Origin of the sequence: Rhodococcus sp. BL-253-APC-6A1W (assembly GCF_012843405.1) — a bacterium.
In the GTDB taxonomy this organism is placed as follows: Bacteria; Actinomycetota; Actinomycetes; order Mycobacteriales; family Mycobacteriaceae; genus Rhodococcus.
In genome coordinates this window covers 1-226,795 of the sequence record NZ_JABAFB010000006.1, presented here as the reverse complement: position 1 = coordinate 226,795, position 226,795 = coordinate 1, and the positions used below count along the sequence as shown (strand labels likewise).

The 226,795-nt window shown below is 67.5% G+C and carries 222 protein-coding genes, 6 tRNA genes, 3 pseudogenes and 1 riboswitch (1 of these 232 cut by a window edge); of the genes and pseudogenes, 119 read left to right on the top strand and 112 right to left on the bottom strand.

The window, feature by feature from the left end; genetic code table 11:
* Nucleotides 1-99 carry the beginning of a folate-binding protein YgfZ gene (locus tag HF877_RS11435; RefSeq protein WP_169621284.1) on the bottom strand. It extends 1,032 nt beyond the left edge of the window, so only the first 99 of its 1,131 coding nucleotides appear in the window; it begins with the start codon at nucleotides 97-99; the stop codon falls past the left edge of the window.
* 54 nt (nucleotides 100-153) lie between these two features.
* Here HF877_RS11435 and HF877_RS11430 point away from each other — a divergent pair, with 54 nt between their 5' ends.
* The 6 genes from HF877_RS11430 to HF877_RS11405 all read left to right on the top strand — a co-directional run bounded on the left by HF877_RS11430 (nucleotide 154) and on the right by HF877_RS11405 (nucleotide 9,360).
* On the top strand, nucleotides 154-1,008 hold the full coding sequence (locus HF877_RS11430) for an aminodeoxychorismate lyase (RefSeq protein ID WP_169621283.1): 855 nt from the start codon (nucleotides 154-156) through the stop codon (nucleotides 1,006-1,008).
* A gap of 264 nt (nucleotides 1,009-1,272) precedes the next feature.
* Nucleotides 1,273-2,775: a cytochrome ubiquinol oxidase subunit I gene (locus HF877_RS11425; protein WP_169621282.1), complete on the top strand. Its 1,503-nt coding sequence runs from the start codon at nucleotides 1,273-1,275 to the stop codon at nucleotides 2,773-2,775.
* 12 nt (nucleotides 2,776-2,787) lie between these two features.
* Entirely contained in the window at nucleotides 2,788-3,825 is a 1,038-nt protein-coding gene (gene cydB, locus HF877_RS11420) for a cytochrome d ubiquinol oxidase subunit II (RefSeq protein WP_169621281.1), read from the top strand.
* A complete protein-coding gene (gene cydD / locus HF877_RS11415) occupies nucleotides 3,822-5,567 on the top strand; it encodes a thiol reductant ABC exporter subunit CydD (RefSeq protein WP_169621280.1) in 1,746 nt (581 codons plus the stop codon). The genes cydB and cydD overlap by 4 nt, the downstream gene beginning before the upstream one ends.
* A gap of 26 nt (nucleotides 5,568-5,593) precedes the next feature.
* Entirely contained in the window at nucleotides 5,594-7,240 is a 1,647-nt protein-coding gene (cydC, locus tag HF877_RS11410) for a thiol reductant ABC exporter subunit CydC (RefSeq protein WP_169621417.1), read from the top strand.
* 359 nt (nucleotides 7,241-7,599) lie between these two features.
* Nucleotides 7,600-9,360, top strand: a complete 1,761-nt coding sequence (locus HF877_RS11405; protein WP_169621416.1) for a BCCT family transporter — start codon at nucleotides 7,600-7,602, stop codon at nucleotides 9,358-9,360.
* Here the strand turns inward: HF877_RS11405 and HF877_RS11400 are convergent.
* The 6 genes from HF877_RS11400 to HF877_RS11375 form a co-directional block, all read right to left on the bottom strand.
* Nucleotides 9,357-10,022 carry an FABP family protein gene (locus HF877_RS11400; protein ID WP_169621279.1) on the bottom strand — a complete coding sequence of 222 codons (666 nt, stop codon included), beginning with the start codon at nucleotides 10,020-10,022 and terminating at the stop codon, nucleotides 9,357-9,359. The genes HF877_RS11405 and HF877_RS11400 overlap by 4 nt on opposite strands.
* Before the next feature lie 205 nt (nucleotides 10,023-10,227).
* The gene (locus HF877_RS11395) at nucleotides 10,228-10,533 is read right to left on the bottom strand and encodes a DUF1416 domain-containing protein (RefSeq protein ID WP_169621278.1); all 306 of its coding nucleotides are present in this window, start codon (nucleotides 10,531-10,533) and stop codon (nucleotides 10,228-10,230) included.
* 2 nt (nucleotides 10,534-10,535) lie between these two features.
* Nucleotides 10,536-11,369, bottom strand: coding sequence for a sulfurtransferase (locus HF877_RS11390; RefSeq protein ID WP_169621277.1), 834 nt, complete (start codon nucleotides 11,367-11,369; stop codon nucleotides 10,536-10,538).
* Nucleotides 11,370-11,419: 50 nt separating this feature from the next.
* Entirely contained in the window at nucleotides 11,420-11,884 is a 465-nt protein-coding gene (locus HF877_RS11385; protein ID WP_169621276.1) for a DUF4395 domain-containing protein, read from the bottom strand.
* A gap of 276 nt (nucleotides 11,885-12,160) precedes the next feature.
* Entirely contained in the window at nucleotides 12,161-12,583 is a 423-nt protein-coding gene (locus HF877_RS11380; RefSeq protein WP_169621275.1) for a thioredoxin family protein, read from the bottom strand.
* Complete coding sequence (locus HF877_RS11375) at nucleotides 12,580-13,362, bottom strand: LmeA family phospholipid-binding protein (RefSeq protein ID WP_169621274.1); 783 nt, start codon at nucleotides 13,360-13,362, stop codon at nucleotides 12,580-12,582. Before HF877_RS11375 ends, HF877_RS11380 begins: the two co-directional genes overlap by 4 nt.
* Before the next feature lie 183 nt (nucleotides 13,363-13,545).
* Between HF877_RS11375 and HF877_RS11370 the strand changes: the two genes are divergently transcribed.
* From HF877_RS11370 to pstB, 6 genes are all read left to right on the top strand, one after another.
* Nucleotides 13,546-14,277, top strand: coding sequence for a response regulator transcription factor (locus HF877_RS11370; protein ID WP_169621273.1), 732 nt, complete (start codon nucleotides 13,546-13,548; stop codon nucleotides 14,275-14,277).
* Nucleotides 14,274-15,182 (top strand): mycothiol synthase, encoded by a 909-nt coding sequence (mshD, locus tag HF877_RS11365; RefSeq protein WP_169621272.1) that lies wholly within the window; start codon nucleotides 14,274-14,276, stop codon nucleotides 15,180-15,182. The genes HF877_RS11370 and mshD overlap by 4 nt, the downstream gene beginning before the upstream one ends.
* Before the next feature lie 209 nt (nucleotides 15,183-15,391).
* On the top strand, nucleotides 15,392-16,516 hold the full coding sequence (pstS, locus tag HF877_RS11360; protein ID WP_169621271.1) for a phosphate ABC transporter substrate-binding protein PstS: 1,125 nt from the start codon (nucleotides 15,392-15,394) through the stop codon (nucleotides 16,514-16,516).
* Between the two features lie 53 nt (nucleotides 16,517-16,569).
* Nucleotides 16,570-17,622 (top strand): phosphate ABC transporter permease subunit PstC, encoded by a 1,053-nt coding sequence (gene pstC, locus HF877_RS11355; RefSeq protein WP_169621270.1) that lies wholly within the window; start codon nucleotides 16,570-16,572, stop codon nucleotides 17,620-17,622.
* A gap of 3 nt (nucleotides 17,623-17,625) precedes the next feature.
* The gene (pstA, locus tag HF877_RS11350; RefSeq protein WP_169621269.1) at nucleotides 17,626-18,537 is read left to right on the top strand and encodes a phosphate ABC transporter permease PstA; all 912 of its coding nucleotides are present in this window, start codon (nucleotides 17,626-17,628) and stop codon (nucleotides 18,535-18,537) included.
* 51 nt (nucleotides 18,538-18,588) lie between these two features.
* Nucleotides 18,589-19,365: a phosphate ABC transporter ATP-binding protein PstB gene (gene pstB / locus HF877_RS11345; protein WP_169621268.1), complete on the top strand. Its 777-nt coding sequence runs from the start codon at nucleotides 18,589-18,591 to the stop codon at nucleotides 19,363-19,365.
* Nucleotides 19,366-19,440: 75 nt separating this feature from the next.
* Here pstB and phoU read toward each other — a convergent pair whose 3' ends face one another.
* The 6 genes from phoU to HF877_RS11315 all read right to left on the bottom strand — a co-directional run bounded on the left by phoU (nucleotide 19,441) and on the right by HF877_RS11315 (nucleotide 26,506).
* Nucleotides 19,441-20,148: a phosphate signaling complex protein PhoU gene (gene phoU / locus HF877_RS11340; protein WP_169621267.1), complete on the bottom strand. Its 708-nt coding sequence runs from the start codon at nucleotides 20,146-20,148 to the stop codon at nucleotides 19,441-19,443.
* A gap of 81 nt (nucleotides 20,149-20,229) precedes the next feature.
* Nucleotides 20,230-21,990, bottom strand: coding sequence for an LCP family protein (locus HF877_RS11335; RefSeq protein ID WP_346765119.1), 1,761 nt, complete (start codon nucleotides 21,988-21,990; stop codon nucleotides 20,230-20,232).
* Nucleotides 21,991-22,797: 807 nt separating this feature from the next.
* Nucleotides 22,798-23,940 (bottom strand): tRNA dihydrouridine synthase DusB, encoded by a 1,143-nt coding sequence (dusB, locus tag HF877_RS11330; RefSeq protein ID WP_169621265.1) that lies wholly within the window; start codon nucleotides 23,938-23,940, stop codon nucleotides 22,798-22,800.
* Between the two features lie 159 nt (nucleotides 23,941-24,099).
* Nucleotides 24,100-25,053, bottom strand: a complete 954-nt coding sequence (locus HF877_RS11325; RefSeq protein WP_169621264.1) for an acyl-ACP desaturase — start codon at nucleotides 25,051-25,053, stop codon at nucleotides 24,100-24,102.
* A gap of 258 nt (nucleotides 25,054-25,311) precedes the next feature.
* Complete coding sequence (locus HF877_RS11320) at nucleotides 25,312-25,914, bottom strand: DUF937 domain-containing protein (protein ID WP_169621415.1); 603 nt, start codon at nucleotides 25,912-25,914, stop codon at nucleotides 25,312-25,314.
* Nucleotides 25,915-26,044: 130 nt separating this feature from the next.
* On the bottom strand, nucleotides 26,045-26,506 hold the full coding sequence (locus HF877_RS11315; RefSeq protein WP_169621263.1) for a hypothetical protein: 462 nt from the start codon (nucleotides 26,504-26,506) through the stop codon (nucleotides 26,045-26,047).
* A 171-nt stretch (nucleotides 26,507-26,677) separates the two neighbouring features.
* Between HF877_RS11315 and HF877_RS11310 the strand changes: the two genes are divergently transcribed.
* Nucleotides 26,678-27,322, top strand: coding sequence for a hypothetical protein (locus tag HF877_RS11310; RefSeq protein ID WP_169621262.1), 645 nt, complete (start codon nucleotides 26,678-26,680; stop codon nucleotides 27,320-27,322).
* A 15-nt stretch (nucleotides 27,323-27,337) separates the two neighbouring features.
* On the opposite strand, the gene HF877_RS11305 is transcribed toward HF877_RS11310, so the two are convergent.
* Together HF877_RS11305 and HF877_RS11300 are read right to left on the bottom strand one after the other, a co-directional pair.
* Nucleotides 27,338-27,778: a hypothetical protein gene (locus tag HF877_RS11305; protein WP_169621091.1), complete on the bottom strand. Its 441-nt coding sequence runs from the start codon at nucleotides 27,776-27,778 to the stop codon at nucleotides 27,338-27,340.
* A 111-nt stretch (nucleotides 27,779-27,889) separates the two neighbouring features.
* Nucleotides 27,890-27,965, bottom strand: a tRNA-Lys gene (locus HF877_RS11300).
* Between the two features lie 310 nt (nucleotides 27,966-28,275).
* On the opposite strand from HF877_RS11300, the gene HF877_RS11295 reads away from it, so the two are divergent.
* The 8 genes from HF877_RS11295 (at nucleotide 28,276) to HF877_RS11260 (ending at nucleotide 32,756) form a co-directional block, all read left to right on the top strand.
* Nucleotides 28,276-28,926 (top strand): TetR/AcrR family transcriptional regulator, encoded by a 651-nt coding sequence (locus HF877_RS11295; protein WP_169621261.1) that lies wholly within the window; start codon nucleotides 28,276-28,278, stop codon nucleotides 28,924-28,926.
* A gap of 109 nt (nucleotides 28,927-29,035) precedes the next feature.
* Nucleotides 29,036-29,108 (top strand) — tRNA-Glu (locus HF877_RS11290).
* Nucleotides 29,109-29,162: 54 nt separating this feature from the next.
* A tRNA-Asp gene (locus HF877_RS11285) sits at nucleotides 29,163-29,236 on the top strand.
* A gap of 39 nt (nucleotides 29,237-29,275) precedes the next feature.
* Nucleotides 29,276-29,349 (top strand) — tRNA-Phe (locus HF877_RS11280).
* 95 nt (nucleotides 29,350-29,444) lie between these two features.
* Nucleotides 29,445-29,518: transfer RNA gene (locus tag HF877_RS11275), tRNA-Asp, on the top strand.
* 154 nt (nucleotides 29,519-29,672) lie between these two features.
* Entirely contained in the window at nucleotides 29,673-30,950 is a 1,278-nt protein-coding gene (locus HF877_RS11270) for a glycosyltransferase family 4 protein (RefSeq protein WP_346765118.1), read from the top strand.
* On the top strand, nucleotides 30,950-31,681 hold the full coding sequence (locus HF877_RS11265) for a class I SAM-dependent methyltransferase (protein ID WP_169621259.1): 732 nt from the start codon (nucleotides 30,950-30,952) through the stop codon (nucleotides 31,679-31,681). Before HF877_RS11270 ends, HF877_RS11265 begins: the two co-directional genes overlap by 1 nt.
* Before the next feature lie 13 nt (nucleotides 31,682-31,694).
* Nucleotides 31,695-32,756, top strand: coding sequence for a prenyltransferase (locus tag HF877_RS11260; RefSeq protein WP_169621258.1), 1,062 nt, complete (start codon nucleotides 31,695-31,697; stop codon nucleotides 32,754-32,756).
* A gap of 16 nt (nucleotides 32,757-32,772) precedes the next feature.
* Here the strand turns inward: HF877_RS11260 and HF877_RS11255 are convergent, their stop codons facing one another.
* From HF877_RS11255 to HF877_RS11225, 7 genes are all read right to left on the bottom strand, one after another.
* A complete protein-coding gene (locus HF877_RS11255; protein WP_169621257.1) occupies nucleotides 32,773-33,435 on the bottom strand; it encodes a class I SAM-dependent methyltransferase in 663 nt (220 codons plus the stop codon).
* Between the two features lie 61 nt (nucleotides 33,436-33,496).
* Nucleotides 33,497-34,561 carry a phosphotransferase gene (locus HF877_RS11250; protein WP_169621256.1) on the bottom strand — a complete coding sequence of 355 codons (1,065 nt, stop codon included), beginning with the start codon at nucleotides 34,559-34,561 and terminating at the stop codon, nucleotides 33,497-33,499.
* Nucleotides 34,558-35,670, bottom strand: a complete 1,113-nt coding sequence (locus HF877_RS11245; protein ID WP_169621255.1) for a TIGR03857 family LLM class F420-dependent oxidoreductase — start codon at nucleotides 35,668-35,670, stop codon at nucleotides 34,558-34,560. The genes HF877_RS11250 and HF877_RS11245 overlap by 4 nt, the downstream gene beginning before the upstream one ends.
* A complete protein-coding gene (locus HF877_RS11240) occupies nucleotides 35,667-36,035 on the bottom strand; it encodes a carboxymuconolactone decarboxylase family protein (RefSeq protein WP_169621254.1) in 369 nt (122 codons plus the stop codon). Before HF877_RS11240 ends, HF877_RS11245 begins: the two co-directional genes overlap by 4 nt.
* Nucleotides 36,032-36,931: an NAD(P)-dependent oxidoreductase gene (locus HF877_RS11235; RefSeq protein ID WP_169621253.1), complete on the bottom strand. Its 900-nt coding sequence runs from the start codon at nucleotides 36,929-36,931 to the stop codon at nucleotides 36,032-36,034. Before HF877_RS11235 ends, HF877_RS11240 begins: the two co-directional genes overlap by 4 nt.
* Nucleotides 36,928-37,677 (bottom strand): SDR family oxidoreductase, encoded by a 750-nt coding sequence (locus tag HF877_RS11230; protein ID WP_169621252.1) that lies wholly within the window; start codon nucleotides 37,675-37,677, stop codon nucleotides 36,928-36,930. Before HF877_RS11230 ends, HF877_RS11235 begins: the two co-directional genes overlap by 4 nt.
* 36 nt (nucleotides 37,678-37,713) lie before the next feature.
* Nucleotides 37,714-39,183 (bottom strand): aldehyde dehydrogenase, encoded by a 1,470-nt coding sequence (locus tag HF877_RS11225; RefSeq protein ID WP_169621251.1) that lies wholly within the window; start codon nucleotides 39,181-39,183, stop codon nucleotides 37,714-37,716.
* Between the two features lie 82 nt (nucleotides 39,184-39,265).
* On the opposite strand from HF877_RS11225, the gene HF877_RS11220 reads away from it, so the two are divergent.
* A complete protein-coding gene (locus HF877_RS11220; protein WP_169621250.1) occupies nucleotides 39,266-40,138 on the top strand; it encodes an SDR family NAD(P)-dependent oxidoreductase in 873 nt (290 codons plus the stop codon).
* Nucleotides 40,139-40,178: 40 nt separating this feature from the next.
* Here HF877_RS11220 and HF877_RS11215 read toward each other — a convergent pair whose 3' ends face one another.
* Together HF877_RS11215 and HF877_RS11210 are read right to left on the bottom strand one after the other, a co-directional pair.
* The gene (locus HF877_RS11215; protein ID WP_169621249.1) at nucleotides 40,179-41,009 is read right to left on the bottom strand and encodes an oxygenase MpaB family protein; all 831 of its coding nucleotides are present in this window, start codon (nucleotides 41,007-41,009) and stop codon (nucleotides 40,179-40,181) included.
* 44 nt (nucleotides 41,010-41,053) lie between these two features.
* Nucleotides 41,054-41,650: a TetR-like C-terminal domain-containing protein gene (locus HF877_RS11210; RefSeq protein WP_169621248.1), complete on the bottom strand. Its 597-nt coding sequence runs from the start codon at nucleotides 41,648-41,650 to the stop codon at nucleotides 41,054-41,056.
* An 86-nt stretch (nucleotides 41,651-41,736) separates the two neighbouring features.
* Here HF877_RS11210 and HF877_RS11205 point away from each other — a divergent pair, with 86 nt between their 5' ends.
* The 9 genes from HF877_RS11205 (at nucleotide 41,737) to HF877_RS11165 (ending at nucleotide 50,635) form a co-directional block, all read left to right on the top strand.
* Entirely contained in the window at nucleotides 41,737-42,960 is a 1,224-nt protein-coding gene (locus tag HF877_RS11205; RefSeq protein ID WP_169621247.1) for a cytochrome P450, read from the top strand.
* 80 nt (nucleotides 42,961-43,040) lie between these two features.
* Nucleotides 43,041-43,613, top strand: coding sequence for a TetR/AcrR family transcriptional regulator (locus HF877_RS11200; RefSeq protein WP_169621414.1), 573 nt, complete (start codon nucleotides 43,041-43,043; stop codon nucleotides 43,611-43,613).
* Between the two features lie 3 nt (nucleotides 43,614-43,616).
* Nucleotides 43,617-44,843, top strand: a complete 1,227-nt coding sequence (locus HF877_RS11195) for a cytochrome P450 (RefSeq protein WP_206036964.1) — start codon at nucleotides 43,617-43,619, stop codon at nucleotides 44,841-44,843.
* Nucleotides 44,836-45,618, top strand: coding sequence for an SDR family oxidoreductase (locus HF877_RS11190; RefSeq protein WP_169621246.1), 783 nt, complete (start codon nucleotides 44,836-44,838; stop codon nucleotides 45,616-45,618). Before HF877_RS11195 ends, HF877_RS11190 begins: the two co-directional genes overlap by 8 nt.
* A complete protein-coding gene (locus HF877_RS11185) occupies nucleotides 45,618-46,976 on the top strand; it encodes a cytochrome P450 (protein ID WP_169621245.1) in 1,359 nt (452 codons plus the stop codon). Before HF877_RS11190 ends, HF877_RS11185 begins: the two co-directional genes overlap by 1 nt.
* Nucleotides 46,977-46,986: 10 nt before the next feature.
* Nucleotides 46,987-47,181, top strand: coding sequence for a ferredoxin (locus tag HF877_RS11180; protein WP_169621244.1), 195 nt, complete (start codon nucleotides 46,987-46,989; stop codon nucleotides 47,179-47,181).
* Nucleotides 47,182-47,199: 18 nt separating this feature from the next.
* The gene (locus HF877_RS11175) at nucleotides 47,200-47,751 is read left to right on the top strand and encodes a nuclear transport factor 2 family protein (RefSeq protein ID WP_169621243.1); all 552 of its coding nucleotides are present in this window, start codon (nucleotides 47,200-47,202) and stop codon (nucleotides 47,749-47,751) included.
* A complete protein-coding gene (locus tag HF877_RS11170; protein ID WP_169621242.1) occupies nucleotides 47,745-49,004 on the top strand; it encodes a hypothetical protein in 1,260 nt (419 codons plus the stop codon). The genes HF877_RS11175 and HF877_RS11170 overlap by 7 nt, the downstream gene beginning before the upstream one ends.
* A gap of 62 nt (nucleotides 49,005-49,066) precedes the next feature.
* Entirely contained in the window at nucleotides 49,067-50,635 is a 1,569-nt protein-coding gene (locus tag HF877_RS11165; protein WP_346765117.1) for a GMC oxidoreductase, read from the top strand.
* A 24-nt stretch (nucleotides 50,636-50,659) separates the two neighbouring features.
* Here the strand turns inward: HF877_RS11165 and HF877_RS11160 are convergent, their stop codons facing one another.
* Nucleotides 50,660-52,123, bottom strand: a complete 1,464-nt coding sequence (locus HF877_RS11160; protein WP_169621240.1) for an FAD-dependent oxidoreductase — start codon at nucleotides 52,121-52,123, stop codon at nucleotides 50,660-50,662.
* Between the two features lie 26 nt (nucleotides 52,124-52,149).
* Nucleotides 52,150-52,995 (bottom strand): LLM class F420-dependent oxidoreductase, encoded by an 846-nt coding sequence (locus HF877_RS11155; RefSeq protein ID WP_169621239.1) that lies wholly within the window; start codon nucleotides 52,993-52,995, stop codon nucleotides 52,150-52,152.
* Between the two features lie 162 nt (nucleotides 52,996-53,157).
* Between HF877_RS11155 and HF877_RS11150 the strand changes: the two genes are divergently transcribed.
* Complete coding sequence (locus tag HF877_RS11150) at nucleotides 53,158-53,811, top strand: TetR family transcriptional regulator (RefSeq protein WP_169621238.1); 654 nt, start codon at nucleotides 53,158-53,160, stop codon at nucleotides 53,809-53,811.
* 138 nt (nucleotides 53,812-53,949) lie between these two features.
* Here HF877_RS11150 and HF877_RS11145 read toward each other — a convergent pair whose 3' ends face one another.
* The 5 genes from HF877_RS11145 to HF877_RS11125 all read right to left on the bottom strand — a co-directional run bounded on the left by HF877_RS11145 (nucleotide 53,950) and on the right by HF877_RS11125 (nucleotide 60,735).
* The gene (locus HF877_RS11145; protein ID WP_169621237.1) at nucleotides 53,950-54,057 is read right to left on the bottom strand and encodes a methionine/alanine import family NSS transporter small subunit; all 108 of its coding nucleotides are present in this window, start codon (nucleotides 54,055-54,057) and stop codon (nucleotides 53,950-53,952) included.
* Nucleotides 54,054-55,649, bottom strand: a complete 1,596-nt coding sequence (locus HF877_RS11140; protein WP_169621236.1) for a sodium-dependent transporter — start codon at nucleotides 55,647-55,649, stop codon at nucleotides 54,054-54,056. The genes HF877_RS11145 and HF877_RS11140 overlap by 4 nt, the downstream gene beginning before the upstream one ends.
* Nucleotides 55,650-55,790: 141 nt before the next feature.
* Nucleotides 55,791-56,948 (bottom strand): YbhN family protein, encoded by a 1,158-nt coding sequence (locus tag HF877_RS11135; RefSeq protein WP_169621235.1) that lies wholly within the window; start codon nucleotides 56,946-56,948, stop codon nucleotides 55,791-55,793.
* On the bottom strand, nucleotides 56,945-58,378 hold the full coding sequence (locus tag HF877_RS21620; RefSeq protein ID WP_169621234.1) for an HAD-IB family hydrolase: 1,434 nt from the start codon (nucleotides 58,376-58,378) through the stop codon (nucleotides 56,945-56,947). The genes HF877_RS11135 and HF877_RS21620 overlap by 4 nt, the downstream gene beginning before the upstream one ends.
* Nucleotides 58,375-60,735 (bottom strand): glycerol-3-phosphate 1-O-acyltransferase, encoded by a 2,361-nt coding sequence (locus HF877_RS11125; protein ID WP_169621233.1) that lies wholly within the window; start codon nucleotides 60,733-60,735, stop codon nucleotides 58,375-58,377. Before HF877_RS11125 ends, HF877_RS21620 begins: the two co-directional genes overlap by 4 nt.
* Nucleotides 60,736-60,944: 209 nt before the next feature.
* Here HF877_RS11125 and HF877_RS11120 point away from each other — a divergent pair, with 209 nt between their 5' ends.
* Nucleotides 60,945-62,387 carry an AAA family ATPase gene (locus tag HF877_RS11120; RefSeq protein ID WP_240952290.1) on the top strand — a complete coding sequence of 481 codons (1,443 nt, stop codon included), beginning with the start codon at nucleotides 60,945-60,947 and terminating at the stop codon, nucleotides 62,385-62,387.
* Nucleotides 62,388-62,481: 94 nt separating this feature from the next.
* On the opposite strand, the gene HF877_RS11115 is transcribed toward HF877_RS11120, so the two are convergent.
* The 3 genes from HF877_RS11115 to HF877_RS11105 form a co-directional block, all read right to left on the bottom strand.
* Nucleotides 62,482-63,375, bottom strand: coding sequence for a universal stress protein (locus HF877_RS11115; protein WP_169621231.1), 894 nt, complete (start codon nucleotides 63,373-63,375; stop codon nucleotides 62,482-62,484).
* An 84-nt stretch (nucleotides 63,376-63,459) separates the two neighbouring features.
* Nucleotides 63,460-64,452 carry a zinc-binding alcohol dehydrogenase family protein gene (locus HF877_RS11110; RefSeq protein ID WP_169621412.1) on the bottom strand — a complete coding sequence of 331 codons (993 nt, stop codon included), beginning with the start codon at nucleotides 64,450-64,452 and terminating at the stop codon, nucleotides 63,460-63,462.
* Between the two features lie 92 nt (nucleotides 64,453-64,544).
* On the bottom strand, nucleotides 64,545-66,086 hold the full coding sequence (locus tag HF877_RS11105) for a CYTH and CHAD domain-containing protein (protein ID WP_169621230.1): 1,542 nt from the start codon (nucleotides 66,084-66,086) through the stop codon (nucleotides 64,545-64,547).
* A 183-nt stretch (nucleotides 66,087-66,269) separates the two neighbouring features.
* Between HF877_RS11105 and HF877_RS11100 the strand changes: the two genes are divergently transcribed.
* Entirely contained in the window at nucleotides 66,270-66,815 is a 546-nt protein-coding gene (locus HF877_RS11100; protein ID WP_169621229.1) for a flavodoxin domain-containing protein, read from the top strand.
* Here the strand turns inward: HF877_RS11100 and HF877_RS11095 are convergent.
* Entirely contained in the window at nucleotides 66,794-67,300 is a 507-nt protein-coding gene (locus HF877_RS11095) for an SRPBCC family protein (protein ID WP_169621228.1), read from the bottom strand. The genes HF877_RS11100 and HF877_RS11095 overlap by 22 nt on opposite strands.
* Before the next feature lie 29 nt (nucleotides 67,301-67,329).
* A complete protein-coding gene (locus tag HF877_RS11090) occupies nucleotides 67,330-68,250 on the bottom strand; it encodes a pseudouridine synthase (protein ID WP_169621227.1) in 921 nt (306 codons plus the stop codon).
* A gap of 187 nt (nucleotides 68,251-68,437) precedes the next feature.
* Here HF877_RS11090 and HF877_RS11085 point away from each other — a divergent pair, with 187 nt between their 5' ends.
* Together HF877_RS11085 and HF877_RS11080 are read left to right on the top strand one after the other, a co-directional pair.
* Nucleotides 68,438-69,409 carry an alpha/beta hydrolase family protein gene (locus HF877_RS11085; RefSeq protein WP_169621226.1) on the top strand — a complete coding sequence of 324 codons (972 nt, stop codon included), beginning with the start codon at nucleotides 68,438-68,440 and terminating at the stop codon, nucleotides 69,407-69,409.
* Nucleotides 69,399-70,274: an oxidoreductase gene (locus HF877_RS11080; RefSeq protein ID WP_169621225.1), complete on the top strand. Its 876-nt coding sequence runs from the start codon at nucleotides 69,399-69,401 to the stop codon at nucleotides 70,272-70,274. The genes HF877_RS11085 and HF877_RS11080 overlap by 11 nt, the downstream gene beginning before the upstream one ends.
* Before the next feature lie 66 nt (nucleotides 70,275-70,340).
* On the opposite strand, the gene HF877_RS11075 is transcribed toward HF877_RS11080, so the two are convergent.
* Genes HF877_RS11075 through HF877_RS11040 form a run of 8 tightly spaced genes read right to left on the bottom strand, consistent with a single transcriptional unit; the run spans nucleotide 70,341 to nucleotide 76,749 of the window.
* Entirely contained in the window at nucleotides 70,341-71,177 is an 837-nt protein-coding gene (locus HF877_RS11075) for a methylamine utilization protein (protein ID WP_169621224.1), read from the bottom strand.
* Nucleotides 71,174-71,572: a plastocyanin/azurin family copper-binding protein gene (locus HF877_RS11070; protein ID WP_346765114.1), complete on the bottom strand. Its 399-nt coding sequence runs from the start codon at nucleotides 71,570-71,572 to the stop codon at nucleotides 71,174-71,176. Before HF877_RS11070 ends, HF877_RS11075 begins: the two co-directional genes overlap by 4 nt.
* Nucleotides 71,572-71,913 (bottom strand): plastocyanin/azurin family copper-binding protein, encoded by a 342-nt coding sequence (locus HF877_RS11065; protein ID WP_169621223.1) that lies wholly within the window; start codon nucleotides 71,911-71,913, stop codon nucleotides 71,572-71,574. Before HF877_RS11065 ends, HF877_RS11070 begins: the two co-directional genes overlap by 1 nt.
* Nucleotides 71,914-71,923: 10 nt before the next feature.
* Nucleotides 71,924-73,507 carry a multicopper oxidase family protein gene (locus tag HF877_RS11060; RefSeq protein ID WP_169621222.1) on the bottom strand — a complete coding sequence of 528 codons (1,584 nt, stop codon included), beginning with the start codon at nucleotides 73,505-73,507 and terminating at the stop codon, nucleotides 71,924-71,926.
* The gene (locus tag HF877_RS11055; protein ID WP_169621221.1) at nucleotides 73,504-74,817 is read right to left on the bottom strand and encodes a hypothetical protein; all 1,314 of its coding nucleotides are present in this window, start codon (nucleotides 74,815-74,817) and stop codon (nucleotides 73,504-73,506) included. Before HF877_RS11055 ends, HF877_RS11060 begins: the two co-directional genes overlap by 4 nt.
* The gene (locus HF877_RS11050; RefSeq protein WP_206036962.1) at nucleotides 74,814-75,503 is read right to left on the bottom strand and encodes a methylamine dehydrogenase light chain; all 690 of its coding nucleotides are present in this window, start codon (nucleotides 75,501-75,503) and stop codon (nucleotides 74,814-74,816) included. The genes HF877_RS11055 and HF877_RS11050 overlap by 4 nt, the downstream gene beginning before the upstream one ends.
* 29 nt (nucleotides 75,504-75,532) lie before the next feature.
* Nucleotides 75,533-76,132, bottom strand: coding sequence for a redoxin domain-containing protein (locus HF877_RS11045; protein WP_169621220.1), 600 nt, complete (start codon nucleotides 76,130-76,132; stop codon nucleotides 75,533-75,535).
* A 41-nt stretch (nucleotides 76,133-76,173) separates the two neighbouring features.
* Nucleotides 76,174-76,749: a MauE/DoxX family redox-associated membrane protein gene (locus tag HF877_RS11040; RefSeq protein WP_240952270.1), complete on the bottom strand. Its 576-nt coding sequence runs from the start codon at nucleotides 76,747-76,749 to the stop codon at nucleotides 76,174-76,176.
* A 374-nt stretch (nucleotides 76,750-77,123) separates the two neighbouring features.
* Between HF877_RS11040 and HF877_RS11035 the strand changes: the two genes are divergently transcribed.
* Together HF877_RS11035 and HF877_RS11030 are read left to right on the top strand one after the other, a co-directional pair.
* The gene (locus HF877_RS11035) at nucleotides 77,124-78,671 is read left to right on the top strand and encodes an APC family permease (RefSeq protein ID WP_346765113.1); all 1,548 of its coding nucleotides are present in this window, start codon (nucleotides 77,124-77,126) and stop codon (nucleotides 78,669-78,671) included.
* Entirely contained in the window at nucleotides 78,668-79,420 is a 753-nt protein-coding gene (locus HF877_RS11030; protein WP_169621218.1) for an IclR family transcriptional regulator C-terminal domain-containing protein, read from the top strand. The genes HF877_RS11035 and HF877_RS11030 overlap by 4 nt, the downstream gene beginning before the upstream one ends.
* On the opposite strand, the gene HF877_RS11025 is transcribed toward HF877_RS11030, so the two are convergent.
* The 4 genes from HF877_RS11025 to HF877_RS11010 all read right to left on the bottom strand — a co-directional run bounded on the left by HF877_RS11025 (nucleotide 79,404) and on the right by HF877_RS11010 (nucleotide 83,771).
* The gene (locus HF877_RS11025) at nucleotides 79,404-80,141 is read right to left on the bottom strand and encodes an aspartate/glutamate racemase family protein (RefSeq protein WP_169621217.1); all 738 of its coding nucleotides are present in this window, start codon (nucleotides 80,139-80,141) and stop codon (nucleotides 79,404-79,406) included. The genes HF877_RS11030 and HF877_RS11025 overlap by 17 nt on opposite strands.
* A 4-nt stretch (nucleotides 80,142-80,145) precedes the next feature.
* Nucleotides 80,146-81,660, bottom strand: a complete 1,515-nt coding sequence (locus HF877_RS11020; protein WP_169621216.1) for an NCS1 family nucleobase:cation symporter-1 — start codon at nucleotides 81,658-81,660, stop codon at nucleotides 80,146-80,148.
* A 65-nt stretch (nucleotides 81,661-81,725) separates the two neighbouring features.
* Nucleotides 81,726-82,448, bottom strand: coding sequence for a GntR family transcriptional regulator (locus HF877_RS11015; RefSeq protein WP_169621215.1), 723 nt, complete (start codon nucleotides 82,446-82,448; stop codon nucleotides 81,726-81,728).
* A gap of 150 nt (nucleotides 82,449-82,598) precedes the next feature.
* Nucleotides 82,599-83,771, bottom strand: a complete 1,173-nt coding sequence (locus HF877_RS11010) for a sigma-70 family RNA polymerase sigma factor (protein ID WP_169621214.1) — start codon at nucleotides 83,769-83,771, stop codon at nucleotides 82,599-82,601.
* A 159-nt stretch (nucleotides 83,772-83,930) separates the two neighbouring features.
* On the opposite strand from HF877_RS11010, the gene HF877_RS11005 reads away from it, so the two are divergent.
* Nucleotides 83,931-84,827: an oxidoreductase gene (locus HF877_RS11005; protein WP_169621213.1), complete on the top strand. Its 897-nt coding sequence runs from the start codon at nucleotides 83,931-83,933 to the stop codon at nucleotides 84,825-84,827.
* Here the strand turns inward: HF877_RS11005 and HF877_RS11000 are convergent.
* From HF877_RS11000 to HF877_RS10990, 3 genes are all read right to left on the bottom strand, one after another.
* Nucleotides 84,814-87,141, bottom strand: coding sequence for a DEAD/DEAH box helicase (locus HF877_RS11000; protein WP_206037002.1), 2,328 nt, complete (start codon nucleotides 87,139-87,141; stop codon nucleotides 84,814-84,816). The two genes, HF877_RS11005 and HF877_RS11000, sit on opposite strands and share 14 nt — an antisense overlap.
* Nucleotides 87,142-87,209: 68 nt before the next feature.
* Nucleotides 87,210-87,632 (bottom strand): organic hydroperoxide resistance protein, encoded by a 423-nt coding sequence (locus HF877_RS10995; protein WP_169621211.1) that lies wholly within the window; start codon nucleotides 87,630-87,632, stop codon nucleotides 87,210-87,212.
* 7 nt (nucleotides 87,633-87,639) lie between these two features.
* A complete protein-coding gene (locus tag HF877_RS10990) occupies nucleotides 87,640-88,095 on the bottom strand; it encodes a MarR family transcriptional regulator (protein ID WP_169621210.1) in 456 nt (151 codons plus the stop codon).
* A gap of 159 nt (nucleotides 88,096-88,254) precedes the next feature.
* Here HF877_RS10990 and HF877_RS10985 point away from each other — a divergent pair, with 159 nt between their 5' ends.
* Nucleotides 88,255-90,678: an ATP-dependent Clp protease ATP-binding subunit gene (locus HF877_RS10985; RefSeq protein WP_169621209.1), complete on the top strand. Its 2,424-nt coding sequence runs from the start codon at nucleotides 88,255-88,257 to the stop codon at nucleotides 90,676-90,678.
* Nucleotides 90,679-90,737: 59 nt separating this feature from the next.
* On the opposite strand, the gene HF877_RS10980 is transcribed toward HF877_RS10985, so the two are convergent.
* Together HF877_RS10980 and treS are read right to left on the bottom strand one after the other, a co-directional pair.
* A complete protein-coding gene (locus HF877_RS10980; protein ID WP_169621208.1) occupies nucleotides 90,738-92,129 on the bottom strand; it encodes a phosphotransferase in 1,392 nt (463 codons plus the stop codon).
* Nucleotides 92,126-93,964, bottom strand: coding sequence for a maltose alpha-D-glucosyltransferase (gene treS / locus HF877_RS10975; protein ID WP_169621207.1), 1,839 nt, complete (start codon nucleotides 93,962-93,964; stop codon nucleotides 92,126-92,128). Before treS ends, HF877_RS10980 begins: the two co-directional genes overlap by 4 nt.
* A 121-nt stretch (nucleotides 93,965-94,085) precedes the next feature.
* Between treS and HF877_RS10970 the strand changes: the two genes are divergently transcribed.
* The 3 genes from HF877_RS10970 to HF877_RS10955 all read left to right on the top strand — a co-directional run bounded on the left by HF877_RS10970 (nucleotide 94,086) and on the right by HF877_RS10955 (nucleotide 98,858).
* Entirely contained in the window at nucleotides 94,086-95,270 is a 1,185-nt protein-coding gene (locus HF877_RS10970; protein ID WP_206036959.1) for an acyl-CoA dehydrogenase family protein, read from the top strand.
* Between the two features lie 380 nt (nucleotides 95,271-95,650).
* Nucleotides 95,651-96,733 (top strand): 3-deoxy-7-phosphoheptulonate synthase, encoded by a 1,083-nt coding sequence (locus HF877_RS10965; RefSeq protein ID WP_169621206.1) that lies wholly within the window; start codon nucleotides 95,651-95,653, stop codon nucleotides 96,731-96,733.
* Between the two features lie 1,153 nt (nucleotides 96,734-97,886).
* Nucleotides 97,887-98,858 (top strand): glycosyltransferase family 2 protein, encoded by a 972-nt coding sequence (locus tag HF877_RS10955; protein ID WP_346765112.1) that lies wholly within the window; start codon nucleotides 97,887-97,889, stop codon nucleotides 98,856-98,858.
* Here HF877_RS10955 and thpD read toward each other — a convergent pair.
* The 3 genes from thpD to HF877_RS10940 all read right to left on the bottom strand — a co-directional run bounded on the left by thpD (nucleotide 98,822) and on the right by HF877_RS10940 (nucleotide 102,077).
* Complete coding sequence (gene thpD, locus HF877_RS10950) at nucleotides 98,822-99,712, bottom strand: ectoine hydroxylase (protein ID WP_169621204.1); 891 nt, start codon at nucleotides 99,710-99,712, stop codon at nucleotides 98,822-98,824. The two genes, HF877_RS10955 and thpD, sit on opposite strands and share 37 nt — an antisense overlap.
* 160 nt (nucleotides 99,713-99,872) lie before the next feature.
* Entirely contained in the window at nucleotides 99,873-100,877 is a 1,005-nt protein-coding gene (locus HF877_RS10945) for an AraC family transcriptional regulator (RefSeq protein ID WP_169621203.1), read from the bottom strand.
* A 3-nt stretch (nucleotides 100,878-100,880) separates the two neighbouring features.
* A complete protein-coding gene (locus HF877_RS10940; RefSeq protein ID WP_169621202.1) occupies nucleotides 100,881-102,077 on the bottom strand; it encodes a pyridoxal phosphate-dependent aminotransferase in 1,197 nt (398 codons plus the stop codon).
* A 116-nt stretch (nucleotides 102,078-102,193) separates the two neighbouring features.
* Between HF877_RS10940 and HF877_RS10935 the strand changes: the two genes are divergently transcribed.
* Entirely contained in the window at nucleotides 102,194-102,784 is a 591-nt protein-coding gene (locus tag HF877_RS10935) for a carboxymuconolactone decarboxylase family protein (RefSeq protein WP_169621201.1), read from the top strand.
* Between the two features lies 1 nt (nucleotide 102,785).
* On the opposite strand, the gene HF877_RS10930 is transcribed toward HF877_RS10935, so the two are convergent.
* On the bottom strand, nucleotides 102,786-103,202 hold the full coding sequence (locus HF877_RS10930) for a VOC family protein (RefSeq protein ID WP_169621200.1): 417 nt from the start codon (nucleotides 103,200-103,202) through the stop codon (nucleotides 102,786-102,788).
* A 41-nt stretch (nucleotides 103,203-103,243) separates the two neighbouring features.
* Nucleotides 103,244-104,164 carry an RNA polymerase sigma factor SigJ gene (gene sigJ, locus HF877_RS10925; RefSeq protein WP_169621199.1) on the bottom strand — a complete coding sequence of 307 codons (921 nt, stop codon included), beginning with the start codon at nucleotides 104,162-104,164 and terminating at the stop codon, nucleotides 103,244-103,246.
* Between the two features lie 77 nt (nucleotides 104,165-104,241).
* Between sigJ and HF877_RS10920 the strand changes: the two genes are divergently transcribed.
* On the top strand, nucleotides 104,242-104,733 hold the full coding sequence (locus HF877_RS10920; protein ID WP_169621198.1) for an NUDIX domain-containing protein: 492 nt from the start codon (nucleotides 104,242-104,244) through the stop codon (nucleotides 104,731-104,733).
* A gap of 134 nt (nucleotides 104,734-104,867) precedes the next feature.
* The gene (locus HF877_RS10915; RefSeq protein WP_169621197.1) at nucleotides 104,868-105,854 is read left to right on the top strand and encodes an LLM class F420-dependent oxidoreductase; all 987 of its coding nucleotides are present in this window, start codon (nucleotides 104,868-104,870) and stop codon (nucleotides 105,852-105,854) included.
* A gap of 6 nt (nucleotides 105,855-105,860) precedes the next feature.
* Here the strand turns inward: HF877_RS10915 and HF877_RS10910 are convergent, their stop codons facing one another.
* The 4 genes from HF877_RS10910 to HF877_RS10895 form a co-directional block, all read right to left on the bottom strand.
* Nucleotides 105,861-106,424, bottom strand: a complete 564-nt coding sequence (locus HF877_RS10910; RefSeq protein WP_169621196.1) for a GNAT family N-acetyltransferase — start codon at nucleotides 106,422-106,424, stop codon at nucleotides 105,861-105,863.
* Nucleotide 106,425: 1 nt separating this feature from the next.
* Entirely contained in the window at nucleotides 106,426-107,112 is a 687-nt protein-coding gene (locus HF877_RS10905; RefSeq protein WP_169621195.1) for a DUF3239 domain-containing protein, read from the bottom strand.
* Nucleotides 107,113-107,198: 86 nt separating this feature from the next.
* Nucleotides 107,199-108,857 (bottom strand): DNA repair helicase XPB, encoded by a 1,659-nt coding sequence (locus tag HF877_RS10900; RefSeq protein WP_169621194.1) that lies wholly within the window; start codon nucleotides 108,855-108,857, stop codon nucleotides 107,199-107,201.
* Between the two features lie 304 nt (nucleotides 108,858-109,161).
* Nucleotides 109,162-109,341, bottom strand: coding sequence for a hypothetical protein (locus tag HF877_RS10895; protein ID WP_169621090.1), 180 nt, complete (start codon nucleotides 109,339-109,341; stop codon nucleotides 109,162-109,164).
* Nucleotides 109,342-109,628: 287 nt separating this feature from the next.
* Here HF877_RS10895 and HF877_RS10890 point away from each other — a divergent pair, with 287 nt between their 5' ends.
* Entirely contained in the window at nucleotides 109,629-110,168 is a 540-nt protein-coding gene (locus HF877_RS10890) for a hypothetical protein (RefSeq protein WP_346765111.1), read from the top strand.
* Nucleotides 110,169-110,196: 28 nt separating this feature from the next.
* On the opposite strand, the gene HF877_RS10885 is transcribed toward HF877_RS10890, so the two are convergent.
* On the bottom strand, nucleotides 110,197-110,613 hold the full coding sequence (locus tag HF877_RS10885) for a WYL domain-containing protein (RefSeq protein ID WP_206036958.1): 417 nt from the start codon (nucleotides 110,611-110,613) through the stop codon (nucleotides 110,197-110,199).
* Nucleotides 110,614-110,635: 22 nt separating this feature from the next.
* Between HF877_RS10885 and HF877_RS10880 the strand changes: the two genes are divergently transcribed.
* Entirely contained in the window at nucleotides 110,636-110,773 is a 138-nt protein-coding gene (locus HF877_RS10880) for a VOC family protein (RefSeq protein WP_346765110.1), read from the top strand.
* Nucleotides 110,774-110,815: 42 nt separating this feature from the next.
* On the opposite strand, the gene HF877_RS10875 is transcribed toward HF877_RS10880, so the two are convergent.
* A complete protein-coding gene (locus tag HF877_RS10875; protein WP_169621192.1) occupies nucleotides 110,816-113,098 on the bottom strand; it encodes a helicase-associated domain-containing protein in 2,283 nt (760 codons plus the stop codon).
* Between the two features lie 60 nt (nucleotides 113,099-113,158).
* Here HF877_RS10875 and HF877_RS10870 point away from each other — a divergent pair, with 60 nt between their 5' ends.
* Nucleotides 113,159-113,347: a hypothetical protein gene (locus HF877_RS10870; protein ID WP_169621191.1), complete on the top strand. Its 189-nt coding sequence runs from the start codon at nucleotides 113,159-113,161 to the stop codon at nucleotides 113,345-113,347.
* A gap of 127 nt (nucleotides 113,348-113,474) precedes the next feature.
* On the opposite strand, the gene HF877_RS10865 is transcribed toward HF877_RS10870, so the two are convergent.
* The 3 genes from HF877_RS10865 to HF877_RS10855 all read right to left on the bottom strand — a co-directional run bounded on the left by HF877_RS10865 (nucleotide 113,475) and on the right by HF877_RS10855 (nucleotide 115,175).
* The gene (locus HF877_RS10865; protein ID WP_169621190.1) at nucleotides 113,475-114,056 is read right to left on the bottom strand and encodes a transglycosylase family protein; all 582 of its coding nucleotides are present in this window, start codon (nucleotides 114,054-114,056) and stop codon (nucleotides 113,475-113,477) included.
* 7 nt (nucleotides 114,057-114,063) lie between these two features.
* A riboswitch (cyclic di-AMP (ydaO/yuaA leader) is annotated at nucleotides 114,064-114,308 on the bottom strand.
* Between the two features lie 235 nt (nucleotides 114,309-114,543).
* A complete protein-coding gene (locus HF877_RS10860; protein ID WP_169621189.1) occupies nucleotides 114,544-114,936 on the bottom strand; it encodes a YccF domain-containing protein in 393 nt (130 codons plus the stop codon).
* The gene (locus HF877_RS10855; RefSeq protein WP_169621188.1) at nucleotides 114,933-115,175 is read right to left on the bottom strand and encodes a hypothetical protein; all 243 of its coding nucleotides are present in this window, start codon (nucleotides 115,173-115,175) and stop codon (nucleotides 114,933-114,935) included. Before HF877_RS10855 ends, HF877_RS10860 begins: the two co-directional genes overlap by 4 nt.
* A gap of 168 nt (nucleotides 115,176-115,343) precedes the next feature.
* Between HF877_RS10855 and HF877_RS10850 the strand changes: the two genes are divergently transcribed.
* On the top strand, nucleotides 115,344-115,757 hold the full coding sequence (locus tag HF877_RS10850; protein WP_296551088.1) for a cold-shock protein: 414 nt from the start codon (nucleotides 115,344-115,346) through the stop codon (nucleotides 115,755-115,757).
* A 119-nt stretch (nucleotides 115,758-115,876) separates the two neighbouring features.
* On the opposite strand, the gene HF877_RS10845 is transcribed toward HF877_RS10850, so the two are convergent.
* The 3 genes from HF877_RS10845 to HF877_RS10835 all read right to left on the bottom strand — a co-directional run bounded on the left by HF877_RS10845 (nucleotide 115,877) and on the right by HF877_RS10835 (nucleotide 118,933).
* Nucleotides 115,877-116,371 (bottom strand): DUF2771 domain-containing protein, encoded by a 495-nt coding sequence (locus HF877_RS10845; RefSeq protein ID WP_240952269.1) that lies wholly within the window; start codon nucleotides 116,369-116,371, stop codon nucleotides 115,877-115,879.
* Entirely contained in the window at nucleotides 116,368-118,047 is a 1,680-nt protein-coding gene (locus HF877_RS10840) for an MFS transporter (protein ID WP_296551072.1), read from the bottom strand. Before HF877_RS10840 ends, HF877_RS10845 begins: the two co-directional genes overlap by 4 nt.
* A 97-nt stretch (nucleotides 118,048-118,144) precedes the next feature.
* The gene (locus tag HF877_RS10835; RefSeq protein ID WP_206036995.1) at nucleotides 118,145-118,933 is read right to left on the bottom strand and encodes a glutaminyl-peptide cyclotransferase; all 789 of its coding nucleotides are present in this window, start codon (nucleotides 118,931-118,933) and stop codon (nucleotides 118,145-118,147) included.
* Nucleotides 118,934-119,028: 95 nt separating this feature from the next.
* Between HF877_RS10835 and HF877_RS10830 the strand changes: the two genes are divergently transcribed.
* The 3 genes from HF877_RS10830 to HF877_RS10820 are packed head-to-tail and all read left to right on the top strand — an operon-like array spanning nucleotide 119,029 to nucleotide 123,306.
* Complete coding sequence (locus HF877_RS10830) at nucleotides 119,029-119,961, top strand: DUF3027 domain-containing protein (protein ID WP_169621184.1); 933 nt, start codon at nucleotides 119,029-119,031, stop codon at nucleotides 119,959-119,961.
* Between the two features lies 1 nt (nucleotide 119,962).
* Nucleotides 119,963-122,770 (top strand): sensor histidine kinase, encoded by a 2,808-nt coding sequence (locus tag HF877_RS10825; protein ID WP_169621183.1) that lies wholly within the window; start codon nucleotides 119,963-119,965, stop codon nucleotides 122,768-122,770.
* A complete protein-coding gene (locus HF877_RS10820; RefSeq protein ID WP_169621182.1) occupies nucleotides 122,767-123,306 on the top strand; it encodes a phosphatase PAP2 family protein in 540 nt (179 codons plus the stop codon). The genes HF877_RS10825 and HF877_RS10820 overlap by 4 nt, the downstream gene beginning before the upstream one ends.
* A 45-nt stretch (nucleotides 123,307-123,351) precedes the next feature.
* Here HF877_RS10820 and HF877_RS10815 read toward each other — a convergent pair whose 3' ends face one another.
* On the bottom strand, nucleotides 123,352-123,600 hold the full coding sequence (locus HF877_RS10815; protein WP_169621181.1) for a DUF2530 domain-containing protein: 249 nt from the start codon (nucleotides 123,598-123,600) through the stop codon (nucleotides 123,352-123,354).
* Between the two features lie 81 nt (nucleotides 123,601-123,681).
* Between HF877_RS10815 and HF877_RS10810 the strand changes: the two genes are divergently transcribed.
* From HF877_RS10810 to HF877_RS10795, 4 genes are all read left to right on the top strand, one after another.
* Nucleotides 123,682-125,151, top strand: coding sequence for an NCS2 family permease (locus tag HF877_RS10810; protein WP_169621405.1), 1,470 nt, complete (start codon nucleotides 123,682-123,684; stop codon nucleotides 125,149-125,151).
* Nucleotides 125,152-125,196: 45 nt separating this feature from the next.
* Nucleotides 125,197-125,628 carry a MarR family transcriptional regulator gene (locus tag HF877_RS10805; protein ID WP_169621180.1) on the top strand — a complete coding sequence of 144 codons (432 nt, stop codon included), beginning with the start codon at nucleotides 125,197-125,199 and terminating at the stop codon, nucleotides 125,626-125,628.
* Nucleotides 125,629-125,650: 22 nt separating this feature from the next.
* The gene (locus tag HF877_RS10800; protein WP_206036957.1) at nucleotides 125,651-126,118 is read left to right on the top strand and encodes a MarR family winged helix-turn-helix transcriptional regulator; all 468 of its coding nucleotides are present in this window, start codon (nucleotides 125,651-125,653) and stop codon (nucleotides 126,116-126,118) included.
* Between the two features lie 339 nt (nucleotides 126,119-126,457).
* Nucleotides 126,458-127,264, top strand: a complete 807-nt coding sequence (locus tag HF877_RS10795; RefSeq protein WP_169621179.1) for an RNA methyltransferase — start codon at nucleotides 126,458-126,460, stop codon at nucleotides 127,262-127,264.
* Between the two features lie 41 nt (nucleotides 127,265-127,305).
* On the opposite strand, the gene HF877_RS10790 is transcribed toward HF877_RS10795, so the two are convergent.
* The 4 genes from HF877_RS10790 to HF877_RS10775 form a co-directional block, all read right to left on the bottom strand.
* Nucleotides 127,306-128,007: a hypothetical protein gene (locus HF877_RS10790; protein ID WP_169621178.1), complete on the bottom strand. Its 702-nt coding sequence runs from the start codon at nucleotides 128,005-128,007 to the stop codon at nucleotides 127,306-127,308.
* A gap of 10 nt (nucleotides 128,008-128,017) precedes the next feature.
* Complete coding sequence (gene sepH / locus HF877_RS10785; RefSeq protein WP_296551075.1) at nucleotides 128,018-128,917, bottom strand: septation protein SepH; 900 nt, start codon at nucleotides 128,915-128,917, stop codon at nucleotides 128,018-128,020.
* Between the two features lie 238 nt (nucleotides 128,918-129,155).
* Entirely contained in the window at nucleotides 129,156-130,277 is a 1,122-nt protein-coding gene (serC, locus tag HF877_RS10780; protein WP_169621177.1) for a phosphoserine transaminase, read from the bottom strand.
* Between the two features lie 79 nt (nucleotides 130,278-130,356).
* Nucleotides 130,357-131,484 carry a citrate synthase 2 gene (locus HF877_RS10775; RefSeq protein ID WP_169621176.1) on the bottom strand — a complete coding sequence of 376 codons (1,128 nt, stop codon included), beginning with the start codon at nucleotides 131,482-131,484 and terminating at the stop codon, nucleotides 130,357-130,359.
* A 217-nt stretch (nucleotides 131,485-131,701) separates the two neighbouring features.
* Between HF877_RS10775 and pdxH the strand changes: the two genes are divergently transcribed.
* From pdxH to HF877_RS10760, 3 genes are all read left to right on the top strand, one after another.
* Entirely contained in the window at nucleotides 131,702-132,355 is a 654-nt protein-coding gene (gene pdxH, locus HF877_RS10770) for a pyridoxamine 5'-phosphate oxidase (RefSeq protein WP_169621402.1), read from the top strand.
* Nucleotides 132,352-133,620 carry an MFS transporter gene (locus HF877_RS10765; RefSeq protein WP_169621175.1) on the top strand — a complete coding sequence of 423 codons (1,269 nt, stop codon included), beginning with the start codon at nucleotides 132,352-132,354 and terminating at the stop codon, nucleotides 133,618-133,620. The genes pdxH and HF877_RS10765 overlap by 4 nt, the downstream gene beginning before the upstream one ends.
* A 216-nt stretch (nucleotides 133,621-133,836) precedes the next feature.
* Nucleotides 133,837-135,006 carry an MFS transporter gene (locus HF877_RS10760; RefSeq protein WP_169621401.1) on the top strand — a complete coding sequence of 390 codons (1,170 nt, stop codon included), beginning with the start codon at nucleotides 133,837-133,839 and terminating at the stop codon, nucleotides 135,004-135,006.
* Between the two features lie 29 nt (nucleotides 135,007-135,035).
* Here HF877_RS10760 and HF877_RS10755 read toward each other — a convergent pair whose 3' ends face one another.
* Nucleotides 135,036-135,911 (bottom strand): LysR family transcriptional regulator, encoded by an 876-nt coding sequence (locus HF877_RS10755; protein ID WP_169621400.1) that lies wholly within the window; start codon nucleotides 135,909-135,911, stop codon nucleotides 135,036-135,038.
* Between the two features lie 165 nt (nucleotides 135,912-136,076).
* Here HF877_RS10755 and bla point away from each other — a divergent pair, with 165 nt between their 5' ends.
* From bla to HF877_RS10725, 7 genes and pseudogenes are all read left to right on the top strand, one after another.
* Nucleotides 136,077-137,054, top strand: a complete 978-nt coding sequence (bla, locus tag HF877_RS10750) for a class A beta-lactamase (RefSeq protein WP_240952268.1) — start codon at nucleotides 136,077-136,079, stop codon at nucleotides 137,052-137,054.
* Between the two features lie 88 nt (nucleotides 137,055-137,142).
* The gene (locus HF877_RS10745; protein WP_169621174.1) at nucleotides 137,143-138,126 is read left to right on the top strand and encodes an aldose 1-epimerase family protein; all 984 of its coding nucleotides are present in this window, start codon (nucleotides 137,143-137,145) and stop codon (nucleotides 138,124-138,126) included.
* 263 nt (nucleotides 138,127-138,389) lie between these two features.
* Nucleotides 138,390-139,688: a citrate synthase gene (locus tag HF877_RS10740; RefSeq protein WP_169621173.1), complete on the top strand. Its 1,299-nt coding sequence runs from the start codon at nucleotides 138,390-138,392 to the stop codon at nucleotides 139,686-139,688.
* A 53-nt stretch (nucleotides 139,689-139,741) separates the two neighbouring features.
* Nucleotides 139,742-140,089, top strand: a pseudogene (locus tag HF877_RS21325) (FKBP-type peptidyl-prolyl cis-trans isomerase); the annotation flags it as partial.
* Nucleotides 140,090-140,092: 3 nt separating this feature from the next.
* Nucleotides 140,093-140,464 carry an FKBP-type peptidyl-prolyl cis-trans isomerase gene (locus HF877_RS21320; protein ID WP_346765128.1) on the top strand — a complete coding sequence of 124 codons (372 nt, stop codon included), beginning with the start codon at nucleotides 140,093-140,095 and terminating at the stop codon, nucleotides 140,462-140,464.
* A gap of 106 nt (nucleotides 140,465-140,570) precedes the next feature.
* Nucleotides 140,571-140,984 carry an AraC family transcriptional regulator gene (locus tag HF877_RS10730; protein ID WP_169621171.1) on the top strand — a complete coding sequence of 138 codons (414 nt, stop codon included), beginning with the start codon at nucleotides 140,571-140,573 and terminating at the stop codon, nucleotides 140,982-140,984.
* 54 nt (nucleotides 140,985-141,038) lie between these two features.
* Nucleotides 141,039-141,470, top strand: a complete 432-nt coding sequence (locus HF877_RS10725; RefSeq protein ID WP_169621170.1) for a VOC family protein — start codon at nucleotides 141,039-141,041, stop codon at nucleotides 141,468-141,470.
* Between the two features lie 61 nt (nucleotides 141,471-141,531).
* Here HF877_RS10725 and HF877_RS10720 read toward each other — a convergent pair whose 3' ends face one another.
* Both HF877_RS10720 and HF877_RS10715 read right to left on the bottom strand, forming a co-directional pair.
* Entirely contained in the window at nucleotides 141,532-142,857 is a 1,326-nt protein-coding gene (locus tag HF877_RS10720; RefSeq protein WP_169621169.1) for a HAMP domain-containing sensor histidine kinase, read from the bottom strand.
* A gap of 1 nt (nucleotide 142,858) precedes the next feature.
* Entirely contained in the window at nucleotides 142,859-143,542 is a 684-nt protein-coding gene (locus tag HF877_RS10715; protein WP_169621168.1) for a response regulator transcription factor, read from the bottom strand.
* Nucleotides 143,543-143,691: 149 nt separating this feature from the next.
* Here HF877_RS10715 and HF877_RS10710 point away from each other — a divergent pair, with 149 nt between their 5' ends.
* Nucleotides 143,692-145,491 (top strand): acyl-CoA dehydrogenase, encoded by a 1,800-nt coding sequence (locus tag HF877_RS10710; protein ID WP_169621167.1) that lies wholly within the window; start codon nucleotides 143,692-143,694, stop codon nucleotides 145,489-145,491.
* A gap of 45 nt (nucleotides 145,492-145,536) precedes the next feature.
* Here the strand turns inward: HF877_RS10710 and HF877_RS10705 are convergent, their stop codons facing one another.
* Genes HF877_RS10705 through HF877_RS10690 form a run of 4 tightly spaced genes read right to left on the bottom strand, consistent with a single transcriptional unit; the run spans nucleotide 145,537 to nucleotide 147,935 of the window.
* Nucleotides 145,537-146,109 (bottom strand): dihydrofolate reductase family protein, encoded by a 573-nt coding sequence (locus HF877_RS10705; RefSeq protein WP_169621166.1) that lies wholly within the window; start codon nucleotides 146,107-146,109, stop codon nucleotides 145,537-145,539.
* Between the two features lie 20 nt (nucleotides 146,110-146,129).
* Entirely contained in the window at nucleotides 146,130-146,621 is a 492-nt protein-coding gene (locus HF877_RS10700; protein WP_169621165.1) for a CinA family protein, read from the bottom strand.
* Entirely contained in the window at nucleotides 146,611-147,384 is a 774-nt protein-coding gene (locus tag HF877_RS10695) for a pyrimidine reductase family protein (RefSeq protein ID WP_169621164.1), read from the bottom strand. The genes HF877_RS10700 and HF877_RS10695 overlap by 11 nt, the downstream gene beginning before the upstream one ends.
* An 8-nt stretch (nucleotides 147,385-147,392) precedes the next feature.
* Complete coding sequence (locus tag HF877_RS10690) at nucleotides 147,393-147,935, bottom strand: flavin reductase family protein (RefSeq protein WP_169621163.1); 543 nt, start codon at nucleotides 147,933-147,935, stop codon at nucleotides 147,393-147,395.
* A 69-nt stretch (nucleotides 147,936-148,004) separates the two neighbouring features.
* Between HF877_RS10690 and HF877_RS10685 the strand changes: the two genes are divergently transcribed.
* The 3 genes from HF877_RS10685 to HF877_RS10675 are packed head-to-tail and all read left to right on the top strand — an operon-like array spanning nucleotide 148,005 to nucleotide 149,766.
* Complete coding sequence (locus HF877_RS10685) at nucleotides 148,005-149,078, top strand: YihY/virulence factor BrkB family protein (RefSeq protein WP_169621162.1); 1,074 nt, start codon at nucleotides 148,005-148,007, stop codon at nucleotides 149,076-149,078.
* Nucleotides 149,075-149,503, top strand: a complete 429-nt coding sequence (locus tag HF877_RS10680) for a phage holin family protein (protein ID WP_169621161.1) — start codon at nucleotides 149,075-149,077, stop codon at nucleotides 149,501-149,503. The genes HF877_RS10685 and HF877_RS10680 overlap by 4 nt, the downstream gene beginning before the upstream one ends.
* Nucleotides 149,500-149,766 carry a DUF3618 domain-containing protein gene (locus HF877_RS10675; RefSeq protein ID WP_169621160.1) on the top strand — a complete coding sequence of 89 codons (267 nt, stop codon included), beginning with the start codon at nucleotides 149,500-149,502 and terminating at the stop codon, nucleotides 149,764-149,766. Before HF877_RS10680 ends, HF877_RS10675 begins: the two co-directional genes overlap by 4 nt.
* Before the next feature lie 12 nt (nucleotides 149,767-149,778).
* Here the strand turns inward: HF877_RS10675 and HF877_RS10670 are convergent, their stop codons facing one another.
* On the bottom strand, nucleotides 149,779-151,671 hold the full coding sequence (locus HF877_RS10670) for a propionyl-CoA synthetase (RefSeq protein WP_169621159.1): 1,893 nt from the start codon (nucleotides 151,669-151,671) through the stop codon (nucleotides 149,779-149,781).
* A gap of 190 nt (nucleotides 151,672-151,861) precedes the next feature.
* On the opposite strand from HF877_RS10670, the gene HF877_RS10665 reads away from it, so the two are divergent.
* Both HF877_RS10665 and HF877_RS21315 read left to right on the top strand, forming a co-directional pair.
* Nucleotides 151,862-152,149, top strand: coding sequence for a hypothetical protein (locus HF877_RS10665; RefSeq protein WP_169621158.1), 288 nt, complete (start codon nucleotides 151,862-151,864; stop codon nucleotides 152,147-152,149).
* Between the two features lie 81 nt (nucleotides 152,150-152,230).
* Nucleotides 152,231-152,665 (top strand): hypothetical protein, encoded by a 435-nt coding sequence (locus tag HF877_RS21315; protein WP_240952267.1) that lies wholly within the window; start codon nucleotides 152,231-152,233, stop codon nucleotides 152,663-152,665.
* Here the strand turns inward: HF877_RS21315 and HF877_RS21310 are convergent.
* On the bottom strand, nucleotides 152,644-152,952 hold the full coding sequence (locus HF877_RS21310; protein ID WP_240952265.1) for a hypothetical protein: 309 nt from the start codon (nucleotides 152,950-152,952) through the stop codon (nucleotides 152,644-152,646). The genes HF877_RS21315 and HF877_RS21310 overlap by 22 nt on opposite strands.
* A gap of 32 nt (nucleotides 152,953-152,984) precedes the next feature.
* Here HF877_RS21310 and HF877_RS10655 point away from each other — a divergent pair, with 32 nt between their 5' ends.
* The 4 genes from HF877_RS10655 (at nucleotide 152,985) to HF877_RS10645 (ending at nucleotide 155,392) form a co-directional block, all read left to right on the top strand.
* The gene (locus tag HF877_RS10655) at nucleotides 152,985-153,377 is read left to right on the top strand and encodes a hypothetical protein (RefSeq protein WP_169621156.1); all 393 of its coding nucleotides are present in this window, start codon (nucleotides 152,985-152,987) and stop codon (nucleotides 153,375-153,377) included.
* Entirely contained in the window at nucleotides 153,374-153,931 is a 558-nt protein-coding gene (locus HF877_RS10650; protein WP_240952263.1) for an RES domain-containing protein, read from the top strand. Before HF877_RS10655 ends, HF877_RS10650 begins: the two co-directional genes overlap by 4 nt.
* Nucleotides 153,932-153,935: 4 nt before the next feature.
* A complete protein-coding gene (locus tag HF877_RS21305; RefSeq protein WP_240952262.1) occupies nucleotides 153,936-154,121 on the top strand; it encodes a hypothetical protein in 186 nt (61 codons plus the stop codon).
* A gap of 179 nt (nucleotides 154,122-154,300) precedes the next feature.
* On the top strand, nucleotides 154,301-155,392 hold the full coding sequence (locus HF877_RS10645; protein WP_169621155.1) for an NAD-dependent epimerase/dehydratase family protein: 1,092 nt from the start codon (nucleotides 154,301-154,303) through the stop codon (nucleotides 155,390-155,392).
* A gap of 16 nt (nucleotides 155,393-155,408) precedes the next feature.
* Here the strand turns inward: HF877_RS10645 and HF877_RS10640 are convergent, their stop codons facing one another.
* The 11 genes from HF877_RS10640 to HF877_RS10590 all read right to left on the bottom strand — a co-directional run bounded on the left by HF877_RS10640 (nucleotide 155,409) and on the right by HF877_RS10590 (nucleotide 165,732).
* A complete protein-coding gene (locus tag HF877_RS10640; RefSeq protein WP_169621154.1) occupies nucleotides 155,409-156,917 on the bottom strand; it encodes a carboxyl transferase domain-containing protein in 1,509 nt (502 codons plus the stop codon).
* Nucleotides 156,918-156,999: 82 nt separating this feature from the next.
* Nucleotides 157,000-158,193: an ABC transporter permease gene (locus HF877_RS10635; RefSeq protein WP_169621153.1), complete on the bottom strand. Its 1,194-nt coding sequence runs from the start codon at nucleotides 158,191-158,193 to the stop codon at nucleotides 157,000-157,002.
* A complete protein-coding gene (locus tag HF877_RS10630; protein WP_169621152.1) occupies nucleotides 158,190-159,080 on the bottom strand; it encodes an ATP-binding cassette domain-containing protein in 891 nt (296 codons plus the stop codon). The genes HF877_RS10635 and HF877_RS10630 overlap by 4 nt, the downstream gene beginning before the upstream one ends.
* Nucleotides 159,077-159,613 carry a hypothetical protein gene (locus HF877_RS10625; protein WP_169621151.1) on the bottom strand — a complete coding sequence of 179 codons (537 nt, stop codon included), beginning with the start codon at nucleotides 159,611-159,613 and terminating at the stop codon, nucleotides 159,077-159,079. Before HF877_RS10625 ends, HF877_RS10630 begins: the two co-directional genes overlap by 4 nt.
* A gap of 1 nt (nucleotide 159,614) precedes the next feature.
* On the bottom strand, nucleotides 159,615-159,890 hold the full coding sequence (locus HF877_RS10620) for a helix-turn-helix transcriptional regulator (RefSeq protein ID WP_169621150.1): 276 nt from the start codon (nucleotides 159,888-159,890) through the stop codon (nucleotides 159,615-159,617).
* Between the two features lie 92 nt (nucleotides 159,891-159,982).
* Nucleotides 159,983-160,363: a VOC family protein gene (locus HF877_RS10615; RefSeq protein WP_169621149.1), complete on the bottom strand. Its 381-nt coding sequence runs from the start codon at nucleotides 160,361-160,363 to the stop codon at nucleotides 159,983-159,985.
* 183 nt (nucleotides 160,364-160,546) lie between these two features.
* On the bottom strand, nucleotides 160,547-160,921 hold the full coding sequence (locus HF877_RS10610) for a S4 domain-containing protein (protein WP_169621148.1): 375 nt from the start codon (nucleotides 160,919-160,921) through the stop codon (nucleotides 160,547-160,549).
* Nucleotides 160,922-162,559, bottom strand: a complete 1,638-nt coding sequence (locus HF877_RS10605) for an ABC-F family ATP-binding cassette domain-containing protein (protein ID WP_169621147.1) — start codon at nucleotides 162,557-162,559, stop codon at nucleotides 160,922-160,924.
* 296 nt (nucleotides 162,560-162,855) lie between these two features.
* Nucleotides 162,856-163,500, bottom strand: coding sequence for an NAD(P)H-dependent oxidoreductase (locus HF877_RS10600; RefSeq protein ID WP_169621146.1), 645 nt, complete (start codon nucleotides 163,498-163,500; stop codon nucleotides 162,856-162,858).
* A 52-nt stretch (nucleotides 163,501-163,552) separates the two neighbouring features.
* Nucleotides 163,553-164,626 carry a S1C family serine protease gene (locus HF877_RS10595; protein WP_169621145.1) on the bottom strand — a complete coding sequence of 358 codons (1,074 nt, stop codon included), beginning with the start codon at nucleotides 164,624-164,626 and terminating at the stop codon, nucleotides 163,553-163,555.
* Nucleotides 164,623-165,732: an NAD(P)-binding domain-containing protein gene (locus HF877_RS10590; protein WP_169621398.1), complete on the bottom strand. Its 1,110-nt coding sequence runs from the start codon at nucleotides 165,730-165,732 to the stop codon at nucleotides 164,623-164,625. The genes HF877_RS10595 and HF877_RS10590 overlap by 4 nt, the downstream gene beginning before the upstream one ends.
* Nucleotides 165,733-165,866: 134 nt before the next feature.
* On the opposite strand from HF877_RS10590, the gene HF877_RS10585 reads away from it, so the two are divergent.
* The 15 genes from HF877_RS10585 (at nucleotide 165,867) to HF877_RS10515 (ending at nucleotide 180,709) form a co-directional block, all read left to right on the top strand.
* Nucleotides 165,867-166,757, top strand: coding sequence for an SPFH domain-containing protein (locus tag HF877_RS10585; protein WP_169621144.1), 891 nt, complete (start codon nucleotides 165,867-165,869; stop codon nucleotides 166,755-166,757).
* Between the two features lie 10 nt (nucleotides 166,758-166,767).
* A complete protein-coding gene (locus HF877_RS10580) occupies nucleotides 166,768-166,992 on the top strand; it encodes a hypothetical protein (RefSeq protein WP_169621143.1) in 225 nt (74 codons plus the stop codon).
* Between the two features lie 32 nt (nucleotides 166,993-167,024).
* Nucleotides 167,025-167,756, top strand: coding sequence for an enoyl-CoA hydratase (locus HF877_RS10575; RefSeq protein WP_169621142.1), 732 nt, complete (start codon nucleotides 167,025-167,027; stop codon nucleotides 167,754-167,756).
* Nucleotides 167,753-168,871: an MBL fold metallo-hydrolase gene (locus HF877_RS10570; RefSeq protein ID WP_169621141.1), complete on the top strand. Its 1,119-nt coding sequence runs from the start codon at nucleotides 167,753-167,755 to the stop codon at nucleotides 168,869-168,871. The genes HF877_RS10575 and HF877_RS10570 overlap by 4 nt, the downstream gene beginning before the upstream one ends.
* Nucleotides 168,872-168,923: 52 nt before the next feature.
* The gene (locus HF877_RS10565) at nucleotides 168,924-171,407 is read left to right on the top strand and encodes an HAD-IC family P-type ATPase (protein ID WP_169621140.1); all 2,484 of its coding nucleotides are present in this window, start codon (nucleotides 168,924-168,926) and stop codon (nucleotides 171,405-171,407) included.
* A gap of 41 nt (nucleotides 171,408-171,448) precedes the next feature.
* A complete protein-coding gene (locus HF877_RS10560; protein ID WP_169621139.1) occupies nucleotides 171,449-171,787 on the top strand; it encodes an antitoxin in 339 nt (112 codons plus the stop codon).
* A gap of 87 nt (nucleotides 171,788-171,874) precedes the next feature.
* The gene (locus HF877_RS10555) at nucleotides 171,875-172,063 is read left to right on the top strand and encodes an antitoxin (RefSeq protein WP_169621138.1); all 189 of its coding nucleotides are present in this window, start codon (nucleotides 171,875-171,877) and stop codon (nucleotides 172,061-172,063) included.
* A gap of 53 nt (nucleotides 172,064-172,116) precedes the next feature.
* Complete coding sequence (locus HF877_RS10550) at nucleotides 172,117-173,772, top strand: Na+/H+ antiporter (RefSeq protein ID WP_169621137.1); 1,656 nt, start codon at nucleotides 172,117-172,119, stop codon at nucleotides 173,770-173,772.
* Nucleotides 173,773-173,862: 90 nt separating this feature from the next.
* Nucleotides 173,863-175,086 (top strand): histidine kinase, encoded by a 1,224-nt coding sequence (locus HF877_RS10545; protein WP_169621136.1) that lies wholly within the window; start codon nucleotides 173,863-173,865, stop codon nucleotides 175,084-175,086.
* 31 nt (nucleotides 175,087-175,117) lie between these two features.
* Entirely contained in the window at nucleotides 175,118-175,903 is a 786-nt protein-coding gene (locus HF877_RS10540) for a LytTR family DNA-binding domain-containing protein (protein WP_169621135.1), read from the top strand.
* Nucleotides 175,888-176,277, top strand: coding sequence for a hypothetical protein (locus HF877_RS10535; RefSeq protein ID WP_169621134.1), 390 nt, complete (start codon nucleotides 175,888-175,890; stop codon nucleotides 176,275-176,277). The genes HF877_RS10540 and HF877_RS10535 overlap by 16 nt, the downstream gene beginning before the upstream one ends.
* Nucleotides 176,278-176,283: 6 nt before the next feature.
* Nucleotides 176,284-178,056 (top strand): cation acetate symporter, encoded by a 1,773-nt coding sequence (locus tag HF877_RS10530; RefSeq protein WP_169621133.1) that lies wholly within the window; start codon nucleotides 176,284-176,286, stop codon nucleotides 178,054-178,056.
* 125 nt (nucleotides 178,057-178,181) lie between these two features.
* Nucleotides 178,182-178,544, top strand: a complete 363-nt coding sequence (locus HF877_RS10525; RefSeq protein WP_169621132.1) for a DUF485 domain-containing protein — start codon at nucleotides 178,182-178,184, stop codon at nucleotides 178,542-178,544.
* Nucleotides 178,541-180,175, top strand: a complete 1,635-nt coding sequence (locus HF877_RS10520) for a cation acetate symporter (protein WP_169621131.1) — start codon at nucleotides 178,541-178,543, stop codon at nucleotides 180,173-180,175. Before HF877_RS10525 ends, HF877_RS10520 begins: the two co-directional genes overlap by 4 nt.
* Nucleotides 180,176-180,277: 102 nt before the next feature.
* A complete protein-coding gene (locus HF877_RS10515; RefSeq protein WP_169621130.1) occupies nucleotides 180,278-180,709 on the top strand; it encodes an SRPBCC family protein in 432 nt (143 codons plus the stop codon).
* 109 nt (nucleotides 180,710-180,818) lie between these two features.
* Here the strand turns inward: HF877_RS10515 and HF877_RS10510 are convergent.
* A pseudogene (locus HF877_RS10510) lies at nucleotides 180,819-182,982 on the bottom strand (molybdopterin-dependent oxidoreductase).
* Nucleotides 182,983-183,081: 99 nt separating this feature from the next.
* A complete protein-coding gene (locus tag HF877_RS10505) occupies nucleotides 183,082-183,702 on the bottom strand; it encodes a TetR family transcriptional regulator (protein WP_169621129.1) in 621 nt (206 codons plus the stop codon).
* A gap of 91 nt (nucleotides 183,703-183,793) precedes the next feature.
* Between HF877_RS10505 and HF877_RS10500 the strand changes: the two genes are divergently transcribed.
* From HF877_RS10500 to HF877_RS10460, 9 genes are all read left to right on the top strand, one after another.
* Nucleotides 183,794-185,149, top strand: coding sequence for a cytochrome P450 (locus tag HF877_RS10500; RefSeq protein ID WP_169621128.1), 1,356 nt, complete (start codon nucleotides 183,794-183,796; stop codon nucleotides 185,147-185,149).
* 50 nt (nucleotides 185,150-185,199) lie between these two features.
* The gene (locus HF877_RS10495; RefSeq protein ID WP_169621127.1) at nucleotides 185,200-187,479 is read left to right on the top strand and encodes an ATP-dependent DNA ligase; all 2,280 of its coding nucleotides are present in this window, start codon (nucleotides 185,200-185,202) and stop codon (nucleotides 187,477-187,479) included.
* A gap of 45 nt (nucleotides 187,480-187,524) precedes the next feature.
* The gene (locus HF877_RS10490; RefSeq protein ID WP_169621126.1) at nucleotides 187,525-188,202 is read left to right on the top strand and encodes a LuxR C-terminal-related transcriptional regulator; all 678 of its coding nucleotides are present in this window, start codon (nucleotides 187,525-187,527) and stop codon (nucleotides 188,200-188,202) included.
* Complete coding sequence (locus HF877_RS10485; RefSeq protein WP_169621125.1) at nucleotides 188,183-189,388, top strand: ATP-binding protein; 1,206 nt, start codon at nucleotides 188,183-188,185, stop codon at nucleotides 189,386-189,388. Before HF877_RS10490 ends, HF877_RS10485 begins: the two co-directional genes overlap by 20 nt.
* Nucleotides 189,385-190,452, top strand: coding sequence for a hypothetical protein (locus HF877_RS10480; RefSeq protein WP_169621124.1), 1,068 nt, complete (start codon nucleotides 189,385-189,387; stop codon nucleotides 190,450-190,452). The genes HF877_RS10485 and HF877_RS10480 overlap by 4 nt, the downstream gene beginning before the upstream one ends.
* Nucleotides 190,453-190,586: 134 nt before the next feature.
* Nucleotides 190,587-190,847: a LuxR C-terminal-related transcriptional regulator gene (locus tag HF877_RS10475; RefSeq protein WP_169621123.1), complete on the top strand. Its 261-nt coding sequence runs from the start codon at nucleotides 190,587-190,589 to the stop codon at nucleotides 190,845-190,847.
* A gap of 66 nt (nucleotides 190,848-190,913) precedes the next feature.
* The gene (locus HF877_RS10470) at nucleotides 190,914-191,243 is read left to right on the top strand and encodes a YnfA family protein (protein ID WP_169621122.1); all 330 of its coding nucleotides are present in this window, start codon (nucleotides 190,914-190,916) and stop codon (nucleotides 191,241-191,243) included.
* Between the two features lie 118 nt (nucleotides 191,244-191,361).
* Nucleotides 191,362-193,131: a thiamine pyrophosphate-requiring protein gene (locus tag HF877_RS10465; protein ID WP_169621121.1), complete on the top strand. Its 1,770-nt coding sequence runs from the start codon at nucleotides 191,362-191,364 to the stop codon at nucleotides 193,129-193,131.
* 41 nt (nucleotides 193,132-193,172) lie between these two features.
* Entirely contained in the window at nucleotides 193,173-193,916 is a 744-nt protein-coding gene (locus HF877_RS10460; protein ID WP_169621120.1) for an MBL fold metallo-hydrolase, read from the top strand.
* Nucleotides 193,917-193,938: 22 nt separating this feature from the next.
* Here the strand turns inward: HF877_RS10460 and HF877_RS10455 are convergent, their stop codons facing one another.
* A complete protein-coding gene (locus tag HF877_RS10455) occupies nucleotides 193,939-194,526 on the bottom strand; it encodes a TetR family transcriptional regulator (protein ID WP_169621119.1) in 588 nt (195 codons plus the stop codon).
* Nucleotides 194,527-194,667: 141 nt separating this feature from the next.
* Between HF877_RS10455 and HF877_RS10450 the strand changes: the two genes are divergently transcribed.
* The 3 genes from HF877_RS10450 (at nucleotide 194,668) to HF877_RS10440 (ending at nucleotide 197,116) form a co-directional block, all read left to right on the top strand.
* Nucleotides 194,668-194,910, top strand: a complete 243-nt coding sequence (locus tag HF877_RS10450) for a ferredoxin (RefSeq protein ID WP_169621118.1) — start codon at nucleotides 194,668-194,670, stop codon at nucleotides 194,908-194,910.
* A gap of 4 nt (nucleotides 194,911-194,914) precedes the next feature.
* Nucleotides 194,915-196,195, top strand: a complete 1,281-nt coding sequence (locus tag HF877_RS10445) for a cytochrome P450 (protein ID WP_169621117.1) — start codon at nucleotides 194,915-194,917, stop codon at nucleotides 196,193-196,195.
* A gap of 81 nt (nucleotides 196,196-196,276) precedes the next feature.
* Entirely contained in the window at nucleotides 196,277-197,116 is an 840-nt protein-coding gene (locus HF877_RS10440) for a mycofactocin-coupled SDR family oxidoreductase (RefSeq protein WP_169621116.1), read from the top strand.
* Between the two features lie 76 nt (nucleotides 197,117-197,192).
* Here the strand turns inward: HF877_RS10440 and HF877_RS10435 are convergent.
* Nucleotides 197,193-197,265: transfer RNA gene (locus HF877_RS10435), tRNA-Arg, on the bottom strand.
* Between the two features lie 247 nt (nucleotides 197,266-197,512).
* Between HF877_RS10435 and HF877_RS10430 the strand changes: the two genes are divergently transcribed.
* Both HF877_RS10430 and HF877_RS10425 read left to right on the top strand, forming a co-directional pair.
* On the top strand, nucleotides 197,513-198,340 hold the full coding sequence (locus tag HF877_RS10430) for a M23 family metallopeptidase (protein ID WP_169621397.1): 828 nt from the start codon (nucleotides 197,513-197,515) through the stop codon (nucleotides 198,338-198,340).
* Nucleotides 198,341-198,415: 75 nt separating this feature from the next.
* Entirely contained in the window at nucleotides 198,416-199,924 is a 1,509-nt protein-coding gene (locus HF877_RS10425; protein WP_169621115.1) for a glutamate-cysteine ligase family protein, read from the top strand.
* A 41-nt stretch (nucleotides 199,925-199,965) separates the two neighbouring features.
* On the opposite strand, the gene HF877_RS10420 is transcribed toward HF877_RS10425, so the two are convergent.
* The gene (locus HF877_RS10420) at nucleotides 199,966-202,251 is read right to left on the bottom strand and encodes a M28 family peptidase (protein ID WP_169621114.1); all 2,286 of its coding nucleotides are present in this window, start codon (nucleotides 202,249-202,251) and stop codon (nucleotides 199,966-199,968) included.
* A 142-nt stretch (nucleotides 202,252-202,393) separates the two neighbouring features.
* Entirely contained in the window at nucleotides 202,394-202,972 is a 579-nt protein-coding gene (locus tag HF877_RS10415) for an SLC13 family permease (RefSeq protein WP_346765108.1), read from the bottom strand.
* A 275-nt stretch (nucleotides 202,973-203,247) separates the two neighbouring features.
* On the opposite strand from HF877_RS10415, the gene mgtA reads away from it, so the two are divergent.
* On the top strand, nucleotides 203,248-205,956 hold the full coding sequence (gene mgtA / locus HF877_RS10410; protein WP_206036955.1) for a magnesium-translocating P-type ATPase: 2,709 nt from the start codon (nucleotides 203,248-203,250) through the stop codon (nucleotides 205,954-205,956).
* 19 nt (nucleotides 205,957-205,975) lie between these two features.
* Here mgtA and HF877_RS10405 read toward each other — a convergent pair whose 3' ends face one another.
* Both HF877_RS10405 and HF877_RS10400 read right to left on the bottom strand, forming a co-directional pair.
* Nucleotides 205,976-207,199, bottom strand: a complete 1,224-nt coding sequence (locus HF877_RS10405) for a globin domain-containing protein (RefSeq protein ID WP_169621112.1) — start codon at nucleotides 207,197-207,199, stop codon at nucleotides 205,976-205,978.
* A gap of 11 nt (nucleotides 207,200-207,210) precedes the next feature.
* Nucleotides 207,211-207,669, bottom strand: a complete 459-nt coding sequence (locus HF877_RS10400; RefSeq protein WP_169621111.1) for an Rrf2 family transcriptional regulator — start codon at nucleotides 207,667-207,669, stop codon at nucleotides 207,211-207,213.
* 145 nt (nucleotides 207,670-207,814) lie between these two features.
* On the opposite strand from HF877_RS10400, the gene HF877_RS21520 reads away from it, so the two are divergent.
* The 3 genes from HF877_RS21520 (at nucleotide 207,815) to HF877_RS10385 (ending at nucleotide 210,784) form a co-directional block, all read left to right on the top strand.
* The gene (locus tag HF877_RS21520; protein ID WP_169621110.1) at nucleotides 207,815-208,741 is read left to right on the top strand and encodes a universal stress protein; all 927 of its coding nucleotides are present in this window, start codon (nucleotides 207,815-207,817) and stop codon (nucleotides 208,739-208,741) included.
* Nucleotides 208,742-208,811: 70 nt separating this feature from the next.
* Nucleotides 208,812-209,852, top strand: a complete 1,041-nt coding sequence (locus tag HF877_RS10390; RefSeq protein ID WP_169621109.1) for an LLM class F420-dependent oxidoreductase — start codon at nucleotides 208,812-208,814, stop codon at nucleotides 209,850-209,852.
* Nucleotides 209,853-209,881: 29 nt separating this feature from the next.
* Nucleotides 209,882-210,784 (top strand): universal stress protein, encoded by a 903-nt coding sequence (locus HF877_RS10385; RefSeq protein ID WP_169621108.1) that lies wholly within the window; start codon nucleotides 209,882-209,884, stop codon nucleotides 210,782-210,784.
* Nucleotides 210,785-210,821: 37 nt separating this feature from the next.
* Here the strand turns inward: HF877_RS10385 and HF877_RS10380 are convergent, their stop codons facing one another.
* Entirely contained in the window at nucleotides 210,822-211,085 is a 264-nt protein-coding gene (locus tag HF877_RS10380) for a hypothetical protein (protein WP_169621107.1), read from the bottom strand.
* A 78-nt stretch (nucleotides 211,086-211,163) separates the two neighbouring features.
* Complete coding sequence (locus HF877_RS10375; RefSeq protein WP_346765106.1) at nucleotides 211,164-212,087, bottom strand: nitroreductase family protein; 924 nt, start codon at nucleotides 212,085-212,087, stop codon at nucleotides 211,164-211,166.
* 194 nt (nucleotides 212,088-212,281) lie between these two features.
* Here HF877_RS10375 and HF877_RS10370 point away from each other — a divergent pair, with 194 nt between their 5' ends.
* Nucleotides 212,282-212,929, top strand: coding sequence for a response regulator transcription factor (locus tag HF877_RS10370; RefSeq protein ID WP_169621105.1), 648 nt, complete (start codon nucleotides 212,282-212,284; stop codon nucleotides 212,927-212,929).
* A 13-nt stretch (nucleotides 212,930-212,942) separates the two neighbouring features.
* Here HF877_RS10370 and HF877_RS10365 read toward each other — a convergent pair whose 3' ends face one another.
* Genes HF877_RS10365 through HF877_RS10355 form a run of 3 tightly spaced genes read right to left on the bottom strand, consistent with a single transcriptional unit; the run spans nucleotide 212,943 to nucleotide 215,723 of the window.
* A complete protein-coding gene (locus tag HF877_RS10365; protein ID WP_169621104.1) occupies nucleotides 212,943-214,598 on the bottom strand; it encodes a GAF domain-containing protein in 1,656 nt (551 codons plus the stop codon).
* Nucleotides 214,595-215,257, bottom strand: a complete 663-nt coding sequence (locus HF877_RS10360) for an alpha/beta family hydrolase (RefSeq protein WP_296550580.1) — start codon at nucleotides 215,255-215,257, stop codon at nucleotides 214,595-214,597. The genes HF877_RS10365 and HF877_RS10360 overlap by 4 nt, the downstream gene beginning before the upstream one ends.
* A 55-nt stretch (nucleotides 215,258-215,312) precedes the next feature.
* Entirely contained in the window at nucleotides 215,313-215,723 is a 411-nt protein-coding gene (locus HF877_RS10355) for a RidA family protein (RefSeq protein ID WP_169621103.1), read from the bottom strand.
* Between the two features lie 71 nt (nucleotides 215,724-215,794).
* On the opposite strand from HF877_RS10355, the gene HF877_RS10350 reads away from it, so the two are divergent.
* A complete protein-coding gene (locus HF877_RS10350; protein ID WP_169621102.1) occupies nucleotides 215,795-216,409 on the top strand; it encodes a TetR/AcrR family transcriptional regulator in 615 nt (204 codons plus the stop codon).
* Here HF877_RS10350 and HF877_RS10345 read toward each other — a convergent pair.
* The gene (locus HF877_RS10345) at nucleotides 216,402-217,268 is read right to left on the bottom strand and encodes an Fpg/Nei family DNA glycosylase (protein ID WP_169621101.1); all 867 of its coding nucleotides are present in this window, start codon (nucleotides 217,266-217,268) and stop codon (nucleotides 216,402-216,404) included. The genes HF877_RS10350 and HF877_RS10345 overlap by 8 nt on opposite strands.
* Nucleotides 217,269-217,349: 81 nt before the next feature.
* Between HF877_RS10345 and HF877_RS10340 the strand changes: the two genes are divergently transcribed.
* The 3 genes from HF877_RS10340 to HF877_RS10330 are packed head-to-tail and all read left to right on the top strand — an operon-like array spanning nucleotide 217,350 to nucleotide 218,999.
* Nucleotides 217,350-218,150, top strand: coding sequence for a thymidylate synthase (locus HF877_RS10340; RefSeq protein WP_169621100.1), 801 nt, complete (start codon nucleotides 217,350-217,352; stop codon nucleotides 218,148-218,150).
* Nucleotides 218,150-218,638, top strand: coding sequence for a dihydrofolate reductase (locus HF877_RS10335; protein ID WP_169621099.1), 489 nt, complete (start codon nucleotides 218,150-218,152; stop codon nucleotides 218,636-218,638). The genes HF877_RS10340 and HF877_RS10335 overlap by 1 nt, the downstream gene beginning before the upstream one ends.
* A 34-nt stretch (nucleotides 218,639-218,672) precedes the next feature.
* Entirely contained in the window at nucleotides 218,673-218,999 is a 327-nt protein-coding gene (locus HF877_RS10330; protein WP_169621098.1) for a cupin domain-containing protein, read from the top strand.
* On the opposite strand, the pseudogene HF877_RS10325 reads toward HF877_RS10330, so the two are convergent.
* A pseudogene (locus tag HF877_RS10325) lies at nucleotides 218,983-220,517 on the bottom strand (carboxylesterase/lipase family protein). The gene HF877_RS10330 and the pseudogene HF877_RS10325 sit on opposite strands and share 17 nt — an antisense overlap.
* 54 nt (nucleotides 220,518-220,571) lie before the next feature.
* Entirely contained in the window at nucleotides 220,572-221,441 is an 870-nt protein-coding gene (locus HF877_RS10320; protein WP_169621097.1) for an NAD(P)H-binding protein, read from the bottom strand.
* Nucleotides 221,442-221,531: 90 nt separating this feature from the next.
* Here HF877_RS10320 and HF877_RS10315 point away from each other — a divergent pair, with 90 nt between their 5' ends.
* Complete coding sequence (locus HF877_RS10315) at nucleotides 221,532-222,305, top strand: WYL domain-containing protein (RefSeq protein ID WP_169621096.1); 774 nt, start codon at nucleotides 221,532-221,534, stop codon at nucleotides 222,303-222,305.
* On the opposite strand, the gene HF877_RS10310 is transcribed toward HF877_RS10315, so the two are convergent.
* On the bottom strand, nucleotides 222,296-223,519 hold the full coding sequence (locus tag HF877_RS10310) for a hypothetical protein (RefSeq protein WP_169621095.1): 1,224 nt from the start codon (nucleotides 223,517-223,519) through the stop codon (nucleotides 222,296-222,298). The genes HF877_RS10315 and HF877_RS10310 overlap by 10 nt on opposite strands.
* Nucleotides 223,520-223,593: 74 nt before the next feature.
* On the opposite strand from HF877_RS10310, the gene HF877_RS10305 reads away from it, so the two are divergent.
* The 3 genes from HF877_RS10305 (at nucleotide 223,594) to HF877_RS10295 (ending at nucleotide 226,664) form a co-directional block, all read left to right on the top strand.
* Nucleotides 223,594-224,190, top strand: a complete 597-nt coding sequence (locus HF877_RS10305; RefSeq protein WP_169621094.1) for a TetR/AcrR family transcriptional regulator — start codon at nucleotides 223,594-223,596, stop codon at nucleotides 224,188-224,190.
* Nucleotides 224,187-225,809 carry an acyl-CoA dehydrogenase family protein gene (locus HF877_RS10300; protein WP_169621093.1) on the top strand — a complete coding sequence of 541 codons (1,623 nt, stop codon included), beginning with the start codon at nucleotides 224,187-224,189 and terminating at the stop codon, nucleotides 225,807-225,809. The genes HF877_RS10305 and HF877_RS10300 overlap by 4 nt, the downstream gene beginning before the upstream one ends.
* 72 nt (nucleotides 225,810-225,881) lie before the next feature.
* Nucleotides 225,882-226,664, top strand: coding sequence for an FAD:protein FMN transferase (locus HF877_RS10295; RefSeq protein ID WP_169621092.1), 783 nt, complete (start codon nucleotides 225,882-225,884; stop codon nucleotides 226,662-226,664).
* Nucleotides 226,665-226,795 lie beyond the last annotated feature (131 nt).

Below are 226,795 nucleotides of genomic sequence, written 5' to 3'. Positions count from 1 at the left end.
ATGCCAGGCCAAGCCCTCGTCGGGGGTGCCAGGGGGTGACGCGACTGCGTCGGGAACGGTGAGGAGACGGCTCTCGGACACGATCGGAATCTCGGTCACGACAACAGTCTATGGGGAAGTGGCCGCGTGTTCGCCACTCGCTAGGCTGGAAGCATGGCTGATCGGGTGCTGATGACGCTGGACGGCGAGGTGCGGGACCTCGACGCTCCTCTGGTGCACGCCGATGACATCGGAGTGCTGCGCGGCGACGGGGTGTTCGAGACGCTGCTCGTCCGTGGTGGGCGGGCCTGCGCGGTGGAACTGCACCTTGCCCGGCTCGCGTCGTCCGCGGAGGCACTCGCTCTCCCCGAACCGGATCGGGCCGAGTGGCGTGCAGCCATCGACCTCGCGGTGGAGGAGTGGGGCGGGGACCGGGAGGGGGTCCTCCGGCTCGTCTACACCCGCGGTCGCGAAGATGCCGGCTCTCCGACGGCTTTCCTGCTGGTGACTCCCGTTCCGGAACGGGTGCTGCGGACGCGGCGCGAGGGTGTGTCGGTGGTGACTCTCGAGCGCGGGTACTCCGTCGACGTCGCGCGGACCGCTCCGTGGCAGCTCATCGGGGCCAAGACCTTGTCGTATGCGACGAACATGGCGGCTTTGCGTCACGCGGAGTCGCTGGGCGTCGACGACGTGATCTACACGAGCAGCGAGGGGTACGTGCTCGAAGGCCCGCGGTCCACGGTCGTGATCGCACGGGGGCACACCCTGCTCACGCCGCCCCCCGAGCTGGGCATCCTGCCGGGCACCACGCAGCAGGCGCTGTTCGACGTTGCGGGAGACCACGACTTCGCCGTGCGCTACGAGCCGTTGCGTCCCGCCGACCTGATCGTGGCGGACGGAGTGTGGCTCGTGTCGAGTGTGTCGCGCGCCGCCCGGGTGCACATGCTCGACGGGCACCCGCTGTCGGTGAGGTCACTCGCCGGCACGGTCGAGGAACTGGTCGACAAGGCTGTGGACGCTGCATCCTGAGTGAGGGCCGAAAGGCCCTTCCACCAGCGACGAAAGACCCATTTGTGCGGGTTTTCGGTGGAGAAAACCACCTTCTGCGCGAGGTGTGAGGTGTATCCCGTGTGGTCAACGACACGGCTGGTACCGAGGGCCCGAAACTTCTACTACATTTTGTAGTAACAAGGCCGAATTGTGCTTTCGCGCGGCCAAGTGTCCGAAATCGGAGCGTCGGCCCGCGCCCTGGATTCGGACTTCCTCGTATTCGGGCCTCACCTCGGAGTGGCAATGGACGTCTTGGATCTGTCCCGGTGGCAGTTCGGGATCACGACGGTGTATCACTTCATCCTCGTCCCGCTCACCATCGGTCTCGCGCCGCTGGTCGCGATCATGCAGACGATGTGGGTGGTCACCAAGAAGGATCACTGGTATCGGCTGACGAAGTTCTTCGGGAAGATGTTCCTGATCAACTTCGCGCTCGGCGTCGCCACCGGCATCGTGCAGGAGTTCCAGTTCGGCATGAACTGGAGCGAATACTCCCGCTTCGTCGGTGACGTCTTCGGAGCGCCACTCGCCCTCGAAGGGCTGGTCGCCTTCTTCCTCGAATCCACCTTCCTCGGATTGTGGATCTTCGGCTGGTCGCGCCTGCCCAAACTCGTCCACCTGGCGACCATCTGGCTCGTCGCCATCGGCGTCAACGCGTCCGCGTACTTCATCATCGTGGCCAACTCGTTCATGCAGCATCCGGTCGGTGCCACCTACAACCCCGAGACCGGTCGCGCCGAACTGACGAGTATCTGGGAACTGCTCACCAACAACACCGCGCTGGCGGCATATCCGCACGCCGTGGCCGGTGGGTTCCTCACTGCCGCCACGTTCATCGCCGGCATCGGCGGTTGGTGGATGGTACGGAACATGCGACGCGCCAAGGAGATCCGGCCGTCCGCGCCGGAGGAAGCCCAGCAACTCGAGAACGACGCGCGGGGACTGTTCCGCCCGGTGACGCGTCTCGGCCTGGTGGTGATGCTCATCGCGGGTGTCGCCCTGTTCGTCACCGGCGACGTCCAGGCAAAGCTGATGTTCGAGCAGCAGCCGATGAAGATGGCCTCGGCAGAGTCGTTGTGCACCACCGAAACGGACCCGAACTTCTCGATTCTCACGCTCGGCACCCACAACAACTGTGACGGCGTCGTCCACGTGCTCGACATGCCCTACGTGCTGCCGTACCTCGCCCAGGGCGAATTCTCGGGCGTGACGCTGCAAGGTGTCGAAGACCTCCAGGCGCAGTACGAGGAGCAGTTCGGCCCGGGCAACTACACCCCCAACCTGTTCGTCACCTACTGGTCCTTCCGCGCGATGATCGGCCTCGCCGCCGGCTCCGCAGCACTCGCACTCGCGGGATTGTGGGTCACGCGGCGTGGACGCGTACCCGACCAGAAGTGGTTCGCGAAACTCTCGCTCATCGCGATTCCCACACCGTTCCTGGCGAACAGCGCGGGCTGGATCTTCACCGAGATGGGGCGTCAACCTTGGGTCGTGCACCCGAACCCCACGGGAGTGGACATGATCCGGCTCACCGTCGAACAGGGTGTCTCCGACCATGCCCCCGCGACCGTCCTGACATCGCTGATCGCGTTCACCGTCGTCTACGCGGCCTTGGGTGTGGTCTGGTTCTGGCTGATCCGTAAGTACGCGAAGCAAGGCCCGCAGCCGCACGACGCGCAGCCACCCGGCACCGATGACGACACCGACGACGACACAAAGCCGAAGCAATTGTCCTTCGCGTACTAGGAGAGATCTCTGATGGGACTCCAAGAAGTCTGGTTCATCCTGATCGCGGTTCTGTTCACGGGATACTTCATCCTCGAAGGCTTCGACTTCGGTGTCGGTATGCATTTCCCCGTGCTCGGCCGCGGCAAGACCGAGAGTGCCGACACCCGTCGCCGGGTCCTGCTCAACACCATCGGCCCGGTGTGGGACGGCAACGAAGTGTGGCTGATCACCGCCGGCGGCGCATTGTTCGCCGCGTTCCCGGAGTGGTACGCAACCCTGTTCTCCGGGTTCTACCTTCCATTGCTGCTGATCCTCCTCGCCCTGATCGTCCGGGTGTGCGCGATCGAGTGGCGCGGCAAGATCGACGATCCGGTGTGGCGGCGACGCTGCGACTGGGGCATCATCTTCGGCTCCTGGGTTCCGGCCGTGCTATGGGGCGTCGCGTTCGCGAACATCGTGCGCGGCGTGGCGATCGACGCCGACAAGCAGTACGTGGGTGGATTCTTCGCCCTGCTCAACCCGTACGCACTGCTGGGTGGCGTCACCACAGCTCTGGTCTTCGCGTTGCACGGCGCGGTGTTCATCGCGCTGAAGACCTCCGGTGACATCCGCACCGACGCGGTGAAGCTGTCGCGCCGGCTGTCCGTCCCGACCGTTCTGGTCGCGGGGGCGTTCGTGGTGTGGACCCAGCTCGCCTACGGCAAGACCTGGACGCTGATCCTCGTCGCCGTCGCTGCGGCCGCACTGCTCGCCGTTGTCGCGCTGGTCGCCGCCGAACGCGAGGGCTGGGCTTTCGTGTTCACCACCGTGGCCATCGCGGCGACGATCGTGCTGCTGTTCGCGGCACTGTTCCCGAACGTCATGCCGTCCACCCTCGATCCGGCGTGGTCGCTGACCATCGAGAACGCGTCGTCGAGCGCCTACACACTGAAGATCATGACGTGGGCCGCCGTCGCCGTCACGCCCGTGGTCCTGCTCTACCAGGGGTGGACCTACTGGGTGTTCCGCCAGCGGATCTCGACCTCGCACATCCCGCCGTCCATCGGTCTGAAGATCGGCACCAAATGACGGTTGCCGCTGCCACCGTTCCCGCCGGCGCCGAGAAGCGCCGGCGGGGACCGATCGACCCACGGCTGTGGCGATACTCGGCATCGGCACGGGGGTACCTCGCCCTCACCGTTCTGACGTCGCTGGTCGATGTCGTGATGGTGGTGGTGAGCGCCCTGATGATCGGCACGGTGCTGGCGGGGGTCATCACCACCGATGCCCGCACCCTCGGTGACTGGCGCACCGAATTGCTCGTCCTCGCGGGGGCAGTCGCCGTGCGTGTGGTCGCCACCTGGCTGCACTCCCGATACGCGCATCGTTCGGCGAGCCGCGTCATCGCCGAACTCGAGAGCGAGGTCCTCGACGCGGCCGCGACCCTGCCGCCCCGAGAACTGGATCCGCGTCGCGACGAGATCGCCACCGTGCTGACCCGAGGGCTCGACGGCCTGCGCGACTACCTCACCGGCTACCTGCCGGCTCTGATCCTGGCGGTCACGCTGACGCCTGTCACGATCGTCGTCATCGCCCTGCACGACCTCACGTCGGCGATCATCATCATCGTCACGCTGCCGCTGATCCCGATCTTCATGATCCTCATCGGACTGCTCACCAAGGGCAAAGCGGACCGCACGCTCGACGCGATGACCACCCTCTCGTCCCAGTTGCTCGACTTGCTCGCAGGTCTGCCCACCCTCCGCGCGCTCGGCCGCGAGCAGGGCCCTGCCGCGCGGGTGCGCGAACTCGGCGAGGACCACCGGCGCACCACGATGTCGGCGCTGCGCGTGGCGTTCCTGTCCGGCACCGTTCTGGAATTCCTCGCCACACTCTCGGTTGCGCTCGTCGCCGTGACCATCGGCATGAGATTGGTCTACGGCGGGATGCCGCTCGAAGCCGGCATCATCGCGTTGATCCTCGCGCCGGAGGCGTACTTCCCGCTCCGCACCGTCGGAGCGAAGTTCCACGCCGCGGAGAACGGCACGGCCGCGGCGGATCGAGCATTTGCGATTCTGGCTGTCGCTCCCGAACGGACCGCCCCCGAACACACCGCGCACGAACCGGCGCCGGCGGGCACGGAGCACCGCGCCACGGTGGCGGGTGAACCTGTCTCCGCCGCTGGGCGCGAGATCGTCTTCCGGAACGTCAGCGTTGCGGGCCGGGACGGGTTCGCTCCCTACCGGCTCGATGCGGAGTGCCGGCCCGGTGAGGTCACCGTACTGACCGGAGAGAACGGCTCCGGGAAGTCGACCGCGCTGCTCGCCCTCCTCGGACTCACCGAGGTGGCGGAGGGAGACATCACCGTCGACGGGCGGCCCGTAGCCGGCGACGAGGCATGGTGGAACGAGGTGGCATGGCTCCCGCAGCACCCCGTGCTGCTGCCGGGAACGCTCGCCGACAACCTCCGGCTCACCGGCGTCGACCCTGCCGATCCGAACCTCGGTACAGTCTGCGCGACAACAGGTTTCGACTCGGTACTCGCGGAGCTTCCCCAGGGATGGGAGACGGTCGTCGGGTCCGGAGGCAGCGGACTGTCCCTGGGACAGCGCCAGCGGCTTGCTCTCACGCGCACGCTCGCGTCGTCGCGACCCGTGTTGTTGCTCGACGAACCCACCGCGCACCTCGACCCCGACACCGAGACAACCGTGCTCGACGCCCTGACCGCACTCGCCCGCGACGGCCGCACCGTCGTGATCGTGGCACACCGCCCGAGTCTGCTGGCCATCGCCGACCGCATCGTCGAGGTCCGCCCGGGAGGTGCGTCGTGACCGCATCGTCGGATCTGCGCCGTGCGATGGCGCTGCTCGAACTCGAACCACGGCGGGTCGCGCTCGCGATTCTTGCGGGCGTGGCGACCCTGGGTAGTGCGCTCATGTTGTCGGGGCTGTCGGCCTGGCTGATCATCAGAGCCTGGGAGATGCCGCCGGTACTGGACCTCACGGTCGCCGTCGTCGCGGTGCGCGCACTCGGCGTCGCGCGCGGTCTGTTCCGCTATCTCGAACGACTCGCCACGCACGAGACCGCGTTGCGCGGCATGACGTCGGCCCGGTCCCGTCTCTATCAGCGGCTCGCCGACGGTGACCCCGCGGCGTCGGCGGGCCTGCGGCGCGGCGATCTCCTCGCACGCACCGGCGCCGACGTCGATGCGCTCGGAGACGTCGTCGTCCGGGCTCTCGTTCCCATCGCCGTATCTGCCGTGCTCTCGTCCGCCGCCGTCATCGTTCTCGCGGTGATCTCTCCGGCCGCCGGAGCCGTGCTCGCCGTCGCGCTGCTCGTCGCGGGCGTGCTGGCCCCGTGGCTGTCGGCACGGGCCGCAACGCAGGCGGAGACCGACGGCGACGACGCTCGTAACCGGTTCGCCCACGACGCCGTGACCGTGCTCGATCACGCGGCGGAACTGCGGGTCTCGGGCCAGCTCGACCGCGCGTCCCGACGCGCTCGGGCGTCGGGCGTCGAGGCCGTGCGTGCCACCGACAGGTCCGCCGTCCCGTCCGCGTTCGCCGACGCGGCCGCACCCCTCGCGGTGGGAGCGAGCGTCCTCGGAGCCTTGCTGATCGGTATCACGGTGTTCGGGTCCGGTCCCGCCGCGATGAGCCCCACGACGCTGGGCGTCCTCGTCCTGCTGCCCCTCGCCGCGTTCGAATCGACCTCGGTGCTGCCCGCGGCGGCGCAGACCCTCGTCCGGGCGCGGATCGCGTCCCGGCGGATCAACGACCTGCTCGATCGCGCCGACCGGTCGGTCCCGCACGGCGACCGCCCTGTCGACGGACCGGGACGGCTTCGCGCCGACAACCTGCGGAGCGGGTGGCCCGGCGGTTCCGCGACGAACCCTGTGACCCTCGACCTGGCTCCCGGTGCCCGCGTCGCGCTGGTGGGAACGAGCGGCAGCGGCAAGACCACGACGTTGATGACCCTGGCCGGGTTGCTGAGCCCGGTCTCGGGCAGCGTGACGCTCGACGGTGTGCCACTGGAGGAACTCGAGCCCGCGGCGCTGCGCCACCGTGTCGGATTCTTCGCCGAGGACGCGCACGTCTTCGGCACGTCGGTCCTCGAAAATCTGCGCGTCGCGCGCGGTGACGTCGACGAGACCGAGGCGTACTCCGTGCTCGAAGCGGTGGGGCTCGGACCGTGGCTGGCAGGGCTACCGGAGGGCGTGCACACCGTGCTCGAATCCGGCGCGAGGGCGCTCTCCGGGGGCCAGCGCAGGCGACTGCTGCTGGCCAGGGCACTGCTGTCGCCCGCGCGGATCCTGCTGCTCGACGAACCGGGGGAACACCTCGACGCCGACGATGCGGCACGTCTGCAACGCCGCCTGCTCGACCGGGACGCGGGTCTCGTCGACCCCGAACGCACCGTGGTGGTGGTGACACACCAGCTGCCGTCCGATACCGCCGCCGACGTCGTGATGCACGTCGAGAAAAATACGTTGCCGACTGCGTGAGCCGGGCGTACCTTCGCTGGTACACGAGGAAGGAGGTGGTCTGAAAGTGAGTTTTCTTCGGACATGTGAGGTGGCTGCCCGCTAGCCGCTCGTCGACGACAGCGTTCTCCGACCGCGAGCGGCCGGCGAATACCAGGTAGTCACCCGACCCCCGAGTCCCCGGATCGTCCCACCGGGCTCGTCGAGTCCCGGATCTCCTCCGGCTCGCCGAGACGACTCGGGGGTCGTTCGTGTCTCGGGGCCGCTGGGTGGGAAGGCACGAGATCCCCGTGGACACGACCCCGCGGGTAACGAGATCCCGTATGTGACGAGACCCATGTGTAGTGAGAGCTACGAACGGGGTAGACCGTGACGTGCCGATCCTGACAAAAGCCCACGACGCCCTCCGTTTACGCACGTCACCAGGCGTCTTCTTCACCTCCGCGCTGATATCGCTGGTGTTCGTCGTCCTCACGGTTGCCTTCACGACCACGGTCGACAACGTGTTCAGCACGGCGTCGGGCTGGATCATGACCAACCTCGGATGGTTCTACATCCTGGGCGTCACGACGTTCCTGATCTTCCTGGTGATCATTGCGCTGACGCACTACGGACGCGTCCGGCTCGGCGGCGACGACGAGCGTCCCGAGCACTCCACCCTCGCGTGGTTCTCGATGCTCTTCGCGGCGGGAATCGGCACGATCCTGATGTTCTGGAGCGTTGCGGAACCGATCTCCCATTTCGCGAATCCTCCACAGCAGGACGTGGCGCCGGAATCCGAGGCGGCCGCGCGTGAAGCAATGGGCTTCACGCTCTACCACTTCGGATTCCACACGTGGGCGATCTTCGCACTGCCGGGTCTGTGCTTCGGTTACTTCATCTACAAGCGCAAGCTCCCGCCCCGTGTCAGCTCGATCTTCGCGCCCCTGCTCGGCGGGCGGATCTACGGTCCGATCGGCAAGACGATCGACGTGGTTGCGATCATCGGCACGATCTTCGGGGTCGCGACGTCCGTCGGCCTCGGTACGCTCCAGATCAACGCCGGCCTCGCCCAGCTCTTCGGACTCGAGGAGTCCGGCATCATCCAGATTGCGCTCATCGCCCTCGTCACTGTCATGGCGGGCATCTCGGTGGCTCTCGGTCTCGACAAGGGCATCAAGCGGTTGTCGAACTTCAACATCGGCCTCGCGGTGATGCTTCTGATCTTCGTCCTGGTCACCGGCCCCAGCCTGTTCCTGCTCAAGGGGATGATCGAGTCGGTCGGCATCTACGCCGACACCCTGCCGAACCTCGCGTTCTGGAACGACACGTTCGTCGACTCCGGCTGGCAGAACACCTGGACGGTGTTCTACTGGGCCTGGACCATCACCTGGTCGCCGTTCGTCGGCATCTTCATCGCGCGCATTTCGCGCGGCCGGACAATCCGCGAATTCGTCGCCGGGGTGCTGGCTCTGCCGGTGCTCTTCTCGATCATCTGGTTCAGCATCTTCGGGATGGGTTCCTTCCACATCGAGCTCGAGGGTGACGGGGGTCTTGTCGAACGTGTCGTCGATGCGGGCGACATCCCCGGTGCGCTGTTCGAATTCCTCGGCAACTTCCCGCTTACAGGGCTGGTGTCGGGCATTGCGATCCTGCTGGTGGTGATCTTCTTCGTCACTTCGGTGGACTCGACTGCCATGGTCCTGGACATGATGTCCGGCGGCACCGAAGGGAAGGCACCCATGCATCAGCGGCTGTTCTGGGCCGTGATCATGGGCCTGGTCGCTGCCACCATGCTCGTCGCGACCGGTAAGGACGGTCTGGACGCGCTACAGCAGGTGATCACCGTGGTCGGTCTGCCCTTCTTCGTGATGGGCTTCGTCATGATGTACAGCCTGGTGCGCGGAATCCGTGAGGATCTCGGTGAACTCCCCGAACCGGTCACCCGGCAGTGGACCGAAGTCAAGACCGCCGAGGACCTCGAGGCTGCGGCAAGCCGTCCGGCGCCGGAGGTCGTGGTCGTGACCCGCGCCATCCCGGACGAGATCGACGGAGACGACGGCGGACGAGACGAGCGGGAAGGCTCCTCGGCCCACGCGGGCAACGGATCGGCGCCCGGGGCGGAAAGCCACGCGGGCGCGGAAGCGGAGTGGGCTCGTTAGCCGACGTGGCGTGCGAGCCGCGCAGACATGCGCGGCCGCATGTCGCCGTCGGGGGTGACACGTTCCTCGACGTAGGCGAGGTCGCCGCCCTCGACGATGCCGTACAGGCGCTTGGCGCCGCCCACGACTTCGCCGGACCGGGTCCGGATCACCACGTCGGTGGCGAGCTCCCAGGACGACTGGGTCAGCGCCGTGCCGTAGTACAACTCGACGACACCGGAACTGTGGGTGAGCAGCAGTTCGAGGGTTTCGGGGTCGTCGCTGTCGGGGCCGCCTGTACCAGCGACGCGCCAGAATCCGCTTTCGCGACGGTCCTCGGCGACGTAGTCGCCGTTCTCGTCGAGACGCCACGAGCGGGCTTCCCATACGAGATAGTCACCGCCGTTGTGCGCGACGACGATCTGCTGACCGAACGGGTAGTCGGTGGCGGTTTCGGGGTCGTGTGCCTCACCCTCGCCGCGCCACACGCCCACCAGTGGAAGGAGCGCGAGCAGGGCAGGGTTCAGATCGGCGCCGCGCCGCAGGTTCGCGGTGTCGTCGACGCCGGGCAGACCGGACAGGACGGGGATGTTCAGCTCGGCGGTGACCCGCGCACGCTCTGCGGCCTGCGCTATGGCCTCGTCGCCGCTACGCCGAGTACCGCCGTCCGACTGGTCCGTCATGACCCGTCGGAGACCAGACGGTAGATGGTGTACAGCGCGAACCAGGTGATGAGCACCGCTGCAAGGACCAGCAAGAGTTCGAAGAAGATGACCACGGGGTCATTCTAGACTGCACCGGCTTCGCTTCACGACAAAGGGCCTCGCTCCCGGTGATCGGGGGTGAGGCCCTGTGTTCCGGAGCCGTGGCTCCAGTCTTTGCCGTGTGCTACTTCGCGACCGTCACGTCGACGTTGTGGACGCCCGGAGCGCTGGGGTTCACCGTCGAGGTGCCGTTTCCGGCACTCGACAGTGCGCGCACCGTCCATTCACCGGGCGCGGCGAAGAACCGGAAGTCGCCGGTGGCGGAGGCGACGACCTCGGCGGTGAACTCGCCGGTGCCGTCGAGCAGACGCACGAATGCGCCACCGACCGGCTCACCGGCGGCGTTGAGGACGCGGCCGGTGATGACCGTTTCCTTCTCGACATCCACGCCCGCGGGCAGGTTCTGGCTCTGAACAGGTGCTCCGCACATATTTATGCTCCCAACTCGATCGGTGCGCCGACGAGCGAGCCGTACTCGACCCAGCTGCCGTCGTAGTTCTTGACGTTCTTCTTGCCGAGGATCTCCTGCAACACGAACCAGGTGTGGCTCGAGCGCTCGCCGATACGGCAGTAGGCGATGGTTTCCTTGCTGTCGTCGAAGCCCTTCGCCGCGTACAGCGCGGTGAGTTCGTCGTCGGACTTGAAGGTGCCGTCCTCGTTGGCGGTGGTGCTCCAGGGGATGTTGACGGCGCCGGGGACGTGGCCACGCTGCTGTGCCTGTTCCTGCGGCAGGTGGGCCGGGGCGAGAATCTTGCCGGCGAACTCGTCGGGGGAACGCACGTCGACGAGATTCTTGGAACCGATCGCGTCGATCACCTCGTCGCGGAAGGCACGGATCGACGTGTCCGGTGCCTGTGCCTTGTATTCGGTTGCGGGCCGGGTGACTTCGTCCTTCGACAGCGGGCGGCCGTCGAGTTCCCACTTCTTGCGACCGCCGTCGATGAGCTTGATGTCCTGGTGGCCGTACAGCTTGAAGTACCAGTAGGCATACGCGGCGAACCAGTTGTTGTTGCCGCCGTACAGCACGACGGTGTCGTCGTTGGCGACGCCCTTGGCGGACAGCAACGCCGAGAACTGTTCCTGATTCAGGAAGTCGCGGCGGACGCCGTCCTGCAGGTCCTTGCGCCAGTCCAGCCGGATGGCGCCTTCGATATGGCCGCCGTCGTAGGCGCTGGTGTCCTCGTCGACCTCGATGAACACGGTCTTGGGTGCATCGAGATTCTGCTCTGCCCAATCGGCGGAGACCAGGACGTCGGAGCGAGCCATGGATATTCCTTTCGGTGATGGTGCGTGTGGTTGTTGAAGCCGGGTGGTGATCAGGCCGCGACGGAACGCAACCGAGCGATCAGTGGGTAGATCTGGCAGCCGAGGCAGAAGCCGAAGGCGGCATTCAGGAGAGCGGCGAACAGCGCGAAGCCGGTGGCCACGATTCCGACGGTTCCGGCGCCGAGCGCGAACGCGACGGTGCCGACAGCCGCGAATGCGAAGCCGACGAACTGTGCAAAGCGCAGTGGCGCAACAGGTTCGGTCTCGGAAGGTGCGCCCAATCGTGGTGCGACCAGGCCTGCGAACAGCGCGCCGTACGGGCTGCGCCGCGGACCGAACGCTGCGCCGATCGCGAAGACGAGGGCCTGCACCCCGAGCACAACGCCCGCAACGGTGTTCGAGACCGTCGAGACGAGCAGTACGACGACCAAGACGGCGGTGGTGATCCACGCTGCGAAACGCGGTCCGCGGACGTCGACCTGCGAACCGGTACGGGTGGGACCGGGAACGGACATGAGAGTGCTCCTGCTGGGATCCGGGATAGCTGAGCGGGATTCGGTCGCCGAACGGCGACCGACCGCGGGGAAACGCATCGGGGGAGACGTCAGCAACTGCGGAGCGGGGACAGGAGCCCGCGGTGACTACTCAGCAGCCGTGCGTCAGGAGCAGGTACAACAACACGCGCCGAGGCGGCACAGGTCGACTGCGCGGCGTCGGGTGAGCATCAGCTCCTGGCGTGTGTGCACGCGAGGAGTTTAACCGAAGATCGGGGGAAATAGGACCACTGCGTATTACAGAGATGCGAGGGCCGCGCGGAGGTCGGCGGCCTCCGGTACACCGGACACCCGGTAGCGCTCGCGTCCGGCGGCGTCGAACACGAAGGTCGTCGGTAGCGACATCACCCCGAGCTGCCTGGCGGGAAGCGGGTTTTCGTCGAGGTCGAGTTCCACGTCGAGTGCTTCTCCGGACGTGTCGCCGAGGACACGGGCGATCACGCGCCGGACGGATGCGCACGGTCCGCACCACGGCGCGGAGAAGTGCAGGATCACGGGCACGCCGCCGCCCACCCCCACCGCCGCGAGCGCAGGGTCGACGTAGTCAGATCCGGCGCCTTCCGGGCTGCTCGCGCGGATCTTGCCTTCGCGTGTGCGCAACATCACTCCGACGCCGAGCGTGGCGACGATCACGATCGCGAGAACAACGAGTGCGATCACGGGGCTGCCTGCACCTCGGTGAGATCGATCGTGGTGTTGTGCGCCTCGCCCTCGATGACGATGCGCGATCCTCGTGCCTCCACGAACGTCGGCTTCACGCCGAAGGGCAGATCCTGAGGCTCGATCGTCGTGGTGAACAACCCGAGCACGACCGGCTTCAGCGCGTCGGGCACCGCGAAGTCCGCGCGCCCCTCCCGGCCGAAGTACAGGTCGGACGCCACGATGTGCACGCGGTCCCCGTCGAGCACGAGGTCGGCCTGCACGCTCACCGTCGCGGGCTCCGGCCCGACCGGCACGGTACCGGTGAGCACGACGCCGCCGGCAGTGGTCGGACCGGATCCTCCCGACCCGCCGGTCCCGTCGGACTTGCTCTCCGGAGGGGCGGAAATCTGCAGGTCAGGGATGTTGTAGAGCTGCCCGAGTTCGGTGGCGTCGATCATGACGCGGCCGAACAGGAGGTCCACCGGCACGGTACGGATCGACCCGTCGAGCAGTTCGCCCGCGGCGGCATGGGCGCCGATGAGGTTCGCTTCGACGGTGATGTCCCCGAGCATCTCGGTGTGCACTCCGTCGGCCACGATTTCCACGTTCTCGTAATGCCCGTTGCGGGCCTGGAGAAGGAACGGGAAGCCGTGAATGGTGACGGCGGGATCGGCCTGGAGTACGCCACCCTCGCGCAGTGCACGAGACACGCGGTACTCGGACCACGCCGCCGCGCCGAAGTCGGTGAGAACGGCGACTCCGAGCAGGACCACGAGACCGAAGATCAGTTTGCGCACGCCTCCCATTGTGGCCGACGCGGCCGCGGGCACCGTGCCGCGGATGCGAGCAGCGTGTCCGAAATGTGGGAATCGATCTTCTGCGACGTCGTGCTTACATGCCGGTAACAAACAGAGCGCTAATCTGTAGCACGTCGTTTACGCACCCGATCCGCGCTGGTAGCGCGAGGAACTGGAGGCCCAGTGGAGCTTCTCCTTCTGACCTCCGACCCGAACCCGGACGCGGTCCTGCCGTCGCTGGCGCTGCTGGCGCACTCGGTCCGACCGGCTCCGACGGAAGTATCGTCGCTGCTCGAGGCCAGTTCTGCCGACATAGCGATCGTCGATGCGCGCAGCGATCTCGCGGCAGCACGAGGACTGTGTCGTCTGCTCGGCAGTACAGGGTCGGCTATCCCGGTTATCGCGGTGCTCACCGAAGGCGGCCTGGTTGCCGTGAATCCCGAGTGGGGCCTCGACGACATCCTGCTCACGACCACCGGCCCGGCCGAACTGGATGCGCGGTTGCGCCTTCTCGTCGGACGTGCAGGCGGCCTCGTCAGCGCGGAGAGTTCGGGCAAGATCACCCTCGGTGAACTGTCGATCGACGAAGGCACCTACACCGCCCGGTTGCGTGGTCGTCCCCTCGACCTGACGTACAAGGAGTTCGAACTCCTCAAGTACCTCGCCCAGCACGCCGGCCGGGTGTTCACCCGTGCACAGCTTCTGCAGGAGGTGTGGGGTTACGACTTCTTCGGTGGCACCCGCACTGTCGACGTGCACGTCCGGCGCCTGCGAGCGAAGCTCGGCCCCGAATACGAATCCCTGATCGGGACCGTCCGCAACGTCGGCTACAAGGCTGTCCGGCCGTCCTCCCGGAACAAAGCAGGGGGTATCGCCCCGGAACTCGAGGAGTCCGAGGCAGAATTCGCCGAATGAGCATTGCGTCCGAGTTCACCGGTCTTCCGTCGTCCGAACAGGCGCAGGGGGTGCGCGACGTCATCGCCCGAGCGGGCGCTGCCGACGGCACCGCGCCGGTCTCGGAGCAGGTGATCCACTCCCTCACCCGCGACAGCGACGCCAGACACCTGATCAGGACGGTCGACGACACCGTCGTCGGCTACGCGAACCTCGTACCCGCGCACGAGAACCATCCCGCCATGGCCGAAGTGGTCGTCGACCCCGCCCATCGGGGGCAGGGACTCGGCGGTGAACTGGTCGACGCCGCGCTGACGGCCGGCGGCGACGGGGCCCGGGTCTGGGCACACGGTGACCTTCCGGCAGCGCGCGCTGTGGCACACCGGCTGGGATTGACCGGCGTTCGTGAACTGCTCCAGCTCCGCCGCCCCCTCGACGTCCCCGAACTACCCGCCGTCGCGGTACCGGACTCGATCGTGCTGCGCACCTACCAGGGGCCGAACGACGACTCCGAACTGCTCCGGGTCAACGCGGCGGCTTTCGAGTGGCATCCCGAGCAAGGACGCTGGACGGACGTCGACGTCGCGGAGCGCCGCGCGGAGTCGTGGTTCGACCCCGAAGGGTTGTTCCTCGCGTTCGACGCCGCCGATCCCGATGTCCTGCTGGGGTTCCATTGGACGAAGGTGCATCCGGCCACGGACGGGGAGGAAGCCCTCGGAGAGGTGTACGTCGTCGGCATCGACCCGTCCGCGCAGGGTCGCGGCCTGGGACGGCTGCTCACACTCGCGGGGTTGCATCACCTCCGCGACCGTGGGCTCCACACCGTGTTGCTCTACGTCGAAGGTGACAACACCGCGGCGCTCAACACCTACGGCAAGCTGGGATTCGAGCGTTTCCACGTGGACGTCGCCTACGCCCGATCGTGACCGCGGCAACAGTGCCGGCGTGACCGCGGCAACAGTGCTGCCAGGTGTATCCGGTCTGTTCATCCCCCGTTCACCCGGGGTCGTCCGTCAGTCAACCGTGAGCACCTAGTTTTTTCATACGGGTCCGTTGTGGCGGCCCGGCGCAGGGATCACCCGCGCCTCGATTCCGCTGCCTTCGGTCAGCGGTCGTGAACTCCGGAGGAGTACAGGTGAACCTCAAGCGCAATGGTGCCCTGCTGGGCGCATTGGCGGTCGGTGCTCTCACGCTCACCGCGTGCGGTACCGACGACAACTCGGGTTCGATAGATGTGGATGCGTCCGCGTCCAGTGCCACCTGTGAGGGAAAACCCAACCTGTCCGCTGCCGGCTCATCCGCACAGAAGAATGCGATGGACCAGTTCGTGGCCACCTACATCGCCGTGTGCTCGCAGAAGGGCACAACGGTCAACGTCGCATACAACCCGACGGGCTCGGGTGACGGTCGCACACAGTTCACCGCCAGGCAGATCGACTTCGCCGGGTCCGATTCCGCGATCAAGGGTGAGCAGGCCGAGCAGGCTCTCGAGCGCTGCGCCGGCAACCCCGCCTGGAACCTTCCGCTGGTGTTCGGCCCGGTCGCGCTGGCATACAACCTCGACGGAGTCGACGGCCTCGTGCTCGACGCCGCGACCACCGCCAAGATCTTCAACGGCTCGATCACCACGTGGAACGATCCGGCCATCGCCGCACTCAACGAGGGTGTGGACCTGCCCGACAGCGCGATCACGCCGATCGTGCGCTCCGACTCGTCGGGCACCACGGACAACTTCCAGCAGTACCTCGAGGTCGCGTCCGACGGTGCATGGACCACCGGCGCGGGATCCGACTTCACCGGTGGCACCGGTGAAGGCGCGAAGGGCTCAGCGGGCGTCGCGCAGGCAGTGAGCGGCTCCCCCGGCTCGATCACCTACGTGGAGAAGTCGTTCGCGGATCAGAACGGGCTGAGCATGGCGCGGATCGACAACGGCTCGGGCCCGGTCGAACTCACCGAGGAGTCCGCCGCCAAGGCAATCGAGGGCGCCGAGTTCGCGCCCGCGGTCGAAGGTGATCTCACGCTGGACCTGTCCTCGATCTTCGGGAGCACCGAGCCGGGCACCTACCCGCTCGTTCTCGCCACGTACGAGATCGTCTGCTCCGCCGGATACGACGCCGACACCGCTTCCGCTGTGAAGTCGTTCCTTCTCTCGGCGGCCAACGAGGGTCAGGACGGCCTCGGGGAACAGGGTTACGTGCCGCTGCCGAGCTCCTTCCAGGAGCGTCTGACCCAGTCGATCGACGCCATCGCGTCCGAATAGATCGGTGGACCGCCCGTTCCTGACGAACACGCCCAGAGAGAATATGAGCGCACATGACTGACGCGCCCACGAAAACGGCTCGTACGGAGTCGGACGACCCGGCCCGGTCAGGAACGGGCGGTCACCCTGGTACTACGGAGGCAACGATCAGCACCACACCACCCTCGGAGCGCACGCACAAGACTGTCGTGCGACCGGGCGACCGCATCTTCGGCTCGCTGGCCACCGGCTCCGCGATCCTGATCTCGGTGATCATCGGCGCGATCGCGGTGTTCCTGGTGTGGCGTGCCGTGCCCGCTCTGCAGCGCAACACCGTCAACTTCCTCACGAGCGACCAGTGGATCACGCAGGACATCGAGGACATGGCCTTCGGCGTCCTCGACCTGTTCCAGGTCACGGTGCTGGTCTCGCTCTTCGCGCTCGCCCTCGCGATGCCCGTCGCGCTCGGTATCGCGATCTTCCTGACCACCTACTGCCCGGGGCGCCTCAAGAAGCCGCTCGCCTACGTGATCGATCTGCTCGCCGCGGTTCCGTCGATCGTCTACGGCTTGTGGGGCGTGCTCGTGCTCGCGCCGTTCCTGCGCCCGGTCGCCTCGTGGCTCAACACCACGTTCGGCTGGTTCCCGTTGTTCGCCACGGGCAGCGGTTCGATCGTGGGCGGTGGCACGATCTTCACCGCGGGGATCGTCCTGGCGGTGATGATCCTGCCGACGATCGCAGCGGTGAGCCGCGAGGTGTTCGTGCAGACGCCGGTCGCGCACATCGAGGCCGCGCTCGCGCTCGGAGCCACCCGCTGGGAGGTCGTCCGGACGACGATCATCCCGTTCGGCAAGTCCGGCTACGTCAGCGGATCGATGCTCGGTCTCGGTCGCGCACTCGGCGAGACGATGGCGCTCTACCTGATCCTGCGCACGACGTCGGCTGGGTTCTCGTGGTCCCTGTTCGACGGTGGCGCCACGATCGCGTCCAAGATCGCTCTCGGCTACGCCGAGTTCAACAACGACATCCAGGCAGGTGCCTACATCGCTGCCGGCCTGGTGCTCTTCGTGCTGACCTTCCTGGTCAACGCCGCGGCCCGCATGGTGGTCGCAGGAAAGAGGGACTGACCGATGTCGACGACAACCCTCGACTCGCCCGTCAAGGCGCCCACCTTCCAGAAGGTGAGCACCCGCCGGCGCATCACCGACGTCGGCGCCACCGTGCTGGTGACCCTGTCGGTACTCGTCGCGCTGGTGCCGCTCGTCTGGGTGCTGGCCACGGTCGTCGCCAAGGGCCTTCCGGCCCTGATGTCGGCCACGTGGTTCACCCACTCGTTGAGCGGCCTGACCGCCTCCTCGACAGGGGGCGGCATCTACCACGCGCTGGTGGGCACCCTGCTGCAGGGACTCGTCTGCGCGATCATCTCGATACCGCTCGGCGTGTTCGTCGCGATCTACCTCGTGGAGTACGCCGGCCGGTCCAAGCTCGGGAAGATCACGACCTTCATGGTCGACATCCTCAGCGGTGTGCCGTCGATCGTCGCGGCGCTGTTCATCTACGCCCTGTGGGTGTCCACGTTCGGAATGCCCAAGTCGGGCTTCGCGGTATCCCTCGCGCTCGTGCTGCTGATGGTGCCGGTGGTGGTGCGCAGCACCGAGGAGATGTTGCGGATCGTGCCGCAGGACCTCCGCGAAGCCTCCTACGCGCTGGGTGTGCCCAAGTGGAAGACGATCGTCAGGATCGTTCTTCCCACGTCGATGGCCGGAATCATCACGGGCATCATGCTCGCTCTCGCCCGGGTCATGGGCGAAACCGCGCCGCTGCTGATCCTGGTCGGGTACGCGCCGTTCATCAATTTCGACCTGTTCGGCGGTGAGCAGGGTTCGCTCCCCGGCGTCATGGTCGCCGAAATGAACAACCCGACTGCCGCCGGTTCGCAGCGCATCTGGGGCGCCGCCCTCACACTGATTCTTGTGATCGCGGTGCTGAACGTCGCGGCCAAGGTGATCAGCCATTACTCGCAGGTCGGCTCGAGGAAGTAGCCGCCGCATGACCTTCTCTCACGACATCGATACACCAGTAGGGAGCCTGTAATGGCCAAGCGTCTGGATCTCAAGGACGTCAACATCTTCTACGGAAAGTTCCACGCCGTTGCCGACGTGACCCTTTCCGTGCCGCCGCGGAGCGTCACCGCGTTCATCGGGCCGTCGGGCTGTGGCAAGTCCACCGTTCTGCGCTCGCTCAACCGGATGCACGAGGTCACCCCCGGCGCCCGCGTCGAGGGATCCGTGCTGCTCGACGGTGAAGACATCTACGGCGCCGATGTAGATCCGGTGGGCGTGCGTAAGACCATCGGCATGGTGTTCCAGCGCCCGAACCCGTTTCCCACCATGTCCATCCGGGACAACGTGGTCGCCGGCCTGAAGTTGCAGGGCGCACGCGACAAGAAGACGCTCGACGAGGTTGCCGAGAAGTCGCTGCGCGGCGCGAACCTGTGGAACGAGGTCAAGGACCGCCTCGACAAGCCCGGCGGCGGTCTCTCCGGTGGCCAGCAGCAGCGACTGTGCATCGCGCGCGCGATCGCGGTCCAGCCCGACGTGCTGCTCATGGACGAGCCCTGCTCCGCGCTCGACCCGATCTCGACCCTCGCCATCGAGGATCTGATCGCCGAACTCAAGCAGGACTTCACGATCGTCATCGTCACCCACAATATGCAGCAGGCTGCGCGCGTGAGCGATCAGACCGCATTCTTCAACCTGGAGGCGACCGGTCGTCCGGGTCGGCTCGTCGAGATCGACGACACCGAGAAGATCTTCTCCAACCCGACCCAGAAGGCCACCGAGGACTACATCTCGGGTCGTTTCGGCTGACCCGAGACCTGGTGCGTCACACGCGAAGGCCCCGGCGGGAACATCCCGCCGGGGCCTTCACGTGTCTCGGACGAATCAGGATTCGGTGGGGTACACCGTCAGTTTGTCGACTTTGTTACCCAGTTCGCGGATGTCTTCTTCCGTGGGGAGCTTGCCGGTGACCAGGAAGATCACGCGCCGGCCGACCTCCACCGCGTGGTCCGCGAAGCGCTCGTAGAAGCGACCGAGCAGGGTGACGTCGACGGCCGCGGCGACGCCGTGCTTCCACTCCGGGTCCATGAGGACCTTGAAGAGATGGCGGTGCAGATCGTCCATCGCTTCGTCTTCGTGATGGAGACGCAACGCGCGCTCCGGGTCGCGGGTTTCGAGGATTTCGCGGGTGGCCCCGCCGAGGGCTACCGCGATGCGGCCCATCTCGGCGAAGTATCCCTTGACCTCGTCGGGAAGCACGTGGTTCGGATGACGCCGGCGGGTCGCCTTCGCGATGTGCAGGGCGAGTGCGCCCATGCGATCGATGTCGGCGACGATCTGGATACCGCTGACCACCGCTCGGAGATCGCCCGCGACCGGCCCCTGGAGGGCGAGGAGCTGGAACGCCTTCTCCTCACACACCACGGCGAGGTCGGTGATCTTGTCGTGCTCCTCGATCACCTGCTCGGCGAGGCCGAGATCGGCGGTGAGTAGGGCTTCGGTGGACCGCTCCATTGCAAGTCCGGCGAGTCCGGCCATCTCTCCGAGGAGGTCACCGAGTTCGCTCATTTGTACGTTGTAGACGACGCGCATAATGGCACACCCTACGGTGCGGAAAAGTACAGGTCACGAGCATCGGGTGAACCCCGGGTGAACGAGTGGGCAGGAGCGGCGTCACCCGCAGAGATCGTCCCCTGCGTTGGTGATCGACAGATCGGGCGGGAGTTCGATCGAATCCTTGCTGGAGGGCGCTTCGATCTTCACCGGCTCGAGCCGGCTTCCCGCAGGAGTGGGGGCGACGACCGTGCCGTCGAACCCGGTGCCGAGCACGATCTCGACGATCGAACCGAGCTGGGCGGATGCGGGTGCCTCCTGCAGCACAGCGCCCGGGAACGCCGTGGCGACGGTCATCGCCTCGGCCTCCTGGCCCGCCGCGAAGCGGATCACCGTCTTGGCGCTCGTGCCCGAGTAGTTGCCGACCTCGTAGACGGGGAAGCCGTACGCCCCGACGGTTTCGGCGATCCGGGCTGCCAGGCCGGACTCACCGGACGCGTTGGAGACCTGCACGCTCACCGCGCCCGGGTCGACCGCGATCTGAGCGGGAGCAGTCGGAGCCGGCTCCGGTGGTGGGGCACCGGCGTCGTCCTGAGGTTCCTCGCGCCGTTCACCGGGGAGCGGGAGATCGTCGATGATCGCGGTGAAGATCGACTCGATGTCGTCGAGCCGGGGGATTTCGTTTCCCCAGTCGTTCGTTCCCGCGGTGGGCACGGTCAGGAAGGTGACGGCTCCGGCGTCGACGTTCTGCAGCGAGCGGCCCAGCTTGACCAGGGATTCGGTGTTGACGTTCTCCACGAACGTCGCGCTGGTGAACGCGCTGATGAATCCGTTGAGCTTGCCCGGATCGAGGAGGACCTTGTTCGACAGCGCCGAGCGCAGCAGCGACGACAGGAATTTCTGCTGCCGGGTGATCCGGCCGTAGTCGCCGTTGCCTTCGGTGAAGACGTAGCGCGCCCGGACATAATCGAGTGCTTTGTGGCCGCTCAGCGTGTGCGTGCCGGGCGAGTCCAGAATGGTGCCGAGTTCCCCGTCCTCGAGTGGCGTGGTGGTACATACCTCGACCCCGCCGACCTTGTCGACCATGGCTTCGAACCCGGCGAAGTCGATGCCGACGAAGTGGCCGATCTTCAACCCGGACATCTTCTGGATGACCTTGACCAGGCATTTCGGCCCACCGAGGGCATACGTGGCGTTGAGCTTGTCGCCGTCCGCCGCAGGGAAGGTATCCGAGCTGTAGTCGCCGGTCGCGCTGTCCCAGCCGCGGCACACCGGACGTTCCACATCGAGATCGCGCGGGAACGACACCGCGACGACACGACTGCGGTCCGCCGGGATGTTGACGAGGATCACGGTGTCGGCGCGGGCTCCCTCCGCGTCCTCGGTGGTGCCGGCTCCGACCGCACCGCTGGCTCCGGCACGGGTGTCGGTACCGACGATGAGATAGGTCTCGTCGCCGGTCTGCCCGGCCGCGTCGACGATGTCGGCGGACTCCGTGTCGAGCGCCGCGATCTGCGAGAAACCCGCTTCCGTCGACTTCACGTATGCCCACACCGATCCGGTGCCGAGGAGTGCGAGGACCGAGAAGAACGCGACCGCGGACCGGGCCGCGACGCGCAGCCTGCGATCCTTCCGTCGCTTGCTCGACTCGAGGCGGGTCAGTCCGTCTGTTCCGACCTCTTTCGGTGCCGCGTGCGCCCGGACCGTCCGGGTGTGGACGGGCTCGTCGTGCAGGTCGTCGTCGACAGGGGGCTCGGCCTCGAAGTCGTCGTCGACCGGCGCGATCAACTCGGTCGGACTGTCCTCGACGGGAGGCCGGGGTGCGCGCCGGGGCGGAGGGGGGCCGGGCGGGGGAACGGCCGCACGGGGTGGCGGCACCACGGGCGGCCGCGGTGGGGCGACAGGCGGTGGCGGGGCGACGGGCGGTGGCGACGCGACCGGTGGCCGTGGGGGGCCGGGCTGCGGTGTTCGCACCGGTGGAGGCGGTGGTGCGGCAGGAGGTGCTGCGGTGGGTGGTACGGGGGGAGGCGATGCCGGAAGGGGCCGGCCCGTGGGCGGCGGAGGAACCGGCCGGCCGGGCGGACTCGCGGGAAGACCGTTGCGCGGATGTGCGGGAGGCAGTGAGGACGACGCCGTGACCGGGGGCGTGGGCGGGGGCGTGGGCGTCGGCGTCGGCGTCGGGGGAGGTGACCCGTCTCGGCGCGACACCTTGTCGACGAGGTCCGCGACGGTGAGCCGCTCGGGGTCGCCGGCGTCCGCGGCGCGGCGGTTCCGGCCGGAATCACGGCGGCTTGCCGCGTGGTCACCCTCGGACTGCGCCTCCGCGGAATGCGCACCTCTGGAACGGGCATCCTCCGAATGAGCGCCACCGGCACGCGCACCGTCGGCCGGGATGTCGGCGCGGCGGGCACGACTGCGGCGGCGATGCCCGGACGGAGCCTCACGGAAGGTGGGGTCGGCTATCGGACGTTCCCAAGGAGCGCGATTGTCGGGCAGGCCCGAGTCGTGCCCTTCGTCCACCGGTGCCTTGCCTCTCCGCGGGTCGACCGCATTCGCGCGCACCGCCCGCATAGGGGGCGGTGCGCAATGATCCCGTCATGATACTGACCGTCTGTTACCGAAGCGGTACACGCGGCCGGTGACGGACCCCTCATGTGGACGCGCACACGACGGGAAGGGTAAGGACTCCTACCCGCCCGAGTGCATGATGTCGGCACCTACCGGGACGCAGGTGTCCTCCGGATCGTCGAGCCAGCCCTCGGGCAGTGCGACGCTGCTCGGTGAACCCTGACGCCCACGGGGGCCCTCCGCATCCGCGGGAAACGGCACGTCGGCGTCGAGTTTTCCGAGCAGATCATCGAGTTCGGCGAGCGAAGACACCCGCGCGAGACCGCTGCGGACTTCGGACCCGGCGGGGAAGCCGCGCAGGTACCACGCGATGTGCTTGCGGAGTTCGCGAGTGCCGCGGTCTTCGCCGTGATGGTCGGCGAGCAGCTCGGCGTGGCGCCGCATGATCTGCGTCACTTCTCCCAGGGACGGAGGAGTGGGGATCTCCTGGCCGTTGAGCGCGGCGCTGAGTTCTGCGAAGAGCCACGGGCGGCCCAGGCAGCCGCGACCGACGACCACGCCGTCGCACCCGGTCTGGGTCATCATCTTCTCCGCATCCCCCGCGTCGAAGATGTCGCCGTTGCCGAGAACCGGGACGGTGGTGACGTGCTCTTTGAGCCGGGCGATCTCGTTCCAGTCCGCAGCGCCCGAGTACCGCTGCGCGGCGGTCCGGGCGTGAAGTGCCACAGCGGCCGCGCCCTCGTCGGCGGCGATGCGCCCGGCGTCGAGGTGGGTGTGGTGCTCGTCGTCGATGCCGACCCGGAACTTCACCGTCACCGGGATATCGGTGCCCTCGGTGGCCCGCACCGCAGCGGCCACGATCTGCCCGAACAGTCGGCGCTTGTACGGAAGGGCAGACCCGCCGCCCTTCCGGGTGACCTTGGGCACCGGGCAGCCGAAGTTCATGTCGATGTGATCGGCCATGTTCTCGTCGACGATCATCTTCGCCGCCGCGTACGTGGTGTCGGGATCGACGGTGTACAGCTGGAGTGAACGCGGGGTTTCGGTGGGGCCGAACGTCGTCATGTGCATGGTGACGGGATGTCGCTCGACCAGAGCGCGGGCGGTGACCATCTCGCACACGTAGAGCCCGGAGGTGCTTCCGGCTCGTTCGAGTTCGAGTTCGCGGCACAGAGTGCGAAATGCGACGTTCGTCACTCCCGCCATCGGCGCCAGCACGACCGGGCTGTTCAGTTCGAGCGAGCCGATGCGAAGGGGTGACATAAAGAACCTCTGAAAGCGTTGTGTTTCAACAAGACTGCGAACTCCCGCGGTACCTCGCCGGGGAGACGACTGTGCCCGGTACCGAGAGCGGTACCGGGCACAGGATAACCGTTTACCGACGTAGGCCCCGAATCTGCCGGGACGAACCTCGGTCCGGGGTCAGGACAGGGCGCCCGCGCGTTCCAGTTTGGCTGCTTCGCGTGCGAGCGACCGGTCGCGCATGTCCTCGAACTTCACGGCCTGGCGCTCGAGTTCTTCGAGGTAGGTCCCCAGTTCGTCGATGAGCTGGGCGCCACCGGCTCCGAAATCGCGTTCGAAGATCCGCCACTTGCGCAGCACCGGCATCACCACGTCGTCGAGGTGCTGACGCAGGTCGTAGATGCCGTGCTTCGCCATGAGCACTCCGTTGCGGCGGAAATTGGGCATCCCCGCTCCGGGCATCTCGAAGGTGCGGAGAACGTGAACGATCGCCTCCAGTGCCTGCACGGGCGCGACGTCGAGCGCGGCGTCGCAGATGTTGCGGTAGAAGATCATGTGCAGGTTCTCGTCGGCGGCGATCCGCTGCAGCATCTTGTCGGCCACGGAGTCGTTGCAGGCCAGACCTGTGTTGCGGTGCGACACGCGCGTCGCGAGTTCCTGGAACGTCACGTACGCGACCGAATGGAGCATTCCCGTCTCGTTCGGGGAACCGAAGCCGTTGGTCATGTGCTCCATGCGCGCATTCTCGAGTGCCACCGGGTCGACACCGCGGGTGACGACGAGGTAGTCGCGCATCACGATGCCGTGGCGGTTCTCCTCGGCGGTCCAGCGGCCCACCCAGGTACCCCACGCGCCGTCCCGGGAGAACGCCTCGGCGATCTCGCGGTGGTACGAGGGCAGGTTGTCCTCGGTGAGGAGATTGGTGATCATCGCCGCCTTGGCGACCTCGCCGAGCTGTGACTGCTCGGGCTCCCAGTCGACTCCGCCCATCGCAGCGAAGTTGCGTCCTTCGTCCCACGGGACGTAGTCGTGAGGATGCCAGTCCTTCGCCATCGACAGGTGACGGTCGACGTTCGCTTCGGCAACGGGCTCCAGCTCGCGCAGCAACTCCAACTGTGTCAGGACTCGCGTCATACCTTCGTACCCTCCGTGTGGTGTCGCATGAACTCTGTCAGCCTACGGAACCGTAGGTAAATGTCGTACTGCGCTGTCACGCGGTACAACATGCTGCCGTGATCAGGTCTTATCCGTGTCCCCGATCACAATTGTTCGCCGGTCACCGTACAGGCCGGATCCGGTCTACGGCCGGAGGCCGCCCCCGACACGGCGGGGCAGCGGTCGAAACGGGCGACGACGCCGACAGGGCGCCGGCGTCGTCGTCGGTGTCCCGGCTCAGCGCTTGCCGCCGCCGAGAAGACCACCGAGAATCCCGCCGAGACCGCCGCCGGAGTTGCCCCCGAGCACGCTGCCGAGAACGTCCCCGATGCCGCCGCCACCCGCACCGGAACGACCGGCCGCGCCTTCGAGCAGACCTCCGAGGATGTCGCCGATCCCACCGCTCGGCCGAGCGTCGCCGGCCGTGGTGGCGCCGTTGCCGGTGATCTGCTTTGCGAGGTAGGAGAGCACGATGGGCGCGAGGATCGGGAGAAGCTTGGCAATCAGGTCGTTCCCGCCGGATCCGTTGACCGCACCCAGGGTGCTGATCACCTGTTCCTTCTTCTCCCCGAACACGTTGGAGACGATCTTGCTGCCGTCTGCGGCGTCGACCTCGTCCACGTTCACCCCGCCGTCGAGAACACCCGAACCGGAGTGTTCGTCGAGTGCCGACATCAGCGAGGCCGCTCCCTCCGGATCGCGTGCATTGGCACCGAGTCCACCGACGAGCGTGGGCAGCGCCGCACGCACCGCGGTCTCCGCGGTCTGCCGGTCGACGCCGAGGCGCTCGGCCACACGGTCGAGGGGGATCTGGGAGAGGAGTTCGTCGAGACTTGCCATGAGCACCTGCCTGGTCATGGGCGTCCCGTCGCGGCCGCCCGTGCGGCCGAGATTAGCGACTGCCGCCGTTACGAACCGCACCGCAGGGAGAGCCCGGCCGCCGGGTGGTGCCGATCCGGCAGGCAACCTGTCAATCGAACGAGTCGGCGCCACCGGGGGGTCGACGAAGCGCGACCAGGCAGCACAGCAACGCCACGAGGATGCCGCTCAGCAACAACACCGTGCCGTTCTGGTTGGTGAGCGCGGTCCGGCGGTTCTCCTGCACGTAGTCACCGTGCGCGGAGAAGATCTGCGCCCAGAACGCGACTGCCGTGACGATCCCCAGAAGCGTTCCGACCCATCCGGTGATCACGGAGTCGAACAAGGCCGCGAGGAGGAGCAGGACGGCCGCGACAGCCAGTGGCACCGCGAGAGATTCGTGGAGGGGCAAGCCGGGCGAAGCGATGCCGGCGAGATCCGCGCTCGCGAACCCGTCACGCAATCCCGACAACGGGATCTGGGTGGGGCGTACACCTCCGACGACGGGCAGCACCGCCCCGATACCCAGTGCGACTGCGGCCAGAAACAGGCCCAGGTCCACGAAACTGCGCATGTTCCCCCCTGAAACGAAAACGAACCGAGACAATTCGTTTTGCGGACTCACCGTATCCAAAGAAGCGTTCGGTCACCGGATAGAAACGCAGGCGGACCGATTCACGTTCGACGACTCGGACCGGTCCGTAGGCTGAGGCGCGTCTACCGAGGACCCAGGGAGGGCCGCACGATGTCGGACGCAAGTATTCGGTCGGAGGAGACACGGCAGGGTTTGCCTCCGTGGGCGAAGAAGACGCTCGTCGTCGTCGTCACGCTGGCCGTGCTCGTCATTGCGTATTTCGTGCTCGCCGCATTCGTCCCGAGATGGTGGGCGCAACGGATCGCCGGCCTCGCGGAGGGTGGATTCGCCCGCGGCATTCTGTGGGGGCTGTCTTTCGGTCTTCTCTGTACCGCGATCCCGCTCATCCTGTTCGCCTGCATCTGGCAGGTCCGACGATGGAAGCACCACCGGGTCCTACAGATCCTGCTCGCCGTGGCGGCGCTGGTCATCGCGCTCCCCAACCTCATGACCCTGAGCATCGTGCTCGGTGGCAGCAACGCCGCACACGCCGGTGAGCGGATCCTCGATGTCGATGCGCCGGGGTTCCGGGGCGCGTCACTGGTGGGCGCGATCGTCGGGGCCCTGGCGTGCGTGATCTTTTTCGTCGCCGTCAACCGCTACCGCAAGCGGGGGCGCGACCTCAACCGCGTGCGCGAGAATCTCGAGCGGCAGCGGCTCGAGGAAAAGCGTGAAGAAGAGCGGCGCCGGGCTGCCCAGGAACTGGGGACCGGCCCGGACGACGTGCCCCCGGGCGCTCACCGATCCGGGAGTTGATCGCCCCGTATCCGATCAGCCTGCCGAGTTCTTCGCGGCGGACGCGATGCTCAGCATGTTCACGTTGAGAAGGCTCTCGTCGAGCGCACACGGGAGCAGGGTCGTGTCGACGGTGCCGACGCATTCCTTGGCGGTGTACTCGCCGTACTTCTCGTCCCAGTGGTCGATGCTGCCGAGCATGTCGTTCTTCGACGCACCGTCGGGGAGTCGTTCGACGTCCGCGCGTAGCGAGGCGAGGCTCTCGGAGCGCTCCCGGTTGCAGTCCACAGCGGACGACGTCGCATCGCTGAGGCACGAGATGTTCGCCAGCGTGTCGCTGTGCTGTGCGCGGATGTAGTTCCAGTCGACCTCGGACCCGGCACCGGCGGGGGACCCGGACTCTGCTGTGTTGCCCCCTCCTCCGCATGCGGCAAGGAGTACCAGAGCAGGTGCGAGCGCGAGAGCGCGAATTCTCATGTCTCGTTGATCCGTTTCGTCGTGATTTTTGTTACGGGCACGCTGTTCCGGCTCCGGGCGCCACGAAAAACGAAACGACCCGGCGTTCGGAAACGAACGCCGGGTCGCGCGTGGTGCCCCCAGTAGGGCTCGAACCTACGACCTGCGGATTAAAAGTCCGTAGCTCTACCAACTGAGCTATAGGGGCGTGGGCGCACAATGTAACCACATCGAGCGTCTCGATGGTATCGGACGCTCGGCTCCGGTTTCGACACCCTCCCGTGGTGCGCGGGACCCGGTGAAAGCAGAACGGCTCGGGTGCTCACCCCCTGCTTCGCACCCGAGCCGGAAAAAGAATACCACCCGGTGTGTTCTCGGGCGCAGTGCCGGAAAGCCGTCCCGGGCCGTCCCGCGAGAACGGGTGCTCCCGCTCCGGCTACCTGCCCCCTGACGTGCCGGAGCAGTCTAAAGTTGACTGAAGGGGGGAATTGACCGGTACTCGGAAGGCTGTATTCCCCATGCCACTTCAGCAGGAGCGTGCCCGGCGTACTCGGGCCGCGATCGTCGAATCGGCGGCCGCCGAATTCGCCAAGAGGGGATTTGCCGCGGCGTCGATCAATCTGATCCTCGAGCACTCGGGCGCCACCAAGGGCGCGATGTACTTCCACTTCAAGTCGAAGGAAGACCTTGCGCGCGCGGTACTCGAGGAGGGGCTCGACCGTTACCGCGCCATCGTCGACAGGTGGGTCGGCTTTTCCGAGCTCGATCCCTTCGAGCGGCTCCACGGGATGATCTGCGATTTGGGAGAGGCGCTCCACAACGATGTCATCATCGCGGCTGAGTTCCGTCTCGTCATCGACCCGGAGTTCGCCGACGAGGCGGAGTTGCGCGGAACCTCCGTGTGGGGGCATGCCGGCTACCGGCTGGCGGAGGAGGCCGAGAAACTCGGGCTGTTCCGGCCGGGCGTGGATCTGCGGCGGTTCGTCGGCGCCGTCGGTTCGTCGCTCGCCGGCCAGCGCTATCTCGCCGACCTCACCGCGCCGGGTGTGGATGTGCGCTCACGGTTCGAGAGCTGCCTCGAGATTCCCCTGGAAGCGACAGCGTCCGAGGACTGGCTCGCGCGGTGGCGCGAGCGTGGCTGGCCGAGTGCCCGTCCGAACACCGAATAGTGGCGTGACCTGGCGATTTGTGATTCTCGAATGCCGTGGCATAAGCTGTCCAAGCTCCCAACGGAAACGCCAAACCCGTTGAGGGTGCGGTTCGGAGAGATCCGATCGGGCCCCCTTCGTCTAGCGGCCTAGGACGCCGCCCTTTCAAGGCGGTAGCGCGGGTTCGAATCCCGTAGGGGGTACGCTTCGATTCTGTCGAAGTGTGCAGTACTTTGGTGAAAGAACTGAATATGTATGGCCCTGTGGCGCAGTTGGTTAGCGCGCCGCCCTGTCACGGCGGAGGTCGCGGGTTCGAGTCCCGTCAGGGTCGCTCAACGCAAGCGATTGGCATTCGGTTCGGGTGCCGTCCGGCCAGGTAGCTCAGTTGGTACGAGCGTCCGCCTGAAAAGCGGAAGGTCGCCGGTTCGATCCCGGCCCTGGCCACAGAGGTTGTCCGGCAGACAACCGCTCAATTACATATCGAGGACCCACCGCGTGCGGTGGGTCCTGCTATGGGAACCCCGTTGGGGTTCTTTCATGGCCCTGTAGCGCAGTTGGTTAGCGCGCCGCCCTGTCACGGCGGAGGTCGCGGGTTCGAGTCCCGTCAGGGTCGCATCAGGCGAAGGCCCGGTATCTACGGATACCGGGCCTTCGCCTTGTCGTCGTCCGTCCCACTCGCATACCGCCGGACGGTCCGATCCGGTTCGTGCCGCTATCGTGACACGACGGAACTTGTTCTAGGGTGCTCTACGCGGCCCGACGGCCAGGTGTCCGTCCGGTCCACGTCCGTTCGAACCAACCCGAGGTGGAATGTGCGCATAGCTCTGTTGTCGTACCGGAGCAAGCCGCACTGTGGGGGCCAAGGGGTCTACGTGCGGCATCTCAGCCGCGAACTCGTCGCGCAGGGTCACACGGTGGAGGTGTTTTCCGGTCAGCCCTATCCGGAACTCGATCCGGGGGTGACTCTCACCAAGGTCCCCAGTCTCGACCTCTATCGCGACGACGATCCGTTCCGTACGCCCCGTCCCGGTGAGTACCGCGATCTCATCGATGTCCTCGAGGTCGCGACGATGTGGACGGCGGGCTTCCCGGAACCCCGGACGTTCGGCCTGCGTGCTGCCCGGCTTCTGCGCACCCGGCTCGGCGACTTCGACGTCGTACACGACAACCAGTCGCTCGGATCGGGGCTGTTGAAGATCGCCGAGCACTTCCCGCTCGTCGCGACGATCCACCATCCGATCACCCGCGATCGCGAACTCGATCTTGCGTCGGCGAGCAGTTGGCGCCGGAAGCTCACCTTGCGCCGCTGGTACGGCTTTCTCCGCATGCAGGAGCGGGTGGCCCGGAAGATCGGCTCCCTGCTGACGGTGTCGGCGAACTCGGCCGACGACATCCGTGCGGCGTTCGGGATCGAGGCGGATCGGATCCACACGATCCCGCTCGGCGTGAACACGGAACTGTTCGCACCGCCGTCGACGCCCCGGGTCGCGGGCAGGATCGTGTGTGTCGCGAGCGCCGACGCTCCGCTCAAGGGAGTGCCGACGCTGCTCGAGGCCGTCGCGAAACTGCGAACCGAGCGCGAGGTCGAACTCGTCCTCGTCTCGAAACTGGCCCCGGGAGGGGCCACCGAGCGGCTCATCGACGCCCTTGCCATCGGTGACGTGGTGCGCACGGTCTCGGGAATCGAGGACACCGAGCTGGCGGCACTGCTGGCATCTGCGGAAGTCGCGGCGGTTCCCTCGCTCTACGAGGGCTTTTCGCTGCCGGCAGTGGAAGCGATGTCGTGTGGCACACCGCTGGTGGCGAGTCGCGCCGGAGCGATCCCCGAGGTGGTGGGTGACGCGGGCGTCCTCGTGGAGCCCGGAGACGCAGCACAACTGGCGGGAGCGCTGGCCGGACTGTTCGACGATCCCGGCGCACGGGAGCAGCTCGGAGCGAAGGCCCGCGCGAGAGTGCTCGACCGGTACAGCTGGGCCGCGGTGGCTGCACAGACCGCGAGCGTGTACGAGCAGGCGATCGCCGCACGTGAAGGAAGGACCAACTGATGTTGACCGTCGACTTCGACCGGCTGGGGATCGAGCCCGGGCAACGCGCCATCGATATCGGAGCAGGCGCCGGCCGGCACTCCTTCGAGTTGTATCGACGCGGCGTGGATGTGGTGGCGTTCGATCGCAGTGCCGACGACATGAAGGCGGTTGCCGACATGTTCGTCGCCATGGAACTCGAGGGCCAGGTCCCCGAGGGAACTCTCGCCCGCGCCGAGGTCGGTGACGCGCTCGCACTGCCGTACGAGGACGCGTCGTTCGACATCGTTCTGATCTCGGAGGTCCTCGAGCACGTGCCCGAGGACGAACGCGCCATCGCCGAGCTCGTGCGGGTGCTCAAGCCGGGCGGCGTCGCCGCGGTGACGGTGCCGCGCTGGTTCCCCGAGAAGGTGTGCTGGGCGCTGTCCGACGCGTACCACGAAGTCGAGGGCGGACACGTGCGCATCTACAAGGCAGACGAACTCGCGGCGAAGCTCACTGCCGCCGGTCTGAAGGTGTCGGGAACCGGGCACGCTCATGCCCTGCACGCTCCGTACTGGTGGCTCAAATGCGCTGTGGGCGTCGACAACAACGACAACCCGCTGACGAAGGCGTACCACCGGATGCTGGTGTGGGACCTGATGAAAGGTCCGTGGATCACGAGGACCGCCGAGAAGTTGCTCGATCCGGTCATCGGCAAGAGCGTGGTGTTCTACCTCCGCAAACCGGGTGCTTCCGGTGCCGCCCAGTGATACCAGCCTGCCGATGATTCCCTCCGTGCCGGGGGTGCTGTCCCAGGAACAGTGCCTCGCGACCGGGCGGGCCATCGCCCGGATGCAGGAGTCTTCCGGCGCGATTCCTTGGTTTCCGGGCGGCCACACCGATCCGTGGGATCACGTCGAGTCGGCGATGGCGCTGACCGTGACGGGCTTGCGCGACGAAGCGGATGCCGCTTTCCACTGGCTCCGGGACACGCAGCGGCCCGACGGGTCGTTGCCTGTCCGGTTCGATCGGGGAGTGGCCGACGGCGAGGACGTCGACAGCAACTTCACCGCCTACATCGCGGTGGGAGTGTGGCACCACCATCTGGTCACCGGCGACCGCAACTTCGTCGAACACATGTGGCCGACCGTCCGGCGAGCACTCGATCTCGTCGTCGACATGCAACTTCCGGACGGTTCGATCTCCTGGGCCCGCGGTGCGGGGGGCATGTTCGACGAAGCGCTGCTGACCGGGTGTTCGAGTATCCACCAGAGCCTGCAATGCGGAATGCGTCTCGCCGACTTCGTCGGCGACCCGCAGCCGGAATGGGAAGTGGCGTCGTTCCGGCTGGGACACACCGTGCGACGGCATCCCGAGGTGTTCACTCCCAAGCCGGAGTTCTCGATGGATTGGTACTACCCGATCCTCGGCGGTGCCGTCCGCGGACCCGACGCACACGAACGGATCCGGGAACGCTGGTCGGACTTCGTCGTCGACGGACTGGGAATTCGCTGCGTCGACCACCGTCCGTGGGTGACAGGCGCCGAGACCTGCGAACTGGTCCTCGCGCTGGACTGCCTGGGCGACAGCGCGCGTGCGCACGAATTGTTCGCTGCCATGCAGCATCTCCGTGATCCCGACGGCTCGTATTGGACCGGCCTCGTCTACAGCGACGGTAAACGCTGGCCGGTCGAGGTCAGTTCGTGGACCAGTGCGGCGGTGATCCTGGCTGCCGACGCACTGTCGCGGACGACACGGGGAAACGGGGTCTTCCGGGACGCGGCGGCACCCACGCACGTCGCGGGTGCCGACCGCTGCACGGAGAACTGCCCGGTCCTGGTCTGACAGCCGCCCCGCTGCTCTAGCGACCGGGCAGGACTCCGACGGTCCCTCCGGTGCGTTCGAGCACGCGCAGCGTTCCCGTCGCGGGCATCTCGGTGAATTCCCCGCTCTCCAAAGCGCGACAGTAGATTTCGTACGGCGGCCTGCCGCCGTCCTTCGGGTCGGGGAAGACGTCGTGGATGATCAATGCTCCACCGACCTCCACCCACGGTGACCATCCCTCGTAGTCGGCCTGGGCGGCGGCGCTGCTGTGTCCACCGTCGATGAAGACGAAGCGTGCGGGCGTGCGCCAGAATGCCGCCACCCGAGGCGAAGTGCCGATCACGGCCACGACGTGTGATTCGAGGTCCGCGTCGGCGAGTGTGTGCCGCAATCGTCCGGCAGTATCGATGCGGCCGGTATGGTCGTCGACCAGCGCGGGATCGTGGTACTCCCATCCGGGCTGGTGTTCCTCGGAACCACGATGGTGATCGATCGTGACGATCGTGCCCCCGGTCGATCGCGCCGCCGCGCCCAGGTAGACCGTCGACCGGCCACAATAGGTGCCGATCTCGACGCCGACCCCGTCGCCGAGGTAACGCAGAGCCACGTCGTGCAGCGCAGTTCCTTCGTCCTCCGGCATGAAACCCGGAGTGGCTTCGGCAAGTTCGACTACCTCACGGGGCAAGCTGGTGCGGGTCATCGGGGTCTCCGTCCGTTCGCGAACTGCGGTGTCCGGTGGGCAACCTTACCGAGACGCTGCCTCAGCCGGAGGTGTGGGCCGCCAGGGTGAGACTGTCGAGGTCGCGGATCGCGGTGCACGCCCGGGCGACCATCGTTGCGAACATCCGATCACCACGGTCGGTGCGAGTGCCGTACGCGCAGCCGAAGACAGCAACCAGAGGGCCTTGGAGCATCGCGAAACGGTAGTCGTCCCAGCAGTCCGTCAGGCTGTATTTCTCGACTCCGTGACCGAGCAGTGCCCGGTGGTAGGTCGCCACGAGGTCGCACTCGTGCTCCCGTCGCAATTCGGGGGTCAGGGAGGTGCTCACGAAATAGGCGAGGTCGCGGGCGGGAAGCCCGATTGTGAGTGTCTGCCAATCCACTGCGGTCACGCCCGTGTCCGGGACCGGGGGGAACAGGAGGTTGTCGAGCCTGTAATCGCCGTGCACGAGTGCGAACCGTTCCGGTCGTGCGCAGATCCACCGCTCCGTGACCTCGACGCAGTCGCGCAGTGTGGCGCGATCTCGACTCGAGACGTGTTCACCCAGATCGTGCGCGAACGTCTCCAGTGCCGGGCCGTAGAGTTCGGCGAGCACCTGCGCTTCGTCCTGGCCGGTCCGGCCGACCCACGACAGTTCCAGGAGGGTCGGGTCGCACCAGCGGGGCCCGTGCAGACCTGCGAGGTTGCGCACCGCGTCGTGCGCTTGTGCCGGGGTGCAGCCGGCGACCTGGTCGCCCTGCTGTGCGGGCGCGAGATCTTCGAGCAGCAGCGTGAAATCGCCGCCGTCGCCGAGTGCGGCGTAATAGCAGACCGGCACGCAGACCGACACCGAGTCTGCGATGTCCGTGTAGAACCGGACTTCGCCACGGTAGGCGCCGGCCAGCATGGCTCGTGTTCCAGGATCGGCCGCGGGAAGTTTTGCCACGATCGAGGCCGGTATCTCGTCGCCGGTGAGCGTGAGCCGCAGGCACCGGCCGATCTGGCCGGTACCGATCGGCTCGGACCGTACCGAGTGCACCGCGCTTCCGAGGGCAGCCCCCAATCGCTCCGGGGTCAGCTCGTCGACGTCGAGCATCAGGGCCGGGTCGGGCGGAGGCGAGATCATCGGGCGTTCCATCCGGGATTGGCGGGCAGCCGCGAGTGGTTCTCCGGCGTGCGTACTGTGCTCCATGCTGCCACCACGGGTGCGAGTTCCGCCGGGGTTGCGCCGTGCAGGATCACGCTGTCGGCGCCCGCATCGAACTGGTCCGCGATGCGCGCGGCGCAGTGTCCGGCGGTTCCGGTGGCGGAGGCAGCGATCCACTCCTCCGGCAGGAGGGCGCGGACGTGCCGCAGAACCGCGGGGCTGCCGGCCGCATCGAACGGTCCACGGTGATCGCGCACGACGGGATCGTCGCGGAACCGCCGGAGCACGCCGGGATCCCATCCGTTGGCTCGCACCAGGACGTCGCCGTATCCCTGCAGGTAGGTGGCGAGACGGCCGACCAGCATCCGCTGTTGCCGGTCTCCGGAGATCGAGTCCTCGACCGTTGCGAGAACCGACCAGACCCGCACTGCGGCGGGGTCTCGCCCGGCCGCCGCAGCCGCGTCGCGGATGATCTTCACGGCACGGGCGACGGCGGCGTCGGTGAAGAAGGTGTGCAGGACGACGCCGTCGGCGATTCGTCCGGCGAGGTCGAGGGTCCTGTCGCCGAGCGCGACCATGAGGATCGGAATACGGTCGGACCCTTCGGAGATCCGGCGTAGATACGGAAACGCTCCGGCGGGTCCGTCGTGCCCCGCGACCGCCTCGCCGTTCCAGAGCGCGCGCAGGATTTCGGTTGCATCTTCCAGCCCGGCGGACGTGACGCGCGGCAGGCCCATGAGGTCGAAGAGTGCATCGAATCCGCGTCCCAGGCCGAAGGCGTACCGGCCCCCGCTCAATCGGTGCAGGGTCGTCGCCATCGTCGCCGTGACGAGGGGATGCCGGGTGTGAGGATTCGTTGCGGCGGTGCCGATTCCGATCGTCTCGCTCACCGCCGCGGCCGCACCGGCGAGCGCCGCGGCGTCCTTGGTGTCGAATCGCTCGGACAGGAACACCGACCCGAGGCCGAGTTGTTCACCGTGACGAACCTCGTCGAGCAGGTCGCGAGGTTCGGGGGAGTGCCCGGCGAGGCCGTAGAACCCGAGCTCCGGGAACTCGGGGGTCGCAGCGGCCCGGCCGGTGGCGCTCACGACCGGTTCGATGCGCGCCGCTTGTGCAGCACGCTCCCGATCGTCGAATCCAGTTTGGTGCCCAGCGGCCACCCCACGTAATGGCAGAGGAACAGCGCGATTTCCTTGAGTTGCTCCTCGTCCAGTTCTTCGTTGTGCAGAGCCGCACCGATCTGGATCTCGGCGACATCGGTGAGTCCTTGCGCGGTGAGGGCGCCCAGGAGCAGCAGTCTGCGATCCCGGATGCTCAGTCCGGGCCGGGACCAGATGTCGGCGAAGAGGTGGTCTGCTGTCACCGCGAAGTGGTCTCCCGGACCGTCCTGCATCTCCCAGCCGTAGACCTTGGTCATCATCTCGAGTCCGCGGCGGCGGGTGTCGTCGGTCATGCGTGCTCCTCGCTGGCGTAGGAATGGGCGGCGCTGCCGGTACCGACACCGAGTCCGGGCCCGAGCCCGGTCAATGCTCTTGTGGCGAGTGGCAATTCGACCCCGAGGCGCTCGCCGAGTTCGAGAGCGAGCGACAGGTCTTTTTCGCCGAGGTCGCGGACGTGCGAGAAGATCGGGTACCACGAATCACCCGTGTCGAGCTGGGAGGTGCTGTCGCGCCACATGATGGCTCCGGCGCCGCCGGTGATGGCATCCGTGTGGCGGACGACCTTGCCGAGCTCCGCGATATCGATCCCGGCTGCCTCCGCGAGCCGCGCAGCCTCGGTCGCGGCGGTGAAGGAGATGAAGTGCAGAAGATTGCGCGCCAGTTTCATGCGGGTGCCCGCTCCCACCGGACCGGCGTGGATCACGACCTCGGCGAAGTGCCCGAACGGTTCGGCAACCGTGGCGAACGCCTCGTCCGTCGCGCCGACCATCACGGCGAGCGTGCCGTTGCGGGCCCCGGGTGCACCACCGCTGACCGGCGCGTCGACGAGATCCACCCCGCGCTCGGCACATTCGGCGGCGAGTTCGGTGGCGGTGGTGTCGGAGATCGTCGAGTGCACCGCGATCACGGTTCCCGGTCGCGCGGTAGACAGGAGCCCGTTCCCGCCCGCGACGACCTCGCGTACCTGCGCGTCGTCGAGCACGGTCACCGAGATCAGATCACACGACGCACCGAGTTCTGCCGGGTCCGCCGCGGCGGTGGCCCCCGCGTCGACGAACGGTGCGACTGCCTCGGCGCGGGTGTCGAGGACGGTGAGCCCGCCGGGACGGACGAGGAGACGCTGGGCCATCGGTGCGCCCATGTTGCCGAGGCCGACGTACCCGATCCTCACGTTTTCGGGAGGGTTCACGAGCGGATCACCTGTCCGCCGTCCACGTTGAAGATCTGGCCGGTCACCCAACTCGCCTCGTCGGAGAGCAGGAACAGGCACATGCCGACGAGGTCGTCGGGGGTGCCCATTCGCTTGAGCGGCAGATGCTTGATCATGTCCGCGACCATCTTCGCCGGGGTGGTGCTGCGGGTCGCCTCGGTGTCGATCGGGCCCGGCGCGATCGCGTTGATACGGATGTTCGACCCGCCCAGTTCCACCGCGAGTTGCTGGGTCAGTCCGTTGATTCCGACTTTGGCGAGTCCGTAGAAGCCGGAGTACAACCATGCGGCGGTGGACGATTGGTTGACGATCGACCCGCCGTGGGCCGACATGTGCGGCCATACAGCGCGGGTGACGTTGAGGGCACCGTCGAGGTTCACGCTCATGAACTTCTTGTAGTAGTCCCAGGGCACGGTGAGCAGCAGGTCGAGTTTCATGCCGCCGTAGATGGCGGCGTTGTTGACCACATGGTCGATGCGGCCGTACTTCTCGACGGTCGAGGCCGCGAGTGCCTCGGTGGATACCGGGTCGGATACGTCGACCGGCACGAACGTCGCGTTGCCGCCGTCGGTGATGATCTGTTTGGCGACTTGCTCACCGAGTTCGGCTTCGAGATCGGCAACCACGACGTTCGCGCCTTCGGCCGCGAGCGCGCGGGCGTATGCCTCGCCGATGCCCTGTGCTGCACCGGTGACGATCGCCGTGCGGTCCGTGAATCTGGCCATGCTGTCGGTCCTTTCGATTCTGTGAGGGTGCGGCGATCAGCTCGCGGGCTCCGCGACCAACTTGGTTTCCAGGTATTCCTCGAAGCCGGCGACGCCCATCTCCCGGCCGATTCCGGAGTGCTTGTAGCCGCCGAACGGGGCATCGGCCGCGTACCAGATGCCGCCGTTGACGCCGAGGGTTCCGGTGCGCACCCCGGCGACGACACGGGCGATGCGCGCGGGATCCGTGCCGTATACCGCGCCCGACAGGCCGTAGGGGGAGTCGTTGGCGATGCGCACCGCGTCGTCGTCCCCGTCGTGGGGAATCACGACGAGCACGGGACCGAAGATCTCTTCCTGCGCCGTCCGGGATCGGTTGTCGAGACCGGAGATCAGAGTGGGTTCGACGAAGAACCCGCGCGCGTGTTCGGCCGGCCGGCCGCCCCCGACCACGATCGTGCCGCCTTCTTCGACAGCGAGCCGGAGATAGCTTTCGACGCGGGCACGCTGGCGCTCGGAGATCAACGGTCCGCAGACGGTGCCGGGGTCGCGAGGGTCGCCCGGACGCAGGGTGCGCATCGTTTTCGCCGTGGCGGCCACGGCCTCGTCGTACTTGTCGCGGGGGACGACGAGGCGGGTGGTGATGGCGCACCCCTGACCCGCGTGCGTGGACACGGTGAACGCGGCCATCGAGCAGGCGCTGCGCAGGTCTGCGTCGTCGAGCACGAGGAACGCCGATTTGCCGCCGAGTTCGAGGAACACCTTTTTGAGGGTGTCGGCGGCGGACCGCATCACGGATCGGCCGGTCGCGGTGGAACCTGTGAACGAGATCAGGTCGACGCGCGGGTCCTCGGTCAGTTGTGCGCCCAGGAGATGATCGCTCGAGGTCACGATGTTGAGCGTCCCGGGCGGAAAATCGGTTTCCTCGGCGAGGATCTTTCCGACCAGGGCTGCGCACCACGGCGTGTCGGGGGCGGGTTTGAGAACGACGGTGTTTCCCGCGGCGAGCGCGGGCCCGATCTTGGCGAAGTTGATCTGGTGCGGGAAGTTCCACGGTGTGATCGCACCGACCACGCCGGTGGCTTCTTTGAGCAGGTAGCGATGCGTGGGGATGCCCATGGGCGCGGCGTTGCCGAGATCCTGTTTCCAGGAATAGTTCTCGGCGAGATCCGCGAAAAAGAGCAGGTCGTCGACGGGACCTTCGAGATGGGCGGCCGAGGTGAGGAAGCGGGGAGCCCCGACCTCGGCGATGGTGATCTCGCGCAGTTCCTCGATGTGTCCGCGCAGTGCGTCGCGCAACTGCCGCAGGCACCGGGCACGGAACGCGTGGTCGCGCGACCAGTCGGTGTCGTCGAACGCGCGTCGTGCGGCCTCGATCGCGGCGTCCATGTCGGCGGCGGTGGCGTCGGCGGCCTTTCCGAGCAGTTCTTCGGTGCTCGGGTCGAACACCTCGAAGGTGCCGCCGCTGCCGGGTACGAGCTTTCCGTCGATCAGGAGTGTGGAGCTGTCGGTGGGGCGAAGTGTCATCAGACGTTCCCTCGGTTCTGGACAGGTGTCTGGACTATAGTTCGGGCAGTTGTACGACGCAATGGCCGAAACGGGAGAACTTATGGGAGAGCCGAATTCGACCGGCCTGGCCGGCAAGGCTGTGATCGTGACCGGGTCGAGCCGGGGGATCGGCCGTGCCGTCGCCCAGCGGTTCGCGACGGAAGGGGCCGGGGTCGTGGTCAACGGCCGGGACCCCGGTGCGGTGGAGACGACCGTGGACGAGATGGTGGCAGCCGGGGCGCGGGCGGTCGGCGTGGCGGGATCTGCCGCCGAACCGGGGGTCGCGGAACGACTGCTCGACACCGCACTGGCCGAATTCGGGTCGGTGGCCGCGCTCGTCAACTGCGCCGGTACCGCGGAACCGGCCGGCTCGTCCATCCTCGGCATCGACGACCGTCAGTGGCACGACTTGATCGACGCACATCTCACGGGCACCTTCCGGACGTGCCGGGTCCTCGCTCCGTACTTCGTCGAACAAGGCGGCGGTGCGATCGTCAACACGGGGTCGTTCGCATTTCTGGGCGACTACGGCGGAACGGGATACCCCGCGGGAAAAGGCGCGGTGAACAGCTTGACCCTGGCGATCGCGGCCGAACTGCGCGAGTACGGCGTGCGCGCCAACGTCGTGTGCCCGGGAGCACGCACACGGTTGTCCACGGGAGACGACTACGCGCGGCACCTCACGCGGCTGCACGAGCGGGGCCTGCTCGACGACGTGGCGTACGAGGCGTCCCGCAATCCGGCTCCGCCCGAGTACGTGGCACCCCTCTACGTGTTTCTCGCGAGTGCGCTGTCCTCGTCGACGGGCGGGATCTTCGCCGGGTCCGGGTGTTTCGTCGGGCGGTTCGGCAAGCAGGCGCCGGACCTGCTCGCCTGGCGCGACCACGAGACGTCTCCGCCGTGGACACCGGCGGAGATCGCCGGGTTCGTCTGATCCGGGGTTCGTCCGTACTGCCGGCGCCGCGGCGCGCGGATCAGAACACGGGGATGCCGAGGCGGCGCCGCAGTCGCATGTCCAGCAGGTAGGCCTGCCACGGCAGTCGCCACACCCACGGTGTCCACCGATGCATCGTGCGGAGGTTCGACAGATAGCGATCGAACCTGCGCTGGTCCGCAAGGGTCCACTCGTAGTGCATGACGTCCCGGAACTCCGGTGGGAGTGCTCCGCGGGTGACGAACTCGAAGGAACGACCGAACACGCGGTGGATGACCCGGCCGAGGCGTCCCAGCCGTACTTCGAGGAAACTGAGTTCCGCCAGGTGGGTGAGGTAGGTGCGGACGTCGTCGTTCATCGAGATGCTGTCCACGCCTGCGCGCCAGAGTTCGTCGTACTCCTCCCGCGTGGTGGGCCAGGACTCCGGGCGAACGTTGAGGGTGGTGCCGAGACTCGCGCCGTCGCGCAGTACACGCCGGAATTCGTCCTCGCTCAGCGGCCCGTGCAGCAATTCGTATTGGTCCACGAAGTACGTGAGCAGGCACACCGCGACCCACAACTGCAGCACGGGAGAGTTGGCGCTGTACGCAACGGGGGCTCCCGGAGCGGACGTGACCTGGGAGTGGATGCGGCGCACGGCTTCCCGGACATACGCACGATCGTCGTCGTTGCCGAAGGCCGCGACCGCCAGATAGGCGCCGGTGGTCCGGGCGCGTTTCACCGGATGCAGGTCGGCTCGACCGGAGTCCACCGTACTGTCGACGACACCTTGCCCCACCCCCGGCAGGGCCAACTGCATGATCACGTTCGCCACGTTGATCGTGCCGCCGAGCGGTGACACCAGATCTCCGAGGGAGCGGATGGTTGCCATGGGACCCTCCCTCCGACAACGGCCGTATTCAGCCTACGGTTCGCTCAGCCCGTGTGCGTGCCCGTGGCGGGAACTGCTGCCAGTACGCCCCGCACCACGGTGTCGTAGATCTGGTCGAGGTCCAGTTCGTCACCGAGGAATCCGCTCCCCTCGAGGGTGGCGAAGCCGTGCAGCGCTGCGAACATGCTGATGGCGACCTCGAGCGACTCGGTCGCTGGGACTCCGCACGAGGACAGCATGGTCCGCAGCGCGACATTCGCGTCGAGTGCTGCGCCGACGAGCGCGTCGCGGTCGACCGGTGCGGCGGTCAGGGCGCCGTACAGGCGGGCATGCTCGACGGCCCATGCCCGGTGGGCATCGATCAGGGCACGAAGGCCGTCGAGTCCGCTGCGGCCCATCGCCACCTCGCGCAGGTGGAGGCCCAGATCGGTCATGGCGCGGACCTGGACGGCGGACCGCACGTCGTCGAGATTGCGCACGTGGTTGTACAGCGAGGCCGCGACGATGCCGAGGCGAGCCGACAGGGTGCTCATCGTGAGTTGCTCCCAGCCCAGTTCCTCGACGATGTCGAGCGCGGTGGCGACAACTTTCTCGCGCGTGAGAGTGCGCCGCCGGACGGGCCGGGAATTGTCACGTGCCATGAACTTAGTCTAGGGGTCTTCCGCATCAAACGAAGATCTGTAGTTTAAGAGCGACACACATTCGTATATCCGACGAGGGTGAGGGCATGACCACCTCCCGCATCGATCTCAAGAACCCCGATCTCTACCTCGAGGGGATTCCCCACGCGTACTTCTCGGAACTCCGCCGCGTCTGCCCGGTGCCGCGGCAGCCGGAAGAGGGGGGTGCCGGTTTCTGGGCCGTCACCCGGCACGCCGACGTCGTCGCTGTCTCCCGAGACAGCAGCACGTTCTCGTCGGCACTGGGAACCACCCAGGTCGACGACTTCGACGAGGAAACGCGCCTCAAGCAGGCCGCGATGCTCCTCAACCTCGATCCCCCCGATCACACCCGCCTGCGGCAACTGGTCAGTCGTGGCTTCACGCCGCGGATGGTCAAGACGCTCGAGGCGCACATCCGAGAGGTGTGCGACCGGATCGTCGACGAGGTCGTCGAAGCCGGACGGGACGGTGCCGTCGTCGACTTCGTGCCGACGGTGGCGGCGCCGCTGCCGCTCGAGGTGATCGCCGAGTTGCTCGGTGCACCCACCGAGGATGTCGGCAAACTCTACGAGTGGTCGAACCGGATGATCGGCTGGGGCGACCCCGAATACGGGAGCACGCAGGAAGACGGTGAGCTCGCCGCAGCAGAGGTCTTCCTGTACGCCAACGAGATTGCCGCCCGACGGCGAGCGGAGCCACGCGACGACATCGTCTCCGCACTCGTTCGTCCCGACGAGAACGGCGACACGCTGTCCGAGGTGGAGTTCGACATGTTCTTCGTGCTCCTCGTGATCGCGGGCAACGAGACCACCCGCAACGCGATCACCGGCGGTATGCAGGCCTTCATCGACCATCCCGAGCAATGGCGCAGACTCCAGGACCGGCCCGAGTTGATCGACAGCGCGGTGGAGGAGATCCTGCGCTGGGTGACTCCCGTAGTGGCGTTCCGTCGCACCCCCACCTGTCCGGCGTCGATCGGTGGCCAGGCGGTCGAGCGCGGCGACAAGGTGGTCGTGTACTACCCCAGCGCGAACCGCGACGAGGATGTGTTCGAGAACGCGCAGGTCTTCGATATCGGCCGGGAACACAACCCGCACGTCGCCTTCGGTGGCAGCGGGGTCCATTTCTGCGTCGGCGCGCATCTCGCCCGTCTGGAACTGCGGGTGATGTTCGAGACGCTCGCGACGCGCCTCGACCGTGTCGAATCCGCAGGGCCGGTGCGACGGCTGAGGTCCAACTTCATCAACGGGGTCAAGGCGATGCCCGTGCGGATCCACCCGCGCGGGTGACGAATTCGGTGCGTACCGCCCAGTATCGGCATTGCCGGACCCGACCTGCCGTAGTAATGTCCAGACACGTGTCCAGAAATGTGAATCTCGAATCGACTCGCCGCCGTCTGACCGAGAGGCAGGCCGATACCGTGCAGCGCCTCACGCAGGCCGCGGTCGAGGTGTTGCGCGAAGAGGGATTCGCAGGACTGACGGTCCGGATGGTTGCCTCCCGTGCGGGTGTCGCACCGGCGACCGCCTACACGTACTTCTCGTCGAAAGAGCATCTCGTCGCCGAGGTGTTCTGGCGGCGGCTCGCCACGGAGGCGGCCGTCGAGCCGGCACCGGGGCAGGCCGACGGGAACCGAGCCGACCGGGTGTCGGCAGTGCTCCGGGGGATCGCGCTGCTGATGGCCGGCGAACCGGAACTGGCGGCCGCGGTGACCAGCGCGCTGCTCGGCCAGGATCCGGACGTCGAGCATCTGCGGGCACGAATCGGTCTCGAGATCCGGGAGCGGCTCTCCGCCGCGCTCGGACCCGGCGCCGACCCCGACGAACTCGAAGCACTCGAACTGCTCTACGCCGGTGCCCTCGTGCGCGCCGGTATGGGTTACGGCACGTACGAAAAGCTCGCCGACAGGTTGGAAGTCTCAGCCCGACTTTTACTGGAGTGATCCATGATTCAGGCCTCCCTGGAGTCCTCATCGCTCGACCCGCCGACCTTCAACCCGTACGACTACTCGTTCCACGAGGACCCGTACCCCACCTACCGCCGGCTGCGCGAGGAAGCGCCGCTGTACTACAACCCCGACCTGGAATTTTGGGCGTTGTCTCGCCACGCCGACGTGGTTGCGGCGTTCCGTGACGGCACCCGGCTCTCGAGTGCCAACGGCGTCTCGCTGGATCCGTCGGCGTACGGGCCCAACGCCCACAAGGTGATGTCCTTTCTCGCGATGGACGACCCGCGACACATGCGGATGCGCCAGTTGGTCTCGAAGGGCTTCACGCCGCGCCGTGTGGCGGATCTCGAAGGCCGGATACTCGAACTCACCCTCGAATACCTCGAACCCGCTTTGGGGGCAGGGGAGTTCGACTGGATCTCCGAGGTCGCCGGCAAGCTGCCGATGGACGTGATCTCCGAACTCATGGGCGTTCCCAAGTCCGATCGCGCCGAGATCCGCAGGCTCGCCGACCTCGTCGTGCACCGCGAGGAGGGCGTTCTCGACGTCCCCGTCGCCGCCATGGACGCGTCCTTGAATCTCGTCGGCTACTACGCACAGATGATCACCGAGCGCCGCGCGAAGGAAACCTCCGATCTGACCTCGGCTCTGCTCGGTGCGGAGATCGACGGCGACCGGTTGTCGGACGACGAGATCATCGGATTCATGTTCCTGATGGTGGTCGCGGGCAACGAGACCACCACGAAATTGCTCGGCAACGCCATGTTCTGGGGCGCGCACAACAAGACGGAAGTGCGACGGGTTTTGTCCGAACCCGACCGGGCTCCGGAGTGGGTCGAGGAGACTTTGCGGTACGACACGTCGAGCCAACTCGTCGCGCGCACCGCCGCAGAGGACATCGACCTGCACGGCTCCACCATCGGCGCCGGTGACAAGGTGCTCCTGCTCATCGGGTCCGCCAATCGCGACTCGGAGGTGTTCGACGATGCCGACACGTTCCGGATCGGCCGGAGCAGTTCCCAGAAGATCGCGAGTTTCGGAGGGGGCGTGCACTTCTGCCTCGGCGCGCACCTCGCCCGACTGGAGGCGAACATCGCGCTCGGGCAGTTCGCACGCCGGGTCGCCGACTACGAGGTCGACTTCGACCGCTGCGAGCGTGTGCACTCCACCAACGTCCGAGGCTTCGCCGCCCTGCCCATGAAGGTCACCGATCGACATGCCTAGATTCGAACCCCACCCCTCTCGGCGCCCGGCGATCGTCACCGGAGCGTCCTCCGGTATCGGCACCGCCACCGCGTACGCCCTCGCCGAACTCGGGCACCCTGTCGCTCTCGGTGCTAGCCGCGTCGACGAGTGCGAGGCCGTCGCGGAGAAGATCCGCGGCGAAGGAGGCGAAGCCTTCGCCCATCGGCTCGACGTGTCCTCGACCGAGTCGGTGGACGAGTTCGTCGCCGCGGCCGAGAACGCACTCGGCCCCACCGAGATCGTCGTGTCCGGTGCCGGCGACATGGATTTCTCGCTTGCCCACGAGATGGACCCCGACCGATTCGCCTTCCAGGTCAGCGTGCACCTCATGGGCACTCAGCGGCTCGCCCACCGGGTGATACCCGGCATGATCGAACGCCGGCGCGGTGATTTCGTCGTGATCGGGTCCGACTGCGCCGACGTGGCACGTCCGTGGATGGGCGCCTACGTCGCGGCCAAGACCGGTCTCGAAGCGCTCGCGCGGGAGATGCGCATGGAACTCGAGGGCACCGGAGTGCGCGCGTCGGTGGTGCGTCCCGGACCCACGCAGACCGCGGCCGGAATGACGGCACCCGCGGAAATCCTCGAACCGCTGCTGAACGACTGGACCAAATGGGGGCTCGCCCGGCACCCGTACTTCCTCCGGGCGTCGGACATCGCGGACGCGGCCGTGGCGGTCGTCTCGGCACCGCGTGGTGCCCACATCGTGCTCATCGAAGTTCAGCCCGAGGCCCCACTGAAGAAGGATTCCTGATGACCACGATCGTCGAACCCACACGGGTGTCCGGTGGCGAGCACGAGCACGGCCACCTCGAAGAATTGCGGACCGACCCGATCGCCCTCATGCGGCGCGTTCGTGACGAGTGCGGAAACGTGGGCGTCTTCCAGCTCGCCGACAAGAAAGTCGTGCTGCTCTCCGGAGCCGAAGCGAACGAGTTCTTCTTCCGTGCCGCGGACGAGGAACTCGACCAGCAGGCCGCCTATCCGTTCATGAAGCCGGTCTTCGGTGAGGGCGTCGTGTTCGATGCCAGTCCCGAGCGGCGCAAGGAGATGCTGCACAACTCGGCGCTGCGCGGTGAACAGATGAAGGGCCACGCGGCGACCATCGACCGAGAAGTACAGGACATGATCGCCGGCTGGGGCGACGAAGGCGAGATCGACCTGCTCGAGTTCTTCGCCGAGCTGACGATCTACACCTCGTCCGCGTGCCTGATCGGCAAGAAGTTCCGCGACCAGCTCGACGACCGCTTCGCCCACCTCTATCACGACCTCGAAAAGGGAACCGACGCTCTCGCTTTCGTCGACCCGTATGCACCCATCGAGAGTTTCCGGCGGCGTGACGAAGCACGACGTGGCCTCGTCGCCCTCGTGCAGGACATCATGACCGGCCGTATCGCGAACCCGCCGAAGGGGAAAGAGGATCGCGACATGCTCGATGTCCTCGTCTCGATCAAGGACGACGAAGGGCACGAGCGGTTCAGCGCCGACGAGATCACCGGCATCTTCATCTCGATGATGTTCGCCGGACACCACACCACGTCGGGCACGGCCGCGTGGGCGCTGATCGAACTGCTGCGGCATCCCGAGTACCTCGAGCAGGTGACCGACGAACTGGACACGCTCTACGCCGACGGTGCCGATGTGAGTTTCCACGCGCTCCGCCAGATCCCGGTGCTCGAAGCGGTCCTCAAGGAGACCCTGCGGTTGCATCCGCCCCTGATTCTGCTGCTCCGCGTGGCATGTGACGACTTCGAAGTGGCCGGATACAAGATCCGGGAGGGAGATCTCGTGGGTGCGACGCCCGCGGTGTCGAACCGCATCGCCGAGGACTTTCCCGATCCGGATGCGTTCGATCCCGGCCGGTACATCGATCCCAACCAGGAAGACATCGTCAACAGGTGGACGTGGATTCCGTTCGGTGCCGGCCGGCACCGTTGCGTCGGCGCGGCTTTCGCGCTCATGCAGCTCAAGGCGATCTTCTCGGTTCTGCTGCGTGACTTCGAATTCGAGCTCGCCCAGCCGTCCGACACCTACCGCAACGACCACTCCAAGATGGTGGTGCAGCTCGCGCAACCGTGCGCGGTCCGGTACCGCCGCCGTGACCGGGACTGAGGTGTCCGCCGTGAGAGTCGAAGCAGATCTCGATCTCTGCCAGGGACATGCCATGTGCGCGATGGAGGCGCCCGACGTGTTCGCCGTCGCAAAACACGGCGAGGTGGAGATACTCCGAAACCCTGTGCCCGAGGAGTTGCGCAGCGACACCGAGGCCGCCGTGAAGTACTGCCCGACCCAAGCACTTCGCATCGTCGAAGACTGAGACCCAGGAGACCGACCCATGGCTACGTTCGATCGTGCCGAGCTCGACGAGATGATCGCCCGCTGGACCGACGCCAACAAGCGCGCCGAGGCCGAGGGCGACTGGAAGCCGTTGGCGGACATGTATACCGAGGACGCGACCTACGGCTGGAATTACGGACCGAAGCAGGAGTTCATGGCGGTCGGCCGCGACGAGATCCGCGACATCGCGCTCGGACAGGAGATGGAGGGACTCGAAGGGTGGCAGTACCCCTATCAGCAGTTCGTCGTCGACGAGCGGTCCGGGGACGTCATCGGTTTCTGGAAGCAGACCGCGGACGAGACCCGCGACAACGGTGAGCCCTACACGGTGCAGGGCATCGGGGGCAGCTGGTTCCGTTACGGCGGAAACTTCCAGTGGTCCTGGCAGCGCGACTTCTTCGACTTCGGCAACGTCTCCCATCTGTTCCTCGAGATGATCACCGACAACAAACTGTCGGACGGGATGAGCAAGCGGATCGAACGGTCCACCTCGAAGACTCCGCTGCCCGGCTGGTACCGCGTCGGACAGTCTCCGGTTCCGCTGTGGTGAGCCCGGCGCGCACGGGGGGATCGTTTGCGGCGCTCTCGCGCGCCGACCTGGCCGTGCTGGTGCCCGAACTGCTGCTGTGCGGACAACTCATCGACCGCTCGGGCATGGCGCACCTCATCTCGGCCTTCGGGCGTGAGGGAATGGCGGAAGTCGCGATCGAGGAATGGCAGGCGGCGTCGCCCTGGTACACCCGGCGGATGCAGCGGGCCCTGAACTACGAGGGTGACGACGTCGTCACCATCTTCAAGGGTCTGCAACTCGACATCGGTGCACCGCCGCAGTTCATGGACTTCCGGTACCGCGTCGACGACCGCAACCACGGCGAGTTCCAGCTCGATCACTGTGGCGCACTCATGGACGTCGAACCGCTCGGCGACGCGTACGTCACGGCCATGTGCCACGACATCGAGGACCCGACGTTCGACGCGACCGCGCTCGCCACCAATCCGTACGCGCAGGTGCGGCCAATCCACCGGCCGCCGCGGGTTCCCGAGGACCGGCACCCGCACTGCGCGTGGACGGTCACCATCGATCCGTCGCACGTGCCGCCGAAGATGGAACCGCACACCGAAGCACTCGGGCGCACCGCGGCCGTGGCCGCCGAGCTGAGTCCGATCGACGGCGACGGCGAAGGGAACCACGACTATTCGGGTCCGCTCCTGTCGGACCTGCGGTTCGCGGACTTCTCGAAATCTGCGCTGGTGCGGATCGCCGAAGAGGTATGCCTGCAACAGCACATGCTCACGCTGGGATTTCTCATGGGCGTGCGCAAGCGCACCGACGAAGCGTCCGCGCTCGATCTCGCCCGCAAACAGCTCACCGGGATTGCGGGCATCGCGTCGGAGCGGATCCATCGGGCGCTGGGAACGCCGCAGTCGTTCGCAGGACTCGCGGCCGTCCTCGACGTTCATCCCGTGTTGTCGCCCTACCACTATGTCGAACGCACCGTCGAGCACGACTCGCACGGTCTGACCTTGCACATCCACCGGCGGGGTGGGGCGCACGTGGACGGGGCGTGGCCGACACTGGTCGACTCCGATCACCTGGGTGCTCTCGATGCGCTCGTGCGGGGCGTGGACGCACACTTTTCCGTCCGGGTGGAGTCGGAAACCGAGGACTTCCTCGTCGTCGGTGTCGTGCGTGAGGACACGCCCGCGAAGGAATGCGGCGAGGTGGCGATCACCCGCTTCAGTTCCGGCACCGATTTCGTGTTCGCCGACCGCGGGATTCCGCTACCGCTCACCGTTCTCTGACGTTCCGGCTCTGCCAGGCTTTCCGCTCTTCACGATCGAACCCCATTCGTTCAGGAGATCATGTGGACACCGCTCTGTCGCGTCGTACTTTTCTGGGGACCGCTGCTGCCGCGGCAGTGGCCTTGACGGTGGTGGCGGTTCCCCGCGCCCGGGCGGAGGTCACCGAGGAACGCCATCGCGCGGTGGTGATCGGAAGCGGTTTCGGCGGCGCGATCACCGCGATGCACCTCGGGCGTGCGGGGGTGGAGACGGTTGTGCTCGAGCGTGGGATCCGTTGGCCCACAGGCCCGAATGCGGAAACGTTCCCCCGCATGTTCGCGCCCGACCGGCGTGCGTCGTGGCTGTCACCGATGCCGGTGATGACCGGTGCGCCGCCGATTCCGTCGGAGCCGTACACGGGCCTGATGGAACGGGTGCGCGGCAACGGAATCGATATCCTGTGCGGCGCGGGCGTCGGCGGCAGTTCGCTCGCGTACCACGGGATGACGCTGCAGCCGGACGGTGCGCGGTTCGCGGCGTCCGTGTCGCCGAGCCTCGACTACGACCTCCTCGACCGGGAGTATTACCCGCGGGTCGCGCGGATGCTGCGCGTCGCGGAGATCCCCGACGACCTGCTCGCGCACCCTCGCTACCGGTCGTCGCGGGAATTCCTCGACCGGGCCGCGCGCGAGGGATTCGACACGTTCCGGGTGCCGATGTCCATCGACTGGGATTTCGCGCGTCGCGAGCTCACGGGCGAACTGAAACCGTCCTACACGACCGGCGACGTCATCTACGGCGTGAACAACGGTGGGAAGTTCTCGGTGGACGTGACCTATCTGGCCGCGGCCGAGAACACCGGCAACGTGTCTGTAGCGCCGCTGCATCGCGTCACCGATGTCGAGCGGGCACCGAACGGAACGTGGATCACGCATGTCGACCGGATCCACACCGACGGAACGATTCTCGAACGCAAAAGGCTCCTGTCGGAGGCGGTATTCCTCGGTGCGGGATCGGCCGGCACGACCCGGTTGCTGATGAAGGCCCACGCGAAGAACCTCGTCCCGGACCTGCCGGACGAGGTGGGAACGGGGTGGGGCAACAACGGCGACCGCGTGTTCTCGGTGACCACACCGCTGTCGAGTCCGGGGGAGTTCCAGGGTGGGCCGGCGTGCGTCGGGATGAAGGACTATTCCGATCCCGCCGGCGCGCTGATGATCGTGACCGGACCGGTGCCGTGGCCGGCCGACATCGGCACCACATCGGTCATCGGGCTGGGGGTCGTGCGCGGGCTCGGGCGATGGCAGTACGACGCCGCCACCGACGACGCTGTGCTGCACTGGGATCAGAAATTCGACCGTGAGCTGACCCGGGCCATCGAAACGCGTATCCGGCGTATCGCCGGTCCTGCCGCACTCGTGGTCGACATCAATGCGGTGGACGTCAACACGTTCCATCCGCTCGGGGGAGCGCCGATGGGTCCGGTGTGCGACGAGGTAGGTCGCGTGCTCGGGCAGCGCGGGTTGTACGTGGTGGACGGGGCGAAGATCCCGGGCTCGACCGGTGCGTGCAATCCGTCCATGACGATCGCCGCGCTCGCGGAGTACGGTGCGGACGAGATCGTCCGCCGCGATGCCGGTGTGGTGTTCTGAGCCCGGGACCGGGCGGGATCCGGTTCAGCCCTTGGCCGCGGAGATGCCCGCCCGTCGACCGAAGAAACTGCCGTCGCCGAGCGACGTTCCGCTCGCATATCCCCAGGCGCAGACCCCGGATGTGCAACGGCCCGCCGCGAACAGGCCGGGGATCGGTTCGCCGGAGACGTGGAGAACCTCGGAGTCGACGGTCGTGCGCAGGCCACCCAGAGTGAATCCGGCGGTGCAGTTGCGCAGGTCGATCGCGGCGATCGGCGAACCGATCGGAACACACCATTCGCTCTTCTTGCCGAGGACGGGATCGGTCCCGGTCTCCGCGTGCCGGTTGTAGACCTCGACGGTTGCCTGCAGTGTTCCCGCCGGCAATCCCATATCGGATTCGAGTTCTTCGACCGTCTCGGCGACCCATTTCGGCCGGAAACGGAAGAAGGGCGTGGAACTGGTTGCGGCACATCCCTCTTCGTATGCAGCCTCGTCGATGACGAGGAACGCCTGATTGTCGTTCTTGAGCAGGGTCAACTGTCCGATGCGGCCGGGGTAGGTGTCCTCGGGCACGTACCGGTTCCCGCGGCCGTTGACGAGAATGCCGCGCGCCATCAACTGGGGATCCCCGAAGAATGCGACCTCGGTGGCATCCATGTGGGCGAGGTCGGCACCGAGCGCCTGGGCCATCCGGATCGCACGACCGTCGTGTTCCTCGATCGCCGCACCCGGACGCCCCTCCAGTTGGGGCGCATATGCCGAGATCATCTCTTTGTTGTAGGCGAAACTCCCGGTTGCGAGGACGACGCCGCGACGTGCCCGGACATAGACCTCGTTGCCGTACTGCTTGGCGGCGATGCCGACGACCCGGCCGTCCTCGTCGACGATCAGACGCTGCACCCGGACGTCGTATTCGGCTCGGACCCCGAGGCTCTCGGCGACCTGCGACAGCGGTTGCATGAGCATGAATCCGCCGCCCTTCTCGCCGGTGCGCTTGTCCGCCATCTGGGGGACGTGGCCGCGGGGAGCGGGAGTCGCGATGTCGTTGAAGGGCGCGGCGTTCTCGCCGCCGGAGTACATCAGGCCGTCGTCGCCCGGGATCTCCCAGCCGGGCTCACCCCAGAAGCTCTCTTTGAACACCACGCCGTTGTCGACGAGCCAGTCGTAGTGCTCGACGCTGCCCTCGCAGTATTCGGAGATCTTCGCTTCGTCTGCTCCCGGTCCGAGCGCTGCGAGCATGAAGGTCTTCATGTTCTCGGGGGTGTCCTCGAACCCGAGCGCTTTCTGGAGACCCGTCCCACCGCCCAGGTAGATGATGCCCCCGGACAACGATGCGGCCCCGCCCCAGCCGCCGGTGCGTTCGAGAACCAGTACCTCGGCGCCGGTGCGCGCGGCCTCGACGGCCGCGGACACTCCGGCGATGCCGTATCCGGCGATCACCACGTCGGCCTCGTGGTGCCAGGTGGTGATCCGGTCGGCGTGGAGGGGATGCAAGTCGGTGCTCAATGTGGGTCCCGTTCTGGTGCGGTGGATCAGTGGTCGAGTTTGCCGGCGAGCCGGTCGATGTAGGCGACGACTTCGTCCTCCGTGCGATCGGGGAGTCCGAAGATGACCTCGTTCACGCCCGCGTCGCTCCACCGGCTCAGTTGCTCGGTATCGGGGCGTCCCGCGAGCGCGACGACCGTCGGAGTCCCGGTGCGACCGGCGTCGGCCCACATCTTGTGGAGCCGGTGCACGTTGTCCACGGTGTCTCGCTCGGTGGGGGTGGTGATCCAGCCGTCGGCCGAGCGCACGATCCATGCGAAGTTCCGCTCGGTCGCGCCCGCGCCGATGAGCACGGGGGGCCGGGGCTGCTGTACCGGCTTGGGCCACGCCCAGCTCGGGCCGAAGGAGACGAAGGTGCCGTCGTAGGACGCTTCCTCCTGGGTCCACAGTGCCTGCATCGCCTCGAGGTACTCCCGCAGGGCGGTGCGACGCTTACCGGGGGGAACCCCGTGGTCTGCGAGTTCTTCGGCGTTCCAGCCGAAGCCGGCCCCCAGGATCACTCTCCCGCCGGAGAGGTGATCGAGCGTGGCGATCGTCTTCGCAAGGGTTATCGGGTCGTGTTCGAGCGGTAAGGCGACGGACGTACCCAAGCTGATCGTGGAGGTCACGGCGGCTGCGAGACCGAGCGAGACCCACGGGTCGAGGGTGCGCATGTACCGGTCGTCGGGCAGCGTCTCGTCGCCGGTCCCCGGGTGCGCGGATTCGCGCCGCACCGGGATGTGGGTGTGTTCGGGAACGTAGAAGCTGTCGAACCCGCGACTCTCCGCGGCTGTCGCGGCGACATCGGGTCGGATTCCCCGGTCGCTGGTGAACAGGGTGATTCCGTGGCGCACTGCGGCCCCTCTCGTCGGATGACGAAGAAAATGTAACGCGTTCTACCTCTGGAGGGAAGGGGTTTCCGGACACCTGTCTAGATGAGTCGCCGGAAGGCTGGTCGTGAAGGCCGCGTCGGTGCCTGAACTATCCTCGAACAGGGATGAACGGAAGGTGACGTGATGGCGGACGACCCGACTACGGAGGTTGCGCACACGAGACAGCGGGCTTTTTCGACACCGGGCGCAGATCTGAGGCCCGCTCAGCGTGCCCGCTACATGCGCATCATCGGGTCGGCGAAGGAGCTTGCGTCCGAGGGCGGGTACGAGGCCGTGCAGATGCGTTCGGTAGCCGACCGCTCCGGCGTGGCTCTCGGCACGGTGTATCGCTACTTCCCGTCGAAGAACCATCTGCTGGTGGTTGCGCTGGTACTCGAGTTCGAAGGGGCTGCCCGGCGCTTTGCCGAGGCGGAGCTTCCCGGCGACACCCCGCACGACCGGATCATGGTGGTGTTCCGGGCATCGGTCGCGCAACTCGAGGAGAATCCGCGCCTGTACGACGCTCTGGTGCGAGCCACCATGTTCGCCGATGCGTCGTCGGCCCCCGAACTCGACCACCTCGGATATGTCCTCACCGATCTGTTCGCCCGCGCTGCCGGAATCGACGCCGTCACCGAAGAGGTTCTCAACGCGGTGCACATCATCGCCGACGTGTGGATGTCCACCCTCGTGAGCTGGGCTGCCGGGCGGCAGAGCACGCGCGAGGTGCTCGCGCACACCGATACCGCGGTGACATTGGTGTTCGACCGCCTCGAGCGGTTGCAGCGCGCCGGCTGACCTGCCGGCCGGCGCGACGCGCACTCCGCCGCGAACGAGACGGCGCTCATGACCTCATGGGTACGCAGCGGGGGCGGCGCTCCTGTTCGAAGCGCCGCCCCCGCTGCCGGCCGACTGTATCCCTTTATCTGCCGGGAATCACTCGGGTTCGTCGGGATGGTTGTGCAGGTGCACGATGCTGAGGATGAGACCGCCCCAGAGCGTGACCAGGGCGAAGATCATGAGGGCGATGGCGGATGTGCTCACTTCGTACCTCCGGTGGTGGTGCTGTCGGGATCCATGGTGCCGGCCGAGACGGTCACGTCGGAGGTGGGAATCTCGCCACCGGCGTCGTATCCGAGGTCGATGCTCTTGCGCCACGGGACGAACGAGAGTGCGACGGCGGCCACGATCACCACTGCCTGGACGCCCCACCCGAACACCAGGACGAGGTCGTCGGGCAGTCCGCCGTAGCCCTCGCTCAGCCGATCACGGATCTCGCTGAACAGCATGTATCCCAGCACTACGGGTGTGACGCCGCCGGTGAACACCAGCCAGCCCCGGCCGACCTTGAACGACGACACCGAATTGAGATGGTCTCGCAGGTCGGGCAGGCGCCGCAGAATCCACGCGATCACGATGAGCGCCACGAAGGCGACACCCACGATGCCGAACTGGTTGGCGAAGCGGTCGACGACGTCGAGCGTGTTGAGTCCCGTGGTGGTCGGGAACAGCAGCAGCGAGACGATTGCCGACACGCCACCGATCGTGAGGACGGCGGGAACGCGTCCGAGGCCGGTCTTGTCCTCGAACGCCGAGACGGCGACCTGGATGATGCTGATCAGGGAGGTGAAACCGGCGAACACGAGGGATCCGAAGAAGAGAACGCCGAAGATCGGGCCGCCCGGCATCTCGGAGACGATGGTCGGGAACGCGATGAACGCCAGTCCGATACCTCCGGCGACGACCTCGTCGACTCCCACCCCCTGTGCCTGGGCCATGAAGCCCAGCGCGGAGAACACGCCGATACCGGCCAGGACCTCGAAACTCGAGTTCGAGAAGCCGACGACCAGGCCCGAACCGGTCAGGTTGGTCTTGCGCTTCAGGTACGACGAGTAGGTGATCATGATGCCGAACGCGACGGAGAGCGAGAAGAAGATCTGCGCGTACGCCGCGATCCAGACGCTCGTATCGGTCAGCGCGGACCAGTTCGGCGTGAAGAAGGCGTCGAGGCCGATGGTGGCGCCCTCGAGGGTGAGCGACCGCACGACGAGCGCACCGAACAGGAGCACCAGCAACGGGACGAAGAACCGGTTGGCGTTGCCGATACCGCGCTGCACGCCGAGCGCGAGAACACCGAGCGTGAGGATCCAGACGGCCAGCAGAGGCCACGCGACACCCGGGACGAAGCTCATCCCGAACGAGGAATCACCGTCGACCTGCAGGAACGTTTCGAGGAAGAACCCTTCCGCGTCATCGCCCCACGCTTCGCTGAGCGAGAAGAACGTGTAACGCGCCGCCCAGGCGATGATGACGGCGTAGTACACACCGATCACGAAGCACACCAGCACCTGCCACCAGCCGAGGAACTCGGCGCCGCGGCTGAGCCTGCGGAAGGCCAGCGGCGGCGATCCCCGGAACTTGTGCCCGATCGCGTAGTCGACGAACAGGAGCGGAAGGCCCGCGGTGAGGAGAGCGACCAGATACGGGATCAGGAACGCGCCGCCACCGTTCTCGTACGCGATGTACGGGAAACGCCAGATGTTGCCCAGACCGACGGCGGAACCGATCGCGGCCATGATGAACACTGAGCGCCCGGACCAGACCTCCCGTTTCTTGGCGACCTGTTGCTGTGCCACGAACGACGTCCCTCCACTCGACGGAATGGGGTCACACTGGTGCGTGGCCCGGGAGCAGCGTACTTCCCCGGGTGCTGTGTGTTTCGCGTAACCGTCACCCCGGCCGTGCCGAAAGCGCGCGGGGACCGCAGTGCGCCGTCGTCAGTCGTCGCGCCAGAGTTGCAGGTCGGGTGGTGGTTCGGCGTCGTCTTCCGGTGTGCCGCGATAGCGGAGCGCGAACACGATCCATCCCACCGCTGCGACGAGCACGAAGCTGATCAATCGGTAGACGACCACTGCGGAGAGCGCCTCGGCACCACTCATCCCGCTGGCGGTCAGGGCAGGAACGAGCACCGCATCCATCACGCCCAGTCCGGCGGGCAACAGCGGAATCGCACGACTCGCAGCGGTGCCCGCCGCGTACGCCACCGCAATTCCGGCGATGCTGGGGTGTCCTCCGACCGCGTATGCGGCGAACATCAGGCACGCGCCGTCGCACACCCAGTTGAACAGCGACCATCCGAAGGCCCGCGCGGCGTGGGGCCGATCGAGTTGTACGGCACCGATCTGGTCGACGATCTTCCCCCACGCGCGGGTCCCGGACTGCTCCGGCTTCTTGCGTATCCGGTTGATTCCCCGTAGCGCGATCAGGCCGATGGATTCGAGCGAGCCGGGGTTGCTGGCCGCGTACTGGATCAGCACGATCATCAGGAGAAGCGCGCCGGTGGAGAAGATCAGGGAGAACGGGTTGCTGGTCGCCCCGACCAGCAGGGCTCCGACAAGTCCCAGCAGCCCGAGACCCGTTGCCTGCAATACCCCGGCCATGACGAGCTGCCACGTCGCGACGACAGGCTGGGCTCCCCACGCGCGCATCCGGCGGTAGGTGAACGTGGTCCCGAGTACCGGCCCGCCGGGGAGCGTCACGCTCATCGAGTTCGCCGCGAGAGCCACCGACAACGATTGCCGCTGCGTCACCTTCACCCCGGCAGCGGACAACAGCGCCCGTTGCACCCGCGCGAAACTCGACATCTCGGCCATGGACGCGACGACAGCGGCCGCGACCCACAGCCATTTCAGATCACCCAGATCCCGGACGCTGCTCGACAACTCCGGCCAGATCAAGATCACCTCGACGGTGAGAACCACGACCAGGAGTCCGCCGACGATCCACTTGAGCTTCTTGCGCCGGTTCGGGGTCAGTGCCCCGGTATGGCCGGCACCGGCCTCGTCGTTCTCGTTCTCCGCCTTCTCGTTCCCTGCCTCGTCCCCGTTCCCCGACTCGTCGGGGGAGTGGTCCTCGCGGTTCTCGTCGTCCGTCATCGGGCGACCGGCCAGCGGCCGAGGGTGTTCCGGTAGAGATCTTCGACCTCTGCGATGCGGTCACCCAGTTCGTCCGGGGACCAGTCGCCGACGTCGATCGGGTCGAGCACCGCGACGTCGACGGTGCCCGACCTCAGCAGCGTCGAGTGCTTCCACAGCATCTCTCCCGAGTTGCGGATCACGATCGGAACCACCGGAACGCCCGCCGCCATCGCGATGCGGAAGGCACCCTTTTTGAACGTGCCGATCGCCGGCGTCAACGAGCGGGTGCCCTCGGGCGCGATGACCAACGACGTTCCGTTGCGGAGAGTCTCCACCACCGGGCCGAGCGCGGCGAGGGCTCGCTCCGTGTTGTTTCGGTCGACGAACGTGACGCCGCCGAATCGCAGCAGCGGCCCGAAGAGCGGGTCGCGCGCCATTTCCTGTTTCGCGACTCCGGTGAAGTCGTGGCGCAGCACTTTCGCGAGCACCAGCGGGTCGAGCTGACTCTGGTGATTGAAGAGGAACACCGCCGGCCGTGCGGACCACGCGTTGGCCTGCCCGACGACGCGGACATCGATACCGGCGAGTGCCAGCGACACCTCCGAGCCGAGGTTGAGGATGGAGTCGAGTGCGATCTTCCTGCTTCCGTTGAGCAGCCCGAGGCCGAGCCCGGCCCAGACCGAACCGAACAATCCTCCGTACGCCGCGGCGGTTCGTACGAATTCCTTCGCCCCCGGAGTGCCTCGCGGGCGGAAACGCAACACCGGCCAGCCACGTTCGAGCGCGATGCGATGTAGTGTGCGGTCGGGGTTCGTCGCGGTGGGATGTGCTGTCGCAGCAAGGAAATCCGCGTCTTCACCTCCGTTGGAGTAGGAGTAGCTCGTCTCGCTGTCGATACCGTGGGCGTCCATGAAGGCGCGCGCTGCCTGGGCCTTCCCGCTGCGCCACAGCGACCTGCCGTCGACGCGGCCGGTGAGAACGCCGTCCCGAACCTCGAGCGGGGTGTACAGGACGTGCTCGATTCCGAGCGCGTCGCTGCATGCCTGGATCTGGTAGCGGGACGCGGAGGACGCGATCACGACGGTGTGGCCGGCGTTCTGATGCGCTCCGACAAGCTGCCACGCCTCCGGGTAGAGGTGCCCGGCGATGGTGGACATGAACAGACGCTGCCCGAGGTCGTACAGCTCGTCCTCGGTGTGGCCGCGCCAGGCCTTGAAGACGGTTCCGGCGAACCGCTCGAAATCGTCTTCGGTTTCCGTTCCGCGCAGGCCGTTGAGCATGGTCGCGGCGAGTTCGGTCGCGCCGACGTTGCCGGACAGCAGACGATCCCGGAAGAAGTGGAGACCGGAGAACCCGTGCACGATGGTGCCGTCGAAGTCGAAGAACGCCGCAGTTTCCGGGCCCCGAGGTCCCGTACGCACCCGTTCGAGCGCCGTCTCGATGTTCACCGGTTCGCCTTCCTGTTCGACACGTCGAGTGACTCGGCGAGCGCGATTCGTTCACCCACCGCGAGCAGCTGGGCCGCGAATGTGCGCCTTTTCTCTGCCACGGAGTCGTCCCGCTCGAGCAGCCCTCGATTGCGGGCCAGGTCCAGTGCCGTGGCGAACAACTCCGACGAGACCGATTCGGAACCGTGCAAGCGGCCCTGCAACAGCATCTGCCGTCCTACCGCCGCGCACTCGTCGAGGAACGACTCCTGCACGATGTCCACGGACGGATCTCGTTTCGCGAGTCGCTCGGCGACGACGAGTTGGGCGTCGAAGAACGAGCGCAACGTGCGATGGGACATGAAGAACCCGGTTTCGACGAGTCCGGTGAGCGCCTTTTCCTTGGTGGGCAGGGCGTCTCCCCATTCCGGTACGAGAAGCTCGAGTTCCTCGCGCATCTGCGCTTCGAAGGTGTCCCGGTCGGGAAAGAAGAATTCGAATTTCAGAAGATCGCGGAGACGCTTGGCTTCCTCCCACGCGACGCGTACGGGATCACCTTCACCGGGACTGTCGTGCGCGTAGAGAACGGCGAGTTCCAGGATCGACCGGTTGACGAACCAGTGCACGCCGCTGTTGCGATAGAACGCCGCGACGAGGTGCTGGTCGCGGTGGATCGAATACACGGGTTCGTCACCGCCGGCGTAGGTGGTCACCACACCGCCGTCGGTCAACGCCGCGAGCACCGTGGCGAGTCCTCCCTCCATGTCGAGCATCCGGAGTTCACCGTGAGGGATGCGTCGGCGGTCGAGGTAGTCCCGCACGGGCGCGATCACCGCGCGTACCTCGTCGAGGGTGAGCGATCGATCGCGCACGCCGAGCAGGGCGAGCGTCACGAGCGAGTTCACGGTCACCGGGGTGGTGCAGTTGATCCCGACCGCTACCTCGAACGCCACTTTCTGCAGCGCCCTCCGGCGGCGGTCCGAGCGTTCGGTCTCGTCGGCGGGGAGGTCACCGGCCACGTCGGGGTCACCGCCGGCGGCGAGACGCGACCGCATCGAGATCGGCTCGCCGAATCGCACATAGACATGGCCGGCGCTGCGCTGCTGGCTGCGCATGTACCGGAACAGCCACGTCAGCCCCTCGGGCTTCTTCGCGCTTCCGGTCTGCTCCGCCGCGACCCCCGCGACCTCCGCCAGCGCTTCGTAGGTGATGGAGACCGGTACCAGCATCGCGTCGTCGACCCGGTCCGCGCGCACCGCGTTGGCTACATAGTTGAGCAGTCCGTACCGAGGTGGCCGAAGCTTGCCGGTACGCGTGCGCCCGCCTTCGAAGTACCACTCGAGGTTGAATCGTTTGGCGAGCAAGAACGCGAAGTACTCTTCGAGCGCCGCTTTGTAGACCGCGTCGTCACCGAAACTGCGCCGGATGAATACAGTTCCCGTCCGGCGCGCCATCGGGCCGATGGGCCAGAACGTCAGATTCGCGCCACCCATCAGGTGGTTGCGGGGGAACTCGTTCGCGGCCAGGATGTCGCCGAGCACTAATGCGTCCGCATACGACCGGTGCGACGGCAGGAACACCAGTGGGCGCGTCCGGTTGAGTCCGCGAAGCGAGCGCAAACCGGATTCGTCCGCGTGCACCGTCCATGCCGACGTGTGCAGCGGCCGCATCGCCTGGGTGAACAGGTCGGTGACGAGGCGTGACTGCACGGCCACGAGTTCACGGAGAGCACTGCGTGCCCGCGCGTCCACATCGCTGCGAGACACGCGCAACTCGGCCGCGAGGGCGTCGAGCCGCTGCCGGAACGCCGACGAATCCATGATCTGTTCGGCGACGAGTCGCGGCACCTTGTACCGGTCACCGATCACGGCGCGCTCGGCTCGTTCGAGGGCCACCACCGCCCGGCGCATGATGTACCGGGCGAGATTGCCTGCTTCGACCGCGTCGGAGCCGTACTCGGCCGCAAAGTCGCCGCGGAGTTCGCTCAGGGGCGCCGGTTGTGCCACCACGATCCGGTAGCGGTCGGCTCCCTTCCCCACGAGCCATTTCTGGATCAGCCGGTTCGGGTTGCGGGGGTTGGTGAGTGCGAGGACATCGGAGAACCGCGCCCGGCGTGCGCCGTCGCGCTCGGCGGGAAGCCAGACCACCCGCACCGGCAGCACGAGTGGATCGTCGGTGCGGCTGAGCAGTTCGGTCGTGAAGATCTGGGAATCGAGGTCGAGCGCCTCGGGGCGTGCTGCCGTGCGGTGTTCGGCAGGCACTCGATCGGAGTGGAGCCACTCCGTGATGAGCCTTCGTTCGATCGGGGTGGTCGCAGCCGCAACCACCACGGTCGGACGTGTCGGTGTGTGCGAGCCACGCTGCTCGTCGTCCCTCATGTCGCCCCGTTCGTTCGATTCCCCAATGTGAAAACTACCCCGACGAGGCGGGTTCACTCGGCGCATCTGCGTGAGAAAAGCCGGTACGAACCGGTGTACGGTTCGGCGGTCGGGACGAGAATGTGGAGGGCGCGCAGGGCGCGGTACCCATGGACGGGAGATCGGCTTTGGCAGGATTCACCGAAACAGGCGGTGCCGGATATGCGGCGATGCGGGAGACGCACACGTCGGTGCTCTTCCTCGTCGGTGATCGTGTGCACAAGATGAAGAAGCCACTGGATCTGGGCTTTCTCGACAACCGGACCCGGGCAGCGCGCGAGCGTGCCTGCCACCGCGAGGTTGATCTCAACCGGCGGATGGCACCGGACGTCTATCTGGGTGTTGCCGATGTCCACGGACCCGACGGGCAGGTGTGCGAACACCTCGTCGAGATGGTCCGGTTGCCCGACGACCGGCGGTTGGCCATGCTGGTCCGGCGCGGTGAGGACGTCGAGCAGGTCATCGAGTCGGTCGCGCGGCAGGTGGCGGACCTGCATGCCGCGTCGCCCCGGGACCCGGCAATCGACCGGTGCGCGTCGGTCGAGTTCCTTCGCGAACTCTGGACGCTGAGCCTGGACCATCTCGAACGGTTGAAGGTGGGCGGTACGGCCGCGGCGACGGTCGCGCGCATCCGGTCCGCCGCGACCCGTTACCTCGACGGCAGGGCGCCGCTGTTCACCGAGCGGATCGCCTCGGGGCGTGCGGTCGACGGTCACGGTGATCTTTTGGCGGACGACATCTTCTGTCTCGACGACGGACCGCGGATCATCGACTGCCTCGAATTCGACGACGAACTGCGCTACGGTGACGGTCTTCTCGACATCGCCTTTCTTGCAATGGATCTCGAGAGATCCGGTGCCGTCGACTCCGCTCGGAACCTGCTCCGCTGTTACGCGGCGGCCTCCGGCGACGCACCGTCGCGCTCGCTGGTGCACCATTACGTCGCCTATCGCGCGCTGGTGCGCGCCAAGGTGACCGCACTTCGGCACGAACAGGGCGACGAGGCGTCCGGCGCGGTCGCGCTGAACTTCGTCGAGCAGGTCGAACGCAACCTCGAGCGCGCGCGTGTGAGGCTCGTGCTGGTCGGCGGTGTGACGGGCACGGGGAAGTCCACACTCTCCCGGACGATCGGTGAGTATCTGGACGCATCCGTGTTGCGCAGCGATGTCATCCGCAAAGAACTCGCCGGGATCGACCCGACGGACCGCACCGGCGACGGCGTCGACAGTGGGCTCTACTCGTCCGGGCATACGCGCGCGACGTACGGGGAAATGCTGGCGAGGGCCGCGTCCGAACTTGCTCACGGACGGTCGGCGGTCCTGGATGCGACGTGGCTGTCGGAGCCGCAGCGGGTCCGCGCCCGCGAGGTTGCAGCGGCGGCGTCCGCCGATGTCGTGGAGATCGAATGCCGTGCCGACCCGGCGGTACTGGAGCAACGCATCCGTGCCCGCGCGGAACGGAACGACGATCCGTCCGACGCCACACCAGCAGTGCTTGCCGTGCAACTGCGACGCCGGGACGAGTGGCCCGCCGCGCTCGTGGTGGACACGACCGACAGCAGCGCGGTCGACAAGGCATGGCTCGAGAGGGAACTCGGACTCGCTCCCTGGTGAGAGCTCGACCGGGAGCGCCCTGCCGGCGCGACGCGGAGCCGCCCGTGAACGGGAACCGGCTCCGCGTCGCTGAGCGGATCAGTCGCTGAGCGGATCAGATCTTGCGTGCGACGAGCACGGGGCACGGTGCCTTGTGCAGCAGATTCTGGCTGGTGGAGCCGAGCAGTGCGGCACGGAACTGACCGCGGCCGTGGCTGCCGACGACGGCGAGCTGGGCGTCGCCCAGGTGCCGCAGCAGCACTCGTGCCGCGGGGCCGCGGTCGAGGACGCGCTGGACCTCGACGTCGGGGTACTCCTCCTGCAAGCCTGCCAGTGCCTCGGCGAGCACGGCCGATTCGGATTCGGCGACAGCATCCCAGTCGACGAGCGCGGCGGTGGCGCCCACCCCGAGGGCGGAGTCTCCGATCCAGGAGTGCACGGCCGTGAGCGGTGCGCCGAGGAAGGAAGCAACCTGGAACGCGTAACGGACTGCGGCAGCCGACAGTTCGCTTCCGTCGACTCCGACCACGATGGGTCGGGCATCGGGCAGCGGGTTGGCGGTGTCGCCACGCCACACCACGACCGGGCACGGCGCGTTGTTCGCGACGCGCAGCACGGTCGAGCCGAGCAGGAAGTTCTCGACGGCACCGGCGCCGGTGGCGCCGAGCACCACGATCCGTGCGTCGTCGGCGGCTTCGAGCAGCGACGTGGCGGCGGGTCCGGGGCCGATGAAGCTCTTGATCTCGAGATCCGGCTGGTCGGCGTGAACCTTCGCGGTGATGTCCCGGAGGAGCGCCTCACCGTCCGCCTTGAGCTGTTCGACCATCTGTGACTGGATCAGGACGGCCGCTTCGCTGTAGAAGATGCCCTCGCTGGGCAGCGAGTGCACCAGGTGCAGCGGTGCCTCGAGACGTGCGGCAAGAGCGCCGGCCCACCGGGCGGCCGCTGCCGCGGTATCGGAACCGTCGACGCCTGCGACGACAGCGTTTCGGTTGCTCGGTGTGCTCATCGATGTCTCCTTGTTCGTTTTCATTGTGTGACGATCGGCGCTGCCGTGTCCGGCCGCACGCCGTGATCGACTACGGGGATTACGCTACGCCACGATGACCGCAGCTCCGGCGAATCGGCCGGCCGCGAGATCGGCCAAGGCGCGGTCGGCGTGCTCGAGCGGGTAAGGCGTCGTGGTCACGTGCATTCTGTGCTCGCCCGCGAACTCGAGAAAAGCCCGCGCATCCGATCTGGTGTTGGCGGTGACACTTCGAATCTGCCTCTCCCTGAACAGATGCCGCTGATAGTTCAGCATCGGGATATCGCTCAGGTGGATCCCTGCGATAGCGAGTGTTCCGCCGGAATCCAACGCGGACAGGGCAAGCGGTACCAGATCTCCCACCGGGGCGAACAGGATCGCCGAATCCAGGGGCTCGGGTGGAGGGTCGTAGGCGCCCTGCGCGGAGGACGCGCCGAGTTCGAGCGCCAGCGATGCGGCATCTGCGCCACGTGTCATCACGTGTACTCGCGCACCGCGTGCGATCGCGACCTGGGAGGCGAGATGGGCGCTGCCGCCGAAGCCGTAGACACCGAGCACACCGCCTTCCGGAAGGGACGCACGCAGCAGGGCCCGGTACCCGATGATCCCCGCGCACAGCAGCGGCGCGAGTTCTGCGTCGGTGTATCCCCCGGGCAGTGCGAGAGCGTAGTCGCGCGGAACCGTGGCGTATTCGGCGTAACCACCGTCTGCATCCCATCCGGTGTATGTGGAACGAGGGCAGAGGTTCTCGTCTCCGCGGCGGCAATACCGGCACCGTCCGCACGTGCTCCGCAACCACGGAATCCCCACCCGGTCACCGAGGCGATGGGCTCCCAGGTCGCCGCCGACGATCTCCCCGACGATCTCGTGGCCCGGCACGACGCCCGGGCGGTGGACCGGGAGGTCTCCTTCGGCGACGTGCAGGTCGGTTCGGCACACCCCGCACGAGAGGACACGTACGAGCAATTCGTCGGGTCCCGGCCTGGGGACCGGAACGCGCACGGACTTCAGGGGTCGAGCCTCGATCGGAGCCGGGGACTCGACGCGCCATGCCCGCATCGTGTCGGGGACGCCCATGTGGCTACCTCCTCAGTCGCCTGTTCTCCATCATGTCGGTTCGGTGAGCACCGTGCCAGAGTCGGAGGACCTGCTCATTCCCAGAGCTTCCCGGCCGATCCGAGGGCACTTTTCCACGCGGGTTCCAGTTGGGCTGCCTGGCGCCGGCCCACCTCGGTCTCGAGCTGATACAGGATTCCCAGGCCGAAGCTGGACTCGGCGGTGTGACCTTGATCGGAGACGATGTCCAACAGGTGTTCTCGGGAAACGACGGAGTCCTGGAACTCTCCGAGCATGTCCTGGAATTCGTCGAATCGGTCGAGGATCCGGGCGGTGCGCTTCGGATGCAGAGGAGCGATCACCTCGATCGCGTAGCGCATCCGCTTGGCGCCCTTGCGTGCCCGGTGCATCAGTTCGTCACGTTCGTGCGGATCGTGTGCTTTCCGAACGCGGGCAACACGTTTGTCGACCTTCTTCGCCACCGTAGCGACGCTGCGCGTCAGTTTCTCCGGGTCCAGCGCGGACTTACGGGATCGCGCCGGAGGGGTGCTCCCCAACCCGCCGACGAGGTCGTCGAGGGAACGCAGCATCACGAGATACCGCTCCGAATCGAGGGTCGCGAGTGCAGCGGTGCGCGCCGCGCCCGTCTTGGCCGAAAAGTACTCGTCGATACGTGATTTCGTTGCTTCGCGGTGGCGGTCGCCCGGAATCTCGTCGACCTGGCCTGCCAGGCGTTTCCACTGCACTTCCAGATCGCGCGACGGGCTGAGCCGGCGGCCGAACCACCGGAGTTCGTCGACGAGGGCGTCGCCGAGAGCGAAATCGTCGGCGTAGGTGTGCAGGGCGCTCCGGATACGACGAGAGGCCTTGCGCATGCTGTGGATCGCGTCGGGCTCGTCGCGGCGTACCGCGATGTCGGACAGTTCCAGCGCGTGGAGTTCGCGCGCGAGATAGTCGCGCAGGAAGCGGGCGGCCTCGCCGAGTTCGGGTGCCGCAGGGAGGAGGTCGCCCAGAACGCGGTGCACCTTGGACGGGCTGGGCGAGCGGACGATCCCGGCGGCGGTGAGACGTTCCTCGATGGCGTCGAGCAGTGTGGACCGGTCGCCGCGGCCCAGCGAAGAGCCCGCTTCGACCTCGATCTCCTGCCAGTGCATTTCTTCGTCGTCGCCGCCGCGCACCGCTACGACATCGTCCTCGACGACTTCTGCGAGCAGCGTCTCGTCCTTCCCGCGAATCCGGTGGCGATGCCGGGTCGTCGTGAGAAGTGCCGCGAGGGAGACCGGCAGTCCGCGCCGCACTCCGACGAGAAGATTCATCAATTCGGCAGGGGGCTCGTCCGCGGACTTCCCGTCCGCGTCGGCCAGGGGAAAGTGAAGTTCGGTCCGGGTGTCCGCCCCGTTGGGGAGCTTGACGTGCCAGCCGGCGTCGTCTCCGCCCTCACGTCGTCGCAGGGTGATTGCCGACTGCAGGAGCCGTAGGTCGGCGGTGTCGTAATACTGCGCGGACAACTCCACCGTATCCACCTCGACGACGGACACGCGCGGAAGTCCGGTCAGGTCGGGCAGTGACGCCGAGCCTCCGGCCGTGTATTTCCGTTCCGTTTCGGTGGCCGACGACACGGTGGGGCGCTGAGGCATCTATGAACTCCTGTTCGGGTCTGTGGTGGGTACCCGAATCCCACACTGCCATCCCGTGTCCGGAATGTCCCGAATCGTCGGCGTATGTGACGCGAAACGGGCGGGCGAAGGGTCCTTCGACCCTGGCCGAACAGAATGTGGCACGTGATCATGGTGCGTACTCGCGAGTAGCGGAGGATGGGCATGAGGATTTTGGTGGCTGCGGCGAGCAAGCACGGCTCCACGGCGGAGATCGCCACGGCGCTGGCCGCGGCGATGCGGCACCGCGGTGCGCAGGTCGACGTGGTGCCCCCCGAGCAGGTCGGCAGCCTCGACGGGTACAACGCCGTCGTGCTCGGAAGCCCGGTGTACCGGTTCCGATGGCTCCGGGCGGCTCGGGCGTTCGTGCGTGCGCACGAGGACGCGTTGCGTCATCGAGACGTCTTCCTCTTCTCATCCGTTCCCGTGACCAAGGGCCTTCGCGCTGCGAACAGCTCGTACGGGGTGTCGTCCGTCGAGAATCGGACGGGTGCGCGCGGGCACCGGATGCTGACGGGCAAGCTCGACCCGTCGACTCTCGGTGCGGGCGAGCGTGCGATTGCGCGGATGTGGGGCGTCAAGGCCGGTGACTTCCGCGACTGGGACGCGATCGGATCGTGGGCCACGGAAATTGTCGACAGGGTGTCGGAACGCGACGCGCCGGAGGAGAACCACATCGTCACGGCGGGTCAGGCCGACGGCCGGCGGTAGTGCTCGGCCAGCTCGGCCGCCCGTTCCCGGGGTGACCAGTCGATGGGCCGGCCCTCGAGCTGAGCTTCTATCACCTCGAACCCGGCATGCCAGCCCGCGCCGTGCGCGAGCGCGTCGTCCTCGTCCTCGGCTGTGTGGGTGAGGGTGAGCCAGCACCCGCCGGAGCCGTCCGGGGCGATCTCCCAATGCACCACGTCCGAATCCCAGAGGTACTCGAGGACGTGGCCCGGCCGCACCACCAGGATGCTGCCGTCGCTGGTGTGCCCCGAAAGCGGTCCCGAACCACCGGCGCGCTCGTCGGCGCGGTGGAACTCGACGGGTATGCCGGGCGCGAGTTCGAATTCGACGGCCGCGGGAAACCAGCACCGAAGGCATTCGGGGTCGGTGAGCACCCTCCACACCCGATCCGGCGAATAGGGGAAGGCCCGTTGGAAACGCAGGGCGACGCGGCCGTCGTAGGTACGCGAAACGGAGCCGATCTCCATGAGAACCTCCAAGACGTGAACCCGTGCCGTCAACGGGGTCCTGGTGTGTGGTGCCTCCATGCTGACAGGTTTCTGCGGCTTGCGAAGCGGGTCCGGCGACCCGTCACGGGGTCGTCGAACTCGACGGCAGCGGCGAGCAACTGCAGGGGGTTCGAATAGTCCCGGGGGGCAACGTCGTACACATCCGGATACAGATTGTCGCCGAGAATCGGGATGCCCGACGAACTCATGTGGACCCGAAGCTGATGCGTCTTTCCGGTCCGGGGACGCAGGCGGTACCGGGCGATGTCACCGTCCGTGTCGAGAAGGTCGATCCGCGTCACCGCGTTGACCGGCCCCGGCACCTCCCGTGCCTGCAGCGAGCCCCTCTCCTTGACGATGCGGCTGCTCACCTCGCGGGGAAAGACGAGGTCGTCGGCGCGGGGTGCGATCGCCTCGTATTCCTTCTCGACGAGGCGTTGTTCGAACATCATCTGGTAGGCGCGACGAGCCTCGCGACGGACGGTGAAGACGAGGACACCGGCGGTCAGCCGGTCGAGCCGGTGGACCGGCGAGAGTTCCGGCAGATCGAGTTCCCGGCGCAGTCGCACCAGAGCGGTTTCGGCCACCCAGGATCCGCGGGGTGTCGTCGCCAGGAAGTGGGGCTTGTCGACGACGAGGAGAGTGTCGTCGCGATACAGGATGTCGATGTCGAAGGGCACGCGTGATTCCACCGGAGGATCACGGTAGAGATACACGAACGAACGCTCGCGGTAGGGCGTGCCGAAGGTAATCACGGTTCCGTCTCCACCGACGACTTCGCCGTCTCGGATTTTCTCCCGGATTCGACGGGCGTCATCCGGGAAGCGCTCGAGGAGATACTCGGCTACCGTGCCCCACCTGCTGTTTTCCGGTAGACGGAGTCGTGACGGGTTCAGACCGTCGCGGATGGGGAGCGGAGCGTCGGGCACGACTCCCACGGTAGCGGGGCGTGTTTCCGCGCCTTCTGGGGCTCCGCGGGATAACGGTTGGGCTTTGCAGGATAACGATTGTGTGTAAGCCTTCAACGGGTATCCGCACCCACATAGCCTGGGTCGGAAGTGACGAATGTTACACATGTGCAAGGGGGATCTTGGTGTGAAGAACTCGTCCGGAACTATGAGCCGGCGACCGAGTCGGCGCGCTCTCGTCCGCCTGCTCGTGGCCGTGGTTCTTCCGCTGACGCTCGTGTTCACGGGGGTGACTGCGGGCACCGCATCCGCCGACCCGTATTCGCGATTCCACGAGGACTGGGTCGCAGCGCCCGGTGGCGTCGGCCAGATCAAGGTTCGCATCTGGCGCGCGAACAACGGCAGCAACAAGGCGGTCTACCTACTCGACGGGTTGCGTGCGACCGACAACGTCAGCGGGTGGGAACACGAGACCAACGCCGCGTGGCTCTCGGACCACGGCGTCAACGTGATCATGCCGGTCGGTGGTCAGTCGAGTTTCTACGCGGACTGGTACGCCCCGAGCAACTTCAACGCGCAGCCCTACACGTACAAGTGGGAATCGTTCCTGACCCGGAATCTTCCCGACCATCTCGCCGCCGTCTACGGGATCAGTCGCGGCAGCAACGCCGTGGTCGGGTTGTCGATGGGCGGCAACGCGGCACTGATCCTCGCGGCTCATCACCGCGACCAGTTCACGTTCGCCGGGTCGATGTCCGGATACCTCAACCTGTCGGCACCCGGCATGCGGGAAGCCATCCGGTTGGCGATGCTCGACGCCGGCGGCTACAACTCCGACGCGATGTGGGGCCCGCCGTGGGATCCGGCGTGGCTCCGGCACGATCCCTTCGTCGCCGCTCCCATGCTGCGGGGACTGCCGATGTGGATCTCCGCGTCGACCGGTCTTCCCGGACAGCACGACCGCCCCGACTCGGCGATCGGTGTGTTCAACACGGCGAATGCGATGGGTCTCGAGTCCATTGCCCGTGTCCAGAACCGCGCATTCCAGATACGGCTCGCCACGCTCGGAATCGACACCGCCCACTTCTCGTTCCCGATCGCCGGCACCCACTCGTGGGGCTACTGGCAGGACGAACTGTGGGCGATGCTTCCGATGATGAAGAACTCGATTGGCGCCTGACGCGTCCACGTCGCAGGTGGGCCGGACCTTCGTGGTGACCGGTCCGACCGGCGGCGTGGGGGAGGCGACGGCCATAGCGCTCGGTGCTGCCGGCGCCAACGTCGTCCTGGCGTGCCGCAACGTGGACAAAGGTGCGCGCGTCGCCGAGACGATAGGCCCGAGGGCGTCGGTGCACCGATTGGACCTGTCCGAACTGGCCTCGGTGCGCAAGTTCGCGTGCGGCTTGCGGGACACCCACGAGACGATCGACGTGCTCATCAACAACGCCGGTGTGATGGCCGTACCGCTGCAGCGGACCGCCGACGGATTCGAGATGCAGATGGGCACCAACTACTTCGGGCACTTCGCGTTGACGGGACTGTTGCTGGACATGGTCACGGATCGGGTGGTGACCGTCTCCAGCGCCGCGCATCGCCTCGGGCGCGTCGATCTGGACGATCCGAACTGGGAGCAGCGGCGGTACCACCGCGCTGCCGCGTACGCCCAGTCGAAGCTCGCGAACCTGATGTTCAGTTTCGAACTGGCTCGGCGACTCGACGCGAGCGGATCAACGGTCAGGTCACTCGCCGCACATCCGGGATATGCGGCCACCGAGGTCGGAAGCCACACCGGCACCTGGTTCGACCGGCTCTTCGGGTTCGGCAAGAAGATTCTGCAGCGCACCCCGGAGCAGGGCGCCGAATCCGTGCTCTACGCCGCCACCGAGCCGGGACTGCGAGGCGGCTACATCGGTCCCGACGGCTTTCTCGAACTCTACGGGTCGCCGCACACCGCGGGCTGCTCCGCGCGGGCTCGCGATCCCGAAGCAGCACGCCGGCTGTGGGAGTTGTCCGAGCGCGTGACGGGCGTGCGGTTCGGTCTCTGAGAACAGGTTCGACGCAGGTGCCCCGGATCCGTGAAGATCCGGGGCACCTGCGTCGGTATGCCCGTGTCAGATCAGCGAGATCGCGGCGAACGCGGCGAGGCCGACCAGAGCGGCACCGGTCACGGCCTGCACGCGGCGGTCGACGACACACATCACCGACAGGAAGCCCGGCATCGAGCCACCGCGACGGGTGTGCGCGATCGCTGCGACACTCGGCATGCACCGGCCGAGGGACACGACGGTGAACATCGCGGCGCCGAGGGCGGGCGACCCGACGGCGAGCACACCGAGCACGAGCAGGTAGTACGCGCTGGACCGGATGAAGATCAGGAATCCGGGGCCGATGATCGCGCCGAACAGCAGCGACACCTTCCACGGAGACATGGTCCGCCGCAGGTGCCGGGGCAACTGCTGCCGTCGCATCGGAGCAGGCATCGACACGACGCCGATCTCGTGCAAGCCGTAGGCCAGCGCGAACACGGCCCATCCGAACAGCAACCACAACGGGGACAGGTTCGCCGCCGTGACCGAACCGAGTGCACCGAGGACGGCGCCGGTGACGGCACCGGTGCTTACCGATCCGAGCGCGTGCCAGCCCAGTCGTCGGAGCGGGGTCGATGCTCCTTTGCGGCCGGGCTGTTTCGGGGCCGCGACGACACCGGCCACGGACATTCCGCAGGTTGACCAGTTCGCCGCGAGCGAGGTGACGAGCCCGGCGCCGACGACTGCGGCGGTCAGAGCCGTCGCCGCCGTCGGTGCCGCGAGCGTCGCGGCACCGGCGCCGGCCACTGCGGCACCGGCGGCCAGGCCGAGCCGCGCAGTGGTGGATACGGCGCCCGCGAGCGTCGGGCGGATATCGGGGAGATCGGTGGAGATCGGTTCGTGGGTGAGGACGGTGGTCATCGGAAACCTCCAGAGTCGTTGCTGTGTACGAAAGTCCCGCTCGTTTCTCGGCGGACGGTGACCGTTCCGGTCATGTACGGGTGGATCGAGCAGGTATAGGTGTAGGTGCCGGGACGGTCGAACGTGTACGAATAGGTGCCGTCGCCGGTGATCCCGCTGTCGAACTCGCCGGGCGACTCCACGTGGTGGAGGAGGCCGCCGTCGTCGAACCGCCATTCGACGGTGTCGCCGACTCCGACCGTGGCGTCCATCGGACTGAACTGCACATTGCTGATCTCGATCACCGCGTCGGGAGTGTCTGCGACGGCGCATCCTGTCAGGGGCACTGCGGCGATCCCGGCGGTGATCGCCCAGTGTCCGATTCGGTTGTGGTGCAGCATTACCGGCTGCCGCACTACTGGACGATGACGGTGCCGACCATCGACTTGTGCGGCGTGCAGTGGTACGTGTAGGTGCCCGGATCGTCGAAGGTGTACTCGTACGTGCCCTCGGTGAGCAGTTCGCTCTGCAGAATGCCTTCGAGCGGACCGTCACCCGCGACGTCGTGGGGCAGGCCGTTGTCGTCGAAGCGCCACTGCACGGTCTGTCCGGCCTCGATCGTGACCGAGGCGGGCGAATAGGCCATGTTCGCCACGTCGATGACCACGGCAGGTTCGTCCGAGGTGTCGGACGAACCGCACGCGGTCAGTACGGCGGAGGCGGCGAGCGCCACGGCAAACGGAATCAGTTTCTTCACAGCTGTCCTCTCATCGGATGTACCGCAGGTTCGCGGTCATCCCTGCCTCGAAGTGATAGGCATTGTGGCAGTGGAACATCCACTCGCCAGGGTTGTCGGCATCGAACTCGATCGCGAGTTCGGTGCCGGGGAGCACGTTGACGGTGTCGCGCCGGAGTCCTCCGTACTCCGGCACCGCGAAGGTGTGTCCGTGCGTGTGCATCGGGTGCCACATCGTGCTGTTGTTCGCCATCGTGATGCGGATCCGTTCGCCTTCGCGCATCACCAGTTTTCCGGCGTCCGGCCCGGCCATACCCCATACGTAGCGGTCCCCGGCCTGGATCAGCTCCACCCGGTAATCCCTGTCGGGCGAACGAGATTCCAGGCGGACCGAATCGGCCGGCCGCAGTGCGCTCTCGGGAAGCAGACGTCCGCCGAGTTCTGCGATCGAACCCCCGACGTCGGGGTTCGGCAGCGGCGCGGCGTCGTTCGAACGCAGTACCGACGACGCATACCCGTCCCGGCCCTCGACTTTCGCGACGATCGGCCACGAACCAGACTTCAGCGTGACGAGCACGTCGTACCGCTGCGCCATCCCGATGATGAGGGTGTCGGTGGTGGTGGGCGTGACGTCGAAGCCGTCGGCGGCGATCACGGTCAGTTCGTGGCCCGCCACCGCGAACCGGTACGGCGTCTCGGCGGCGGCATTGACGATCCGCAACCGCACGCGGCTGCCGGGTGCAGCCGTGACGACCTCGGGGTCGTTCGGCGGCCGTCCGTTGATCAGGTGCAGCGGGTATCCGATGTGCTGGGTCATGCCGCCCAACGGATCGGATGAACCGTGGCCCCCGGAGACCAGTGCCAGTGCGGCAGAACTCTCGTCGGCGGTGTGTTCCACCGCAGCGCCACCCCCGTGGCCCCCGTGACCGCCGTGACCGCCGGAGATCGCGGGATTGAGCGCGGACAGGACGGCCTCGGGAGTGGTGCCGAGTCCGTCGACCCAGTCGTCGAGAACGAGTACCGCGTCGACATCGGCGCCGGACGTGTCGTCCGGATCCTCGATCACCAGCGCACCGAACAGGCCACGATCTGCTTGCAGGCCGCTGTGCGAGTGGTACCAGTGGGTGCCCGGGTCCGGGACGACGAAGTCGTACAGGAAGTCGCCCCCGGTCCCGATCGGGTCCTGGGTAACCGGAGCGGCACCGTCCATGTCGTTGCGAATACGGATGCCGTGCCAATGCAGAGTCGTGTCCGTGGGCAGGTCGTTGCGCACCGACACGAGCATCTTGTCTCGCACGCTCGCCCGCAGTTCGGGTGCCGCCGCGCGACCGCCGTACGACCACGTGTCGACGAGACGCCCACCGAGGTCCACGGTGGCCACCGCCGCCGTCAGTGCGACAGGGACCTCGCGCCCGTTCCATCCTCGAGCTGCTTCCGCCGCCGCGATCTCGGGGTCGGTGGGAGCGATGTAGTCGAGGGCTGCTGCCGGCTCCGCCTGCTCCGAGCTACACGAGGCGGCACCGAGGCCGAGCACCCCGAGGCCCACCGCACCGGCTCCGAAGGAGCCGATGCGGAGGAAACCCCGCCGATCGAGGATGGGTCCTGACCGGGTCATTCGAGCACCTGAGGTGTCAGGAGTGTCCCGACGTCTTCGACGGTTCCCGTGACCTCCACCGAACTGACCTGTTCGCCGGTCTCGGCGGCGATCCCCACGATCGTCTGCGCGGATTCACCGTCCACCTCCGGGCCGGATCCCACCACGTACAGCGTCTTGCCGTCGACCGAGAAGGCCATGCTCGAGATGCCGGTGAGCCCGAGCGTCGCCAGATCGAGGGTCTTCACGGGCGCGAACGTGGCTGCGTCGTAGAGGTCGATCTTCACGACGTCACCGCCGCGAGCGGAGTGGGGGTGGACCACCGAGTCGGTGTACTCGATTGCGATCCGGGTTCCGGTGTTGTTGATGGCATTGCCCGCGAACCGCCCGGAGTCCTGCCCCGCGTTGCCGATCGGCGTTACGGGGTCCGACGGGAGACCGTTCGAGAAATCGAGGACGAACACGTCGCCGTTCGCCCCCACCAGCAGTGCCGAGTCGGCGTCGTCGGCCCAGGTGACCGTGCGGTTGCTGACGAAATCGTCGGGCAGGACCTTGGCCCGCGCGGTCTCGGTGGGAACACCCGCGTCGTCGATCGAGATCTGGATCAGCTCGCGCGTGTCTTCGCAGACGCTGTAGAGCTCGTGCCCGACCATCCAGGTGAACGGGCCGCAGCCGATGATCTGGAGTGCCCCGCTCTCCTTCTTCGCCTCGAGGTCGACGACCCGCACGCCGTACAAGCCGTCGTCCCAGGTCACGAAGTACTTTCCGTCGGAGGTCACCGCATTCGAGCCCGGCCGCGAGTGGACGCGCGCGTAGTCGGGGAGGAGGACCTCCGACGGCTCGAGCAGGTTGCCCGAGTACGTGCTGACGGTGAAGTCCGCGGCACCGCGCGACCCGCGGGGGCGCCACACCTCGGCCGCGAGAACGGCGGGGTCATCGGGCGTATTACCGACGAATCCGTGGATCACCGGATCCCAGATGCCCGGGCCCACGACGAAACGGCTTCCCGCGACGCCGGTCACGGGATCGAGCGCATTGAGGCCGATCTCGAGACCGTAACCGTCACCGACGGCAAGCAACTCGGTCGACTTGATCGGCTCGATCTCGGAAACGTGCACCGGTTCGGGGAAGGTGGAGCCGATCTCCTGGTCCTCGCTACCGAGACCGATGCCCTCACCGGGTGTCGTGAAAGGCACGGTCGGATAGGTGACCTCGCCGGCGGCGGGACTTTCGTCGTCGCCCGAACTGCATCCGGTGAGAACGATCGCGGCGGCGAGCGGAACGGCGATCGCGGCGGTACGGGGAATGCGCTTGCTGGATCGAGATGTCATGCTCCGGCACCGACCTTCGGACGAGCTGCGGGGCGGGTCTGGCAGTCCTCGCCGATGATGGGCGCCATCGTGCAGGTGTACGCCTGGGACTCGTCCGAGACGCACCAGATGATCTCCTGGTCGTAGCTGCCGGAGACGGGGTTGTACATGATGGCCTGCATGTCGGGTTCGCCGCAGAAGGCGTTGGAGCACGACGGTGCGCCACAGCAGTCGTAATAGGCGATCAGGTAGGTCTTTCCGGTGTCCGGGTTGGTGCAGCAGCCCACCCAGAACTCGGCGCCCGGGCGGCTGCCGGGAGCGCAGGTGGTCACACCGCCGCCGTTGCACGCCGCGCACGAGGTGCCGTCCATGTTGCACCAGCGCCAGTACTCGCACTCCGCCGGATCTTTGCCGTCGAACGTGATGAACTGCGGATCCGGGACCTCGGGGGGCGCGGGCTCCGGCGGCAGTTCCTGTGCCATCGCGCTACGGGTGACCGGCAGCGAGCTGATCAGCGCGACACCCGAGACACCCATTGTCCAGCGGCCGATCTTGCTGAGCATCGAACGGCGCGAGGTGCTTTCGGACAGCTTGCGTCCTGTGCGGCTGACGAAGGATCCACCTTTGCCCGCCATCCAGTCCGCTTGTTCGCGGACGGTGTCCTCATCGACCGGATATCGGTTCTCGGTCATGTTGTGTTCTTCCATGGCATAGGCTCCTTCTCTCTCGGGACGGGTCAGGCAGACTTCGCCTGCGCATGCAGGTGCTGGAGGGACGGAGTGCCGGACTCGAGAGCGTTGAGCAGACTCTCGACCTGGGCCATGTGGTTGCACAGGCCTTTACCGCGGATCTTGCCGTGCTCGTCGAGGATCACCCCGTACGGTGTGGTGCCCACCTGGTAGGCGATGCCCACGTCGCGGGCGTCGATGTAGCTCAGTTCGTCGCCGATATTGCTGCCGGCCAAGAACTCCCGGTGTTCCTCGGGCGTGCCGTCCGAGACGATGACGACGTCGAGATCGGTTTCGGCGCGGGCCATCGCACGCAGGCCGGGCAGCAGACTCTTGCAGGTGCTGCAACTCGGCGCGGTGAACATCAGCAACTGCGCCTTGTCGCGGTGCCCGCCCACCCGCACGGAGCGGCCGACGTGATCGACGAGCCCGGCGAACGACGGGCCGGCCTGCTCGACCTTCGGGCCGGTATCCATCATCCGCGCTCCGAGGGGACCGAGCCGGACCTGGACGCGGCCGATCTCCCGTGCGAGCGCGAGGGTCATGAGGAACAGCAGTGCGACCGCGACGGTCAGCACCACGACGGCCACCAGCAGAAATGTTGTCATCGAAGTAGTCCTATCTGTGCAAGGTGGGGCTGAAGAGAGGGTTAGGAGCCGTACCGCGACTCGGCGCTCACAGCGCGGAGTTTGATCGACGCGGAGGTCAGGTAGTCGTCGACCGGACGCCAGCCGACGTGCACGACGGCTTTGATCTGCACGACCGCGACCACAGCCAGTACGACCAGCAGGCCGCTCGCCGCTCCGATGAGTCGCTCGAGCGGAGCGATCTCCGCGGAACCGGTCGCCGCGAGGACGAGTGCGGCGACGGCGAACGATGCCGCGCGGACCGCGTGGAACCACCCGATCCTCGGCACTTCGTGGGCAGAGAACGCGAAGCAACCGCAGTCGAGATCACGCCGCCCCCGCGCCAGGTTCGCTGTCAGCCCGAACGCGAAGGCGGCGAACAGCAGTGCGGCGCCCGACGCCGCCCACACACCGGCGATCCCGAGGATCAATGCGGTTCCCACCAGAACCTCGACGAGCGGCAGCGAACCCGCCACCACACGTTCCATTCGGTGCGGCAGCAGCCGGTACCCCTTCACCACGGTCAGAAGCCCGTCCCGGTCGCGGAGCTTCGGAATGCCCGCGAGCAGGAGCGTCCCCCCGAGTATCGATGCGACCATCGCCCACAACATGGATCACGCCCTCTCTGTCGTCGGGCCAATCCTGATGAGCAGATGCGGCACTTTTGCGTCGCGCAGGAAAACACTGTGCGGTCGCCGAGTGGAAAAGTGTCCTGCAACGTTCCGGACCTGTTTGTGCTGGTCACCCGGGGCGGGGTGTGACGCGGATCGCGGCGGAGGGCAGGAAGGCGGCGTTGTGGCAGGTGGCGGGGGCTTCCCGATTTCCACTTGGATTCACACGACCGTCACGTGCGCCACACTTCTGAAAAGAATGAGACAAATGAGGCGAAGAAACCAAGTGGAAACACGGGAGTTCTACTGTTTCCGCTGGTGGCCCGGGTCCGAAGACGGGCCGACGGACGATCGGAGTGCCCGTGGCGAGCGGCAGGCGTGGCGGTGGTGGGTCACGGATCGGTGGTGCGCTGGGAGCGGCGATCGCGCGATCCCGGAATACGGCACCGGCCGTCACACCGGTGTTTTCTCCCCTGCGGGCGCTGAACCGACGTCAACTCTCGCAGATCGACCTGATCGGTCAGTCCCTGTCGACGGTGGCCCCCGCGACGGGAATGATCTTCATCGCCTCGTGGATCATTTCCGCCGATCCTGGAGTCGCAGGGCTGGCGGCGATCCTCGGCACCACCGCGGTGGTCGTCGCGGTCGCGTTCTGCATCTCCCAGTTCACCCGCCGGCTCGCTGCCGCGGGGTCGTTGTACAGCTTTGCGTTCCAGGGACTTCCCCGGCGTGCCACCCTCACCATGGGCGCGGCCCTGCTGCTCGGTTATCTCGGCATCGCGATTTCGGTTCTGGCCAACTCCGCGGTGAGCCTGCTGGGAATCGCCACCGCTCTCGGTAGTGCCGTGTCCGGGACTGTACCGCTGCTGGTGTGCGCGGGGCTCGTCGCAGGTGTCGTCGCGACCATTGCGGTACGCGGTGTCCGTCTCGCGACGCGGGCGATCCTCGTCGTGGAACTGTGTTCACTGGTGGTCATCTGCGCACTGATGGTCACCGACCCCGGGACTCCGACCTCCTCGGTCGCACCCGGCACCGCCGCAACGTTGCCGTTCCTGGCGCTGATGGTGGTGTTCGGGATGGCGGGATTCGAGAGCGCGGCGTTCTTCGGGGCCGAGGCCAGGCGACCCCTGATCACAGTGACCCGGGCAGTGCTGGTCACCCCGATCCTGTGCGGAACGGTGTTCGTCTTCGCCGGATGGGCCGCACTGACCGGGCACGCGGACGTGGTCGTGGCCGCGTATTTCGAGGGCACTGCCTCGGGAGCGAGCACCGCGATGGTGGTGGCGGTCAAGGTCGGAGTGACTTTCTCCTGGTTCGCATCCGCCCTGGGATGTGCGCAGGCGGGTTCGCGGCTGTTGCTGGCGATGGGCATCGAGGGCACCGTTCCTCGACGCCTGTCCCGTGTCCATCGACGGTTCCGCACACCGTATGTCGCAGTGATCGTGTTCACCGCCGCGGTGGTGATCGGCGCGTGGATGTACCTGGTGATCTTCCTCGGCGACTCGATCGTGTTCGACGGTTTCGTCGAGGTCGCCGTGGTCGGTGCCTACACGTTGCTCGCCGTCTCGTGTCTGAGGTTCCTGCGACGTATCGGCGAGGATGCCCGCACGACCACCGTGGTCGCAGTGGGTATCGCCTGCGTGGGCGCCGGACTGCTCGGATATCTCACGCTCTCCGGGATCAGCGACGGGCAGTGGGGGATACCGACCGCCGTGCTCGTCGTCGGACTGGCCGGCGTGGTGTGGGCGGCCGTGCTGAAGCGGCTCCGGCCGGAGTCGCTGGCGACGATGGGCGCCTTCGACAGCCCGGAAACCACCGACCTGCTGCCCGGCGCAGGCGAATTGGTACTCGACGACGACGGACGACCGCAACTCGTTTCGGCTCATTCGCTGCCGGGAGACCGGCGATGACCACCCAGTCCGACGCCGCAGTGGGGTTCGGTGGGCAGCAGCCCAAGGCTGTACAGAAAGCACTGGGAATGCTCGAGGCCGTGGCGCATCTCGGACCGGGTGCCACAGCGAAGGAAATCGCCCACTTTGCCGATGTTGCCCCCACGACCGCCTACCGGATGCTCAATCTGCTTGTTGCCGAAGGTTTCCTGGTGCGCGTACCCGACCTGTCGGGCTTCGCTCTCGGGCGGCGCACCGCCGAACTGTCCCGTGCCGCGGTGGAGACGGACACCTCACCCACACTGCACGAGACGGTCGAGGAGTTGCGCTCGCACACCCGTTTCGGGTTGCACGTGGCCTCGTTCGCCGGTGGCAGGCTGCGGTTCGTCGATCAGGACCCCGACCACGAGATCGTCGGTATCGCGCTGCTGGCCAAGAACCTTCACTCGAACGCGCTCGGAAAGGTGATGCTCGCCCACAATCCCGGGATGAGCGTGGGTCTCGAACTCCGCAAACTGACCGAGTACACCGTCTGCGACCCGGACGTTCTCGAATCGGAGCTGTCCAGGACCCGGCTCGTCGGTCACGCGTTCGAGAATCAGGAATGCCGCGTGGGACGATCGGCGCTGGCCGTGCCGATCCGCAACCACGATGCCGAGGTGGTCGGGGGGCTCTGCTTGCAGGGGTCACCGCTGCGCGTGTCCCCGGCGGAGTACGACCAGCTGACATTCCTTCACGACGGGTCGCGGTGCCTCACCGGAATGTTGTGAAGCTCTGCAGCATTCCGGAATAACGTTTCGGAGGCGGAGGCGCGAACTCGCCGCGCTTCCCTCCGGTGACGAGTCCCATGGTGACCAGCGACTGCACCGTCAGCGTTGCCGCGGTGACACCGTCGACGACGGGGACGCCGAGGTCGGCAGAGATTTGGGCGCACAGGTCGGCCATCCCCGCGCAGCCGAGTACCACGACGTCGGATCCGTCTGCGCACAACGCGTCGAGACAGGCTTCCGTGACGATCTTGCGAGCGTCCGGGTCGGTGTCGAGCGCCAGCACGGGGACTTCACACGCGTGTACACCCCGGCACGAGTCGCGCATCCCGTACCGGTCGGCGAGGTCCCGGGCCCGCCCGGTCGTGCGGCCCAGTGTCGTGACGACCGAGAAGCTCCGGCCCAGAAGGGTCGCGGTGTGCATGGCGGCCTCGGCGATCCCCACGACCGGTCCGGCCGCGATCTCCCGCGCCGCATCGAGACCGGGGTCGCCGAAGCAGGCGATCACGTAACCGTCGACACCGTCGCGCTCTCCCTTCTCGATCTCCGCCAGCAGACCAGGGACGGCTAGTGCTTCGTCGTAGTGGCTTTCGATCGACGGCGGTCCCATCTCCGGGCTGACCGCCTCGAGGCGTGTGCCCGGGCCTGCGACGGCCCGGGCACACGCCTCGATCTTGGCGGTCATCGCCCACGTGGTGTTCGGGTTGACGACCTTGAGGAACATGCGATCAGACGGCTTCCTGCGCGGGGGCGGTCTCGGGGATGCGGACTGCCCACCGGGTGCGGGTCGCGAGCAGGTGGTAGACGACGAAGCCGAGCCCGCACCCGATGAACCAGCTGTACTGCGCAGCGGCGCTCATGCCGGGGGCGTTGTTGAACAGCACCGGGGTCATCGCGACAGCCGCACCGACGACGGTGGCAACGACTGCAGCGGGGTTGTAGCCCTTGCTGTACCAGTAGGCCCCCTTCTCGGACATCGTGAACAGATCGTCGACGATCACCTTCTGCTTGCGGACCAGGTAGTAGTCGGCGATGAGAATGCCGAACAACGGGCCGATGAACGCACCGAGGGTTTCCAGGGTGTAGTGGATGACCTCCGGGTTGTTGTACAGATTCCACGGGGTGATGAGGATCGAACCGACCGCGGCGATCATGCCGCCCGCCCGCCAGCTGATCTTCTGCGGGCTGACATTCGAGAAGTCGAACGCCGGCGAGATGAAGTTCGCGACGATGTTGATGCCGATCGTGGCGATCGCGAAGGTGAGTGCTCCGAGGACGATAGCGAAGGTGGAGTCGATACGGGCGACGGTTTCGACCGGGTCGGTGATCAGTTCGCCGTAGACCGGGAGCGTCAGCGACGCGGTGATCACCACGAGCAGCGAGAAGACCAGGAAGTTGAGGGGGAGGCCGAGGAAGTTGCCCTTCTTGACGGCGCCGAACGACTTGCCGTACCGGGAGAAGTCTCCGAAGTTCAGCATGGGGCCGGAGAAGTACGAGACCACCAGGGCGATTGCGCCGAGCATGACCGGCACCGACGACCAGCCGGTGTGCGTGACATCGCCCAGCGTCAGGTCGATCGCACTCCAGCCGGCCTTCGAGATCAGGTATCCGCACAGCAGGAACATCACGACGTACACGGCGGGCCCGCAGAAGTCGATGAAACGCCGGATGGACTCCATGCCGCGCCAGAACACGCATGCCTGCAGCACCCACAGGGTGAGGAAGCTGACCCAGCCGAGAGCGGACAGCCCGGCGAACCCGTAGTCGGCGACCACGGCGTACGGGGCGAGCGAGGGAAAGAGTTTGATGAGCACCACGTCGAGTGCGGCCGAGGCGAGAAAAGTCTGAATCCCGTACCACGCCACCGCGATCAGTCCGCGGATGATGGCGGGGATGTTCGCACCCAGCACGCCGAAGACACTGCGGCAGATCACCGGATAGGGAACACCGGTGGCCTGGCTCGGTTTGGCCACGAGGTTGCAGAAGAAGTAGACGATGGTGATGCCCGCCAGGAGGGCGACGAGGACCTGCCAGCTCGCCAGGCCCAATGCGAACAAGCTCCCGGCCGTGACGTAGCCGCCGACGCTGTGTACGTCGGACATCCAGAACGCGAAGATGTTGTACGAGCCCCAGCGCTGGTTCTTCAGCGGTGCCAGGTCGTCGTTGGTGAGCCGCGGATCGTAATCGGCGGCGGGCGGACCCGGAACGGGGGCGTCGTCGCGTGGTATCAGCACTTCGGTCATGGGTGCTCCTGGGCGGTGGGGAAACTCGATGCGCCGAACGCTAATTGCGCGAGGTTGCCGCAGGATTACCCGAACTGTATATCTTCCGCGGGCAGCAGCCCGGCACCTGCCGCAAGCGTCGCGATGGCTGCGTCGAGGCGCCGGTTGTGATGCTCGTAGGCCGCGAGCAGTTGCTCGGTGTCACGCGCGAGGAACGCGTCGAGCATGGCCTGGTGTTCGTGGTGCAGGTCGGCACGTTCCGCGTCGCTCACGTGCACCATCGGCTGGACCGGTTCGGTGATGTTCCAGGCATATTCGAGCATGTGCAGAAGCCGGTGCATCCGGGACGGGCGAGCGAGCGTCATGTGGAACACGCGGCTCTCGCGGTGATAGGTGTGCGAGTCGTGCTCGTGCACTGAGCGTTCGAGTATTTTGTGTGATTGCTCGGCGAGCCGGTAGTCCTCCGGGGTGGCGTTGTGCACAGCCGCCGCGAGCGAGGCCGATTCGAGTGTTTCCCGGACGAGATACAACTCGCGCAGTTCCTCCGCCGTCAACTGGGCGACGGTGTACCCGTGATTCTGGCGATGGGTGACGAGTCCCTCACCGATGAGGGTCTTGAGTGCCTCGCGGACGGGGATGCGGCTGACTCCGAACATCTCCGCGACCTCACCCACCGGTATAGGTGTGCCCGGTGGTGCTGCGCCCGAGAGAAACACGCGCCGCAACTCCTCGAGGATCGCGTCCTGGGGCCGTCCGGGTACGTCCACTCGGAGCCGGTCGACAAGCACCGATCTGCGACGTGGCGCCACGGCGGTGGCTCCTTCCTGTCCGGCGAACACGGGCGACGACGACGCGACGGTAAGCCCCTGATGTGTCCGCTGCGTCTCGCTCGTGTGACAGCGACGAGTCGCCGGGCCCTCGGTCGACGCCGAGAACACCAACCGGCATCGGCGGGTGCGCTAGGGGGCCGCTGCCCGCGTGGTCGTCGGGAGCGTGGCGCGCGTCGTGGGCTGGGGCGTGGTCGCGGGGCGCTCGTCCCGCTCCTTGTCCTCCGAGCGACTGTCGTCCTGGGGCTTCGTCCGCCGCGGGTACCGAGTGATGTCGCGGGTTGTGGACGTGACCGACGCCTGCTGCGAGGTGGGTGCGGAGGTGCGGGCAGAGGTGGTGACCACGTTTTCCTCGACCGGAATCACCGTGCCGGCACCGGGGTAGACGGTGGTCTCGACGATGGGTTCGGCTGTGGTGCTAGAGATCGGGGGTTCCGTCGTCGGCGTCTCGGATCTGCTTACGGGAGAGGCCGTGACGACGGGTGTCTGGGACGGGGGAAGATCCACCGAACGGGACGTCGGAGAGGGTGGTGCCGACAATTCCTCGGGTTCCGAACCTGGCAGGACGACCACGGCGACTACGGCGAGGACCAGCACCGCTGCCACCGCGGCGATCGCTGCCGTTTTCCGGCGCCCACGGCGGGCGACGGGGAATCCGTTCCGGTTCAACGGTTCGATACGGCGTCCCATGTCGGCGAGTTCCGTGTCGAGGGGCGTCGCCGTGAGCACACGGTCGCGCAGGCGGCGGGGGAGCGGAACGGGCGGCACGGCCGCGAACAATCCGGTCGCATTCGGAACGGCCGGTACCGCCAGGTCGACCGCTTGCTGAGCGCGAGCGAACGGGCGGCCGTCTCCGGCGGCGGATCCGAGGATCGCGTCGATCTCCTGGTTGGTGAAATGATGGCGCACCGCCAGTTCGAGGACCTCGCGTTCGATCGCGCCGAGGCTGCCCACCGCGTCGCGGACCGCGTACAACTGGGGACGGAGCGGTGGCGCCGCGGGATCGGTGGCGGGAACGAAGCCGACCGTGCCGGCAGCACGCCCGGGCTGCGCACACTCGGAGCGGACGATCGCGTAGAGCCACGCCCGCAACAAGCCGGTGTCGCGGAGAGCGTCGATTCGGCGCACCGCGATCCAGATCGAGTCGTGCACGACATCGGAGGCAGTCGATGCGTCGACGAACCCGCAGGCGTACGCGAACAATCCGGGCGCGTACAAGTCGTACAGCCGTGCTGTCGCCGCGGGATCTCCCTGCCGCAGTGCCTCGCCGACCTCGCGGTCGGCAGACCCGTTCCGGTACGCCATCGATGCAACCCCTCCCCTTCGTCCGCGCCCCCGTGTGCCCCTGCGGGACTCGCGCCCGGGTGCACTCTACGAGGCGCGGGGCAGACAGGGAATGCCTCGGTCCGGCGAGAGTCCGGCGAGCCCTGTTGCCGGTTCCGATGCGTACGTAGTGTGCGGGGTATGGCGGCATGGACAGCGAACGACATTCCCGATCAGAGCAACCGCACGGTCGTGGTGACCGGTGCGAACAGCGGCCTCGGCGCCGAGACGGCGCGGGCGCTCGCGCGTGCCGGCGCCCAGGTGGTGCTGGCGTGCCGCGACGTCGCGAAGGGAGAGGAGGTGGCCGCGCACATCGGTCCGAACGCGCAGGTGCGCAAAGTGGACCTCGCCGACCTGTCGTCGGTGCGTGCGTTCGCCGCGGACCTCGCCGCGACCCACCCGACCATCGATGTGCTCGTCAACAATGCGGGCGTCATGGCGGTGCCGCAGCGGCGGACCGCCGACGGCTTCGAGATGCAGATCGGCACCAACCACCTCGGCCACTTCGCGCTCACCATGCTCCTTCTCGGGCGCATCACCGATCGCGTCGTCACCGTGAGCAGCACCATGCACCGGATCGGCAAGATCGATCTGGACGATCTGAACTGGGAGCGGCGCCGCTACGAGCGGTGGCCCGCGTACGGCCAGTCGAAGCTGGCGAATCTCCTGTTCGCCTACGAGTTGCAGCGACGGCTCACCGCGCACGGATCGCCGGTGAAATCCTTTGCGGTACACCCGGGTTACTCGTCGACGAACCTGCAGTACCGGAGCGAGTCGCGGTACGGGAAGCTCGTCGAGTGGGTGACTCCGGTCATCGGCCAGTCGGCCGCGATGGGAGCACTCCCGTCCCTCTACGCCGCGACCGCCGTGGATGCGGAACCCGGCGGTTTCTACGGGCCCGGCGGCCTGTTCGAGATGCGAGGACACCCCGGGAAGGTGCAGTCCAACGCGCGGTCGCACGACCAGGGCGTCGCCGCGAGCCTGTGGTCGCTGTCCGAGCAGTTGTGCGACGTGCGGTCGCCGCTCACGTCAACGTGAACGACACGGGAGGCAGGGCGTCGCGGCGGCACAGACCGGTCTGGTCGACGAGGTCCAGGGTGCGCAGGTAGCGACGTACGAGATCGCCCGCGGAGAGCCCCGATTCCGACGCGACGCGCAGCGCTGCGGCAAGGCCGTCGCCGCGGGCCCAGCTGTGGACGGCCCCGACGGCCACCGGGTCCGGGTCGGGGCTCACCGTCAAACCGTGGCGCTGTTCCGCTGCGGCCAGTTCGCCCCAGAGGCGCATGGTGACGCGCAGGGCCTCGTCCACCGCCGGGGTGGTCCGTCCGGACGCCGCGGCGGTGCGGTGCCGCGTCTCGCCGAGCACAGTCGAGACCACTGCCGCGAGCTCGCAGGGTTCGAGCCCGTCCCATGCTCCGGTCCGCACGCATTCGGCCACCAGAAGGTCGCTCGTGCAATAGATCCGGCCGAGCCGTCGTCCGTCGTCGGTGACGTACGCCGACTCACCGGCCGGGTCGAGGATCACGTAGCCGCGTTCCTCGAGCACGGCGAGGGTGCGATCGAACGTGGTGCGCAGACGTCCGGTGACGGCCTCGATCCGCACGCGCATTCGTTCCGTGTCGGTGACCAGGGTGCCGAGCCGGCCCGCGACGGCCAGGAGGTGCGCCCGGTCGGGCCGCCGGTGGCCCGGGTGTGAACGCACCGCGCGGGCGAGCGCGGTGACGGTGTCCGCGGATGCCGTGGTGCGCGCGAACGCGAGACGCTCGTACAGACTCCGGTATTCGGTGAAACCTGCTGCATCGGCGAGTTCGGCTTCGAGGTCGGCGATCAGCGCGGTATTCGTCCGTACCGCGTCGGACAGCGCGCGCACCGATCGCTCCGCCTGGAATTGGGCGAACGAACGGTCCAGAAGTGTGCGTGCGCCGTCGAGGCCGACGCGGTCGATCAGATTGACGCAGGTGTTGTAGCCCACGCGCAGCGAGCTGTGCAGGGGATAGGCGCGCGTCGAGGCGAGTCCGGCAACGGTGGCGGGGAGGGTGTCGGGCTGCCAGAGCACCACGGCGTGCCCCTCCTCGTCGATCCCGCGCCGACCGGCGCGGCCCGTGAGCTGGGTGTATTCCCCGGGCGTCAGGCGCACAGGTCCGGCTGCCGTCGGTTTGACGAGACGTTCGAGTACGACGGTGCGGGCCGGCATGTTGACCCCCACCGCGAGGGTTTCGGTCGCGAACACCACGCGGACGAGCCCGCGCGTGAACAGGTCCTCGACCGCGTGCCGGAATGCCGGAACGAGGCCGGCGTGGTGTGCGGCGAATCCACGCTCGAGCCCCTCGATCCAGTCGGAGTAGCCGACCGCGTCGAGGTCGGCCGGGGGCAGAGAAGCCGTGTGCCGGTCGGCTATCGCGCGGATCTGCGGGACCTCCGCGGCCTCGGTGAGACGCAGGGAAGAGTCGAGGCATTCGGTGACGGCGGCGTCGCATCCCGACCGGCTGAAGCGGAACCAGATGGCGGGCAGGAGTTGTTCGGCCTCGAGCCGCGCCACGATCTCCGGGCGATCACCGCCCGCGGGAAGGGGTGCCGAGGTCCGGCGCTTACGGCGTTTCCTCGCTCCGGGGGATGGAGCGGCGTCGGCGAGTTGCCGATGTGCGATGTAACGGTCGAGGGTGTCGTCGATGGTCCCGGTGCCGGGGGAGAAGAGGGCGAACAACCGCCCCCCGGCGAGCATGTGCTGGGTGAGCGGGACCGGGCGGACCTCGTCGACGATCACGGTGGTCTCGCCGCGCACCCGGCGGATCCATGCCCCGAATTCTTCGGCGTTGCTCACCGTGGCCGACAGGCTGGCCAGCCGCACCGAGCGGGGAAGGTAGAGGATCGTCTCTTCCCAGACCGCGCCTCGTTCCCGGTCGGCCAGATAATGCACCTCGTCCATCACGACGTGGGTGAGGCCGTCGAGGAGGGGGGAGCGGGAATGCAGCATGCTGCGCAGGACTTCCGTCGTCATGACGACGACGGGGGCGTGCGGGTGAAGGGTGATGTCCCCGGTGAGCAGGCCCACCTCGCCCTCACCGAATCGCTCGACGAGGTCGTTGTACTTCTGGTTGCTCAGCGCCTTGATGGGCGTGGTGTAGAAGCAGGTGCCGCGAGGAGTGGAGTCCCGGAACATGGGTGAGCTCTGACGAGACTCGAGCGCGAGGTAGGCCGCGAACTCACCGACCACCGTCTTCCCGGCTCCGGTCGGGGCGCAGACCAGCACGTCTCGGTTCTCTTCCAGCGCACGGCAGGCGTCGATCTGGAAGTCGTCGAGCGTGAATCCCACCTCGGCCGCGAACTTCGCGAGCCGCGACCCGTCCTGCATACCCACGTGTCCACGCTACGCGGACGCGGCATGGACACGTGGTGAGGCCGGGTGGCCCGGGTAATCGGTCAGTCTTCGGAGATCTCGAGGGTGACCTCGATGTTGCCGCGGGTCGCGTTGGAGTACGGGCACACCTGATGAGCCTTCTCGGTGAGCTCGCGGGCCTGTTCGGCGGACAGCTTCGGCAAGGTGACCTCGAGGGTGACGGCGAGGCCGAATCCGCCACCGTCGGTCGGGCCGATACCGACGCGGGCGCCCACGGCGGAGTCACTGATGTCGGCCTTCTCCTGACGGGCGATCATCTGCAGTGCCGAGTGGAAGCACGCCGCATAGCCCGCGGCGAACAGCTGTTCGGGGTTGGTGCCTTCGCCGTTGCCGCCCATCTCGGTGGGCATGGCGAGGTCGACGTCGAGCTTGCCGTCGCTGGTGCGAGCGTGGCCGTTGCGTCCGGCTCCGGTGGCGAGGGCTTCTGCGGTGTAGAGGATCTTCATGGCGGTCCTACCTTTCCTCGGGGGTGTCGCCGGCTGCGTGCTGCAGCGCGGCGGTCAGGCGGTGGAGCGTGTCGCGGAGTTCGGCGAGTTCGTCGAGTTCCAGACGGCCTGCGCGCGCCACGCAACCGGGGATGTCCGCGGCTTCTTTCCGTAGCGCGTTGCCGGCGTCGGTGAGGCGTACGACGACACGTCGCTCGTCGTCGCGTTGCCGTGTCCGTTCGACGAGCCCGGCCGACTCGAGTCGCTTCAGAAGAGGCGACAGTGTGCCGGTGTCGAGGTCGAGGGCGTCGCACAGGTCCTGCACTCCGCGCGCGTCGCGTTCCCACAGTGCGAGCAGTACCAGGTACTGCGGGTAGGTGACGCCCAGTCGGTCCAGGAGCGGCCGGTAGACCGCCGTGGTGGCGCGCGACGCGCGGTAGAGCGCGAAGCACACCTGCTGATCGAGAGCGAAAGGATCCGACACGTGAAATAAAGTAGCGCACCGTTGTGTTGTGCACAATACAAAGTCTTCTCGTTCGCCGTGACGTAGCTCACCTTCATTTGCCCTAGGGCTTCGGAATTGATGAAGTGTTCGGCACGTTAGTTGAGTGAGTAAGGCTCAAGTCAAGAGAAAGGCTTCGGAATGACGGCATTCTTCGGGCCTGGCGGACCCGGCCGAATCGACCTCTCCCGCTTCATGAGCCGCGGTACGCAGGAACTGATGGCGGTCGCGGCTCGCTTCGCCGCAGAACGCGGCGACGCCGACCTCGATGCGCTGCACCTCCTCCGCGCCATGGCGGAAACCGATCCGGCCCGCACCGTCATGGCCCGCTCCGGAGCCGATCCGGCCGCGGTCGTCGCGGCTGTCGACCAGCGGTTGCCGCAGAGCAACCCGGACTCCGGCGTGTCGGCTCCCGCACTCAGTGGGGCGGTCAAGACCGCGTTGCTGGAGGCACATCAGCTCTCGCGCGCGCTCGGCTCGACCTACATCGACCCCGAGCACGTGTTCTTCGCGCTCGCCGCGGACCAGACCCGCGCCCCGGGACGGTTGCTCGCCTCCCTCGGTGTCACCCCGCAGTCCCTGCAGACGGCGCTCCAGCCGGTGCCGCCGGCCGAAGCGGGTGGCGACTCCGCGACCCCGACGCTCGACCAATTCGGTGTCGACCTCACCGAGCGCGCTCGGAGCGGTGGCATCGACCCCGTCGTCGGCCGCGCCGACGAGATCGAGCAGACGCTCGAGATCCTGTCCCGCCGCACCAAGAACAACCCGGTTCTCCTGGGCGAGGCAGGTGTCGGCAAGACCGCGATCGTCGAAGGGCTCGCCCAGCGCATCGTGGACGGCGAGGTACCGGAAAACCTGCGCGACAAGCGAATCGTCCAACTCGACCTGACCGGCATGGTGGCGGGCACCCGCTACCGCGGCGACTTCGAGGAACGCCTCACCAAGGTGCTCGACGAGATCACCGCACAGTCGGGCGCACTGATCGTCTTCATCGACGAACTCCACACCGTCGTCGGCGCCGGTGGCGGCAACGACGGGGCGATGGACGCGGGGAACATCCTCAAGCCCAAGCTCGCCCGCGGCGAACTGCACATCGTCGGTGCCACGACACTCGACGAATACCGCAAGCACATCGAGAAGGACCCGGCGCTCGAACGGCGCTTCGGTCCGGTGATGGTCGGTGAGCCGAGCCGTGAGGACACGGTCGCCATCCTCCACGGACTGCGTGACCGGTACGCCGAATTCCACGGTGTCCGTTACACGGACGAGGCCCTCGACGCCGCGGTCGACCTGTCGGTGCGATACCTGCCCGACCGGCACCTGCCGGACAAGGCGATCGACCTCGTCGACCAGGCCGGTGCGCGGTTGCGGCTGCACACCCCGCGCGTCGACGGTGCACAGCTGCGGGACCGGCTCGTCGAACTCGAAGCCGAGAAGGACCGCGCGGTGCAGGCCGAGGACTACGAGGAAGCCTCGCGCGTCCGCGACGAGATCGTCCGGATCCAGCAGCGCATCGACTCCGGTGCGCCGGCTGACGCGGACGTCCCGGTGGTCGGCACCGAACTGATCGCCGAGGTCGTCTCGCGCGCGACGGGAATCCCCGTCACGCAGATGACCAAGGTGGAGAAGGACCGTCTCCGCACACTGGAGGACGAGCTGCACAAGCGCGTCATCGGCCAGGACGAGGCGGTGCGCGCGGTGGCACGTTCCGTCCGCCGGAGCCGCTCGGGCATGAGCGACCCGCACCGCCCGGTGGGCAGCTTCCTGTTCCTCGGCCCGACCGGCGTGGGCAAGACCGAGCTGGCGAAGGCGCTGGCCGAGGTCCTGTTCGGCGACGAGCGCAAGATGCTGCGCGTCGACATGAGCGAGTTCGGCGAACGACACACCGTGAGCCGGCTCGTCGGCGCCCCGCCCGGGTACGTCGGCTACGGCGAGGCCGGTCAGCTGACCGAGCAGGTCCGTCGCAACCCGTACTCGGTCGTGCTGCTCGACGAGATCGAGAAGGCGCACCCGGATGTGTTCAACACCCTGCTGCAGGTGCTCGACGACGGCCGTCTCACCGACGGTGAAGGCCGCACGGTGGACTTCACGAACACCGTCGTCATCATGACCAGCAACCTGGGATCGGACATCATCTCCAGCCGTGGTGGGGCCATCGGGTTCACCACCGGCGACGCGGAGGCGGAAGAGAAGCCGCTGCGCGACCGGGTGATGGGACGGCTACGCGAATCGATGCGGCCGGAGTTCCTCAACCGCATCGACGAGATCGTCGTCTTCCGCAGGCTCGACGACGCACAGTTGCACCGGATCGCCGATCTCCTGCTCGACGAGAGCCGGAAGCGGCTCCAGGCCAAGGGCATCGAGATCGACTTCAGCCCCGAGGCCGTGGAGTGGATCGCCCGTCACGGGCACCAGCCCGAGTTCGGTGCCCGCCCGTTGCGGAGGTCCATCGCACGGGTTGTCGACGACCGCATCGCGGATCTGCTGCTCGACGACACGCTGGTCGAGGGCGGACGCGTCGAAGTCGACGTCGCCGGCGACGAACTGGAGTTGCAGGTGGTCTGAGATTCCGAAAAAGGGCGGGTGTGTGCACTGCACACACCCGCCCTTTCGTACGTCGGTCGTCAGGCTTTGCACAACCTCCGGATCGCATTGAGGGGCAGACGGAGCCACGACGGGCGGTGCCGCGCTTCGTACACCACTTCGTAGACGGCCTTGTCGATTTCGTACGCACGGAGCAACGGCCCGATGTCGCGCGGATCGGATCCGGATGCTGCGGCGTACCCGTCGCAGAACGCGGCGGAGTTGCGTTCTGCCCATTCCCGCGCCCGGAACTCACGCTGCGCCGTGGCGCCGTCGGGATCACGCTCTCGCACCGAATGGTGGGCGGCGTAATCGAAGGAACGCAACATCCCCGCGACGTCGCGGAGCGGGGTGTCGGGATGCCGGCGTTCGACAAGGGACTTGGCGGGTTCACCCTCGAAGTCGATGAGCAGCCACCGTTCCGGTGTGCGCAGCACCTGCCCGAGATGGAGGTCGCCGTGGATGCGCTGCACCGTGACGGGACCGAGCGCGGCGGCTTCGTCGAACCTCGCCTGTATCGCGGGCACGAACTCCACCAGTTCCTCGACCTCGGCGGCGGCGGCCTCGAGCCTGCGGCTCATCGCGGCCGCAAGTCCGGACGCGGGACGCTGGGATTCCCCGAGCGCGGCGGCGAGATCCGAATGGACCTCGGCGACCGCCGTCCCCATCCGGTAGGACTCACCGGCGAAATCCGTACCGACCTCGTCGGCCCGGAGATCCCCTTCGATGAGGAGATCGCGGATACTTCCGAGCGCCATCGCCCACCCGTCCGCGGAATTGGCGGCGAAATCCTGGGCCATCGCGAGCGTCGTGCGGACACCTTCGACATCGGCGTCGATCCACGCACGGATCGGTGCCACGGAGCGGCAGCCCACTTCGGTCAACGCGAGGTGCAACTCCACGTCGGGGTTGATACCCAACGTGAGACGACGGAACATCTTGAGCAGGAGGCGTTCGCCGAGTACGACGGACGTGTTCGACTGCTCCGCGCCGAGCGGGCGCCCGCGCATGCCCGCCTCGAACTCCGCGCCCGGGAGGGTATGGAGATCGACGGGCCCCTTCGGGCGGCCACTGCTCAGGCTCTGCGCGTACAGGCCGATGATGTCCTGGTCGTGCAGACCGTCGTAGACGAACACACTGTGCCCCGCGTCATCCGGTGTCGCCAACGTCCACGGAGCCAGATCGTCCGGCAGGTGCGATCGGTACCCCAACGGCACCTGGTAGATCTGCTCGGCAGTGTCCTCGAAGTCGACGGCCACCAGGACGTGGTCGGCGCCGAACCCGGGTTCGTCGGCGAGTGTCTGCCGCAACACGATCCGCACGCCGGTGATGGTGTGGCCCTTCGCGGCGAACCAGCGCTGACGTGGGAGCCAGTGTGCCAGGCCCGCTTCGAGGTCGGCGTCCGGATAGCGGCTGTCGTTCTGTTCGGTCATGGCTGCACCGCCGCTTCCGCTTCGCTGCTGACGGGATGTGATCCTGCGCCTTCTGTCGTGGGATCCGGTTGCAGAGCGAACCAGAAGAACCCGTGACCGGGGAGCGTGAGCATGTAGCCCTCCTCGGTGATCGATGGGAACGGCACCGACCCGGTGAGCTCCACCGGGATCCACCCGACGAACCTCGACAGATCCAGCACCACGGCCTGCGGATAGCGGGAAAGGTTGTTCACGCACAGGATGACGTCGCTGTAGTTGCGATCCGGGGTCGTTTCCATCTCCCGGAGATACGACAGGACCGCGGGGTTGGCGCTGCCGAGTTCGGTGAACGCCGCCTTGCCGAACGCGGGGTGCTGCTTGCGGACCTGAATCATCCTGCGAGTCCAGTGCAACAGCGAGTTCGTCGAGTTCAGCTGGGACTCGACATTGATCGCGTTGTACCCGTACGTGGGATCCATGATGGTCGGAAGATGCAGCCGCGCCGGATCGGCGCGGGAGAAACCGGCATTGCGGTCGGGAGTCCACTGCATCGGGGTACGCACCGCGTCGCGGTCACCGAGCCAGATGTTGTCGCCCATGCCGATCTCGTCGCCGTAGTACAGCACCGGGGACCCGGGCAGGCTCAGCAGCAACGCCGTGAACAACTCCAACTGGTTGCGGTCGTTCTCGAGCAGAGGGGCCAGGCGCCTGCGGATCCCGATGTTCGCCCGCATCCGCGGGTCGGTGACGTACTCGGAGTACATGTAGTCACGCTCTTCGTCCGTCACCATCTCGAGCGTGAGTTCGTCGTGGTTGCGCAGGAAGATGCCCCACTGCGCGGTGCGGGGAATCGACGGGGTCTGCGCGAGGATCTCCGAGATCGGGAATCGGTTCTGGCGGCGAACCGCCATGAAGATCCGGGGCATGAGCGGGAAGTGGAACGCCATGTGGCACTCGTCGCCGATCTCCGGCTCACCGAAGTACTCGACCACGTCCGACGGCCACTGGTTCGCTTCCGCGAGCATGACCCGGCCCGGGTATTCGGCGTCCATCACCGCCCGGCACTTCTTGAGGAACGCGTGGGTCTCGGGCAGGTTTTCGCAACTGGTGCCCTCGCGCTCGAACAGGTAGGGCACCGCGTCGAGCCGGAATCCGTCGATGCCCAGGTCCAGCCAGAAGCGGAGGACGTCGAGCATGGCGTCCTGGACCTCGGGGTTGTCGTAGTTCAGATCGGGCTGATGCGAGAAGAACCGGTGCCAGTAGTACTGCTTGCGCACCGGATCCCACGTCCAGTTCGAGGTCTCCGTGTCCACAAAGATGATGCGGGCATCCTTGTAGGCCTCGTCGCTGTCGGACCACACGTAGAAATCCCCGTAGGGACCGTCGGGTTCGGCACGCGACTCCTGGAACCACGCGTGGGTATCGGAGGTGTGGTTCATGACCAGGTCCGTCACCACGCGGATACCGCGCTTGTGCGCTTCGTCGAGGAACGTCACGAAGTCGTCGACCGTCCCGAATTCCGGTAACACCGCGCGGAAATCGCGGATGTCGTAGCCGCCGTCCCGCAGCGGGGAATCGTAGAACGGGGGCAGCCAGATGCAATCGGCCCCGAGCCACGCGATGTAGTCGAGTTTTTCGGTCAGCCCCCGCAGGTCACCGGTCCCGTCGTGGTTCGAGTCGTTGAACGCGCGCACGAGAACCTCGTAGAACACCGCGGTCTTGAACCAGTCGGGATCGATCGGAAGGTTGCGTGCATGCGCGAAATCCTCGGACCGTGTCTCGACGATGTGCCCGTCGGGGGTGTGCTCGGGTTCCACAGCTCGGGCGGTCGGATCGGCTGGGCTTTCTGCTGGCATGAAACCTCCGGGCTCGTCATCGTGCAGGGCGGAACCTCAGGGTTCCCCGGCGTCGGCCGGTCCACACCCGGCCCGGCTGAAAGCGAGGTGAGGGCATGCGTGCGCGGATACATTGACGCCCATGACTGCGAATCGGCCGGAGGGCCGGGTGGCCGAACTGTGCACCCGGATGCGTTCCTTCATCGACGAGGAGGTTATCCCGCTCGAGCCGACATTGTCGCGGCAGGACGACGACGGCGCCGCGGCGCTGGACGGGCTGAAGAGCCGCGCGAAGGACCTCGGATTGTGGGCGCTCGGGCACCCGGAGGAGATCGGCGGCGGGGGAGTTCCGTTCCTGGACTTCGTCTATCTCAACGAGATCATCGGCCGGTCGGAGTTCGGTCAGCTCGCGGTGGGGTCGGTGTCGATGCAGGACGCGCTGATGCTGCATCGGCACGGCACCGAGGAGCAGCGTCGTCGCTGGGTTCCCGGTCTCGTCTCCGGCGAGATCCTGCCGTCGGTCGGCATGACAGAGCCCGACGTGGCCGGCTCCGACCCGGTGCTCGTGCAGACGACCGCCCGTCTGGACGGAGCGGAGTGGGTCGTCAACGGCCGTAAGTGGTTCACCACCGGCGCCCGGCAGGCCGGCTACTGCACGGTGTTCGCGCGCACCGAACCCGACTCGACGCCGCTTCACCGCAGTATCAGCGCTGTCATCGTTCCGACGGATACGCCGGGCTTCGAGATCGTCCGGTCGATCCCCACGATGGGGTACGACCCGAGCGACCACTACGAGGTGCGCTACACCGACGTCAGGGTTCCTGCCGACAACGTGCTCGGGGGACGCGGCAACGGTTTCCTGGTCGCCCAGGACCGCCTCGGACCCGGCCGGATCTTCCACTGCATGCGCTGGCTCGGGCAGGCGCAACGGGCATTCGAACTGATGTGTGCGCGCGCCAACGCCCGGTTCGCGCACGGGTCGCTCCTCGCCGACAAGGGCGAGATCCAGCGGTACGTCGCCGAATCGGCCGCACAGATTCAGGCGGCGCGCCTCATGACGCTCGACGCGGCCCGGGTCATGGACGCCGGTGAGGACGCCCGGGTACAGATCGGTCTCATCAAGTTCTGGGGCGCGCGGATGCTGCACGACGTCGTCGACCGGGCGATCCAGGTACACGGGGCGCTGGGCCTGACCGCGGATACGCCACTCGAGGCCATGTACCGGCGGGCACGGTATGCGCGCATCTACGACGGCCCCGACGAGGTGCATCGCATGTCGACCGCCCGCCGGATGCTGCGCGACCCGGAGCGAGTGCCGTGGCGGTAGGGACCGTCTCGTTCGCGCCGCCGAAGGGCGATCCGTTGCTCGGCACCGGGGAGCGGAACGGCGTCGCATACGGCCGCCTCGCGGAGGTGTCTGCTTGCCCGGGAACAGGTTCGGCGAAGATGCACCCGGACCCGAAGTTCCTGCCGGGGAGCGTCGGGGCGAGTCGGTGTGCCGCGGCACAGAACCGGTTCGGCGAGTTCTGGTAGAGTCCGTCGCTATGCAGCGCACCTATTTTTGGTTTAGCGGGCCGGCCCTGGGTGGGTCGGTCGGCGTGACCGCGCGCTGACTTCCTCACCCACGAGCCGGATACAGACCGGCTCGACGGGATCTCAGGGTTCTTCCGGGTCGGCTTCCTTCACCGAGAACAGGAACGCAACCCGATGAGCTCCACCACTGGAATCTCCACCACCAATCTCGACGAGCAGCGCACCGTGCGGGTGAGTCCGCTCGCCGCGCCGTCGGAGATCCGCGCCGAATACGCCCCTGACGCCGTCGTGGCGGCGACCGTGCGATCCGGCCGCGCCGACACCGTCAATATCCTGAACGGCACCGACGACCGCCTCGTCGTGGTGGTCGGCCCGTGCTCGGTCCACGACCCCGCCGCAGCCATGGATTACGCTCGCCGGCTCGCCGCGAAGGCTGACGAATTGCGCGACGACCTGCACATCGTGATGCGTGTGTACTTCGAGAAGCCGCGCACCACGCTCGGCTGGAAGGGTCTGCTCAACGACCCGCACCTCGACGGCAGCTACGACATCAACACCGGCCTGCGAATCGGCCGGAAGTTGCTGCTCGATGTGTCGAGCCTGGGCCTGCCCGTCGGCTGCGAGTTCCTCGATCCGATCCTCCCGCAGTACTACGCCGACCTGGTCACCTACGGCGCGATCGGTGCACGCACTGCCGCCAGCCAGGTGCATCGTCAGCTGTGCAGCGCCCTGTCGATGCCGGTCGGGATCAAGAACTCCACCGAAGGCGACGTGCAGGTCGCGGTCGACGGAACCCGCGCCGCAGGTGCGAGCCACGTGTTCCCCGGCACCGACCTCGACGGCCAGGCCGCGCTCATCCAGACCGTCGGCAACCCGGACTGCCACGTCATCCTCCGCGGCGGCAGCGCCGGCCCGAACTACGATGCCGCGACCGTCGCCGACACGATGGCGCGCCTGCGCAAGGGCGGGTTGCCGGAACGGGTCGTCATCGACGCGAGCCACGGCAACAGCAGCAAGAACCACGAGAAGCAGGTCGACGTCGTGACCGACATCGCCGAGCGTCTCGAAGCCGGAGAACAAGGCATTGTCGGTGTGATGCTGGAGAGCTTCATCGAAGCCGGCCGGCAGGACTTGACGCTCGGCTCGTCCGACGAGCTCGAGTACGGTAAGTCCATCACCGATGCGTGCATCGACTGGGCGACCACCGTCGTTCAGCTCGACCGCCTCGCCGAGGCTGTCCGGGCGCGTCGCGGCTGACCGCTCCTGGGGGTCGTGACCGAAGGGCGAAAGTCCTCCAGCGGATACCGCGATGTATCCGCTGGAGGATCTCGAAGGTGCCTCACCGTCTTCCATCCCGCCTGTAACAAACCGGTCGGCGTTTGCGAACTCCTGACGGAACGCACCTTCCGAACGGACCCGACGATGAATCCTCCTGCAGGCTGGCATCCAGATCCCTATGACCCGTCAATCGACCGTTTCTGGGATGGCAATCAGTGGACAGACCGAATCAGGCCGAGAGGTACTGAAACCCCTGCGCAAGGCCCCGGCCCCGCCGCTCAGGGGGGTGATCCGTCCCGAGGTGAAGGGAAGAAACACCGAAAGTGGCCGTGGATCGTTGCGGTTGTCCTCGTGGGACTCATAGCACTCGGGGCGATGTTCGGCGAGGACGAGACACGGAACCCGGACTCGGACCAAACGGGCACAACTGATTCGGTCACTCCTTCGGCGAGCGCGACCGCACCCCAAACCACCACGTCCCCTCCTGTTACGAGTACGGTTCCTGCTTCGCAAGCGCCTGGCACATCCGAACGTACGTCGGAATTCACGCCGACCCCTACCAGTGCTGCGCCCCTCGAGTTCTCTTGCAGCGACGCGGCCTGGAGGGAATCGATGGGTGCTGAGGGCGACAGATTGTGTGGAGCACCGTGGACGCCCCCGACGCGATCGCAGACCCCGGAGTACACGCCGTCGCCACCTGCCCCGGAGTACACGCCACCGCCACCTGCCCCGCCTGAGCAATCGGGATTGACCGTGCACCCCGGCTCTTTCTGCAGCACGCCGGGCGCGGTGGGGATCACCGTCAAGGGTGTCCCGATGGTGTGTGCTCCCGGATCCGACGGCAGGGACCGTTGGCAATCGGGCAACTGATCGTCCCGTCCATCGCGCGTCACTCGCAATCGCAGCGGTCAGCGGCGTCCTGAGAAGTGGTTTCTTGCACGATCGATCGGCCGGGCGTGGCCCGGTGTGCTGGGGAGCGACACACGCTATCCCGCTTTTCATTCCCAGTACCTGAGCGGATAATTCGGGCGAATAGGGAATGTCGTTCTGCGCACAAGGAGAGGTGAAACGACTTGCGGTAGCGTGCGAAGCATGGATGGGGAGACGTTGTCTATCGTCGTGCCGGCTCGAAATGAGGAGCGCTATCGGGCCGTGTCTGTCGGCCCTCCTTGCTCAGAAGGACGAGATCTTCGAAATCGTTGTGGTGGACAATAATTCCACCGACAACACGGTGCAGATCGTCGAGGCCATTGCGGCCTGTAATCCGATCGTCCGCCTCGTAACGGAGAAACGCCCCGGTGTGGCGTTCGCCCGCAACGCGGGTTTCGATGCCGCCGAGGGTTCGATCTTCGGGCGGATAGACGCGGACACGCGTGTGCGCCCGGGGTGGGCACGAACCGCACGGGAGTTCTTCGCCAGAGACGACGTGGCAGCCGTCGGCGCGGTCAGCGGTCTCAACAACTCGTACGACTCGCCCTACCGCGGGTTGAAGAAACGGTACTTCGAAAAGCAGGTCGCGAAGGGCTTGTCCGGCGGGGAACGGCGGGTCAACAACATCCACGGCGCCAACATGGTGATCAGGCGCTCCGCATGGGAGCACGTGCGAGACGCGGTCAGCATCCACTCCGGCATCCACGAGGACGTGGACCTTGCCTTGTGTCTGCGCGAGCACGACATCGAGATCGCCCAATTGACAGATCTGTTCGTCGACATCTCTCCCCGTCGGGCGCTGACCCCGCCGCGCGAGTTCGCCGAGTACAGCCGGTCCGTTGTGCGCACGTACGAGCTACACGGACGGTTGACACCGGAAGTCGTGAAAGTTGTGCGCTGGCAGTGGCTTTTCCACCTCTTCGCCTACGCCGGATATCGTCCTTACGACCCGGACCGAGGCAGGTTCACGCTCGGACGGTTGCTCTCCGCCGGTGCCGGTCGCGCCATGCCCGTGGGGGACGGAGGGGCAACGCCGGAGACGAGCCTGCCCGCCGGAAGCGACGCACCGGGAACCGACGCACGTGGAGACGGACAGGGACGCGCCGACTTCCCCGACAGTCCCGGACGGTCTGCCGATCAGGACAGCGGTGTGAAGTCCCGGCTCCCCAGATAGGGCGGGCGCGGGTTCTTCGCTGCGAACGGCTCTACCAGGGTGTTCTCCACGCTGTTGAACACCACGAAGAGATTCGAGCGCGGAAACGGGGTGATGTTCCCGTTGGAGCCGTGCATGCAGTTGGAATCGAATACCGTTGCGGAACCTGCGGATCCCGTGAAGGTGGCGATGCCGTACTCGGCGGCCATCCGGGTGAGGCTGTCTTCGTCGGGAGACCCGGTCTGCGGCGCGTGGGTGACGAGCGACTCGCGGTAGTAGTCCTCCGGAGTCTCTCCCGCACACGAGACGTAGGTGCGGTGCGAACCCGGCATGATCATCAAACCGCCGTTGTAGCCGTAGTTCTCGGTCAAGGCGAGCGAGATGCTGAGCGCCCGTGGCTTGGGCATTCCGTCCTCGGCGTGCCAGGTCTCGAAATCCGAGTGCCAGTAGAACGGCCCGCCGCGGAAGCCTGGTTTGACGTTGAGTCGCGATTGGTGGATGTACACGTCGGAGCCGAGCAATTGCCGTGCAATCCCGGCTATTTCGGGACGGCGGACAATAGAGGCCACGAGATCGCTGAGCAGATGGACGTCGAAGATGGAACGGACGTCGCCGCTACCCTGCTCGCGGATCACACGCGCGTCGTCACCCAGTTCACCGCCGAGCCGTGATGTTTCTTCCAGGAGGTTTCCCACGTCGTTCGCGGGAAGAAGCGCTTCTGCAGTATGGAATCCTCGGCGGTCGTATTCGGTGACCGCCTCGGCGGGCAACGGCCCCTCGGCCGCACTTCCCCACACGACCGGATCCGGCCTCGCGAACGATTCGCACTTCGCTCGGCTCCGGGTCGGATACTCATCCTGTACCGCAGCGCGCATAACGGTGTTTCACCCTCTCCCAGGTCGACAGAGCTTCGCCTTCCAGACTTACCCACTCACCGCCACGTTATGCAACCCGGGTGGATTCCGTGCCGGTTCCGGGCACCGGGTTCCCGGGTGCGTCGTCGTGTCCCGGTAGGAGCGGGATTGCGAACCCCGGTTACCGCGGTGAGCGGTAACTGCTCGGGGTGTTGCCCGTCCACCGCTTGAACGCGCGCCTGAAGGCACTCGGCTCGGAGAACCCGAGTCGGGCCGAGAGGTCGTCGACCGACTCGCCGCGCCGCAGCCCGGCGATGGCGAGATCGCGGAGTACTTCCTCGCGCAATTGGCCGAGTGACGTGCCCTCCTGGCGCAGTAGCCGGCGGAGGTGAGGGGTGCTCACGGTGAGCATTCCCGCAATGTCCTCGGCGGTGGCAGTGCGTCCGTTGATTCCCGACTCGAAGATGCGGCGCACCTGCGACGACACGGTCGACTCGTAATCCCGTTCCGACAGAATGAGATTCGGGGAGTCGCGGAGATACTCGTCGAGCGACTCCTCCGACTGCACGAGCGGCGACGTCAGTGCGGAATTGTGGATTTCGAGCGCTGCGCGGCCCGCTCCGAAGGTCACGGGGACACCGAACATCGAATCGTAACTACGAGCAAGAACCGGATCCGGTTCGGCGTACGGCAACATCACCGATTCCAGCCGGACTCTGCCGCCGACCAGCCAGGCCGCGAAGCGGTGCAGCAGCATGAGGAGAAAGTCGACGGTGACGCGTGTCTTCTCGTCGACCACCTCCGGCAGCGCGACATCGAGGTACGTGGTGGTGTCACCCGGGGTCAGCGACAACTGGGGGAGCGACCGGACCACCCGGTTGACCTCGACCATGCGGCTGAGCGCGCGCGCGAGATCGGGGCAGTGGATCAGCGTCAGGCACATCACCCGGAACATTCCACGGGGGACCGGACCGGGCGCCAACCCGAACAGTTCGTCGTCCGTGATCTGCCACGCCATCTGGGTGAACCGGCTCACCTGTGCCGGCGTCAGGCGCGCGTGAGGGTGCGCGAGGACCGCGCGACTGATTCTGGCCGCGTCCAGCGCCGGTTGGAGATCGACTCCGGCGTCCGCGCCGGTGCGTACCGCCCGGGATACGAAGTCGGACGGAATGGTGGGCCGCGACATGATCTAGAGGGCCTCCTGCAGCGTGCGCAACCGATCGACCGCGTCCGCGAGCACGTCGTCCCGCTTGCAGAACGCGAATCTCACCAGATGGTTCCAGGCCTGCGTGTCGTCGACGAACACGCTCACGGGGACCGCGGCCACCCCGATCCGTTCCGGCAGTTCACGGCAGAATGCGACACCGTCGCGGTAACCGAGCGGCGTGAGATCGGCGCACACGAAATATGTTCCGGCCGAGTCGAGTACGCCGAACCCGGCGCCCTTCAATGCATCGGACAGCAGAGTGCGTTTGCGTTGCAGGTCGTCGCGCATCGACCTGATCCAGTCCTGCTCGTGGGTCAGGGCGTGGGCGACTGCGGGCTGGAAGGGTGCGCCGCCCACGAAGGTCAGGAATTGCTTCGCGGCGCGCACGGCGTCGATCAGCTCGCGGGGCCCGAGCGCCCAGCCGATCTTCCATCCCGTGACGTTGAACGTTTTCGCGGCACTCGACACGGTGACCGTGCGCTCCGCCATTCCCGGCAGCGACGCGAGCGGGATATGCCGGCGGCCGTCGAACACCAGGTGTTCGTACACCTCGTCCGACAGCACCAGAAGGTCGTGTTCGCACGCCAACTCGGCCAGGGCCGTCAGGGCCGTCTCGTCGTACACGGTGCCGGTGGGGTTGTGCGGGGTGTTGACGATGAGCATGCGCGTGCGGTCGGTGATCGCGGCGCGCAGGGCGTCCACGTCCAGCACGAAGCCGGCTCCCGCCCGGGCGAGCGGGACGGTGCGGCGAGTCGCGCCGGCTAGCGCGACCGCGGCGGCGTACGAGTCGTAGTACGGCTCGGTGAGCAGCACTTCCTCGCCCGGCTCGACGAGCCCGAGGACAGCCGCGCTGATGGCTTCGGTGGCTCCGACGGTGACGAGTACTTCGCAGTCGGGATCGTGTTCGATGCCGTAGCGGTCGGCGCGGTCCGCGGCGACGGCCTGCCGGAGCGCGGGAATACCCGACCCGGGCGGGTACTGGTTGACCCCGTCGGCGATGGCCTGTCGCGCGATCTCGAGCATCTGCGGTGGACCGTCGACATCGGGGAAACCCTGGCCCAGGTTGATCGCGTCGTGCCGGATCGCCAGGTCGGTCATCTCGGCGAAGATCGTCGAGGCGAACGGTCGTAGCCGGGCGACGGTGCGCACTGCCGCTGCCGGTCTCCTCGAATCAGCCACTCGTGAAGCCTATCGTCCGCCCTGTCACATCCGGGACGGCTGCCTCGTCAACAGTACGAACGGCTCGGCCGGGACCGGCGAGGAGTCCCGGGGCCGCGAGAAAACCGGAGGACGTCATGCCGCGAATCGAACCGGTCACCCCCGAACGGGCCGGCCTGGCCACCCGCGCGACCTATGCCTTTGCTGCGCGCCGCTACGGGGTGGTTCCCGAGCCGTTCGCGGTGCTCGCGCACCACCCGGCGTTGATGCGCGCGACCGGAGTACACGAGATGCTGGTCGAGCGAGCCTCGAAGGTGCTTCCGGCCAACGTGAGTGAACTCGCGGTGTACCGCGCAGCGTGGACTCTGGGATGTTCGTGGTGCGTCGACTTCGGCACAATGCTGCAGCGCCTCGACGGACTCGACACCGAGCGCCTCGCCCAGATCGCCGACTATGCGACGTCGGACCTGTACAGCGACGACGAGAAGGCTGCGATCGCATACGCGGACGCGGTCACCGGGGATGTTGCCACCGCCGTGACAGACGAGCAGGTCGCGGATCTCGAACGGAGATTCGGGCGGGCCGGGGTGGTGGAACTGACCTATCAGATCGCTCTCGAGAACATGCGGGGCCGGATGAACTCGGCACTGGGCATCCAGGAGCAGGGCTTCAGCACCGATGCGTGTCGTGTGCCGTGGGCGGACGACGCTGCGGCGGCGGGGAAGTGAGTTACTCGGGTATCACGATCTCGGCGATCGAGCCCGGATTCCAGGCGACCTCCCAGCGAAAGCCGTCGGGGTCGGCGAAATAACCGGTGTAACCGCCCCACAGGCGGTCGGTGCCGCCCGACACCGGATCGGCGCCTGCCCGTCGGGCGGTCTCGAGCACGACGTCCACTTCGTCGCGGGTCGCGACGTTGTGGGCGAGGGTGACGGGTGGAACCCCGCTCCACGATGTCGGGCCGACCTCCGCCTCGAATTCGGTGCGGGCCCACAACGACAGGATCACGTGGGCGCCGACGCGGATCATCACCACTTCGCCGGGTTCTTCGACCACTGCGGACCAGCCCAGTCCGTCCACGTAGAACTCCCGGGCGCGGTCGACGTCCTCGACGGCGAGGGTCACGAGACTGAGACGCTGCTCCATGCGCCCGACCCTAGCGGTGGCGCCGGGGTCCGGGCGACGGATCAGCGCCGGCCCAGGGGTACGAGAACGCCGCGCCGCAATTTCTCCGGGTTGGCCAGGTCGTAGGCGGCCCAGACCCGGCCGTCGCGAACCGTGCATCCCGTCACGCGGGGCGGGTATCCGCGCCGACCGTCGCCGCCGAGCCCGTGGTTGAGCAGGCCGAGTTCGCCGTTGACGCGGACCGGTTCGAACGCCGCGAACGACTCCGGGCCGTACCGGCGTATCAGCCCTGCGAAGAACCGGGCGAACTTCTCGGCACCGAACACCACGTTGAGTGCGGTCGAGGTGGTGCCACCGGCGTCTCCGATCAGCCGCGCATCGGGGTGCAGCGCCGCGATCACGCCGTCGATGTCTCCCGCGGCGAAAGCCGCCACCAGCACGGCGACGGCGTTCTCGTGTTCGGCGGTGGGGGTCGGGGGCGGTGTGTCGGCCACGGCACGGCGAGCGCGGGAGGCGAGTTGCCGAGCCGCTGCCGATCCGATGCCGAGAACGGTCGCCACTTCGTCGAACGGCACACCGAACCCGTCGTGGAGCACGAACGCGATGCGCTGCGGCGGCGGCAGCACATCGAGGACGATCAGCGCGGCGAGCCGGCTGTCCTCGTGCTGCACCACCTGTTCGAGCGGGTCCGGCGGGCTGGTGCCGCCGAGTGGCGTGACAATCGGTTCCGGCAGCCACTGTCCCACATATTTCTCGCGCCGTACCGCGGCGGACCGGAGCTTGTCGAGGCACAGCCGGCCCACGACAGTGGTCAGCCACGCACGCAGATTGTCGATCTCGCCGGCATCGACGGTCGCGAGCCGGAGCCAGGAGTCCTGCACCGCGTCCTCGGCGTCGGCGACACTGCCCGTGAGCCGGTACGCGACCGTCAGCAGGTGGGCGCGGTGTTCCTCGAATGATTCCGCAAGCCCGGACGCGCGCATATTCTCGATGCTACGAGCAGGATCACCGTCGCGGGCAGGACTCCGGGTGCATCCGACACGGTGCACGGAGGTGAGCGATGCCGGTGACGAGCGCAGGTCTGCTGCTCTACCGCGTCGACGACACCGGGCTGCTCGAGCTGTGGCTCGTGCATCCCGGCGGCCCGTACTGGACTGGAAAGGACACCGCCGCCTGGTCGGTGCCGAAGGGAGAGTACGGACCCGAGGAGGAGCCCCGCGAAGTCGCGACCCGTGAGTTCGAGGAGGAATGCGGCTTTCCCGCGCCGGACGTGCCGTTGTCGCTGCTCGGCCGTTATCGGCAGGCGTCGGGCAAGATCGTGAGTGTCTACGCCGGCGAAACCGACGCCGACCTCCGGTTCGTCTCGAGCAACACGTGCGAGATCGAATGGCCGCCCCGGTCGGGGAAGCGGCTGACGATTCCCGAAGTCGACGATGCCCGCTGGATCACGTTCTCCGACGCGGAAACCAAGCTGGTGAAGGGCCAGCGCCCGATTCTGGTGGCGCTGCGAGCACGGCTCGACGACGTGGGCCGCCGGTACCGCACCGAATAGGGCTGGCCTGTCGAGGTTTTCGCTGATTCTGACGCGTGCGTGCGCTCCCATCGGCGGAGCACACGGCATCGTCCGTACCGAATCGGGGGATACTTGCCCAGGCAACAAGATCGTCGACTCGAGTGAGGACCCACATGCGTTTCGGACTTTTCATCCCTCAAGGTTGGAGACTGGACCTGGTCGGTATCGATCCCGCCGATCAGTGGCCCGTCATGCGCGATCTCGCGTTACGCGCCGACAAGGGCCCGTGGGAATCGATCTGGGTGTACGACCATTTCCACACCGTCCCCGAACCCACCGACGAGGCCACCCACGAGGCGTGGACTCTGGTGTCCGCATTCGGCGCCGTGACCAGCCGGGTGCGGCTCGGTCAGATGTGTACGGCCATAAGCTACCGCAACCCTGCGTATCTCGCGAAGGTGGCTGCGACCGCCGACATCATCTCGGGCGGCCGCGTGGAAATGGGTATCGGGGGCGGGTGGTACGAGCAGGAATGGCGTGCCTACGGCTACGGCTTCCCGTCCGCCGGAGAACGTTTGCGCCGCCTCGACGAAGGCGTCCAGATCTTCAGGCAGGCCTGGACCACTGGCACGGCAACGCTCGACGGCAAGCACTACCAAGTCGACCGAGCGATTGTGCGTCCGCTGCCCCTCCAGGAAGGTGGGATCCCGCTCTGGATCGCCGGCGGCGGGGAAAAGGTGACGTTGAAGATCGCGGCGAAGTACGCGCAGTACACCAACTTCGACGGAACCCCCCGGGGATTCGCGCACAAGTCGCAGGTCCTGCGAGAGCACTGCGCCGAGGTCGGCACGGATTTCGATGCCATCGTGCGGTCCGCCAACTACAACGTCGCGATCGGACGGACGGAAGCGGAGGTGCAGGACAGGCTCGAGGCGCTGCGTGCACGACTCGAACCGATCGTCGGTGCCGAGAAGGCGGACGGGGCGCTGGACGCATTCCGGGGTATGCCCGCGGTGGGAACGCCCGAGCAGATCGTCGAGAACCTCACGGCGCTGAAGAAGCAGGGACTCGAGTACGCGATCTTCTACTTCCCCGAAGCGGCCTATGACACCACGGGACTCGAATTGTTCGAGCAGGAGGTGCTTCCGCACCTCGCGTAGGGGACGTCAGACCGGCCAGCCGTCGGCCGGTTCGCGGGGGTCGCCGGGCAACAGGGCCGCCACCCACACGTCGCGCGGGACTCCCCGTTGCAGGAGGCCGTGTCGGGCGACCCCCTCGAACCGGAAACCGAGGCGGCGTGCGACGGCCGCGGACGGCACGTTGCCGACCAGCGCTCGCCACTCCACACGCCATGCCTGCAACCCGTGCCGGCCGAAAGCGAAGTCGCACACCAGACGTGCGGCGGCGGTGGCGAGTCCGCGGCCGCGGGCCTCGGGAGCCAGCCAGAAACCGATCTCGGGCGCTGCGCTGCCGTGCTGCACGAAACCGATCATTCCGAGCAGCGGGCCGTCACGACTCGTGCGGATTCCCCAGTCGGGAAAACCGTTGGCCCACTTGTGCGGAACGATGTCCTCCACGAACCTGACGGCGTCGGCACGGGTGTACGGGTGGGGGACTGTGGTCCATTTTGCGACCGCGGGATCACTACAGCCGTCGGTGATCGCGTCGATGTCCCCGCTTCCGGGGACGGACAGGACGACGGTGCCGTCGGTGAGGATCGAGGGCTGCATGTCAGCGCAGTTCCGGTGGAAGTTCCCTCAGGTCCAGTTCGACTCGTCGCTCGTCGCTGGCGTTGATCTCGTCCGCGGAAGACAGCTTGGACTTCAGCAGTTTCCATTCGGATTCGTCGATCGCCGCCGTGGCCTTCGCCAGAACCGCAGCATCACGAGTGGCCCACGCAAGAGGCATCGGGCTGACCATCTGCCACACCCCGGACTTGTTGCGTGTGGTCCGGTCGGAGAGCACGGCGACACAGGGAACCCGTTCGCCCACCTTCGCGCGGTGCCCAGGGATGGCCTGGACGTCCCGGGTGACGAGGGCGTAATGATGGCGTCCGGTGCCTTCCGACGCGCCGTCGGCGGGCTTGGCGATATCGATCAGGGCGAGCAGGGTCAGACCACGGGCCCGGGTGGTCGCGACCAGCGCCGGAACCAGTGGGCTGTCGCGGTAGAGGTCCTCGATCGTGCCGACCTTGCGGGGAGCCCACAACGCGACCCACACCGACGTCACCGCGGCCACGACGAGCACCGATCCGACGATGTACGACCAGGCGTGGGCGAGGACGAAGAGCCACACCGCACCCGCGGCGCACAACAACGCGACGATCACCGCGGATCGTCGCAGACTGCGCACCTCCGCGAGCGTCTGGTTCACGGCTTTCGCGTGGGGCAGGTCGACGGGAAACTCGAATCGGCGCACGTGATCCAGCATATCGGCCACGCGCGCGGCCACGTTCACCGGAAGCATCCGGCTGGCGGGCGCGCCCGCTCGGCGGCCGACGGGTCTCAGCCGATCTGCGGTCCGAGAAGATCGTCGGCGTCGGTGATCCGGTACGCGTACCCCTGTTCCGCGAGGAACCGCTGCCGGTGGGCGGCGTACTCGGCGTCGAGGGTGTCGCGGGCGACCACGGAGTAGAAGTGAGCCTGCCCGCCGTCGTGCTTGGGTCGCAGCAGCCGGCCCAGACGCTGGGCTTCTTCCTGCCGGGACCCGAACGTTCCGGACACCTGCACCGCGACCGACGCCTCGGGCAGGTCGATCGAGAAGTTCGCGACTTTCGAGACCACGAGCACGCCCAACTCGCCCGCCCGGAACCGGTCGAACAGCGCTTCGCGTTCCTTGTTCCGTGTCGACCCCTTGATCACCGGGGCGTCGAGAGCGGCACCCAGCTCGTCGAGCTGGTCGATATAGGCGCCGATGACGAGCGTGGGAGCACCGGCGTGTTTCGCGAGAATCGACTCCACCACCGGGATCTTGGTCCGGGCGGTCGAGCACAGCTTGTACCGCTCCTCCGGCTCGGCGACCGCGTAGGCCATCCGCTCCGCGTCGGTGAGCGTGACCCGCACCTCGACGCAGTCCGCCGGGGCGATCCACCCCTGGGCCTCGATGTCTTTCCACGGCGCGTCGTAACGCTTCGGGCCGATCAGGGAGAACACATCGCCTTCACGACCGTCCTCGCGCACGAGGGTCGCGGTCAGGCCCAGCCGGCGACGCGACTGGAGGTCGGCTGTCATCCGGAACACCGGTGCGGGAAGCAGATGCACCTCGTCGTAGATCATCAGGCCCCAGTCCCGGGAGTCGAACAGCTCGAGATTGCGGTACTCGCCCTTCGTCTTGCGGGTGATCACCTGATAGGTGGCGATCGTGACGGGCCGGATCTCTTTCCTTTCCCCGGAGTACTCGCCGATCTCCTCTTCGGTGAGGGAGGTGCGCGCGATCAGTTCGCGTTTCCACTGCCGCCCCGCGACGGTGTTGGTCACCAGGATCAGGGTCGTGGCACCGGCTTTCGCCATGGCTGCTGCGCCGACCATTGTTTTCCCGGCCCCACACGGCAACACCACGACCCCGGATCCGCCGGCCCAGAACGCATCCGCCGCCATCTCCTGGTAGTCACGCAGATGCCAGGGGTTCGATTCCATGTCGAGGGTGATCGGGTGCGCCTCACCGTCGACGTAACCGGCAAGATCCTCGGCGGGCCAGCCGATCTTGAGCAGCATCTGCTTGACGCGGCCACGCTCGCTGGGGTGCACCACGACGGTGTCGTCGTCGATGCGGGCGCCGAGCATGGGCGCGATCTTCTTGTTTCGGAGCACCTCTTCGAGAACCGCACGGTCCAGGCTCACCAGGGTGAGGCCGTGGACGGGGCTCTTCACCAGTTGCAGTCGCCCGTAGCGGCCCATGGTGTCGACGATGTCGACGAGCAAAGGTTGGGGGACCGCGAAACGCGAGTGACTGACCAGCGCATCGACGACCTGCTCTGCGTCGTGGCCCGCGGCCCGCGCATTCCACAGGGCGAGCGGTGTGACCCGATAGGTGTGGATGTGCTCCGGGGCGCGCTCGAGTTCGGCGAACGGCGCGATGGCTTGTCGGGCTTCGGCGGCACGTGGGTGGTCGACCTCGAGCAGCACGGTCTTGTCGGACTGGACGATCAAGGGTCCGTCGGCCACGAATGCCTCCTGGGATAGAGAGTAGAACTCTCCTATTCTCCTGACTGGAGACGCGATCCGCCACCCACGGGCCGCGTGTGCCGCCGACGTCACCCCGTGAGAGAGCGACGTACCTCCATCAAGCACACCAGCGCCTCGGAAATTCCGGAGCGATAGCCCGCGTCCTTTTCCGACAGTGCCGGTGAAGAATCCAATTCGTGCTCGAGGCGTTCCTGAATTCTATCCAGGGCCGACATCGTCCTTTTCACTTGTGAAATCCTGTCTTCTGATTCTTTGTTGCCGAATTGCTGAAAAAACCCGAGGGTCACACCATCCGGGAGAATTCACCGGCCTGCGCGTCGAGCACGAAAAGGCGTGCCCGCGCGAGTGCGGACCGGAAGCCGTGCGCGAAGGGCGACGGCGAACCGTCGTCCCCCGCGCGCTCCGAAATGTCTGTGAACTGCTCGTACAGGTCGTCCAGCAGGGTGGCTGAGGATGTGGTCACTCTGCGTCCCGAGGTCGTCGTGCGCCGGAAAGCCGTCAGTGCCGCTTGCGCTTCTTGATGAATTCGGTGTCGTCGGTCTGTTTCTGGCGCTTTTCCGCGCGCCGTTCCTTGAGGGACTGCGACGGTTTCTTGAGAGTTTTGCCCTTGTCGGCCATTGTCGTTCCTTTCGGGAATGGTCGAACACTCGACAAGTCCAGACCATAACCCATTTACAGAAAAAAGCCAGTCGCGCAGGAAAGGGTCGGTCCGCACCGCGATACCGCACGAAAAGGTGACGGCGGTAGGTTGTGACGGCGAACACCGTGCCGCACCCGCGCGGCCGGGCGAAGGAGGATGTCGTGCACGGTGAACAGGCACATGCGATCGACGCGCTGCCGCAGTCCCTGGGGCGGCTGCGGACGCGGTTCTCCGAGTTGCGGGCTCCCGCCCCGGCAGATGTGCAGGGGACATACCGCGCCGTCTTCGTGGGACCGGCACTCCTCCGCGCGGTCGCGCCGCGCGCCATCGCCCTCGGGGGCATGCGCGGCTGGCACGGTAAGCGTTTCGACGGTGCGGGCGGCGCCGTCAATGTGCTTCGCGACGGCGACGGCACCCTGCGCGACAGCCTGCCCGCCACGATCTCCACCGACGCGTCGTGGCTCGACGGCAGCGAAGCCTTGGTCGTCTCCTACGGAACCGGACCCCAGGGGTCCGCGCCGGTGCCCTGGCGCTGGGTGCGCGACGAGTTCCGCGCCCTCGACGACGGCACGCTGCTCGGACTGACCTTCGTGGCCGGACCGTGGTCCCGCCTCGCGGCTTCGCCGTTCGCCCTCGTCCGCGAGCGGTGACCAGGCGCCGGCCCGAGCCTGCCGGGGGTCACGTCGTGGGGGTGTGCCGCCGCACTAGATCCGATGCGAGCTCGGCTATCCGCCGCCGCGCGTCCGCAGGCGTGAGAACCTCGATGTGATCTCCGAACTGCAGAAGCTGTCGCACCGACTCGATGTCCGGGTAGACGATCCTCACGGCACACCATCCGTCCTCGGGGGGTTCGACGTCTTCGAGCCGCGAACCCAGAATGCGTCCGGCGAGGTCGAGCCGATCTTCCCGTAGCCGCGCCCGCACGGCGACCCGGCCCGGTGTCTCGGTGCGCCGCACCAGCCCGGCCCACACCGAGCGGAGGTCGTGGCCCGAGCGGAGTCTCGCCGGTTCGGAAAGGGTCTCGTAGCTGTCGAGCCGCTCCAGACTGAACAGTCGTGGTCGTTGCTCGTCGTCGGCGACGAGGTACCACCTCACCGTCCCGGGACCCGCCTCCGAGGTGGACGAGATCTTCTCGCGGTGGAGTGCCACCGGCGCCGAGGTCGTCGAGAAACCTCACGACGACGTCTTCGGCCGCACCTTCGTGATCGCGGACCCGGACGGAAACCTGATCCGGGTCGCGCCGGTGGACGGCTAGCCGGTCGAAGGGATCAATGTGCCCGCGGGGAAGCGGCGGTCGTCAGTCGACGAGCGCAACCGATGTCACGCGGTGCAGCACGAAACTGCGGACGGTCCCCGAGGCGGGATCGAAGGCTTCGAGTTGCCCACCGCCGACAGCAACGGGATCGACGATGCGGCGGGTCGCCACGCCCTGCGCGTCGACGTAGCCGAGTGTGATGCTGCGGTGTGCGTGCAACGCGAGTTGCAGCAGCGCGAGGGTCGCTGCGCCTCCCGTTCGGCTGCCGTCCCCGCGAGCGGAGGCACCCGACGACGCGGACTCCGTACGGTCTCCGGCACGCAGGGTACGGACGAGGGTCGCGAGTTGTTCCTCGTTCGGAGGCATGGGCCCCGCGTAGCGCGCGCGGGTCCGGGGCACCGTGACCCGCGCTCCGCGCGGACGCAGATCGACGACCGTGCCCGACGAGTCCTCGCCCGCGGGTGAGAAACCCGCGGCACGCAACTCGGCGAGTACCTCGGCGAGCGGCGCCTGCGAGATCGCCACGGTCGGAGCGACGGCGCGCAGGGCGAGGGTGGCCGCAACGGGCGCGGAGAGCACCTCCGCCAGCAGGGCGGGATCGTCGGCGCGGACGAACGAACTCGCCACTCCCGCGCGCAACCGTCCGTGCCGTCGGGCGACGTCGTCGATCAGGTAGGTGAGCGCCTGTGGCACCGGGGTGCGGGAGTGGGCGGCGAACAGTGCGTGCAGGTCACCCGCGCCCACCCCGGCGTCGAGCGCCCGCCGCACACTGGCATCGCTGATCCGGTACACGGTCGCGGCACCGGCCGACTCGATATCGGCGACCAGCGCGATCCGGTCGGCGAGTTCGGGCACGAGACGACCGGGAGCAACGATCGTCAGGTCGGCCTGGACGAGTACGTAGTCGACAGCCTCCGGCAAGGCCGCGGCGATCTCCGACTCGGCGTCTCCGCCGTGCAAGAGGGCCTTCCCGGCGGAGGAGAGGCTGTCGTGTGCGACGAGGGCGAGTGCGGTGGCTTCCCGGATGGTTTCGGTGACGGTGTCGAGGTCGAATCGGCCCGCCCAGCGCGGCCTGCGCCACGCCGCGATGGCGCGGATCTCTGCGACGGTGGGCGCGGAGCCGGGGACGTCGGCGAGAACTTCCAGCAGTAGCCGCCTGTCGCGGACGGCGGTCGTGGATTTCACTTCGTCGGACAGCGCCGCGATCGGCTTGTCGCTCTGGTCGCGTCGGCCCGCGAGCCACGGTCGGCGGGACATGTCCAGCCACGCGCCCGCCAGAACGGCCCAGCGGTGAGCCGGGGGAGCCGCGAGCCAGCCGTCGGCCGACGTGGTGGGGGCCCAGTAGTCGTCGATATCTCCCGGCGGAGGAGGGTCGGGAATACCGCGGGCGAGGAGACCGGCAGCAGCGAGCACCTCGACGAGCAGCGCCGCGTGCTGGTCCTCGATACCCACGGCCTTCGCAAGACGGTGGAGTTCGCGTACTCCCAGCCCTCCGGCCTTCAGAACGGGGGCGGGTTGCTCGCCGAGCGTCGACAGAAGATTCTCGCAGTGCCGGAGGAGTTCGAGCGCGGCGCCGGCAGCGGTCGCATTGACATCGGCGAGTGTGCGGACGGCTTTGGAGGCGCGGGGTGCGGTCAGCGAGCCGGGATCGAACGGCGCATCGCCGCGGATCGCCTGGCCCACCCGATGCGGCAGTTCCACGGTCTCGTCGTCGATTCGGACGAGCAATCCGGCGGCGAGAAGTCTCTGGACGGGCCGGTCCTCGGGAGTGCCCGGTGCGGCGTCGCGGGTGCGTCCCACCGGCGAGGTCCGGGCGAGGGTGTCGAGAATGCTGCGCTGCGCGGGTTCGAGCTCGGCGAGCATCTCCTCGAGTTCCTCCCGGGACGGCAGGTCGGCGTCACCGGCCCGGCCGATCCGCCACGGAACGGCGTCCACAGATGCGGCGACGAGCCGCAGCGCGTCGGCGGGACCCCACACGAGCAGCAACCCTCGGAGCTTGTCGAGTATGCGGTCGGTCGCCTTGGCGCCGAGACGACCGCCGAGCGCGTCGAGGAGCGTGCTTCGGGGCACGGCGGCGTCCACGGCACCGAGGCCCGCCAGAGTGGCAATGATCCCGAAGTCGGCGGTGGTCAGTTCGTCGGCGGCGCGAAAGACCGAAGCCCGCTGCTGCGCGCGACTCGCCAGAACAGTCATCGTCGCAGGTGGGGGCACGACCAAGTCGGGCCGCGCGTGCAGTGCAGCAGCCAGTTCGGTGTCGCGCCGACCGGACAGCCACCGGGCGAGGGAGTCCGGTGCGGTGTCGGGCGCAGGCGTGGTCGAGGTCATCCGTTTCAGATTAGAGACCTGAGGTGGCCCACCACGAACTCACCTGCCAAAATGAGCTGCATGGCTACCTCTTCGAAGAAACAGTATGTCGACCACGGATGGCCGGAGCTGGCCGACGGAGACCATGCGGTCACCGAGTTGTCCTCCACGCGTTCCGGCCCGCTTTCGCCGTACGGCGAGGACATGGTCTTTCCGCTGCCGGTCGAGGACCTGCCCTACACGCATCCCCGCACGGTCATCAACCGCTGATTCTTCGTCCGGCCCGGCCTCGCGAGAGGCCGGGCGTAGCGAGGGTGTGCCGCATGGCTCACCCTGCACGGCACGTGAAAGAGCCCCGCACCGGATCGGTGCGGGGCTCTTTCGTGTCTGTGGGGACTTACTGGGGGAGAACGGCGCGAACGGCGTCGAGGACGCTCGGATCGAGCTGGATGCCGGCGTCCTGGAGAGCCTCGACGCCCTGCTCGAAGCCGGCGATGATGTTCTGAGCCTCGGGCGGCAGTGCGGGAGCCTCGGGCAGCTGCGGCACGGGGTTGCTGACACTCGGTGCCGACGGTGCGCTCGGAGTGGCGTCGACGGCGCGTTCCGTCGGAGCGCTGGACAGGCCCAGGCTCGAGGAGCACGACGGCCATGCGCCCCATCCCTGGCCGGCGAGCACGCGCTCGGCGACAGCGATCTGCTGCTCGCGGCTGGCCTCTGCTGCGGTCGGGGCGTAGTCGCCACCGCCGTAGGCGTTCCAGGTGCTGGGGGAGAACTGCAGGCCACCGTGGTAGCCGTTACCGGTGTTGATAGCCCAGTTGCCGCCGGACTCGCACTGTGCGAGGCGATCCCAGTCGGAGTCGGGGGCTGCCGCAGCCGTGCCGCCGAAGGCGACGCCGGTGACGCCGAGAACGGCGCCGGTCAGCGCGAACTTCGCGACGGTACGACCGGTGTTGGAGGGCTTGCGATGGCGTCCGCTCATGTTCCGAATTTCCTCTCCGTACGCACCTACGAGGTCAGCTGTCGGGTTCGGGCTGAAGAGGTAGCCCGGCCGTCGCGTCCCGTCTGTGACGGTTCGCACGCTCCGTGGAGCGGTACGGCTTCACCCCTAGGGTCGTTGCTCGCGCATCGGCCCGGGCCTCCTGGAAACTGTCCGGCGAACCGGGCGATTTCCTGGGAGACCGGTTGGGTCCCCCGTTTCCTGTCCCCGTGGATCGTTCGTCGGGACCTCCGAGTCCGCGGGACAGGAATTTGGCGCGGCGGATTCGGACCGGCCGAGCCAGGCGGTTCGACCGGTCATGACCGTAACGGTTGGGCGGGGGAGTGTCACCATTTGATAACGCACGACTAGTCCGGCCGGGCCTGGGGGAGATGGGCGCACGCGTCGGAGAAGGCGCAGGTAGTCGCGGGCGTTGCGACTCAAACCTGTTTCGAGTCTCGTTTGTTACTGCACCGTGATGTGACTAAGGTCACAGGTATTGCGGGCGTGAATCCACCGAAACGATTTCCTTGCCGAGCGGCATCAGAGAGATCGGGACCATCTTGAGATTGGCGATGGCCAGGGGGATGCCGATGATCGTGATCGCCATGGCGATCGCGGTGGTGATGTGGGCGAGGGCCAGCCAGATGCCCGCGACCAGGATCCAGATGACATTTCCGATGAGCGACGCCGCGCCCGCGCCCGGCCTGTCCACGGTCGTCTTGCCGAACGGCCACAGCGCGTAGACGCCGATCCGGAACGACGCGATGCCGAACGGGATCGTGATGATGAGGATGCAGCAGATCACACCGGCGAGGAAATAGCCGAGGGCGAGCCACAGGCCGCCGAAGATCAACCAGATGATGTTCAGCAGGACCCTCATGTATTCCGTCCGTTCCGGGCGCGACGGCCCGACTGCAGGGCGAACCCGATAGCGAGAGCGAAACCGAGCGGCCACGCCAGGGTGAGGAGATAGAGCACCAGACCCGGTGTCCCATCGGTGAGCGCGGGGATCAAGAAGATGGCGACGACCGCGACGATGCCGACGGCGAAGCACGCCACCGCGGCCTTCAGGAGGCCGTTGCGGGGAGGTTTGGGGGAAGCGGAGGAAGAAGTGCCCACGCGTCCACGGTAGTCCTCTGCGGACGGAACCGGGCAAATGGCTCGGGGTACACTGGGAATCGTCTACGCGTCCCGCTCCAACCGAGTCGGGGCGCGTTGTGCATGTCCAGTTGTTGTGCAATCCACGCGTGCCCACGGGGCGCGGCTGTCGAGGAGCGGGTGAGCGCGGTGCCAACCGGCAAGGTGAAGTGGTACGACGTCGAAAAGGGATTCGGGTTCCTGTCCCAGGACGACGGTGAGGACGTCTACGTCCGCGCCTCCGCGCTGCCGGACGGCGTCGAGGCCCTCAAGCCCGGGCAGCGTGTCGAGTTCGGCATGGCAGTGGGCCGACGGGGTCCGCAGGCGCTCAAGGTCGAGTTGCTCGAGCAGCCGACGCTCCGCCAGACCGCCGGCCGGCGCGAGGCAGCACCCCAGCAGAAGCGGCGTTCGCCCGACGAATTGCACGGCATGGTCGAGGACATGATCAAGCTGCTCGAGGCGACGGTTCAACCCAACCTGCAGCGGGGACGCTACCCGGACCGCAAGGCGGGGCAGACGATCTCCGAGGTCATGCGCGCGATTGCCCGGGAACTCGATCACTGATTTCCGACGCGGCTGTTCGTCGGCCTTACGCCTGTGGCGCATCGGATCCGGAAACGGACCCGATGCGCCATTCGCTTTTTCGGACTACTGCGCGCCGGCGCCGATCCGACGGTCTGGGGTCAGAACGTCTGAATAGCCCAGACAGCGTGCGCGATCGGTTCGCCCGCCTCGTCGACGACGGCCGACGGGAGCTGGACTTCCACGCCCAGCAACTGCATCGACGGGTCGCTGGGCACGGTCACGGCCCGCTGCGCGCCGGACTCGAACATGACGCCGTCCAGGAACGTCTCGCCGGTCTCGACGTCGCCGTACACCGCGATGAGGCGCCACGGAGCGTCGGAGATCTCCGCGGGAAGCGACAGCTGGAGCGGGTAGCCCGCCGGCACGGACAGCGTCGTGATCGCGTTCTCGGTGCAGTCCTCCAGATAGAGGTTGCAGTACTGGGTGGGGTCCGCGGTCACCGCGGTACCGGCGGCGTAGGCGGTGATCTGGGGCGGCGTGGGCTCGGCGGAGTCGACGAGCTTCCACACCACCACGGTGAAAGCCGCCGCGACGACCACGAGGGCCACCACGATCACTCCGATCGTCTTCTTCGTCCGAGCTTGCAGGTTCATCGATTCCCATTTCCGGTTGCGTGTCCACCGGGGCGAACGGTCCGCCCGGTGCCTGTCTCTGTGGAGACGTGTTCTGGCCTGCGCCCGCCGAGTCCCGGCAGGAGTGTGCTCCCACGGTAGGTGAGCAGAGTCTGTGCGAAACCGAGGATCAGGATGACCGTCACCACGGAAAAGCCGAGCCACAACTCGGTGGGGAGCAGTACGCCCATCGCGCCGCCGAAGACCCAGCTCAGCTGAAGTACGGTCTCGGACCGGCCGAAACCGGACGCGATCGACTCTTCGGGAAGGTCCTGCTGGAGCGACGCGTCGAGAGACACCTTCGCCAGCGCGCTCGCGCATGCGGCGACGAGCGCGGCGAGCGCGGCGGCGAGCACATGATCGGTCGCGGCGACGATCGCGGCGACGATCACCACCGCGGCGGCGCACCGCACCACGATCACCGCGGGGCGTCCCAGCGTCAGCCGCGCACCCGTCGCGTTGCCGGCGAAGTTGCCGATCGCGGCAGCGGCGCCGACCAGGCCGAGGGTCGCGGCCTGCATGATCGGATCGTGGTCCGTCGTGGCCTTCGCGACGAACGCGATGAACAACGTCAGAAACCCGGTGAGAACGCGGATCGTGCCGTTGCCCCAGAGACCGGTGACAACCGTCCTGCCGAGAGGTTGTTTCCGTTTGCCGTTGCCCGTGTGGATGACTTCGGTTTTCGTGTCGAGCACTTCGGTCGGTGCCTCGGACCCGCGGTACGACAGCGTCGCGGGAACTTCACCTTCGGTGACCTCCACCCACGCGGGGATCCGCATGCTGAGGTAGGCGCCGAACGCCGCGATCGCGGCGCACAGCCACAGCGCACCCGACGAGCCGAACGCCCAGGCGGCGGCCGCGGCGACCGCACCGGCGCCGATCGTGCCGCCGACCAGACCGAACACGGTCAGTCGCGAGTTGACGCGCACCAGGTCTATCTCGGGTGGCAGCACTCGGGGCGTCACCGCGGATTTGAGCACGGCGAACGATTTGCTGAGCACCATCATCGCCAGCGCCGCGGGATACAGCGCCCAACTGTCGAAGTTGAACACCAGGACCACCGCCAGCACCGTCCGCAGTGCGAACGACGTCGCGAGCGCCAGACGCCGCCCGTGCTGCAGGCGGTCGAGCAGAGGCCCGATCAGGGGAGCGATGACCGCGAACGGCGCGATGGTGATGAGGAGATACAGCGCGACCTTGGTCTTGTCCTCCCCGGTCGCGGCGGAGAAGAACAGAGTGTTCGCGAGTGCCACCGCGATGGCCGCGTCGGAGGCGAAATTCGCCATCGTCGCGTAGGTCAGCGCCGTGAGTCCCGACTTGTCGGCGCCGTCCGCCGTCGCTGCTCTCCGGAAGGTCGCGATGCCTTTGTGGGTGAGTTCGCGGCTGCGCAGCGCGGCAACCCGGGTCACCGTCAGCTTGCGAGGTATCCGTGGAGCCCGCGGCGGCGCCTCGGACGACGAGCGATCGCCGTCGCGGCCGCCCGCGGCTTTCGTTCCTGGCGGTCGCGCGGTCTCGTCGAGGGGATGGAGCGGAGGCAGGGGCGTGCGGCGTCCCGACACGCGTCGAGGCGGCGGGTAGTTGCTGTAGCCCGGATGCCGCGAGCCCGGGGCACGGCCGTCCGCCCTGTCGGGGCTAGCTTGCTCGTGCGGCTCGGTCACGTGATCGATTCTTCCCCACGACGCGCCCTGCGTGCAGGCGGGCATGCCGTGGAGTCGGCCACCACGGGCGAGCACCGCCCGCGCGCTGCGAAGGCGATCACGGCACGAAACGCACTTCGAACAGGGCGGGCCAGTACTTGCCGGTCACCAGAAAGCGATCCGTGCCGGGTATCTGCGCGATTCCGTTCAGTACGTCGACAGCACCCGCGTCCTCGGCAGGCAACTCGTCGCGCAGTGCAGAAGCGTCGATCTGTGCCTCCACCCGCCCGGTGGCCGGGTCGATGCGAAGGATCTCGTCGGTCTTCCACACGTTCGCGTAGACCGTGCCGTCCTCGGCGCACTCGAGTTCGTTCAGTTGCGAGACCGCGCGACCGTCACGGTGCACGGTGACCTGCCCTCGTTCGGCGAAGGTGACCGGATCGCGGAAGGTCAGTTCCGACGATCCGTCGCTCATGACCAGGTCGTCGGATCGGGCGCACAGCCCCCAGCCCTCTCCGTCGATGTCGACACGGCGACGCTCGCCGAGGGTGTCCCGGTCGCGGGCCAGTGCCACGCCGTCCTTCCATGTCAGTTGCCAGACCGTGTCGCCCGCCACCGTGATGCCCTCGCCGAAGAGGTCGTCGTCCAGATCTACGCGGGTCCGGTCGTCCGGCGCGATCACCGCGGGCACCGTCGAGGTGTCGAGCGGACGCGCCGAGAGCCACGACCGCCCCTCGAGTCCGGTTCCCTCCAGGAGTTCGCCGCCGTCCACCTCGAGTCCCTGGGTGAACGCGCCCGGGTCGTGCGGATGGGTCGCGAGGACTTCCACCCGGAGTTGCTCGGGCGGTTCACCCGGCTCCGCGACCTGTCTGTCCGCACATCCCGCGACGGCCGCCCATGCCGTCAGGACGAGCGTGGCGGAGAGGAAAAGGCGGCGCACGCGCTCATCATGGCATCAGGTTCGCGCTACCCGGGGGCGCGCCGCCGGGGTGGTGCGGCAGAATGGGCTTCGTGAGTGTTGTGCCTTCTGCCACTGCCCCCGGTACGGATCCTGCGGTCGACCCCGCGGTGCGATCTCTGCTCGCCGGGGCCGTCGACGTCGCCCGAACCGCGCTCGTCGAGCTCGGAGAGGGCGGAATCGGTGCATATCTGGGCGTGACCTTCGAGAACGAGTACGCGGCCACGCACCGCTTCGCGGCGGAACTTCCCGGTTACCGCGGGTGGCAATGGGCCGTCGTGGTCGCGGCGGTTCCGGGTTCGGACCATGTGACGCTGAGCGAACTCGCGTTGCTGCCCGGGCCTGATTCGCTGATCGCCCCCGCGTGGGTTCCGTGGAACGAGCGGATCCGCCCCGGCGACCTCGGACCGGGTGATCTGCTCGCGCCGGTTCCCGATGATCCCCGTCTCGTGCCCGGCTATGTGCAGTCCGGCGATCCGGAGGTCGACGAGACCGCCCTCGAGATCGGGCTGGGCCGCAAGCAGGTGATGAGCCTCGAAGGACGTCTCGAGGATGCTCAGCGCTGGTACGAGGGCGACTACGGCCCGAACTCGGAAATGGCCAAGGCGGCTCCTTCCACGTGCGGGCTGTGCGGCTTCTACCTCCCGCTCGCCGGATCGCTGCGCGCCGCGTTCGGCGTGTGCGGAAACGAGTTCGCTGCCGACGGGCACGTCGTGCACGCCGAGTACGGATGTGGTGCGCACTCCGACACGACCCTTCCCACCGGCGCAGGCTCGCCGCAGTACTCCGCGTACGACGATGCGGCCGTGGAGATCGTCGAGATTCCGCGCGCCCGCACCGAGAGCGACTCGACCGAGACGAGCGACCCGGCCGAGAAGGCCACCTCGGATGCGGAAGACGCCTCGGACGGGAAAGATGTCTCCACCGAGGTGAACGACGCGACCGAGAAGAACGACGCGACCGGGCAGACCGACTGACGTGCCGGCCCCCGACTCCGCGGATCCGTTCGGTACCGCGGCGCTCCGGGACGGCATCGTCGCGGCGTGGCGGTCGTCGCCCACTCGGTTGCGTGAGGACGCCGCCACCGAAGCCGACTATGTTCGCGCGGGCTACCGCGACCGGGTTCTCACCGAACTCGCCCAGAACGCTGCCGACGCTGCCACTCGCGCCGGCATCGCCGGTGAGATGCGGGTCTGGTGCGACGGGGACGCGCTCCACGTCGCGAACGTCGGAGAACCTCTCGACGAAGCCGGATTGCAGGCACTGACGGCGCTGCGCGCGTCCAGCAAGAAGCAGGGCGTCGGGCAGTTCGGCGTGGGCTTCACAGCCGTCCTCTCGGTCGCCGGCGAGATCGAGGTGCGCTCCCGCACCGGGTCCGTTCGCTTCTCGGAATCCCGCACGCGCGACGTCCTCGCCGAACACGATCTTCCGGTGCCCACATCGGGGATCCCGGCCCTGCGACTGGCGTGGCCCACCGACACCGCACCCACTGACGGCACCGACACGGAGGTCGTGCTGCATCTCAGGCCGGACATCGACGCGCAAGGTCTGCTCGACCGCTTCCGCGACGAGGCGGCCGACGTACTGCTCGAACTGCCGGCCCTACGCACCGTGGTCGTCGACGGGCACGAACTGACACGCACGGAGGCACCGCTCCCGTCCGGGCTGCACGACGTGCGGATCGGGGAACTGCGCTGGTGGGAGTACCGCGGCTCGTCTGCGCGGTGGCTCGTGCCGGTCGTGCGCGGCCGGGTTCGGCCCGTCACCGCCGACGTGCTTCGAGCACCCACTCGCTCCGACGAGGAACTGTCCCTGCCGGCGCTGGTCGTCGCCGATGTGGCGATGCAGCCGGACCGTCGCCGGATGCTGCCGGGCGGACACCTCGAGACGGCGGGCGAGGGTTATGCGTCCTTCGTCGCGGCACTGCCGGCCGACCAGCGACTCGACCTCGTGCCCACGCCGGGCTTCGCGCGCAGCGACGCCGACCACCGACTGCGTGAAGCGGTGCTCGACGATCTTCGAAGCCGGCCGTGGTTGCCCGCCGCCGACGGCAGTGCAGACCTGTTGCCGTCGCGCGCGGTCGCATTTCCGGGTCTCACCGACGAGCTGGCAGAGGTGCTCGCCGACATCGTTCCCGGGCTGATCTCGCCCGCGCTGTGTACGCCGCGCTGCGCTCCGGCCCTTGCCGCGGTGGACGTCCAGCTCATCGGCCCCGCGCGACTCGCCGAACTGCTCTCCGGCCACCACCGAGAACCGCACTGGTGGAACTCGCTGTACGAGGCGCTGATGCCGCTCGTCGTCGACGGGGTGGTCGCGGAGGAACTCGCCTCCCTGCCGGTCCCGTTGTCGGACGGGCGCACGGTGACCGGTCCCCGCACCACGGTGCTGGCCTCCGACCTGCCCGAGGTCCGGGACCTGGCGTTGCCGTGGGTGCGGCTCGTGCATCCCGACGCGGCCCATCCGCTGCTCGTGCGGTTGGGCGCGGGCACCGTGAGCGCCGCCGATCTCCTGTCCGACCCGGCGCTCGTCGCGGCGGTCGAGGACGCCGACCTCGACGATCCCACGGACGACACTCCCGCGACGCTCGCAGATGTCGTCCTGCGACTGGTCACGCATGTGCCTGCGAGCGCCGTTCCCCGCGAACTGGGCGCCCTGCCGCTACCCGACGCGCACGGCGAACTCACCCCGGCGGACGAGTTGCTCCTGCCCGGCGCACCGCTCGCGGAGGTCCTCGTCGACGACGCGCCGTTCGGCACCGTCGCGCCGGACGTCGTCGAGAAGTACGGTGCCGATGCACTCCGCGCAGTCGGGGTCGGGTGGGGATTCACCGTCCTGCGAGCCGAGTTGCCCACCGGACCGGACCACAACCTGCCCGACGAGGACCTGTGGTGGGAGACGGTCGACACCGATCCGGACACGCTTGTGGCGGTGCGTGACCTCGACCTGGTCGACGAGGACCGCTGGGCGCAGGCACTCGCGCTGCTGGCGTCCGACCCGGCGACCGCCGCGGCACTCGCCGACCGCACCGGGTACACGGCGTGGTGGCTGCGCAACGAAGCGATCCTCGACGGGCAACGGCTGGGCCGGTACCGATGGGCCGACGACACCACCTTCGAAGGCCTGCTCGACCCGTGCACACATCCCGATGCGGACGCGTTCCGCAGCTGTCTCGCCGGTGACGGACTCGAAGACCTCGATCTCGCTCAGACTCTCCTCGACCGGCTCGCCGACGCGGCACGTCACCCCACACCTGCGGTGATCGTCGCCGCCCACACGACTCTCGCCCGCGCGTTCGCGTCCGGCACCGTCGAGGCCGACGCCGTGACACTGCCCGACGGTGTTCGGGCCGTATCCGGGGCGGTGGTCGACGCCGCCGACGCGCTGATCCCGGACCGGCCGTGGTGGGCCGGGGTGATTCCGCCCGATCGGCTCGTCACGGGTGCGGCGGGAACCGCGTCGGCACTCGCCGATCTTCTCGACCTGCCGGTCGCCTCGGCTGTGGTCACGGCCGAGCCCACCCGGCAGGGCCGAACCACGACGTGGGACCGCGAACCCGCTGCGGTCGCCGCCACGGTGATGACGGGCGCACCCCTCCCGAAGGGCCGGCTCGTCCTGCACGACCGGCTCACCGTTCGCTGCTCCGGTGCCTTGACCGGCGACCACGACGTGTCGTGGTGGGTCGACGCCTCGGGAACGACCCACAGCACCGTCGAGGGGCTGGTGCCCGCTGTCGCCGCGGTAAGCAACGCGCACGCTGTCGCGGGGCCGGGCGGCACAGGATCGTGAGCCCCGACGCCGATGTGCTCGAGTGGGCGGTCGCCGTCCGCGAGCCGTGGCTGACGTCGCTGATGACCGGCATCACGCACACCGGCGGTGTCGGCGCCACCATCGTGCTCGCCTTGATCGCTGCGGTGCTGCTCATGCGGGCCGGCAGGACGGGCGACGCAACTCTGGTCGGCGGAGCCGTGCTGACCGGGTGGCCGGTGATGTCCCTGCTGAAAAACCTGTTCGGGCGGACCCGCCCACCCGAACCGGAGCGGTTGATCGTGATCCAGACCGAATCGTTCCCGTCGGGTCACGCGATGATGACCGCCATCCTCGCGACGGTGCTCGCCGTCGTCGTGGTGCGGACCTGGCCGCGCGGGGACCGGCGGCGGATCGCCGCGTTCACCGTCCTGGCCACCTACTCCCTGGTCGTGGGGTTGTCCCGGATCTACCTCGCCGCGCACTGGACGACCGACGTGGTCGCGGGCTGGATCTGCGGGGTCGCGTGGGCATTGCTCTGGGTGTGGTTTCTCACTCGGGTGCGCCCGGCCCGATGAGCGCCGCCGGGTCCGTTCCGGCGTACCGGCGGCTCGCGACGAGGCTCAGTCCAAGCCGACCTGCGCGCCCCGATGCCCCCGTCGTGCCGCGCGCCGCTGAGCGAGAAACAGAGCAGAACCCAACAGCCCCACCAGAATTCCCGCGATACAGACCGGCAGGATGTCGCTCCAGCGGTCCCCGCCGAGCAGGACGACGACGGTCGCGACCACCCACAATGCGGTTCCGATTGCGAGGACGGGGCGCGGATCGGCGAGACGCCGGGTCCGCGCTGCGGCGGTGTGGGCTGGATTCACGATTTGCAGATTAGTTCGTTTCGGCTGCAATAATCTTCTCCCGTTGCGACGCACCGTACTCGACGAGCGGAATTCATGGACATGGCAGTGGGCACCGAACCCAAGCGATCATCCTTTCTGGATACGTATTTCAAGATCTCCGAACGCGGCTCGACGCTGTCCCGCGAGGTGCGTGGCGGCATCGTCACCTTCTTCGCGATGTCCTACATCGTTGTCCTCAACCCGCTGATTCTCGGCAGTTTCTCCGCCGACGACGCGACCGCCAAGATCGACGTTCTCGGCAACATCCTCCCGATCAATCAGGTCGCGGCGGTCACCGCACTGGTCGCGGGTCTGATGAGCATCGTCTTCGGTGTCGTCGCGAACTATCCGTTCGCGATCGCAGCCGGACTGGGCATCAACAGCCTGCTCGCCGTGAGCATCGCGCCGCAGGTGACGTGGCCCGAAGCGATGGGCCTGGTCGTCATCGACGGCATCATCATCGTGGTGCTGGCCCTCACCGGCTTCCGTACCGCCGTGTTCAACGCGATCCCGCCGGCTCTCAAGGCTGCGATCGCCGCCGGTATCGGCGCGTTCATCGCGATGATCGGCCTGGTAGACGCAGGTTTCGTCCGCCGCATCCCCGATGCCGCCGGGACGACTGTGCCGGTCGGACTGGGCATCGACGGGTCCATTGCCTCGTGGCCCACCTTCGTGTTCGTCATGGGCGTGCTGATCATGGGCGTGCTGGTGGCGAGGAAGGTCCGCGGCGGTCTGCTGATCGGCATCGTCGTCACCACGATCATCGCGATGATCGTCGAAGCGGTTGCCGACGTCGGCCCGTCGCTCGGAACGAACCCCAAGGGCTGGAACCTGAGCACGCCGGAGGCTCCCGGGTCGTTCCTGGGCATTCCGGATCTGAGCCTGGTCGGCCAGTTCGACCTGCTCGGAGCGTTCACCCGCATCGGCGTGATCGCCGCGACGCTGCTGGTGTTCACCCTGGTCCTCGCGAACTTCTTCGACGCCATGGGCACCATGACCGGTCTCGGCAAGGAAGCCGGACTCACCGACAAGGACGGCAACCTGCCCAACGTCGGGAAGGCCCTGGTCGTCGAGGGTGCCGGCGCGATCGTCGGTGGTGGCGCGTCGGCGTCGTCGAACACGGTGTTCGTCGAGTCGGCCTCGGGTATCGCCGAAGGTGCACGCACCGGTCTGGCGAACGTCGTGACCGGCGTGCTGTTCCTGCTGGCCATGTTCCTCACCCCGCTCTACGAAGTGGTTCCGATCGAGGCGGCCGCGCCCGCACTGGTCGTCGTGGGTGCGCTCATGATCGGTCAGGTCCGCGACATCGACTTCTCCGATTTCGCCGTGGCGCTGCCCGCCTTCCTGACGATCATGGTGATGCCGTTCACCTACTCGATCGCCAACGGCATCGGCGTCGGATTCATCACCTGGGTGGTCCTGCATGCGGCCGGAGGGCGGATCCGCACGATCCACCCGATTCTCTGGATCGTCGCGGCGCTCTTCGCGGTGTATTTCGCGATCGATCCGCTCACCGAAATTCTCACCTAGTCGCGTCGGGCCGCGTCCGGGCCCAGGTGACGTATTGTGCTCGCCATGATCTCGGATACACGCGCACTAGCAGGCGACCTCGCGATCGCCGTTGTGCGTCTGACGCGTCATTTACGGGGGAGACGCACAGATTCCCGGGTCACCTTGACTCAGCTGTCGGCTCTGGCGACGCTGGGTTCGGAGGGGGCAATGACACCGGGGGCGCTGGCAGCCCGTGAGCGCGTTCAGCCGCCGTCGATGACACGGGTCATCGCGTCACTGCACGACCTGGGCTTCGTCGGGCGCACGCCGCACCCGACCGACGGCCGCCAGATCATCGTGACGCTGTCCGATTCCGGGAAAGAGATGCTCGCCGACGAGGCGCAGGCCCGTGAAGCATGGCTGACGGAGCGTCTCGAGAAGCTCGATCCGGCCAGCCTTACGACGCTCCGCAGCGCCATAGATATCCTCTCGGCACTGGTGAACGACGAGAACTGATCCGCGACGGGGGGCTGAACAGGTGACACGCGAGAGCGACGAGGTCTTACCGACTCCACCCGACCTGCTCGGCATGCCGGGATACCTAGCGCGCCGGCTCTACCAGGCGTACACGGCGTACTGGGGCAAGTACGTCGATCCTGTTCTGACCGGACCGCAGTTCTCCGTGATGACCGCGGTGCGCCTGTTCCCGGGCTCCGATCAGGGAAGCATGGCCGTCGCGGTCGCCCTCGACAACTCCACGATGGCCGACCTCTCGCGCCGCCTCGAAGTGCGCGGCCTGCTCGCCCGGATCCCGGACACCTCCGACGGCCGGAGAAAGTTGCTGTACCTCTCGCCGGAGGGTGAGACGGTGCTCGACAAGGTGACGGCGCGGGTGACCGCACTGAAGGGGCCGCTGCTGTCGCCCCTGCCGGAGGACGAACAGGTGCAGTTCATCAGGACGCTCCAGCGCGTCGCAGAGCACTGGGAACGGCTCGCCGGCAGCTGAGCTCGAACCGCCGTCGCACGCGGTGACCGCCAGAATTCACCGATGGCCGGTCGGGTGCCCCGGCCCGGCCGTAGCATCGGGGTGTGGTTCTCTTCTACGAGATCTTGCTCGTGCTGGCGTCCGTGGCGATCGTCTGGTTCTCGATCTACGTGCTGTACCGCCTCGTTACCGACGGTTCCTCCGACCACCGCTGACGCCACGCGCCGTTCAGGCCCGCACCCGGAAGGGTGATCGGGCTCGCTCGTGGTCCCGGACGGGCCGAGGTACCGCCGCCCCGCGCCTGCGCGACCGGTCCGGACCCGGCGGGTTCGTGCTCCGGCCTGCTGGGACAATGAGCATGTGGTTCACGTTATCGACATCGACGACCCGGCCGACCCGAGGCTGGACGACTTCCGCGATCTCAACTCTTCGGATCGCCGGCCCGACCTTCCCGGCGGCAAAGGACTCGTGATCGCCGAGGGCGTTCTGGTGGTGCAGCGGATGCTCGATTCGCGGTTCGCGCCGACAAGCCTGCTCGGCGTCGACCGGCGCCTCGGGGAACTTGCCGACGACCTGCGCGACGTCGACGTCCCGTTCTTCCGGGCCGACGCCGACGTCATGGCCGAGGTGGTGGGGTTCCATCTCAATCGCGGTGTCCTCGCGGTTGCGAACCGTCCCGAGCCGCTCGAACTCGGCGACGTGCTCGAGAAGGCCACGACCGTCGCGGTGCTCGAAGGCGTCAACGATCACGAGAACATCGGTTCGATGTTCCGCAATGCGGCCGGGCTCGGAGTCGACGGGGTGCTGTTCGCGAAAGGCTGCGCCGACCCGCTGTACCGGCGGGCGGTGCGGGTGTCGATGGGGCACGTCCTGCGGGTGCCGTTCGCCTCTGTGGACCGGTGGCCGCACGATCTGGACATCTTGCGGAACAAGGGTTTCCAGCTGATCTCGCTCACTCCCGATCCGCACGCCGTCCCCCTTTCCGCAGCGATGACCGGCGAGAAAGTCGCGTTGCTCCTCGGCGCCGAGGGCCCCGGACTGACCGAACACGCGATGCGTGCAACCGACGTGCGCGCGCGGATCCCGATGGCCCCGGGCACCGACTCGCTCAATGTCGCCACGGCCGCCGCGATGGCGTTCTACGAACGGGTCCGGATTCCGCGCTGACCGGGCTACAGGCTGACCGGTGGCTACAGGCTGACCTGTGGCTACAGGCGGGCAGTGCGCCGCCACCACGAGGGACGGCGACGCCGGGGCGCCGGTGCGGTTTCTTCCCGGTCCCGCAATTCGAACCCGCACACCTCGATGTCGGCGGGATCGGGTTCGGCGGCGAGCCGCCCCACATACCGGAAGCCGAGCCACGCGGCGTTGGCGTGCTCGACGAGTCGGCGAGGGTGGAAAGGGAGCGAGTGCGGCGGGGGAGCGACCTCGGCCGGCCAGCGGATCGGATGCTCGCCGGCCCAGAACGGACGTTCCCACGCGAACGGGACGCCCTCGTCCTCGAAGAACTCCACGGTGCTCGCCCCGAACGCCCGTCGCAGCGTGCCGCGCTCCCATGCGGCAAAGGCGCCCCATGCCCCGGGTGCGTCGGACACGGTGAGAAACGTGTGTTCGGCCGCGAGGGTCTGCCGCCACCGCAACGGCAGTTGCGAGGGGGTGCGGAGCGACAGTTCACTACTGCAGACGACGGTGACGCCGGGGTAGCTGCCGACGAAGACCTGCTTGCCCCCGGGATCGCCGCCGTGCACCGCGAGTGAGAGCGGAACCCGGCCGATCGCAGCGGGATGCCGGTCCGGAAAGAGGCGCCCGAGCAGCGCGCGGGCCGCCTCGGGATCCGGCCGGGAGTCCCGAAGGACCGCGGCCGGATCGGGAGCGTCGACGTGCCACAGCGCCGAGACGATCGACGCCATCGGCGATCCCTCAGATGCGTCCGTTGCTGCGCACGCCGAGCAGCACGTCGTCCCAGGACGGGAGTGCGGGCTTACCGCGCTTGTCCCTGTTCGGCGAGTGCGGGGTGTGCGTCGCGGCGGGATCCTCGTGCTCGTCGGATGCGGTCACCGCGACCGTCTCGGTTCCGGGGGCTTCGAGAATGGCGGGTTCCGCACTGGGCTCGGCGACCGCGGGCTGGTCGAGCGGAATCGGGCTCGCCACGGCTGCCCGGCGCTCGGCGATCTCCGCTTCGGTCGAGTCGTCGACGTCGCGTGCGGAGTAGACCGGGGTCAGGTATCGCAGCGGACGGCCGCAATCCGGGTCCACGAGGTCTGCTGCGATGTCGTCGAGCGCGGTGATGGTGCCGCCGTGCGCATCCGGCTGGTAGCGCCAGTGCGCGGTGTTGGTGGACCGGCCCGCCTGCCACTGCAGTTCTGCGACCCAGTGCCCGTCGTCGTCGCGCCAGGCATCCCACGTGGCCTCGTCGAGGTTGTGGCCGCGGGCGCGGAACGCCTGCGTCACGATCTCGAGGAGGGTTTCGACCGTGGGTCCGTCGGGGCGGACGGGGTGACCCTTCTTCGCCATGTCGGCCGCCCGGGACCGTTCGAGCAGCACCGGGTAGGCGAAACGCTCGACCTTGGCGATCGGGATGCCGGCCTCCTGGGAGACCTGTTCGACCGACGCGCCGCCACGGATCCGCGCCTGGATCTCGCGGGGACGGAGCTGGCTCGTGGTTTCGATCTGGATCTGGCCCAGGCGGGCGAGATCGCCGCGTGATGCCGCACGCAGGGTGTCGTCCACCGGAATACGGAACTTGTCACCCGTGTTGGGATCGGCGAGCACGACATATTTTGCATCGGGCTCGAGACCGACCACTCGAAGCTCTCGCACCTTTGACCTCCTCGCGCGCCGATCGCGATTGACCCGCCCGACTGTAATCGAGTCGTCACATTTCGTGGCGCGGACACGCCGCGCCACGCCGGGCGACGTCACACGATTTCCCCCAGGACGCGTTATGGTCCTAGGTTCACCGAAATGTCTCGATCTTAGGTTGAGGGTTGGGTACGGGAGAGGGGCCGAGCCCCGCTGAGGACCCGGCCCCTCGCGACCGTCGCTGACTACCCGTTGCTCAGAGCTGCGAAACCACCCAATCCACGCATTTCGTCAACTGCGTGACGTCCTCGGGATCGATCGCCGGGAACATACCGACGCGCAACTGGTTGCGCCCCAGCTTCCGGTACGGCTCGGTGTCGACGATGCCGTTGGCGCGCAGGATCTTTGCGACCTTCGCCGCATCGACCGAGTCGGCGAAGTCGATCGTTCCGACCACCTGCGAGCGCAGCGCCGGATCGGTGACGAACGGCGTCGCGAACTCGGAAGCCTCGGCCCACTCGTACAGGCGCGACGACGAATCCTTGGTGCGGCTCACGGCCCAGTCGAGGCCACCGTTGGCGTTGAGCCACTCGATCTGGTTCGCGAAAAGCAGCAGGGTGGCGAGCGCCGGGGTGTTGTACGTCTGGTCCTTGCTGCTGTTCTCCACCGCGATCGGCAGCGACAGGAAGTCCGGGGTGTACCGGCCGGACGCCTTGATCTCGGCAACGCGCTCGAGCGCGGCCGGGCTCATCAGCGCGATCCACAACCCGCCGTCCGCCGCGAAGCACTTCTGCGGAGCGAAGTAGTACACGTCGCTGTCGGCGATGTTGACCGGCAACCCGCCGGCACCCGAGGTGGCGTCGATCGCGATGAGCGCGTTCGACGACCCGGCCGGACGCTGCACGGGCACAGCCACACCCGTCGACGTCTCGTTGTGCGCCCAGCCGATCAGGTCGGCGGACGCGTCGGCCACGATCTCGGGAGCCGATCCGGGCTCGGAGCCCATCACGATCGGATCGCCGATGAACGGATTCTTCTTGGCGACGGAGGCGAACTTCGACGAGAACTCGCCGTAGGTGAAGTGCTGCGACCGTTCGCGGATCAGGCCGAACGCGGCTGCATCCCAGAATGCCGTGGTGCCGCCGTTGCCGAGGACGACCTCGTAGCCGTCGGGCAGGGCGAACAGCTCGCGCAGGCCGGAGCGCACCCGGGCCACGACGTCCTTGACCGGCTTCTGCCGGTGGCTGGTGCCGAATACCGAAGCGCCGACGTCGACGAGCGACTGGAGCTGCTCGGGGCGAACCTTCGACGGGCCACAGCCGAAACGGCCGTCTGCGGGCTTGAGGTCGGCGGGAATGATCGGTGAAGCGTCTGCCATCGGAATGCGTGTCCTAAGCGTCGAGTGACATGGTGCAGATGTAGTCTAGACCGCTTGCGTGAGCGTCCGACCGGGTGCGTCAGCGGTGGGAGATCGACTCCCAGCCGGTGACGGCCTCGACGGACCGAGGATCCGGCCCGGTGTAGATCGCCGCGGGACGCACCAGCCTGCCGAGACGCTTCTGCTCGAGGATGTGCGCACACCAGCCCGCGGTCCGCCCGCACGTGAACATCGCCGGCATCATCGCGGCCGGAACCTCGGCGAAATCGAGGATCACGGCGGCCCAGAACTCGACGTTGGTCTCGATGGCGCGGTCGGGACGGCGTTCCCGCAGTTCGGTCAGCGCTGCCTGCTCGAGTGCCGCAGCGGCCTCGAAGCGCGGAGCGCCGAGTCGCTCGGCGGTGTCGCGCAGCACGCGGGCACGGGGATCTTCGGCGCGATACACACGGTGCCCGAAGCCCATGAGCTTCTCTTTGCGGTCCAGGATGCCCTGGACCACGGCGCGCGGATCGCCGCTGCGCTCGGTCTCCTCGATCATCGGCAGCACGCGCGCCGGGGCACCGCCGTGCAACGGACCCGACATCGCACCCACGGCGCCGGACAGTGCGGCAGGCGCATCGGCACCGGTGGACGCGATCACCCGGGCGGTGAAAGTGGAGGCGTTCATACCGTGCTCGGCAGCCGACACCCAGTAGGCGTCGATGGCCTCGACGTGCTTCGGGTCGGGCTCGCCCTTCCAGCGCACCATGAACCGTTCGGTCACGGTCTTCGCCTGGTCGACCTGCTCCTGGGGTACCGCCGGCTGGTAGATGCCGCGCGCCGACTGAGCGACGTACGACAGTGCCATCACCGCGGAGCGCGCGAGGTTGTCGCGGGCGGTCGCGTCGTCGATGTCGAGCAACGGCTGGAAGCCCCAGATGGGCGCGAGCATCGCGAGGCCCGCCTGCACATCGACGCGCACGTTGCCGGTGTGGATCGGGAGCGGGAAAGGCTCGGCGGGATGCAGACCCCGGCCGAACTCGCCGTCGACGAGAAGTGCCCACACGTCACCGAAGGTCACGCCCCGAGCGACGAGTTCTTCGATGTCGACACCGCGGTAACGCAGTGCGCCACCGTCCTTGTCGGGCTCGGCGATATCACTGGTGAAGGCGACGACGCCTTCGAGACCTGCGACGAAATCCTCGGGTACAGACGCGCGCGGTGCCATGCGAATGGGCTCTCCTCTTTCGTGTGCCGCCCGATCCGAGCCGCACTGCCGGTGGAATGAGGACACCGGTGACTGTGATCGGCACCCCACTCGAGTCGTCAGGTGAACTCTAGTCCTCGACCGCGTGTCTTCGGGCGTCGGCCGTCCCGGAGTACCGTCTTCGTCCGTGCAGCCCGAACCACCGCGCCGACACGTGCCGGCAGACGATCTCGCGTCGATGCGTGCCGACTACAACCCGTCGGACCCGGCCGAAACGCTGTCCGCCGATCTCGGACCCGCGCTCGCCTCCGACGGCTGGCTGCCGTTGTTCCGGCAATGGCTGGCCACGGCCGTCGAGGCCGCCGTGCCCGAGCCCAACGCGATGGTGCTCGCGACCGTCGACGAGAACGGCGATCCCGCGACCCGGACGGTGCTGTGCAAGGCCGTCGGACCCGAGGGCATCACCTTTTTCACGAACTACGAATCCGACAAGGGACGCCACCTGGCCGCGCACCCGTACGCGTCCGTGACCTTTCTGTGGTTGCCGCTGCACCGCCAGGTCACGGTGCGCGGCAGGGTGGATCGCGTCGCGCCCGAGGAGACCGCGGCGTACTGGCGGACCCGGCCGCGCGGGTCGCGGCTCGGTGCGTGGGCGTCGCAGCAGTCGCGGCCGGTCGCGTCTCGCACAGACCTCGAACACGCACTCGTCGAGGCGGGCAGAGAGTACGGTCTCGGATCCGACGAGGACATTCCCGTTCCGCCGTTCTGGGGCGGATTCCGGATCAGTCCGGACACCGTCGAATTCTGGCAGGGGAGACCCGACCGTCTGCACGACCGGATTCGTATGCGGCTCGTGGACGGAGCGTGGTCCGTCCGGCGTCTCCAGCCGTGAGACGCATCCTCGCCGACACCACACCGCTGCAGAACAAGGACTTCGCGCGGCTGTGGTGGGCCGGTGTCGTGACCGTGATCGGCGCCCAGATGGCGATCGTCGCGGTACCGCAGCAGATCTACGAGATCACCCGGAACTCGGCCTATGTCGGGCTCACCGGTGTGTTCGGTCTCGTGCCGCTCGTCGTGTTCGGGCTCTGGGGTGGCGCGCTCGCGGACGCCATGGACCGGCGCACCTTGCTGACCATCACCTCGGTCGGCCTCTGCGTCACCTCGCTGCTCCTGTGGGCTCAGGCCGCAGCGGGTTCGGGCAACGTGTGGGTGCTGCTCGGCGTGTTCTCGGTGCAGCAGGCGTTCTTCGCGGTGAATCAGCCCACCCGCGCGGCCGTGATCCCGCGCGTGCTTCCCACGGGCCAGATCGCTGCGGCGACCTCGCTCAACATGACCGTCGTGCAGTTCGGTGCGATCGCCGGTCCGCTGCTTGCCGGGGTGCTCATCCCGATGGTGGGGTTGTCGACGCTGTACCTGCTCGACGCGGTCTTCCTGCTCGCGACGCTCTGGGCCGTCGTCCGGCTGCCCCCGATCCCGCCGCTGGGAGAGGTGACGCGGGCGGGACTGCGTGCGGTGCTCGACGGATTCCGTTACCTGTCCGGGCAGAAGATCCTGCTGGCCTCCTTCGTGGTCGACATCGTCGCGATGGTGTTCGGAATGCCGCGCGCATTGTTTCCTCAGATCGCGCACGAAACCTTCGGGGATCCGGTGCAGGGCGGATTCGTCCTCGGCGTGCTGTTCGCGGCGATGTCGGTGGGAGCCGTTGTCGGAGGCGTGTTCTCGGGGTGGCTGCCGAGAGTGCGGCGGCAGGGGCTCGCGGTGATCGTGTGTATCGCGCTGTGGGGCGTCGCGATGGCCGGATTCGGGATCGTGGTGTGGTTCGCCGATTCGGGCGGGAGCGCGCTGCTGGTGTGGCTCGCGGTGGCGTTCCTGGCATTCGGAGGGGCGGTGGACATGGTGTCGGCGGCGTTCCGGTCGACGATGCTGCAGACCGTCGCGACCGACGAGATGCGTGGCCGGTTGCAAGGAGTCTTCATCGTCGTCGTCGCCGGCGGTCCCCGGATCGGCGACGTGCTGCACGGTGCCGCGGCCGCCGCAGCCGGGACCGCGGTTGCGGCAGCGGGTGGCGGTGTCCTGGTGATCGTCGGCGTCGCGGTGTGTGTCTTCGCGTTCCCCGCCTTCGTCCGGTACCGCGTCGAGAGAACCCTGTCGTAGCGCGCTCTCCACGCGGCGGTGGCGGAACTCACCCCTGACGAATTCGAGGTGGGCGGGCCCGAAGCGGAAGATGGAACGGGCCGGACACAGCCGTCCGGACTTCCCTTTCGCGTACCTCGTGCACTCTCCGAAGGCTCTCTCATGACCACGGCTCCCGCCTGCCCACCCGACGACGTCCGGATCGACGACGGTCCGCGGGCAGGGCGCACCCGCGCCATGTGGGCACTCGCGCTCGGCGGGTTCGGAATCGGCACCACCGAATTCATGGCGATGGGCCTGCTTCCCGACATCGCGGCCGGGCTCGGTGTCTCCGAGCCGACCGCCGGGCACGTCGTGTCCGCATATGCCGCCGGCGTCGTGGTCGGTGCACCGCTCCTCGCGACCCTGACCGCCCGGGTACCGCGCAAGACGCTGCTGATCGCCTTGATGGTCGCGTTCACGATCGGTAACGCGGCGACGGTGCTGGCACCGGGCTACGGCGCGCTCGTGGCCTCCCGGTTCGTTGCCGGCTTGCCGCACGGCGCGTACTTCGGCGTCGCCGCAATCGTCGCGGCGCATCTCGCCGGTCGGGGACAGCGGGCGCGGGCCGTCGCGCTCGTGATGATGGGACTGTCGGTGGCGAACGTGATCGGGGTGCCCGCGGCGTCGTGGCTGGGTATGGCACTGGGCTGGCGCATCGCGTTCGGCCTGGTCGCGGTGATCGGGGTGGCCACCGTCGCCGCGGTCGTCGCGTGGGTGCCGGACCTGTCCATCCGTACGACGAGCGTGCGGACCGAGCTGGGTGCTCTGCGCCGCAAGCAGGTGTGGATGACGTTGGGCGTCGCGACGATCGGCTTCGGTGGTGTGTTCGCGGTCTACACCTACATCAGCACCACCCTGACCGACGTCGCGGGCGTACCGAAATCGGTGGTCCCGGTCGCCCTGATGCTGTTCGGGCTCGGCATGGTCGTGGGCAACGCGGTGGGAGGTCGCCTCGCCGACCGCGCTCTGGTGCCGGGCATCTTCATCACCGTGGGTGCGCTCGGCGTGCTGCTCGCCGTGTTCGTCGTCGCGGTGCACAACCCGTACACGGCTCTGGTGATGGTGTTCCTGCTCGGCGGCGGATGCGCGGCGGTCGGTCCGGGGCTGCAGGTCCGGCTGATGGACGTCGCGGACGATGCCCAGACGCTCGCGGCGTCGCTCCACCACGCCGCGTTCAACCTCGCCAACGCGATCGGCGCCGCGATCGGCGGTGCGGTGATCGCCGCCGGATTCGGGTACACCGCACCGGCCGCTGCCGGAGTGATCCTCGCGGCGGCAGGTGTGCTCATCTTCGCGATCGCGGTGCGAATGAAGGACGACAGCGGCCCCGCGCGGGGGGAGGCAGCGGCCACCGAAGCGCGGTAACCGCTGTCCGAGCCGCCGGGATGTACGGCTCAGCGCACCCGTTCCCTGAAGACCACACGATCCAGCGCCGCGACATACCGGTCGATGTCGGCGCCGGTTCGCCACACGAGACGCACCTGCAGCGCGGTCGCGGCGGGAGCCAACTGCAGCCACGCGACCCCCGGCGCCGAACCGGGCCTCGTGGTCGACATCCCGAAATGGGTGCCCGCAGCCACTGCGGCGAGGACGGCCCGGTCGTCCGGCGCAGTCGTCGTCTCGACCTCGAGACCGCGTTCGCGCAGTAGATCACGCACGGCGTCGAAGGCCCCGGGGTTTCCTGTTCGTGCAGGGGCTGCGAACGCCAGATCGGAGAGCATCGGGAACCGAGGCCGTTCGGCGTGGGCGCTGCGATGGTCCTTCGGCACGACGACCCACCGCGGAATCTTGGTGACGGGCCCGGCCTCCACGCCGTCCACGAGCGTGGGAAGTTCGACGACGGCGAAATGGCATCTGCCCGACCGCACCGCCTCGATCAGGTCGACGGTGGTCCCCGATTCGGTCGTCACCGCCGCATCGGTCTCGGCGCACAAGGCCGCGACGCACGCGGTGAGCAACCGGTCCGGGAGCGCGACGCAGGCGCCCCAGCGGACCACTGCGCGGGCGCCGGCCACGCGGACCGCTTCCGTGAGAAAACGGTCGGAGTCGTCGAGGAGCGAGCGGGCGTGGGGAAGCAGGTGCGCACCGGCGGAAGTGAGAACGGCACCCTGCTGCGTGCGGTGGACGAGCGGGGTCCCGATGTACTCCTCGAGGCGCCGAAGTCCTTGGGACAGTGGAGGTTGCGTCATCTCCAGTTCGGCTGCGGCGCGCCCGAAGTGTCCTGTGTCGGCGACCGCGACGAAGAACCGGAGATGACGGATCAGATCCATGGCCGACATTCAACCAGCGTCCTCGACACCGTCCCCGCTTTTACCGGAAGTGCGGCCAGTGTCGGCCTCGTACAGGGCTGTCACCAGGGGTGATACTTTTTCCGACTTGCCCCGGCCTCCGTAAAGTATTGGCATCGGCGAGAGGCCGGATGCTGTTGTAGCTGCATGGCAACACCACCCGCAGTCGACCGAACAGCACTGTCCCGCAGAGGCTTTCTCTCCGGTGCCGTCGTCCTGTCGGCCGCTCCGATCCTGGCCGCATGCGGCGCATCGGGCAGCACGATGCCACCGGATGCGACCCCGGCCGCGAGGGGCGTACCGGAGACACGGTTGCAACTGTCCGCGCTCGACGCACGTCTCGCCCGGATCGAGAACGACCACAAGGTCCGGCTCGGGGTGTTCGCGCACTCGCCGATCGACGGTCGGAGCTGTTCATACCGCGGCGACGAGCGATTCGCGATGTGCTCGACCTTCAAGATCTACGCAGCGGCCGGAATTCTGCGTCTCGAATCCCTCGGCCGGCTCACCCTCGACGAGACCATTGCGGTCGAGCCCGCCGACATCGTCGTCAACTCGCCTGTGACGACCGAACATCAGGGCCGCGTCATGACCGTGGGTCACCTGTGCGAGGCCGCGCTGACCCGAAGCGACAACACCGCCGCGAACCTCCTGTTGCGACGCCTCGGCGGACCGGACACGGTGACAGCCCTCGCGCGGGCTGTCAACGACAAGGCGACTCGCCTCGACCGGTGGGAACCCGAACTGAACGAAGCGGGGCGCGGCGACGAGCGCGACACCACGACCGCCGCCGGGCTCGGAGCGGGGTGCCACGAACTGCTTCTCGGTGCGGGGCTGCCGCCGCAGCAACAACGCACCCTCGCGGGGTGGATGCGGGGGAGCCTCACGTCCGACAAGCGCATCCGTGCGGCACTGCCGCCGGGCTGGACCGCGGCCGACAAGACGGGAGGAGGCGACCACGGGACGGTCAACGACGCCGGGGTCGTGTGGTCGCCTCAGGGGGATCCGCTCGTGCTGGTGGTGCTCTCGGATTCCACCACCGGTGACCCCGACGTGCCGATCGACGACGTCCCGACGGTGGCCGCCACCGCGGCCGTGATCGAGGCCATGACGACCGGTATGTGATCCGGGACTGCGGGGCAGGTTGGCGGTACGGACAGGTCAGCCGCCCGAATGGGTAGTGCGATCGCCCGCCGCCCGCAAGACTGGGTACATGTCCGACTCGATCCACCACTCGCAACGCGATCACCCGACCGATTCCCGGCCGGGAGACGGTCCCGCGCATTACGTGATCCGCGGCGGCGGCTACCGGGCCGAGGTGTCCGAGGTGGGCGCGGCGGTGCGTGAACTGGTGTACGACGATCCGTCCGGCCCCTACCGGCTCGTCGAGAGCGGGCCGGCCGAGGAACCGTGGCTGTACGCGGGCGCCGTGCTGGCGCCGTGGCCGGGTGGGGTGCGCGACGGCCACTTCTTCTTCGACGGAATCGAACACCAACTGGCGGTCACCGACCCGCGCCGGAAGACCGCCGTGCACGGCTTCGCCTGGAACAAGAAGTGGGACCTCGTGTCGCACACGGCTACCCGTGTCGAGCAGGTGCTCGAGGTCGGATTGCAGAAGGGATGGCCCTACCGGCTGCTGCTCACCGCGATCCACGAACTCGGTGAGTACGGGCTCGTCGTCACCCACACCGCGACCAACATCGGCGATTTCCACGCACCGTTCGGTCTCGGCGTGCACCCGTATCTGCGGGCCGGTGAGACCCCCCTCGACGAGTGCAGCCTGCACCTGGCGGCGGGTACCCGCGTTCCGATCGACCGCGAACGTGGTCTTCCCACCGCGTACTCACAACCCGTCACCGGTACCGAGTACGACTTCACCGCACCGCGCTCCCTCGCCGGTGTACGGCTCGCGACACCGTTCAGTGCCCTCGACGAGGACGCCGACGGTGTGGTGCGTCATCGTCTCTGCGGTCCCGACGGGCGCGGTGTGGAATTGCGAACGGTGCCGGAGTTCGGGTGGCTGTATGCGACCACCGAGACGGCCGGGTCCGGGGGTGCTGCGGAGCGTTCGCTCGCTCTGATTCCCGCGACGTGCCCTCCTGATGCGTTCAATCTGGGTATCGACGAAGTGGTCCTGCAGCCGGGGCAGGGCTGGGACGCCAGCTGGGGCCTGGGTGCGGTGGGTTTCTCCGGGTGACGCACGGGCGCCGCGAACGGCAGGAGGCGGGGTGGCAATGGCGCTACCACACGGATCGCGTACGATTACCCCAGGTAAGCGGCGTGCGCCGACCTTGCGGCGGAGTTTCCGAGGGTGCGGGCCGACGTCCGACGTCGATATCAACGAAACACTGTGCGGGGACTTTCGACCGACCCTGGCTGGGCGCACGCGCTGCGCTACGGCTAGGTTCTACCTGAATGTTCGGAAGTTTCTCGTAGGTCTGAGCTTGAGAGGGATCCTTCGTGCCCGCTGAGAATGAACCCACAACCGCCCTCAGCTACCCCGGTGGCGAGCACGCGATGTCGATCGCCAAAGCAACGGAAGGCAATGACGGTATCGAGCTGGGCAAGCTCCTTGCGGAGACCGGGTACACCACCCTCGACCCCGGTTTCGTCAACACTGCCTCCACCAAGTCGGCGATCACGTACATCGACGGTGAGAAGGGCATCCTGCGTTACCGCGGGTACCCGATCGAGCAGCTTGCCGAGAAGGCCAGCTTCATCGAGGTCAGCTACCTGCTGATCTACGGCGAGCTGCCCACGTCGGACCAGCTCGAGACGTTCACCGACAAGATCCGCCGGCACACGCTGCTGCACGAGGACCTCAAGCGCTTCTTCGACGGCTTCCCGCGTAACGCGCATCCCATGCCCGTCGTGTCGAGCGCCGTCAATGCGCTCTCGGCGTACTACCCGGACTCGCTCGACCCGGACGACTCGGAGCAGGTCGAGCTGTCGACGATCCGCTTGCTCGCCAAGCTCCCGACGATCGCCGCGTACGCCTACAAGAAGTCCGTGGGCCAGCCGTTCCTCTACCCCGACAACTCGCTGTCGCTGGTCGAGAACTTCCTGCGGATGACGTTCGGTTTCCCGGCCGAGCCGTACGAGATCGACCCCGAGATCGCGCAGGCTCTCGACATGCTGCTGATCCTGCACGCCGACCACGAGCAGAACTGCTCGACGTCGACGGTGCGTCTGGTCGGTTCGTCGGACGCCAACCTGTTCACGTCCATCTCGGGCGGCATCAACGCGCTGTGGGGCCCGCTGCACGGCGGTGCGAACCAGGCTGTGCTGGAGATGCTCGAGCAGATCAAGAACTCGGGCGGCGACGTCAACGAGTTCGTGCGCAAGGTCAAGAACAAGGAAGACGGCGTGAAGCTCATGGGCTTCGGGCACCGCGTCTATCGCAACTACGACCCGCGCGCCGCGATCGTCAAGAAGACCGCCGACTCGATCCTCAAGAAGCTCGGTGCGGGCGACGAACTGCTCGAGATCGCCATGAAGCTCGAAGAGGCCGCGCTCACCGATGACTACTTCATCGAGCGCAAGCTGTACCCGAACGTCGACTTCTACACCGGTTTGATCTACCGCGCCATGGGCTTCCCGGACCGCATGTTCACCGTGCTGTTCGCGTTGGGCCGCCTGCCGGGCTGGATCGCGCACTGGCGCGAGATGCACTCCGACCCGACCCTCAAGATCGGGCGCCCGCGCCAGATCTACGTCGGCCACACCGAGCGTGACTACAAGGGGATCGATCTTCGCTGACCGATCTGTCCGAGCGTGTGCGACGACTGCCACTCGACAAGGGAGAAGGACCTGTGAGTAAACCGGAGATCGAGTTCCAGGAGGGCCCCGCGCCCACCGAACTGGTCATCAAGGACATCACGATCGGTGACGGTCCCGAAGCCACGCCGGGTGCGGTCGTCGACGTGCACTACGTCGGTGTCGAGTTCGACACGGGCGAGGAGTTCGACTCGTCGTGGAGCCGTGGCGAGTCCATCCGCTTCCCGCTCGCCGGTCTCATCGCCGGCTGGCAGGAGGGCATCCCCGGCATGCGTGTCGGTGGGCGTCGTCAGCTGACGATCCCGCCGGAACTCGCCTACGGTCCCGCCGGATCGGGCCACCAGTTGTCGGGCAAGACGCTCGTGTTCGTGATCGATCTGCTCGACGTGCAGGTCCAGCCCGAACCGCCGGTCATCGAGAAGTCGGAAGGCCCCGCGCCCACCGAACTCGTGGTCGAGGACATCACCATCGGTGAAGGTCCCGAGGCGCAGCCCGACGCGACCGTCGACGTGCACTACAAGGGCGTCGAGTACGAGACCAACGACGAGTTCGACTCGTCGTGGAGCCGCGGTCAGTCCGTCGCGTTCCCGCTCGGTCGGCTGATCCCGGGCTGGCAGCAGGGCATCCCGGGTATGCGGGTCGGTGGTCGCCGCAAGCTGACCGTGCCGCCGGAACTCGCATACGGTCCGGCCGGTTCCGGTCACCCGCTCGGCGGCAAGACGCTGGTGTTCGTGATCGACCTGGTCGACCTGCCGTAGTAATCCGTTTCATGAGGGCCCGAGTCCGGCGTATGCCGGACTCGGGCCCTCATGCATCCGGGCGCATTCACGAGCACGTGCAGGTTCTCGCTGCCAGACTGGGGTAATGGCAGTACGAGTGCGGGTGCCGACGGAACTCCTTCCGCACCTGCGCCGCGCCCGCGACGTCGCCGACCGTGACTATGCGGAGCCGCTCGACCTCGTCGGACTCGCCGCCAACGCCGGCGTATCCAAGTTTCACTTCCTCCGGTGTTTCGCCGCGGTGTACGGCAGGACACCGGGGGCCTACCTCGCCGAGCGGCGCATCGAGCGAGCCCAGGACCTGCTGCGGGCGACCAACCTGACGGTCACCGAGATATGCCACGTCGTCGGGTACACCAGCCTCGGTTCGTTCAGCGCCAAGTTCCGGCAACTGGTCGGTACGTCACCGTCGGTGTATCAGGCGAAGTTCGCCGAGTCCGGTGCGCCGCGAATCCCCGGTTGCTACGTCTTCATGCACGGCCTGAGCGACCGGTCCTGAACGCCGCAATTTCGGAGAAGCGCAGGCACCGGCGCCGGCCCTAGGTTGGAATACATGATTACCAACATTTCTCTGGTCACCCTCTGGGTCACCGACCAGGACGCAGCCAAGAAGTTCTACACCGACACGATGGGATTCGCCGAAGGCACCGACGTCACGCTGGGCGACGGGTTCCGCTGGGTATCGATCCTGCACCCCGACCATCCCGAACTGCAGGTCACGCTCGCCAAGCCCGGCCCGCCCCTCTCCGACGACACAGCAGAAGCGATCCGGCGGGCACTGGACGCCGGAACCATGGGCGGATTCGGTCTCGCCACCGACGACTGTCACGCGACGTATCGCGAGCTCGCTGCCAAGGGGGTGGAGTTCGTTCAGCAACCGGCCGAACGGCCGTACGGCATCGAAGCCGTGATGCGGGACAACTCCGGCAATTGGCTGGTGCTCGTGGAGGCGCGAGAGTTCACCGGAGAGTCTCTCCCGCACTGAGTAATTCGAACACAATGCACCCTCGCGATCGAGTCGGTGCCGGGAACGTCGCCGGTACCGATCATCGATCGCGGGGGCGCGTGCGGGGCAACCGGACGACGAGGCGTGCTCCCCCGAGCGGACTCTCGTCCAGGTGTGCGTCGCCGCCGTGCAAGGTTGCCTGCTGCGCGACCAGTGCCAGTCCGAGCCCGGACCCGGTGCGGCGGGAATTCGATCCGCGCCGGAACCGTTCGAACACTGCCGAGCGTTCGTCGGCGGGGACACCCACTCCGTCGTCGTCGACGATCAGGCTGGTGGCGGCATCGTCCCTCGAGACGGTGATCCGAACGAGCGATGCGCCGCCGTGCCGGACGGCATTGGTGATCGCGTTGTCCACCACGAGTCGCAGGCCTGCGGGCAGGCCGCGCAGCGTCCGGCCGGCATCCCCGCGGACGTCCACGGTCAGGCCCGGATATCGGCGCATCGCGTCCGCGGCAGCGGTGTCGCAGATCTCGACGGGATCGACGTCGACGAAATCGCGGTCGGTGGACAGGTCGCCTCTGGCGAGGCGTTCGAGGTCGTTGAGGGTCGCTTCCAGCCGTGCCTGAGTGCGCGCGAGGTCGGTGAGTATCTCGGACCGGTCGTCCGCCTCGAGGTCGAGGGTCGTGAGTACTTCGATGTCCGTCCGCATCGCCGTGAGGGGCGTCCGCATCTCGTGTGCCGCTGCCGCCGCGAAGTCACGCGCCGTGGCCAGCGCGGCGTCGGTGGCGGCACGCGCGCGTGCCACGTCGTCGAGCATCGCGCCCACCGCCGACGCGAGTTCGTCGGCTTCCGTGACTCCGGAGGGGCGTGGCGAGAGATCCCGGTCGCGGGCGACGATCCGGCGGGTCAGGTCGACGAGCGGACGCACCGCGCCACCGCCGAGCAGCCAGCCGAGACCGGTCGCGGCGGCCACTGCGACGGCGCCGGCGATCAATACCTGCCGGTGCTGATCCGTGGTCACATCCTGCGCCTCGGCCAGCAGGACGGCCACCGACATCAGACCGCGATTCGATTCGATGGGGGTGGTGTACGCGCGGTAGTCGATCCCGTCGAGGGTGACGGTCTGCGCGCCGGGTTCGAGGACGGGCAGTTCCGTGGGCGTGCTCGCCCGCAGTGCGCCGTCGGGTTCCGCGCGGATCGTCATGGCGAACGCACCGCCGTCGCCGAATACCGGCAGGAACAATTCGGCGGCCGCGGCGTTGGCTGCCAGCACATCGGCGGCGAGGTCGAGGCGCCGGTCGAGTTGTGCCAGATTGTTGCGCGAAATTGCCAGCGCCACAATGACACCCAGAATCCCCACGACGATGGTCGTGCCCAGCGCGGTCGCGGTGGCCACTCGTGCGCGCAACGAGAACGAGCGGGGCACCTCAGGGCTCCCGGAGAACGAAGCCGACGCCGCGCACGGTGTGGACGAGCCGGGCGCGGCCACCTGATTCGAGCTTGCGGCGGAGATAGCCGACGAACACGTCCACGACGTTGGTGTCTGAGGTGAAGTCGTAGCCCCACACGAGCGACAACAGGCGCTCGCGGGAGAGCACGATGCCCGCATTGCGGGCCAGGACCTCGAGCAGCTCGAATTCGCGTTTGGTCATGTCCACGGGATCGCCGTCGACGAACACCCGCCGGCCCGCCGGTTCTATGCGCAGGGCGCCGACCCGCACCGCCTGATCGTCGGCCGGTGCGCGGCGGCGCAGCATTGCTTTGATACGCGCGACGAGTTCGGCGAGGACGAACGGTTTGGTCAGGTAGTCGTCGGCGCCGGATTCGAGCCCGGCGATGCGGTCGTCGACGGTGTCGCGGGCACTGAGCACGCAGATCGGGATGTCGTCCCCCGCACCGCGCAGGGTGGTGATGACGGCTGTCCCGTCGAGACCGGGCATGTTCATGTCGAGCACCATCACGTCGGGCCGCTCGGCTTCTACGACTTCGAGGGCTTCGGCACCCCCGGCGGCGGTCAACACCGAGAATCCGGAGAGGCGGAGACCGCGGTGCAGGGAGGCGAGGACGTCCGCGTCGTCGTCGACGACCAGCACAGAAGGGGATCCGCTCATGAAGGGCAGTATTCCCGTATTCGTGGCGTCGGCGCCAAGCATCGCGCGGTACCGTGCACCCACGGCTGCCACCCCGCCGGTCGTCCGGCCCGCCCGGATTGCTCTACTGGGTGCGCGCTCGATCGGTACTCCGCCGAAAGGACCCCTCCATGCCTGCTCCCGTGCTGTCCCGCCGCGACCTGGACTTCTTGCTGTACGACTGGCTCGACATCGAGTCCCTGACCACCCGTTCGCGGTTCGCGGAGCATTCCCGTGAAACGTTCGACGCGGTGCTGGACCTGAGTGCGGACATCGCTACGAAGCATTTCGCGACGCACAACAAGAAGGCCGATGCCCAGGAACCCCGGATGGACGAGGACGGCCGCGTCGAGATCATCCCGGAGGTCAAGGCCGCACTCGACCTCTTCTCCAAGGCGGGGCTGATCGCCGGCGGGTTCGACGAAGCGCACGGCGGCATGCAGTTGCCCATCGCGGTTCTGCGCGCGTCGATGGCGTGGTTCCAGGCGGCGAATGCAGGCACCTCCGCGTACCCGTTCCTCACCGCGGCCAATGCGAGCCTGCTCGTCGCGCACGGCAGCGACGAGCAGATCGCCACCTTCGTGCCGCACATGCTCGAAGGCCGGTTCTTCGGCACCATGTGTCTGTCCGAGCCGCAGGCAGGCTCGTCGCTCGCCGACATCACCACCAAGGCCGTGCCAGTGGGCGACGGCACCTACCGCCTGACCGGAACGAAGATGTGGATCTCCGGCGGCGACCACGAATTGACCGAGAACATCGTGCATCTGGTGCTCGCCAAGATTCCGGGAGGCCCCGCCGGCGTCAAGGGCATCTCGCTGTTCATCGTTCCCAAGTTCCTCGTCGAGCCGGACGGCACGCTGGGCGACCGGAACGACGTCGCCCTGGTGGGCCTCAACCACAAGATGGGCAATCGCGGCACCACGAACACACTGCTGAACCTCGGCGAAGGCACGTACACACCGGGCGGAGAGGCGGGAGCGGTCGGCTATCTTCTCGGGGAGCCGAACAAGGGCCTGTCCTACATGTTCCACATGATGAACGAGGCACGGATCGGGGTCGGATTCCTCGCGACCTCGCTCGGCTACGCCGGATACCTCCAGTCGCTCGACTACGCACGCACCCGGACACAGGGCCGCCCACTCGGCGCGAAAGACCCGGCTTCCCCTCAGGTGGCCCTCGTCGAACACCCCGACGTACGCCGGATGCTGTTGGCGCAGAAGTCCTACGTGGAAGGTGCGCTGGCGCTCGGCCTGTACTGTTCCACCCTCGTCGACGAACAGCGGACCGCACCTGACGAGGCAGCCCGGTCGCGTGCGGGGCTTCTGCTGGACCTGCTCACCCCGATTGCCAAGTCGTGGCCGTCGCAGTGGTGCCTCGAAGCCAACAGTCTTGCGATCCAGGTGCTCGGCGGTTACGGGTACACCCGGGAATTCGATGTCGAACAGTATTACCGCGACAACCGGCTCAATCCGATTCACGAAGGCACCCACGGCATTCAAGGGATGGACCTCCTCGGCCGCAAGGTGATCATGCAGGGTGGCGCCGCGCTCGCGGTGCTGGGAGAGACCATCGGCGAGACCGTGACGAAGGCGCTGGACGCCGGTGGCGACGCCGCGGAGTACGCGCAGCAGTTGCAGCGTGCCGTCGTGCGGGTGGGGGAGACGACCACCGCCCTGTGGTCGACCGGCGATCCGGCTGTCGCGCTGGCGAATTCGACCGTCTACCTCGAAGCGGTCGGGCATGTGGTGGTCGCGTGGATCTGGCTCGAACAACTCCTCGCCGTGGGCGAGCGGGACGGCGCGTTCTACGACGGCAAGCGCGCGGCGGCCCGGTACTTCTTCCGATTCGAACTTCCGAAGACGGGGCCGCAGTTCGATCTGCTCGCGAGCCTCGACCGCACCACCCTGGACGTCGACCCGTCCGTCCTCTGATCCGGTGCCGCCGTGACAGCCGTCGCTGTCACGGCGGCGGCACGGTCAGCGACGGGCAGCGAGACGAGTGATCGTGACGCCCGCGACCGAGCGACTCTCGACGGGATCGAAGTGATGCGGTGCGAAGTCCGCGCGGAACAACGGTATTCCGTTGCCCGCCACGATCGGATTGACCTTGAGGACGAGTTCGTCGATCTCGGGTAACAGTGCGCCGGCGAGAGATCCGCCCCCGCACAACCAGATGCCTCCGCCGTCCTGTTGCTTCAGATCACGCACGTACGCGAGCGGATCGCTGTCGACGAGTGTGACGGTGTCGTCCGGTGCTTCGCTCATCGTGGTGGAGAAGACGTACTGATTCAGATGCTGATACGAACTCGTGACCCCGTCATCGAGGGACGGCTCCCACGTGCGTCTGCCCATGACCACCGCGTCGAAGTTCTTGTTCGGCGGGTCGATCCCGAGATGCGCACGCGCCTGGGTGGGGATGGTTTCCGGAAACTCCTCGACGAGTACCGACACCACCAGTTCGTCGGGTACCGGAAAGAAATCGAACCCGCCCGACGGGTCGGCGATGAACCCGTCGAGCGTGGTGGCCACGTAGTAGGTGAGTGTGCGCAAGAATGCTCCCGTCTCGGCAGTCAGGCCTGTGCCCGATCGACGAGCAATGTTAGGGCATGACGCACGGTCCGGGCGAGCACTTTTTGGGGGTCACCCTCGAATTGCTTTTCCTCGCACCGGGTTCCCTCCGGCCCGGTGGTGGCGAACCAGACTGTGCCCGGCGGGCGCCCGTCCTGCGAGTCGGGTCCGCCCGCTCCGCTCACGGCAACCACGATCTCCGCTTCGAGCAGGCGCGAGGTGGACTCGGCCATGGCCCGGACAGCTTGCTCGCTCACGACCGGTCCCTCGGGAACGCGGAGCAGACCGTGTTTCACCTCGCGTGAGTACGCGACGATGCCGCCGCGAAACCACTCCGAACTGCCTTTCGCGGCGCCGAGGCGCGCCGCCAGCGTTCCCGCGGTGAGGGACTCCGCGCACCCCACCGTCAGACTGCGCTCGGACGCGAGGTCGGCGAGTCGTTCGATCAAGTCGTCGGAACGATCGGTTCCTTCGACAATGTCGTCATCGGCCACGGGAAGCTCCTTCTCTGTCGTCTCGAATCCATCGGGTGAGCAGGGTGCCGTCGTCGTCGGCGACCAGGTGGGTCCGTCGCATGGGGGTGACGACGGGAGTCGGCGTCGAGGCGATGCGCCCCGCAGCGCCCGCCGCGAGGACGGGGGCGAACGTCAGGCACAGGTCGTCGACGATGTCGGCTTCGATCATGCTGCCGAACAATTGCGGACCTCCTTCGCACAGTACGCGCGTCCATCCGGCCTTCGTGACGGCGGCGAGCAGGGCTGCACCGTCGATGGTGTCGTCGGCGATCACCCGGACGTCGGCACCGGCGTCCTCCGCCCTGCGGCGGTTGGCGACAGGGGCGCTCGCACTGGTGAACACGATCGGAGGCACCGCCGTATCGGTGAACAGCCTCAGATCCGACGGGAAGTAGCAGGACGTCGTCACGACCGCGATGGGAGGCACGGCGTCGAGCCCGTCCGCTTCACGACGCGCACGAAGCGTCTCGCTGGTGCGCGCGCCTCCGTAGTTCTCGGTCCGCACGGTGCCCGCGCCGACGAGGATCACGTCCGCGAGTTCCCTGAGCAGCCCGAAGACCTTCTTGTCCGACGGGGTGCCGAGCGCCCCGGACCGGCCTTCCACCGCGACCGCACCGTCGAGGGAGGACACGAAGTTGACGCGCATCCACGGGCGCTCGAGCCCTTCCGGATACGCGTACAACTGCCGGAGCCGATCGTCGCCGACGTCGGTGGGGGAGGCGGGGTCGTCGAGTTGGTGCATGCACCCGATCAGATCACGCCGGTTCGTTCCCCGCTATGTCGCGCGCCGTGGCCGGCGTCCATGTCGCTCACGTCGCGGAAGGTCAGCAGCGTGTCCAGCTTCTCGCGGAGTTCGCCCTCCTCGGGATCGAGCAGGAACCCCATGTGGTCGCCGAGATCGAATCTGCCCAGCACGCGCCCGACGAACCAGCCGGCTGCGCCGTCGAGGATCGGCAGGCCGTGCGGACCCTCGCTCCACGCGCACTGCGAGAACTTGTCGATCTCGTCGCCTGTCTGCTCCCCGAAAAGCTCCGATATCGCGCGGTTCTCGGGGGAGAGGACATGCACGGCGAGGTACTCGGCCTCCTGGGCGACACGGAAGGTGTGGTTCTTGTTCGAGATGGCGACGAGGAAGCGTGCCGGATCGATGCCCGTCTGAGTCGTGAACCCGACGAGGCACCCGCTGCGTTCTTCTCCGCCGCGCGTCGTGACGATGTACATCGGGTAGTCGAGCTGGGACATGATGTCGGCGAACCCCTCGGAGGAGCCGCGGACTGCATCGGTGTCGGACATGCTCCGATCGTACGTTTTACGTAGTGCCGATACGGTTTGGTGCGGGCGACGGCGCGGTACCCGAGTGCCATGACGGACCAACACGGCGGGGACGGTGCGGCCGGCGCAACCGTGGCACCCGACGATGCGCGCAAGCCCGACTCTCCGACGGACATCGAGAAACCGTCGTGGAAATACGTGGTCAAGAGGACCGTGCGGGAGTTCAGCCGAGATCAGTGCACCGATCTGGCGGCGTCGCTGACCTATTACGCCATCCTGTCGCTGTTTCCTGCGTTGCTGGTCGTGGTCTCGTTGCTCGGCGTCTTCGGGCAGGGCCAGGCCACCGTGGATGCGGTGCTCCAGATGGTCGAGGAACTGGGACCCGCCTCCGCGGTCGACACCCTGCGCGGACCCATCGAACAGTTGGTGCAGGCACCCACCGCCGGCCTCGCCCTCGTCATCGGTGTTCTCGGTGCCCTCTGGTCGGCTTCCGGCTACGTGGGGGCCTTCGGCCGCGCCATGAATCGCATCTACGAGATCGAAGAGGGACGCCCGATCTGGAAGCTGCGCCCCCAGATGCTGCTGGTGACGGCGCTCGTCCTGGTCTTCGCCGGTGCAACGGGCCTGATGCTCGTGGTGAGCGGACCGATCGCCCGCACCATCGGTGACGTCGTCGGCCTGGGCGAGACAGCGGTGACGGTCTGGAACATCGCGAAGTGGCCCGTGATGCTGATACTCGTCATCGTCCTTGTGGCGGTGCTCTACTACGCCACACCCAACGTCAAGCAGCCCAAGTTCCGGTGGGTGAGCGTCGGTTCTGTGATCGCGATCGTGGTCTGGATCGTCGCGTCGGTGCTGTTCGCGGTGTACGTCAGCAATTTCGGGAGTTACAACAAGACCTACGGTTCGCTCGCCGGTGCGGTGATCTTCCTGTTGTGGTTGTGGATCACCAACCTGGCACTGCTGTTCGGGGCCGAATTCGATGCGGAACTCGAACGTGGCCGGCAGTTGCAAGGTGGAATCGAAGCGGAGAAGACCCTCCAACTGCCCCCGCGCGACACCCGTGCGAGTGAGAAGAACCAGGCGAAGCATCAAGAACTGATCGAACGCGGGCGTCGCCTGCGTGGAGAAGTCGGCGACAACCAGGAAGGGGAACGAACATGACGGAACCGACCGGAGGGGGTGCGCGTCACGTGGCGGCCCAGCCCTCCGAACTGTCCACTGTCGAACTCACCGAACGGCTGACCGCGCAGGTCTCCACCCTCGTGCGCACCGAGGTCACCCATGCCCTCGACGAAGTGAAGTCCAAGGGCACCAGGATCGGTATCGGTGCCGGAATCTCCGGGGCCGGTGCGCTTCTGCTCTACCTCGGGCTCGCCACCCTCATCGCGGCGGGTGTGCTGGGGCTCGCGACCGCCGTGGAACCCTGGCTGGCGGCACTGATCGTCGCCGTTGTGGTTCTCGTGATCGGGGGCATCCTCGCGGCCGTCGGCGCCTCGAAGGCCAAGAATGCCGCGCCGCCGATGCCGGCACACGCGGTCGACAGCGTTCGGGCCGACGTGGCCGCCGCGAAGGGAGCAATGCAATGAGCCGACCCGACTCTTCCAACACCGGGCCCACCGAGTCGACCCCCAACGGGTCGGGCGGACCCGAGCCCGATATCGAACAGCAGCGCGCCGAACTCGCTGCGACGGTAGGCGAACTGACCGACCGGCTGGACGTGCCCACCCGCGTCAAGCACGCGGCCGACGAGCGCGTCGAAGCGGTACGGAACCGCCCCGACCTGCTTGCCGCAGCCGGGGCAGTTCTCGTCGCCGTCGTGCTGGTCGTCGTCTGGCGTCGCCGCCGCTAGACCCTCGCGGGGTCAGCCACCCAGTTGCGCCCGAAGCGCCTCGAGCACTGCCGGGTCTTCGATCGTGGACGGCACGGTGTACTGCTCGTGGTCGGCGATCTGGCGCATGGTCTTTCGGAGGATCTTGCCGGATCGGGTTTTCGGCAGTGCCTGCACGACGGTCACGTCCCGGAACGTCGCCACCGCACCGATCTGGTCGCGCACCATTGCGACGAGTTCCTGTCGCAAGGTCTCGGGGTCGATTTCCACACCGGCCTTGAGGACGACGTATCCCGACGGACGCTGCCCCTTGATCTCGTCGTGGATGCCCACCACCGCGCATTCGGCGACGGCCGGATGCGACGCCACGACCGCTTCCATCGTTCCCGTCGAAAGACGATGCCCGGCAACGTTGATCACGTCGTCGGAGCGCCCGAGCACGAACACGTAGCCGTCCTCGTCCACATAACCCGAGTCGCCGGTGAGGTAGTAGCCGGGGAACGTGTCGAGATACGACCTGCGGTACCGGTCCTCGTCCTGCCACAGACCGGTCAAGGTGCCCGGCGGAAGCGGAAGCCGGACGACGATGTTGCCTTCGGTGTTCGCCTTCACGAGTTCGCCATGGGCATCGACGATTTCGACGCGGTACCCCGGCACCGGCACCGTCGGAGAACCCGCCTTGAGCGGCATCGGATCGAGACCGCGCAGATTCGCGGCGATCGCCCAGCCCGTCTCGGTCTGCCACCAGTGGTCGACGACCGGTCGCTCGAGTACGCGGGTCGCCCAGGCGTAGGTGTCGGGGTCGAGGCGTTCCCCGGCGGCGAACAGCGTTTCCAGCGAGTCGATCGAATACTTCGCGAGTTCCTCGGCGTCGGGATCCGCCTTGCGGACCGCGCGGATCGCGGTCGGTGCCGTGAACAGCGCTTTGACGTTGTTCTCCGCGATGATGCGCCAGAACGCGCCCGCGTCGGGGGTGCCTACCGGCTTGCCCTCGTACAGCACCGTGGTGGCGCCGGCGAGCAGTGGGCCGTAGACGATATACGAGTGCCCGACCACCCACCCGACGTCGGACGCGGTCCACCACACGTCGCCTGCACCGATGTCGTAGATGTTGCGCATCGACCACGTCAGCGCGACCGCGTGTCCGCCGTTGTCGCGGACGACGCCCTTGGGCTTTCCGGTGGTTCCGGAGGTGTAGAGGATGTAGAGCGGGTCGGTGGCGGCGACCGAGACAGGTTCGGCCGGCGACGAGTCGGCGACGAGTTCGTCCCAGTCGAACCACGCGGCGGACGACGTCTTGTAATCGGCAGCGGAACCGGGAATCTGTTCCCGATCCTTCACGATCACAGTGTGCGGGGGAGTCTTCGACAGCCCGAGAGCCGTCTCGACCATGGGGAGATACTCGACGGTGCGGCCGGGCTCGAGCCCACCCGACGCGGTGACGAGCACGACCGGACGGGCATCGTCGATGCGGGTCGCGAGTTCCTTCGCCGCGAACCCGCCGAAGACCACCGAGTGCACGGCACCGATGCGGGCGCACGCGAGCATCGCGATCGCGGCCTCCGGAATCATCGGCATGTAGATGATGACGCGGTCGCCGGCCACGACGCCCTGGTCGCGCAGCACTCCCGCGAATGTGGCGACCTCGTCGAGCAGTTCTGCGTACGTGTAGGTCTTCTTCGCCGGCACCATCGCCGAATCCCAGATCAGCGCGGTCCGGTCACCTGCACCTGCTGCGACATGCCGGTCGAGCGCGTTGACACTGGTGTTGAGAGTGCCGTCCGGGAACCACCGGTACGAGGGTGCGTGCGTGTCGTCCAGTGCGCGGGTGGGCGCGGTGTCCCAGTCGACGGCCTTCGCGGCCTCGAGCCAGAAGGCCTCGGGGTCCTCGACGCTCTGGTGGAACGCCTCCTCGTACGAGCTCATCGCCTGGTGTCCTTCCCTCGCACTGACAGTGGTGACCGCGTCACCCTATGCGACCGGCCTCGGCCCCGAACGCGATGTGCGACGGGCGGCAGTGGTTGGGCGCCGAGCGGGGTGCCGACGGAAGGGCAGTGGACGGAAGGGCAGTGGAGGAGGTGGGCGTGATCTCGCCCGTTCGGGGAATCCGGATCCCATGGCTCAACGAACCACACCCGCAGTCGCGGCGTCGAGTCGGTGGACCGACACCGACGGGATCAGATACCCGCGTGGCGATACGCACGCGTGGACGCCCGGCACCAACCAGACCCTGTGCGGAGTCCCGCTCTCCCGTGCCCGACTCGCCCGCTTCCCGCACGTGCCGTGGACCGACGCCCTGTACCTGGCCGAACTCGGGGAACACGGAGTCTTCCCGTGCCGTCGCTGTAGCGGGGCCACGCTCAGTGATCGGCGCCGGTGGACCCGCACCGATCCGCGGCCGTGACGGCTGGTCGCTGTGTGGGTGGTCGCCTCGATCCAACGCACCTACGAACGAGAACTACCACGCACGCTCCGGTCACACCGCATGCCGGACACCGCACGCAAAGTCGCCGCGCTCGCTGCGCCCAAGCGAAGGACCAGGTCTGCCGGCACCGAGGAAGGGGGGTCGGTGGCCCGTTGGCGGCGCCAGGGTGAGGCGGTGGGGGGAGGTGCGGGCCTTGCCGCTGCCGGGGAATCGCTGCAGGCGCGAGTCGAGGTAGGACGTGAGCGCGTCGACGAGTGCGGGCTCGGCGGTGAGGACGCGTTGCTTGTTTCCCTTGCCGTGCAGGGTAATCGACTCGAGTCGACCCGTGTCGTCGAGGTTGCGGAATTCCCCGATATTGAGGGTGACCAGTTCGGACAGGCGGCATCCGGTGAGCAGTGCGGTGAGGACGATTGCGAGGTCGCGTTCTCGCCAGGCGTGTGCGTTGTCGTCCTCGTCTGTGGTCAGCGCGGTGATCAGTTTCTGACCGCGTCCTGATCGAAGGCCTTCGGTACGGTCTTGGCGACCTTGGGGCGCAGGACCGCATCCATCGGGTCGGCAACGATCAGATCCGAGGTGAACAGGTAGCTGCCCAGGGCGTTCCAGGTCGACCAGCAGCGCAGGATCGAGGCTGGGGAGTGCGTGTCGGCGAGAGGTGCGGGAAGCCGGCATGGTTCCCCTGATCGGCCGATTTCTTCGATTCGGTCCTCTGCCGGTCCGGGGCCTGGTCGGTGCTTCGCCTGCGAGGTGGCGGCCCGGGTGGGAACATGGACGGTACTGAACATGTGATTTATCCTGTAATCAGGAGGTGGATGCCATGACAACCGCACACCCACGACCCGACCTCGCCGCCTACAACGACGCCGCCCGAATGACCCAATCGGAGCTGGTCACGGCGCTGCGTGAGCTGCTCGGCGCCAAGCTGGTCGCGTACCTGGGGAAGGTGAAAGAAACCCGCGCTGTGCGCCAGTGGGCAGAAGGCACCCGCACCATCAACAACGACACCGACGTCGAACGCCTCCGTATCGCCTACCGTGTCGCCCGGCTGATCGTCGAGCGCGATACCGCCGCCGTGGCCCAGACCTGGTTCCAGGGTCTGAACCCGATCCTGGACGACCGTCCGCCGGCGCTGCTGCTGCGCGAGGGCGATCTGTCCGATGTCGGCCCGAAGGTCCTTGCCGCTGCCCGGCAGTTCGCGGCGGTCGGATGAACGCACCGGATCGATCGTTGATCTCGACCCCGCGCGGCGATGTCCGCTGCTTCCACGTCGATGGCGTGGTCGCCTACCGCGTTGGCTACCCGCCGACCTCGTGGGAGTGGACACCGTGGGAGTTCGCCACCGACGGGCGCTTCACCGGCCGCTGGGACGATCCTGCGGGGATGTGGCGAACCCTGTACGTCGGCGCGACCCGCCTGTCGTGTTACCTCGAGGTCCTCGCCTACGCGCGCAGGAGCGAGGAGCTCAGCGCCGCGCTCGAGGAGATCGTCGACGACGAGCCAGATGAGTTCCCCACCATCGAACCGGGTCGTATCCCGCGGTCGTGGATGTCGAGCAGGGTCACCGGCAGCGGAGCGATCAGCGGATGGTTCGTCGTGCCCGGCGACACCGAGTCGGTGGCCACCCTGCGAACCCTCTTCCGGCCCCACGCGATCCGGCACGGCCTCCCTCGACCTCGACACCGCGGCGATCCGCGACGGCCGCCCGCGCGCCCTCACCCAGGCGATCTCCCAGTGGGTCAACACCCTCTCCGATCCCGACGGTGAGCCGGTGGCCGGCATCCAATTCGACTCCCGGCACGGCGACGGGCTGGTGCTCTGGGCGCTGTACGAACGTCCCGGTGACGGACCGGTCAGCAAGAACATCACGGTCCTGGACTACGGCCCCGTCGAGGAACACGACCCCGACCTGATCGAAGCGATGCGCCTGCACAACCTGATCTGGGAGGACGACTGAATCCCCGGCGGCACAGTTGCGCAGCGCAGACAACCACCCCGCGTGGGGGAATCGCAGCTCGGGCGGTGATATAAGAGTGCGTGCCTTATCGGCACTTCGGCCGGCTCGGTGTTCCGGAATCGTGACACCGGTGCGTGGTAGCCGCAGGTTTACGTCGCACCCGCCGGGTACTCGGAAGCATGACCGAACACTCGAAAGCTAGCTCTTCCGGCATGCACGTGGTGGTCACCGGCGCGACCGGCAACGTCGGCACCGCAGTGGTTCGCGCCCTCGGGGCGGAACCCGCCGTGGAATCGGTCATGGGCATTGCCCGTCGCCCGACCGACTGGACGGTCCCCAAATCGACCTTCGCGCCTGTCGATGTCGCGTCGGACGATCTCGCGGAGACGCTGCGCGGCGCCGACGCGCTCGTCCACCTCGCCTGGCTGTTCCAACCCACCCACAAACCTGAGACGACGTGGGAGAACAACGTGCTGGGCACGATCCGGACACTGACCGCCGCGGCGGAGGCGCAGGTGCCCGTGATCGTGGTGGCGTCGTCTGTCGGGGCCTATTCACCCGGCCCGACTTCGGAGCCCGGAGTCGAGGAACCGCGCGTCGACGAAACGTGGCCCACCCACGGATGGCCGGGCGCGGCGTATCCGAGGGAGAAGGCCTATCTCGAGCGGTGGTACGACGCCTTCGAACTCGAGCATCCGGAGATCCGTCTCGTCCGGATGCGGCCCGGGTTCATCTTCCAGCGACGCTCTGCCACAGCGCAGCGACGGATCTTTGCGGGGCCGTTCGTACCGGGCTCGCTGCTGCCTGCGATTCCGGTCGTTCCGGACATGCCGGGGCTGCGGATGCAGATCCTGCATTCCGACGACGCGGCGGATGCCTACGTGCGTGCCGTCCTGCGGCCCGTGCGGGGTGCGTTCAACATCGCGGCGGATCCGCCGGTCGACGCCCACTCGTTCGCGGAAGTGCTGGGCGCGCGGGTGGTGCCGGTCAAGCGCGGGATCATTCGCTCTGCCGTCGCCGCGGCCTGGCATACCCATCTCGCGCCGGCCGATCCGGGGCTTCTCGATACCGTCCTTCGGCTACCACTGATGGATTGCACGCGCGCTCGGACCGAACTCGGCTGGTCGCCGTCCGCCGAGCCGCTGGATGTGCTCGCAGAATTCGTCTCGGGACTGCGGGAGGGTGCCGGAGCGCCGACCCCGCCGCTGGTGGCCGACAGCCTGCGTGGCCGTGTCGAGGAAGTCGCGACCGGGGTGGGCGTGCGTCCCTGATCCGCCCCGGTGAAGCTCACTCCGCCGGAAGACCCAACCGGCGATACCGGTCGATGCGGCGGCTGTACCGCTGGTCGGCGGGTTCCCCGGCCAGTTCGGTGAGTTCGCGTGCGACGGCGGCACCGACTCGCTTCACGAATTCCACCGGTTCCTCGCTCGCGTCGGGTCGTTCGGGAATCACCCCGTCCACGATCCCCTCGCGCAGCAGGTCCCGCGCGCGGATTCCCTGTGCTTCTGCCATGCGCGGGGCATGGGTGGTGTCGCGGTGCACGATGGCGCTGGCTCCCTCGGGTGGCAGCGGAGCGAGCCACCCGTGTTGCGCGCACAGCACACGGTCGGCGGGCAGCAACGCGAGCGCACCCCCGCCTGTGCCCTGGCCGAGCAGCACCGACACGGTCGGCGTCGACAAGGTCACGAGATCGGATATGCAGCGGGCGATTTCGGGCGCGAGTCCGCGTTCCTCGGCCTCCTTCGACAACGACGCGCCGAGGGTGTCGATGACGAGAACGAGAGGGAGTCGGAGTTCTTCGGCGAGCCGCATTGCGCGACGTGCTTCCCGCAGCGCGCCGGGTCCCATCGTGCTCGACGCGGACTGGCCGGTGCGGTCCTGCCCGAACATCACACACGACACGCCACGAAAACGCGCCAGCGACAACAACACCGTCTTATCGGACTCGCCTTCCCCGGTACCGGACAGTCGTACCTGAGCCGACGCGGCGTGCCGGAGCAATTCACGGATCCCCGGGCGTTCGGGCCTGCGGCTGAGCATGACCGACTGCCAGGCCGGGATGCCGGGCACGTCGTCGACGGTGGTGACGGCGCGAGAAGTGCTGGTGTCGGGCCGATCCGGTTCCACGAGCACACGGAGCAGTCGGTGGACGAGTCGCCGGACTTTTTCGAGCGGGACGACTCCGTCGATCACGCCCTTGCGGTAGAGGTTCTCCGCCGTCTGCACGCCCTCCGGGAAAGGTTCGTTGTAGAGCGCCTGGTAGACGCGGGGGCCGAGAAACCCGACGAGTGCGCCGGGTTCGGCGACAGTGACGTGTCCGAGCGATCCCCACGACGCGAACACACCGCCGGTGGTCGGATTACGCAGGTACACGAGGTAACCCAGATGTGAAGCCTTGTGCTCTGCGACTGCAGCGGCGATCTTCACCATCTGCACGAACGCGAGCGTCCCCTCCTGCATTCGGGTGCCTCCCGAGGTGGGGGAGGCGAGCAGGGGGAGACGCTCGGCGGTGGCGCGTTCGATCGCGGTCACGATCCGCTCGGCCGCCGCGACGCCGATCGACCCTGCGAGGAAGGAGAACTCGCATGCGATCAGCGCCACGCGGCGACCGTGCACTGTGCCTGTTCCGGTGAGAACCGATTCGTCGGTACCGGACTTCTCGGCGGCGCGACGGAGGTCCGCCTGATATTTCTCGTCGGCGTGGACCTTTACCGGGGTGGTATCCCACGAGGTGAAACTTCCCGGGTCGACCACGTTGTCGATGAAATCCTGCGCCGAGATCTTGGTGCCCGCCACGTCGCCTCCACCTGTCGATCATGCTGTGGAACAAACCTATACGAGGCGGGCGCTCGTCCAGCTTCGGTGTACCGCCGTGCGCTCAGCGGCCGAGTGCTTCCTTCCACGTCACCGTGCGGCCGATACGCAGGATCGAACGTTGGTAGATCTTCGCCGCTACGAGGCTGAGCAGTGCCGTTGCGGCGACCATGAGCAGTACGGTGCCGACGATTTGTACCGGAGTCGCGACACCTGCCGCGATGCGGAGCGGCATGAGGATTGCCGAGAACGGCGGGATCCAGCTCAGGGTCGTGCTCCACGAGGCTTCCGGATCGTCGATCGAAGAGAACGCCGCGAAAAACATCGCGATGATGACGATCATCAACGGGCCGGACGTGGAGTTCACGTCTTCCTGCCGCGAGACCATCGACCCCGCTGCGGCGTAGAGCACGGCGAAGAACGCGAAGCCGAGGATGAACCAGCCGAGCGTGCCGGCCAGCACACCGATCGCGGTGCCGGTGATGGTGAGCGTCCCGGTGGCGACAGACGCGCCGACACCCACGACGCCGTATGCGGTGAGCTGGAGCAGGCCGACGGCACCGATACCGAGAATCTTGCCCCACAGCAGCTGCAGCGGCCGGAGGGTGGAGAGCAGGAGTTCGACGACACGCGAGGACTTCTCCTCGACCACGCCCATCGCGACATACGTTCCGAACAGCAGGATCTGCAAGTACAGCAGGAGCACCGAAACGGTCGCCAGGATGATCCGCTGGCCCTGTTCGGGGTCGGGAGGTTCGATGGCCTCGACGACTACTGTTGCGCGAGCAGCGGCCGCAGCGATCTCCGCGGGGTCGACTCCGCGGGTGGACAGCGCCGCGGATTGGGCTTCCTGCACGACCGCGGTATCGATGAGTGCTTTGAGATCGGCGTCGATATCGGACTCGGTGATCGCGGTGACGGTACCGTCACCGCCGGGAACGAGGGCGACGTCGAGGCTGCCCGCACCTACCTGCTCGCGAGCGGCGTCGGCGTCGGGCACGGTAGAGACTTCGATCGGCGTGCCCACGGCGTCGCCGATGGAACCGAGCGTCGTGCCGAGGGTGTAGCCGGAGACGACACCCACGGCGGGGCGCTCGTCTTCGCCCCCTGAAAAGATTGACATCGCGACGATGCCGACGACGATCGCAGCGAGCACGATCGCGTTGCTGATGACGAAGCTCTTCTTCTGTACCTGGGTGACGAATTCGCGGCGCGCCACCAGGCCGATCGCGTGCGAGTTGCTCAGTGGGGCGCTCATGCGGCTACCACCTCTCGGAACAGGTCGGTCAGGGACGGTTGCTGCAAGGAGAACTCGTGTACCGGTCCGGTGGACAGCGCAGTTTTGAGGATCTGCTGGTCGTCGGTGCCCGGCTCGATGGTGAGCACGGTGCGACCCTCTGTGTATTCCGAGCCGGAGACACCCGGCAGGCCGTCGGCCCAGCCGGCGGGGGCGTCGGGAGCGTGCACGACCAGACGGGAAGCACCCTCGGCGCGCAAGTCGTCGACGGCACCGACGACGCGCATGCGTCCATGGACGATGATGCCGACGCGCTCGCACAGTCGCTGTACCAGATCGAGCTGGTGGCTCGAGAAGATCACCGGGACACCGGTGTTCGCCTTCTCGACGAGAACCTCGCTCATGACATCGACGGCGACCGGATCGAGACCCGAGAACGGTTCGTCGAGAACGAGGACGGCGGGATCGTGTATGAGCGCTGCGGCGAGCTGAACGCGCTGCTGATTGCCGAGAGACAGTGAATCGACCGTGTCACCGATCCGCTCGGCGATGCCCAGCCTTTCGGTCCAGCGCTGCATCGCCGCCGTGGCATCGCGCTTCGAAAGCCCGTGCAACCGAGCAAGATAGATCAGTTGGTTACCGACCTTCATCTTCGGATAGAGCCCGCGCTCCTCGGGCATGTACCCGATGGTGCGGCGGACGTCGAGATCGACGGGCTTGCCCGAAAGCCGGACTTCTCCGCCGTCTGCGGCGAGCACTCCCAGCGCGATGCGCATGGTGGTGGTCTTGCCGGCACCGTTGCTGCCGACGAACCCGAACAGTTCACCGGGCTGCACCTCGAAGCTCACCCCGTCGAGGGCGACCGTGGAGCCGTAACGTTTCGAGAGATTGTCGATGGTGAGGGTCATAGTTGGTCCTCCGGGTCGTCGTCGGGTCGGGTCCACGCCAGCAGCACTGCCGGGAGGCATCCGCTGAAAAGTATTGCGGCGAGAGCGAATCCACCCGCCGAGTAGCACAGCGCTTTGTGGTCGATGAAGTCGAACGGCGGGCTCCACAGGAGCGCGAAGATCGGGATCAGGAGCAGGCTCTGCGCCACCGAGAGCCCGATCGAGCGGGCGCTGTTGCGTTCGGCGATCTCACGCTCGTCGAGGGCATGCCGGGGTGCGTCGGACTGCCGCCCCGAGACGATCTGCAGGCATGTCCACGTGGGCAGGAATACCAACACGACAGCTAGCCACACAATGGCGACGACAGGGAAGAAGTAGGTTGCCACGGAGATGACGAACATCGCCGAGATCAGGGCGACGACGGCACCGGCGAGGATGCGGCGACGGTGCCGGGTGCGCCATGCCGGCAGCCATTTCGCGAATGTGGCCTCGTGCGTGAGGAACCGGCGGGTGCGGTAGTCCTCGTACCGGTCGATGAGCGACGCGGTGGACATGTCAGGCCTCCTTGGTGTGGGGTCTGTAGAGCTCGGTCGACAAGGGGGTGAACTCGGTGCGCGAGAAGACCGCTTCGACCGGGAGGTCGAAGACGTCGCAGATCCGGAAAGCAAGATCCAGGCTCGGATAGTGGTCTCCGCGCTCGAGTGCGCCCACCGTTTGGGGGTTCACGTCGATGAGCTCGGCAAGTTGGGCTCGGCTCATACCGCGTTCCGCACGGAGAACGCGGATGCGGTTGAAGATGGGGAGCGTTTCCCCACGGCGTACCGGACTCATGGAACAAAGTGTTGTAAAAACCCAACGATTTGTCAATGCCGGGAACTCGCCCTCCCGCCACGGCCCCGGCGGTCGTGGCGTCAGCACGTGCATCAGAGGGGCTCGAGGCGAGTCTTCAGGAGGCAGAACTCGTTGCCCTCGGGATCGGCCAGCACGTGCCACGACTCGTCGCCCGTCTGTCCGATGTCGGCCCGACGTGCGCCCAGGCTCAACAGGCGCTCGAGTTCCGCGTCCTGATCACGATCGATCGCGTTGACATCGATGTGCAAGCGCGACTTTCCCGGCTCGGGCTCATCTCTGCGACTCAGGATGATGGTCGGCTGCGCGCCGCCGAACCCTTCGCGTGGCCCGATCTCGAGCGTCCCGTCGTCCTCACGATCGAGCACGACGAAGTCCAGGACCTCACACCAGAACTGGGCGAGCACCTCGGGTTCTCTGCAGCTGAGCACCAGCTCACTGATACGACACGCCATGGATGAAACCCGCCTCCCCTCGGGGACTGTCGGGGAGGCCACCCCGAGATTCGCCAGCTCCCGGCAGCCGAATTGCCCGTGATAATAGCGAGCCGAGCGCGACGCGGGCCAGGTTTCCGCGGATGCGGCGACTGTCACACGACCGGCACGAAGCCCACGGCGTCCGTGTCCGGAGACGACCCGTCAGTCGTCCTGGAAACCGCGGATCCGGTCGAGTTCGCGCCGATCTTTCTTCGTGGGCCGACCCGCGCCGCGATCGCGGATCGGGATCGCCGCGAGAATCTCCTTCGGCGGCGGCGGTGGGCTGTGATCGATGTAGGCGGTGGCGGCGATCGGCGCGCCCACCCTCTTGTTGACCAATTGCGTTACCTCGACGATCTTTTCGACCCCGTGCGCCCGCACGCGGACCTCGGTGCCGATCGTCACCGGTGTCGACGGCTTTGCTGTCACGCCGTCGACCTTCACGTGCCCGGCGCGGCACGCCGATGCCGCCGCCGAACGGGTCTTGAACAGCCGCACCGACCACGTCCAGCTGTCCACCCGAACGCTTCCGCTCATCTACAGCAACTCCTCGCTCAGCCGTCCTTCTTCGAGTCGCCACCGCCGCGTGCTTCGCGTCGTCTCCAGCATTCTGCGGTCGTGTGTCACCAGCAGGAGAGTGCCGTCGAAGCTCTCGACCGCCTGCTCGAGTTGCTCGATCGCCGGGAGATCGAGGTGGTTGGTGGGCTCGTCGAGCACGAGCAGGTTCACACCGCGCGCCTGCAGCAGCGCCAACCCCGCCCGTGTCCGCTCGCCCGGCGACAACGACGCCGCAGGTCGCAGGACATGGTGCCCCTTGAGTCCGAACTTGGCGAGCAGGGTACGTACGTCGGCGTCCGGCCACTCCGGGACCTGCCGGCCGAAAGCTTCGACCAGAGGCTCGTCGCCTTCGAACAGTCCGCGCGCCTGATCGATCTCGCCGACCTGGACTCCGGAACCGAGGCTCGCGCGCCCGGAATCCGGGGTGAGGGTGCCGAGCAGCAATCGCAGCAGTGTGGTTTTCCCCGCCCCGTTCGGGCCCGTGACGATGATCCGGTCCCCCCACTGCACCTGGGTGGTCACCGGACCGAAGGTGAAATCACCGCGTCGCACCGTCGCGTCGTCGAGCGTTGCGACGACCGTGCCGCTGCGCGGTGCCGCCGCGATCTCCATCCGCAGTTCCCATTCCTTGCGGGGTTCCTCGACGACGTCGAGGCGTTCGATGCGCCGCTGCGTCTGACGCGCTTTTGCGGCCTGCTTCTCGGTGGCCTCCGCGCGGAATTTCTTCCCGATCTTGTCGTTGTCCTTCGACTTCCGCCGAGCATTCCGTGTTCCGTGTTCGAGCCAGTTGCGCTGCATCTGCGCGCGGTCCTCGAGTTGCGACTTGGTGTCGGCGAATTCCTCGTACTCTTCGCGGGCGTGCCGCCGTGCCACCTCGCGCTCGACGAGGTACGCCTCGTAACCGCCGTCGTACACCGAGATCTGCTGCTGGACGGGATCGAGTTCGACGATGCCCGTCACGGTCCGCGCGAGGAATTCGCGGTCGTGGCTCACCACCACGAGAGCGGTGCGTGTCTCCGCGACGAAACGCTCGAGTTGCTCCAGCCCCGCGAGGTCGAGATCGTTGGTGGGTTCGTCGAGAAGCAGCACGTCGTAGCGCGACAGAAGCAGCGCCGCGAGTCCGACGCGCGCCGCCTGCCCGCCGGACAGTCCGGTCATCGGCGCGTCGAGCCCGACCCCGAGCCCCAGATCCGACACGACCTTCTCGGCGCGCTCTGCGAGATCGGCACCGCCGAGCGCGAGCCACCGCTCGAGTGCCGGGGTGTAATCGTCGACATCCGACTCGCCGAGCGCCTCGGCAGCCGCGTTCATGATGTTCTCGGCGTCCGTCACGCCCGTGCGACGGCCGAGGAAATCCAGGATCGTCTCACCGGGGACGCGCTCGGGTTCCTGGGCGAGGTATCCGACGGTCGCGTCGGGCGGACTGAGCACGATCGATCCGGTGACGTCCGCGTTCCCCAGCCCGGCCAGTGTCGTGAGCAGCGTCGATTTGCCGGCGCCGTTCGCGCCCACCAGCCCGATCACGTCACCCGGTGCGACGGTGAGGTCGAGGCCTTCGAACAGCGTGCGTTCGCCTCTCGAGGTGGACAGGCCGCTGATACGTAGTGTTGCGCTCACGTGTCGAGTATCCCGCTGCGACGATTCCGTCTTCCGCCACGGGTCTGTACAGGCCCGGATGTGGTCACGGCCGAGCGCACACTTCGTCGTCGATCTGCGATCCGGCGAAGCCGACGTGTCCCCCGACACCGTGACCGCGCGTCGAATCTGCTCATGCCCCTCGACGTGTGCCAGGCGGGTATCCCGTCGCTACCAGTCGAGGAATCACCCACACCCCGATCGACAGTGCGCAGAGCACGCTGTAGGAGCATCCCCCCAGGAACTTCACCGGTGTGGGCCAGGCGTCCTGCTCGTCCTCACCGGGCCAGGCTCGTCGCGAGAGTGCGCACTGCGTCCCGGGCGGCGGCAAGGCTCTCCGCCGCGAGGCCGGCGAACGGGGCAAGCGGTGTCAGGCGATCGGCGAGCGTGAGTTCCGCCGTCACCACCGATACCGACATGCCGAGCGAGGTGCCGAGGACCTGCATGAGGGGAGGTATGACGAAATCGGTTCCCTCGCCGGGGCTTCCGGGAGCGTACGTGTTTCCTCGGCTCGACACGATCACCACCGGCTTGCCCACCAGGGGTGCGTCCGGCGTATCGAACGGCACTGTGGTGCCGAGTACGTGGATGTAGTCGAGCCAGGCTTTGAGCGAGGACGGCATCGACCAGTTGTACATCGGCGCACCGATCACCACCGCGTCCGCGCCTGTCACCTCGGCGATCAATTCGGCTTGCAGGCCCTCGGCCGCCGGGTCGGGCCGCTCCGTACCGGTGCGCAGCCGTGTCGCGTAGTGCAGCGCGGCGTCCGGGAGGTGGGGGAGCGGCGATCGGTGCAGGTCCCGCTCGATCACCGTGTGGCCGGAACCGGTTGCGCGCCAGGTATCGACGAACAGCCGTGTCAGCTCGCGTGAGACCGAGGCGTCGAGGTCGGCGGACGAATCGAGGTGCAGAAGTCGAGGCATGTGCCCTCCCGGTTCCGGTGCGGTGTCGCCCCACGTTACGGCGTTCTGCGGATCAGCGGGCGGGGCCGTCTTCGAGAACCACGTCGGCTGTACGAGAACGGCCGTCCCCGTCGAGCCATTCGATCCGGACGGTGTCACCCGGTTTCCGGGTTCGTAGCCGTTGCTCGAGGTCGGTCGTCGACGACACCGTGTCGCCTCCGAAGGAGACCACCACGTCGCCGGCTTCGAGACCGGCGCGATACGCGGGGGTATCGAACGACACCCACAGCACTTCGGCCCCGCGGTCGGAGCCGTCTGCCCGGGCCGTGGAGACGCCGAGACCGAGTCGTGGTGTGGGGCCGACGTGCACGGTGTCGGTGCCGACCCCGGTCCGGACCTGTTCGACGACGGCGAGAGCCTCCGCGATCGGGACGGCATACGCCTCCGGTGCCGACTCGGACGGTTCCTGTTGCTCACGCTCGATCGCGCCGGCGGTGTTGACTCCGACCACGGCGCCGTAATGGTCGACGAGCGGACCGCCCGAGTCTCCGGGGCGGATCGGGGTGTCGGTCTGCAGCATTCCGGTGAGCCGCTTGCGGGAACCCTCGGTGGAGTCGCGGACCATCACGCTGCGATCGGCCGCGATGACGGTGCCCGGCGCTGCGACCACGACGCCGCCGCCGTCCGCGTTCCCGAATGCGGTCACGGGAGTCCCCGCCGGTGGCAGAGCCTCGGCGACCGGTGCCGCGGGAAGGCCGTTCGCGGTGCCGAGCTGGAGTACGGCGATGTCGCGTGCACTGTCGTACCCGATGACGTCGACGTCGTAGATCAGTCCCGTCGCCGCGCTCACCGCGGTGATGTCGGTCGCTCCGCTGACCACGTGATGATTGGTCAGCACCGTGCCGTCGGGTGTGAGAACGATTCCCGTTCCGGACGTTCCCGTCCATCCGCGGCTCGCGTCGATGGTCACGACGACCGGCACGGTACGGGCGGCGAGTTCGTCGGGCGCCAGTGGCGTGGGCGGCGGCGCCGGGATCGGTGGCGGCGGGGGAGGGAGCGCGATCTCGACGGCTTCGGGCGCGGAGGCGAGAAGGCTGGTCGCGGCTGCGAACGCGACCACCAGGACCGACCCCCCGCGCCGTTTCACAACGCCGCAGCTCCGGTGGTCAGATGGTCGACGAGTTCACGTGCCGCAGCCCGCCCGGCGCGGTTGGCGCCGATGGTGGACGCGGACGGGCCGTAGCCGACGAGGTGGATTCGGGGGTCGGCGGCGACCTGCGTCGCGAGCCGGCCCGTCATCGTGATTCCCCCGCCGGGATTGCGCAGGCCGAGCGGCGCCAGGTGGTCGAGTGAGCTTCGAAAACCGGTGCACCACAGGATTACGTCGACATCGAGGGTTGTTCCGTCGGGCCAGCGGACACCGGTCTCGGTGATCTCGGCGAACATCGGCAACCGGTCGAGTACTCCGCGTTCGCGTGCCGCCCGGATCATGGGTGTGACGGGAAGCCCGGTCACGGAGACGACCGAACCGGGAGGCAATCCGTGGCGCACCCGGTCCTCCACGGCCGCGATTACCGTCCGTCCGAATTCGGGCGTGAATTCCTCGTCGCGCCAGACGGGTTCGCGTCGAGTCACCCACGTGGTGGCGGTGACGAACGAGATCTCGTCGAGCAACTGCACCGCGGAGATTCCCCCGCCCACGACCAGCACGTGCCGTCCACGGAACTGCTCGGCGTCGCGGTAGTCCTTCGTGTGGAGTTGCTGCCCCCGGAACCGCGCCGCACCCGGATACCACGGGACGAACGGGTGTTCCCAGGTGCCGGTCGCGTTGATGAGTCCCCGTGCGGAGTACACGCCGGTATCGGTCTCCACCCGCAGGCGTTCACCGCGGTTGCACACCACCGTGACCTGAACGGGGCGGTGTACGGGAAGGTCGAACTCCTTCTCGTAGGCGCCGTAGTACGCGGGCACCGCCGACGACGCGGGCACTTCACCGGAGCCGGTGTCGACCGCGTCGGAGAACGCGGACCCGGGCAGGTCGTGCAGGCCGTTGACGGTGTTCAACGTGAGGGAAGGCCACCGGTGCTGCCACGCGCCGCCGGGGCCGAACGACCGGTCGAACACCACGAACCCCGTTTCGGGTTCGAGCCCGAACCGCCGCAGGTAATACGCGGCCGACAGGCCCGCCTGCCCGGCACCGATCACGACGACGTCGACGGGCGTCGTGTTCTCCGTGTTGCCTCCGGACGTCATCACCGGCCTCTCCGCAGATGGTTGCCCTCCATCATGCCGTGACATCGGGAGGCGTGCCCTGTGAACCCGGCACCGGCGATGATCCAAAAATGTGATATCACTTTGACATCGCATTCGTGCCCGGAAGGATCCCCATGGGAACAGCAGAGTCCACCACCTCGTCGGAACGCCCGGGACGCTCGTCCAACGGCTGGCCCGTACTTGCCGCCGCACTCGTCGCCGCCGCACTGGCGTCCGCACTGATCGTGTGGGCCGCGGTCGAGATCAACGTTCCGCTGATCGTGGTGGGATCCGTCGTCGCGGTCATCGCTCTCGTCGCGCTCGCCGGCCTGATTCTCGTCGAGCCCAACGAAGCCCGCGTGCTCCAATTGCTCGGGGGCTCGTACGCAGGCACTCTCCGCGGACCGGGCCTGCGGTGGATGAATCCGCTCAACTCCCGTCGCAAGATCTCCACGCGCATCCGAAACCACGAGACGGCAAGGGCGAAGGTCAACGATGCGGACGGCAACCCCATCGACATCTCGGCGGTGATCGTGTGGCAGGTCGAGGACACCGCGCGGGCGGTCTTCGACGTGGACGACTTCGAGGAGTTCGTCGCCGTCCAGACCGAGGCCGCGGTGCGTCACATCGCCGGGAGTTACCCGTATGACGGTGCGCCCGAGGCGATGTCGCTGCGGCAGAACGCCGACGAGATCACCACGAAGCTGTCGTCCGAGGTGCATGCTCGCGTCCGGTCGGCCGGCGTGCGCGTGATCGAGACCCGCATCAACCAACTCGCCTACGCCCCGGAGATCGCGCAAGCGATGCTGCGCCGTCAGCAGGCCGGCGCCGTGATCGCCGCCCGGGAACAGATCGTGCACGGCGCCGTCTCCATGGTCGGTACCGCCCTCGAGCGCCTCGAGGCCGAGCACACCGTCATGCTCGACGAGGACCGCAAGGCCGCGATGGTCTCCAACCTGCTCGTCGTACTGTGTGGCGATCAGAGTGCCCAGCCCGTTCTCAACACGGGATCGCTGTACCAGTAGGGAATTCGGCATGCCCGAACGCAAGAAGGTCTTGTTGCGGCTCGACCCGGCGGTCCACGACGCGCTCGCGCGCTGGGCCGCCGACGAGTTGCGCAGCACCAACGCCCAGATCGAATTCCTCCTGCGCCGCGCGCTGGCCGAGGCCGGGCGGGCACCGCGCGACGCGGGCAGGATGCGTGGTCCCGGACGACCCCGCGCTCAGGAGTCGCGCGGTACGGGCGACACAATGGAATGATCGTTGGGCAGTGACGGAAGGGTGCCAGATACATGATCGGGATCAACCGCGACGGTGACGTCGTCACGCTGGAATTGCAGCGCGAAGAACGCCGGAACGCGCTCAATTCGCAGTTGTGCATCGAGATCCGCGATGCGGTCGAACAGGCAGTCGGCGACGATGCCCGGGTTGTCGTGATCACGGGCCGCGGAACGAGCTTCTGCGCCGGCGCCGACCTGTCCGGCGACGTCTATGCCGCCGGGTTCCTCGACAACCTCGGCGACATGCTGCAGACGATCGAAAGCGCACCGGTTCCCGTGATCGCGGCGATCAACGGACCCGCCATCGGAGCGGGCACCCAGCTCGCGCTGGCCTCGGACCTGCGAGTGGTGGCCCCGGGCGCGAGGTTCGCGGTGCCCGCAGCGCGTCTCGGGATCTCGGTGGACCGATGGACGGTGCGTCGGCTGGCGTCACTCGTCGGCGGTGGTCCGGCCCGGACCGTCCTGCTCGCCGCCGAACCCATCGACGCCGAGGAAGCGCTGGCTCGCGGCCTCGCCAACAGGATCGGCGACCTCGCCGCCGCGCAGGCATGGGCGCAGGAGATCGCGAAGCTCGCGCCGCTGTCGCTGCAAGCACAGAAGCTGTTCCTCAACGACGACGGCACCCGCGACGACAGCACACCCGAGCAGACGGCAGCACTGGCTGCTGCGTGGCTCAGCGAGGACGCCCAGGAAGCCAGGCTGGCCCGCGCGGGCGGCCGCGACCCGATCTTCCGCGGCCGATGAGGGCCCGGCAGGCCGCGTCGTCCGCGCTCGCCGGCGCAGGTGCGCTCTGGTTCGCTCGTGCTGCACGGGGCCTGCCGAGTTCGATCGGGGCTTCCGTCTCCGACATCCGGCCTTACGCCGCAGGATCGCCGCACTATCGCAACGGGCGGTTCCACAACACCGATCCCGCGTCCGTGCTCGATCCCGACGACAGCGGCGGACTCCTGAAGGACATGCTCACCCGCGGTTCCCGTGGAACCCCGCGCAGCGACGTGCCCCTCGCACCGTCGCTCGCGCCGGTCGACGCCGCCGAACTCGCCGTCACCTGGTTCGGGCATTCCAGTGCCCTCCTCGAGATCGACGGCTACCGGGTGCTCTGCGATCCGGTGTGGAGCGACCGGGTCTCCCCGTCGCCGACCGTCGGCCCGAAGCGGATGCATCCCGTGCCCGTCGAACTGCAGGCGCTGCCCGCCGCCGACGCGATCGTCATCTCGCACGACCACTACGACCACCTCGATCGGGTCACGGTCGAAGCCCTCGCCGCCCTGCAGCCCGAGGCCCGGTTCGTCGTGCCCCTGGGGATCGGTGCCCACCTGCGACGGTGGAAGGTCGCCGAGAACCGGATCGTCGAACTCGACTGGGATCAGCACGTCGAGATCGACGGTCTGCGCATCACGTGCACCGAGGCCCGGCACTTCTCCGGCCGCGGTCTGCAGCGCGACATCACTCTGTGGTCGTCCTGGGTGATCGCCGGTCCGACCCGCCGCGCGTTCTTCGGCGGCGACACCGGTTACACGCGGCGCTTCGCGGACCTCGGCGACAAGTACGGGCCGTTCGACCTGACATTGCTGCCCGTCGGCGCGTACGACCGGCGCTGGCCCGACGTCCACATGGACCCCGAAGAAGCCGTGCGCACGCACCTCGACCTCGGCGGCACCGAGCGTCGCGACAGCCTGCTCGTCCCCGTGCACTGGGGGACGTTCAACCTCGCCCTGCACTCGTGGTCCGAGCCGATCGCGCGCCTGCTCCCGGCTGCGCAGGAGGTGGGCGTCGCGACCGCCGTGCCGATGCCCGGGCAGCGGATCGACGCTCTCCGCCCCGTCGCGCGCGACCCGTGGTGGATCCCACTCGGCTGACGCAGCCTCCGGGGGAACAGGGGCGCCGCCCGGTGGAATACGCTCATTGGTTATGGCAGGAGAAGAGCCCACCGCGGTAGTCGAGACGAGTGACACGCTCACCGACGACCCCGCATATCTCGAGCACGGGCTGGCCACCGAACAGGTCGCCGAACGAGTCGCCCGCGGGCAGACCAATGACGTCCCCGACCGCGCGTCCCGTTCGGTCAAGGACATCGTCCGTGCCAACGTCTTCACCCGGATCAACGCGATTCTGGGCGTCCTGCTGCTGATCGTGCTCGCGACCGGCTCGATCGTCGACGGCATGTTCGGCCTGCTCATCGTGGCGAACAGTTCCATCGGCATCATCCAGGAAGTCCGCGCCAAGCGGACCCTGGACAAACTCGCGATCGTCAGCCAGACCAGGCCGGTAGTGCGCCGCAACGGCAGCAGCGGCGAGCTGCCCCCGCGCGAGGTCGTGCTCGACGACATCATCGAACTCGGTCCCGGCGATCAGCTCGTCGTCGACGGCACCGTCGTGGAGTCGGCCGGGCTCGAACTCGACGAGTCCTTGCTCACCGGTGAATCCGACGCCGTGCACAAGGACCCGGGGACATCGGTGATGTCGGGCAGCTTCGTGTCCTCGGGGACCGGCGCCTACCGGGCGACGAAGGTCGGACGGGACGCGTACGCGGCGCGGCTCGCGGAGGAGGCCAGCAAGTTCACGCTGGTCCACTCGGAGCTGAACGCGGGCATCAACAAGATCCTCAAGCTCATCACCTACCTGATGATTCCCGCGGGCCTGCTCATCATCTTCAACCAGCTGTTCTCGAGCGGTGAAGCCCTCGGACCCTCGCTGAGCGGCATGGTCGCGGCGCTGGTGCCGATGGTGCCCGAAGGCCTGGTCCTCATGACCTCCATCGCGTTCGCGGTCGGCGTCGTCCGGCTGGGCCGCCGCCAGTGCCTCGTGCAGGAGCTTCCCGCGATCGAGGGACTGGCACGGGTCGACATCGTGTGTGCGGACAAGACCGGAACTCTCACCGAGAACGGCATGCGGCTCGCCGACGTCGAACTCGTCGAGAGCCCCGGCGGAACCGACCTCGACGCTGCCCGGACCGCGCTGGCTGCCCTGGCCTGCGACGACCCCCGCCCGAACGCGAGCGTGCTCGCGATCGCCGAGGCGTTTCCCGACGGCCCCGATTGGGGCAAGCCCACGGCGATCGCACCGTTCTCCTCGGCGAAGAAGTGGAGCGGCCAGTCGTACGGGGCACACGGCAACTGGCTGCTCGGCGCGTGCGACGTGCTCCTCGATTCGGGAACACCGACGGCGCGGCGCGCGGAAGAACTCGGAGCTCAGGGGCTGCGCGTGCTGCTGCTGGCCCGCAGCGACCGGCCCGTCGACGACGCACTCGCACCCGGAACCGTCGCGCCCGTCGCCCTGGTCGTGCTCGAGCAGCGGGTGCGGACCGATGCGAAGGCCACGCTCGAGTACTTCGCGGAACAGCACGTCGACGTCAAGGTCATCTCCGGCGACAACGCCGTGTCTGTGGGAGCGGTCGCGTCGTCACTCGGCCTGCCGCACGGCGACAGCCCGATCGACGCGCGCACACTGCCCGACGATCGCGAGCAACTCGCCGACATCGCCGAAGCATCGACGACCTTCGGGCGCGTACGTCCCGACCAGAAACGCGCCATGGTCGGTGCGCTGCAGTCGCGCGGCCACACCGTCGCGATGACCGGAGACGGGGTCAACGACGTCCTCGCGCTCAAGGACGCGGACATCGGAGTCGCCATGGGCTCGGGCAGCCCCGCAGCGCGGTCCGTCGCGCAGATCGTCTTGCTCGACAACAAGTTCGCGACGTTGCCCTACGTCGTCGGTGAGGGCCGCCGCGTCATCGGCAACATCGAACGCGTCTCGAATCTGTTCCTCACCAAAACGGTGTACTCGGTGCTGCTCGCATTCTTCATCGGTGCGTCGGGGGTGCTGGCCCCGATCTTCGACTTCGATCCGCTGCCGTACCCGTTCCTGCCGCGGCACGTGACGATCGCCGCGTGGTTCACCATCGGTATCCCGGCGTTCCTGCTGTCGCTCGCTCCCAACAACGAGCGGGCACGACCGGGTTTCGTGTCGCGGGTGATGCGCCTGGCCATCCCGTCGGGCGTGATCGTCGGTGTCGCGACCTTCGTCTGCTACCTCCTCGTCTACGCGGGACCGGACCAGACCGAGGCACAGAAGGTGCAGGCCGGGACGTCCGCGCTCATCACCCTGATCATGATCGCCCTGTGGGTGCTGGCCGTGGTGGCACGGCCGTACCAATGGTGGAAGATCGCACTGATCGCGGGAGCCGTGCTCGGCTACGTCGTGCTGTTCTCGGTGCCGTTCTGCCGGGAGTTCTTCGCGCTCGACCCGTCGAACGTCGCGTACTCCACCATCGCGTTCACCTGCGGTGCGATCGGTGTGCTTCTCGTCGAGGCCTGCTGGTGGGTGACGGGTCGCATCCACGGTGAGCGCCGGCGTCTGTTCGCATCTCGGGAGGACCTGCCCGGAGCACCCTGACCTGTGGGACGCTGGTCGTAGTTCCAACGGAAGGACACGCCATGGGACTCATGGACACCGTCAAGGGACTGCTCGGCAAGGGCAAGGGTTACGCCGCACAGAACTCCGACAAGGTCGACGGGTACATCGAGAAGGCAGGCCACATCGCCGACTCCAAGACCCGCGGAAAATACTCGCAGCACATCGGCAAGGCGCAGGACGCGGCGCGCAAGCACCTCGGCAGCGAAAACCCCGCTGCCGGAAACCCGGCTGCCGAAAACCCCGTCACAGACGCTTCGGCATCGGATCCGCGGCCCGGGTCACCGCCCGCCGGTCCACAGCCCGATCCTCGCCCGGGGGGCGGTCCGGGCCCGGCTACCCCGCCGGGCACCGCACCCTGACCCGGCCGGGGCGGTGACCGGTTCATCACCCCGGCTCTCGCTGTGTCACGCTTTGTTCGCTCGATCATCGAACAAAGGGGTTCCCGCATGGGATTCATGGACAGCGTCAAGGGCATCGTGGACAAGGGCAAGCAGTTCGCGGCCGAGAATCCCGACAAGGTGAACAGCGCCATCGACAAGGTCGGTGACGTCGCGGACAGCAAGACCGGCGGCAAGTTCGCCGGGCAGGTCGATTCCGCGCAGAGTGCAGTGAAGAAGGCCCTCGGCACCAAGTGACGACGTGACCGGAGGGTGTGCCCCACGGGCGGCATAGGGGGAGAATCGGTCCCGTGAACGGGACCATGATTCTGCTCGTCGTCATCGCGGCCATCGCCGTCACAGGACTGGCGAACAGGGGAAACCTGCAGGGCCCACTGGTTCTCGTCATCATCGGCGCGATCGCGTCGTTCCTGCCCGGCCTGCCGCGGCTCGAGCTGGAACCGGACGTACTGCTCGGGGTCGTGCTGCCCCCGTTGCTGTACTCGGCGGCGCTGAAGTTCTCCGTTCCCACGTTCCGGCGTTATCTCGCACCGATCCTCAGACTCGGGATCGTCACGGTGCTGGCGACGGCGTTCGCGGTGGCATTCTTCGCGAACTGGCTGGTTCCGGACCTCACGTTCGGTGCCGCGCTGGTCCTGGGGGCGGTGGTTGCGCCCACCGACGCGGTCAGCGCGGTCGCGGTGGGGCAGAAACTCGGACTGCCCAAACGCGTCATCTCCATCCTCACCGGTGAAGGACTCGTCAACGATGCGACCGCACTGACGCTGTTCGCGGTGGCGATCGCCATGGTTGCGGGGACCCCGGTGTTCGCCGATTCACCGGTGCTGTTCTTCGCATACGGAGTCGTCGGCGGCGTCGCGGTGGGTCTGGTCCTCGCGGCAGTGGTGCACTGGGTCCGCGGCCGCATGTTCGACTCGCCGCTGGAAACTGCTCTCGGGCTGGTCCTTCCGTTCGCGGCTTATCTCGTCGCCGAGGAGATCCACGCGTCCGGGGTACTCGCAGTGGTCGCGGCGGGCCTGTACATCGGGCACCGGGCCACCGACACCGCGGTCACCACGCGGTTACAGGAACGCTTCGTGTGGGAGAGCGTCGACATCCTGCTCGAAATGTTCGTCTTCGCTTACATGGGCCTGCAACTGAAATTCGTCCTGGACGAAGTGGCCGACACCGGCCTCGACGTGGTGCCGGTGTTGCTCTATTCCGTTGCGGTGCTGGCGGTGGTCATACTCGTCCGCCCGATCTGGGGCTTTCTGAACTGGGGTCGCCGCCGGGCGGTGCGCACGGCCGGGTTCACCCGCCTCGGCCGCGACCCGCTGACGTACCGCGAGCACATCGTGGTGTCGTGGGCGGGGATGCGCGGCGTCGTCACCCTTGCCGCAGCCGGCGGTGTGCCGGCGGTCCTCGGGTCTGGGGAGCCGTTCCCGGGACGGGAGCTCATCCACCTGGCCGCGCTGGTCGTGGCGGTGGGCACGCTGCTCATTCAGGGCGCCACCATGCCGATGCTGATCCGGCGGCTCGACGTCGTCGATCCGTACGAACGCCTTCGCGCCACCGAGCAACGCGAACTGGCCCGCACCATCACGGCGAACGCGGCGAAAGAAGAGATCGCAAGCTTGGAGAAGGATCCGCCGGGCGGGTTCGACCCGGACGCGGTGCGCCGGATCCTCGAACGCGTGCGACGATCCGTCAAGGCCCGCGTCGACGCGCGACAGGTCGAGTCCGAGGACGACACCGAGGCCGGTGTCGACGCCGGCGCACTGTTCGACGAGTTCCGACGCGCCGTGCTCCGCGCCCAGCGCACCGCGCTCATCGCGGCACGAGACGACGGCACGTTGGACGACGAGAGTCTGCGGGCCGAACTCGAGAGTCTGGACATCGAGGAAGCCGCCGCGGAGGAACGGGTCGAACGTCGCGGCAGAACGGGAAACGGGACGCCCCCGCCGTGATCGACCCGCCCGTCGCCGGTGCTCGTCGTAGCGTATGACCATGATCGAACCGCCCGACCCCGTGGCCGTAGCGCCGAGGATCGCCGAAACGTGACCGGAACCGTTCTGCTCGCGTTCGCGGCCGTCACGATTCTGGTCGTCGCCGTACTGGCCGTGGTGTGGGCGCGGACCCGCCGGGTCGTCACCACCCCCGCCGAACGGGCCGTGCATTCCACGCTGCACACGGCGTCCCTCGCCGCGCGTCCCCTGCGACGGGGGCTCGACGCCTCGTCCGCGACGGAAGCGGCCGTGCACCTGCGGATGCTGCTCGCGGAAGCGCAGGCCGTCGCCCTCGTGGACGCGGACGGGACGCTGCTCGCGTGGGACGGCCCGTTCGAGAGCCTCGCGGACCGCATGCACGACGCCGCCGCGCGCGCCGTCGCGGAGGAGCGGCGGGTACTGGTCGGACACCGTGACCTGGCTCCGGGCCCCCGGGACCTCGCCGCGCGCGCACTGATCGCCCAGCCCCTCGTGATCGAAGGCGTGGGAGTGGCAGGTGTGCTGGGCGTGGTGACGACGACGACTCCCGGTCCCGCATTGCTCGGCGCGATCACGGAGGTGGCGCGGTATGCGTGCAGCCAGCTCGAACTGGCCGAACTCGACGCTTCCAGGGCCCGGCTCGACCGGGCCGAGCTGCGGGCCTTACGCGCGCAGATCAGCCCGCATTTCATCTACAACGCGCTCAACACCGTCGCGTCGTTCGTGCGCACCGACCCGGACCGGGCACGAGAACTGCTGCTCGATTTCGCAGATTTCACGCGTTACTCGTTCCGCGCGACGGGGGAGTACACGCTGCTCGCCGACGAACTGCGGAACATCGATCGCTATCTCACGCTCGAACGAGCCCGTTTCGGCAATGCGCTCGAGGTGCGGTTGCAGGTCGCACCCGAGGTTCTCAACGTGACGCTTCCGTTCCTCGCGTTGCAGCCACTCGTCGAGAACGCGGTCCGGCACGGTATCGCCGGGACATCCACCCGCACCGGCACCATCACGATCACCGCAGCCGACGAGGGCACCGACTGCGTCATCAGTGTGGAGGACGACGGGGTGGGAATGGACCCGGAACTGCTGCGTTCCGGAACGCTGGACTCGATCGCCGAGAGTGAGCACGGCAGCGGGGTCAAGGAGTCCGCGCACGTCGGTCTCGCCAACGTCGACGACCGGCTCCGGGCCGCTTTCGGCAACGACTACGGGCTGGTGGTGGAGACCGCCCCGGGGGCCGGTACGAAAGTGAGCATGCGGGTACCCAAGTTCCGTGCGGGTATCCGGCCTTGACGGGTGCCCGACGTGGCACGATAGGTCCGCCGTGAACGACAAAGCAGAGAAGACACTCACCGTACTGGCCGTCGACGACGAACCGCCCGCTCTCGACGAGCTTGCGTACCTGTTGCGCGCTCAGGACGAGATCGCCCAGGTCCATACCGCGAGCGACGCGACGACGGCGCTGCGGTTGTTGCGCGACGGTGGGGTCGATGCGGTGTTCCTCGACATCAACATGCCCGGACTGGACGGTCTGGAGATCGCCGGCATCCTTCGCAACTTCGCGACCCCACCGGCTGTGGTGTTCGTGACCGCACACGACGACCGCGCGGTGTCGGCGTTCGACCTCGGTGCCGTGGACTATGTGCTCAAGCCCCTTCGGGAGGAGCGCCTCGCTCAGGCGGTGCAACGGATCGTCGAGCGGCGCCGGTCCGGGGCGGGGCGGGCGCCGGAACCACAGTCGGGCGACGAAGTGATCCCCGTCGAACTGGGTGGGGTGACCACTCTCGTTCCCCGGTCGTCGGTGCAGTGGGTGGAGGCCGACGGTGACTATGCCCGGTTGCACACCGCGACCGGTTCGCATCTCGTGCGCATCCCGATCTCGACCCTCGAGAGCCGATGGGCCGACGCGGGCTTCCTGCGCGTGCATCGGTCCTTCCTCGTCGCGCTGCCCCTGGTCACCGGTATCCGCAGCGTCGGCTCCGGCCTCGTGGTGTGTGTGAAGGGGAACGGTGACGCGCCACCGGTCGAGTTGCCGGTCAGTCGTCGCCACACCCGTGAACTCAAGGACCGCCTCATCCGCGGCCCGATGCAGACGTGGACGTCGCGGTGAGCACCCAAGCAGGCGGGTCACCCCCGCCGCGGCAGCGTGTGGTTCTCGCGCAGCGGCGGGGCGCGCGCATCGTCCGCACGCGGGTCGAGGTGCAGCAACAGACCGAGGTCGGCGATGCGATGGTGCGCGGCCTGGTGCGCGCCCAACTCGGCCTCGCCATCCGGGTCGCCCTGGCAACGGTGTGCCTGCTCGGGGCGATTCCCGTGCTGTTGCACTTCGTGCCGCGACTGTCGGAGGTGACGCTGATGGGGGTCCGGCTCCCGTGGATTCTGCTCGGCATCGTCGGTTATCCGGTCCTGCTCGGGATCGCGTGGGTCTATGTGCGCCTCGCCGAACGAAACGAGCAGGACTTCACCGACCTGACCGACGACTGACGCGTCATGACCGAGTCGATTCCCGTCGCGACCGTCGTCGGCCTCGTCGCGGCGGCTGTCGCCACCGTCGCGATCGGTGTCTACGGCGTCCGTATGGCCCGCACGACCTCCGATTTCCTCGTCGCGTCCCGCAGCGTCGGGCCGCGGTGGAACGCCGCCGCCATTTCCGGGGAGTACCTGTCCGCCGCGTCCTTCCTCGGCGTCGCCGGGCTGGTCGCGAAGTTCGGGGCAGACGCCCTCTGGTATCCGGTCGGGTTCACCGCCGGGTATCTCGGGCTGTTGTTGTTCGTCGCGGCACCGCTGAGGCGATCCGGTGCCTACACGGTGCCGGATTTCGCGGAGTTCCGTCTCGGCGAACGATGGCTGCGCACCCTGTCGATGATGGTGGTCGCGATCATCTGCGTGCTCTATCTCGTGCCGCAGTTCCAGGGCGCGGGACTCACGCTCAATATCCTTCTCGGCGTCCCGGACTGGGTGGGGGTCGCAGTCGTCGGCATCATCGTCGTCGCGAACGTGGTCGGTGGCGGGATGCGGTCGATCACGTTCGTGCAGGCGTTCCAGTATTGGCTCAAGCTCACCGCGGTCGCCATTCCCGCCCTCGTCCTGATCCTGCATTTCGTCGGTGATGATCGCGCGGTGGACGGTCCTGTTCCCCCGACAGTCACCGAAGCCACCACCGTCGACATCACCGTCGACGTCATCGTGCAGGTCGCCGACCCGCTGGAGGTGACGGCCCGGGGCGACGTGGACGGTGTGCCCGTCTCCGGCGTGATCGAGCTTGCACCGGGAGAACACGAATTCGGGGCCGGAACCCAGCTGGTGCTCGAGGCGGGGTCGCCGGTCCCCGTGGTGGCGGGCGCTCCGTCGGACAACGACACCTGGGCCGCACCCGGCGCCGGGATCGGTGCGGGCGGCGCGCACCCGTTGTTCCAGGTGTACTCACTGATGCTCGCGACGTTCCTGGGCACCATGGGGTTGCCGCACGTACTCGTCCGCTTCTACACCAACCCCGACGGACGTGCCGCCCGCATGACCTCGCTGGCGGTGATCGGGCTCCTCGGGCTGTTCTATCTGTTCCCCACCGTTCTCGGGGTCTTCGCCCGGCTGTACGTCCCGCAACTGCTCATCACCGGCCGCTCCGACGCCGCGGTACTGCTGCTGCCCGGGTCGGTGCTGTCCGGGTGGGGCGGGCAACTGGTCGCGGCGCTCGTGGCCTCGGGTGCGATCGCGGCGTTCCTGTCCACGTCGTCGGGCCTGCTGGTGAGCGTGGCGGGGGTGCTGTCCACCGACGTGTTGCGCGGGCGGGTCCGTGACTTCCGGCTCGCGGCGGTGCTCGCGGGTGTCGTGCCGCTCGTGCTCGCGTTGTCGGTGACGTCCCTGGACCTGTCGCGGTCGGTGGGGCAGGTCTTCGCGATCGCCGCGTCCACGCTGTGTCCGCTGCTCGTACTGGGGATCTGGTGGCGCGGGTTGACGGCAATCGGTGCTGCCGCGGGCATGGTGGTGGGCGGCGCCGTCGCGGGTGGTGCCGCCCTGATGTCGATCGTGGTGCGGTTCGATCCGGCGACCGCGGAGGGATGGCCGGCGGTGCTGTCGGAATACCCGGCCGCGGCGAGCGTGCCGCTCGCATTCCTGACCATGATCACCGTGAGTCTTGCTACGCGGACGCGGATCCCGGCCGATGTGGGCCGCACGTTCTCGCGGATGCACGTGCCCGAGCGACTGGGCATGGGCCGGGATCGGGAGCTCGGAGCGTTCGACGACCGCCGTTCGTCGCAGTGAGCCGACCGTTCGTCGCATCGCTCGGCAGTTCGGCGTGCGGTCGGCACACCCCTCTATTTGTGTGATCGCCGTCTCATTAACGTGTGTGAGCACTACACCTCACACGTACGACCAAGGAGTCGGCAGTGACCACAGCACCTCCCAGCGAGAGCGACGTACCCCAGCGGCGCGTTCCGACGCCGCAAGAGTTCGTCGACATGCAGGAAAGCCCTGAGTTCCAGGAGCTGCGCAGTCGCCTGCGCCGGTTCGTGTTTCCCGTGACGGCGTTCTTCCTGGCCTGGTACGCCTTGTACGTTCTGCTCGCGACCTACGCGACCGACTTCATGGCCACCAAGGTCATCGGCAACGTCAACATCGGGCTCCTGCTGGGACTCGCCCAGTTCCTGACCACCTTCATCATCACCGGGGTGTACGTGAAGTTCGCCGGTCGTCAGCTCGACGGCCGTGCCGCTGCGATCCGTACCGAGCTGGAAGGACCGCAGCAGTGAGCGTTCTCGCACAGGGCACCACCGACATCGGTAACCCGCTCCTCAATATCGCGATCTTCCTCGCGTTCGTCGTCGTCACCATGGGCCTGGTCATCCGTGCCAGCCGGACCACGAAGACGGCGTCCGACTTCTACACCGGTGGCGGGCAGTTCTCCGGCCCGCAGAACGGGTTCGCCATCGCAGGCGACTACCTGTCGGCAGCGTCCTTCCTGGGTATCGCGGGTGCCATCGCCGTGTACGGCTACGACGGCTTCCTCTACTCGATCGGCTTCCTGGTCGCGTGGCTCGTCGCGTTGCTGCTCGTCGCCGAACTCCTGCGCAACACCGGCCGTTTCACGATGGCCGACGTGCTGAGCTTCCGGCTCAATCAACGGCCCGTGCGCATGGCCGCGGCGCTGTCCACCCTTGCGGTGTCGCTGTTCTACCTGCTGGCCCAGATGGCCGGTGCCGGTGGTCTGGTTGCGCTCCTGCTCGACATCGAAGGCAAGACGGGGCAGGCGGTCGTCGTCGCCGTCGTCGGTGTGCTCATGATCGTGTACGTGCTGATCGGCGGCATGAAGGGCACGACCTACGTGCAGATGGTCAAGGCGGTGCTCCTCATCGCCGGTGCAGGTGTGATGTTCGTGCTCGTGCTGGTCGCGGTGCGGGGCAACTTCTCTCAGCTCCTCGCCGACGCACAGGCGATGGTGTCGGGTTCCGCGAGCGAGGCTGTCGCCCAGCGCGACGTCCTGGCCCCGGGTGCGAAGTACGGCATCAGCGACATGTCGCGGATCGACTTCATCTCGCTCGGCCTCGCTCTGGTGCTCGGTACCGCCGGCCTGCCGCACGTGCTGATGCGCTTCTACACGGTGCCCACCGCGAAGGAAGCTCGTCGCTCCGTGACGTGGGCTATCGCGCTCATCGGTGGCTTCTACCTGTTCACGCTGGTTCTCGGTTACGGTGCTGCCGCCCTGGTCGGTCCGGACGTCATCCTCAACGCACCGGGCAAGGAGAACGCCGCGGCCCCGCTGCTCGCGTTCGAACTCGGCGGCACGGTGTTCCTGGCCGTGATCTCGGCGGTCGCGTTCGCCACGATCCTCGCCGTGGTCGCGGGGCTGGCCATCACCGCGTCGGCGTCGTTCGCCCACGACATCTACGCCAGTGTCATCAAGCGCGGCAACGCCACCGAGGACGAGCAGGTGCGCGTCTCGCGGATCACCGTTGTGGTGATCGGCCTGGTCTCGATCGTTCTCGGCATCCTCGCGATGGGACAGAACATCGCCTTCCTGGTCGCACTCGCCTTCGCGGTTGCCGCTTCGGCGAACCTGCCGACGCTGCTGTACTCGCTGTTCTGGAAGAAGTTCAACACCACGGGTGCGCTGTTCAGCATCTACGGCGGTCTGATCAGCTGCCTCGTGCTGATCGTGTTCTCGCCCGCCGTGTCCGGCAGCCCGTCCGCGATGTTCCCCGACGCCGACTTCTCCTGGTTCCCGCTGTCGAACCCCGGCATCGTGTCCATCCCGCTCGCCTTCCTGCTCGGCATAGTCGGCACCTACCTGGGCCGCGGCAAGCCGGAAGATCCCTACAAGCAGGCAGAGATGGAAGTTCGCTCGCTGACCGGCGTCGGCGTGGAGAAGGTTGTCTCCCACTGACTCTGCCCGACACGCCCTGACGATCCGAAGGCCCGCCCCGAAAGGGGCGGGCCTTCGGTCGCGTACGGCCCGCCACAGTGCCGGTCGTCTAGGCTGCCGCTCATGGCAAAACTCGAGGTGTCGACCGAACTCCCCATGGACCCGCACCGTGCGTGGGAGAAGGCATCCCGGCTGCAGAGCTTCGACGAGTGGCTGACCATCCACGACGGCTGGCGCAGCGAACTCCCGGACACCCTCACCGCGGGCACGACACTGCAATCGGTGGTCTCGGTCAAGGGCCTGCGCAACCGCGTCACGTGGACGGTCGTGGAACTCGACGCACCGCACCACGTGGTGCTCCGCGGGACGGGCAAGGCCGGGACGAAGTTCTCGATGCGACTCGCCGTCACCGCCGCCGGCGAAGGCTCTCGTCTGACGATGAAGATCGACCTCGGGGGAGCGCCGCTGTTCGGACCCATAGGGTCGGGAGTCGCTCGCGCGCTTCAGGGCGACCTGCAGGCGTCGCTCGACACGTTCGCGCGACTCTACGGCTGACCGGGCACGCTCCCGCCATTCTTCTGCGCCGCGTTTTTTGCGCCGCACCTGCCTTCTTTCGGCGCTCCCGCCGTGGTGCTGCCTCGTCGCCGTCACGACGTACCAGCCGTCACGACGTACCAGCCGTCGCGACGACGCTCACCATCGTCGCATTCACCGCGGCATTGCCGGTGAACGTATCGGTGACCGCCGGGTCGTGCAGCAGGTTGACGTTGGCGCCGGGATGCGCGGCGGCGGTGAACCAGCCGACACCCTTCTCAGCGTGACCCCACCCGTGCGGGATGGCGACCGTGCCGGCCCGGATTTCGTCGCTGACCTCGACGGGCACCACGATGCTCCCGATTCGGGAGCGCACTGTCACCGGCTGACCGTGCACGAGCGACCGGGACGCCGCGTCGTCGGGATGCATCAGGACCGTGCACCGGTCTCGGCCCTTCACCATGGTCGGAACGTTGTGCAACCACGAGTTGTTCGATCGCAGGTGGCGTCGCCCGATCAGCCGGAGATCGAATTCCTCTTCCCGGGAGTCGTTCTCGGCGTCGGTGAGCAGGCGACGTGTCTCCTCGACGAACTCCGGCGGCGCCACGTGCACGCGGCGATCCCGCGTAGCCACCAGGGACCGGAGCCGTGGTTGCAGCGGCCCGAGGTCGATTCCGCCGCGGGCGCGCCGGATCCGCCCGAGTGTCAATCCTCGACGCCCGCGACGCAGGACTCCGTGCGGTCCGGCCAGGACGCCGAACGCGCTCAGCCGTAGTGGGCTGAGTCGGCCGAGCAGCGCGCGGAAAGGACGAGCCGACCAGCTGCGGAAGGGAAGCGGAAGTACCTCGAGGGTCAGGCGCGACATGATCTGCCAGTCCTCGAGCGCGTCGGCCGCAGGTTCGAACACCCGTGCGCTGAACCGTGCGTTGTTCCGGACGGAGAAGACCGGGAACAGGAAATCGAACTCGTCCCGTTCGAGGTGGGATACCGGCGGAAGGATCAGGTCGGCGTGCCTGGATGTCTCGGTGAGGTACATGTCGACCGCGACGAAGAAGTCGAGGCTGTCGAGGGCCTCGTCGAGACGGCCGCCGTGCGGGGTGGACAGCACCGGGTTTCCGGCGTAGGTGACCAGAGCGCGTACCGGACCGGCGGAATCCTGTGCGTCACCGAGGATCTCGTCCGCCAAGCCCACCACCGGCAGTTCCGTGCGGAACGACTTGTGCTCGCCGGTGCGGTTGCTCCACATGCCGTATCCGGAACCGAGTCGCCGCAGAAGACGCGCCGCGTCGATCGGAGGTGAGGAAAACATCTGGCCGCCCGGCCGGTCGAGATTTCCGGTCACGGCGTTGAGGGTGTTCACCAGCCAGTGGGTGAGGGTGCCGGTGACCTGATGGCAGACACCGATGCGGGCGTATGCGACCGCGGACCGTGCCGAAGCCTGGTCGCGGGCGAGTCGTCGGATCGTGTCCGCGTCCACCCCGGCGCGCGGCGCCATCTTCTCGGGTGTGCAGGCCGCGACCAGCTGGGCCAATTCCTCCGTGCCGGCCAGGGGCACGGTGCCGGGGGCCTGGCGGATACCGTCGGCGAAGATCGTGTGCAGCATTCCGAGCAGCAGGTACGGATCGCCGCCCGGAGATACCGCGACGTGTTCGTCTGCGAGCCGCGCGGTCTCGGTGCGCCGCGGGTCGACGACGACCACCGAGCCGCCGCGGCGACGGATCGCGGCGATGCGTCCGCGGGCGTCGGGCATGGTGGTGACCGAGCCGTTGGACACCGCGGGGTTGGCCCCCAGGATCAGGAGGCGGTCGGTGCGATCGACGTCTGCGATCGGCATCAATACGTTCGAGCCGAACATCTTCCACGCTGCGAACTCCTGCGGGAATTGATCGATCGAGGACGCCGAGTAGAACTTCCTGGTGAGGAGGGCGATACGCAGGGCGATCCCGTAGAGGACAGAGGAGCTGTGTGCCGCGGGGTTGCCCAGGTACATCGCGATCGCGTCGCGGCCGTGCCGTCGCTGGATGGTGCGCAACCGGTTTCCTGCGAGGGCGAACGCCTCGTCCCAGCCGATCTCTTCGAAGCTGTCGCCGACCCGCCGTATCGGGCGACGCAGCCGGTCCGGGTCGTAGTGCAGATCTGCGAGGGCGGTGGCCTTCGGGCAGATGTACCCGTGTGAGAGCACGTCGTCGGGATCCCCCCTCGATGCGGGTGACCCTGTCGTCGTCGACGGTGACGAGGATTCCGCAGTGCGCTTCGCACAGGGTGCATTGGCGAGCGACAGTACGTGTGGACACGGCGGCTCCCTCCGCGGTCGTGTGCGCAACGTAGCACTGTCGCGAGTCGCTTGTGAACGATCGCGGCGGAGGGCAACAACCCCCAGGAGCCGGGCTATGTCAGCGATGGGCCGTGGACGTGAACTGGTGAGTCGCCGCGTCGACGATTTCTTCGGGAGTAATCGCGATTTCGTCGTTCAGCCACGCGGTCACCAGTTCGGCCAGGCCGCCGACGAACAGCAGTCCGTTGATCTCGCCCTGGTGCGGGGGCCACGCGCGGTCCCCGTACATCAGCGTCGCTTCGTCCGCGACCATCTGGGCGAACCCGCGCAGTGCCGCGCGTCGATGCGAGCGCAGAGGCTCGAACGCAGCGGACTGGATCATCGCGACCCGTCCCTTGCGCGGATCGTCGGTGAGGATGGTGACGAACGCCGTGATCGCGTTGCGCACGCGCTGCTCGAGCGTTCCGATGCTCGTCCGCAGTGCACTCAGGCCGGCGTCGCGGATCTCGTCGGCGATCCGGTCCAGCACCTGCTGTAGCAATTCGTCTCTGCTGGTGAAGCTTTCGTAGAAGTAGCGCTCGGTCAGTTTGGCCTGCGCGCAGATGGCGGTCATGGTGGCGCCGCTCTGCCCGGCGGCCGCAAACACCTCCAGCCCTGCCTCGAGCAGGCTCTCGCGCCGTGATGCCGCGCGCTGCTCGCCGGTCAGGCCCGCATACCGGCGGGGCGTAGGAGATGTCATACCCCGATCTTGACAGACGGGTCGGTGTGACACACACTACAAACATCTGACAGAGCGTCCTGTCAGATCAATTCGGGAATGAGGGTTCATCGTGACGAAGATCCTGGCCGCTCCACCCGCCGACTCGCAGTTGCAGCCGATCCCGGGCCACGCGGGTCCGCCCCTCGTCGGCCACGCGCTCGAGTACATCCGCGATCCGCTGACGATGATGCAGAAGCGGTGGGACACCTACGGCGAGGTCTCGTGGTTCACGATGATCGGCCGGCGCTGGGTTGCCGTCCTCGGTCCCGACGCGTGCCAGGAAGTGCTCCAGAACAAGGATCGGGCCTTTGTGAACAGCGACGGGTGGTCGGCGCTGATCGGCCCCTTCTTCCACGGCGGCCTCATGCTGCTCGACTCGGACGAACACCTGCGGCACCGCCGGATCATGCAGCAGGCGTTCACTCGCTCACGCCTCGAGAAGACGGTCGACGCCCTCCACCCGGCCATCGGTGCCGCACTCGACACGTGGGTGCCCACCGACGGGTTCCGTGCCTACACCGAACTCAAGACACTCACGCTCGATCTCGCCACGGACATCTTCATGGGCGGGGCGGAAGGCAGTACCGAGCGTGAGATCGACGCAATCAAGAAGGCTTTCGTCGACTGCGTCCAAGCGGCGACCTCGGTGATCCGCTATCCCGTCCCCGGCACGCGGTGGAAGCGGGGACTCGACGGCCGCCGTCTCCTCGAAGAGTTCTTCCGCCGGTACCTACCGGCGCGCCGTACCCACGAGACCGACGACCTGTTCTCCGTGCTCTGCCACATCGAATCCGAAGCAGGACAACGCTTCAGCGACGACGAGGTCGTCGACCACATGATCTTCCTGCTCATGGCCGCGCACGACACGTCCACGATCACCCTCTCCACGATGATGCAGTACCTCGGTCAGCATCCGCAGTGGCGGGAGAGGTGCCGGGCGGAGTCGCTCGCACTGGGCACATCGACACCCGGTTACGGGGACCTCGACGGTCTGGTCGGTCTCGATCTGGTCATGAAGGAGTGCCTCCGTATCGTTGCCCCCGTGCCGGTCATGGCGCGCCGGGCGGTGCGCGACACCGAGGTGCAGGGGCATTTCGTGCCCGCGGGAACGTACGCCGCAGTGGCGCCGCACTTCACTCACCACATGCCGCAGTACTGGCCGGACCCCGAACGATTCGACCCCGAACGCTTTGCGGAGCACCGGCGCGAAGACAAGGTGCATCGGTACGCCTGGGAGCCCTTCGGCGGAGGTGTGCACAAATGCCTGGGAATGCACTTCGCCGGCGCCGAGATCAAAGCGATCATGCATCACCTGCTGCTGCGCTTCGACTGGGATGTCGACCCCGGCTACGTCGCGCCACTGAACTTCACGTCCCTGCCGTTCCCCTCCGACGGCCAGCCCGTGGATCTGCGCGTACGGGACTGAACTCGTCCGCAATCCGGCCGATCCGGGCACGGGCACGGCATTATGAGGTGATGCCGACACGCACGGTCGACGGGCACCGCATCACGCTCACCAATACCGACAAAGTGCTGTATCCGCGGACCGGCACGACGAAGGGCGACGTCATCGCCTACTACGAGGCCGTCGCCGACGCGATGCTTCCACACGTGGTGGGCCGGGCCGGTACCCGGAAACGGTGGCCCAACGGTGTCGACGAACCGGCGTTCTTCGAGAAGAACCTCGCCGAGCACGCCCCGGCATGGATCGACCGCCGCACGCTGCACCACAAGCAACGCCGGGTCACGTACCCGCTCTTCGATTCGGCTGCGAGCCTCGTCTGGCTCGGGCAACAGGCCGCGCTCGAACTGCACGTTCCGCAGTGGCGCTTCGACGACGACCACGCCGGTCCCGCCACCCGGATCGTGTTCGACCTCGACCCGGGGCCCGGAGCGGGCCTACCCGAATGCGCGGTCGTGGCCCGGTACGTCCGCGACACCGTGGCCGAACTGGGCTGGACGGCGTATCCGGTCACGAGCGGCAGCAAGGGGATTCACCTGTATGTCCCGCTCGATCGGATACTGAGCACCTCCGGGGCCTCGACCGTCGCCAAGCAGGTCGCGACCAACCTCGCGTCCGCGTACCCCGACCTGGTGACCGCCACGATGTCGAAGTCGGTGCGGCCCGGAAAGGTGTTCGTCGACTGGAGCCAGAACAACGGGGCGAAGACCACCGTCGCACCGTATTCGCTGCGTGGACGCGAGGAGCCGTGGGTCGCGGCGCCGCGCGCGTGGGACGAACTCGACGACCCGGACCTGCGGCACCTGCGGTTCGACGAGGTGCTCGACCGCCTCGGCGAATACGGCGACCTGCTCGAAGGCCTCGATCCGCCACTCGATACCCGGGGTTCCTCCGACGCGCTCGAGGCGTACCGGAGCAAACGCGACGCCTCGCGCACTCCCGAACCCGTGCCGCGCGGTATTGCGGGGGACGGTTCCGGCGACCGGTTCGTCATCCAGGAACACCATGCCCGGCGACTGCACTTCGATCTGAGGCTCGAGCGCGACGGGGTCCTCGCATCCTGGGCCGTCCCGAAGAACCTGCCCGACAGTCCTGGTCGCAATCATCTCGCCGTCCACACCGAGGACCACCCGATCGAATACCTCACCTTCCACGGCACGATCCCGAAGGGCGAATACGGCGGCGGGACCATGACCATCTGGGACACCGGCACCTACGAGACCGAGAAGTGGCGCGACGACGAGGTGATCGTCCACCTGCACGGAACCCGGATAGACGGACGGTACGCACTGATCCGTACCGAGAAGGACCAGTGGCTGGCACACCGTATGAAGGAACAGTCGTCGGGTGCCCGCGCGTCCGCGTTTCCGCGCGACATCGCTCCGATGCTCGCGACTCCCGGCGAGGTAGCCGGCTTGGACGCCGAACACTGGGCCTTCGAAGGCAAGTGGGACGGTTATCGTGCGATTGCCGAGGTCTGCGACGGCACATTGCGCCTTCACAGCAGATCGGGACGCGACATCACGGGGGAATACCCTCCGCTCGCCGAGTTGGCGACGATCCTCGAAGGCCACGACGCGGTGCTCGACGGTGAGATCGTGGCCGTCGATCCCCAAGGCGTCACCAGCTTTTCGCGCCTGCAGCAAGGGGTGAAAGCGGAGTACCGGGTTTTCGACGTGCTCTACCTGGACGGGGTGTCACTGCTGCGCAAGACGTACGACGACCGGCGCCGGGTGCTCGGCGCGCTCGCCGCCGCGACCGACGGGCTGCTCGTCCCCGACCAGTTGCCCGGTGACGGGGCAGAGGCACTCCGTCGCAGCCGGGACGCGCGCTGGGAAGGTGTGATCGCCAAGCGTCGCGACTCGGTGTATCTGCCGGGAAAGCGGGGGAGCGCCTGGATCAAGGAGAAGAACTGGCTCACCCGATCGGTTCTCGTCGGCGGCTACCAGCCGGGAAAAGGCAATCGCTCCGCGACTTTCGGATCTTTGCTGCTCGGGGTGTACGACGACGACCGTCTCGTGTACGTGGGAAAGGTCGGCACCGGATTCGACGAGCACACCCTCACCGAATTGACGACCGCGATGCGGAGGCTGGTGCGGAAGTCGAGCCCGTTCTCCGACGAGGTGCCGCGGGCGGAGAGCCGAGACGCGGTCTGGCTACGTCCCGAACTGGTGGGTGAAGTGCGGTTTCAGGGGTGGACGGACGGTGGCCGGCTCAGGCACACGAGTTGGCAGGGGCTGCGCGACGATCTCGACCCGGCGTCCGTGCGCAGAGAAGGAACCGACGCGGGCTGATACCGTTCGTTCTGCATACGACATCAGGCAATCGGGAGGGCTGTCATGGCCGAAAGTTCTGCTCCCGTCCGCCGGATCGGGCTTGTCGAAGACCACGAGTCGGTGGCTCTGGGACTGGCGGCGATGCTCGCCGACCAGCCGGATCTCGATCTCGTCTGTGCGGCTCCGACAGTGGCCGCACTGCTCGCACAACACACCGACCTCGATCTCGCCGTGCTGGACCTGCGGCTGGCCGACGGGTCGTCGCCGAAGGACAATGTCGAACAGTTGCGGGCGGTAGGACTCGAAACCCTCCTCTTCACCGGTGCCGAGAACCCTTTTCTGTTGCGGTCCGCGGCGCGCGCGGGAGTTCTCGGCGTGGTCCGCAAGTCGGAACCCGCCGCGGTGGTGGTCGCGGCGATCCGGGTCGCGGCGAATGGTGGGCAGATCGCGAGCACCGAGTGGGCCGCTGCGATCGACGGTGATCCCGAACTCGGCGATGTCGGCCTCAGTCCCCGGCAGCTCGAGGTGCTCGAACTGTACGCATCGGGGGAGAAGCTGGATCGTGTCGCTCGGTTGACCGGGCTCGCCCCGCAAACCGTCAACGACTATCTGCAACGGATTCGGGCGAAGTATGCCGAAGCCGGCCGGCCCGCTCCCACCAAGACCGACCTGTACAAGCGTGCGATCGAGGACGGGTGGCTGCCGATTCCGGAGCGCCACGATGCCCGTCGTCGTGGCTGACCGGATCTCCGGCGCTGGGACCGCGGCCGCCGATCGCCTCGTGCGAATGTTCGCGCGGTTCATCGCAATCGGATACGTCTGCTATCTCTTGCTGGTCTTCGGCGAGGTGATCGGGCAGGCGGATCTGACCGCCGCGTGGTGGACTCCGGTGGCCGTGACGTTGATCTTCGGGTCGAGCGCAGCGTTCGGTTTCTCCGCGTCGTGGAGCGGTGCTCACCGCATGAAGCAGTTCGCGGCGGCGAACGCGATCCTCTACCTCGTGGCGCTGGCTCTGTGGTTCCCCGCCTGGAACGGATCGGTTGTCCCGCAGGACCACACCCTGTGGTTCAGTTCTTTCCCCGGACTCGCCTCGTTCGCGGCCGCGGTGGCCTGGCGGCCGCCCTGGGCGTTCCTGCACATGGTGTGTGCGATCCTGCTCGCACAGGGCGCCGATCACACCGTCCGAGATGCTCCGTTCGTACAGAACCTTCTCCCCGACGTCGCGTTCGGACTCGTTTTCTGCACCGTCTTTCTCGCGGCGGCCGTGGTGGGTCTCGGCACCGGGCGCACGCTCGACGAGACTGTTGCCGCGACCCACGCCGAAGTAGCAGCCACCGCCGCGCTGGAGGCCCGGAACCGTGAACGTGAACGGTTCGCTGCACTCGTCCACGATCGGGTGATGTCGACGCTGCTCGCGGCGGCCCGTCGTGCACCCGACGAATCCGTCGTTCCCCAGGCGGCACGAGCGCTGGCCGAACTCGACAATCTCCGACGCCGTGGCGACGACGACGAGATGATGGCCGCGCACGTGGCCGTGTCCCGACTGCGCACCGCTGCCGTCGAAGCGGACGAGGAAGTCGCTGTCTCCTCGTGCATCTCGCCCGGCGACGAGAAGGCGCTGTTTCCGGCGCAACCGGTCCGCGTCATCGCTGCGGCGCTCGGGGAAGCCGTCCGCAACAGCGTGCGGCACGCCGGACCGGACGCGACGCGGTCGGTGGTGATCGACGCCGGGCCGGGCAGTCTGGACGTCCGTGTCGTCGACGACGGCTGCGGTTTCGACCCGGACGTCGTGGCGCAGAACCGCCTCGGGGTCAGTGTCAGTATCCGTGCGCGGATGAACCAGCTTCCCGGTGGAACCGCGGACGTGCGGACGGTGCCCGGGGCCGGAACCATGGTGTCCCTGTCGTGGCGGGAGGAGACGACGTGACCGGTGCGAATGCGACCGTCTCGGACCTTCTGCACATGCACAGCACGGCTGCGCGCGCGCTCGCGGGACTGTATGCGGTGACCTGCGTCGTGCTCGCCGCGTACAACGTCGACCGTGTCGAGTCCGTCTGGCCGATGGCCGTTGCGGTGCTGGTGTGCGTGGCGGCGGCTTTCGTGCTCGTGAGGGTCGAAGGGGACCCGTTGCCGCTGCGCCCGGCGCTGGCACTCATGTGTACCGGAGCGGTGTCGTGCGGTGCTCTCTTCTCGGTGGTCCCGCCGGGCCCCACGGAGCAGCCCGTGCACCTGTGGACCTTCGGGATGTCCGCAGCGATCCTGGTGTTCATGTGTGTGCGAGGGCGCACGCTCCTCGCGTGGATCGGGTTGATTCTGATGCTCCTCACCGCGGCGGTGTGGGGAGCGACGGAAGGACCGGGAGCGGCCTACGCCCTGGGCGTGTCTGTCATCAATGCCGGACCGGTGCTCATGGGCACGGTGTTCGCGTACACGATCCGGCCGCTGGCGCGCTCCATCTACGTCCTTCGAGAGCAGTCCACGCGCCGGGTCGCACGGGAATCCGCCACCGCCGCCCTTCTCGAGGAACGCGACGCGCAACTCGACCGGCTCGATGCTCTGGCCCGGCCGATGCTCGCTCTCCTCGCGTCCGGAGAGGCACTCAGGGACGAGGACCGAACGAAGTGCGCGCTCCTCGAAGCACGCCTGCGGGACATGCTGCGGGCGCCCGCGCTGCAGGATCCCGCGGTCGTGGAAGCCGCGCAGGCGGCGCGCCTGCGGGGAGTGGAAGTGGTCATGCTCGACGACAAGGGAATGGACGACACGCCCGCGTCGGTGCGTCATCGGGTGCATCGTGCGGTGGCGGACTGCCTGGACACCGTATGGACCGGATCGGCGACCGTGCGGGTTCTTCCGCCGGGACGTACTGCGCTGGTGACCGTGCTGCTGCGAGGCGACGCCGAGGTACGCCGGATCGAACTCGACCGTGAGGGCCGCTCGGTGTCCCTCGGCGCCCTGGTGTCCACCGGAGGACCATCGACTACGCGGAACTGACGATGCCCCTCGTTTCATGGGCAGGAGAACATGGGGCTGGGGGCGACCGGTATCTCGCTGTAGCGTTCTCCCGACCGAGAAGGATTCGTCGGGGGATCGTGCTCGGTCGATCGTTGCCTACAGAGGGATACGCCATGACCAGCATGCTCGACAAGACCCCGACCTACCGGAAGCCGGCACTGACGGCCCGTGAAATCGAGATCCTTCGCGAGTGGCTGGTGTGTGAATCCAAGTCCGAGGCCGCCTCGCGCCTGTACGTCACTGCGGCCACCGTGAGCACTCACATCGTGCGCATTCGCGAGAAGTACGCACGCGTGGGCCGCGCCGCGCCCACGAAGACCTCGCTCCTGGCCCGCGCGCTGCAGGACGGCGTGGTCTCCATCGACGAACTGTGACCGACGCACCCTGATTCCGGTCACGGCGGAGACTCGCCGGGTACCGGCGAGCATTAGGGTGTCGCCGTGACGATCCTGAAGTCCCTGCTGCTCTTCGCTGTCGCCGCGCTGTTCGAAATCGGCGGCGCCTGGCTCGTGTGGCAAGGAGTGCGTGAGCACCGGGGATGGGTCTGGGTCGGCGCGGGTGTGATCGCACTGGGTGCATACGGATTCGTGGCGACCTTGCAACCGGACGCGAACTTCGGACGCATTCTCGCGGCGTACGGCGGTGTGTTCGTCGCCGGTTCCCTGGCCTGGGGCATGGTCGTGGACGGATTCCGGCCGGACCGGTGGGATGTGTCCGGCGCGCTCGTCTGTCTGGTGGGCGTTGCGATGATCATGTACAGCCCGCGGTAATCCCGCGCGCCTCCGCCTTCTCGGCTTCTCGTACAGGACGGGTGGTGAGGTTTCGGTGCTGTTGCACCGGGAACCCGAACCGCGATCCGCTCGCCCGACCGCAGAACAGGAGACGCGTATGCCCAATGTGGCCGACGGAATCGTTGATCGGCTGAAGGACTGGGGAGTGCGCCGGGTCTTCGGGTACGCCGGGGACGGGATCGACCCCGTCCTCGCCGCGCTCGATCGCGCATCCGACCACATCGAGTTGGTCACGGCACGCCATGAGGAGATGGCGGCGTTCATGGCCACCGGCCACGCCAAATACACCGGTGAGGTGGGGGTGTGCCTCGCGACCCAGGGTCCCGGCGCAATCCATCTCCTCACCGGACTCTACGACGCGAAGCTCGACAGCAAACCGGTGGTCGCGATCGTCGGCCAGGTGGTCACCTCCGCACAGGGGAGCGGCTACCAGCAGGAGGTGGAACTGCCCACCTTGTTCAAGGACGTCTGCGCCCAGTACGTGCAGAGCATCGACAGTCCCGAGCAGCTCGGGCCCGCGCTCGACAATGCGTTCCGCACCGCCCGAGCCACCTCCAGCCCCACCTGTGTCATCGTGCCGCACGACATCCAGCAGGCGGACGAACCGGAACGCGAACACGCGCACGGGTTCGTTCCCAGCACCGCCGCCTTCGCTTCGCCACGCGTGATTCCCGCCGAGACCGATCTCGACAGGGCCGCGGACGTACTCAACGCCGGTGAGAAAGTGGCGTTGCTCGTCGGTCAGGGCGCTTACGGTGCCGCGGCCGAGATTGCGGAGGTGGCAGAGCGACTCGGTGCCGGCGTCACCACGTCGCTGCTCGGTAAGCCGGTGGTGGACGAGACCGAGCCGTGGGCCTGCGGGGTGATGGGTCACCTCGGTACCACCGCATCCGCCGACCTGATGGCGGGGTGCGACACCCTGCTCATCGTGGGCAGCAACGACCCGTGGACCGAGTTCTACCCCGCGCCCGGGCAGGCCCGGGCCGTGCAAATCGATATCGAGTCCAGGAATCTCGGTGCGAAGTACCCCATCGAGGTGGCGCTTCCCGGTGACGCGACCGAGACGTTGCAGGCATTGTTTCCGCGACTCGAGCAGAGCCGGCGCCCGTGGCGCGACGAAGTCGCGAACATGGTGCAGGACTGGCGGCAGATCGCGGCGGCGCGCTGCGCCGAGAAGCCGGAGCGGCTCAATCCGCAGGCGGTTGTCGCCGCGCTGTCCGACCACCTGCCGTCGGACGCTCAGGTCGCTGTCGACGTCGGTTCGGTCGTGTACTGGTATGCGCGGATGCTGCGGCTGCCCCGGGGCGTGCCGGCGCACCTGTCCAGCACACTGGCGTCGATGGGGTCCGCGCTTCCCTACGGGCTCGCTGCCAAGCTCGCCCGGCCGGATCGACCCGTGATCGCGCTCGCGGGCGACGGTGCAATGCAGATGAGCGGCAACTCCGAACTCGTGACGGTGGCCCACCACTGGCGCAACTGGGCCGACCCGAGGTTCGTCGTCCTCGTGCTCGACAACGGAGACCTTGCCGAGGTGTCGTGGGAGCAAAGAGAAATGGAGGGAGACGCCCGCATCCCGGCCTCACAGGACGTACCGGTGTTTCCGTATGCCGACTATGCCCGGCTGCTCGGCCTCGAAGGCATTCGCATCGAGCGGCCCGAGGACATCGACGACGCGTGGCGCGCGGCGCTCGCCGCCGATCGTCCCGTGGTGATCCAGGCGGTGACCGATCCCGCGACACCGTTGCTGCCGCCGCGGGCTCCGGGTGCCAAGGTGGACAAGATGTTCGGCGCGCTCGATCAGGAGGGTGCCGGCGACGCCGCGCGGCAACTGCGTGGACAACGGGCGCAGGAGAATCCCGAGGACTGACGCCCGCACGTGTACGACACCCGTCCGACCGAGGAGGACCCATGTTCGAACGTAATGTGGCCGACGGCGTGCACAGGATCGAGCACGCTCACGTCAACGTGTATCTGGTCGAGGACGACGACGGTGTCACCTTGGTGGACACGGGTTTTCCCGCGACCTTCCGCCACATCGAATCCGCCCTGCGGGAGATCGGACGCTCGCCGCAGGACGTGCGTGCGATCGTGCTGACGCATGCGCACTTCGACCACGTCGGTTCGGCGCGTCGTGCGCACCGCGCGTGGCGGGTTCCGGTGTGGGCACATCGGCGGGAGCAGTATCTCGCCGCGCATCCGTACCGGTACAAGCCGGAGCGTCCGCGCCTGCTCTATCCCTTCCGCTACCCGAAATCACTCCTGGTCCTCGGCCGGATGACGGCAGCGGGGGCGTTGGGGGTCCGGGGCCTCCCGGATACGACCCCGTTCGAGACCGGCGCTCGGCTCGATGTTCCCGGTGGGCCTCGAGCGGTCTTCACGCCCGGTCATACATTCGGGCATTGTGCCCTCCACCTCCCGGACCGGAATACCGTGATCTCGGGCGATGCGCTCGTCACCCTCGACCCGTACACCTGTAAAACAGGACCGCACGTGGTCGCGGGCGCCGCGACGACCGACAGCGCTCAGGCTCTGGCGTCGCTGTCGGCTCTCGCGGAGACCGCTGCCGGCACCGTTCTGCCGGGCCACGGTGAACCCTGGTTCGACGGGGTGGACTCGGCGGTCGAGCAAGCACTACTGGCCGGCCCGTCCTGACGTTCGAGAGACCGCGCCGCGCTCACGACTCGCTGCCCCTGAGCGTCGCTTCGTACCCGGTGGTGAGCAAGAAGACCGTCCGGTCGATGGTGGGCATGATGTCGTGGATGGCGATGTCACCGTCGCGGCAGCGTCCGACCAGACCGTAGACAACGCTCGACAGGATGGACCTCAGTTCGGCGACGAAGCCGGGGTCTACGTCGGACAGGACCGCCATGCCTACAGGGACGACGGGATCGAAGCCCCGCACGTGCAGTCCTTCGCCGCCCGGTGCGGCTCTCACCTGGAAGTAGGCGAGAAGCATGTGCGGGTGCTTCTCCCACGGCTCGAAGATCGCGCGCAGGACTCTCATCATGGCCGGGTGCAACGGCTCGTCCGCGTGCCGGGTCTGCGGAACGAGGGCCGAGTGGTTGCTCTCCATCCAGCGCTCGATCGCGGCAAGAATGAGGACGTCGCGGGTGGCGTAGTGCTTGTAGACGGTCGACAGCGATATGCGTGCGCGGCGGGCCACCTCGCGTAGCTGGACCGCCTCGAATCCTCCCTCGTCGAGCAGCTCTACGACGCTGTCGAGAAGTCGGTCCTCGCCGTCGCGCAAAATGGTGTTCTCCATTTCTACCAATTCCCTTGCCGTCCTCGGATAACAGAGTTACCGTGACGCCGGTAACACCGTTACTCACCGTACATCGGACGGCATTCACGCCGAATGCGTGCTCTCGCCGTCCGGGCCCGACTTCACCCTTTGGAGCGCCCGATGACGGGACCACCGAAGCACCTGCACATCGATCGCGATATGTGCGAGGCCCACGCGTTGTGTGTCGAGATCGCCCCCGAGATCTTCGAACTCGCCGACGACGACATCGCGACGTGCAACGAGACACCACCGGAAGCTTTGTGGCCCAAGGCGCACTCGGCCGTGAGTGCATGCCCGCGCCAGGCCATCGGTATCCGCGAGGACTCCTCCACCACCTCCACTCGTTCACCGAAAGGTCAGTGAACCGATGACCGATCTCGCCTCAGCCGACTACTTCTCCGACGGCGACCTGGCGCAAAACCCCTTCGACTATTTCGACCACCTCCGAAGCCGGAATCCCGTGTTCCGCGAGCCGAACTACGGCGTCGTGGTGGTCACCGGCTATCCGGAGGTTGTCGAGGGCTTCAAGAACTCCGAGGCGCTCTCCGCGGTCAACGCGATCGGCGGGCCGTTTCCGCCGTTGCCGTTCGAACCCGAGGGCGACGACATCACGGACCAGATCGCGGCGCACCGTCACCTCTTTCCGATCTCGGAGCACATGGTCGTGATGGACCCTCCCGATCACACGCGTGCACGCTCGTTGCTGGGCCGGCTCCTCACGCCGAAGCGGCTGAAGGAAAACGAGGAGTACCTGTGGTCGCTCGCGGACCAGGTGCTCGACGAATTCTTCGACGACGAGCACTGCGAGTTCCTCGGGCAGTACGCCAAACCGTTTGCCACTCTGGCGATCACGGACCTTCTGGGAGTTCCGGAGGGGGACCGCGAAGAGTTCCGTTTCGCGCTCGGTGCCGCCGAGCGATCCGGTATCCCGGTGGGGGCACTCGACCATAGAACGGTCGCGGTCAATCCGCTCGAGTACCTCGACGACCGCTTCTCCGGTTACCTCGCCGAGCGGCGACGTGAACCCCGCGGGGACATTCTCAGTGGTCTGGCAGCGGCAACGTATCCGGACGGGACCACGCCGGAACTGCTCGAGCTCGTCCGGCCGGCGACCTTCCTGTTCGCAGCCGGCCAGGAAACGGTGACGAAGCTACTCAGTTCGGCGCTGCGGGTGCTCTGCGAACGACCGGAATACCAGAAGATGTTGCGCGAGGATCGCAGCCTCGTAAAACCCTTCATGGAAGAGTCGCTGCGCTTCGACAGTCCGACCAAGGTCGACTTCCGCCTGGTGAAGAAGAACACCACCATCGGCGACGTCGAGGTCCGCGCGGGGACCGTGGTCATGCTGAGCCTTGCCGCGGCCAACCGCGACCCGCGAAAGTTCGAGAACCCGAACGAATTCCGGCTCGATCGCAAGAACGCGCACGATCACATCGCATTCGGGCGGGGCCTGCACACGTGCGCAGGCGCGCCGCTTGCCCGCATCGAAGGCCACGTCACGCTCAACAAGTTGCTCGACCGCATGAGCGACATCCGCATCAGCGACAGCGCACACGGCCCGGAAGATGACCGGAAGTTCCTCTACGAGCCCACCTTCCTGCTCCGCGGACTCGTCGAGCTGAACATCGAGTACACCAGAAATCCCTGATACCCGAACACAATTCGACTGAAGCAGTCCCACGGTTACCGCGCCGGGTCATCGCCCGGGGCGCAATGAGAGAGGGAGTTCATGGCGGGAAGAGTTGAAGGCAAGGTCGCGTTCGTCACCGGTGCCGCGCGCGGTCAGGGACGTAGTCACGCGGTGCGATTGGCCCAAGAGGGCGCGGACATCATCGCCCTGGACATCTGCGGCCCCATCAGGGACAACGCACTGATCGAACCGGCCACTCCGGAGGACATGGCCGAGACCGTCGAGGCGGTCAAGGGCCTGAACCGGCGGATCGTGACGGTGCAAGCCGACGTCCGCGATTTCGACGCGGTCAAGGCCGCCGTCGACGACGGGGTCGCACAACTGGGGCGGCTCGACATCATCGTCGCCAACGCCGGGATCGGAACGGGCGGAACCCCGCTTCACCAGACCGACGAGTTCGACTGGCAGGAAATGCAGGACATCAACCTGTCGGGAGTCTGGAAGACGGTGAAGGCAGCCGTACCCCACATCATCGAGGGCGGGCAGGGTGGTTCGATCATCCTGACGAGTTCGGTGGGCGGGCTCAAGGCCTATCCGAATACGGGCCCGTACATCGCGGCCAAGCACGGTGTCGTCGGTTTGATGCGCTCGTTCGCAGTCGAGCTGGGTGAACACTTCATCCGCGTCAATACGGTGCACCCCACCAATGTGAACACCCCGATGTTCATGAACGAGGGCGCCATGAAGATGTTCCGCCCCGACCTCGAGAATCCGGGACCGGACGACCTGAAGGTGGCGGCACAGTTCATGCACGTGCTGCCGATCGGCTGGGTGGAACCCGAAGACATCAGCAACGCTGTGCTCTTCCTGGCGTCGGACGAATCCCGGTATGTCACGGGCCTGACTCTGACAGTCGACGCCGGCAGCACACTCAAGTAGGCAAGACCGTACGAAGCGATCCGTCGCCCGTCCGAGCTTCGCGAAAGCCGGTACCGGGCGACGGATCGTTCTTCTGTGCCCCCGGCAGGATTCGAACCTGCGACACCCGCTTTAGGAGAGCGGTGCTCTATCCCCTGAGCTACGAGGGCGCGCGCGTGAGGCGGCGGACCGGATCATGGCGCGCTGTGAGTGTAGCGGGCGGCAGGTGCCGAGGGCGAAGCGAACGGCTCTCGGCGTCGGTCCGGTGGGGGTCGAATCGGCCGTTGTCCCGCACCCTGAGATTAAGAGATGATCACGCTGGCGCATCCCTATATCGTTTTGTTACCTTGGGTCGCCAGGAACGACGGGCCACCGGAGGCTCAGCTCGAAATCGGGACGACGAACGGGAAAATGACTGTGGGACGGCACCAGCTCGCACGTGAAGAAAATGCTTTCGATATCGATTTTTCCTTTTCCCCGTCCAATAAGGGCCGTCACCGCGTGGAGCCCACCGGTACGTCCGCGCCGGTGAAGGCCGCAACCGTCGCCGCAGCCACCGGTGCCTTCTTCGCCGTCGGTGCCCAGTTCACCGCCGGCACTGCCGCCGCGCATCCCGGTCACGAAGCGCCGGCCCACACCGAAGCGCCCACGACCGGAACGCTCCCGTTCGCTCTGCCCGAGGGCCTGCTGCCCGCGGGTGTCGAGGTTCCGGCGATCCCCGGTGTCACCACGCAGGCCGCGCAGGACGCCCCGCAGCTTCCGGCCGAGATCACGCAGCTCGTCGACCAGTTCGGCGGCGGTAGCGACTGGCTCAACGCCCTCAACCCCATCAAGCCGAGCACCGTTCAGCCGGTGTCCGGCACGCTCACCTCCGACTTCGGTGCTCGCTGGGGCGCGCACCACGGCGGTATCGATATCGCAGCCCCGATCGGCACCCCGATCATGTCCGCCTCCGACGGCACCGTGCTCGACGCGGGTGCGGCATCCGGATACGGACAGTGGGTCCGCGTGCTCAACGACGACGGCACCACGGCGGTCTACGGCCACGTCGCCACCTACCAGGTCGCAGCCGGCGAACGTGTCTCCGCCGGGCAGCAGATCGCAACCGTGGGCAACCTCGGCTGGTCCACCGGCCCGCACCTCCACTTCGAGGTCTGGGATCAGAACGGCACGAAGGTCGACCCCAACGCGTGGCTCAGCAACCGCGGTGTCGTCGCCGACTGGGACAACTTCCGCTCGGTCTGATCGCCTGTCTCCTGCGGGCTGCCGTGCGAGCGTTAGGCTTGTTCCGAGACAGACGTCAGCGCGACCGGGGGTTCCGTGGGCACCGAGATTTCGGCACGTTCGTTCACCGGCGCGGACCGGCGAGCGTTCCGTCGCAAGGTACGCGACTGCATCGGCGCGCTCGAACGGATGCTGCGCGAGGACATGTTCGTCGACGTGCACTCGTCGCCGGAACCGCAACTCGGCATGGAGATCGAGTTCAACCTCGTCCAGGACGACATGGCTCCCGCGATGTCGAATATCGAGGTGCTGCAGGCGATCGACGATCACGCCGTCTTCCAGACCGAACTCGGCCAGTTCAACGTCGAGATGAACGTCGAGCCGGGTCCGCTGACCGGTGACGCGACCCTCGAGCTCGAAGAGTCTCTCCGGTCTTCGTTGCGGCGCGCCGCCGACCGGATGCACCGGCACAATGCCCAGCTCGTGATGATCGGGATGCTCCCCACTCTCGAACTCGACCACCTCGGACGGGACCGCATCACCGCCAATCCGCGCTACGAGGCTCTCAACGAGCAGATTTTCGCGGCCCGCGGAGAAGACCTCGAACTGGACCTGGACGGCGTACCGCTTCCGGGGACCGACGAAGTGGAATCTCTTCGCGAGGACATGAATTCGGTCGTCCCCGAGGCGGCGTGCACCTCGTTGCAGTTGCACCTGCGGGTCGCACCCGAGGACTTCGCACCGCACTGGAATGCGGCTCAGTGTCTCGCCGGCGTCCAGGTTGCCCTCGGCGCCAACTCACCGTTCTTCGCAGGCAAGTCGCTGTGGCACGAGAGCCGGATCCCGTTGTTCGCACAGGCCACCGACACTCGCCCGTTCGAGTTGAAGAACCAGGGCGTGCGGCCCCGAGTGTGGTTCGGTGAGCGCTGGATCGAATCTCCCCTCGACCTCTTCGAGGAGAACTCCCGCTACTTCACGGCGCTGCTGCCCGAGGTGAGCGATTCGGATCCGATGACCGAACTCGATGCCGGCCGGATTCCCGAACTGCGGGAACTCCAGATGCACAACGGCACGATCTATCGCTGGAACCGTCCGGTGTACGACATCAGCGACGGGCAAGCGCACCTCCGCGTCGAAAACCGTGTGCTGCCCGCCGGGCCGACGGTGCTCGACACGATGGCGAACGCGGCGTTCTACTACGGCGCCCTTCGCGCGCTCGTCGACGCCGAAGAACCGCTGTGGCGTCAGATGAGTTTCGATGCGGCCGAGAAGAATCTGGTCCTCGGTGCGAAGTTCGGTCTCGACGCCAGACTGTACTGGCCGAAGATCGGCTGGGTGGGTGCCGACGAACTCGTCCTGCGGTGTCTGCTGCCCTTGGCCGACAAGGGACTCGAGGCGTTCGGCCTCTCGTCGAAAGCCCGCGATCGGTACCTCGGGATCATCGAGGGCCGGTGCGGCAACCGGAGGACCGGCGCGGCGTGGCAGCGCGAGCACGTCGCCAAGCGGGAAGCGTCGGGCGAAGACCGGCGTACCGCGCTCCGAGGGATGATGGGTGAGTACGTGGGGAACATGCTCGAGGGCAACCCCGTTCACCAGTGGGATTGATCCGGTAGGCAGACCCCACCACGCTCAGATCTCCAGGGCACTCAGATCTCCAGGGCGCGCGTGACCACCACACTGGGCTGCACGACCACCCGATCGGTCGGCGGCTCGTAGCCGGGCACCACCGACAGGTCGCCCGAAAGATCGCTCACCCGGACACCGAGCCGATCGCTGAGCACACTCAGCGTGAGTGTGACCTCGATGCCGTTCGGGCCCGGCGCCCAGAACATGAATCCGAAGTCGGAGGACGGCTCGGCTCGCTGACCGTCGACGGTCGCACCGTGCACCGTTGCCGTCGTGCTGTCGACCCACAGACCCACGGCGTGAGCCCCTCTGGGCGACGACAGGCGCAGACGGAGTTCTCGCGCCCCACCCGAACTCGTGTCCTCGAGAACTTCGACGTCGGGCGGTGCCAGATCGGACACCGGCGCCGGACCCTGCGACAGCGATTGGTCGCCACGCCACGGGAACAGGTCCGGGAGCGGCGAAGCGGACGCGGAGAGCAAGCCCTCGCTCCACTCGGAGCGAGGTGCGTCCGGGGATGCCCAGGTCGCTGTGCCGTTGTCGGTGTCGAGGGCGTACCAGAGGAATTCCTGACGCTGATCCGTCGCCCCGTCCCGGTTGACGAAGCCGGCTGTCGCGGTGCACACCAGGACGAGGACCACCGCGGTGACCGCGGACAACCAGACCTTCGTCGGCCGCAGGACCGGTTCCCAGAGCGGTGCGGTCGCCGCGAACGTGATGAGAACGAACGCGCCGGCAGCGGAGGCACCGGCAACCAACCCCGCGTCGAACGACACGAGAACCGCACCGGCGCCCAGCACCGCTCCGGGGAGCGCGCCGACCGTCAGCACGGCAAGACGCCACCAGAGCGCCTCGGCGGGCAGAGCCAGTGTGACGAGCACGGCGATCACTGTGGGCAGGACGGGCAGCACCAGCGCCGATGCGACCCCGGGAAAGGGCGTGCCCGCCAAGGCTAGGACAGCGATGGCAACGAAGATCCCGCAGGTGACGGCGGGACCGGGCACCCGTCGCCGGAGCGCAGCAATGACGAGAATGAGAACACACAGTGCGGCAACGACAGCCGCGAGCTGGAACGGTCCGGGACGGTACGGTTCCTCGGTAACAGGTGATGCCATGCCGGGCGCCACCTGCTGAGCGAGCCACCACGGGAGCCAGGCGATCCCCGCCGACGCGATCCCTGCGACGGGCGCGGCAGCGCCGGTGGCGAGGATCTGACGAATCGTCGCTTCGCGGCGGCGGATCCGTACGACTACCAGAACGGCGGCCCCGACGGCGAGGAGCACCGCGCCGGCAATTTCCACCCACCGGGGATAGTGGATCAGCCCCCAGGGCACGAGCGAGACGACTTCGTGTCCCGCGTCGTCGAGCGTCAGCAGGTCGGTGTCCGCGAGGGCCCGGGCCGTGGCCAGGGAGGTCTCGCCCATCTGCTGAAGCGACTCCTGGCTCAGTCGGTCCGTCGTGTCGAGCGGGCTGTGGTAGTACGCGGAACCCGACGCGATCGCCGTGTCGAATCCGGAGAAACCGGTGTCGGCGAAGTTGCTGAAATCGGTGTCGTTGGGGAGCGCCTCGAATGCCAGCTGGGTGAGGGAGTCCGCCTCCGCCCACGGCGATCGGGTGAGTGCGTCGAGCAGAGCGCCGTTGGGGAAGGTCATCCGGAAAGTCATCGGGATTCCCGCATTGCCGCGGGCCTCGTGGTTGAGGACGACCGTCGGGCCGAGTGCGGGTGAACGCGACCGGGTGAACACCTGGGAGCCGAGCAGTCCGTTCTCCTCACCGTCGGTGAGCAGCACCATGATGTCGTTGCGCGGCGCGGGACCGACACCGAGGGCCCGTGCCGTTTCCAGTGCGGTGCTCACCCCGATCCCGTCGTCGCCCGCGCCGGGTGATCCGACCACCGTGTCGTAATGAGCGGCGAGCACTACGGTTCCGGTGGGATCGGAACCGGGGACCATCGCGATGATGTTCCCGACCCGGGCGCCGCGTTGTTCGGGTGGATCGTCGTTCGTCGTCCATCCGACGCCGGACTGAACCGTGGTGCGCCATCCGAGTTCCTGGAGGGTGGCGACGAGGTAGTCGCGCGCTGCGGTGTGCTCGGGCGTGCCCGGAACACGGGGCGTCGTGGCGATCGCGTCGATATGGGTGGCGGCGCGTCCGGCGCTGAAGACCTCGGGCGGAGCACCGGCATCGAGCGGTTCGGGAAAAGACGGGAACACTGCTACGGCGAAGCCGATGAGCAGGATGCTCAGCAGTGCGAGCAGGCTCCCGCCTCGGGGCAGGCTCGGTGCTCGGTCGACGCCCGTATCCATGGGCGCGAGCGTAGCCGGGCAAACGGCACATTGTGCGCCGGACAGCGGTCTTTGGTCCGTGCGGCCGCGCCGGACACTCCCGACCACACGACCGATCTCACGTCTCCTGGCTGGAGGGTTGGTGCTGTGTGGGGCAAAGGATTCAGGGACGGCTACCGGCGGTGCCGCGTCGGCGGCGGGTGACGACCCACCGCCACAGCATCGTCGCCGGCGAGCCGGTGTAGGTGAGGTTCGGCCCGAGATTCACCCCGAGCAGCATCGACGGGCATGAGGGTCGAGGCGGAGTTTGCCGGATGCGCAGACGCATAACTCGCCGGACGACGTGAAATGCCCATGGAGAGGCAGCGGCGAGCACAGCGGGAGTGAGCAGAACTACCGTCGCATCGACGCTCAGTACCGCGGTCGTGGTGGCACATGCGGCGAAGACCCACACGAGCAACCGGACGGGACTTCCCCGTGCGCTGTGCCGCAGCATCGAGGCCATCCACCGGAACACTCCGTGAGCGTCCGTCGCGTGCGCCAGAACCAGGATCGCGGCGAGGAAACCGACCGTCGGAAGGAGTGCCCGCACCTGATCGAGCGCCTGTTCGGGCGTCAACGCCCCGATCACGGGCAACAGAATCGCAGCGGGTCCGGCCACCGCCACCTCGGGCAATCCGTGCGGTCGCACGACGGCGGCGACGAGCACCAGCACGATCAGCGCAACCACGACGACGATCACCGCGCCATCATCTCTCCTGACGGGGGGACCGGAGAACGAGCATTCGACAGCATTCCCGCGCGGACGCTGCGATGATCACGGGTGCGCCTGTCCGCCGAAACCACACGGGTGACGCGGAAATACCCCGCTCGACGCGGAAGAACCCCGCTTGACGTCACGCCTTCGAGACGAGCGAGATCAATGCCGACCTCACCGAACAAGACGACAGCGATTGCGGCCGAATGCGCCTGCGAGGGCGAGACGGTGGCAGACGCCGGGACGATCCGTCCGGCGACATGATCGCCGGAGGTGCGCAGCGGACACAGCACAAGGCGGGTTCTCCCGGCCTGGCGATCGGCGACGCCGCCGCGAGCCCGGTCGCCGAGGTGCTGTCACGCCTCGGATCCTCGTCGTCCGGGCTGAGCGCCACGGAGGCCGCGGAGCGACTCGAGAGTGTCGGACCGAACGCCGTCCGGAGTTACGGGGTGCGGGTGTGGGCAGTCCTCGCGCGACAGTTGCGGAGCGCACTGCTGCTCCTGCTGGCCGTCACCGCAATCGCGTCGTTCTTTCTCGGGAATCGGAGCGACGCCGTCGTCATCGGGATCATTCTCGTCGCCAGTGTCGGCCTCGGATTCGTCAACGAGTACCGGGCCGAACGTGCGACCGCTGCGCTGCACTCGAACGTGCGGCACACGACCGTCGTTCTGCGGGACGGCGCGGCCGCGCGGGTCGATGTCACCGAACTCGTACCCGGCGACGTGGTGCGCCTGGTGCTCGGGGACGTCGTGCCGGCCGACATCCGACTGCTGGACGTCGTCGATCTCGAATGCGACGAGAGCGTGCTCACCGGAGAATCCGAACCCGCTGTCAAGACCACCGATGCCGTCCCGGAGGGTGCGGCGACGGCGGACCTGACGGATTGCGCTTTCATGGGCACGATCGTCCACGGGGGGACCGGCACGGGCGTGGTGGTCTCGACAGGAGTGAACGCGGAATTCGGGCGCATCGCTCGCGGACTCGGTGACAGGGAACCGGAAACGGACTTCCAGCGCGGACTGCGAAGCTTTTCGGTGCTGCTGCTGCAGGTCGCACTGGTTCTGACATCGCTGATCGTCCTGATCAATCTGCTGCTCGACCGCCCGCTCATCGAGTCGCTGCTGTTCGCGCTCGCGATCGCGGTGGGTATCACGCCCCAGTTGCTTCCCGCAGTGGTCAGCACCGCTCTGGCGTCCGGATCCCGCCGTTTGGCAGCGCAGAAGGTGCTGGTCAAGCGACTCGTGTGCATCGAAGACCTCGGCGATGTGGACTTCCTGATCACGGACAAGACCGGCACCCTCACCACCGGGCGGATCGCATTCGTCGAAGCCGTACCTCTCGACGGCAACAGCGCCGAACACACAGTGCTGCACGGATTGCTCGCGACCGAGACGGAAACCGCCGGTCCCGGGCAGCGGATCGCGGCCAACGCGATGGACACGGCACTGTGGGAGTCGGCGGGGGAGGTCGGCGGGCAGGCCGACCGGTACCGGCGTATCGACGGCGTACCGTTCGACCACAGTCGTCGCATGGCCTCGGCGCTGACCGCTGGTCCGGACGGCGACGCGACATTTCTGGTGGTCAAGGGCGCACCCGAATCGGTGCTGGCGCGGTGTGTGGAGGCGAGTGCCGACGCGCGCGAGCGGCTGGCACAGCTGTTCGACGAGGGGCGCCGCGTCGTCGCGGTGGCGACGAAGAATCTCGACGGGTCGCGGACCCGGGTCGGAGCCGACGACGAGCACGACCTCCACTTGACGGGATTCCTCGTGTTCTCGGACGAGCCGAAGGAGTCGGCACGACACTCGCTGGACCGGCTTGCTCGACTGGGCATCACCGTCAAGGTCGCGACCGGCGACAACGCCCAGGTGGCGGAGCGGGTCTGCGCCGAGTTGGGTCTCGGCTCGGCTGGCAGCGTGACAGGCGCCGAACTCGGACGTCTCGACGACGATCAGTTCGCTGAAATCGCCCAGCGTGCAACTGTGTTCGCACGGGTGTCCCCGGAACAGAAGGCGCGGTTGGTGCGGGCGCTACGCGGGCATGGGCGCGCGGTCGGGTTTCTCGGGGACGGTGTCAACGACGCGCTCGCGCTCCATGCCGCCGACGTCGGAATCTCCGTCGATTCGGGCACGGATGTGGCGAAAGACGCCGCGGACGTGGTTCTTCTGGAAAAGGATCTCGGTGTGCTCGCCGACGGCGTCACCGAGGGCCGTCGGACCTTCGCCAACACCATCAAATACGTCTTGATGAGCACGTCTAGCAATTTCGGCAACATGTTCAGTGCCGCTGCCGCATCGGCTGTGCTCACCTTCCTGCCGATGTTGCCCAGCCAGATCCTTCTCAACAACCTGCTCTACGACTCGAGTCAGCTGGCGCTCCCGGGCGACCGGGTCGACCCGGAGGAACTGCGTGCGCCGTCGCATTGGGACATCGGGTTCATCCGCCGGTTCATGCTGTTCTTCGGCCCGCTGAGTTCATTGTTCGACTTCGTGACGTTCGGGCTCATGCTCGGGGTGTTCCATGCCGGACCGGAACTGTTCCGTACGGGATGGTTCGTCGAGTCGTTGGCCACCCAGATTCTGATCGTCTTCGCGATCCGCACGCGCCGTACGCCTTTCATCCGCAGCCGGCCGAGCCGCACCCTGATCGTGACGGTCGCGGTGGTCCTCGCCGTGGGTATCGGCGTGACCTACTCCCCGTTCGCCGACGACCTCGGTTTCACGAGCCTGCCGCTCGGGTTCTTCGCCATGCTCGTCGTGCTGATCGTCGGCTACCTGGTTCTGATCGAGTTCGCCAAACGGTTGTTCTACGCCGAGCCGCTGCACCATCCTCCACCCTCACCGCGACGCGGACGACGGCGTCGACTGCATCGGCGCGCAGCGCACTTCGGCACCGGCGCGAGGCTTCCGGTGGTCGTTGCGCGCGTGGCGAATTCCGCGTCGGGCCATGCGGCGAGCAAGGGTGGAGGATGAGCGACGACGACTCCTGTCGTCAGGACGCGGGGCTCCAGCTGTCCGGACCGAACACCTCGTAACGGATGTTCTCGGCCGGCACGTTCCGGGCGATGAGCGCCTCACGCAGCGAGAGCATGAACGGCAACGGACCGCACAGGTATGCCCGCGTGGTCGGATCGAGTGGGAGATCGGAAATGTCGGCCCGGCCGACGCGCATGGTCTCCAGCGGTTGCCGTGCGCCGAGGTCCTCGTACCACCGGTACACGTCGGCCGACGGGATCCGCTCCACCAGTGTTTCGAGTTCGCGCCGGTGCGCGTGGCTCGCGGGAGATCGGTCCGCGTGGAGGATCGAGATGCGCCGTGCGTCGCCGGATTCCGCGAGGTGGTCGAGCATGCCGATCATCGGTGTGCACCCGATCCCGGCCGAGGCGAGGAAGATCGGCTTGTCGTCCTCGGGGAGCACCAGATCACCGAACGGAGTCGTGACATCGAGGTCGTCACCTTCGAAGACGTTGTCGAACAGGAAGTTCGAGACCTCACCTGCGGGATGGGTTGTCCCGTCGGCGCCGGTGGCCGGGAGGACGCGCTTGACGGTGATGCGCCAGTCGCCCTTCGACGGAGCGTTGGACAAGCTGTACTGGCGGATCTGGCGCGCGCCGTCGGGGAGTCGAACGCCGACCGAAAGGTACTGTCCCGGGCGGAAAGTGGGGAGAACCGAGCCGTCCTTCGATGCCAGTGTGAAGGACACGGTGTCGGCGGACTGGTGCGTCCTGTCGACGACACGCACGGTGCGCCACACGTCACCCGTCTCGACGCCTGCGGCGGCATAGAGGTCGGCTTCGAGGGCGATCAGGGTGTTCGCCATCAGCCAGTACACCTCGTCCCACGCCGCCGCGACCTCGGGAGTGACGGCCTCGCCGAGAACTTCCACGATGGCCTCGAACAGGTGCTTGTGGACGATCCAGTACTCGTCGGGCTTGATTCCCAGCGATGCGTGCTTGTGCGCGATGCGGGAGAGGATCGACTCGACGCGCGCCGGGTCCGGATCGAGCTGAAGGGTCGCGAACGCCGCGATGGAACCGGCGAGCGCCTTCTGCTGCTCACCTTGCTTCTGGTTGCCGCGGTTGAACAGGTCCCGTTCGAGTTCGGGGTGAGCGTCGAACATCTTGCGGTAGAACAACGGCGTGATGTCGCCGATGGCCGCACCGACTGCGGGCAGCGTCGCTGCGATGACGTCTTTGGATCCGGGTGAGAGCGGCATTGGGGTTCTCCTCATGGGTGGGTGGGAGGCGAGATTCGCGGGGGCACGGGAAAAGGCAGTTCGGCAGTGTTGCCCCGGGTCGCCAGATCGGCGACGGTGAGTGTGTCGAGCGCGGAGTAGAAAGCTTCCCGAGCTGTGCGCAGGGCAACGCGAAGAGTGCAATTGCCGCGGAGGGGACATGGTTTCGGTCCGTCGCAGTCCACGACCTCGCCTTCACCCTCGAGCTGGCGCGTGAGCCACCCGATCGTGGCGGTTCGGCCGAGTTCGGTGATGGCCAGACCACCTCCGCGCCCGCGCCGGGTGATGACGACGCCGAGCTCCCCGAGTCGCGCAACGACCTTGACGGTGTGTGCGTACGACAGTCCGAGTTGTTCGGCGACCGTAGCGGTGTTCGGCAGGTCTGCCGCCGGGGCGGCGGCCAGATGCGTGACAACTCGCAGTCCGAGATCGGTGAACCGAGTGAGTTGCATGCCCAGGACGATATAATTAGGTATCCGAAATGACAATTAAATTGTGATGTGCATCGCCGCTGGAATCCGTTGTCCTGACTAATTTCTCGAATCGGTGGGACCAAAGTCCCCGACGGTGACCTGCGATTGCGGCTACCCTCGATTTGTGACGACTCCGAGCGCAGAACCCCACGACCGCCGTCGGGTGACGGTGGGTGTCGACGGTTCCCCTCCGTCCGAACGCGCTGTTCGATGGGCGGCGGCGACTGCGGCGGGGCGCGGCCTCACGCTCCATCTCGTCCACGCAGTCGATTTCGCCCCGGCGTCGTTGCTCACGCCGACGCCCTCGGCGGAGCTTCCGTTCTTCCGGCCCTCCCAGGTGTTCGAATGGGCCGAGGAGGACGCCACCGCTCTGCTGTCGGACGCCGAGGAGATCGCTCGTGCCACCGAGCCCGACGTCCGGGTCACGACCGAGATCGCACTGACGGGTAGCGCGAAATGGCTGGTAGAGCTGTCGCGCCGGTCTGCGATGGTGGTGCTCGGCGCGACCGGCAGTACCCGGCTCGGTGAGTTGCTCCTGGGATCGACGCCCGTCGCGGTCGTCGGTCACGCGGCATGTCCGGTCGTCGTCGCACGCGGCGCCGCACCACCCGTTCCGGACAACCGGCCGGTCGTGGTCGGGCTCGACGGCAGCGCACTGAGCGAAGTGGCCGTCGAAGCGGCTTTCGAGGAGGCGTCGTGGCGCCGGGTCGATCTGGTCGCGGTGCACGTCTGGAGCGACATGCGGCCGGGTGAGATCGCAGCGTCGCCGCACTGGTTCGATCCGGTGGCGTTCGAGGAGAGCGAGCACGCCCTCGTGTCCGAATGTCTCGCCGGTTTCGGCGACCGGTTCCCGGACGTCACGGTGCACCGCAAGATCTACGTCGACGGTCCGCGGGTTCACCTGACGGCCTGGAGTGAGAAGGCCCAGCTCGTGGTGGTCGGTAGCCGTGGTCGTGGAGGATTCGCCGGCCTCCTGATGGGCTCGACGAGCAACACGCTCCTGCGGGAGGCGGCCTGCCCCGTGATGGTCGTGCGACCCGGAGCATCGTGACGGCGGTAGTGTGCGTTGCACTATCGACGACCACGTCCGCGCGGGTGCGCGGCAGGAGTGAGGGTGGCGCATGCGCATCGGAATGGGACTGAACTACAGCGGTGGATTCGCCGAGACCGCCGCCGAGGTCGCTGACCTCGAACAGGCCGGACTCGACATCGTGTTCGTACCCGAGGCCTATTCGTTCGATGCGGTGAGCCAGATCGGTTACCTGGCGGCCAAGACCAGCCGTGTCGAACTCGCGTCCGGCATCCTGCAGTTGTTCACCCGTACCCCCACGCTCACGGCGATGACGGCGGCGGGCCTCGACTACGTCTCCGACGGCCGGTTCGTGCTCGGGATCGGCGCGTCGGGTCCGCAGGTGATGGAGGGGTTCCACGGCGTCCCCTACAACGCGCCGCTCGGCCGCACCCGCGAGATCGTCGACATCTGCCGCCAGGTGTGGCGCCGCGAGAAGGTCGAGCACCAGGGCAAGTACTACCAGATTCCGCTGCCCGCGGATCAGGGCACCGGTCTCGGTAAGCCGCTCAAGCTCATCAACGAGCCTGTGCGCGAACGGATTCCGATCATCATCGCGTCGCTCGGACCCAAGAACGTCGAGATGACGGCGGAGATCGCAGAGGGCTGGCAGCCGCTCTTCTACTTCCCGGAGAAAGCCGCGGGAGTGTGGGGAGACTCCATCGCCAAGGGCAAGGCCAAGCGCGACCCGGCCCTCGGAGATCTGCAGATCTACGCCCAGGTTCCGCTCGCCATCGGCGACGACGTGGAGCACATGCTCGACTGGGTCCGGCCGATGGTCGCTCTCTACGTCGGCGGCATGGGCGCCAAGGGCAAGAATTTCTACAACGACCTCGCGGTCCGCTACGGGTACGAGAAGGAAGCGGAGAACATCCAGGATCTGTACCTGTCCGGCAAGAAGGAAGAAGCCGCGGCCGCGGTACCCGTCGAACTGATCCGCGCAGTGTCGCTGATCGGCCCGGAGGGCTTCGTGCGCGAACGGGTGGCCGCATTCGCCGAGTCGGGCGTCACGACCCTCAACGTCACACCGTTCGCGCCCGACACTGCCGGTCGCGTGCGATTGATCGAACAGCTGCGGCACATCTGCGGCTGACACAACCCCGAGAAAGGTTCCCGCCACCGATGAGCGAACCCAACCCGATCGTCGTCGCCGTCGACGGATCCGAGGCATCCACCAATGCGGTGATCTGGGCGGCACGATCCGCTGCGGCGCGAGCGCTGCCGTTGCACATCGTCACCGTCGTCCACATTCCCGCGTTCTACTACTCGGAGCCGTACCTCGCGCAGAGCTTCCACGAGGAGATGAAGGCGACGGCGCGCGATCGGCTCGACAGCGCCGCCATGATGGCCCGGCAGATCGTCGACGACTCCGGACGGGTCGAGGTCACCACCGAGCAACTCGAGGGCAAGGTGGCGTCCACCCTGGTCGCGGTGTCGGCGAAGGCCGATCGCCTCGTGGTGGGCTCCCGCGGGCTCGGGGAGGTCAAGGGGCTGCTCGCAGGTTCGGTGTCCACCGCGGTGGCGTCCCATGCCGTGGCCCCGGTGGTCGTGGTCCGCGGCCGCACCCTCGACGGCGCCCCGCCGGCCGAAGGTCCCGTCGTGGTGGGCGTCGACGGATCGGAGTCGTGCCGGGCCGCCGTCGAGGCGGCGTTCGTCGAAGCTTCCTCACGTGGCGCGACCCTCGTGGCCGTCAACGTGTGGAGCGATGTGAGTGTGCAGCCGTCGCTCGGCGCGGTGCCCGAAGACCCGCACTGGAGTCGCATCCAGACCGGTGAGGAAATCGTCCTGGCGGAACGGCTCGCGGGATATCGGGAACGCTATCCGGACGTCGTGGTGGAGCGGGTGGTCGCACGCGACCGGCCGGTGCGTGTGCTCAGCGAGTACGCCGAACAGGCACAGTTGCTCGTGGTGGGAACTCGTGGCCGGGGCGGCTTCAAGGGGCTGCTGCTCGGTTCCACGAGCAACGCGCTGATCCAGACCGCGGACTGCCCGGTCATGGTCGTCCGGTCCGAAGTCGAGGACTGAGCGCGCGGCGCAGAACAGCGATGACGCGAGCAGGGTGTCAGCCGAATTCGTCGACGCCCTGCTCGCGTAGTTCGTTCCAGGCGTCGGCGGGATGGACGCCGCGGGCGATGGCGCAGTTCTCGATGAGGACGCCGAGCATCTGAGACATGAGGAACGCGACGTCGTCGAACCTGCCACAGCTGTACCGGGACGCGAGCCAGCCGGAGACGTTCCCCGCCTTCGCTGCCTGTGCCATGTCCAGCGCCGCGTGGAAAAGTTCCGTCGTGGGGGCCTGAACCGGGTCGTCCGTGGGTGCGCTCACTGTCTCCTCCTGTCTGCGTCGTGGTACCGGAAGGAATCACGGTCTAACAGATTGCACTGTAATCGCCTGTCGCACACATCAAAAGCCGATCCGCATGATGAGCTGGGGTGGCGCCGGCAGATCGAGTAGTTCGGCGAGCCGGGACGCCGAGTCCCCGATACGCAGCGGATGCGTGAGCACCGATGCCGACAGTCGCGCGTCGACCGCTGCGAGCCACGCCCGCTGGGCCGCCATTCCCACACGCACCAGGTCTTCCGGTTCGGAGGAGTCGGGCACGAACAGCAGAACGGTTTCTCGCGCGATGGAATCGGAGAGCGCAGCCGGGTCGGGGACGCCCGTGGTGATCAGTGCTGCGCCCGCGGCACCTCGCTCATCGAGACCGGTGTTCCACGTCGTGACCACCTCGGCGTTCCCGTCGGGTTGCCAGTGCGAGGTCCACGAGAACATCTCGCGCTGGTAGTGCTGGTGCCGGCGCTTGGCTTCGGCCGCATAGGTGAGGGTGCCGGCCAGGGCGCTCGCCTCGTCGGGGGCCAGCAGCACGACGTGGATTCCGGGCACTTCGGCAGCCGCGGAGATCACGTCGGCGATGGTCTCGGCAGGTACCGGGACGCCGGCGAAGGATTCGCGGTGGCTGCGCCGGTGGGATATTGCGGCGTAGAGGCGAAGGTCCCAGTTCGACGGTGCGGCCGCCTCGACCGCGTCGACCCGTGCGACCAGCGCAGAGCGATCGGGATCGGGGAACAGAGCGGTCCGGGTCCGGTACCCCAGCACGCGCACGGCCAGTTCCAGGTTCGCGACGGCTGTGCCGCACGAGATCGTCCGGTCGGGGCGGAGCGGATCGCCGCCGGGCTCGGCGAATTCGGTGCGTTCCTCGAGTTCGGCCGACTGTCCGGGGAGGTACAGGTTCCACGGCTGGGTGTCGTGAACGCTCGGGGCCGCGACCACGGCCCGTGCGATGATGTCCGTGCCCCCGGCGTTCCAGGTTTCGAAATCGACTGACACGGTCGCCTCCTCGCTCAGGGTCACCGTTTCCGGACGCGGTGTAGGCACACACGCCCGCATAGGTAGCGTTGCTCATGAGACACCTGTCGCGCGTGGGGCGAAGGTCCCGGACCTGCCGTCGAACGGCCCGGAGCCGGGTCACGAGGGTGACGGCTGGGACAATGGGGACCGATGCCCAACGAAAGGTGCGTGACATGCCCCGCGTATTCCTCGTCGACGACCACGAGATCGTCAGACGCGGCCTGGTCGACCTGCTGAGCAGCGTCGCCGACTTCACCGTGGTCGGAGAGGCCGCATCGGTGGGGGAGGCGCTCGCCCGGGTACCCGGCAGCGACGCCGACGTCGTGGTGCTCGACGTGCGACTCCCCGACGGGAACGGGGTGGAATTGTGCCGTGAACTGCGCAACCGCATGCCAGAACTCCGGGCGCTGATGCTCACGTCGTACGCCGACGACGAAGCGCTCTTCGACGCCATCATGGCGGGCGCGTCCGGATTCGTGCTCAAGCAGATCCTCGGCACCGACCTGGTCTCCGCGATCCGCACGGTGGGAGAGGGCGGTTCGCTGCTCGACAGCCGTGCGACCGCGGCCTTGATGGAACGGATCCGGGCCTCGCGCAACGCAGACCCGCTCGCCGAACTGTCCGAGCAGGAGCGCGCGGTCTTCGAGCTGATCGGTGAGGGCATGACCAACCGGGAGATCGCCGAGCGGCTGTTCCTCGCAGAGAAGACCGTCAAGAACTACGTCTCGCGGCTGCTGTCGAAGCTCGGAATGCAGCGACGCACCCAGGCCGCTGTGCTCGCCACCGAGCTCCGCAAGGAACGCGGGCACGACAACACCTGACGGGGTCCGGCGATCAGAGCGGGGCGCACCAGACCAGCCGCGTGCCCCTGCTCTCGTTGGATTCGACGCGGAACGACCCGCCGCACTGCTCGGCGCGTCGTTCCAGATTGATCAGACCGCTGCGCCGAACGGTGGCGGGCAACCCGGTTCCGTCGTCGACGATCTCGATCCGGAAGTCCTCGAGGGCCGAGACCGAGACGGAGATGTTCTCGGACTGGGAGTGCCGGAGTGCGTTGCTCAGCCCTTCCCGCAACACCGCTTCCGCTTGTGGATGGATGCGGGCGGGCACGAGGGTGTCGATCGGGCCCCGGAACTGGATGTTCGGCGACACGGCCGAGTGGACGCTCAGATCCCCGACCACGTCGAGCAGTCGCCGCCGCAGGCTCGTCGACGCTGCGGCGCCGGTGGTGTGCAGGTCGAAGATGGTCGTGCGGATCTCGCGGACGGTCCGGTCGAGTTGTTCGACCGCGTGCTGCACCACCTCCGCCATCCGGTCGTTGCCGACGCCCGAGGCCATGGTGCTCTGCAAGCTCATCCCGGTGGCGAACAACCGCTGAATCACGTTGTCGTGCAAGTCCTGTGCGATTCGGTCGCGGTCGGCGAGCACATCGAGCAGTCGCTGCTTGCGTTGTTGCTCTGCGAACTCGAGGGCGACGGCCGCGAGATTCGCCATCGATTCGAGACGGAGGACGTCTTCGTCGCCCCACGGTTCGCTACCCGCTGCCCGTGTCGCGACGAGCGCACCGGTGATCGCGGAGGTGGCGGAGAGTGGGAGTACCACCGCGTGACCCGGTCCGCTCGAATCCGCCGACGGGAGAAGCCATGTCGTACGGGTGTGTACCGGCTTCCGGGTTCTGAGGGCGCGCATGATCGGTGACCCGGTGAGGTCGACGCGCGTCGAAGTCAAGGAGGGCTCCGCGGGGGCCGCCGCCCGGACCGAGCCCTGTACGCCGTCGGCCAGGACGACGTACACCTCGGAACACACGGCGAGTTCCCGAACCTGGCCGACGAGCAGCGAGAGGGTGTCGTCGACCGAGCCGCCGACGAGCAACCGGGCGTTGATCGATGCCATTGCGGTGAGCCACCGCTCGCGGGTGAGGGAACCCTCGAACAGCCACGCGTTCTCGACGGCCATGCCGGCCGAGGTCGCCAGGACTTTCAGGAGGATCTCGTCTTCCTCGGTGAACTCGGGTGCGCCGATTTTCTCGGTGAGATAGATGCTGCCGAACACCTTGCCGCGCACCATGATCGGAGTCCCGAGGAAACTTCCCATCGGGGGATGGTTGGCAGGGAAGCCGATCGAGCCGGGGTGCTGGGACAGGTCGGCGAGACGCACCGGCCGGGGGTCGTTGACGAGCAGGCCGAGAAGGCCGCGACCCTCGGGGAGGTGTCCCATGACCTCCCGCTGCGTGGGGTCGATGCCCACGTAGACGAATTCCGAGAGTCCGCCGTCCGAGGCACGCACACCGAGAGCGCCGTACCGGGCGCCGAGCAGCGACGTCGCTGCCGAGACGATGCGCTGCAGCATCGAATCGAGTTCGAGGCCGGACCCTACGACGAGCACGGCCTCGAGCAGTCCACGAAGCGTCGCGGGGGTGACCGTCTCGTCCAGGCGCTCGCGCATTTCGGACAGCAACGTGTCGATGACACCGTCGGTGAGCTCGCTCATCGGGCCTGGCCGTCCACAAGTGCCAGAACCGCGCGGACCGCGATCTCGGACGGGTCTGCTTTCGCGCGACCCAGGTCGTGTGCGGCCCCCTCCACGGGGACCAGCGTCGTCGGGGCCGGCACGAGCGCGAGGGCGTGCCGCAGTTCGTCGAGCGTGCCGAAGGGGTCCCGGTCTCCGTGCACGAACACCGACGGCGCGGTGAGGGCAGGCAGATGTTCGGTCCGCGGCTTGTCGGGCTGGCCCGGCGGGTGCAGCGGGTACGACATGAGCAACAGTCCGTCCGCGATCCCGGGTCGTTCGGCGGCGAGCATGGTCACCTGGCGCCCGCCGTACGACACTCCGCCGAGAATGAGCGGCCCGTCGGAATATTCCCTGGTGGCGGCTGCGACCGCGGCGACCCCCTCGCGGTCCTCGCCGGCACGCGACGGCTGCGGCGGCCCTTTGGGGCGGCGCCGGCGGAACGGGAGGTCGTACCGCAGCGCCACGAAACCGTGCGCGGCGAAACGGGTGCACATGAGCTGGAGGATCTTCGCGTTGCAATTGCCTCCGGCTCCGTGTGTGAGCGCGACGACGCCGCGCGGGGAGCCCGAAGCGGAGTGCAGATAGCCGGACAGGGCCTCGGTGTCCACGTGTTCGGCGTCTTCGGGTGCGGGCGTCACACGGATACGGTAACCGCATGCTCCGAGGTGGCCCTCGGAGATGCGGCCCGGGGCGTCAGTCGACGACCGCGGTGGCCTCGACTTCGAGAAGAAGTCCCTCACCCGCGAGGGCGGCCACTCCGATGCCGGTGAAGGGCGGGAGCGGCTTGTCGATCCCGAGGCGCGCGGCGGCGCGGGCCACGCCCTCGACGAACGGTTCCATCTTGTCGGGCGACCAGTCGACGACGTAGACGGTCAATTTCGCGACATCGTCGAATGTCGCGCCGGCCTCGGCCAGGGCGGTGGCGACGTTGAGATAGCACTGCTCGGCTTGGGCCGCGATATCGCCCGCGCCCACCAGGGTGCCCTGCGCATCGACCGAGACCTGACCGGCCGTGAACACGAGCTTCGAGCCGGTCGCGACCGACACCTGGCGGTAGAGATCGACCTCGGGCAACGCTTCGGGGTTCATCAAGGTGACGGGCACCGGTACTCCTCTGGGTTGATCGGACTGGCAGGCGCTTAATATAGCAAGGCAATGTTATGTATTGTTCAGGCATGGTGAGGTCCAAAGATCCGGCGGTGCGCGCACTGCTTCTCGAACGGGCGGCCCACATGCTCCGTACCCGTGAACCGATCACTCTGCGTGCACTCGTGGCGGGCACCGGCGTCTCCACGATGGCCGTCTACACCTACTTCGGCGGCATGGACGGGTTGTGGATGGCCCTCCGGCAGGAGGGCTTCACCAGGCTGGAAGCCAGGTTTGCGACCGTGGCGCTCACGGACGATCCGGTCCGGGACCTGACCGCACTCGTCGCGGCGTATCTCGGGAACGCACTCGAGCAGCCGGACCTGTACCGGGTGATGTTCGACGCGAGCGTCGACCTCGAAGACCTCTCGGCTGCCGATGCCACCCTCGAGTATCTGGTGCGGGCGGTGCGCCGGGCCGAGGGCGAAGGCCGCTTCACCGGAATCGAGCCCTTGGACCTGGCGATCCAGAGTTGGGCGATCGGCCACGGGTTGGTGTCGCTCGTCGCGAACGGGCCGTTGCCCGAGGACACGCTCGAACACTGTGTACCGATGCTCACGGCGCTGTTCGTCGGAGCAGGCGACGACATCACGCGGTGCCGAGCGTCGGTGGCACACGGCTGGAGTCGGCCTACGGCTACTTGAGCAGCCTGGACAGCCGGCGGTCGGCGAGCACCTTCCCGCCCGTCTGGCACGTCGGGCAGTACTGGAAGGAACGTTCCGCGTAGGAGACTTCGCGGACGGTGTCTCCGCACACCGGGCACGGTTGACCGGTGCGGGCGTGCACCCGCATGCCGGAGCGCTTCTCGCCCTTGAGCCGGGCTGCGTCCTGCCCGACGGATCGCGCGACGGCGTCCTCGAGCACGGAGCGCATCGCGCCGTACAGTGCCGAGACCGAGGCGTCGTCGAGCCGTCCGGCCGTGGCGAACGGTGACAGTCGCGCCACGTGGAGGATCTCGTCCGAGTAGGCATTCCCGATTCCTGCGAGCACGGACTGATCGGTGAGGAACGTCTTCAGCCGGGAGGTACTCCCGGCGACCAGTGCGGCGAACTCGTCGGCGGTGAGCTCGAGGGCGTCCGGTCCGAGGCGCGCGACACCGGGGATCTTCTTCGGGTCGTCGACGACCCAGACCGCGAGCCGCTTCTTGGTGCCCGCTTCCGTGAGATCGAACGCCGGCGTCGTCGCGTCGGGCGCGAACAGGTGGACCCGCAGAGCCAGCGGTCCCTTCCCCAGCTTCGGCGGAGACTGCGACGGTTCGTCGAGCCACCGCAGCCACCCCGCGCGGGAGAGGTGTGTGACCATCTGCAGGTCCGAACACTCGATGGCGAGGAACTTGCCGTACCGGGCGGCGCCCGTGATGTCCCGCCCCTGCAATGCGGTGATCGGCGGATCTGCCGTCTGCAGCACGCTCAACGCGGCCACGTCGATCCGGCCCACCACGGATCCGACAGCATGCTCACGCAGGAATACGGCGAGTGCTTCCACCTCGGGCAGCTCGGGCATGGCTCCCAGGCTACGACTCGGGCGCGATCACCGGGGCTCGGCGGACGAACCGGTGTCGGGACGACGCCGTAGACTGCCCTCGTGACTGTGCCGACCCCCTACGAAGATCTCTTGCGACTCGTCCTCGAGACCGGTGCCGAGAAGAACGACCGTACCGGGACGGGCACGCGGAGCCTGTTCGGTCACCAGATGCGCTTCGATCTCTCCGAGGGCTTTCCGCTCGTCACCACCAAGAAGGTGCATCTGAAGTCCATCGTCTACGAGTTGCTGTGGTTCCTGCGCGGCGACTCCAACGTCCAGTGGCTCCGCGACCACGGCGTGACGATCTGGGACGAGTGGGCGCAGCCGGACGGCGATCTCGGTCCCGTCTACGGGGTCCAGTGGCGTTCGTGGCCGACTCCCGACGGACGGCACATCGACCAGATCTCGCAGGTGCTCGAGACGCTGCGCAGCAATCCCGACTCGCGCCGGATGATCGTCTCCGCGTGGAACGTCGCCGACCTGGACAAGATGGCGCTGATGCCGTGCCACGCGTTCTTCCAGTTCTACGTCGCCGACGGCAAGCTCAGCTGCCAGCTGTACCAGCGCAGCGCCGACCTCTTCCTCGGGGTGCCGTTCAACATCGCCAGCTACGCGCTGCTCACCCACATGGTGGCGCAGCAGGTCGGGCTCGAGCCCGGCGAGTTCATCTGGACCGGCGGCGACTGCCACATCTACTCCAATCACATCGAGCAGGTCACCGAGCAGCTCACGCGCGCGCCGTACCCGTACCCGACCTTGCAGTTGCAGCGCCGGGACTCGCTCTTCGACTACACCTTCGACGACGTGAAGATCGTCGGCTACCGGCACCATCCGGCGATCAAGGCGCCCGTGGCCGTCTGATGGGTGAGATCAGCCTGATCTGGGCACAGGCCCGCAACGGCGTCATCGGGCGCGACAACACGATTCCCTGGCACATCCCGGAAGACCTGGCGTTCTTCAAGGACGCCACGATGGGCAAGCCGGTGGTCATGGGGCGTCTCACGTGGGATTCGCTGCCGCCGAAGTTCCGGCCGCTCCCGGGCCGCCGCAACGTGGTCGTCACCCGCGACCCGGAATGGTCGGCCGACGGTGCTCACGCCGCATCCGGTCTCGACGAGGCGTTCCGGCTCGCGGGCGACGGCGATGTCGTGGTCATAGGTGGCGGCCAGATCTACGCGCAGGCGATGCCGCGAGCGACCCGTCTGCTGGTCACCGAGGTGGACCTCGACATCGACGGGGACGCGACGGCTCCGGAGATCGGGCCCGAATGGTCGGCGACCGAGACCGGAGAGTGGCGGTCGTCGGCGAAGGGGATCAGGTTTCGCTGGGTCCGGTATTCGCGAAGCTGAGTGTCGTGTCGGTGAGTACGCCATACTGCGCTACATGGACAAGCTCTCCCTGACCGCGCTGGCCCGGCAGCAGCTGAAACTGGCGGCGACGTCGAGCAGTGGCCGTAGTTCGCAGACGGTTTTCGGCGGGCACGCCAAGCATCTGCGGCAGACCATGGTGGCGCTGCTGGCCGGGCACGAACTCGGTGAGCACGACAGCCCCGGCGAGGCGACCCTGCAGATCCTTCAGGGGCAACTCCAGCTGGTCGCCGGCGACGACCTGTGGAAAGGGTCGGCGGGGGATCTGATCGTCATTCCACCGGCGCGGCACAGCGTCCGGGCCATCGAGGACGTCGCGTTTCTTCTCACGGTCGTGAAGTAGCGGGCGCGTCGCTCGTGTAGCCGCGATAGCCTCCCACGCGATCCGCCGCTCTCGGCGCGGATCGTCCTCCACTCGCTGGGGAACATCGAAAATCATGGTCGCGCGGTCTATTTCGTCATAAGCGGGCCACGAAGGCAGTGGTTCGCCGTGCCTCGCGAAATGTGTCCACTGCCGCTGTACCGATGCCGCGACGGTGCGCAGCCCGCGCCGTCCGCCCGCGGTGGTGAGGATCCGGCCGATCGGCTCGTCGGCCTGATCGAACACTGCCAGCAGATCGACCGCGTGCGTCGCGTCGAACCCGGTCCACTTGAGGAGACGCGGCGCGTAGTCGAACCGGTACATGTACGTCGGTGCGAAGCGTGCGTGCGCCTGTGCGATCTGGAGTGCGGGATACCAGAACGTGAAGTCGCCGCCGAGATCGATTGCGGCCTTCTCGTCCGGATATCCGGGGTACGCCGCGGTCACCCGGCTCTTCGCGTCCGGGTCGGTCGCAGCGAACATGCGGTCGATGCGGTCGGGACTGGTAGGCAGGCCGTCGAGGAACTTCGGGAACAGCGCGCCTTCCCGGTCGTTGGTGCCGATGACGAGGGGGACCGGATGAGCCGCTCCGGTCTCGAACGCATCGAGCGGAGCGATCGGGACGACATCGCCGTCGACAACCGGCCCGAACGGGTGGAGGCCGGGAGTGTCCCTCAGAGTGTGGGCGCCCAGACGCGCACCCGCGCGTCCCAGGTCCGCGGGAGAACCCCCGGTAAGTGCCGCGACAGCCGATTCCGAGTCGGCGCCGAGCAGTTCGAGGAACACGCGACTCCACCGGGCGGAGTTGTCGGCGGTGTTCACCAGGTTCGGGGCGGGACTCTGCGCGATCGCCCCGGAGAAAAGCCCGCGCGCCGCGGGCGTCGCGAGCAGCGTCGTGACCGAGGTACCCCCGGCCGATTCACCGAAGATCGTCACGTTGCCCGGATCGCCGCCGAAAGCAGCGATATTGCGCTGCACCCACTCGAGGGCCGCGACCTGGTCCCGGAGACCCAGATTGGAGTCGAATTGTGTGGTGCCGTCGGAGAACTCGCGGAAATCGAGATATCCGAGCGCGCCGAGCCGGTAGTTGACCGACACGTACACCACATCGCCGCGCCGTACGAGCGACTCACCCCCGTACAGGGAGAGGGCAGTGGTGCCGAGAGTGAATGCGCCGCCGTGGATGAACACCATCACCGGCCGCGGACTGTGCACCCGGCCCGCGGGCGCAAGGACGTTGAGCGTGAGACAGTCCTCGGCGGGGCGCACCCGGACGCCGCGGCGTCCCGTGGCGACTCCTCGCGGGTGCTGGGATGCCGCATTGCCGAACTGCGTGGCGTCCCGCTCGCCCGTCCAGGGTTCGACGGGCTGGGGAGCGCGCAGGCGCAGCGCGCCCACGGGTGGTGCCGCGTAGGGAATGCCGCGCCACGTGAGCAGGTCGCCGGTTCGGACACCGCGAACAGCGCCGTCCGCATATGTGACGAGGGTCTCGGACGTCATTCTTGGCACTGTACGGGACGAGTCACCACGATCGGCGAGTCCCGCGCAGGGGCGTCACAGTTGCGGGCGCAGCACGTCGTACGCCCACGCCGCCAGGGTCGTCGGCGTCGTGGACCGTATCGAGCGTGATTGTTCCGGAACGAATCCGTCGCGGAGGCCGGTGGACATGCCCGTCATCGCGTCGACCTGCGCGTCGGACAGGCCGGCGGCCTGTAACCCCCGGCGCATCTCGTCGTCGGCGATCTGTTCGGCGCGCAGCGGCAGGTCCGTCGCAGCGGAGACGATCTCCGCGACCTGTGTCCACGTGAGATCGGACGGCCCGTGGACGGCCTGCACGTGACGGCCGCTCCACTCGGTCGAGAGCAGTCGTGTGGCCGCGACCTCGGCGATGTCGCGGGGCGCGACCCACGGCATCGGATGGTCGACCGGCACGATCACCTGCACGGTGCCGGAGGCGATCATGTCGAGTTGGTACTCCAGGTTGCTGAAGAAGTACCCGCACCGCAGGTGCGTGACGTCGGCATCCGTGTCGTCCAGTGCGAGTTCGGTGGCGGCCAGGCCGTCGATTTCGCCTGCGCCGCGGCGCTTCTCGGCCCCGACGCTGCTCTGGAAGACCACCCGCCCGATGCCGTTTTTCGTGACCGCCCGGGCGATACTCGTGGCTGCGCGGCGGTACTCGGCGAGAGGGTCGTCGCCGGAAGCTGGCGGGTCCACCCAGTAGATCGTGTCGACCCCGGCGGTTGCCTCGACGACCGCATCCGAATCGAACTGGTCGACTGCGACGGTGTCGACCTCCGCACGCAGCCGAGCAGGCAGCTTCTCGGGACGGCGCGCCAGGACCAAGGGGCGCACCCCGGCACGGACCAGGATGGGAACGAGATGGCGGCCGACGTGTCCGGTGGGAGTAGTGACGGCGATACGCATGTATGGATCTCCTCTCGTCGAGTGCTCCGGCGTCACCGTATCGAGAGATACGGCCCGATCCTGTCCGCCATTTCGGTCACCATGGATTTCATGACGAGCGACCCGACGACACGCGCGCTCGAACTCCTGTCGGTTCTCCAGCGGGGAGGGGAGTGGACGGCAGCCGTGCTCGCCGCGCGCCTGGGGGTCAGCACACGTACGGTCCGCCGCGATGTCGAGCGGCTGCGCCGTCTGGGGTATCGGGTGGACAGCCGGCCCGGCCCGTCGAGTGCGTACCGGCTCAGGGCAGGCCGGTCCGTCCCGCCGCTGCTCTTCACCGCCGACGAGGTCGCGATCCTGGTCGCCGGAGTGCGGCTGATCGCGCCTCGCCTCGCGAGCGCGGAGAGTGCGGGCGGCGCGGACAGGGCGGACGATGCGGACAGTGCACTGGCGAAACTCGAGAACGTACTCTCGCCGGTGCTGCGGCAACGTGCCCACGCGATGGACCTCGCCACCGAGGTGCTCGACGACGCGCACGGCGTCAGCGTGCAGGTGGTCGGGGCGCTGGCCGATGCGGTCGCGGAGTCCGGACGGGTCCGCTTCGGCTACCGCGACCGCAACGATGCAGCGTCCGTCCGGACGGTGGATCCGTATCGCCATGTATATCGGGCCGGCCACTGGTATCTCGTCGGGTTCGATCTCGACAGAGACGAGTGGCGCACCTACCGCATGGACCGGATCGGCTCCGTGGAACGTATCCCCGGCACGTATCGTCGGCGCGACCTGCCCGGCGAGTCGCTCGGCCGCTGGTTCGACACCGACTTCGGGAGAGGCCGGGACTCGAGGCACCAGGACGCGGGCCACCGGGACCCGGGTCACCAGTAGGTGGCGTGCAGACCTCTCTCGGCGAGTTCTGCGTCGATGAACGCGCGCAGCGTCCGGGTGTCGGGGAATCGATCTTCGTCGAGGGCGACGAGCGCGAGCGTGTATCGATCGTCCCGGCTGCACAGGTAGGTCGACAGGCGTGTCGAGGTCGTGGCGTCCCTCGTGCCGAGGCCGGGATGCATGGCGCGCATCGCCACCCCGGCGGTGCGGTGCGGACCGAACGCATCGAGCACGGCCGGGACGCGACCGATATTGGAGCACAGCATGTCTCGCTCGCCGGCGCCTCTGGCGAGGCGGGCCGCGACACGGTCGGGTACGAGTTGCACGATCTCTGCGGGGATACCGTGCGGCGCGCCCTCGCGAGGCTGCCGGTACGCGTGCGTGGCCTTGGTCCTGATCGTCGCCACCGTGTCGTCCGCGTCGACGGTGATACCCGTCATCGATACCCCGTTGGAGGTGGTGCCGGAACCGCGGTCGTCCACAGGAATGGAGATCTTCAGTGGGAAGGGGATGCCTGCGCGGCGGGCGATCCCGGTCGCGATCGCCAGCATCAGCGAATTCGCGGTGCCCTCTCCGATGCCGGCAGCGGCGTCCCACTCGTCGCTCGGCACGTCGATCAGGGCGGTACGGGGACGCAACCGCACCGACAGCGGGACCGGCGGTTTTTCACGCGGACCGGAACGGCGCACGCCCCGGAGACCGCGCGCGACCGTACGGACGACATGCAGCGCGTCGCGGACGTCGGAGGTGTGGGACTCGTCGGGTGGCTCGGCGTGACCGGCGAGAGCCTCGGCCACAGCATCGATCAGTCCCCGCGCGTCGGTCAGTACGTGGGAGCAGACGAGGGAGACGAGAGTGCCGCCGGCGGCGAGATGTGCTGCGACCAGTGACCACCCGGGTCCGTGTTCGGGATCGAGGTCGACTTCGGTCTGGGCATCGGCCCATTCGAGGATCGCGTCGTCCGCCACTTTCTCCGCGGGGTAGCGCAGCGGGTACGAGTGCGTGCTCGCGACGAATCGGGGGCGGGCGCCGGGTATGCGGGGCCGAACAACCCGGCGGCCGAGGGGGCCTTGCGACAACGCGTCGTGCAGGGAGATGAGGAGGGGAGCGTGCACGGTGTCGTCGGTGCGCCACAGTCCCTGCATCACCGACGGAAGCCCGGAACCGCGGTGTCGGTGCAGGAACATTTCGTCCACCACGCTCAATCGACTCATGCGTTAGACCGTAGCCCGGACCGCGGGCGGAAAGCCTGTTGACCAAAGGTTTGAACCGGGGTTCAATTCTTGGTATGCCGTACCGGCGGACCCCCGCGGTCCAACAACGTCTCGACGACCAGCGCGACGCGATTGCGGCCGCAGCGGTGGCGCTCGTCGCCGAACGCGGATATCGGGAGATGTCGATCGCGGCCGTCGCCGAACGCGCCGGAGTCGCGACCGGCAGCGTCTACCGGCATTTTGCCGACAAGTCGGATCTGATGGTGCAGATCTTCCGGGACCTGTGCGGCCGAGAAGTCGAGGCCGTCGTGTCGGCGGCCGCGACGGGATCGGCGGCCGGGCGGATCTCGGCCGTCGTGGAAACCTTCGCGTTCCGGGCGCTGCGCAATCCCGTGCTGGCCTACGCCCTGCTCGCGGAACCCGTCGACGCGGCTGTGGACGCCGAGCGACTGGTGCTGCGCAGAGCGTTCGCCGCCGCATTCGCCGGCGCGATCCGGTACGGCATCACCACGGGCGAATTCGCAGACCAGGACCCGGATCTCGCTGCCACCGCTCTCGTCGGAGCGGTCGGGGAGGTACTCACCGGACCCTTGCGGGCCGGTGCGGCTTCGGCAGACACGGTGCCTGCCCTCGTGGCATTGTCCCTTCGCGCGTTAGGAGCGCCCTCATGACATTTCCCGCGACGCACATCGTGTCCAACCAGGCGCCCGACCTCGTGCCCTACAGCGCTGCGGACGATCGCGCATTGATCGAAGGACTGCACCGCGAAGGCGGAAGCTGGGCAGAGGACGAGGTACACGAACTCGGGGCGCTCGCGGGAGGGGCCCGGGCACAGGAGTGGGGCAGGCTCGCCAACGAATATCCGCCCGTCCTGCGCACCCACGACCGGTACGGCAACCGCATCGACGAGGTCGAGTTCCACCCGCATTGGCACGACCTGATGACGGTCGCGGTCGAACACGGACTGCACGGTGCGCCGTGGCGCGACCCGCGCCCAGGAGCGCACGTGGCCCGGGCCGCCAAGTTCTACGTGTGGGGTCAGGCCGACGCCGGCCACATGTGCCCCATTTCGATGACGTACGCGGCGATTCCGGCGCTCCGCCACAATCCGGCACTCGCGGCGGAATACGAACCGCTATTGGCGGCGCCGCACTACGACTTCGGTCTGCGGACACCGGCGAGCAAACGCGGTCTCATCGCCGGGATGTCGATGACCGAGAAGCAGGGCGGCTCCGACGTCCGCGCCAACACCACCACCGCGACACAGAACGCCGACGGCACGTACACGATCGTCGGGCACAAATGGTTCACGTCCGCGCCGATGTCCGACGTGTTCCTGACCCTCGCGAACACCGGCGCCGGGCCCACGTGTTTCCTCCTGCCGCGCGTCCTGCCCGACGGCGCCCGCAACCGCATCCGGATCCAGCGGCTGAAGGACAAACTGGGGAACAAATCCAACGCGTCGTCGGAGATCGAGTACGAGGGCGCCGTGGGATGGATCGTCGGACCCGAGGGACGCGGTGTCTCCACGATCATCGACATGGTCAACATGACTCGGCTCGACTGCGTGATCGGGTCCGCGACGGGGATGCGGATGGCAACACTCCGCGCGGTCCACCACGCACGGCACCGCGCGGCATTCGGTGCGCTCCTCGTCGACCAACCACTCATGCGCAACGTTCTCGCCGATCTCGTCGTCGAGTCCGAGGCGTCGACCACCATGATGATGCGGCTCGCCGGCGCGACCGACCGCGCGCAGGGCGACCCGCAGGAAGCGGCGCTGCGGCGGATCGCACTGGCGGTCACCAAATACTGGGTGTGCAAGCGGGCGCCCGCCCACGCCGCGGAAGCGCTCGAATGCCTCGGTGGCAACGGCTACGCCGAAGAGTCCGGGATGCCGAGGCTCTACCGCGAAGCACCGCTGATGTCGATCTGGGAGGGTTCCGGGAACGTCGCTGCTCTCGATGCGCTGCGCGCCATGGTCAAGCAACCCGACACCGTCGAGGCCTTCTTCACCGAGGTGCAGCGTGCGCAGGGCGCGGATTCGCGGTTGGACCACGCCATCACCCGCGTGGGCAAGGAACTCGCAGACCTGGAGAACATCGAATACCGCGCCCGGCGGATCGTGGAACTGATGGCGCTCGTTCTGCAGGGCGCCCAGCTCGTGCGGCACGGCCACCACGCCGTTGCCGACGCGTTCTGCGCGAGCAGGCTCGACGACGACTGGGGGATCGCCATGGGTACGTTGCCCACCGGGGTGGACACCGAGGCGATCTTGACCCGCATCTGAGACGGGCTGCCGCGGAGAGCCCCGGGCATACTGGAAAGGGTCGGTGAATCCCGCACACGAGGGGAGACCGCCATGATCGACACGAGCCGGTGGCGGGGGTTCGGGCGGCACGTCGTGCTCGCGGTGACCGAACCCCGTGCGCTGGGGCAGGCCGAGGAGATCGTGCGCTCGACGATCGACGTGTCCGAGGCAGCGTGTGATCTCCGGCGCGGTGATGCAGAACTGCACGCCGTCAATCTCGGGCAAGGCGTCCCCGTGCGGGTGAGCCCGCGCCTGTCCACGCTGCTCGAGTCCGCCCTGCGGGCTGCCCGGATGACCGACGGTGCCGTCACGCCGGTCGACAACCGCCTCGACACCGAGTCGATTCCCCCGGTCCACCCGGTGCCCAGCTACCTCGACGTCCGGATCGAGGGCGACACCGTTCACGCGCCGTGGGGCGCGGGTCTCGACCTCGAGGAGACGGCGCGCGCCGATACCGCCGACTACGGGGCGGCACTCGCCGCGGAGGGGCTCGACTGCGGCGTGCTGGTGCGTATCGGCGACACGGCGGCCACCGCGGGCGCGCGCCCGGACGGCGGATGGCAGGTGGCGTTGCCCGGCCGGAACGACATCGACTTGCCCGCAGGCACCGCGATCGCCTCGCGTAGGGCAGGGGACCGGGCCGACGACCGGTGGCGCGTCGTCACGGTGGTCGCGCCCGATGCGGTCTGGGCCGACGCCGCGGCGCAGACGGCTCTGCACTGCGAGGTCGGTGCGATCGCGTGGCTCGAGCAGTACGAACTCGCGGCGCGGCTCGTCGACCGCCGGGGGCGGGTACACACCACGGCCGCGTGGCCGGATTCTCGCGCTGCATAACGGTTTCGGGCGTCGGGGAGAGATGTCAGTCCGAGTCGCGCATTCGGCGGTACGTGCGGATCAGGTTGTCCGTAGACGCATCACCCGACTCCGGCTCACCCACACCCCCCAACACCGGCGCCAACACCGAC

Bases quoted from the DNA above. Each gene is read 5' to 3' on its own strand.
- HF877_RS11430 (WP_169621283.1), top strand. From the start codon at position 154: ATGGCTGATCGGGTGCTGATGACGCTGGACGGCGAGGTGCGGGACCTC.
- HF877_RS11425 (WP_169621282.1), top strand. From the start codon at position 1,273: ATGGACGTCTTGGATCTGTCCCGGTGGCAGTTCGGGATCACGACGGTG.
- cydB (WP_169621281.1), top strand. From the start codon at position 2,788: ATGGGACTCCAAGAAGTCTGGTTCATCCTGATCGCGGTTCTGTTCACG.
- cydD (WP_169621280.1), top strand. From the start codon at position 3,822: ATGACGGTTGCCGCTGCCACCGTTCCCGCCGGCGCCGAGAAGCGCCGG.
- cydC (WP_169621417.1), top strand. From the start codon at position 5,594: ATGGCGCTGCTCGAACTCGAACCACGGCGGGTCGCGCTCGCGATTCTT.
- HF877_RS11400 (WP_169621279.1), bottom strand. From the start codon at position 10,022: ATGACGGACCAGTCGGACGGCGGTACTCGGCGTAGCGGCGACGAGGCC.
- HF877_RS11395 (WP_169621278.1), bottom strand. From the start codon at position 10,533: ATGTGCGGAGCACCTGTTCAGAGCCAGAACCTGCCCGCGGGCGTGGAT.
- HF877_RS11390 (WP_169621277.1), bottom strand. From the start codon at position 11,369: ATGGCTCGCTCCGACGTCCTGGTCTCCGCCGATTGGGCAGAGCAGAAT.
- HF877_RS11385 (WP_169621276.1), bottom strand. From the start codon at position 11,884: ATGTCCGTTCCCGGTCCCACCCGTACCGGTTCGCAGGTCGACGTCCGC.
- mshD (WP_169621272.1), top strand. From the start codon at position 14,274: ATGAGCATTGCGTCCGAGTTCACCGGTCTTCCGTCGTCCGAACAGGCG.
- pstC (WP_169621270.1), top strand. From the start codon at position 16,570: ATGACTGACGCGCCCACGAAAACGGCTCGTACGGAGTCGGACGACCCG.
- pstA (WP_169621269.1), top strand. From the start codon at position 17,626: ATGTCGACGACAACCCTCGACTCGCCCGTCAAGGCGCCCACCTTCCAG.
- pstB (WP_169621268.1), top strand. From the start codon at position 18,589: ATGGCCAAGCGTCTGGATCTCAAGGACGTCAACATCTTCTACGGAAAG.
- phoU (WP_169621267.1), bottom strand. From the start codon at position 20,148: ATGCGCGTCGTCTACAACGTACAAATGAGCGAACTCGGTGACCTCCTC.
- dusB (WP_169621265.1), bottom strand. From the start codon at position 23,940: ATGTCACCCCTTCGCATCGGCTCGCTCGAACTGAACAGCCCGGTCGTG.
- HF877_RS11325 (WP_169621264.1), bottom strand. From the start codon at position 25,053: ATGACGCGAGTCCTGACACAGTTGGAGTTGCTGCGCGAGCTGGAGCCC.
- HF877_RS11320 (WP_169621415.1), bottom strand. From the start codon at position 25,914: ATGGCAAGTCTCGACGAACTCCTCTCCCAGATCCCCCTCGACCGTGTG.
- HF877_RS11315 (WP_169621263.1), bottom strand. From the start codon at position 26,506: ATGCGCAGTTTCGTGGACCTGGGCCTGTTTCTGGCCGCAGTCGCACTG.
- HF877_RS11310 (WP_169621262.1), top strand. From the start codon at position 26,678: ATGTCGGACGCAAGTATTCGGTCGGAGGAGACACGGCAGGGTTTGCCT.
- HF877_RS11305 (WP_169621091.1), bottom strand. From the start codon at position 27,778: ATGAGAATTCGCGCTCTCGCGCTCGCACCTGCTCTGGTACTCCTTGCC.
- HF877_RS11295 (WP_169621261.1), top strand. From the start codon at position 28,276: ATGCCACTTCAGCAGGAGCGTGCCCGGCGTACTCGGGCCGCGATCGTC.
- HF877_RS11265 (WP_169621259.1), top strand. From the start codon at position 30,950: ATGTTGACCGTCGACTTCGACCGGCTGGGGATCGAGCCCGGGCAACGC.
- HF877_RS11260 (WP_169621258.1), top strand. From the start codon at position 31,695: ATGATTCCCTCCGTGCCGGGGGTGCTGTCCCAGGAACAGTGCCTCGCG.
- HF877_RS11255 (WP_169621257.1), bottom strand. From the start codon at position 33,435: ATGACCCGCACCAGCTTGCCCCGTGAGGTAGTCGAACTTGCCGAAGCC.
- HF877_RS11250 (WP_169621256.1), bottom strand. From the start codon at position 34,561: ATGATCTCGCCTCCGCCCGACCCGGCCCTGATGCTCGACGTCGACGAG.
- HF877_RS11240 (WP_169621254.1), bottom strand. From the start codon at position 36,035: ATGACCGACGACACCCGCCGCCGCGGACTCGAGATGATGACCAAGGTC.
- HF877_RS11230 (WP_169621252.1), bottom strand. From the start codon at position 37,677: ATGGCCAGATTCACGGACCGCACGGCGATCGTCACCGGTGCAGCACAG.
- HF877_RS11225 (WP_169621251.1), bottom strand. From the start codon at position 39,183: ATGACACTTCGCCCCACCGACAGCTCCACACTCCTGATCGACGGAAAG.
- HF877_RS11220 (WP_169621250.1), top strand. From the start codon at position 39,266: ATGGGAGAGCCGAATTCGACCGGCCTGGCCGGCAAGGCTGTGATCGTG.
- HF877_RS11215 (WP_169621249.1), bottom strand. From the start codon at position 41,009: ATGGCAACCATCCGCTCCCTCGGAGATCTGGTGTCACCGCTCGGCGGC.
- HF877_RS11210 (WP_169621248.1), bottom strand. From the start codon at position 41,650: ATGGCACGTGACAATTCCCGGCCCGTCCGGCGGCGCACTCTCACGCGC.
- HF877_RS11205 (WP_169621247.1), top strand. From the start codon at position 41,737: ATGACCACCTCCCGCATCGATCTCAAGAACCCCGATCTCTACCTCGAG.
- HF877_RS11195 (WP_206036964.1), top strand. From the start codon at position 43,617: ATGATTCAGGCCTCCCTGGAGTCCTCATCGCTCGACCCGCCGACCTTC.
- HF877_RS11190 (WP_169621246.1), top strand. From the start codon at position 44,836: ATGCCTAGATTCGAACCCCACCCCTCTCGGCGCCCGGCGATCGTCACC.
- HF877_RS11185 (WP_169621245.1), top strand. From the start codon at position 45,618: ATGACCACGATCGTCGAACCCACACGGGTGTCCGGTGGCGAGCACGAG.
- HF877_RS11175 (WP_169621243.1), top strand. From the start codon at position 47,200: ATGGCTACGTTCGATCGTGCCGAGCTCGACGAGATGATCGCCCGCTGG.
- HF877_RS11150 (WP_169621238.1), top strand. From the start codon at position 53,158: ATGGCGGACGACCCGACTACGGAGGTTGCGCACACGAGACAGCGGGCT.
- HF877_RS11135 (WP_169621235.1), bottom strand. From the start codon at position 56,948: ATGACGGACGACGAGAACCGCGAGGACCACTCCCCCGACGAGTCGGGG.
- HF877_RS11125 (WP_169621233.1), bottom strand. From the start codon at position 60,735: ATGAGGGACGACGAGCAGCGTGGCTCGCACACACCGACACGTCCGACC.
- HF877_RS11120 (WP_240952290.1), top strand. From the start codon at position 60,945: ATGCGGGAGACGCACACGTCGGTGCTCTTCCTCGTCGGTGATCGTGTG.
- HF877_RS11115 (WP_169621231.1), bottom strand. From the start codon at position 63,375: ATGAGCACACCGAGCAACCGAAACGCTGTCGTCGCAGGCGTCGACGGT.
- HF877_RS11110 (WP_169621412.1), bottom strand. From the start codon at position 64,452: ATGCGGGCATGGCGCGTCGAGTCCCCGGCTCCGATCGAGGCTCGACCC.
- HF877_RS11105 (WP_169621230.1), bottom strand. From the start codon at position 66,086: ATGCCTCAGCGCCCCACCGTGTCGTCGGCCACCGAAACGGAACGGAAA.
- HF877_RS11100 (WP_169621229.1), top strand. From the start codon at position 66,270: ATGAGGATTTTGGTGGCTGCGGCGAGCAAGCACGGCTCCACGGCGGAG.
- HF877_RS11095 (WP_169621228.1), bottom strand. From the start codon at position 67,300: ATGGAGATCGGCTCCGTTTCGCGTACCTACGACGGCCGCGTCGCCCTG.
- HF877_RS11085 (WP_169621226.1), top strand. From the start codon at position 68,438: ATGAGCCGGCGACCGAGTCGGCGCGCTCTCGTCCGCCTGCTCGTGGCC.
- HF877_RS11075 (WP_169621224.1), bottom strand. From the start codon at position 71,177: ATGACCACCGTCCTCACCCACGAACCGATCTCCACCGATCTCCCCGAT.
- HF877_RS11060 (WP_169621222.1), bottom strand. From the start codon at position 73,507: ATGACCCGGTCAGGACCCATCCTCGATCGGCGGGGTTTCCTCCGCATC.
- HF877_RS11055 (WP_169621221.1), bottom strand. From the start codon at position 74,817: ATGACATCTCGATCCAGCAAGCGCATTCCCCGTACCGCCGCGATCGCC.
- HF877_RS11050 (WP_206036962.1), bottom strand. From the start codon at position 75,503: ATGGAAGAACACAACATGACCGAGAACCGATATCCGGTCGATGAGGAC.
- HF877_RS11045 (WP_169621220.1), bottom strand. From the start codon at position 76,132: ATGACAACATTTCTGCTGGTGGCCGTCGTGGTGCTGACCGTCGCGGTC.
- HF877_RS11040 (WP_240952270.1), bottom strand. From the start codon at position 76,749: ATGGTCGCATCGATACTCGGGGGGACGCTCCTGCTCGCGGGCATTCCG.
- HF877_RS11030 (WP_169621218.1), top strand. From the start codon at position 78,668: ATGACCACCCAGTCCGACGCCGCAGTGGGGTTCGGTGGGCAGCAGCCC.
- HF877_RS11025 (WP_169621217.1), bottom strand. From the start codon at position 80,141: ATGTTCCTCAAGGTCGTCAACCCGAACACCACGTGGGCGATGACCGCC.
- HF877_RS11020 (WP_169621216.1), bottom strand. From the start codon at position 81,660: ATGACCGAAGTGCTGATACCACGCGACGACGCCCCCGTTCCGGGTCCG.
- HF877_RS11010 (WP_169621214.1), bottom strand. From the start codon at position 83,771: ATGGCGTACCGGAACGGGTCTGCCGACCGCGAGGTCGGCGAGGCACTG.
- HF877_RS11005 (WP_169621213.1), top strand. From the start codon at position 83,931: ATGGCGGCATGGACAGCGAACGACATTCCCGATCAGAGCAACCGCACG.
- HF877_RS11000 (WP_206037002.1), bottom strand. From the start codon at position 87,141: ATGCAGGACGGGTCGCGGCTCGCGAAGTTCGCGGCCGAGGTGGGATTC.
- HF877_RS10995 (WP_169621211.1), bottom strand. From the start codon at position 87,632: ATGAAGATCCTCTACACCGCAGAAGCCCTCGCCACCGGAGCCGGACGC.
- HF877_RS10985 (WP_169621209.1), top strand. From the start codon at position 88,255: ATGACGGCATTCTTCGGGCCTGGCGGACCCGGCCGAATCGACCTCTCC.
- HF877_RS10980 (WP_169621208.1), bottom strand. From the start codon at position 92,129: ATGACCGAACAGAACGACAGCCGCTATCCGGACGCCGACCTCGAAGCG.
- treS (WP_169621207.1), bottom strand. From the start codon at position 93,964: ATGCCAGCAGAAAGCCCAGCCGATCCGACCGCCCGAGCTGTGGAACCC.
- HF877_RS10970 (WP_206036959.1), top strand. From the start codon at position 94,086: ATGACTGCGAATCGGCCGGAGGGCCGGGTGGCCGAACTGTGCACCCGG.
- HF877_RS10965 (WP_169621206.1), top strand. From the start codon at position 95,651: ATGAGCTCCACCACTGGAATCTCCACCACCAATCTCGACGAGCAGCGC.
- HF877_RS10955 (WP_346765112.1), top strand. From the start codon at position 97,887: ATGAGGAGCGCTATCGGGCCGTGTCTGTCGGCCCTCCTTGCTCAGAAG.
- thpD (WP_169621204.1), bottom strand. From the start codon at position 99,712: ATGCGCGCTGCGGTACAGGATGAGTATCCGACCCGGAGCCGAGCGAAG.
- HF877_RS10945 (WP_169621203.1), bottom strand. From the start codon at position 100,877: ATGTCGCGGCCCACCATTCCGTCCGACTTCGTATCCCGGGCGGTACGC.
- HF877_RS10935 (WP_169621201.1), top strand. From the start codon at position 102,194: ATGCCGCGAATCGAACCGGTCACCCCCGAACGGGCCGGCCTGGCCACC.
- HF877_RS10930 (WP_169621200.1), bottom strand. From the start codon at position 103,202: ATGGAGCAGCGTCTCAGTCTCGTGACCCTCGCCGTCGAGGACGTCGAC.
- sigJ (WP_169621199.1), bottom strand. From the start codon at position 104,164: ATGCGCGCGTCCGGGCTTGCGGAATCATTCGAGGAACACCGCGCCCAC.
- HF877_RS10920 (WP_169621198.1), top strand. From the start codon at position 104,242: ATGCCGGTGACGAGCGCAGGTCTGCTGCTCTACCGCGTCGACGACACC.
- HF877_RS10915 (WP_169621197.1), top strand. From the start codon at position 104,868: ATGCGTTTCGGACTTTTCATCCCTCAAGGTTGGAGACTGGACCTGGTC.
- HF877_RS10910 (WP_169621196.1), bottom strand. From the start codon at position 106,424: ATGCAGCCCTCGATCCTCACCGACGGCACCGTCGTCCTGTCCGTCCCC.
- HF877_RS10875 (WP_169621192.1), bottom strand. From the start codon at position 113,098: ATGACCTCGACCACGCCTGCGCCCGACACCGCACCGGACTCCCTCGCC.
- HF877_RS10870 (WP_169621191.1), top strand. From the start codon at position 113,159: ATGGCTACCTCTTCGAAGAAACAGTATGTCGACCACGGATGGCCGGAG.
- HF877_RS10865 (WP_169621190.1), bottom strand. From the start codon at position 114,056: ATGAGCGGACGCCATCGCAAGCCCTCCAACACCGGTCGTACCGTCGCG.
- HF877_RS10860 (WP_169621189.1), bottom strand. From the start codon at position 114,936: ATGAGGGTCCTGCTGAACATCATCTGGTTGATCTTCGGCGGCCTGTGG.
- HF877_RS10845 (WP_240952269.1), bottom strand. From the start codon at position 116,371: ATGAACCTGCAAGCTCGGACGAAGAAGACGATCGGAGTGATCGTGGTG.
- HF877_RS10830 (WP_169621184.1), top strand. From the start codon at position 119,029: ATGGGCTTCGTGAGTGTTGTGCCTTCTGCCACTGCCCCCGGTACGGAT.
- HF877_RS10810 (WP_169621405.1), top strand. From the start codon at position 123,682: ATGGCAGTGGGCACCGAACCCAAGCGATCATCCTTTCTGGATACGTAT.
- HF877_RS10805 (WP_169621180.1), top strand. From the start codon at position 125,197: ATGATCTCGGATACACGCGCACTAGCAGGCGACCTCGCGATCGCCGTT.
- HF877_RS10790 (WP_169621178.1), bottom strand. From the start codon at position 128,007: ATGGCGTCGATCGTCTCGGCGCTGTGGCACGTCGACGCTCCCGATCCG.
- serC (WP_169621177.1), bottom strand. From the start codon at position 130,277: ATGGCAGACGCTTCACCGATCATTCCCGCCGACCTCAAGCCCGCAGAC.
- HF877_RS10775 (WP_169621176.1), bottom strand. From the start codon at position 131,484: ATGGCACCGCGCGCGTCTGTACCCGAGGATTTCGTCGCAGGTCTCGAA.
- pdxH (WP_169621402.1), top strand. From the start codon at position 131,702: ATGCGTGCCGACTACAACCCGTCGGACCCGGCCGAAACGCTGTCCGCC.
- HF877_RS10760 (WP_169621401.1), top strand. From the start codon at position 133,837: ATGTGGGCACTCGCGCTCGGCGGGTTCGGAATCGGCACCACCGAATTC.
- HF877_RS10755 (WP_169621400.1), bottom strand. From the start codon at position 135,911: ATGGATCTGATCCGTCATCTCCGGTTCTTCGTCGCGGTCGCCGACACA.
- bla (WP_240952268.1), top strand. From the start codon at position 136,077: ATGGCAACACCACCCGCAGTCGACCGAACAGCACTGTCCCGCAGAGGC.
- HF877_RS10745 (WP_169621174.1), top strand. From the start codon at position 137,143: ATGTCCGACTCGATCCACCACTCGCAACGCGATCACCCGACCGATTCC.
- HF877_RS10730 (WP_169621171.1), top strand. From the start codon at position 140,571: ATGGCAGTACGAGTGCGGGTGCCGACGGAACTCCTTCCGCACCTGCGC.
- HF877_RS10725 (WP_169621170.1), top strand. From the start codon at position 141,039: ATGATTACCAACATTTCTCTGGTCACCCTCTGGGTCACCGACCAGGAC.
- HF877_RS10715 (WP_169621168.1), bottom strand. From the start codon at position 143,542: ATGAGCGGATCCCCTTCTGTGCTGGTCGTCGACGACGACGCGGACGTC.
- HF877_RS10710 (WP_169621167.1), top strand. From the start codon at position 143,692: ATGCCTGCTCCCGTGCTGTCCCGCCGCGACCTGGACTTCTTGCTGTAC.
- HF877_RS10695 (WP_169621164.1), bottom strand. From the start codon at position 147,384: ATGCACCAACTCGACGACCCCGCCTCCCCCACCGACGTCGGCGACGAT.
- HF877_RS10690 (WP_169621163.1), bottom strand. From the start codon at position 147,935: ATGTCCGACACCGATGCAGTCCGCGGCTCCTCCGAGGGGTTCGCCGAC.
- HF877_RS10685 (WP_169621162.1), top strand. From the start codon at position 148,005: ATGACGGACCAACACGGCGGGGACGGTGCGGCCGGCGCAACCGTGGCA.
- HF877_RS10680 (WP_169621161.1), top strand. From the start codon at position 149,075: ATGACGGAACCGACCGGAGGGGGTGCGCGTCACGTGGCGGCCCAGCCC.
- HF877_RS10675 (WP_169621160.1), top strand. From the start codon at position 149,500: ATGAGCCGACCCGACTCTTCCAACACCGGGCCCACCGAGTCGACCCCC.
- HF877_RS10670 (WP_169621159.1), bottom strand. From the start codon at position 151,671: ATGAGCTCGTACGAGGAGGCGTTCCACCAGAGCGTCGAGGACCCCGAG.
- HF877_RS10665 (WP_169621158.1), top strand. From the start codon at position 151,862: ATGGCTCAACGAACCACACCCGCAGTCGCGGCGTCGAGTCGGTGGACC.
- HF877_RS21315 (WP_240952267.1), top strand. From the start codon at position 152,231: ATGCCGGACACCGCACGCAAAGTCGCCGCGCTCGCTGCGCCCAAGCGA.
- HF877_RS21310 (WP_240952265.1), bottom strand. From the start codon at position 152,952: ATGTTCAGTACCGTCCATGTTCCCACCCGGGCCGCCACCTCGCAGGCG.
- HF877_RS10655 (WP_169621156.1), top strand. From the start codon at position 152,985: ATGACAACCGCACACCCACGACCCGACCTCGCCGCCTACAACGACGCC.
- HF877_RS10650 (WP_240952263.1), top strand. From the start codon at position 153,374: ATGAACGCACCGGATCGATCGTTGATCTCGACCCCGCGCGGCGATGTC.
- HF877_RS10645 (WP_169621155.1), top strand. From the start codon at position 154,301: ATGACCGAACACTCGAAAGCTAGCTCTTCCGGCATGCACGTGGTGGTC.
- HF877_RS10635 (WP_169621153.1), bottom strand. From the start codon at position 158,193: ATGAGCGCCCCACTGAGCAACTCGCACGCGATCGGCCTGGTGGCGCGC.
- HF877_RS10630 (WP_169621152.1), bottom strand. From the start codon at position 159,080: ATGACCCTCACCATCGACAATCTCTCGAAACGTTACGGCTCCACGGTC.
- HF877_RS10625 (WP_169621151.1), bottom strand. From the start codon at position 159,613: ATGTCCACCGCGTCGCTCATCGACCGGTACGAGGACTACCGCACCCGC.
- HF877_RS10620 (WP_169621150.1), bottom strand. From the start codon at position 159,890: ATGAGTCCGGTACGCCGTGGGGAAACGCTCCCCATCTTCAACCGCATC.
- HF877_RS10615 (WP_169621149.1), bottom strand. From the start codon at position 160,363: ATGGCGTGTCGTATCAGTGAGCTGGTGCTCAGCTGCAGAGAACCCGAG.
- HF877_RS10610 (WP_169621148.1), bottom strand. From the start codon at position 160,921: ATGAGCGGAAGCGTTCGGGTGGACAGCTGGACGTGGTCGGTGCGGCTG.
- HF877_RS10600 (WP_169621146.1), bottom strand. From the start codon at position 163,500: ATGCCTCGACTTCTGCACCTCGATTCGTCCGCCGACCTCGACGCCTCG.
- HF877_RS10590 (WP_169621398.1), bottom strand. From the start codon at position 165,732: ATGACGTCCGGAGGCAACACGGAGAACACGACGCCCGTCGACGTCGTC.
- HF877_RS10585 (WP_169621144.1), top strand. From the start codon at position 165,867: ATGGGAACAGCAGAGTCCACCACCTCGTCGGAACGCCCGGGACGCTCG.
- HF877_RS10580 (WP_169621143.1), top strand. From the start codon at position 166,768: ATGCCCGAACGCAAGAAGGTCTTGTTGCGGCTCGACCCGGCGGTCCAC.
- HF877_RS10575 (WP_169621142.1), top strand. From the start codon at position 167,025: ATGATCGGGATCAACCGCGACGGTGACGTCGTCACGCTGGAATTGCAG.
- HF877_RS10570 (WP_169621141.1), top strand. From the start codon at position 167,753: ATGAGGGCCCGGCAGGCCGCGTCGTCCGCGCTCGCCGGCGCAGGTGCG.
- HF877_RS10565 (WP_169621140.1), top strand. From the start codon at position 168,924: ATGGCAGGAGAAGAGCCCACCGCGGTAGTCGAGACGAGTGACACGCTC.
- HF877_RS10560 (WP_169621139.1), top strand. From the start codon at position 171,449: ATGGGACTCATGGACACCGTCAAGGGACTGCTCGGCAAGGGCAAGGGT.
- HF877_RS10555 (WP_169621138.1), top strand. From the start codon at position 171,875: ATGGGATTCATGGACAGCGTCAAGGGCATCGTGGACAAGGGCAAGCAG.
- HF877_RS10530 (WP_169621133.1), top strand. From the start codon at position 176,284: ATGACCGAGTCGATTCCCGTCGCGACCGTCGTCGGCCTCGTCGCGGCG.
- HF877_RS10515 (WP_169621130.1), top strand. From the start codon at position 180,278: ATGGCAAAACTCGAGGTGTCGACCGAACTCCCCATGGACCCGCACCGT.
- HF877_RS10505 (WP_169621129.1), bottom strand. From the start codon at position 183,702: ATGACATCTCCTACGCCCCGCCGGTATGCGGGCCTGACCGGCGAGCAG.
- HF877_RS10495 (WP_169621127.1), top strand. From the start codon at position 185,200: ATGCCGACACGCACGGTCGACGGGCACCGCATCACGCTCACCAATACC.
- HF877_RS10490 (WP_169621126.1), top strand. From the start codon at position 187,525: ATGGCCGAAAGTTCTGCTCCCGTCCGCCGGATCGGGCTTGTCGAAGAC.
- HF877_RS10485 (WP_169621125.1), top strand. From the start codon at position 188,183: ATGCCCGTCGTCGTGGCTGACCGGATCTCCGGCGCTGGGACCGCGGCC.
- HF877_RS10475 (WP_169621123.1), top strand. From the start codon at position 190,587: ATGACCAGCATGCTCGACAAGACCCCGACCTACCGGAAGCCGGCACTG.
- HF877_RS10465 (WP_169621121.1), top strand. From the start codon at position 191,362: ATGCCCAATGTGGCCGACGGAATCGTTGATCGGCTGAAGGACTGGGGA.
- HF877_RS10460 (WP_169621120.1), top strand. From the start codon at position 193,173: ATGTTCGAACGTAATGTGGCCGACGGCGTGCACAGGATCGAGCACGCT.
- HF877_RS10455 (WP_169621119.1), bottom strand. From the start codon at position 194,526: ATGGAGAACACCATTTTGCGCGACGGCGAGGACCGACTTCTCGACAGC.
- HF877_RS10450 (WP_169621118.1), top strand. From the start codon at position 194,668: ATGACGGGACCACCGAAGCACCTGCACATCGATCGCGATATGTGCGAG.
- HF877_RS10445 (WP_169621117.1), top strand. From the start codon at position 194,915: ATGACCGATCTCGCCTCAGCCGACTACTTCTCCGACGGCGACCTGGCG.
- HF877_RS10440 (WP_169621116.1), top strand. From the start codon at position 196,277: ATGGCGGGAAGAGTTGAAGGCAAGGTCGCGTTCGTCACCGGTGCCGCG.
- HF877_RS10420 (WP_169621114.1), bottom strand. From the start codon at position 202,251: ATGGATACGGGCGTCGACCGAGCACCGAGCCTGCCCCGAGGCGGGAGC.
- mgtA (WP_206036955.1), top strand. From the start codon at position 203,248: ATGATCGCCGGAGGTGCGCAGCGGACACAGCACAAGGCGGGTTCTCCC.
- HF877_RS10405 (WP_169621112.1), bottom strand. From the start codon at position 207,199: ATGCCGCTCTCACCCGGATCCAAAGACGTCATCGCAGCGACGCTGCCC.
- HF877_RS10400 (WP_169621111.1), bottom strand. From the start codon at position 207,669: ATGCAACTCACTCGGTTCACCGATCTCGGACTGCGAGTTGTCACGCAT.
- HF877_RS10390 (WP_169621109.1), top strand. From the start codon at position 208,812: ATGCGCATCGGAATGGGACTGAACTACAGCGGTGGATTCGCCGAGACC.
- HF877_RS10385 (WP_169621108.1), top strand. From the start codon at position 209,882: ATGAGCGAACCCAACCCGATCGTCGTCGCCGTCGACGGATCCGAGGCA.
- HF877_RS10370 (WP_169621105.1), top strand. From the start codon at position 212,282: ATGCCCCGCGTATTCCTCGTCGACGACCACGAGATCGTCAGACGCGGC.
- HF877_RS10365 (WP_169621104.1), bottom strand. From the start codon at position 214,598: ATGAGCGAGCTCACCGACGGTGTCATCGACACGTTGCTGTCCGAAATG.
- HF877_RS10350 (WP_169621102.1), top strand. From the start codon at position 215,795: ATGGTGAGGTCCAAAGATCCGGCGGTGCGCGCACTGCTTCTCGAACGG.
- HF877_RS10345 (WP_169621101.1), bottom strand. From the start codon at position 217,268: ATGCCCGAGCTGCCCGAGGTGGAAGCACTCGCCGTATTCCTGCGTGAG.
- HF877_RS10335 (WP_169621099.1), top strand. From the start codon at position 218,150: ATGGGTGAGATCAGCCTGATCTGGGCACAGGCCCGCAACGGCGTCATC.
- HF877_RS10330 (WP_169621098.1), top strand. From the start codon at position 218,673: ATGGACAAGCTCTCCCTGACCGCGCTGGCCCGGCAGCAGCTGAAACTG.
- HF877_RS10320 (WP_169621097.1), bottom strand. From the start codon at position 221,441: ATGCGTATCGCCGTCACTACTCCCACCGGACACGTCGGCCGCCATCTC.
- HF877_RS10315 (WP_169621096.1), top strand. From the start codon at position 221,532: ATGACGAGCGACCCGACGACACGCGCGCTCGAACTCCTGTCGGTTCTC.
- HF877_RS10310 (WP_169621095.1), bottom strand. From the start codon at position 223,519: ATGAGTCGATTGAGCGTGGTGGACGAAATGTTCCTGCACCGACACCGC.
- HF877_RS10305 (WP_169621094.1), top strand. From the start codon at position 223,594: ATGCCGTACCGGCGGACCCCCGCGGTCCAACAACGTCTCGACGACCAG.
- HF877_RS10300 (WP_169621093.1), top strand. From the start codon at position 224,187: ATGACATTTCCCGCGACGCACATCGTGTCCAACCAGGCGCCCGACCTC.
- HF877_RS10295 (WP_169621092.1), top strand. From the start codon at position 225,882: ATGATCGACACGAGCCGGTGGCGGGGGTTCGGGCGGCACGTCGTGCTC.